The organism is Pseudomonas sp. BT-42-2, assembly GCF_025847435.2.
Taxonomy (GTDB): domain Bacteria; phylum Pseudomonadota; class Gammaproteobacteria; order Pseudomonadales; family Pseudomonadaceae; genus Aquipseudomonas; species Aquipseudomonas urmiensis.
This window is the reverse complement of sequence record NZ_JAOYTM010000014.1, coordinates 56930-236603: the sequence shown is the minus strand read 5'-3', so window position 1 is coordinate 236603 and position 179674 is coordinate 56930. Positions and strand designations below refer to the sequence as shown.

178 protein-coding genes, 5 tRNA genes and 2 pseudogenes (1 of these 185 only partly in view) are annotated in these 179674 nt (G+C 62.1%); 69 read left to right on the top strand and 116 right to left on the bottom strand.

Annotation, left to right across the window (positions count from 1 at the left end):
- Nucleotides 1-149 precede the first annotated feature (149 nt).
- Nucleotides 150-530, top strand: a complete 381-nt coding sequence (locus tag OIU19_RS18505) for a hypothetical protein (protein ID WP_186557442.1) — start codon at nt 150-152, stop codon at nt 528-530.
- On the opposite strand, the gene OIU19_RS18500 is transcribed toward OIU19_RS18505, so the two are convergent.
- The 3 genes from OIU19_RS18500 to OIU19_RS18490 all read right to left on the bottom strand — a co-directional run bounded on the left by OIU19_RS18500 (nt 531) and on the right by OIU19_RS18490 (nt 2785).
- The gene (locus tag OIU19_RS18500) at nt 531-1367 is read right to left on the bottom strand and encodes a S1 RNA-binding domain-containing protein (protein ID WP_264236228.1); all 837 of its coding nucleotides are present in this window, start codon (nt 1365-1367) and stop codon (nt 531-533) included.
- Nucleotides 1368-1493: 126 nt separating this feature from the next.
- Entirely contained in the window at nt 1494-2528 is a 1035-nt protein-coding gene (locus tag OIU19_RS18495) for a hypothetical protein (protein ID WP_264236227.1), read from the bottom strand.
- A 107-nt stretch (nt 2529-2635) separates the two neighbouring features.
- Nucleotides 2636-2785: a hypothetical protein gene (locus OIU19_RS18490; protein ID WP_264236226.1), complete on the bottom strand. Its 150-nt coding sequence runs from the start codon at nt 2783-2785 to the stop codon at nt 2636-2638.
- Between OIU19_RS18490 and OIU19_RS18485 the strand changes: the two genes are divergently transcribed.
- A complete protein-coding gene (locus tag OIU19_RS18485) occupies nt 2784-3653 on the top strand; it encodes a DUF6279 family lipoprotein (RefSeq protein WP_264236225.1) in 870 nt (289 codons plus the stop codon). The genes OIU19_RS18490 and OIU19_RS18485 overlap by 2 nt on opposite strands.
- A 15-nt stretch (nt 3654-3668) precedes the next feature.
- Here the strand turns inward: OIU19_RS18485 and aceK are convergent, their stop codons facing one another.
- A complete protein-coding gene (gene aceK / locus OIU19_RS18480; protein ID WP_264236224.1) occupies nt 3669-5387 on the bottom strand; it encodes a bifunctional isocitrate dehydrogenase kinase/phosphatase in 1719 nt (572 codons plus the stop codon).
- A 382-nt stretch (nt 5388-5769) separates the two neighbouring features.
- Here aceK and OIU19_RS18475 point away from each other — a divergent pair, with 382 nt between their 5' ends.
- The 18 genes from OIU19_RS18475 (at nt 5770) to OIU19_RS18390 (ending at nt 23186) form a co-directional block, all read left to right on the top strand.
- Nucleotides 5770-6654: a DMT family transporter gene (locus tag OIU19_RS18475; RefSeq protein ID WP_264236223.1), complete on the top strand. Its 885-nt coding sequence runs from the start codon at nt 5770-5772 to the stop codon at nt 6652-6654.
- Nucleotides 6655-7049: 395 nt separating this feature from the next.
- Complete coding sequence (locus OIU19_RS18470; protein WP_264236233.1) at nt 7050-7886, top strand: ABC transporter ATP-binding protein; 837 nt, start codon at nt 7050-7052, stop codon at nt 7884-7886.
- Nucleotides 7887-7917: 31 nt separating this feature from the next.
- Nucleotides 7918-8919, top strand: coding sequence for an ABC transporter substrate-binding protein (locus OIU19_RS18465; protein WP_264236222.1), 1002 nt, complete (start codon nt 7918-7920; stop codon nt 8917-8919).
- A gap of 30 nt (nt 8920-8949) precedes the next feature.
- On the top strand, nt 8950-9726 hold the full coding sequence (locus tag OIU19_RS18460) for an ABC transporter permease (RefSeq protein ID WP_264236221.1): 777 nt from the start codon (nt 8950-8952) through the stop codon (nt 9724-9726).
- Nucleotides 9723-10490, top strand: a complete 768-nt coding sequence (locus tag OIU19_RS18455) for an SDR family oxidoreductase (protein ID WP_264236220.1) — start codon at nt 9723-9725, stop codon at nt 10488-10490. Before OIU19_RS18460 ends, OIU19_RS18455 begins: the two co-directional genes overlap by 4 nt.
- A gap of 15 nt (nt 10491-10505) precedes the next feature.
- On the top strand, nt 10506-11045 hold the full coding sequence (locus tag OIU19_RS18450; RefSeq protein WP_264236219.1) for a cupin domain-containing protein: 540 nt from the start codon (nt 10506-10508) through the stop codon (nt 11043-11045).
- Between the two features lie 4 nt (nt 11046-11049).
- Complete coding sequence (locus tag OIU19_RS18445; protein ID WP_264236218.1) at nt 11050-12021, top strand: alpha/beta fold hydrolase; 972 nt, start codon at nt 11050-11052, stop codon at nt 12019-12021.
- A complete protein-coding gene (locus tag OIU19_RS18440) occupies nt 12018-12845 on the top strand; it encodes an IclR family transcriptional regulator (RefSeq protein WP_264236217.1) in 828 nt (275 codons plus the stop codon). The genes OIU19_RS18445 and OIU19_RS18440 overlap by 4 nt, the downstream gene beginning before the upstream one ends.
- A gap of 1 nt (nt 12846) precedes the next feature.
- Nucleotides 12847-13644: an SDR family oxidoreductase gene (locus tag OIU19_RS18435; protein WP_264236216.1), complete on the top strand. Its 798-nt coding sequence runs from the start codon at nt 12847-12849 to the stop codon at nt 13642-13644.
- Entirely contained in the window at nt 13637-15319 is a 1683-nt protein-coding gene (locus OIU19_RS18430) for a thiamine pyrophosphate-binding protein (protein ID WP_264236215.1), read from the top strand. Before OIU19_RS18435 ends, OIU19_RS18430 begins: the two co-directional genes overlap by 8 nt.
- A 10-nt stretch (nt 15320-15329) precedes the next feature.
- Nucleotides 15330-16133, top strand: coding sequence for an aspartate dehydrogenase (locus tag OIU19_RS18425; RefSeq protein WP_264236214.1), 804 nt, complete (start codon nt 15330-15332; stop codon nt 16131-16133).
- A gap of 10 nt (nt 16134-16143) precedes the next feature.
- Entirely contained in the window at nt 16144-17634 is a 1491-nt protein-coding gene (locus tag OIU19_RS18420; protein WP_264236213.1) for an aldehyde dehydrogenase, read from the top strand.
- The gene (locus tag OIU19_RS18415) at nt 17631-18599 is read left to right on the top strand and encodes a VOC family protein (RefSeq protein ID WP_186557460.1); all 969 of its coding nucleotides are present in this window, start codon (nt 17631-17633) and stop codon (nt 18597-18599) included. Before OIU19_RS18420 ends, OIU19_RS18415 begins: the two co-directional genes overlap by 4 nt.
- Before the next feature lie 10 nt (nt 18600-18609).
- Nucleotides 18610-18837 (top strand): recombinase-like helix-turn-helix domain-containing protein, encoded by a 228-nt coding sequence (locus tag OIU19_RS18410; protein WP_186557461.1) that lies wholly within the window; start codon nt 18610-18612, stop codon nt 18835-18837.
- A gap of 20 nt (nt 18838-18857) precedes the next feature.
- Complete coding sequence (locus OIU19_RS18405) at nt 18858-19892, top strand: aromatic ring-hydroxylating dioxygenase subunit alpha (protein ID WP_264236212.1); 1035 nt, start codon at nt 18858-18860, stop codon at nt 19890-19892.
- A 22-nt stretch (nt 19893-19914) separates the two neighbouring features.
- Nucleotides 19915-20874 (top strand): PDR/VanB family oxidoreductase, encoded by a 960-nt coding sequence (locus tag OIU19_RS18400; RefSeq protein ID WP_264236211.1) that lies wholly within the window; start codon nt 19915-19917, stop codon nt 20872-20874.
- 467 nt (nt 20875-21341) lie between these two features.
- Entirely contained in the window at nt 21342-22571 is a 1230-nt protein-coding gene (locus OIU19_RS18395; protein WP_264236210.1) for a hypothetical protein, read from the top strand.
- Between the two features lie 144 nt (nt 22572-22715).
- Nucleotides 22716-23186: a DUF4265 domain-containing protein gene (locus tag OIU19_RS18390; protein WP_264236209.1), complete on the top strand. Its 471-nt coding sequence runs from the start codon at nt 22716-22718 to the stop codon at nt 23184-23186.
- Nucleotides 23187-23222: 36 nt separating this feature from the next.
- Here OIU19_RS18390 and OIU19_RS18385 read toward each other — a convergent pair whose 3' ends face one another.
- The 4 genes from OIU19_RS18385 to cysK form a co-directional block, all read right to left on the bottom strand.
- Nucleotides 23223-24116 (bottom strand): DMT family transporter, encoded by an 894-nt coding sequence (locus tag OIU19_RS18385; RefSeq protein ID WP_264236208.1) that lies wholly within the window; start codon nt 24114-24116, stop codon nt 23223-23225.
- Nucleotides 24117-24232: 116 nt separating this feature from the next.
- The gene (locus tag OIU19_RS18380) at nt 24233-24397 is read right to left on the bottom strand and encodes a hypothetical protein (protein ID WP_264236207.1); all 165 of its coding nucleotides are present in this window, start codon (nt 24395-24397) and stop codon (nt 24233-24235) included.
- 98 nt (nt 24398-24495) lie between these two features.
- The gene (locus OIU19_RS18375; RefSeq protein WP_264236206.1) at nt 24496-25431 is read right to left on the bottom strand and encodes an aspartyl/asparaginyl beta-hydroxylase domain-containing protein; all 936 of its coding nucleotides are present in this window, start codon (nt 25429-25431) and stop codon (nt 24496-24498) included.
- A 267-nt stretch (nt 25432-25698) separates the two neighbouring features.
- Complete coding sequence (cysK, locus tag OIU19_RS18370) at nt 25699-26673, bottom strand: cysteine synthase A (RefSeq protein ID WP_264236205.1); 975 nt, start codon at nt 26671-26673, stop codon at nt 25699-25701.
- Nucleotides 26674-26798: 125 nt separating this feature from the next.
- Between cysK and OIU19_RS18365 the strand changes: the two genes are divergently transcribed.
- The 3 genes from OIU19_RS18365 (at nt 26799) to OIU19_RS18355 (ending at nt 30125) form a co-directional block, all read left to right on the top strand.
- Nucleotides 26799-27872: a DUF748 domain-containing protein gene (locus OIU19_RS18365; RefSeq protein WP_264236204.1), complete on the top strand. Its 1074-nt coding sequence runs from the start codon at nt 26799-26801 to the stop codon at nt 27870-27872.
- A 216-nt stretch (nt 27873-28088) separates the two neighbouring features.
- Nucleotides 28089-28934, top strand: coding sequence for a MoxR family ATPase (locus tag OIU19_RS18360; RefSeq protein WP_186557470.1), 846 nt, complete (start codon nt 28089-28091; stop codon nt 28932-28934).
- 12 nt (nt 28935-28946) lie between these two features.
- Nucleotides 28947-30125, top strand: coding sequence for a VWA domain-containing protein (locus OIU19_RS18355; RefSeq protein ID WP_264236203.1), 1179 nt, complete (start codon nt 28947-28949; stop codon nt 30123-30125).
- A 77-nt stretch (nt 30126-30202) separates the two neighbouring features.
- Here the strand turns inward: OIU19_RS18355 and OIU19_RS18350 are convergent, their stop codons facing one another.
- From OIU19_RS18350 to OIU19_RS18340, 3 genes are read right to left on the bottom strand one after another with little or no spacing between them, the layout of a single operon-like run.
- Entirely contained in the window at nt 30203-30724 is a 522-nt protein-coding gene (locus tag OIU19_RS18350) for a DUF2937 family protein (protein ID WP_264236202.1), read from the bottom strand.
- Between the two features lie 9 nt (nt 30725-30733).
- Nucleotides 30734-31507 carry a class II glutamine amidotransferase gene (locus OIU19_RS18345; protein WP_264236201.1) on the bottom strand — a complete coding sequence of 258 codons (774 nt, stop codon included), beginning with the start codon at nt 31505-31507 and terminating at the stop codon, nt 30734-30736.
- Between the two features lie 14 nt (nt 31508-31521).
- Nucleotides 31522-32016: an MFS transporter gene (locus tag OIU19_RS18340; protein WP_264236200.1), complete on the bottom strand. Its 495-nt coding sequence runs from the start codon at nt 32014-32016 to the stop codon at nt 31522-31524.
- 178 nt (nt 32017-32194) lie between these two features.
- Between OIU19_RS18340 and OIU19_RS18335 the strand changes: the two genes are divergently transcribed.
- Both OIU19_RS18335 and OIU19_RS18330 read left to right on the top strand, forming a co-directional pair.
- Nucleotides 32195-34237: a S9 family peptidase gene (locus OIU19_RS18335; RefSeq protein WP_264236199.1), complete on the top strand. Its 2043-nt coding sequence runs from the start codon at nt 32195-32197 to the stop codon at nt 34235-34237.
- A 235-nt stretch (nt 34238-34472) separates the two neighbouring features.
- Complete coding sequence (locus OIU19_RS18330) at nt 34473-34940, top strand: cyclic nucleotide-binding domain-containing protein (RefSeq protein WP_264236198.1); 468 nt, start codon at nt 34473-34475, stop codon at nt 34938-34940.
- Here the strand turns inward: OIU19_RS18330 and OIU19_RS18325 are convergent.
- The gene (locus OIU19_RS18325) at nt 34937-35215 is read right to left on the bottom strand and encodes a hypothetical protein (protein WP_264236197.1); all 279 of its coding nucleotides are present in this window, start codon (nt 35213-35215) and stop codon (nt 34937-34939) included. The genes OIU19_RS18330 and OIU19_RS18325 overlap by 4 nt on opposite strands.
- A 132-nt stretch (nt 35216-35347) precedes the next feature.
- Here OIU19_RS18325 and OIU19_RS18320 point away from each other — a divergent pair, with 132 nt between their 5' ends.
- From OIU19_RS18320 to OIU19_RS18310, 3 genes are all read left to right on the top strand, one after another.
- A complete protein-coding gene (locus tag OIU19_RS18320; protein WP_186555289.1) occupies nt 35348-35713 on the top strand; it encodes a YajD family HNH nuclease in 366 nt (121 codons plus the stop codon).
- A 59-nt stretch (nt 35714-35772) separates the two neighbouring features.
- The gene (locus tag OIU19_RS18315) at nt 35773-36243 is read left to right on the top strand and encodes an RNA methyltransferase (protein WP_186555290.1); all 471 of its coding nucleotides are present in this window, start codon (nt 35773-35775) and stop codon (nt 36241-36243) included.
- A 202-nt stretch (nt 36244-36445) separates the two neighbouring features.
- The gene (locus OIU19_RS18310; RefSeq protein WP_264236196.1) at nt 36446-36787 is read left to right on the top strand and encodes a DUF2892 domain-containing protein; all 342 of its coding nucleotides are present in this window, start codon (nt 36446-36448) and stop codon (nt 36785-36787) included.
- A 79-nt stretch (nt 36788-36866) separates the two neighbouring features.
- Here the strand turns inward: OIU19_RS18310 and OIU19_RS18305 are convergent, their stop codons facing one another.
- Both OIU19_RS18305 and OIU19_RS18300 read right to left on the bottom strand, forming a co-directional pair.
- On the bottom strand, nt 36867-38075 hold the full coding sequence (locus tag OIU19_RS18305; RefSeq protein ID WP_264236195.1) for a hypothetical protein: 1209 nt from the start codon (nt 38073-38075) through the stop codon (nt 36867-36869).
- 39 nt (nt 38076-38114) lie between these two features.
- Nucleotides 38115-38564, bottom strand: coding sequence for a YcgN family cysteine cluster protein (locus tag OIU19_RS18300; protein WP_264236194.1), 450 nt, complete (start codon nt 38562-38564; stop codon nt 38115-38117).
- 148 nt (nt 38565-38712) lie between these two features.
- Here OIU19_RS18300 and OIU19_RS18295 point away from each other — a divergent pair, with 148 nt between their 5' ends.
- A complete protein-coding gene (locus OIU19_RS18295) occupies nt 38713-39288 on the top strand; it encodes a nitroreductase family protein (RefSeq protein WP_264236193.1) in 576 nt (191 codons plus the stop codon).
- A gap of 154 nt (nt 39289-39442) precedes the next feature.
- Here OIU19_RS18295 and OIU19_RS18290 read toward each other — a convergent pair whose 3' ends face one another.
- The 5 genes from OIU19_RS18290 to OIU19_RS18270 form a co-directional block, all read right to left on the bottom strand.
- On the bottom strand, nt 39443-40375 hold the full coding sequence (locus OIU19_RS18290) for a D-2-hydroxyacid dehydrogenase (RefSeq protein WP_264236192.1): 933 nt from the start codon (nt 40373-40375) through the stop codon (nt 39443-39445).
- Nucleotides 40376-40455: 80 nt separating this feature from the next.
- The gene (locus OIU19_RS18285) at nt 40456-40749 is read right to left on the bottom strand and encodes a YcgL domain-containing protein (RefSeq protein ID WP_264236191.1); all 294 of its coding nucleotides are present in this window, start codon (nt 40747-40749) and stop codon (nt 40456-40458) included.
- A complete protein-coding gene (gene rnd, locus OIU19_RS18280) occupies nt 40749-41879 on the bottom strand; it encodes a ribonuclease D (protein WP_264236190.1) in 1131 nt (376 codons plus the stop codon). Before rnd ends, OIU19_RS18285 begins: the two co-directional genes overlap by 1 nt.
- Before the next feature lie 90 nt (nt 41880-41969).
- Complete coding sequence (locus tag OIU19_RS18275; RefSeq protein WP_264236189.1) at nt 41970-43607, bottom strand: phosphoethanolamine transferase; 1638 nt, start codon at nt 43605-43607, stop codon at nt 41970-41972.
- 162 nt (nt 43608-43769) lie between these two features.
- A complete protein-coding gene (locus OIU19_RS18270; RefSeq protein WP_264236188.1) occupies nt 43770-44135 on the bottom strand; it encodes a 5-carboxymethyl-2-hydroxymuconate Delta-isomerase in 366 nt (121 codons plus the stop codon).
- Between the two features lie 117 nt (nt 44136-44252).
- On the opposite strand from OIU19_RS18270, the gene OIU19_RS18265 reads away from it, so the two are divergent.
- Nucleotides 44253-44489: a YdcH family protein gene (locus OIU19_RS18265; RefSeq protein ID WP_186555305.1), complete on the top strand. Its 237-nt coding sequence runs from the start codon at nt 44253-44255 to the stop codon at nt 44487-44489.
- A gap of 103 nt (nt 44490-44592) precedes the next feature.
- Here OIU19_RS18265 and OIU19_RS18260 read toward each other — a convergent pair whose 3' ends face one another.
- A complete protein-coding gene (locus OIU19_RS18260; RefSeq protein WP_264236187.1) occupies nt 44593-45768 on the bottom strand; it encodes a PLP-dependent aspartate aminotransferase family protein in 1176 nt (391 codons plus the stop codon).
- A gap of 156 nt (nt 45769-45924) precedes the next feature.
- On the opposite strand from OIU19_RS18260, the gene OIU19_RS18255 reads away from it, so the two are divergent.
- Nucleotides 45925-46383 (top strand): Lrp/AsnC family transcriptional regulator, encoded by a 459-nt coding sequence (locus tag OIU19_RS18255; RefSeq protein ID WP_186555307.1) that lies wholly within the window; start codon nt 45925-45927, stop codon nt 46381-46383.
- Nucleotides 46384-46451: 68 nt separating this feature from the next.
- Here the strand turns inward: OIU19_RS18255 and OIU19_RS18250 are convergent, their stop codons facing one another.
- Nucleotides 46452-48779: an FdhF/YdeP family oxidoreductase gene (locus tag OIU19_RS18250; RefSeq protein ID WP_264236186.1), complete on the bottom strand. Its 2328-nt coding sequence runs from the start codon at nt 48777-48779 to the stop codon at nt 46452-46454.
- A 266-nt stretch (nt 48780-49045) separates the two neighbouring features.
- Here OIU19_RS18250 and moaA point away from each other — a divergent pair, with 266 nt between their 5' ends.
- Nucleotides 49046-50050 (top strand): GTP 3',8-cyclase MoaA, encoded by a 1005-nt coding sequence (gene moaA, locus OIU19_RS18245; RefSeq protein WP_264236185.1) that lies wholly within the window; start codon nt 49046-49048, stop codon nt 50048-50050.
- A gap of 20 nt (nt 50051-50070) precedes the next feature.
- Nucleotides 50071-50970 carry a bestrophin family protein gene (locus tag OIU19_RS18240; protein WP_264236184.1) on the top strand — a complete coding sequence of 300 codons (900 nt, stop codon included), beginning with the start codon at nt 50071-50073 and terminating at the stop codon, nt 50968-50970.
- 127 nt (nt 50971-51097) lie between these two features.
- Here the strand turns inward: OIU19_RS18240 and moaB are convergent, their stop codons facing one another.
- Nucleotides 51098-51637 carry a molybdenum cofactor biosynthesis protein B gene (moaB, locus tag OIU19_RS18235; RefSeq protein ID WP_186555311.1) on the bottom strand — a complete coding sequence of 180 codons (540 nt, stop codon included), beginning with the start codon at nt 51635-51637 and terminating at the stop codon, nt 51098-51100.
- Nucleotides 51638-51819: 182 nt separating this feature from the next.
- Between moaB and OIU19_RS18230 the strand changes: the two genes are divergently transcribed.
- The gene (locus tag OIU19_RS18230) at nt 51820-52713 is read left to right on the top strand and encodes a LysR family transcriptional regulator (RefSeq protein WP_264236183.1); all 894 of its coding nucleotides are present in this window, start codon (nt 51820-51822) and stop codon (nt 52711-52713) included.
- Between the two features lie 104 nt (nt 52714-52817).
- Here the strand turns inward: OIU19_RS18230 and xenA are convergent, their stop codons facing one another.
- On the bottom strand, nt 52818-53909 hold the full coding sequence (xenA, locus tag OIU19_RS18225) for a xenobiotic reductase XenA (RefSeq protein ID WP_264236182.1): 1092 nt from the start codon (nt 53907-53909) through the stop codon (nt 52818-52820).
- A 53-nt stretch (nt 53910-53962) separates the two neighbouring features.
- Between xenA and OIU19_RS18220 the strand changes: the two genes are divergently transcribed.
- Nucleotides 53963-54298 carry a helix-turn-helix transcriptional regulator gene (locus tag OIU19_RS18220; protein WP_186555479.1) on the top strand — a complete coding sequence of 112 codons (336 nt, stop codon included), beginning with the start codon at nt 53963-53965 and terminating at the stop codon, nt 54296-54298.
- A gap of 41 nt (nt 54299-54339) precedes the next feature.
- Here the strand turns inward: OIU19_RS18220 and OIU19_RS18215 are convergent, their stop codons facing one another.
- The 6 genes from OIU19_RS18215 to OIU19_RS18190 all read right to left on the bottom strand — a co-directional run bounded on the left by OIU19_RS18215 (nt 54340) and on the right by OIU19_RS18190 (nt 60957).
- The gene (locus OIU19_RS18215) at nt 54340-55251 is read right to left on the bottom strand and encodes a 2-hydroxyacid dehydrogenase (protein WP_264236181.1); all 912 of its coding nucleotides are present in this window, start codon (nt 55249-55251) and stop codon (nt 54340-54342) included.
- 10 nt (nt 55252-55261) lie between these two features.
- Nucleotides 55262-56110 (bottom strand): ureidoglycolate lyase, encoded by an 849-nt coding sequence (locus OIU19_RS18210; protein WP_264236180.1) that lies wholly within the window; start codon nt 56108-56110, stop codon nt 55262-55264.
- Between the two features lie 28 nt (nt 56111-56138).
- Nucleotides 56139-56879 carry an SDR family oxidoreductase gene (locus OIU19_RS18205; RefSeq protein WP_264236179.1) on the bottom strand — a complete coding sequence of 247 codons (741 nt, stop codon included), beginning with the start codon at nt 56877-56879 and terminating at the stop codon, nt 56139-56141.
- Nucleotides 56876-58243 (bottom strand): MFS transporter, encoded by a 1368-nt coding sequence (locus OIU19_RS18200; protein WP_368973090.1) that lies wholly within the window; start codon nt 58241-58243, stop codon nt 56876-56878. Before OIU19_RS18200 ends, OIU19_RS18205 begins: the two co-directional genes overlap by 4 nt.
- A gap of 85 nt (nt 58244-58328) precedes the next feature.
- The gene (locus OIU19_RS18195) at nt 58329-59912 is read right to left on the bottom strand and encodes an aldehyde dehydrogenase (NADP(+)) (RefSeq protein ID WP_264236177.1); all 1584 of its coding nucleotides are present in this window, start codon (nt 59910-59912) and stop codon (nt 58329-58331) included.
- A gap of 97 nt (nt 59913-60009) precedes the next feature.
- Complete coding sequence (locus OIU19_RS18190) at nt 60010-60957, bottom strand: LysR family transcriptional regulator (protein ID WP_264236176.1); 948 nt, start codon at nt 60955-60957, stop codon at nt 60010-60012.
- Between the two features lie 115 nt (nt 60958-61072).
- Here OIU19_RS18190 and OIU19_RS18185 point away from each other — a divergent pair, with 115 nt between their 5' ends.
- From OIU19_RS18185 to OIU19_RS18175, 3 genes are read left to right on the top strand one after another with little or no spacing between them, the layout of a single operon-like run.
- Entirely contained in the window at nt 61073-62254 is a 1182-nt protein-coding gene (locus OIU19_RS18185; RefSeq protein WP_264236175.1) for a fumarylacetoacetate hydrolase family protein, read from the top strand.
- 46 nt (nt 62255-62300) lie between these two features.
- Complete coding sequence (locus OIU19_RS18180) at nt 62301-63692, top strand: MFS transporter (RefSeq protein ID WP_186555320.1); 1392 nt, start codon at nt 62301-62303, stop codon at nt 63690-63692.
- A 33-nt stretch (nt 63693-63725) separates the two neighbouring features.
- Nucleotides 63726-65513: an IlvD/Edd family dehydratase gene (locus OIU19_RS18175; RefSeq protein WP_264236174.1), complete on the top strand. Its 1788-nt coding sequence runs from the start codon at nt 63726-63728 to the stop codon at nt 65511-65513.
- Between the two features lie 117 nt (nt 65514-65630).
- On the opposite strand, the gene mqo is transcribed toward OIU19_RS18175, so the two are convergent.
- Both mqo and OIU19_RS18165 read right to left on the bottom strand, forming a co-directional pair.
- The gene (mqo, locus tag OIU19_RS18170; protein ID WP_264236172.1) at nt 65631-67268 is read right to left on the bottom strand and encodes a malate dehydrogenase (quinone); all 1638 of its coding nucleotides are present in this window, start codon (nt 67266-67268) and stop codon (nt 65631-65633) included.
- Nucleotides 67269-67597: 329 nt separating this feature from the next.
- On the bottom strand, nt 67598-67789 hold the full coding sequence (locus tag OIU19_RS18165) for a DUF4223 family protein (RefSeq protein WP_186555326.1): 192 nt from the start codon (nt 67787-67789) through the stop codon (nt 67598-67600).
- Between the two features lie 477 nt (nt 67790-68266).
- Between OIU19_RS18165 and OIU19_RS18160 the strand changes: the two genes are divergently transcribed.
- Both OIU19_RS18160 and OIU19_RS18155 read left to right on the top strand, forming a co-directional pair.
- Nucleotides 68267-68497 (top strand): hypothetical protein, encoded by a 231-nt coding sequence (locus OIU19_RS18160; protein ID WP_264236171.1) that lies wholly within the window; start codon nt 68267-68269, stop codon nt 68495-68497.
- Nucleotides 68498-68526: 29 nt separating this feature from the next.
- Nucleotides 68527-68832 carry a DUF3077 domain-containing protein gene (locus OIU19_RS18155; protein ID WP_264236170.1) on the top strand — a complete coding sequence of 102 codons (306 nt, stop codon included), beginning with the start codon at nt 68527-68529 and terminating at the stop codon, nt 68830-68832.
- Nucleotides 68833-68889: 57 nt separating this feature from the next.
- Here the strand turns inward: OIU19_RS18155 and OIU19_RS18150 are convergent, their stop codons facing one another.
- The 6 genes from OIU19_RS18150 to dapA form a co-directional block, all read right to left on the bottom strand.
- Nucleotides 68890-69132, bottom strand: coding sequence for a hypothetical protein (locus OIU19_RS18150; RefSeq protein ID WP_264236169.1), 243 nt, complete (start codon nt 69130-69132; stop codon nt 68890-68892).
- Between the two features lie 151 nt (nt 69133-69283).
- A tRNA-Ser gene (locus OIU19_RS18145) sits at nt 69284-69373 on the bottom strand.
- A gap of 92 nt (nt 69374-69465) precedes the next feature.
- Nucleotides 69466-70176, bottom strand: a complete 711-nt coding sequence (gene purC / locus OIU19_RS18140) for a phosphoribosylaminoimidazolesuccinocarboxamide synthase (RefSeq protein WP_008097517.1) — start codon at nt 70174-70176, stop codon at nt 69466-69468.
- A gap of 30 nt (nt 70177-70206) precedes the next feature.
- Nucleotides 70207-70965 (bottom strand): MBL fold metallo-hydrolase, encoded by a 759-nt coding sequence (locus OIU19_RS18135; protein WP_264236168.1) that lies wholly within the window; start codon nt 70963-70965, stop codon nt 70207-70209.
- Nucleotides 70966-72081 carry an outer membrane protein assembly factor BamC gene (gene bamC / locus OIU19_RS18130; protein ID WP_264236167.1) on the bottom strand — a complete coding sequence of 372 codons (1116 nt, stop codon included), beginning with the start codon at nt 72079-72081 and terminating at the stop codon, nt 70966-70968.
- A gap of 17 nt (nt 72082-72098) precedes the next feature.
- Nucleotides 72099-72977 (bottom strand): 4-hydroxy-tetrahydrodipicolinate synthase, encoded by an 879-nt coding sequence (gene dapA / locus OIU19_RS18125; protein WP_264236166.1) that lies wholly within the window; start codon nt 72975-72977, stop codon nt 72099-72101.
- A gap of 260 nt (nt 72978-73237) precedes the next feature.
- On the opposite strand from dapA, the gene OIU19_RS18120 reads away from it, so the two are divergent.
- Together OIU19_RS18120 and OIU19_RS18115 are read left to right on the top strand one after the other, a co-directional pair.
- On the top strand, nt 73238-73798 hold the full coding sequence (locus tag OIU19_RS18120; protein ID WP_186555335.1) for a glycine cleavage system protein R: 561 nt from the start codon (nt 73238-73240) through the stop codon (nt 73796-73798).
- Nucleotides 73799-73808: 10 nt separating this feature from the next.
- Nucleotides 73809-74282 (top strand): peroxiredoxin, encoded by a 474-nt coding sequence (locus OIU19_RS18115; RefSeq protein ID WP_186555336.1) that lies wholly within the window; start codon nt 73809-73811, stop codon nt 74280-74282.
- 33 nt (nt 74283-74315) lie between these two features.
- Here the strand turns inward: OIU19_RS18115 and OIU19_RS18110 are convergent, their stop codons facing one another.
- Together OIU19_RS18110 and OIU19_RS18105 are read right to left on the bottom strand one after the other, a co-directional pair.
- Nucleotides 74316-75386 (bottom strand): AI-2E family transporter, encoded by a 1071-nt coding sequence (locus OIU19_RS18110; RefSeq protein ID WP_264236165.1) that lies wholly within the window; start codon nt 75384-75386, stop codon nt 74316-74318.
- A gap of 22 nt (nt 75387-75408) precedes the next feature.
- Entirely contained in the window at nt 75409-75648 is a 240-nt protein-coding gene (locus tag OIU19_RS18105; protein ID WP_186555338.1) for a sulfurtransferase TusA family protein, read from the bottom strand.
- A 120-nt stretch (nt 75649-75768) separates the two neighbouring features.
- Between OIU19_RS18105 and OIU19_RS18100 the strand changes: the two genes are divergently transcribed.
- Complete coding sequence (locus OIU19_RS18100) at nt 75769-77202, top strand: M48 family metalloprotease (RefSeq protein ID WP_264236164.1); 1434 nt, start codon at nt 75769-75771, stop codon at nt 77200-77202.
- Nucleotides 77203-77303: 101 nt separating this feature from the next.
- On the opposite strand, the gene nadA is transcribed toward OIU19_RS18100, so the two are convergent.
- Both nadA and OIU19_RS18090 read right to left on the bottom strand, forming a co-directional pair.
- The gene (gene nadA / locus OIU19_RS18095) at nt 77304-78362 is read right to left on the bottom strand and encodes a quinolinate synthase NadA (RefSeq protein WP_186555340.1); all 1059 of its coding nucleotides are present in this window, start codon (nt 78360-78362) and stop codon (nt 77304-77306) included.
- A 306-nt stretch (nt 78363-78668) separates the two neighbouring features.
- Complete coding sequence (locus OIU19_RS18090; RefSeq protein ID WP_264236163.1) at nt 78669-80186, bottom strand: YdgA family protein; 1518 nt, start codon at nt 80184-80186, stop codon at nt 78669-78671.
- Nucleotides 80187-80425: 239 nt separating this feature from the next.
- Here OIU19_RS18090 and OIU19_RS18085 point away from each other — a divergent pair, with 239 nt between their 5' ends.
- From OIU19_RS18085 to OIU19_RS18065, 5 genes and pseudogenes are all read left to right on the top strand, one after another.
- A complete protein-coding gene (locus OIU19_RS18085) occupies nt 80426-83587 on the top strand; it encodes a glycosyltransferase family 32 protein (protein ID WP_264236162.1) in 3162 nt (1053 codons plus the stop codon).
- Between the two features lie 343 nt (nt 83588-83930).
- Entirely contained in the window at nt 83931-85283 is a 1353-nt protein-coding gene (locus OIU19_RS18080; protein WP_264236161.1) for an APC family permease, read from the top strand.
- A gap of 61 nt (nt 85284-85344) precedes the next feature.
- Nucleotides 85345-86613 (top strand): annotated as a pseudogene (locus OIU19_RS18075) (HAMP domain-containing protein); the annotation flags it as partial.
- Between the two features lie 102 nt (nt 86614-86715).
- Complete coding sequence (locus OIU19_RS18070; protein WP_372353331.1) at nt 86716-87471, top strand: methyl-accepting chemotaxis protein; 756 nt, start codon at nt 86716-86718, stop codon at nt 87469-87471.
- 99 nt (nt 87472-87570) lie between these two features.
- On the top strand, nt 87571-88530 hold the full coding sequence (locus OIU19_RS18065; RefSeq protein ID WP_264236159.1) for a cation diffusion facilitator family transporter: 960 nt from the start codon (nt 87571-87573) through the stop codon (nt 88528-88530).
- A 6-nt stretch (nt 88531-88536) separates the two neighbouring features.
- Here OIU19_RS18065 and OIU19_RS18060 read toward each other — a convergent pair whose 3' ends face one another.
- The 3 genes from OIU19_RS18060 to OIU19_RS18050 are packed head-to-tail and all read right to left on the bottom strand — an operon-like array spanning nt 88537 to nt 93268.
- On the bottom strand, nt 88537-89886 hold the full coding sequence (locus tag OIU19_RS18060) for a TolC family protein (RefSeq protein ID WP_264236158.1): 1350 nt from the start codon (nt 89884-89886) through the stop codon (nt 88537-88539).
- Entirely contained in the window at nt 89883-92054 is a 2172-nt protein-coding gene (locus OIU19_RS18055) for a peptidase domain-containing ABC transporter (protein ID WP_372353330.1), read from the bottom strand. The genes OIU19_RS18060 and OIU19_RS18055 overlap by 4 nt, the downstream gene beginning before the upstream one ends.
- Nucleotides 92012-93268 (bottom strand): HlyD family secretion protein, encoded by a 1257-nt coding sequence (locus OIU19_RS18050; protein ID WP_186555348.1) that lies wholly within the window; start codon nt 93266-93268, stop codon nt 92012-92014. The genes OIU19_RS18055 and OIU19_RS18050 overlap by 43 nt, the downstream gene beginning before the upstream one ends.
- Nucleotides 93269-93558: 290 nt before the next feature.
- Between OIU19_RS18050 and OIU19_RS18045 the strand changes: the two genes are divergently transcribed.
- Nucleotides 93559-93753 (top strand): hypothetical protein, encoded by a 195-nt coding sequence (locus tag OIU19_RS18045; protein ID WP_264236156.1) that lies wholly within the window; start codon nt 93559-93561, stop codon nt 93751-93753.
- 59 nt (nt 93754-93812) lie between these two features.
- Here OIU19_RS18045 and OIU19_RS18040 read toward each other — a convergent pair.
- The 18 genes from OIU19_RS18040 to OIU19_RS17955 all read right to left on the bottom strand — a co-directional run bounded on the left by OIU19_RS18040 (nt 93813) and on the right by OIU19_RS17955 (nt 107486).
- Nucleotides 93813-93888 (bottom strand) — tRNA-Lys (locus OIU19_RS18040).
- 61 nt (nt 93889-93949) lie between these two features.
- The gene (gene queC / locus OIU19_RS18035; protein ID WP_264236155.1) at nt 93950-94624 is read right to left on the bottom strand and encodes a 7-cyano-7-deazaguanine synthase QueC; all 675 of its coding nucleotides are present in this window, start codon (nt 94622-94624) and stop codon (nt 93950-93952) included.
- An 11-nt stretch (nt 94625-94635) separates the two neighbouring features.
- On the bottom strand, nt 94636-95283 hold the full coding sequence (gene queE, locus OIU19_RS18030; protein WP_186555351.1) for a 7-carboxy-7-deazaguanine synthase QueE: 648 nt from the start codon (nt 95281-95283) through the stop codon (nt 94636-94638).
- Between the two features lie 159 nt (nt 95284-95442).
- The gene (gene ybgF / locus OIU19_RS18025) at nt 95443-96252 is read right to left on the bottom strand and encodes a tol-pal system protein YbgF (RefSeq protein WP_186555352.1); all 810 of its coding nucleotides are present in this window, start codon (nt 96250-96252) and stop codon (nt 95443-95445) included.
- Between the two features lie 5 nt (nt 96253-96257).
- On the bottom strand, nt 96258-96755 hold the full coding sequence (gene pal / locus OIU19_RS18020; protein ID WP_008090230.1) for a peptidoglycan-associated lipoprotein Pal: 498 nt from the start codon (nt 96753-96755) through the stop codon (nt 96258-96260).
- A 54-nt stretch (nt 96756-96809) separates the two neighbouring features.
- On the bottom strand, nt 96810-98081 hold the full coding sequence (gene tolB / locus OIU19_RS18015; RefSeq protein ID WP_189661848.1) for a Tol-Pal system beta propeller repeat protein TolB: 1272 nt from the start codon (nt 98079-98081) through the stop codon (nt 96810-96812).
- A 26-nt stretch (nt 98082-98107) separates the two neighbouring features.
- The gene (tolA, locus tag OIU19_RS18010; RefSeq protein WP_264236154.1) at nt 98108-99184 is read right to left on the bottom strand and encodes a cell envelope integrity protein TolA; all 1077 of its coding nucleotides are present in this window, start codon (nt 99182-99184) and stop codon (nt 98108-98110) included.
- Nucleotides 99184-99636, bottom strand: a complete 453-nt coding sequence (gene tolR / locus OIU19_RS18005; RefSeq protein ID WP_008090221.1) for a protein TolR — start codon at nt 99634-99636, stop codon at nt 99184-99186. Before tolR ends, tolA begins: the two co-directional genes overlap by 1 nt.
- 14 nt (nt 99637-99650) lie before the next feature.
- Entirely contained in the window at nt 99651-100346 is a 696-nt protein-coding gene (gene tolQ / locus OIU19_RS18000) for a protein TolQ (protein WP_010952367.1), read from the bottom strand.
- A 2-nt stretch (nt 100347-100348) separates the two neighbouring features.
- Entirely contained in the window at nt 100349-100801 is a 453-nt protein-coding gene (ybgC, locus tag OIU19_RS17995) for a tol-pal system-associated acyl-CoA thioesterase (RefSeq protein WP_186555355.1), read from the bottom strand.
- Between the two features lie 125 nt (nt 100802-100926).
- Nucleotides 100927-101973, bottom strand: a complete 1047-nt coding sequence (gene ruvB, locus OIU19_RS17990) for a Holliday junction branch migration DNA helicase RuvB (protein ID WP_186555356.1) — start codon at nt 101971-101973, stop codon at nt 100927-100929.
- The gene (gene ruvA, locus OIU19_RS17985; RefSeq protein ID WP_186555357.1) at nt 101970-102587 is read right to left on the bottom strand and encodes a Holliday junction branch migration protein RuvA; all 618 of its coding nucleotides are present in this window, start codon (nt 102585-102587) and stop codon (nt 101970-101972) included. Before ruvA ends, ruvB begins: the two co-directional genes overlap by 4 nt.
- Nucleotides 102588-102695: 108 nt before the next feature.
- The gene (gene ruvC / locus OIU19_RS17980) at nt 102696-103220 is read right to left on the bottom strand and encodes a crossover junction endodeoxyribonuclease RuvC (RefSeq protein ID WP_186555358.1); all 525 of its coding nucleotides are present in this window, start codon (nt 103218-103220) and stop codon (nt 102696-102698) included.
- 190 nt (nt 103221-103410) lie between these two features.
- On the bottom strand, nt 103411-104157 hold the full coding sequence (locus tag OIU19_RS17975; protein WP_186555359.1) for a YebC/PmpR family DNA-binding transcriptional regulator: 747 nt from the start codon (nt 104155-104157) through the stop codon (nt 103411-103413).
- 111 nt (nt 104158-104268) lie between these two features.
- Nucleotides 104269-106044 carry an aspartate--tRNA ligase gene (gene aspS / locus OIU19_RS17970; protein WP_264236153.1) on the bottom strand — a complete coding sequence of 592 codons (1776 nt, stop codon included), beginning with the start codon at nt 106042-106044 and terminating at the stop codon, nt 104269-104271.
- Between the two features lie 141 nt (nt 106045-106185).
- Nucleotides 106186-106407 (bottom strand): FmdB family zinc ribbon protein, encoded by a 222-nt coding sequence (locus OIU19_RS17965; protein ID WP_186555361.1) that lies wholly within the window; start codon nt 106405-106407, stop codon nt 106186-106188.
- 92 nt (nt 106408-106499) lie between these two features.
- A complete protein-coding gene (locus tag OIU19_RS17960) occupies nt 106500-106838 on the bottom strand; it encodes a ribbon-helix-helix domain-containing protein (RefSeq protein WP_264236232.1) in 339 nt (112 codons plus the stop codon).
- Nucleotides 106839-107012: 174 nt separating this feature from the next.
- A complete protein-coding gene (locus OIU19_RS17955) occupies nt 107013-107486 on the bottom strand; it encodes a Dps family protein (protein ID WP_186555362.1) in 474 nt (157 codons plus the stop codon).
- 280 nt (nt 107487-107766) lie between these two features.
- On the opposite strand from OIU19_RS17955, the gene OIU19_RS17950 reads away from it, so the two are divergent.
- Nucleotides 107767-108360, top strand: a complete 594-nt coding sequence (locus tag OIU19_RS17950; protein ID WP_319004534.1) for a cold shock domain-containing protein — start codon at nt 107767-107769, stop codon at nt 108358-108360.
- Nucleotides 108361-108405: 45 nt separating this feature from the next.
- Here the strand turns inward: OIU19_RS17950 and OIU19_RS17945 are convergent, their stop codons facing one another.
- Together OIU19_RS17945 and OIU19_RS17940 are read right to left on the bottom strand one after the other, a co-directional pair.
- Entirely contained in the window at nt 108406-108612 is a 207-nt protein-coding gene (locus OIU19_RS17945) for a SlyX family protein (RefSeq protein ID WP_264236152.1), read from the bottom strand.
- A gap of 4 nt (nt 108613-108616) precedes the next feature.
- Nucleotides 108617-109036 carry an HIT domain-containing protein gene (locus OIU19_RS17940; RefSeq protein ID WP_264236151.1) on the bottom strand — a complete coding sequence of 140 codons (420 nt, stop codon included), beginning with the start codon at nt 109034-109036 and terminating at the stop codon, nt 108617-108619.
- 767 nt (nt 109037-109803) lie between these two features.
- Here OIU19_RS17940 and OIU19_RS17935 point away from each other — a divergent pair.
- The 3 genes from OIU19_RS17935 to OIU19_RS17925 all read left to right on the top strand — a co-directional run bounded on the left by OIU19_RS17935 (nt 109804) and on the right by OIU19_RS17925 (nt 113971).
- The gene (locus tag OIU19_RS17935; RefSeq protein ID WP_264236150.1) at nt 109804-111120 is read left to right on the top strand and encodes an OprD family porin; all 1317 of its coding nucleotides are present in this window, start codon (nt 109804-109806) and stop codon (nt 111118-111120) included.
- Nucleotides 111121-111280: 160 nt separating this feature from the next.
- The gene (locus OIU19_RS17930; protein ID WP_264236149.1) at nt 111281-112996 is read left to right on the top strand and encodes a proline--tRNA ligase; all 1716 of its coding nucleotides are present in this window, start codon (nt 111281-111283) and stop codon (nt 112994-112996) included.
- 21 nt (nt 112997-113017) lie between these two features.
- Complete coding sequence (locus tag OIU19_RS17925) at nt 113018-113971, top strand: hypothetical protein (protein WP_264236148.1); 954 nt, start codon at nt 113018-113020, stop codon at nt 113969-113971.
- 98 nt (nt 113972-114069) lie between these two features.
- Here OIU19_RS17925 and dinB read toward each other — a convergent pair whose 3' ends face one another.
- A complete protein-coding gene (gene dinB, locus OIU19_RS17920; RefSeq protein ID WP_264236231.1) occupies nt 114070-115128 on the bottom strand; it encodes a DNA polymerase IV in 1059 nt (352 codons plus the stop codon).
- Nucleotides 115129-115348: 220 nt separating this feature from the next.
- Here dinB and OIU19_RS17915 point away from each other — a divergent pair.
- From OIU19_RS17915 to OIU19_RS17895, 5 genes are all read left to right on the top strand, one after another.
- Nucleotides 115349-115425: transfer RNA gene (locus tag OIU19_RS17915), tRNA-Met, on the top strand.
- A gap of 136 nt (nt 115426-115561) precedes the next feature.
- Nucleotides 115562-115638, top strand: a tRNA-Met gene (locus OIU19_RS17910).
- Between the two features lie 131 nt (nt 115639-115769).
- Nucleotides 115770-115846, top strand: a tRNA-Met gene (locus OIU19_RS17905).
- Nucleotides 115847-116097: 251 nt separating this feature from the next.
- On the top strand, nt 116098-118740 hold the full coding sequence (gene mprF / locus OIU19_RS17900) for a bifunctional lysylphosphatidylglycerol flippase/synthetase MprF (RefSeq protein WP_264236147.1): 2643 nt from the start codon (nt 116098-116100) through the stop codon (nt 118738-118740).
- Nucleotides 118740-120032 carry a virulence factor family protein gene (locus tag OIU19_RS17895; RefSeq protein ID WP_264236146.1) on the top strand — a complete coding sequence of 431 codons (1293 nt, stop codon included), beginning with the start codon at nt 118740-118742 and terminating at the stop codon, nt 120030-120032. The genes mprF and OIU19_RS17895 overlap by 1 nt, the downstream gene beginning before the upstream one ends.
- A gap of 131 nt (nt 120033-120163) precedes the next feature.
- Here OIU19_RS17895 and OIU19_RS17890 read toward each other — a convergent pair whose 3' ends face one another.
- Entirely contained in the window at nt 120164-122062 is a 1899-nt protein-coding gene (locus tag OIU19_RS17890; RefSeq protein ID WP_264236144.1) for a potassium transporter Kup, read from the bottom strand.
- 246 nt (nt 122063-122308) lie between these two features.
- Between OIU19_RS17890 and rimO the strand changes: the two genes are divergently transcribed.
- The 5 genes from rimO (at nt 122309) to tsaA (ending at nt 126451) form a co-directional block, all read left to right on the top strand.
- Nucleotides 122309-123646 (top strand): 30S ribosomal protein S12 methylthiotransferase RimO, encoded by a 1338-nt coding sequence (gene rimO, locus OIU19_RS17885; protein WP_264236143.1) that lies wholly within the window; start codon nt 122309-122311, stop codon nt 123644-123646.
- 319 nt (nt 123647-123965) lie between these two features.
- Nucleotides 123966-124436, top strand: a complete 471-nt coding sequence (locus OIU19_RS17880) for a GNAT family N-acetyltransferase (RefSeq protein ID WP_264236142.1) — start codon at nt 123966-123968, stop codon at nt 124434-124436.
- Between the two features lie 91 nt (nt 124437-124527).
- Nucleotides 124528-125238 carry an rRNA pseudouridine synthase gene (locus tag OIU19_RS17875; RefSeq protein WP_264236141.1) on the top strand — a complete coding sequence of 237 codons (711 nt, stop codon included), beginning with the start codon at nt 124528-124530 and terminating at the stop codon, nt 125236-125238.
- A 49-nt stretch (nt 125239-125287) separates the two neighbouring features.
- Nucleotides 125288-125749: a DUF1456 family protein gene (locus OIU19_RS17870; RefSeq protein WP_264236140.1), complete on the top strand. Its 462-nt coding sequence runs from the start codon at nt 125288-125290 to the stop codon at nt 125747-125749.
- A 6-nt stretch (nt 125750-125755) separates the two neighbouring features.
- On the top strand, nt 125756-126451 hold the full coding sequence (gene tsaA / locus OIU19_RS17865) for a tRNA (N6-threonylcarbamoyladenosine(37)-N6)-methyltransferase TrmO (protein ID WP_264236138.1): 696 nt from the start codon (nt 125756-125758) through the stop codon (nt 126449-126451).
- Between the two features lie 162 nt (nt 126452-126613).
- Here tsaA and fpr read toward each other — a convergent pair whose 3' ends face one another.
- A complete protein-coding gene (gene fpr, locus OIU19_RS17860; RefSeq protein ID WP_186555377.1) occupies nt 126614-127393 on the bottom strand; it encodes a ferredoxin-NADP reductase in 780 nt (259 codons plus the stop codon).
- A 121-nt stretch (nt 127394-127514) separates the two neighbouring features.
- Here fpr and finR point away from each other — a divergent pair, with 121 nt between their 5' ends.
- The gene (gene finR / locus OIU19_RS17855) at nt 127515-128441 is read left to right on the top strand and encodes a LysR family transcriptional regulator FinR (protein WP_186555378.1); all 927 of its coding nucleotides are present in this window, start codon (nt 127515-127517) and stop codon (nt 128439-128441) included.
- On the opposite strand, the gene OIU19_RS17850 is transcribed toward finR, so the two are convergent.
- The 3 genes from OIU19_RS17850 to OIU19_RS17840 all read right to left on the bottom strand — a co-directional run bounded on the left by OIU19_RS17850 (nt 128438) and on the right by OIU19_RS17840 (nt 130486).
- On the bottom strand, nt 128438-128800 hold the full coding sequence (locus OIU19_RS17850; RefSeq protein ID WP_186555379.1) for a diacylglycerol kinase: 363 nt from the start codon (nt 128798-128800) through the stop codon (nt 128438-128440). The genes finR and OIU19_RS17850 overlap by 4 nt on opposite strands.
- A gap of 73 nt (nt 128801-128873) precedes the next feature.
- Nucleotides 128874-129524, bottom strand: a complete 651-nt coding sequence (gene erdR, locus OIU19_RS17845) for a response regulator transcription factor ErdR (protein ID WP_264236136.1) — start codon at nt 129522-129524, stop codon at nt 128874-128876.
- A gap of 251 nt (nt 129525-129775) precedes the next feature.
- Nucleotides 129776-130486, bottom strand: a complete 711-nt coding sequence (locus OIU19_RS17840) for a tRNA-uridine aminocarboxypropyltransferase (protein ID WP_186555381.1) — start codon at nt 130484-130486, stop codon at nt 129776-129778.
- Between the two features lie 222 nt (nt 130487-130708).
- Here OIU19_RS17840 and OIU19_RS17835 point away from each other — a divergent pair, with 222 nt between their 5' ends.
- Nucleotides 130709-131128 (top strand): quorum-sensing-regulated virulence factor family protein, encoded by a 420-nt coding sequence (locus tag OIU19_RS17835; RefSeq protein ID WP_264236135.1) that lies wholly within the window; start codon nt 130709-130711, stop codon nt 131126-131128.
- Between the two features lie 19 nt (nt 131129-131147).
- Here OIU19_RS17835 and OIU19_RS17830 read toward each other — a convergent pair whose 3' ends face one another.
- Complete coding sequence (locus tag OIU19_RS17830) at nt 131148-131336, bottom strand: hypothetical protein (RefSeq protein WP_186555383.1); 189 nt, start codon at nt 131334-131336, stop codon at nt 131148-131150.
- Between the two features lie 352 nt (nt 131337-131688).
- Between OIU19_RS17830 and OIU19_RS17825 the strand changes: the two genes are divergently transcribed.
- Entirely contained in the window at nt 131689-132819 is a 1131-nt protein-coding gene (locus OIU19_RS17825; RefSeq protein WP_186555384.1) for an LOG family protein, read from the top strand.
- On the opposite strand, the gene recX is transcribed toward OIU19_RS17825, so the two are convergent.
- The 25 genes and pseudogenes from recX to OIU19_RS17700 all read right to left on the bottom strand — a co-directional run bounded on the left by recX (nt 132816) and on the right by OIU19_RS17700 (nt 152592).
- The gene (gene recX / locus OIU19_RS17820; RefSeq protein ID WP_186555385.1) at nt 132816-133286 is read right to left on the bottom strand and encodes a recombination regulator RecX; all 471 of its coding nucleotides are present in this window, start codon (nt 133284-133286) and stop codon (nt 132816-132818) included. The two genes, OIU19_RS17825 and recX, sit on opposite strands and share 4 nt — an antisense overlap.
- Before the next feature lie 9 nt (nt 133287-133295).
- Nucleotides 133296-134363: a recombinase RecA gene (recA, locus tag OIU19_RS17815; protein ID WP_186555386.1), complete on the bottom strand. Its 1068-nt coding sequence runs from the start codon at nt 134361-134363 to the stop codon at nt 133296-133298.
- Nucleotides 134364-134466: 103 nt separating this feature from the next.
- Entirely contained in the window at nt 134467-134949 is a 483-nt protein-coding gene (locus tag OIU19_RS17810; RefSeq protein WP_264236133.1) for a CinA family protein, read from the bottom strand.
- Between the two features lie 251 nt (nt 134950-135200).
- Nucleotides 135201-135725: a lysis protein gene (locus OIU19_RS17805; protein WP_372353329.1), complete on the bottom strand. Its 525-nt coding sequence runs from the start codon at nt 135723-135725 to the stop codon at nt 135201-135203.
- Nucleotides 135695-136243 carry a glycoside hydrolase family 19 protein gene (locus tag OIU19_RS17800; protein ID WP_264236131.1) on the bottom strand — a complete coding sequence of 183 codons (549 nt, stop codon included), beginning with the start codon at nt 136241-136243 and terminating at the stop codon, nt 135695-135697. The genes OIU19_RS17805 and OIU19_RS17800 overlap by 31 nt, the downstream gene beginning before the upstream one ends.
- A gap of 320 nt (nt 136244-136563) precedes the next feature.
- The gene (locus tag OIU19_RS17795; protein WP_264236130.1) at nt 136564-137046 is read right to left on the bottom strand and encodes a hypothetical protein; all 483 of its coding nucleotides are present in this window, start codon (nt 137044-137046) and stop codon (nt 136564-136566) included.
- A 92-nt stretch (nt 137047-137138) separates the two neighbouring features.
- Complete coding sequence (locus OIU19_RS17790) at nt 137139-137939, bottom strand: hypothetical protein (protein WP_264236129.1); 801 nt, start codon at nt 137937-137939, stop codon at nt 137139-137141.
- Between the two features lie 3 nt (nt 137940-137942).
- Entirely contained in the window at nt 137943-138530 is a 588-nt protein-coding gene (locus OIU19_RS17785) for a 2OG-Fe(II) oxygenase (RefSeq protein WP_264236128.1), read from the bottom strand.
- Nucleotides 138531-138637: 107 nt separating this feature from the next.
- Entirely contained in the window at nt 138638-139672 is a 1035-nt protein-coding gene (locus tag OIU19_RS17780; RefSeq protein WP_264236127.1) for a phage late control D family protein, read from the bottom strand.
- Nucleotides 139673-139687: 15 nt separating this feature from the next.
- Nucleotides 139688-139894 carry a tail protein X gene (locus OIU19_RS17775; protein WP_264236126.1) on the bottom strand — a complete coding sequence of 69 codons (207 nt, stop codon included), beginning with the start codon at nt 139892-139894 and terminating at the stop codon, nt 139688-139690.
- Entirely contained in the window at nt 139869-140714 is an 846-nt protein-coding gene (locus OIU19_RS17770) for a phage tail protein (protein WP_264236125.1), read from the bottom strand. Before OIU19_RS17770 ends, OIU19_RS17775 begins: the two co-directional genes overlap by 26 nt.
- A gap of 9 nt (nt 140715-140723) precedes the next feature.
- Nucleotides 140724-142625 carry a hypothetical protein gene (locus OIU19_RS17765; protein ID WP_264236124.1) on the bottom strand — a complete coding sequence of 634 codons (1902 nt, stop codon included), beginning with the start codon at nt 142623-142625 and terminating at the stop codon, nt 140724-140726.
- 124 nt (nt 142626-142749) lie between these two features.
- Nucleotides 142750-143052 (bottom strand): phage tail assembly protein, encoded by a 303-nt coding sequence (locus OIU19_RS17760; RefSeq protein WP_186555395.1) that lies wholly within the window; start codon nt 143050-143052, stop codon nt 142750-142752.
- An 11-nt stretch (nt 143053-143063) separates the two neighbouring features.
- Nucleotides 143064-143573: a phage major tail tube protein gene (locus OIU19_RS17755; RefSeq protein ID WP_264236123.1), complete on the bottom strand. Its 510-nt coding sequence runs from the start codon at nt 143571-143573 to the stop codon at nt 143064-143066.
- Nucleotides 143574-143586: 13 nt separating this feature from the next.
- Nucleotides 143587-144753 carry a phage tail sheath family protein gene (locus tag OIU19_RS17750; RefSeq protein ID WP_264236122.1) on the bottom strand — a complete coding sequence of 389 codons (1167 nt, stop codon included), beginning with the start codon at nt 144751-144753 and terminating at the stop codon, nt 143587-143589.
- Nucleotides 144754-144839: 86 nt separating this feature from the next.
- The gene (locus OIU19_RS17745) at nt 144840-145442 is read right to left on the bottom strand and encodes a tail fiber assembly protein (RefSeq protein ID WP_264236121.1); all 603 of its coding nucleotides are present in this window, start codon (nt 145440-145442) and stop codon (nt 144840-144842) included.
- 10 nt (nt 145443-145452) lie between these two features.
- On the bottom strand, nt 145453-146421 hold the full coding sequence (locus OIU19_RS17740) for a phage tail protein (RefSeq protein WP_264236230.1): 969 nt from the start codon (nt 146419-146421) through the stop codon (nt 145453-145455).
- Nucleotides 146422-146958: 537 nt separating this feature from the next.
- Nucleotides 146959-148068 (bottom strand): annotated as a pseudogene (locus OIU19_RS17735) (phage tail protein); the annotation flags it as partial.
- On the bottom strand, nt 148061-148669 hold the full coding sequence (locus OIU19_RS17730) for a phage tail protein I (protein WP_264236120.1): 609 nt from the start codon (nt 148667-148669) through the stop codon (nt 148061-148063). The pseudogene OIU19_RS17735 and the gene OIU19_RS17730, both read right to left, overlap by 8 nt.
- 1 nt (nt 148670) lies before the next feature.
- The gene (locus OIU19_RS17725) at nt 148671-149552 is read right to left on the bottom strand and encodes a baseplate J/gp47 family protein (protein ID WP_264236119.1); all 882 of its coding nucleotides are present in this window, start codon (nt 149550-149552) and stop codon (nt 148671-148673) included.
- A complete protein-coding gene (locus OIU19_RS17720; protein ID WP_186555401.1) occupies nt 149549-149875 on the bottom strand; it encodes a GPW/gp25 family protein in 327 nt (108 codons plus the stop codon). Before OIU19_RS17720 ends, OIU19_RS17725 begins: the two co-directional genes overlap by 4 nt.
- A 102-nt stretch (nt 149876-149977) precedes the next feature.
- Nucleotides 149978-150538 (bottom strand): phage baseplate assembly protein V, encoded by a 561-nt coding sequence (locus tag OIU19_RS17715; protein WP_264236118.1) that lies wholly within the window; start codon nt 150536-150538, stop codon nt 149978-149980.
- Nucleotides 150535-151032, bottom strand: a complete 498-nt coding sequence (locus OIU19_RS17710; RefSeq protein WP_264236117.1) for a hypothetical protein — start codon at nt 151030-151032, stop codon at nt 150535-150537. The genes OIU19_RS17715 and OIU19_RS17710 overlap by 4 nt, the downstream gene beginning before the upstream one ends.
- Nucleotides 151033-151043: 11 nt before the next feature.
- Nucleotides 151044-151382: a phage holin family protein gene (locus tag OIU19_RS17705; RefSeq protein WP_264236116.1), complete on the bottom strand. Its 339-nt coding sequence runs from the start codon at nt 151380-151382 to the stop codon at nt 151044-151046.
- Between the two features lie 463 nt (nt 151383-151845).
- Nucleotides 151846-152592 (bottom strand): XRE family transcriptional regulator, encoded by a 747-nt coding sequence (locus tag OIU19_RS17700; protein ID WP_264236115.1) that lies wholly within the window; start codon nt 152590-152592, stop codon nt 151846-151848.
- 160 nt (nt 152593-152752) lie between these two features.
- Here OIU19_RS17700 and mutS point away from each other — a divergent pair, with 160 nt between their 5' ends.
- The gene (gene mutS, locus OIU19_RS17695) at nt 152753-155326 is read left to right on the top strand and encodes a DNA mismatch repair protein MutS (RefSeq protein ID WP_264236114.1); all 2574 of its coding nucleotides are present in this window, start codon (nt 152753-152755) and stop codon (nt 155324-155326) included.
- A gap of 141 nt (nt 155327-155467) precedes the next feature.
- Nucleotides 155468-155791 (top strand): ferredoxin FdxA, encoded by a 324-nt coding sequence (fdxA, locus tag OIU19_RS17690; RefSeq protein ID WP_186555408.1) that lies wholly within the window; start codon nt 155468-155470, stop codon nt 155789-155791.
- A gap of 1435 nt (nt 155792-157226) precedes the next feature.
- On the opposite strand, the gene rpoS is transcribed toward fdxA, so the two are convergent.
- The 8 genes from rpoS to OIU19_RS17650 all read right to left on the bottom strand — a co-directional run bounded on the left by rpoS (nt 157227) and on the right by OIU19_RS17650 (nt 164468).
- Nucleotides 157227-158234 (bottom strand): RNA polymerase sigma factor RpoS, encoded by a 1008-nt coding sequence (gene rpoS, locus OIU19_RS17685; protein ID WP_186555409.1) that lies wholly within the window; start codon nt 158232-158234, stop codon nt 157227-157229.
- A gap of 108 nt (nt 158235-158342) precedes the next feature.
- On the bottom strand, nt 158343-159200 hold the full coding sequence (locus tag OIU19_RS17680; protein ID WP_186555410.1) for a peptidoglycan DD-metalloendopeptidase family protein: 858 nt from the start codon (nt 159198-159200) through the stop codon (nt 158343-158345).
- A gap of 193 nt (nt 159201-159393) precedes the next feature.
- Entirely contained in the window at nt 159394-160032 is a 639-nt protein-coding gene (locus OIU19_RS17675; RefSeq protein WP_264236229.1) for a protein-L-isoaspartate(D-aspartate) O-methyltransferase, read from the bottom strand.
- A gap of 38 nt (nt 160033-160070) precedes the next feature.
- Nucleotides 160071-160820: a 5'/3'-nucleotidase SurE gene (gene surE / locus OIU19_RS17670; RefSeq protein ID WP_264236113.1), complete on the bottom strand. Its 750-nt coding sequence runs from the start codon at nt 160818-160820 to the stop codon at nt 160071-160073.
- Entirely contained in the window at nt 160808-161866 is a 1059-nt protein-coding gene (gene truD, locus OIU19_RS17665; RefSeq protein WP_264236112.1) for a tRNA pseudouridine(13) synthase TruD, read from the bottom strand. Before truD ends, surE begins: the two co-directional genes overlap by 13 nt.
- Nucleotides 161863-162336, bottom strand: a complete 474-nt coding sequence (gene ispF, locus OIU19_RS17660) for a 2-C-methyl-D-erythritol 2,4-cyclodiphosphate synthase (RefSeq protein ID WP_264236111.1) — start codon at nt 162334-162336, stop codon at nt 161863-161865. Before ispF ends, truD begins: the two co-directional genes overlap by 4 nt.
- A 156-nt stretch (nt 162337-162492) precedes the next feature.
- A complete protein-coding gene (fghA, locus tag OIU19_RS17655) occupies nt 162493-163347 on the bottom strand; it encodes an S-formylglutathione hydrolase (RefSeq protein ID WP_264236110.1) in 855 nt (284 codons plus the stop codon).
- A gap of 8 nt (nt 163348-163355) precedes the next feature.
- Nucleotides 163356-164468 (bottom strand): S-(hydroxymethyl)glutathione dehydrogenase/class III alcohol dehydrogenase, encoded by a 1113-nt coding sequence (locus tag OIU19_RS17650; RefSeq protein ID WP_186555415.1) that lies wholly within the window; start codon nt 164466-164468, stop codon nt 163356-163358.
- Between the two features lie 107 nt (nt 164469-164575).
- On the opposite strand from OIU19_RS17650, the gene OIU19_RS17645 reads away from it, so the two are divergent.
- Nucleotides 164576-165484, top strand: coding sequence for a LysR substrate-binding domain-containing protein (locus tag OIU19_RS17645; protein WP_264236109.1), 909 nt, complete (start codon nt 164576-164578; stop codon nt 165482-165484).
- Nucleotides 165485-165525: 41 nt separating this feature from the next.
- On the opposite strand, the gene ispD is transcribed toward OIU19_RS17645, so the two are convergent.
- The 12 genes from ispD to fabZ form a co-directional block, all read right to left on the bottom strand.
- The gene (gene ispD, locus OIU19_RS17640) at nt 165526-166233 is read right to left on the bottom strand and encodes a 2-C-methyl-D-erythritol 4-phosphate cytidylyltransferase (RefSeq protein ID WP_264236108.1); all 708 of its coding nucleotides are present in this window, start codon (nt 166231-166233) and stop codon (nt 165526-165528) included.
- Nucleotides 166230-166511 (bottom strand): cell division protein FtsB, encoded by a 282-nt coding sequence (gene ftsB / locus OIU19_RS17635; RefSeq protein WP_186555418.1) that lies wholly within the window; start codon nt 166509-166511, stop codon nt 166230-166232. The genes ispD and ftsB overlap by 4 nt, the downstream gene beginning before the upstream one ends.
- A 159-nt stretch (nt 166512-166670) precedes the next feature.
- Nucleotides 166671-167960, bottom strand: a complete 1290-nt coding sequence (gene eno / locus OIU19_RS17630; RefSeq protein WP_186555419.1) for a phosphopyruvate hydratase — start codon at nt 167958-167960, stop codon at nt 166671-166673.
- A gap of 155 nt (nt 167961-168115) precedes the next feature.
- Nucleotides 168116-168961, bottom strand: a complete 846-nt coding sequence (gene kdsA, locus OIU19_RS17625; RefSeq protein WP_186555420.1) for a 3-deoxy-8-phosphooctulonate synthase — start codon at nt 168959-168961, stop codon at nt 168116-168118.
- 3 nt (nt 168962-168964) lie between these two features.
- Nucleotides 168965-170593: a CTP synthase gene (locus tag OIU19_RS17620; RefSeq protein WP_186555421.1), complete on the bottom strand. Its 1629-nt coding sequence runs from the start codon at nt 170591-170593 to the stop codon at nt 168965-168967.
- Between the two features lie 270 nt (nt 170594-170863).
- The gene (tilS, locus tag OIU19_RS17615; RefSeq protein WP_264236107.1) at nt 170864-172153 is read right to left on the bottom strand and encodes a tRNA lysidine(34) synthetase TilS; all 1290 of its coding nucleotides are present in this window, start codon (nt 172151-172153) and stop codon (nt 170864-170866) included.
- A 194-nt stretch (nt 172154-172347) separates the two neighbouring features.
- Entirely contained in the window at nt 172348-173295 is a 948-nt protein-coding gene (locus tag OIU19_RS17610; RefSeq protein ID WP_186555423.1) for an acetyl-CoA carboxylase carboxyl transferase subunit alpha, read from the bottom strand.
- A 105-nt stretch (nt 173296-173400) separates the two neighbouring features.
- On the bottom strand, nt 173401-176925 hold the full coding sequence (gene dnaE, locus OIU19_RS17605) for a DNA polymerase III subunit alpha (RefSeq protein WP_264236106.1): 3525 nt from the start codon (nt 176923-176925) through the stop codon (nt 173401-173403).
- 111 nt (nt 176926-177036) lie between these two features.
- A complete protein-coding gene (gene rnhB / locus OIU19_RS17600; RefSeq protein WP_264236105.1) occupies nt 177037-177660 on the bottom strand; it encodes a ribonuclease HII in 624 nt (207 codons plus the stop codon).
- The gene (lpxB, locus tag OIU19_RS17595) at nt 177661-178788 is read right to left on the bottom strand and encodes a lipid-A-disaccharide synthase (protein WP_264236104.1); all 1128 of its coding nucleotides are present in this window, start codon (nt 178786-178788) and stop codon (nt 177661-177663) included.
- A gap of 1 nt (nt 178789) precedes the next feature.
- Nucleotides 178790-179566, bottom strand: coding sequence for an acyl-ACP--UDP-N-acetylglucosamine O-acyltransferase (gene lpxA, locus OIU19_RS17590; RefSeq protein WP_264236103.1), 777 nt, complete (start codon nt 179564-179566; stop codon nt 178790-178792).
- Nucleotides 179563-179674: the final stretch of a 3-hydroxyacyl-ACP dehydratase FabZ gene (gene fabZ / locus OIU19_RS17585; RefSeq protein WP_264236102.1), read on the bottom strand. Its footprint extends 329 nt past the window's final position; only the last 112 of its 441 coding nucleotides appear in the window; its start codon lies beyond the right edge, outside the window — the gene reads right to left on this strand; the stop codon is at nt 179563-179565. The genes lpxA and fabZ overlap by 4 nt, the downstream gene beginning before the upstream one ends.

Sequence of the window (179674 nt, the reverse complement as noted above, 5' to 3'; positions counted from 1 at the left end):
CCCGTTCCCACAGGTGCCCCGCTGACTCTGGATTCAGCGGGGTACCTGTGGGAACGGGCTTGCCCGCGAAGAGGCCGGTATGCCTTGCTCGGTTTCCTGCCACCCCGCACAATGTCAGGTCACCCAAGCGTCAACCCGCAGGAACCTGCATGAAACTCGACAAACCCACCGCCATCGCCCGGCGCAACCAAGCGTTGGCCCGGCCGGTGCTCAACAGCGACAACTCCCTGTTCGCCATTCTCGACACCAAGCGCAACCTGTGGTGGTTCGAAGTGCCGATGGCGCTGCTGCGCAAAGGCCAGCCCGACTGGGTCAACCTGCTGCTGCACACCCCCGAATCCGATGAGTTGCAGCACCTGAAGGTGCCGATCAACTTCTTGCGCGCCCATCAAGAACAGATGGAAGTGCGCAAGCCCGGCAAGCGTCGCTCGACCATCAGCCTGGCGCTGAGCGCCGACCGCGACTCACTGCTGCGCGACACCCGCCCGGGCGGCGAGCAACTGGACTTCCGCCCGTTCGTGCAGGTCTGATCAGACCCGCTCGATGCGATCGTCATGGATGACGATCCGGCCCGCCTTGAACAACGCGCCAATAGCCTTCTTGAAGTTGCCCTTGCTGACGTTGAACAGCTTGCTGATCAGCTGCGGATCGCTCTTGTCACACACCGCCAGGGTGCCGCCTTCTGCTTCCAGGCGCGCCATGATCTGCTCTTGCAGGGTATCGGCCAGGGCTTGGCCGACCGGCTGCAGGCTCAGGGCGATCTTGCCGTCGTGACGCACTTCCTTGATGAAGCCCTTCTCGTGCATGCCCGAGCGCAGGAACTTGAACACCTCGTTCTTGTGGATCAGGCCCCAATGGCGGTTGTTGATGATCGCCTTGAAGCCCATCGGCGTCTCGCCTGCTACCAGCAGCTCGACCGGCTGGCCCACCGCATACTCGGCCGGGGTGCGGTCCAGGTAACGGTCCAGCCGCGCCGTGGCGGTGATGCGCCGGGTGCGTTTGTCCAGGTAAGCGTGGATCACGCAGTAATCGCCAACCTTCAGCGGCTGCTGCTCTTCGGAATAAGGCATCAGCAGGTCTTTGCTCAGCCCCCAATCGAGGAAGATACCGGCGCCGTTGATGTCCTTGACCTTGAGGCTGGCGAATTCGCCAACCTGCACCTTGGGTTTCTCGGTGGTGGCGATCAGTTGGTCTTCGCTGTCCAGGTAGATGAACACGTTGAGCCAGTCGTCGAGCTCGGTCGGCGTATCCTTGGGGATGTAGCGCCGCGGCAGGAGGATCTCGCCATCCGCGCCGCCATCCAGGTAAAGGCCGAATTCGACATGTTTGACGATTTGCAGACTGTTGTAGCGCCCAAGTAGAGCCATGTGTGAAAAACCCTCATCACAAGGCACCCAGTCAGTGGACGCCTTGTCGATTGATGCCCGGGCCACGAGGCCAGGGCTGATATGCGTGGTGAAAGGTACAGGCTGAGCGCGTGTTCGCCAGTGCAATCAGCCAGCCAGTGTGGCCCGACGCTCGGCAAATGCACGAAAATCCCGGTCATGCCCCCATAGTTTGTCCAACTGAGCCCGCTTCCTTTGACTCGGCTGCTGCTTGTCGAGTGCAGCCAGGGCCTTGCCCCACCACACTTCACGACAAGCGTCCAAATAAGCGCCAGGGCGAGGTGTGCGGCCCAGCAGGTAATACCTGCCGATCCTGCGCAGGTCTGGGTGCAACCGCCAAAGCTTGCACTTGTTGGTTACCCTGTCGACCAGGCTCAGGGGCGGTATATGGCTTGGCACCTCGCCTGACGCCTCGACCAGAGCCTGACTGAAGTGCTCCCCATGCGTCTGGAAAAACAGCTTCAGCATCGCGTGGTGGTAGTCCTTCTGCGAATAGTAGTGGTGCACACAGTCGCGTGCCTCAGCCACCTGCTTGTCCGCCAGCACGAATGAAACGGCAATCTGTTCCAACGTATGCAACTGAGTGTGCAGGTGCGCCCACTGGTCGATCAGGCCTATGGCTTGATCCATTTGTGCCACACCCTGCGCGGTCATCCCGCAGATGCCACTGTTATACAACCGCAGGCTGGCGGGCGGAGTACCACCGCTGGCCGCTAGTTGGCTGACCAGCCCAGTGTAATCCTTGCGCTTGGATGCTTCGCGCCAGTGGAACTCAAACTGATCCATCACACACTGATCATCGCTCACACGCTCGAACAGCGCGGCCGGATCGCTGAGGAAGATGGTGTCGGTATCAACGAAAATAGTCTTGCGCGCAAGCTCCAGACCCAGGCGAATGGCACAGGCCTTGCGTCGATGAACATAGCCTGCAGTGCCCATCCAGTCGGCGAGCGTCGCCTCATCCAATGCCACGACGCGAACCGGCCAGCCAGCCAATGCCTGTGGCTGATCAGTAAGCACGGTAATGCTGAAGCTCTCGCGATTGGCCTGATGACGCAGGGCGGACAGGATGCTGAACTGCGCTTCACGCCGGTAAATACTTTTTTTACCGTACAAGAAGTACAACAAGTGATTCGGTTGCATAAAACCTAGGTACCAGTGCTTTGCGTTGGCTACACGCCAAACCTCGGCATGATGCCATATCCGGCCCAGAGCCTCCAGACGAGCGCTTGGATAGGGGCCTACGCCGGTCAGAAATCCCTGCACTGATCAATCACTGCGCCAATCACGGTGGCCGGATCTATAGTGACAGCAACGACCACCGGGGATTGATCCAGCGGAACCGCCACGAGCACCGGCGCGTCTACACCCTGGCCAGTCTTCAGCAAGGATTCGCTCATGCTCAAGCGCCTGACCAAAGCCCTGCGCCCTATCTTGATCGGCCTCGGTGTTGTCGTGGCCGTCGTCGCCTGCAGCCGCATCGACCTGGCCTATCGCAACCTCGACACCTTGGTGCCGTGGTCGCTGGGCGACTATCTGGACATGAACCGCGAGCAAAAAGCCTGGCTCGACCAGCGCTTGCAGCAGCACCTGGCCTGGCACTGCAAGACCCAATTACCAGGCTATCTGGACTGGTTGGACAAGATGCGCGAGATGGTCGCCCGTGACCAAGTCACCGATCAAGCCCTGCAGCAGCGCACTGCCGAGGCGCGCCAGGCGATTGCTCGGGTCACCGAGGCGATCACCCCATCGGCCACCGAGCTGCTGCGCGGCATGAACGATGCGCAAGTCGAAGAGATGCGTCAGGCGTTCAGGGAGGATATCCGCGAACGTCAACGCAAATACGTCGAAACGCCACTACCGAAGCAGATCCAGAACCGCGCAACCCGCATGGAAAAACGCCTGACCCCCTGGTTAGGAGAGCTCAACGCGGCCCAACGCCAGCGCGTCATGAGTTGGGCGCAAGCCCTGGGCGACCAGAACCGCCAGTGGATCGCCAACCGCGCCCACTGGCAGCAGCAGTTGGTGCTCGCCATGGATCAGCGTGCCACGCCCAACTTCGAGCCGCGCCTGGCGCAGTTGCTGCAACGTAAGGAAAGTCTGTGGACGCCGGAGTATCGCGCCGCTTTTCAAAACTCCGAATTGCAAGCGCGTAGCTTGTTGGTCGACTTGATGCGCGAAAGCAGCCCTGCCCAGCGCCAGTACTTGCAGGAGCGGTTGGTCAAGGTGCGCACCAGCTTCAGTGAACTCAAGTGCCTGAAAGGTTAATGGCGTGTCAGCTAATTACCTTTGTTTACGCCGATACGGAAACACATCGATCACCTTGCCGCCCTCGATCGCCGCTTGCAGCCCTTTCCAGTAATCGGCGTCATACAACTCGCCATGCAAACGGCTGAACAACCTGCGCTGGCCGATATCGGCAAACAGAAACGGCGGAAACTCTTCAGGGAAAACATCGTGCGGACCAATCGAATACCACGGCTCTCCTGACATCTCATCTTCCGGGTAGCGCGGCGGCGGGATATGGCGAAAATTCACTTCGCTCAGATAGCAGATCTCGTCGTAGTCATAGAACACCACACGGCCATGGCGGGTAACGCCAAAGTTCTTCAGCAGCATGTCACCGGGAAAGATATTGGCCGCAGCCAGCTGCTTGATCGCCAACCCATAATCTTCCAGCGCCTCCAGCACCTGGGCTTCGCTGGCCTGCTCCAGATACAGGTTGAGCGGGGTCATGCGCCGTTCGGTCCAGCAGTGGCGGATCAGTACCGTATCGCCTTCCAACACCACGGTGGAGGGCGCCACCTCGAGCAACTCCGCCAGGCACTCAGGCTCGAACTTGCCCCGCGGAAATCGAAAATCCGCGAACTCCTGGGTATCGGCCATGCGTCCGACCCGGTCGACGCTCTTCACCAGGCGATACTTGTCGATCACTGTGGCGCGGTCGACCGTTTTCGATGGCGAGAAGCGGTCCTTGATCAGCTTGAATACCGTATTGAAGCCCGGCAGGGTAAACACCGTCATCACCATGCCCCGCACCCCTGGCGCCATGATGAAGCGGTCGTCGGTACTGGCCAGGTGGTTGATCAATGCCCGGTAGAATTCCGACTTGCCATGCTTGTAGAACCCGATCGAGGTGTACAGCTCGGCAATGTGCTTACCGGGCAAGATGCGCTTCAAGAAGTTGACGAACTCCGCTGGTACCGGCACATCGACCATGAAGTACGAGCGGGTGAACGAGAAGATGATCGACACCTCGGCTTCATCAGTGATCAAGCCATCGGCCTCGATGCCATGCTCCTCGCGGTGCAGCAGCGGGATGACCAGTGGCCACTGCTCATCCTGGGTATACAGGCGCCCGACCAGATAGGCACCTTTGTTGCGATAGAGCACCGGTGAAAACAGCTCGATGGCCAGCGCGGGATCTTTGCACACCCAATCCGGCAGGCAATCGCGCAACTGCTCCTCCAGCCGTACCAAATCACCTTCCAGATCGCCATAGCCGACGCTGAACGGGTAATCCGTGAACAGCGCCCGCAGCAGCCCCTTGAGGCCGCCGTCGCCGAGTCGATAGGTACGGGTTTGCGCCGCACGCTCGTGGCTGCGCATCGCCGGCCGGGTGGTGTGGATGAACATACAGCCATCGCTGATCTGGTCGTGACTGAACAGGCTGCAGAACAGCGAGTTGTACCAGGTTTCGGACAGCTCATCGTCCAAACGCGGATCGATCAGGCGGATGTAGGCGCTCTTGACCAACGGCCACTGCTCGACGTCTAGCAACACGTCTTCATCGAAGGCATCGCGCAACCAGCCATTGACCTCGCCCACCTTCGACTCATACAGATTGATACGCGCAGCGGCAGCGCGCTGGATCTGCTGCCACTGCGCCTGCTCGAAGCGCTCGCGGGCCCCCAGGGTGATGCGGCGAAAGTGCTCGCGGTAGTTGTCGAAGCCATCGAGGATCATCCGGGCGATCTCGCTGGCCGGCCAGTGCTGGGTCATACAAGAGCCTCCGCGCGGGGTTCAGCGCTGAGCTTAGCCACTGTGCGCCTGTTTGGTGAACTCCAGGCCACTATCGCGGGGCAAGCCCGCTCCCACGCCACATCCCTTTCTCCCCAGCGCAAGGGGTGCTGCCAGTTTCCATGCCACATTTTTTTCTCCCCAGCGCAAGGGTGCTGCCAGTTTCCATGCCACATTTTTTTCTCCCCAGCGCAAGGGTGCTGCCAGTGTCCACGCCACATTTCGCCCTGCCCAACGCATACGTGGGAGCGGGCTTGCCCCGCGATAGCGCCCTCAAAATCACAGATATACATAGCAAGAAAGCACAAGAACCGCTCAGCCCCGTGCCGTACACTGCCGCCCTGCCCTGTTGCCGGAGACCGTTGTGAGCCCCATCGCCCTTGCCCGCCTGTTGACCCTTGCCGCCGTCTGGGGCGCGAGCTTTCTATTCATGCGCATCATCGCCCCCGAACTTGGTACCGTGCCGACCGCGTTCTTTCGGGTGTCGATCGCCTGCCTGGGGCTGATCGCGATCCTCGCCGTGGCGCGGCTGCGCTGGGACTTCAATGGCAAACTCGGCGCCTGTCTGGTGCTGGGGATGATCAACTCAGGGATCCCAGCCACTTTTTATTCAGTAGCAGCACAAGTGCTACCGGCGGGCTACTCGGCAATCTTCAACGCCACCACGCCGCTGATGGGCGTGCTGATTGGCGCCTTGTTCTTCCGCGAGCCGATGACCGTGATCAAGCTGTGCGGGATCTTCCTCGGCCTGTTCGGCGTCGGCATTCTCAGTGGTGCCGGCCCAGTGGCGTTGGATCTGGCCCTGCTGCAAGGGGCATTGGCCTGCTTGGCGGCGACCACCTGCTACGGCTTCGCCGGGTTCCTCGCCCGCCGCTGGATCAGTGGGCTGGACAGCCGCCTGTCGGCGCTGGGCAGCATGCTCGGCGCCACCTTGATGATGACCCCACTGTTCGCCTGGAGCGCCCTGAGCCAACCGCCGGCCAGCTGGGGTGGCTGGCAGGTGTGGCTGTCGCTGCTGGGGCTGGGCCTGGTGTGCACGGCGTTTGCCTACATCCTGTACTTCCGCTTGCTGGCCGAGATTGGGCCGGTCAAGGCCAGTACCGTGACCTTCCTGATCCCAGTGTTTGGCGTGCTGTGGGGGGCGTGGCTGTTGGACGAATCGCTGTCCATGGGCCACCTGTATGGTGGGGTGCTGATTGGCTTGGCGTTGTGGTTGGTGCTCAAGCCGGCGCGAAAGACGCTCCAGTGATCATGCCTGGGGCTGCTTCGCAGCCCTGCGCCGGCAAGCCCGCTCAAACAGGGCTAGCGCCGCTGTCAAAGTTGGCGCAATAGAGCGGGCTCTGCCCGCGCCATCTCATCCTGTGTTTCATCCATGAAACCAGCCTTTTCCCTCTCGTTACCGCAAATGCCCAATAGCCTCGCATTGATCCATTCGGATGCGCAGTTGCTGTGCATATTTGTGCCACATAAAAAACCATGTTTCATATATAAAACAATACTAAACGTGTTAAATATTCCTAACTTATTAATAAATATAAACTTTTAATAAACATCAGTTTTTTCCTACAACTGGCATTGTTCATGCACTAAACCGCGTATCACCTATAAAACAGACCAGAGAACTCTCCCATGGCTGTGAAAGAGATGTACGCAATCGCCCCGCAGTGGAATACCCCGCGTTCCAAGGAGGATCAAGCGCCGGCGGAAATCGAATTCCGCAACGTTGGCAAAGCCTTCAAGGCCAAGGGCCAGGCCGAGGCGCCGTTTGCCATCCGTGACGTCAACTTCAAGATCCGCCGTGGTGAAGTGGTGTCGATCATCGGCCCATCCGGTTGTGGCAAGAGCACCATTCTCAACATGGGCTCTGGCCTGTACCGCCCCACCGAAGGCGAAGTTCTGGTCAGCGGTGAAGCGGTCAACGGTCCGGTGCCGAAAGTCGCCTTCATGCTGCAAAAAGACCTGCTCATGCCCTGGCGCAGCATTCGTCGCAACGTCGAGCTGGGCCTGGAGATCCAGGGCATGGCCGCTGCCCAACGCAAGTCGATTGCCGAAGATCTGCTCGATCGCTGCCACCTGCAAGGCTTTGCCGACCACTACCCGTTCCAGCTGTCTGGTGGCATGCGCCAGCGCGCAGCCCTGGCGCGCACCCTGGCCATCGACCCACAGGTGTTGTTTCTCGATGAGCCGTTCTCGGCGCTCGACGCGCAGACCAAGATGATCCTCCAGCAGGACCTGGCGCGGATGCTCTTCGAGGAGAAAAAGACCGCGCTGTTCATCACCCACGACCTGGTCGAGGCCATCGCCCTGTCCGACCGCCTGCTGGTGATGAGCGCCCGCCCCGGCACCATCATCGAAGAAATCGAGATCGACCTGCCGTTTCGCGACAACCCGCTCGAGCGCCGCAAGCTGCCGGAAATCGGCCCGCTGGCTGGCCGCCTGATGGATCTGCTGAAGGTCGGCGAAGACCTCGACCTGCACTGATCGACGCCCCACTCATCACTTGGGAGTTAGCATGTTCACCACCTCTATCAAGCGCGTGGCTCACACCGCCCTGGCCGCCCTCGCCCTGAGCCTGGCCGTCCAGGCCCAGGCCGCACCGACCAAGGTCACCTATCTGCTACCCGCGCCGCCGAGCCTGCCGGCCTTCGCCCCGTGGATCATCGCCAAGGAAAAGGGCTACTACCAGGCGCAGGATCTGGACCTGACCTTCATCGCCGCCAAGGGCGGTGTCGATGTCGCCAAGCAGATCGGTGCTGGTAATGCGTTGGTCGGCGGCGCCATCGGTGACACGCCGATCATCGTGCGCCCCAATGGCATCCCGGTGCGCGCCGTGGCTGTGCTCGGCGGCGGCGGGGTGACCATGATCGCCACCAACGCCGACGAGAAGATCCGCTCGATCAGCCAGCTCAAGGGCAAGACCCTGACCGTGATGTCGTACTCCGACACCACCTACTACGCCCTGCTCGCCTCGCTGCGCAAGGCTGGGCTGAACAAGGACGATGTCGATATCCAGGCCGCTGGCCCCTCGGGCGTGTGGCAGCTGTTCTCGGCCAACAAGGCCCAGGCCATGGCCGGCGTGCCGGACTGGGTGATCAACGCCGAGGACGCCGGCCTGAAGTATGAGTTGATCCCGCGCGAACAAGTGTTCGAGAGCATGGCCCAAGCGATCCTGGCGTCCGACGACGCCATCGAAAACCACCCGCAGATCGTCCGCGGCGTGGTCCAGGCCACCCTGCGCGGCCTGCAGGACATCATCGACGACCCCAAGGCCGCCGCCGCCAGCTTCGCCCGCGCGGTGCCTGCCTACGCCGGCAAAGAAGCCTCGCTGGAGAAAACCCTGCGCCTGTACGTCGAGTACGTCTATGCCGGTCAGCCGGTGCTGGGCCGCATCGACCCGGCGCGGCTGGATGCAGTGCGCAAGTTCTATGTCAGCGAAGCCATCGTGCCGCGCGAGCCCAAGCTCGACGAGCTGTACAGCAACCAGTTCATCGAAACCAGCACTGCGGCCAAGTGACCGCGTGGATAACGACAAGGTAATCGCCCGATGAGAAACCTCAATCCGTCCGTCGCCGGCAGCGTGGCCCTGCTGGCGCTGTTCCTGGTGCTCTGGCAATGGGGCCCGGGGCTGCTCGGCATGCCGGAGTTCGTCATGCCGCAACTAAGCCGCGTGGCCCAGGAAAGCCTGCTGATGTGGCAGTCCGGCAACCTGCTCGAACACACCCTGATCACCGCCTTCGAGATCATCGTCGGCTTCGCCCTGGGCGCCCTGCTGGGGGTGGCCATCGGCGTCTCGCTGGGCCTGTCGCCGTCGGCAGAAGCGATGCTCTCGCCATACATCCTGGCGCTGCAGATCGCGCCCAAGGTGGCCTTCGCCCCGCTGTTCGTGATGTGGCTGGGCTACACCATCTACCCGAAGATCCTCATCGCCATCCTGATCGTGTTCTTCCCGGTGATGATCAACGTGCTCTCGGCGATTCGCACAGTCGACCCGGACATGATCAACCTGGTACGCACCATGAACGCCAGCCGCTGGCAGGTCTTCCGCCTGGTCGAGTTCCCTTCGGCGATGGCCGCGCTGTTCTCCGGCTTGCGCATCGCCTCGACCCTGGCGGTGATCGGCGTCACCGTCGGCGAGCTGGTCGGCGGCAACCAAGGCCTGGGCTTCTTGCTGGTCGATGCCGAAGGCCAGGGCAACACCGCTGGGGTGTTCGTCGCCATCGTCATGCTCACCCTGATCGGCGTGCTGGCCTACGGCGCGGTGGTCTGGGCCGAGAAACGCGTTCTGCACTACCTCCCCAAAGCCATGTTGAGTACCCAATGATGAGCTCCTTCAACAACTTGCTCGAAGGCCGCCGCGTATTGGTCACCGGTGGCGCCCGTGGCCTGGGCTATGCCTTCGCCCAAGCGATCGCCCAGGCCGGCGCCCGGGTGGTGATCGCCGACGTGCTCGCCGGTCGTGTGCAACAAGCGGCCTGCGAACTGAACGAACGGGGCCTGGATGTCAGCGGGGTCACCCTGGACCTGGCCAACCCAGACTCCATCGACGCCTGCATGGAACGCACCGTCAAGCGCCTGGGCGGCCTCGATGGCCTGGTCAACAACGCCTCGATCACCAACTCCGGCGGCAAGAGCTGTGAACAGCTGGACATCGAAACCTGGGACCAGGTCATGCAGGTCAATGTGCGTGGCACCTGGCTGATGACCCGCGCGGCCCTGCCGGCACTGCGCGAAAGTGGCCGGGGCGCGGTGATCAACCTGGCCTCCGACACGCCGTTGTGGGGCGCGCCGAACCTGCTCGCCTATGTCGCCAGCAAGGGCGCGGTGATCGCCATGACCCGCAGCCTGGCCCGCGAGCTGGGCAACGCCAACATCACCGTCAACGCCATCGCCCCCGGCCTGGTGCTGGTCGAGGCCACCGCCTACGTGCCCGAGGCCCGTCACCGCCTGTACACCGAACAACGCGCGATCCAGCGCCCGCAACTGCCCGATGACGTCAGTGGCGCGGTGCTGTTCGCCCTGTCCGACCTGTCGCGTTTCATCACTGGACAAACCCTGCCGGTCAACGGCGGGTTCGTCATGCCCTGAGCAAGGAGACTGTTCATGACCGACCTTAATCTGCAACACGCCACCCCGAAAACCTGGGAGCGCCCCGCCGGCGCCGACCTGGCCAGCTGGATGCAGACCCGCATCGCCCGCTACCAGACCCGCCGCTACGACTGGGACGCGCTGAAGTTCCAAGCCGACTACGACCCCAAGTTCCGCCGCGCACAGATGCGCTACGTGGGCACCGGCGGCACCGGTGTGAACAGCGATATGAACACCATCCCGTCCGAGCACTTCACCTTCTCCACCATGGTCATCCCGGCGGGCCATGAAGGCCCACCGCACCTGCACACCGACGTGGAAGAGGTGTTCTTCGTGCTGCGCGGCAAGCTCAAGGTGGTCATCGAGAAAGACGGCGAGCGCTTCGAGACCATCCTCACCGACCGCGACCTGATCTCGGTACCGCCAGGGGTATACCGCGAAGAGATCAACATCGGTGACGAAGACGCGCTGATGTGCGTGATGCTCGGCGCCAAGAAGCCGGTCACCCCCACCTACCCGCCAGCCCACCCGCTGGCCTCGATCAAGCGCGGGTAAGCCGATGACAACGGTCACCGACAACCTCCTGGCGCCGCTGCTCGGCCAACTTGAGCAGCATTTCGGCGAACGCCTGCTGCGTCTGCACGACGGTCAGCAAGCGCTGCGCGAAGCCGGCAGCGGCGAGGCCGTGGTGCTGCTGCATGGTATCGGCTCGGGCGCCGCCAGTTGGCTGCAGGTGGCCTTGGGCTTGAGCGAGCGGGCGCGAGTGATTGCCTGGGAGGCCCCCGGCTACGGCCAGTCGGCGCCGTTGCCGACGGCCAAGCCCAATGCTAAGGACTACGCCGGGCGGCTGTTGCAGACGCTGGATGCGCTGGGTATCGAGCGCTGCGTGCTGGTCGGCCACTCGCTCGGCGCACTGACCGCCGCTGCATTTGCCCAGGCTCATCCGCAACGGGTCAGCCGCCTGGTATTGCTCAGCCCCGCACGCGGTTACGGCGCGGCGGAACTGGCCGAGCAGGGCCGAGTGGTGCGCGACAAGCGCTTGCATAGCCTGGAGCTGCTGGGCATCGCGCAGCTGGCCCGCGAACGCAGCGCACACTTGCTCTCGCCCAGCGCCAGCGCAATGGCCTTGGCTTGGGTGCAGTGGAACATGGCGCGGCTGTTGCCCCACGGCTACCGCCAGGCCATCGAGCTGCTGTGTGGCGACCACCTGCTGCGCTATGCGCCTGGCAGTGCTGACGCTATCGCGGGGCAAGCTCGCTCCCACGCAGCCCGCCGTAGCGTTTCGTGGGAACAGGCTTGCCCCGCGATAGCGCTGGAACGGCCAGCAGATACCCCACCCTGCGAAGTGCACTGCGGCAGCGCCGACGGCATCACCCGCCCCGACGACTGCAAGGCCCTGGCGCGAAGCCTGGGCGCCCCTTTCAGCCTCATTGTCGGTGCCGGCCATGCCTGCGCCATCGAACAACCACACACCGTGATCGGGCTACTGGCCCGGGCACTGGACGCCTCTCTCACAGGTAGCGTGCTATGAACGATACGGATTCGTTAAAGGAAAACCAGGACAAGTACATCGTCCCTGGCCTGGAACGCGGCCTGCTCCTGCTGTGCGAATTCAGCCGGCAGAACCGCACCCTGACCGCCCCCGAACTGGCCCGGCGGCTGTCGCTGCCGCGCTCGACCATCTTCCGTCTGCTGACCACCCTGGAAACCATGGGCTTCGTCACCCGCAGCGGCAACGAGTACCGCCTGGGCATGTCGGTGCTGCGCCTGGGCTTCGAATACCTGGCCTCGCTGGAGCTGACCGAATTGGGCCAGCCGCTGCTGGCGCGACTGTGCGATCACCTGAACTACCCAAGCAACCTGGTGGTGCGCGATGGCCGCTCGATCGTCTACGTGGCCAAGGTCTCGCCGCCGTCGGTGTTCTCCAGCGCGGTCACCGTCGGCACTCGCCTGCCGGCCCATGCCACGGTACTGGGGCGTATCCTGCTGGCCGACCTGAGCCTGAACGAGCTGCGCGAGCTGTACCCGGAAGAACATCTGGAACAGTTCTCGCCGTGCACGCCAAAGACCGTGCTGGAGCTGTTCGACCTGGTTCAGGCCGACCGTATGCGCGGTTATGTCAGCGGCGAAGGTTTCTTCGAGTCGACCATCTCCACGGTCGCCGCGCCCGTGCGCGACGCCAGCGGCCAGGTGGTCGCCGCGCTCGGCCTGACCATCCCCACCGTGCAGATCGGTCACGTCAATTTCGCCAACCTGCTCGGCCAGGTACGCGGCAGCGCCGATGAGCTGTCGCGGCTGCTCAACTACACCCCCAACGCAGGCCACGGCCGCGTCACCGCGCTGATGAGGGACTGAGATGAATCCCTACCAACTTCATGAGCGCACGGCGATCGTCACCGGCGGCTCCTCTGGCATCGGCTACGCCTGCGTCGAACTGCTGCTCGAAGCCGGCGCGCGGGTGGCCTTCTGCGGCCGCAATCAAGACCGCCTGGACAGTGCCGAAGCGCGCCTGCGCCAGCGCTTCCCCCAGGCGCAACTGCTGGCCCAGGTGTGCGACGTACTCGACGCCCAATCCGTACGGGCTTTCGCCGCCGCCAGCCTGGCTACCCTTGGCCCGGCCCAGGTGCTGGTCAACAACGCCGGGCAAGGCCGCGTGTCGACCTTTGCCGACACCAGTGACGAGGCCTGGAACGAGGAACTGCAGCTTAAATTCTTCTCGGTGATCAACCCCGTACGCTCATTCATGGCTCAGCTGCAGGGCCAGCCGAACGCCTCGATCGTCTGCGTCAACTCGCTGCTGGCCAGCCAGCCCGAGCCGCACATGGTCGCCACTTCCGCGGCGCGTGCCGGGCTGAAGAACCTGGTGCGCTCGATGGCGTACGAGTTCGCCGAACACGACATCCGGGTCAACGGCATTCTCATCGGCCTGGTCGAATCCGGCCAATGGCGCCGCCGCTTCGAAGCCCGCGAAGAGCGCGAACTGGACTGGTCGCAATGGACCCAGCAGCTCGCCCAACGCAAACACATTCCCCTGGGCCGCCTGGGCCTGCCGAAAGAAGCGGCGCAGGCGATCCTGTTCCTCGCCTCACCGCTGTCGGCCTACACCACTGGCAGTCATATCGATGTATCCGGAGGCCTGTCCCGCCATGCGTAACGAAAACACTGTCACCGTCGGTGCCGTCATCACGGCGTTCCTTGAGCAATGCGAGGTCAAGGCGGCCTTCGGCGTGATCTCGATCCACAACATGCCGATCCTCGATGCCTTCGCCGTACGCGGCAACATCCGCTTCGTCATGGCCCGCGGCGAAGCCGGCGCGACCAACATGGCCGACGCCTACGCCCGCAGCAGCGGCGGCCTAGGCGTGTGCCTGACCTCCACCGGCACCGCCGCCGGCAACGCCGCTGGGGCGATGGTCGAAGCGCTGACCGCCGGCACCCCGCTGCTGCACATCACCGGGCAGATCGAAACGCCGTACCTGGACCAGGAGCTGGCCTACATCCACGAAGCGCGTGATCAACTGACCATGCTCAAGGCGGTGTCCAAGGCGGCATTTCGCGTGCGCAGCGTCGAGACCGCACTGAGTACCCTGAAGCTGGCCGTGCAGACTGCCCTGACCGCGCCGACCGGGCCGGTCAGCGTGGAGATCCCGATCGACATCCAGTCGACCTACATCCCCATGCCCAGCGACCTCTCGCCGCTGCCGATCCCGGTCGCCGCACCTGCCGCAGAAGCGCTCGACCTGGTCGCCGAACGCCTGGCCAGCGCCACCCGCCCGTTGCTCTGGCTGGGCGGCGGCGCGCGCCATGCCGGCGCGCAGGTCAAGCGCCTGCTGGACATGGGCGTCGGCGTGATCACCTCGACTCAAGGCCGTGGCGTGGTCAACGAAGACGATGAACGCTGCCTGGGCGCGTTCTCCCAGAACAAGCTGGTCGAAGGCTTCCTGCAGACCTGCGATGCGCTGGTGGTGGCCGGCTCACGCCTGCGCAGCAACGAAACCTTCAAGTACGCCCTGAAGCTGCCGCGCACCACTCTGCGTATCGACGTCAACCCGGCCATCGAAGGCCGCAGCTACCCCAGCGACCTGTTCATCTGCGGTGATGCGGCACTGGCCCTGGATGGCCTGGCCGACCGCTTGCAAGGGCGACTGAACATCGACCCCAACTTCCTCGCTGAACTCAAGGCAGTGCGCGAGCAAGCGCGCAAGCAACTGGTCGCCGACCTTGGCCCGTACTCGGCGATGGTCGAGCAGTTGCAGGCGCAGACCGGGCGCAACTTCACCTGGGTGCGCGATGTGACCCTGTCCAACAGCATCTGGGGCAACCGCCTGCTCAACCTGTATCACCCGCTGTCTGGCGTACACGCCCTGGGCGGCGGTATCGGCCAAGGCCTGGCGATGGGCATTGGTGCGGCAGTAGCGGCAGCAGAAACCGCGCCGGGACGCAAGGTGTTCGCCCTGGCTGGCGATGGCGGCTTCATCCTCAACCTCGGCGAGCTGGCGACCCTGGTCCAGGAAAAGGCCAACGTGGTGATCCTGCTGATGAACGACCAGCGCTACGGCGTCATCCGCAACATCCAGGACGCCATCTATGGCGCCCGCCACGCCTACGTCGAACTGCACACCCCCGACTACAGCAAGTTGGCCGAATCGCTCGGCCTGCGCCATGGCCTGGTCAGCGACCTGAAGGATTTCGGCAGCGTGCTCGATGGCGCCCTCGGCGAACAAGGCCCGTTCCTGCTGGAAGTCGACATGCTCAGCGTCGGCGGCTTCGCCACCCAGTTCGCAGGCCCGCCCAACAGCGAAACCAAGGCGCAGAAGGCCACCGCCTGAGGAGTCTGTCATGTTGCATATCACCATGATCGGCTGTGGCGCGATTGGCGTCGGCGTACTCGAACTGCTGGAGCAAGACCCGCAGCTGTGCGTCGACGCGGTGATCGCCTCGGCAGGTTCGGCAGAGCTGGTGCGCCAGCGCCTGGCCAGTTTCCGCCAGCCGCCCCAGGTGCTCACCGCGCTGCCGGCCGATGCACGCCCCGACCTGCTGGTCGAGTGCGCCGGCCACAAGGCCATCGAAGAACACGTGCTGCCGGCCCTGGAGCGCGGCATCGCCTGCCTGATCGTCTCGGTCGGTGCGCTGTCCGAGGTCGGCCTGGTCGAACGCCTGGAAGCGGCAGCGGCGCGCGGCAACACCCGCATCGAGCTGCTACCGGGGGCAATCGGCGGCATCGATGCGCTGTCGGCCGCCAAGGTCGGTGGCCTGGACTCGGTCGACTACGTAGGGCGCAAGCCTGCGCGGGCCTGGAAGAACACTCCGGCCGAGCAGCTGTGCGAGCTGGACAGCCTTAGCGAGCCGACCGTGATCTTCGAAGGCAGCGCCCGTGAAGCGGCGCGGCTGTACCCGAAGAACGCCAACGTCGCCGCCACCCTGTCGCTGGCCGGCCTGGGCCTGGACCGCACCCGGGTGACGCTGATCGCCGACCCGCTGAGCGAGGACAACGTCCATCAGTTTCAAGCCCGTGGCGCCTTCGGCCGCTTCGAGATGAGCCTGCGCGGCAAGCCGCTGCCGGCCAATCCGAAGACTTCGGCGCTGACCGTCTACAGCGTGGTTCGCGCCCTTGGCAACCACGCCCATGCCATTTCCATCTAGGGGACTGTCAATGACACTGGAACAGACCTTACCCATCTGCATCGCCGGCACCTGGCGCCTGGGCGCTGGTGAGCGCTACGCCAGCTGCTATCCGGCCACCGGCGAGCCGGTGGCCTGGCTCAATGCCGCCAGCCTGGACGATGTCGAGGCCGCTGTGCAGGGTGCGCACCACGCCTTCGTGCACAGCGGCTGGGCCCAGCGCAAACCGCACGAACGCGCCGCCGTGCTGTACCGCATCGCCGAGCTGATTCGCCAACGCGCCGAAGAACTGGCCCAGCTGCAGCGCCAGGACAACGGCAAGCCGATCAACGAAACCCGCGCCCTGGTCGCCAGTGCCGCCGGCACCTTCCAGTTCTTCGCCGCAGCGTGCGAAACCCTGGAAGAAACCATCACCCCCTCGCGCGGCGACTTCCTCAGCATGAGCGTCTACGAGCCGATGGGCGTGGTTGCGGCGATCACGCCGTGGAACTCGCCCATTGCCAGCGAAGCGCAGAAGGTCGCCCCGGCCCTGGCCGGCGGCAATGCGGTGGTGATCAAACCGGCGGAAATCACCCCGCTGCTGGCCCTGCAACTAGCCCAGATCTGCGAGGACGCCGGCCTGCCCAAGGGGCTGATCAGCGTGCTACCGGGCAAAGGTTCGCTGCTCGGCGATGCCCTCACCCGCCACCCGCTGGTCAAGCGTGTGTCGTTCACCGGCGGCACCCGCACCGGCAAGCACATCGCCCATATCGCCGCAGACAAAATGATGCCGGTGTCGCTGGAACTGGGCGGCAAGTCGCCGACCATCGTCCTTGACGACGCCGACCTCGACCACGCCGTGGCCGGGGTGCTGTATGGCATTTTCAGCTCCTCGGGCGAGGCGTGCATCGCCGGCTCCCGGCTGTTCGTCGCCCGCGCCCTGTACGAGCCTTTCATGACTCGCCTGAGCGCTGCCGCCGCGCAACTGCGCGTGGGTGATCCGGCCGACGAGCGCACGCAGATGGGCCCGCTGATCAGCGCCGCTCACCGCGAGTCGGTGGAGCGCTACGTGGCCCTGGGCCTGGCCGAGGGTGGCCACCTGCGCCTGGGGGGCGAGCGCCTCAGCGGCGGCATGTTCGACCAGGGCTACTTCTACCCGCCGACCATTCTCGAAGGCCTGGGCAATCACCAGCAGGTGTGCCAGGAAGAAATCTTCGGCCCGGTGCTGGTGGCCCTGCCCTTCGACAGCGAAGAGCAACTGATCGAGCAGGCCAACGACAGCCTGTATGCCCTCGCCGCTGGCATCTGGAGCCGCGACTACAAGCGCGCCTGGGCACTGGGGCGCAAGTTGCAGGCCGGCACGGTATGGATCAACACCTACAAGCAGTTCTCCATCTCGACCCCGTTCGGCGGCTGGCGCGACAGCGGCCTGGGCCGTGAGAAAGGCCGCCTGGGCATCCTGCAATACATGGAACAGAAAAGCCTCTACTGGGGCATGAACCAACAGCCGCTGGCCTGGGCCGGCGTGGAGGCAGGGCAATGAGCGTTCTGGGCATCGACGAAGTCACCTATGGCGTGGAAGACCTCGACAGCTGCGTGCGGTTCTTCGCCGACTGGGGCCTGAGCAAGGTCAGCGAACAACCCGACCAGGTGATCTTCGAAACCCTCAATGGCTGCCGGGTGGTGCTGGCGGCCATCGACAAACCCGGCCTGCCGCCGGCCATCGAGCCCGGTTCGACCGTGCGCGAAGTGGTCTGGGGCGTGGCCAGCCAGGCCGATCTGCAGCTGTACAGCCAGCGCATTGCCAACGACCCAGGCTTTGTCGAAGGTGACGGGCGCATTGGCTGCACCGACCCCAACGGCCTGGCGATCCGCCTGCAAGTCACCCGCAAGCGCGCGCTGGACATCGAATGCAGCGGCCACAACACCTGGCAGAGCAAAGGCCGGATCAACAAGCCGGCGCCGGTCTACGAGCGCGCCACCCCCATCGAAGTGGGCCACGTGGTGTTCTTCGTCAAGGATGTGAATGCCTGCGAGGCCTTCTACCACGAGCGCTTCGGCTTCCAGGCCTCGGACCGCTACCCCAACCGCGGCGCCTTCCTGCGCACCGCCGAGGAAGGCGGCCACCACGACCTGTTCATGCTGCAATTGCCAGCGCCCCGCGCCGGGCTCAATCACGTCGCCTTCACCGTGCGCGACCTGCATGAAGTGTTCGGCGGCGGCATGCACATCTCGCGCTGCGGCTGGGCCACTGAGATCGGCCCGGGCCGCCACCCGGTGTCGTCGGCGTTCTTCTGGTACTTCAAGAACCCGGCCGGCGCTCTGGTCGAGTACTACGCCGATGAAGACCAACTGACCGGCGAATGGCAACCACGCGAATTCGAACCCGGCCCGACCGTGTTCGCCGAGTGGGCGATTGCCGGCGGCATCGATGGCAACACCCGGCGCCAGCAACACGTCGAGGCGCCACAAGGCAAATTCCTCACCGACAAGCCCAAGAACAACTGAGGTCGATCCCATGAGCACACCCGAGGTTTACCTGCAACCGCACCAGGCGCGCAAACGCCCCAACACGCCGTTCGAAGACCTGCTCGGCGACTCCATCGAACGCGCCTTCGGCAATGGCGTGAGCGAGCTGGGCGACTTGCTTGCCCACCTCAACCTGGCCGGCCCGCCCTGCCCGCTGACCAGCGGCGAGTGGACTGCAGAGGCCTACCAAACCCTGATGGCGCGGCTGGGCGCATGACCCACCGGAGGTAAAACAAAATGAATATGCACGTAACCGTCGACCCTGTTGAACAACACCTGGCCAATGGCCTGAAAGACCTGTGGTTCCCGGTCCTGCCGTCGGATCTGCTGAGCGATAAACCGGTGTCGATTCGCCGCCTGGGCTACAAGATCGCCCTGTGGCGCGATAACGACGGCAGCGTCCATGCCCTGGAAGACCATTGCCCGCATCGCGGCGCGCCGCTGTCGCAAGGGCCGGTGCTGGGCGATCGCCTGCAGTGCCCGTACCACGGCGTCGAAGTGCGCTGCGACGGCACCGTGACCAAGGTGCCCGGCAGCCCTGGCTGCAAGCTCGAAGGCAGCCGACCGACGCGGATGTTCCATACCCGCGAAGCGGCAGGCGCGATCTTTTTGTTCAACGCCACCGACCCGCACCTGGAGAGGCCACCTGAGCTGGTGCTGCCCGAGCAGCTGACTTCACCCGAGTGGAGCAGCTTCCTCTGCTACACCGAGTGGAAAGGCGACTACCGCTACGTGCTCGACAACGTCATGGACCCGATGCACGGCACCTACCTGCACAAGATGTCGCACTCGATGAGCGAGGGCGAGGCCACCGCCAAGTTCGTCACCCGCGACACCGAGCAGGGTTTCTTCTTCGAAAAAGAAGGCCAGCGCGGCGTCAACTTCGACTGGACTGAGTTCCTCGACAACGGCTGCCATTGGCTGCGCCTGGAAATCCCCTACCCGAAGACCGGCGGCCCAGGCGGCAACTTCACCATCATCGGCAGTTACACCCCAAGCAGCCGCGCCCTGTCGGCGGTATTCCACTGGCGCGCGCGGCCGCTGAGCGGCTGGCAGCGCGACACCTGGCGCTTCCTCTACAAGAACCGCCTGGAAGCGCGCCACTGGGCGGTGCTGGAGCAGGACCGGGTGCTGCTGGAGTTCATGGAGTTCGACGCCAACCAGCGCGAGAACCTCTACCAGCATGACCTGGGCGTAGTGCGCCTGCGCCGCTACCTCAAAGGCAAGGCCAAAGAACAACTGGCCCTGATCGACGCAAAGCAACTGCCTTGAGCTATTGAACCTGAGGTGACCGATGTCCAACTCCTCCACCATCAGCGCGCTGGTGCACACCCTGCGCCATGAAGCCGAAGGGATCATCAGCGTCGAGCTGCGTCCCTGGGGCGATACCGTGTTCGCGCCGTTCGAGGCCGGCTCGCACATCGACCTGCATTTGCCCAACGGCTTGGTGCGCAGCTACTCGCTGCTCAACTCGCCGAGCGACCAAGGCCGTTATGTGGTCGGCATCCTGCGCGATCGCAACAGCCGCGGCGGCTCACGCTTTGTCCACGAGCAACTGCGCGTGGGCACGGAGCTGAAGATCTCCCAGCCGCGCAACAACTTCGCCCTCGACAGCCGCGCCAGCCACAGCGTGCTGGTGGCCGGCGGCATCGGCATCACGCCGATCTACTGCATGTTCCGCCAGTTGCTGGCGCTGGGGCGCTCGGCCGAGCTGATCTACTGCGCCCGCTCGCGTCGCGAGGCGGCGTTGCTGGAACAGATCGCCGGGCTCGGGGCCAAGGTGATCTATCACTTCAACGATGAAAAAGATGCCTTGCCGGATCTGCCCGGGTATCTGGCCGGGCGCCCGGCAGACACCCACTTCTATTGCTGCGGGCCGACGCCGATGCTCGATGCGTTCGAGAGCGCCTGTGAGAACTTGGGCTATGCGCATGCGCACATAGAGCGGTTCACTGCCGCCGAGTTACCGCCAGCGGAGGATGCCCAGGACAGCTACAGCGTCGAGCTGAGCAAGTCGGGCAAGACGCTGCATATCGAGCCAGGGTTGAACCTGCTCGATGTGTTGCTTGAGGCCGGTTGCGATATCGACTACAGCTGCCGTGAAGGGGTGTGCGGCTCTTGCGAGACACGCGTGCTGGAAGGTGATATCGACCATCGCGATGGCGTGCTGACCAAGGCCGAGCGAGCGGCCAATGGCTCGATGATGGTGTGTGTTTCCGGGTGCAAGAGTCGCCGCCTGGTGCTTGATCTGTGAACTGACCCCATTGCTTGCACGCGCAGTTGACCGGCCCTTGGTGGCCGGTTTTTTTTGGCCGGAAAACCGGCCCTCATCGCGGGGTAAGCCCGCTCCCACGTTAGCCAGTGCACACCGGGTTGCGTGGGAACGGGCTTGCCCCGCGATGAGGCCACGCATCGTGCACTTATGCGCAATCTCTGGGCATTTACGTAACTGCCTTCAGGTGCTGTTTCGAGGGCGATACAAATTGCCGCGTTTCAAATATAAATAATTGTTTTAATTGATAATTTAATTAATTAACAACACTGGCACAGAACCTGCTCTAGCCCTTAGGCATTCACACTTGAAACACCGTATCGCCCCTAAAACAATAAAACCAACTCCAGCCGTTATCCGCCGGTAAAACAGGTTGCCTCGCACACATCCCACTGTGGATGACGCCCCCGTTTTGCCCGCAGAAACGCCCCAACCTTGCAGGGCATGGTATGAACAGATATGTGATAAGCCTCGGTCTGATCGTCAGCAGTTGTGCCAGCTTCGCCTCCGAACCCGGCCCCGCCACCCCCGACCAACCGCCTGCGGTGAAAAAGCCGTTCCCGCACATCGCCTGGCGCAGCGATGACGGCCAAAGCAGCCTGGATATCGGCGGCGCCCTGCGTATCAACTACCGCGACGAGCACTGGGACACCACCGAGAACAACGGCCGGTTTCTGTTCGACACTTTTCGCCTGGATGTCCAGGCCAGTCACCGCCAGCTGTTCAGCGATGTCGGCTATTGGTTCCAGGACGACGGCAAGCGCTCCATCGACCGTGGCTACATTGGCTATCGCTTCACCCCCCAGTCCAACCTGCAACTGGGTGCACCGTTCAAGCCGTTCGGCCTTGAGCCTTACCCACAGTTTGGCTGGAGCTACCACATCCCGTTCTTCATGGGTTATGGGGTCAGCGCCGGTACGGGCCTGAAGTACAGCTACAAGGATCGGGACTGGGACCTGCAACTGGGCTATTTCCCCCGCATGCTGCCCTCCAGCCTGCGCTACTCGCCGGAGGTCGGCCGCTATGCCGACCTCAACGACAACGCCGTGCCCTTCACCCAATCGCGCCAGGACAACGAAAAGCGCAACCAGCTCAACGCCCGCGTTGCCCGAACCTTCACCGGCGAGGGCTGGAAGACCGAGATCGGCGCCTCGCTGGCCGCCGCCCAGCTGTACAACGCCACCACTGACGATGATGGCGACTATTGGGCAGGTGGTGTGCACGCCCTGTTCAACCATGGCCCCTGGACCGTGACCGGCCAGGCGATTCGCTATGAGTATGACCCGAGCAACCCCGCAGGGGTCAGCGACGATGCGGTGCTGATGGGCGGCAACGGCCTGACGCCGGCCTACCTGATCGCCTCGAAAGCGACCATTGCCGCGGTCAACCTGGGTTATGACGTGTACACACCCAGGCTTGGCCAGCTGAAGAAGATCAAGCTGTATACCGACTACAGTCGGATGATGAAAGACAAAAGCGGCTGGGATGATTCGCAGATGTTCACGGTCGGGGCGCAGTTCCTGGCGATGCCGATCATGGCCTGGATCGACCTGACCTGGGCGCGCAACGCCAATCCATTTGGCGGGGCGGAAAATGGCACCGGCTGGACCAGTACTAGTTCCGTCGGCAGCAATGACTGGTACTACCGGACCAACATCAACATCGGCTACTACTTCTAAGTCGCTATCGCGGGGCAAGCCCGCTCCCACGCAGCCCCCGTAGGCTCTGCGTGGGAGCGGGCTTGCCCCGCGATGACGTCGGTACAGACACCTGCGCCAATCCGCCGTACGATACCCAGCAGCCCACCCCCAGCAGCCACAACCATGACCGTCCAACCCCAGCCCCATTTCAAGAAAATCCTGTTCCGCCTGGAGCAGGACGCCCAAGGCTACCCACCCGCCTCGGTCGAAGGCCTGTGGGCCAAACAAGTAGACGCCGGCTACCTGATCGACAGCATCCCGTTTTATACCTATGGCATTGCCCCCGGCGACATCATCAGCGTCACCGACGAGGGTGAGCAAACCTGGTTTGCCGCCCTGCACGGCAATGGCGGTGCATCGGTCTTTCGGATAGTGGTCAAGGCGCCAGGCGCGTTTGAACAGGTCAGCGCGGCCTTGAGCGATTTCGGTTGCCCCTGCGAAGTCGAGCAAGCGGTAAAGATGCTCGCCGTGCACGTGCCGCCACGCCTATCGCTCGATACCCTGCTCTACTACCTGTTGACCCAGCGCGAAGCCGGCACCCTGGCGTTCGAGGAAGGCGTGTTGCGCCACGCCATCCCCGCAGAGTTTCTGTAATACCAGGCCATCGTCTGCCGATGGCCTGGCCAACCTTCACCCTTCTCGATGGGCCTGTGCCAAGCGCGCGGCCGGCGTCCTGAACACGAACAACAAGCCGATCACGATCAGCCCCATCCCCAGCAAGCTCAGCGGCGCCAGGCGGTTACCGAAGATCAGCAAGTCCATCACCGCAGTCACAGCCGGCACCAGGTAGAACAGGCTGGTGACATTGACCAGGTTGCCCCGGGCGATCAGCCGGTAGAGCAACAGCGTCGCCAGCAGCGAGACCACCAGGCTCATCCACAACAACGCACCGATGAAGCCGGTGGTGAAATCCACCTCCAGGTTCTGCAACGGCGCGAACAACGCGCACAAAACAAACCCGGCCAGGTACTGCAGCGGCAAGGTGCCCATGGGGTTGTCGGTGATGCGCTTTTGCAGGATCGAGCCAAAGGTCATGCTCGCCAGCGCCAGCAAGGCGAACAGCATCCCGACCAGGGACACCCCGCCCAGGTTGATGCCTTGGTAGACCACCATGACCAACCCGGCCAAGCCCAAGCCCAGGCCAAACAAGCGGCTCAAGGAGCGCTGGCGCTCCATCAGCACCACGGTGAGGATCGGTTGCACGCCCATCACCGTGGCCATCACCCCTGGGGTGACATGGGTGTTCAACGCCAGCAGGTAGAAGATCTGATAGGCGCCGAGCAACACACAACCGGTGACCAGGGCCTGCAGGATGGCCCGCGGTGAACGCGGCCAGCGCAGGCCCAGCAGCGGGCTGATCAGCAACAGCCCGCACAGCGCCAGAGCTGAGCGCAACAGTAGAAACGCGAACGGGCTGGCATGCGCCAGACCGAGTTTGGAGACGATGGCCCCGCTGCTCCACAGCAGGACGAACAGGCTGGTAGTGGCCGCCGAGGCCACGGATGCTTTATTGAAGACGAACATGTAGTGCCACCTGTATGCAGGCAAATAAGCCAAACGGCGGGCGTGTGCTTCAGCGAGCGAAGGTGCCGACCGTGTTCAGTAGCGTGCGGGTGCGGGAGGATTCGGCAAGACGCCGATCAGCCCAGCACGACCACGCAAGGAGGCGCGGTTACTACGCCCCCGACAACGCCACTGACAGGTGGTGGGTAGTGACTGAGCATGACCGGCTGCTGGCTACCACGCACGACCATGCCCGCGACAGGCGCGATGGCAAAGGCGTTGGTGGCAGGGATGGCGGACATGCGCAGGCTCTTGGGTGAGGTGAATGGGCTTGACTATAGCGTTGCGCTCATCGCGGGGCAAGCCCGCTCCCACAAGGCTTGGCCCGGCGATGCTGGGCTCAGAACAACCAGCGATACAGCAGGTAAGCGACAACCACTGCCAACACCGGCCGCAGTACTCGATAAGCCTTGGGATTGGCGCGTTTGAATTGCTTGACCCGGCTACTGATCTTGTTGCTGAAGCGCTTGCTCCAGGCGTACGCCTGGTTGATGCCGCCAACCCGCTCGTCGTCGGTGTTCTGCGGCGCGGTGGCGCGGCCGAGGAAGGCGCTGACCTTGCGGTTGATGCGGGTCATCAGCGGGCTATTGAGCGGGCGCTCGACGTCGCAGAACAGGATCACCCGAGTCACCTCGGTTTCGTTCTTCACCCAGTGCACGAAGGTCTCGTCGAACATGACGTCTTCACCGTCACGCCAGGCATACGGCTGGCCGTCGACGTAGATGCGGCAGTTGTCCGAGTTAGGCGTGGATAGGCCCAGGTGATAGCGCAGCGAGCCGGCGAACGGGTCGCGGTGCGGATTGAGGTGGCTGCCGCCGGGCAGCAGGGCGAACATCGCGCCCTTGACGTTGGGAATGCTGCTGACCAACTCGACGGTCTTGGGGCACAGGGCTTGCGCCGAAGGCAGCGGTTTGTCGTACCACTTCAGGTAAAACCGCTTCCAGCCCTTTTTGAAGAACGAGCCGAAGCCTGCGTCATTGTCTTTTTCGGCGGCGCGGATGTAACCCTCGTCGAACAGGCGCATGGCCTCTTCGCGAATCACTTGCCAGTTGTCCTTGAGCACATCGAGCTCAGGGAAGCGCTGACGGTCCAGATAGGGTTTGGACGGCACGCCGGAGAACAGGTACATCAGGCTGTTGTAGGGAGCGAACAACGCCGAATGGTTGACGAATTGGCGTAGCACCGGCAGCCGGGCCTTGCCGCGCAGGTGCACGAACAGCACGCTGCCGAAGAACACCAGCAGAACACCCGCCTTGGCGACAAAGGAAAAGGTCATGCAACACTCCTTGGAATAGGAAATCAGGCCATCGCTTCCAGATAGCCGGACATCATAAACCCATCCGACGCGGGTAAAAACAACTTGGGTCGGATAGCAATGTTGAAGATTTTGTAATAAAGGCCGTGGCTGGGTATTGCGCCGGGTCAGGCAATAGCTCATTTGCGACTGCTACGCAGACCATCACAGGCAAGCCAGCTCCTACAGAATTGCGCGGCATGTGTAGGAGCGGGCTTGCCTGCGAAGAGGCCGGCACTGACTGAATGCCTACTGCTGGTTTTCCTGTTCGGTGAACAGATCGGCGAAGAGCATGCTCGACAAGTAGCGCTCACCCGAATCAGGCAGGATCACCACGATGGTCTTGCCCTGCATCTCCGGCTTCTCAGCCAGGCGCACCGCCGCGGCCATTGCCGCGCCGCAGGAAATACCGCAGAGGATGCCCTCTTCCTGCATCAGGCGCAGGGCCATGGCCTTGGACTCTTCATCGCTGACCCTCTCGACCTGGTCGACCAGCGACAGGTCAAGGTTCTTCGGCACGAAGCCTGCGCCGATGCCCTGGATCTTGTGCGGGCTGGGCTTGAGCTCTTCGCCGGCCAGGGTCTGGCTGATCAGCGGCGAGGCGATAGGCTCGACGGCGACCGACAAGATCGGCTTGCCTTGGGTGTTCTTGATATAGCGCGACACGCCGGTGATGGTGCCGCCGGTGCCGACGCCTGCGATCAACACGTCGACCGCGCCATCGGTGTCGTTCCAGATCTCCGGGCCGGTGGTCTTTTCGTGGATCGCCGGGTTGGCCGGGTTGTCGAACTGGCCCGGCTGGTAGTACTTGGCAGGGTCGGAGGCGACGATTTCGTTGGCCTTCTCGATCGCGCCCTTCATGCCTTTGGCAGGCTCGGTCAGTACCAACTCGGCGCCCAGCGCCTTGAGCACCTTGCGCCGCTCCAGGCTCATCGAGGCGGGCATGGTCAGCAACAATTTGTAGCCGCGGGCGGCGGCGACGAAGGCCAGGCCGATACCGGTGTTACCCGAGGTCGGCTCGACGATGGTCATGCCCGGCTTGAGCTTGCCGCTGGCTTCGGCGTCCCAGACCATGTTGGCACCGATCCGGCACTTGACCGAGTAGCCAGGGTTGCGCCCTTCGATCTTGGCCAGGATGGTCACCCCGCGCGGGGCGATACGGTTGATCTGCACCAGCGGCGTGTTGCCGATGGAGTGCGCGTTGTCTGCGTAGATACGGCTCATGGCAGGGTCCTTAACCGAGCGGGGAAAGCTTCAAGGGTAAGCCTGCCCGAGAGGAGCGTAAAGCCCGTTCGAACTCCCGCGACGGGCCTGCGGTCAACCGGACATCCTCGATTGGAGAGCCTTCGATGAAAGCGCGTTATCGCTGGCCGCTGGTCGGCCTGGCCAGCCTGGCCGTGCTGCTGGTGGCGCTGCACCTGGCGCTGCCCTACCTGGTGCGCGACTACCTCAACGACAAGCTCGCCGACATGGGCGAGTACCGTGGCCAGATCACCGATGTCGACCTGGCCTGGTGGCGAGGGGCCTACCAGATCAACGGGTTGAAGATCGTCAAGACCACCGGCAAAGTGCCAGTGCCGTTTGTCGATGCGCCGTTGATCGACCTGTCGGTGAGCTGGCACGCGTTGTGGTACGACCGGGCCGTGGTGGCCGAAGTGGTGTTCGTCCGCCCAGAGCTGAACTTCGTCGACGGCGGCAACAAGCAGAATTCGCAGACCGGTCGTGGCACCGACTGGCGTCAGCAGCTGGAAAAGCTGCTGCCGATCACCCTCAATGAAGTGCGCATCGACAATGGCACGCTGACCTTTCGCAATTACAACTCCAAGCCGCCCGTCGAGCTCAAGGCCACTCGATTGCAAGCGAGTATCCGCAACCTGACCAATGTGCGCGACGACAAAGGCCGGCGTGATGCCAGCTTCGAAGGTTCTGCGCTATTGCTTGGTGACGCCAAGGTGGAAAGCCGGGCGACCTTCGATCCGTTCAGCGACTTCGACGACTTTGAGTTCCGCCTGCGTGCTACGGGCATCCAGCTGCGTCGACTCAACGATTTCGCCAGCGCCTACGGCAAGTTCGACTTCAACGCCGGCCACGGCGATGTGGTGATCGAGGCCCAGGCCGAGAAGGGTCGGCTCAATGGCTATATCAAGCCGCTGCTGCGCGATGTGGATGTGTTCAATTGGCAGCAGGATGTCGAGAACAAGGACAAGGGTTTCTTCCGTTCGATCTGGGAGGCGCTGGTCGGTGCCTCGGAAACCGTGCTGAAAAACCAGCCGAAAAACCAGTTCGCCACCCGCGTGGAACTCAGCGGCAGTGTCCATCAGCAGGACATCAGCGGGTTTGAGGCCTTTTTGCAGATTCTGCGTAACGGTTTCGTGCAGGCGTTCAATGCACGATATGAGCAACCTGCGCCTGATTCCGACTGAGCCTGCGTGACGGGCCATTCAGGGACTGAATACCCGGTCTGCGTTTGCACGTGCCTGGGGCCGGGGTATAGTCGCTGACACACATAGACAATGTTGTCTGGGCCGCCCCTATCGCGGGGTACGCACGCTCCCACGCCGCGCTACACACAGAATGCGTGGGAGCGGGCTTGCCCCGCGATGAGGCCGCCACTGACACCCCGCACAGAGGATAGGTTGATGAAGTTCGAAGGCACCCGCGACTACGTCGCCACAGACGACCTGAAACTGGCGGTCAACGCGGCGGTTACCCTGGAGCGCCCACTGCTGGTCAAAGGCGAGCCGGGCACCGGCAAGACCATGCTCGCCGAGCAACTGGCGGCTTCCTTCGGCGCCAAGCTGATCACCTGGCACATCAAGTCGACCACCAAGGCCCACCAGGGCCTCTACGAGTACGACGCAGTGAGCCGCCTGCGCGACTCGCAGCTGGGCGTGGACAAGGTCCACGATGTGCGCAACTACCTGAAGAAGGGCAAGCTGTGGGAGGCGTTCGAGTCTGAAGAGCGGGTGATCCTGCTGATCGACGAGATCGACAAGGCCGACATCGAGTTCCCCAACGACCTGCTGCAAGAGCTCGACAAGATGGAGTTCTACGTCTACGAAATCGACGAGACCATCAAAGCCAAGCAGCGGCCGATCATCATCATTACCTCGAACAACGAAAAGGAGCTGCCCGACGCCTTCCTGCGCCGCTGCTTCTTCCACTACATCGCCTTCCCCGACCGCGACACCCTGCAGAAGATCGTCGATGTGCACTACCCGAACATCAAGCAGTCGCTGGTCAGCGAGGCGCTGGATGTGTTCTTCGATGTGCGCAAGGTGCCGGGCCTGAAGAAGAAGCCCTCAACCTCCGAACTGGTCGACTGGCTCAAGCTGCTGATGGCCGACAATATCGGCGAAGCGGTGTTGCGCGAGCGCGATCCGACCAAGGCCATCCCGCCGCTGGCCGGCGCCCTGGTCAAGAACGAGCAGGACGTGCAATTGCTCGAGCGCCTGGCATTCATGAGCCGACGCGGCAATCGCTGACAGGAGCCGGTCATGCTGCTCAACCTGTTCAACGAAATGCGCGCGGCCAAGGTGCCGGTCTCGGTGCGCGAACTGCTCGACCTGCTGGCGGCCCTGCAGCAGCGGGTGGTGTTCGCCGACATGGACGAGTTCTACTACCTCGCCCGAGCGATTCTGGTCAAGGACGAGCGACACTTCGACAAATTCGACCGAGCCTTCGGCGCCTACTTCAAGGGCCTGGAGAGCCTCGACCGACACCTGGAGGCGCTGATCCCCGAAGAGTGGCTGCGCAAGGAGTTCGAGCGTTCGCTCAGCGATGAGGAGCGCGCGCAGATCCAATCGCTCGGTGGCCTGGACAAGCTGATCGAGGAGTTCAAGAAACGCCTCGAAGAGCAGAAAGAACGCCACGCCGGTGGCAACAAGTGGATCGGCACCGGCGGTACCAGCCCGTTTGGCTCAGGTGGCTTCAACCCTGAAGGCATCCGGGTCGGCGAGGCCGGCAAACGCCAGGGCAAGGCGGTCAAGGTCTGGGACCAGCGCGAGTACAAGAACCTCGACGATCAGGTCGAGCTGGGCACGCGCAACATCAAGCTGGCCTTGCGCCGGCTGCGCAAGTTCGCCCGCCAAGGTGCGGCTGAAGAGCTGGACATCGATGGCACCATCGACCACACCGCCCGCGACGCCGGGCTGCTGAACATCCAGATGCGCCCAGAGCGGCGCAACACGGTGAAGTTGCTGCTGCTGTTCGACATCGGCGGGTCGATGGACGCCCATGTGCGGGTATGCGAAGAGCTGTTCTCGGCCTGCAAGACCGAGTTCAAGCACCTGGAGTACTACTACTTCCACAACTGCGTGTACGAGTCGGTGTGGAAGAACAACCTGCGCCGCACGTCAGAGCGCTTTGCCACCTTCGACTTGCTGCACAAGTACGGCGATGACTACAAGGTGGTGTTCGTTGGCGATGCGGCCATGGCGCCTTACGAGATCACCCAGCCTGGCGGCAGTGTCGAGCACTGGAACGAGGAAGCCGGCTATGTGTGGATGCAGCGCTTCAAGGAGAAATTCAAGAAGATCGTCTGGATCAACCCGTATCCGAAGCAGACCTGGGACTACACCGCCTCCACCCACCTGATCCGCGAGCTGGTCGAAGACAAGATGTATCCGCTGACCTTGCAGGGGCTTGAGGATGCGATGAAGTATCTGTCCAAATAGACAAGTGCTGGATTCACCGGCCTCTTCGCGGGCAAGCCCGCGAAGAGGCCGTGACAGGCCAACACCAAGCCAGCAGCTCAGCGCCAGCTCTCCTTGACCGCCTTGCGCCGCCCGCCAAGAATCACCCAGCCGACCAGCAGCAACACACTCTCGACCACCAAGGCCAGCAAGAACCCCGCCCCCAGGCCCCAGCCAATCGCCTCTGGCACCAACAGAATCTGGTAGCTGTAGCCCTTGAGGGTTTCTTCGCGCAGCTGTGGATCGGCCTGCACCAACACATGCCAGCTGCGGCTCAACCACGATCCTTGCAACGCCTGCCACTCGCGCTCGAGCAACTGATTGCGGATCAGCAGGCTCTCGATGCTGTTGGCGTCGCTGAGAAACACCGGATCGTCACTGCTGCGATAGTGGCGCACCAGCGCCTGCAAATCGCCCTTGAAGAAGCGCTCGGCGGTCTCCTGGAAGCCCGACAGCGCCTCGCGCGACTCCAGTACATGCGCCTCGACTCGCTGGGTGTAGTCCTTGACCATGCCCGGGACCTGAATACCGGCCAGCAGGCCGAAGGTGAACAGCAGCAACCGCAGGTAACTTCTGAACATGCAGCGTCCTTAGCTTTGCCCGTGGGCGATGCACTCGCCATGGCGCCACAGCGCCCATTGGCCGGGCTCATAACGGTGCCAGGTTTCGTTTTCGGTCAGGGCCTCGGTGGTGATCACCGTGACCACGTCATTTGGAGTGGTTTCTGCCTGGAAGTCGACGATCATGTCGACATCCTTGAGCCTGGCCGGGCCAAACGGTGCGCGACGGGTAATGTGCGCCAGTTTGGTCGAACAGAAGCAGAACAGCCAGTCGCCGTTGCTCAGCAAACCATTGAACACGCCCTTGCCACGGTACTCGGCGCAGGCCTCGACCAACACGGGCAGCAGTTGCTCGACCTCGACCGGCTCCGGGAAGGCGCTACGCACGCGATTGAGCAGGTCGCAGAAGGCCGCTTCGCTGTCAGTGTCGCCAATGGGCCGGTAGAAGGTTTTCTGTCCGCTGAAATCAGCCAGTTGGCCATTGTGCGCGAAACACCAGTTATGCCCCCACAGTTCGCGCACGAACGGGTGAGTATTGGACAGGCAGACCTTGCCGACGTTGGCCTGGCGAATATGGCCGATGACCACCTCGCTCTTGATCGGATAGCGCTGCACCAGCTTGGCCACTTCCGATTCGCTGCTCGCTGCCGGGTCCTGGAACAGACGCAGGCCGCGCCCTTCATAGAAACCGATGCCCCAGCCATCGCGGTGCGGACCGGTACGGCCGCCGCGCTGCATCAGTCCGGAGAAGCTGAAGACAATGTCAGTAGGGACGTTGGCACTCATGCCCAGCAGTTCGCACATACGCGCGGCTTCCTTTACAGACGGGGCTCGACCCGGCCGCGGCCAGGGGCCGCTGGCGGCGGGTCGTTGCGATAACGGTCATTGTGATCGGCGGCAACCGATGCCTCGACCAGCACCTGGTCATCTTCGCTGACCTGGCGCTGGGCAGCGGCATCGGCCTGCTCGCGGCGCTCGCGGGCGCGTTTTTCCAGCGGCCAGCGGATCAGCACGAAGAGCAGATACAGGGCAAAGGCGATCATGCCGTACATGGCCAGGTCCGAGGCGGCGCGCCAGGCGTTGTTACCGACCTTGAAGGCGATATCCAAGGCACTGATGGCGATGGCCGGGGCGAAGCTTTCCTTGACCGGATCGACGATGGTTGGGGTCAGCAGCAGCACCGCGATGATCACCCGCAGCGGTTCGCGCAGCCAACGCCACATCCAGCCGGTGAGTTTGAAGCCCACCAGCAGGCAGCCCAGGGCGGCCACGGCATAGAGGCCCCAGGCGAGGGTATAGTCGTTCTCGGTCATGGTGTTCGTGCAAGCCAGGCAAAGAGACGCCTATGATAAACACATTTGGGCCTAGGCGCCCCTATCGCGGGGCAAGCCCGCTCCCAGGTGCTGTTTGATTGAACACTGCCAGCGTGGGAGCGGGCTTGCCCCGCGATAGGGCCGGCAAAGCCCGCAACAGCACACCAAGAGATCATTCATGCCAGCCACCGCTAAAGCTCCAATCGCCCATCAGGCCCCAGGCGCCGACCCCTACGCCTGGCTGCAAGAGCGCGACACCCCCGAGGTACTGGCCTACCTGCACGCCGAAAACGCCTACCAGGAGGCCTGCCTGGCCGACCAGGAGCCGCTGCGCGAGCAACTGTTCGAAGAGATCAAGGGCCGCATCAAGGAAACCGACCTGTCATTGCCCTCGCCCTGGGGCCCTTGGCTGTATTACACGCGCACCACCGCCGGCGACGAATACCCACGCCACTACCGCTGCCCGCGCCCGGCCGACGACTCCAACACGGTCGATGAAAGCCGCGAACAATTGCTGCTCGACCCCAACGCCCTGGCCGCTGGCGGCTTCCTGGCACTGGGCGCGTTCAATGTCAGCCCCGACCACCGCCTGCTGGCCTACAGCCTCGATACCAACGGCGAAGAAACCTACACGCTGTATGTCAAGGACCTGGCCAGCGGCAGCATCACCACCCTGCCCTTCGACGACTGCGACGGCAGCATGACCTGGGCCAACGATAGCCAGACGCTGTTCTTCGCTGAACTGGACGACACCCACCGCCCTTGGCGCCTGCGCCGCTTTACCTTGGGCGAGGCTGACGCGCAGACCGTGTTCGAGGAAGCCGATGGACGGTTCTTCCTGCACTGCTACCGCGCCAGCTCCGAGCGCCAGCTGATCCTGCTGCTCAACAGCAAGACCACCAGCGAGGCCTGGGTGCTCGACGCCAGCACCCCACAGGCCGACTTCACCTGCCTGGCGCCACGTGAGGAAAATCACGAGTACTACCCCGATCACGGCCAGCTCGATGGCCAGTGGCGCTGGTTCATTCGCAGCAACCAGGACGGGATCAACTTCGCCCTGTTCCACGCCCCTGCCGAGCAGGTGCCAAGCCGCGCGCAGTGGCAGGTGCTGGTGGCGCACCGTGAGACGATCATGCTCGAAGGCCTGAGCCTCAATGCCAGCGCGCTGGCGCTGAGCCTGCGCGAAGGTGGCCTGCCGATCATCGAAGTGCGCCCGCAAGGTTTGCCGACATACCGCGTGGAGCTGCCGGATGCGGCCTACAGCCTGTATGTGCAAGACAGCCTGGAGTTTTCCAGCAGCCGCATTCGCCTGCGGTACGAAGCGCTCAACCGCCCAGCCCAGATGCGCCAACTGGAGCTGGCCAGTGGTGCTCAGCAGGTGCTCAAAGAGACGCCAGTGCTTGGCGCGTTCGATGCCGACGCCTACGTCAGCCAGCGCTTGTGGGCGACCGCCAAGGATGGCACGCAGGTGCCGATCAGCCTGGTCCGCCGCCGCGAGGATCTGGACAAGACAGTGCCGCTCTATCTGTACGGCTATGGCGCCTATGGCGAAAGCCTCGACCCATGGTTCTCCCACGCCCGGCTGAGCTTGCTCGAACGCGGCGTGGCCTTTGCCATCGCCCATGTGCGTGGCGGCGGCGAGCTGGGCGAGGCCTGGTACCGGGCGGGCAAGCAGCAACACAAGCAGAACAGCTTCGATGACTTCATCGCCTGCGCCGAACACCTGATCGCCGAGGGCGTCACCGGCCGCGAACGCCTGGCGATCAGCGGCGGCAGCGCCGGCGGCCTGCTGATTGGCGCGGTACTCAACCAGCGTCCGGATCTCTTCCGTTGCGCGATTGCCGAAGTGCCGTTCGTCGACGTGCTCAACACCATGCTCGACCCTGAGTTGCCGCTGACCGTGACCGAGTACGACGAGTGGGGCAACCCCGAGGAGCCGCAGGTTTACGCACGGATCAGGGCTTATGCGCCCTACGAGAACGTCAAGGCCCAGGCCTATCCTGCCATGCTGGTGGTGGCCGGTTACAACGACAGCCGCGTGCAGTACTGGGAAGCAGCCAAGTGGGTCGCGCGCTTGCGTACGCGCAAGACCGACGACAACCTGCTGCTGCTCAAGACTGAGATGGGCGCGGGTCACGGCGGCATGAGCGGCCGGTACCAAGGGCTCAAGGACGTGGCGTTGGAGTATGCGTTCGTCTTCAATGAGCTGGGCGTGGTGTAAATCGGTTTTCTTGTTGTCTTAAGGTGGATTTGTCTTGCCGGTTTTGCGTCGCCAGTGCTGGCCTCTTCGCGGGCAAGCCCGCTCCCACATGGGCCGAGTCGATCACACAATTGATAGGGGTCTGCACGATTCCTGTGGGAGCGGGCTTGCCCGCGAAGAGGCCAGCACTGGCGACAAAAACTGCGCTTGAAAGACGCGAACCAACGATCCACCGTCCCAGACAGAAGAACAACACATGCCAGACGTCTCCCAGCTCAATGCCGAAATCCGCGACATGCTCATGGACTGCGGCCTGTTCGACGCCCTGCAACCAACCGACTTCCACACCGTGGCCGGCTACTTCAGCCTGACCCATATGAGTGCCGGCGAGACGATTTTCCAGGAAGGCGACGCCGGTACCTTCATGTGCATCCTGCACCGCGGCCAAGTCTCGGTGCGCAAGACCGATGGCAGCGGCCAGGCGGTGGAAATCGCCGTGCTGCGCCGCGGCGCGTTTGGCGAAATGGCCGTGCTCGACGGTGAGCGCCGCTCGGCCAGTTGCGTAGCGGCCAGCGAATGCCAACTGCTGACCCTGGGCAAGGACTCGTTGGAAAAGATGCTCAACGAAGCGCCACGCATCGCTGCGCGGATCATCCGCGCACTGGCTGTGGCGCTATCGAAGCGCTTGCGCATGCAAGACGGCCAGCGCCTGGCCCAGGTCTAATCGTCCTTGGCCGGTGGCCGCGGCGGCTCTTGCGAAAGGACCGGCAGCGGCTGATCGCGCGGTGGCCCGGGCACGGGTATCGGCGGCAGCAGCGGTGCACCGGGCTGGCGGTCGTAGGCTTTGGGCGGTGCGCTCGGGGTGATCTGTGGATAAGGCGTGGGCGTGGCGGTGCCCGGTGCGCCAGGCACCGGCGTGGTGATCCGGGGCTGCTGGCCAGCGGCGTGCGCCAAGGGCGCGGCAACCACGATCAATGCGGCGAGGATCGCATGCAACATCTGCAACCTCCTGTCGGGAATCTTTCTACAGGCTACGCCCATCTGCAGGTTTTTGCCTGTCCGCGTGGCCCGCAGGCGCGCTAGACTCAAGGATATAACCGTCATTCGCCTGAATACAATAAAGGTAACACCATGAGTTCCACCCTATCGGCTACCGCCCGCCTCGACCGCATCCTTGCCGACGCCAAGCGCGACAAGGAAATGGGCTACCGCGACAAGGCCCTGAAGATGTATCCCCATGTCTGCGGCCGCTGCGCCCGTGAGTTCTCCGGCAAACGCCTGTCGGAGCTGACCGTGCACCATCGTGACCATAACCACGACAACAACCCCCAAGATGGCTCGAACTGGGAACTGTTGTGCCTGTATTGCCACGACAACGAGCACTCGCGCTACACCGACCAACAGTACTTCAGCGAAGGCTCGACCAGCACGCCGAGCATCGCCAAGGCCACCCACAACCCGTTCGCCGGTTTGGCCGGCCTGCTGAAGAAAGACTGATCCCCATCACTGCCGGCAAGCCCGTATAATTGCGTCTTTTTTGCGAAGGGCCCCGGCACGTGGCAAACAAACGGTACAGCTGCATCGGCCTGTTCAATCCCAAGTCCCCGGAGAACGTCGGCTCGGTGATGCGCGCAGCGGGTTGCTACGGCGTCAACTCAGTGTTCTACACCGGCAAACGCTATGAGCGCGCGCGCGATTTCGTCACCGATACCAAGCGGGTGCACTACGACATTCCGCTGATCGGAATCGATGACCTGCAGCGCATCATTCCCCTGGGCTGCACGCCGGTGGCGGTGGAGCTGGTCGAGGGTGCCCGGCCGCTGCCTGAGTACACCCACCCGGATCGCGCCATCTACATCTTCGGGCCTGAAGACGGCACCCTCGATGAGAGCGTGCGGGCGTGGTGCGAAGAGACCATCTACATCCCCACCGAGGGCTGCATGAACTTGGCGGCGACGGTCAATGTGGTGCTGTATGACCGCTTGGCCAAGGGCCTCAATACGCGCTCCGGGCCCAAATTCAAGTAAGCAGGGCTGGCCTCATCGCGGGGCAAGCCTGCTCCTGCGCCAACCCTGCAATGGCCAATCGGGTTCGACCGGACCTGTAGGAGCGGCCTTGTCGCGCAATAAGCCCGGCGCGAACGCTGACTGACCTGCCGTCCAGCACACCAAATGAACGGCACTGCAAAGGGAAGGGTCAGCTGCTTACACTTCCCACGGAGAGTTAGTCATGCTCGACATCCATTCCCCTTCAGTAAGCAAAGATCACAACGTCCACGGCCTGGAACGCGCCAGTTCGCTGGCGGGTGGTGCATTGATGATCGGCAAAGGCCTGCGCCATGGTGGCCTGATCGGCCTGTTGCAGGTGGCGGTCGGAGGCTTGGCGCTGGCGCGCGGGATCAGCGGGCACTGCTCGACCAAGGCCTGGTGGTTGAGCCATCGCCAGGAGTATCAGCGCCTGCGTGGCGACATTCAGCGCAGCGCGGCAGAGCTTGAGGTGCTCAGGGCCAGTGCCGAAGCAGCGACGCGCGGGGTGACGGTGACTGGGACGGATCCTGCGGCGAAAATTTAACCGCAGCGGCGGACCGGTGGTTGCTATCGGGGGGCAAGCCCGCTCGCACAGGTTTAGCGCAGGTTTTCAGAGAAAGGCGTCAGCGCAGGAGCTTGCTTTGCAGCACTTCGGATTGGCGACCCAGCACGCTTTCGCTGAGCTGGATGAACTCTTCGGTGTTGACGCTGGGCACGCGCATCAGCGCCCGTGCGACATCATCCAGCGAGCGCTTGTTCTGGGTGTGCAGGCGGATCTCGCGGTCCAGCGCCTGCAACAGCTGCACGCCCCGCGCGACCTGACCAGGGTCGGCCTGGTCGCCGCGCAGGCGGGTGACTTTGCTGCCTAGCTTTTGCAGGCGCGCCTGCCAGGCCTGATAGCGGTCATCACTGACGCCTCCAGCGCGACGCAGCAATTCGTTGGCGTAGTAATCGGTCAGGCTCTCACCGATCCAGTCGCTGCCATCGCGGTCATTGATCTGCGCGAACAACTGCACCAGCTCACGCAGCAGCGGGCTATTGCCGCTGTCACCGATCAACGGCCGGTTACTGTGCAGGAACAGCGAATTGCGTCCGGTCAGTACGCCGCGCCACATCTCATCACGCGCGCCGACCAACAACAGCTTGGGCGGATTACGTGGGAATACCGCCTGCACCTGCGGCCAAACGAACGTCAGTAACGTCAGGGTATCCATGCGGCGCATGCCCTGCCCTTGCGGCGCCGCCACGGTCACGTCGGTTTCGCCCAGGCGCGCCCGCCGGCTGCCGAGGTTGCCAGCCAGCATCCAACCGGTGGGACGGTCAAACAGCCGCGAGACGTTATCGATACGGAATTTCTGCTTGCCGATGCGCGGCCAGGCAGTTTCTACACTCTTCCAGCCCGCCGGCAATTCAAAAGCCAGGCGTGCGACCAGTTCGGTGCCGTCCTGCTGGTCGAGGCGCGCCGGGGGCACCAGCTGATCGCCACGAAACACTGCCCAGTGCGGGGTGATGCGGCTTTCATAGGCGCCACCGTGGGGTTTCTGGTCGAGTTGCACGCGGTAGCTGAGGCTGGTCTTGCCGGGCGCCGGGCGCCATACCCCGCGCTCGCCCTGCTGCTGCCATTGGCCGTCGGCGTGAAACTCGCTGTAGGCGCCCGTCTTGCCCAGGTCGAAGTCCAGGCTGCGCACCGCACTGCCGTCAGCCAGGGTCAGGCGCACCTCGGCCTGGCTGGTCGATGGCAGCAATCGCACCTGGTAATCCAGATCGACCTTCTTGGCCCAGGCCGGCGTACAGGCTGCAAGACCCAGGACCAACAGCAGAGGGCGACGCATACAGAAACTCCTTGTTCAGCAGAGGCGAAAGACCGGGGCTCAGCCGGCGCGGAAAATCAGGTGGTCTTCCCAATCGTCTTCTTCCACATCGTTCTCACTGAGCATACGTCCAGACTGGGAGATACGCTGCTCATGCACCTGCTTGCGGTCACCGCAGACCAGGTGGTGCCAGGCGGGCAGGTCCTTGCCTTCACTGACCAGACGATAACCGCAGGTGGCCGGCAACCATTTGAACTGATCGGCCTTGCCGGGGGTGAGCTGGATGCAGTCAGGCACCTGGGCAAAGCGGTTGGGATAGTCGCTGCACTGGCAGCTGTCGAGATCGAGAAGCTTGCAGGCGATACGCGTGTAGTAGACGCTGTTGTCGTCCTCATCCTCGAGCTTTTGCAGGCAGCACATGCCGCAGCCGTCACAGAGCGATTCCCACTCCTGCGCATCGAGCTGTTCGAGGGTCTTGCGCCGCCAGAAGGGCGCGGTTTGCGGCATCATCACACGGTTTCCTGCATTGATTCTTCATTCACGGCGCGCGGCGGCGCCAGTCTAGAGCCTGGCCTTGGGCAAAGCCAGACCGCTTGTCAGTACCTGCTGGACGCAGTAGCGTGCGCTTCTGGTCTTTCCCTACCTTGCAGGAGCCACCATGAGCGCCAATCCCCGCATTGCCGATTACGCCATCAACGAGCAGTTCATCAACCGCTGGTCGCCGCGCGCGTTTACCGCCGAGCCGATCAGCGAAGACACTCTGCTGAGCTTCCTGGAAGCCGCGCGCTGGGCACCGTCGGCGTACAACTCACAGCCATGGCGCTTCCTTTATGCGCGGCGCGACACCCCCAGCTGGGAGCGCTACCTGGAACTGCTGGTGCCGTTCAACCGCAGCTGGGCGCAGCAGGCTTCGGCATTGGTGCTGATCATCTCCAAGACCAGCTTCGATGACAAACCGGCGCTGTGGCACACCTTCGACACCGGTTCCGCCTGGGGCCACTTGGCCCTGCAAGCGAGCATCAGTGGCTGGCACACCCACGGCATGGCCGGGTTCGACCAGGAGCTGGCGCGCAAGGAGCTGAAGATCCCCGAGGGCTATGACCTGCATGCCATGGTTGCGATCGGCAAGCTGGGCGACAAGGCCACCCTGGCCGAGGCGCTACAGGCGCGCGAAGTGCCGAGCCCGCGCCGGCCGTTGAGCGAGTTGGCGGCTGAGGGTGATTTCAGCTTGTAATAGGTTTATCGCCTGTGCCGGCCTCATCGCGGGGCAAGCCCGCTCCCACGAGATACTGAGCTACGCCCCAGATGATGGATGGGTGTCCAACATCTGGGGCGCAGCTCATACGAGCGTGGGAGCGGGCTTGCCCCGCGATGAGGAGCAATCAAGTTCAGTACCCGCGCAGAAAATCCACTTCCCCACGTAAGCCCTGCCCCGCCGCATACGCCCGTGCATTGTCGACGAACAAACGCACCATCGCCGCTGGCGAGGTGGGCGCCGAGCTGTGCCCGGTCAACAGCAAGCCCCAGGCGGTCCAGAACGGGTGGCGCTGGGGCAACGGCTCCTGACGGCAGACATCGATCACCGCGCCTGCCAGATGCCCTTCCTTGAGCGCCTCGACCAGGTCGCCATCGACCACCGCCACCCCGCGCCCGGCGTTGATGAACAGGGCGCTGGGCTTGAAGCGCTTGAACAGCGCAGCGTCGTACAGATCATGGGTCGCGGGTGTATCGGGCAGCAGGTTAAGCACATAGTCCGCTTGTTCGACCATGCGCGGTAACTGATCCAACCCCGCCACTTCAACGAACGGCGCCTGCTCCCGGGCACTGCTGGCAACGCCGCGCAAGACCACGCCAAATGGCAGCAGGAACTCGGCAACACGTTGACCGATATCACCGGTCCCGACGATCAGCACCTGACGCCCCTCCAAGGTGCGCCCTGGGCGGTCGTCCCAACGCCGCTCGACCTGGCTGACCAGCCGCGACAGCACATCGCGCTCATGGCCGAGCATGTAGGTCAGCATGTATTCGGCCATGACCTGGCCAAAAATCCCCACGGCGCGGGTCAGGCGGTAATCACGTGGCAGGCCGTCAGCCAACAACGGGGTGATACCGGCCCAGGTCGATTGCACCCATTGCGGCTTGTGGCCCTGGCGCAGCAGGCTGGCGAGCAGGTCAGGCTGCCCCAGCCACACTGGGCTGTCGGGCGCCAGGCGGGCCAGTTCGGCGGAGTCCCCGCTGGTCACCACCTGCAGGTCCGGGGCCGCTTCGGCCAACAGGCGAGCGTAGTTGGCATGATCCTGTTCAGCGATCAGAACGCGCATCTTGAAAAACAACCTTGGCAGACAACTAAATGCGGCCCGACTGGCGGGCCGCTTGGCAGAGGGTTAGCTGCGGGCCGCAATCAGACCGGGTCGTTGCGGCGCAGCAGCTCTTCGGGCAGGTGCTCGATGTACTCGTCTTCAGCGGGCGGCATCTGCAAGTGATAACCCTGACTCTCAAGGTTCTCGAGCACCTTGGCGATATCCTCGCGGGCCAGCTTGCGCTCTGGGCTGAGCACCAGGTCGAAGGCGTGGATCGGGGCGCCGAAAAACGGCAGCAGGCCGTCGGGAACACGCTCCAGGCCATCGGCCTTGAGCACGTAGAGGTACATTTCGTTCTTGCGCGGGCTTTTGTAGATCGAACAGATACGTTTCATCAGGCTTCTCCGGCACCTGCCAGATCATCCAGCAGGGCCTGGCCCATCCGCTCGCGACGCCAGCCGCGCAGCGAATCAGGCAATTGATAGGGACCCTTGGGGTAGCCGCTCTTGAGCAGGGCTTCGAGGGTCTTTTTGCGCAGCATCAGCTCGGGGGCGATGCCCAACCGCTCGCCTTCGGCCTGGCCAACCGCACGCAGGCGCTTGAGGATGCCAGAGGCTTCGATCGGCAGGGGTTCGGGCAAGGCTTGCGGGTACTGCTCGGCGGGCACGCTGCCGGCCTGCTTGATCAGCTTGAGCAGGAACTCGCCGTCCTGGCGGATGGTACGCGGGTGCATGTCATCGATCTTGGCCAACGCCGAGAGGTTGTCGGGCTGGGTCTTGGCCATCGGCCACAGCGAATGCTCACGCAGCACGCGGTTGCGCGGCAGGTCGCGGCTACGCGCCTCGCGCTCGCGCCAGGCGCACAGCTCACGCAGCACCGCCAGTTGCTGGCGCGACAGTTTCCAGGCCAGCTTGACGTCGCGGTAGAGGGTCTCGGGTTCAACCTCGCGGCGCATCTGCGCGACCAGCTCGGCGCCGTCTTCCAGCACCCAGGCGTATTTGTCGTCCGACAGTTTCGGGCGCAGTTTGCGGAACAACTCAGCCAGGTGCACGGCATCTTCGGCGGCGTAGCTGACCTGAGTTTCCGACAGTGGGCGCTGCAACCAGTCGGAGCGCGTCTCGCCCTTGGGCAGGTCGAGCCCGAGCACCTCCTGCACCAGGCGCGAATAGCCCATCGAGAAGCCAATGTTCAGATAGGCCGCGGCCAGTTGCGTGTCGAACAACGGTTGGGGCAGCTTGCCGGTCAGGCGCAGCAGCACTTCGAGGTCTTCGCTACAGGCGTGCACGACCTTGACCACAGCGCTGTCTTCGAGCAACTCGGCCAGCGGCTGCCAGTTGCCGATCAGCAACGGATCGATCAGAAAGGCCTTGTTGCCATCGCCGATCTGCAGCAGGCCGGCTTTCGGATAAAAGGTGTCGACCCGCATGAATTCGGTATCGAGCGCTACGAAGGGCAGTTCGCGCCAGGTCCGGCAGTGCTCGGCCAGGCTTTGGTCGTCACAGATCCAGTGTATTTCGATGGCCACGAGGCTCTCCCACAATCATTGGCGCGCAGTATATACGCCGTGGGCTCTGCACGCGAAACCTGGCGACCATCGCGCCCATCCTGGGCGTGCTCAGCGACCTGCCGCCAGCCAGGGCCGGCAGCCAGCGAACAGGTCCAGCGCCTGCTGGTAGACCTCGGTGTGCACCTGCAACAGGCCGAGCATCGAATGGAACAGGTTGTCCTGGCTCAACGGCGCGTCACGCAGGCGCGCCAGGCAATCGGTATCGAGGGCGAAATCCTCCCGGTAGCTGTCGGAGAACCACGCCAGCATCGGCACATGACGTTGTTGCTCTGGCGCCAGCATGTACGGCGTGCCATGCAGATAAAGGTTGTATTCGCCCAGCGACTCGCCGTGGTCGGAGAGATAGATCATAGCGGTGTCGACCTGGCCCTGGCGGCTGCGCAGGATATCGATCAGCGAAGCCAGGACCTGATCGGTATAGCCCAGGGTGTTGTCGTAGCTGTTGACGATGGCCTGTTGATCGCACTGGTTCAGGGCATTGCTCTGGCAGACCGGGGTGAAGCGCTGGAAAGCCTGTGGGTAGCGTTTGTAGTAGTCAGGGCCGTGGCTGCCCATCTGATGCAGGACCAGCACGGTGTCCTGATCAAGGTTGTCGAGCAGTTGCGTGAGACCCTGCAAGAGGATCTCGTCATGGCATTCGCCATTGGCGCACAGGGCCGGATCCTTGAGGTTGCTGACATCGACGAACTGCACCCGGTCACAGGTGCCCTTGCAGCCCGATTGGTTGTCTCGCCATTGCACGCTCAGGCCGGCACGCTGGAGGATATCCAGCAAGCCTTCGCGATTGCGGGCAACGCTGGCGTCGTAGTCCTTGCGCGGCATGCCGGAGAACATGCACGGCACCGAGACCGCGGTTTCGGTGCCGCACGAATGCACATCGGCGAATGCCAGCAAGCCTGGTTCCTTGCTCAGGCGCGGGGTGGTGTCGCGGGCGTAGCCCAATACCCCGAAGTTCTCCGCCCGCGCACTTTCGCCAACCACCAGCACTGTCAGCGACTTGCGTTGATGGCGTTGCCAGGCCGCATCGCGCCGGGCGTCTTGGCCATAGTGCGCAAAGGGCTGGGCAGCGCTGCCCAGGCGCTCGCTGGCATAACTGAACGAGGCCCCGACGATGTTGCTTGGGGTGAGCATCAGGCGGATTTCGTGGTGATTGCGAAACAGCGAGGCCAGGCCTTGATAATTGACCAGCGCCACCGAGCCCAAGGCCACCGCGCAGGCACCACTGACCAATAGCTTGCCAAACAACTCCCGGTGCCAGGGGCGGTAGGCAATCGGGGCCTTGTACACCAGCAAGGACGGCAATACGCCCAGCAGAAGAATAGACAAGGCAAACTTCAACGAGAGCAGATCGCGTACTTCAGTGATATTGGTTTCAGCGACATTGCGAAACATGCCTGCATCAATAAGCACGCCATATTGATTCATGAAGTAGGCCACTGCCGCGCCGCTGATAAACAACAGCATCAACACCGGTTTCAATACATATCGAAAGGCAACCAGTGTCAGCACCAGATTGAACGCAAAGAACATCAGTACGGCAAACGCCAGGAGCAGCCAAAGCCCCACCACACCGGGCGGCACTACCGATTGTAAATGCCCCCAGAGCAGGCCGTTGAAGCCGATCAACAGGTAAAGGCTGGCCAGCAGCGTGACCCATTCGGTCCGCAGGTTCTTGAGCTTGAGCATGATGTCCGCAATCGAGATGGATTATCGGCCAGTGCGCCGAGCGGGCGCCTGGGAAGTGGCCGAATTGTGGAAAGCGTGCCATCAATTTTTTGTGAAAAAGACGCCAACAAACAATCGCCAGGCGCCTTTTAATCGATTAAATCAAGTTCATTCAGCGGGCATTCAGCCGGGCAGACGAAGTTTGGCATACGGCTCACGCTCGATATCCAGCACTTCTACGCACAACTGGATATCCAGGCCGGGCTGCGCCGGGATGGTCTCGCGCAGCACCTCCAGCAGATGCGCGCTCAGTTGTTTCTTGACCGCTTCGGTGCGCCCGCTGAGGATCGCCAGGCGCACATGGGCAAACGCTCGCGCGGCCAGCGCGGTGCCTACCTGGTAGTTGGCGAAGGCCTGGGCACGACTCTTGATATCCAGCTCATCGGCAAATTGGCCGCTGGCCAACAACGCATTGTTAAGGCGCAACAGCAGTACATCGACCTTCAGTTCAGGCAGGTTATCGCTGTATTCCAGGTTCAAGTGCGGCATGGCAGGGGTTTCCGGTTCGCGGGCAGAAGCGACAGCCTACCCCACTCCCCCCGCGCGGCAAAGGCGACTATCCTCAGGGTTCAACACCTTTCGCTAACCCTGAACAGAGGTGAAGAAATGCCCGTACCGCATGATCTGCTCGCTGACTTGCACATTACTGCTGATGCCTTCCAGGCCCTGATCGACAAGGACCCGGCACTGCACAAGCTGCACAAGGAATACAACGGCAAGGACAAAGAGGTGGTGGCCGCCGAGGGCAACGGCACCGCAGACGAGGCCGTCAACCGGCTACGCAAGGAAAGGTTGCTGATCAAGGACAAGATCGAACGAATTATCCATCCGCCCAAATCCTGACCCGGGCACAACCAAACATCGCCGGGCACTCCTGCTGCCACCTACTACTCGCGACGAGTTCGACGTGGCAGCGGGCTTGCCCGGCGATGGCTCTGTCAGGCGCTTACGCAGACGCCTTCAGAGCCACATCCAGATCCTCGATCAGATCCCGGTAATCCTCGATCCCCACCGACAGCCGCAGCAGGTTTTCGCCGATCCCCATCAGCCCTTTCTGCTCAGGGCTCAGGGAGTTGTGCGACATGCTCCAGGAGTGGTTGATCATGCTTTCCACCCCACCCAGGGAGTCGGCCAGGACAAAGATCGACAGCGCTTCGACCAGGCGATTGACCGCCGCCCGATCACCCTTGATGCGCATGGCCACCACCGCACCACCGGTGCGCATCTGGCGCTTGCTCAACGCGTGTTGCGGATGGCTCTCAAGGCCTGGGTAATACACCTGTTCGACCTGCGGATGCGCCTCGAGGAACTGCGCTACACGCAGGGCGTTGGCGCTCTGGCGCTCCATACGTACATCGAGGGTCTTCAGCCCGCGCAGGGCCAGGTAGCAATCGAACGGCCCCTGGATTGCGCCCACCGCCATGCTGATCTTGCGCAGGCGCCCGAGCAGCTCCTGGTTGGCGGCAACCACCACGCCACCGGTCAGGTCGGAGTGGCCGCCAATGTACTTGCTCGCCGAATGCATGACCAAGTCCACGCCCAAGGTGATTGGCTGCTGGTTCCAGGGCGAGCAGAAGGTGTTGTCGATGCAGGTCAGAATGCCGCGCTCGCGGGCCAGCGTGCACACCGCCTGGATATCGACCAGGTGCAGCAGCGGGTTGGTGGGCGACTCGATCCAGATCAGCTGGGTTTCTGGGAGGATTGCGGCGGCGACGGCCTCCAGGTCATTGAGGTCGACATAGCTGGTGGTCAGCCCCGAGGTGCGCCCACGGTAGTCTTCAAGCAGGCGGAAGGTGCCGCCGTAGACGCCGTTCATCACCACCACGTGAGCGTCCTTGGAGAGCAGCTCCAGCACTGTGGCGGTGGCGCTCACACCCGAGGCGCACGCCACCGCGCCAACCCCTTCTTCCAGAGCGGCGACGCAGGTTTCATAGGCATGCCGGGTCGGGTTGGCGACGCGGCTGTAGGCGTACTCGGGGTTATCGTCCAGGCCGCGCTTGATGTACGAGCTGGCGGTGTAGATCGGCGGGAAGATGGCGTTGTCGGCAACGCTGGATTGCTCGCCAGCATGAATGGTGCGAGTGGCGAAATTACGCGGCTTGTCGGACATGGTCGGGTCCATTGACTGGGAAAGAAGTGAAGTGCGCCACTATCGCATATCCAACGCGTCATGGCCGAGCGGGGAATTTCCTTTGCGCGGATAAGCCGATGGTGTTTTCTGCATGCTCTGGCTGAGCTAATGTGGAGGATATTTTTCTGCTGATAGCCGCCCGCCGATATGGACAGTTTCGACCAGCACATCCTCACCCTGCTCCAGCGCGACGCATCGATTTCCCTCAAGGACTTGGCCGAAGCGGTCAACCTCACCACCACCCCATGCTGGAAGCGGGTCAAGCGCCTGGAAGACGAAGGCTACATCCGTGGCCGCGTCGCCCTGCTTGACCCTGAGCGCCTGGGGCTGGGCCTGACCGTGTTCGTCCAGCTCAAGACCCAACGCCATGACAGCGCCTGGCTCGAGCAGTTTGCCGCGACGGTGAGCAGCTTCGAGGAGGTGATGGAGTTTTATCGCATGTCGGGGGATTGGGACTACATGCTACGTGTGGTGGTCGGCGATATCGCAGCCTATGACCGCTTCTACAAGAAGCTGATTACCAGCACCGATGGGTTGTCCAACATCACCTCGAGTTTTGCCATGGAGCAGATGAAGTACACCACGGCTTATCCGGTCCATCGCTGAAATCTGGGCACGTCGCAGCGGCGCACCGCCGCTGCGACATGCCCGCGAAGAGGCCGGTATTGGCACCATCAATCAGCAGCAACCAGGCCGATCCGATTGCCCTGCCTGGCTTTCTCCAAACGAATCGCCACGAACTTGGAGGTCGGCGTGTACGTCCCTTCGCCATAGCTCTCCAACGGCACTAGCGGATTGGTCTCCGGGTAATACGCCGCCGCCTGCCCCTCGGGCACATCGAACGCCACCAGGCGAAAGCCGCTAACCCGTCGCTCAAGGCCGTCTTCCCACAGCGAAACCATGTCCACCTGCTCGCCAGGCTCGAAGCCCAGGCGGCGGATGTCGGCTTCGTTGACGAACACCACTTCGCGCAGGCCAAACACCCCGCGATAGCGATCATCCAGGCCATACAGCGTGGTGTTGTACTGATCGTGCGAGCGCAGGGTCTGCAAGATCAGATCGGGTTTATCCCCGCGCGCCAGCACCTGGGCGTTGACCAGGTGCTCAGGCAGGGCGCTGGCGGTAAAGCGCGCGGTGCCCGTAGAGGTGCGCCAGTTGCGCTCGGCCGCACTGTTGCCCAGGTGGAAGCCGCCGGGTTGCTCGAGGCGCTGATTGAAGTGGGCAAAGCCCGGGATCACATCAGCGATCATGCTGCGGATCCGGCTGTAGTCGGCGATGGCGTACTCCCAGTCGATCGGGTGCTTGCCCAAGGTCGCCTGGGCCATCCCGGCAATGATCGCCGGCTCCGAGCGCATGTGCGGCGAGCGCGCTTTGAGCTGGCCGTGGGAGATGTGCACCATGCTGAAGGTGTCTTCCACCGTCACCCCTTGCGGGCCGTTGGCTTGCAGGTCGATCTCGGTCCGGCCCAGGCACGGCAGGATCAGCGCGTCCCGCCCGGTCACCAGGTGCGAGCGGTTGAGCTTGGTGGATATCTGCACGGTCAGCGCACACTTGCGCAGCGCCTCGTGAGTGCGTGGGGTATCCGGCGTGGCTTGGGCGAAATTGCCACCCAGGCCGATGAACACCTTGGCCCGGCCCTGCTCCATCGCCTGGATCGCCAGCACGGCGTTATGCCCATGCTCACGCGGCACCTTGAACTGGAAGCGTTTTTCCAGGGCGTCGAGCAACGCTGCCTTGGGCTTCTCGTCGATGCCCATGGTGCGGTCGCCCTGCACGTTGCTGTGGCCGCGCACTGGCGACAGGCCGGCCCCCGGCTTGCCGACGTTGCCGCGCAGCAGTTGCAGGTTGACCAGCTCCTGCACGGTCGGCACCGAGTGGCGATGCTGGGTAACGCCCATGGCCCAGCACATGATCACCCGCTCAGCCTTGCGGTACATGCGTGCAGCCAGCTCGATCTCGGCCAGGGTCAGGCCAGACTGCTCGACGATATGCTCCCAGGAAGTAGCATCGACCGCCGCCAGGTAGTCGTCGATACCATCGGTGTGCTCGGCGATGAAGGCATGGTCGAACACCGCCGGCTGGCCATTGGCCTGAGCCTCGCGCTCCCACTGCAAAAGGAACTTGGCGATGCCGCGCATGGCCGCCATGTCACCGCCCAGCGCTGGGCGGAAGTAGGCGGTATTGGTTGGTTCAGAGCCATTGCTGAGCATCTCGAACGGGTGCTGCGGGTGCTGGAAGCGCTCCAGGCCGCGCTCCTTGAGCGGGTTGAAACACACCACCTGCGCGCCCCGGCGGACCGCCTCACGCAGCGGTTCGAGCATGCGCGGGTGATTGGTGCCAGGGTTCTGGCCAATCACGAAGATCGCATCGGCCAGTTCCAGGTCATGGAACACCACCGTGCCCTTGCCCACCCCGAGTGTGCTGCCCATGCCCACGCCACTGGCTTCATGGCACATGTTCGAGCAGTCGGGGAAGTTGTTGGTGCCATAGGCGCGGACGAACAGCTGATAGAGAAACGCCGCTTCGTTGCTGGCCCGACCTGAGGTGTAGAACTCGGCTTCATCGGGCGAAGCGAGCGCTTTAAGGTGCTTGGCGATCAGGGCGAAGGCCTCGTCCCAGCTGGTCTCTACGTAATGATCGGTGGCGGCGTCGTAGCGCATCGGGTGGGTCAGGCGGCCTTGGTATTCGAGCCAATAGTCGCTCTGCTCGGCCAGGGCGCTGACGCTGTACTTGGCGAAGAACGCCGGGTCCACCGAGCGGCCGGTGGCCTCCCAGTTAACCGCCTTGGCGCCGTTTTCGCAGAACTTGACCATGTCGCTTTCCGGCGACTCGCCCCAGGCGCAGCCGGGGCAGTCGAAGCCCCCATTCTGGTTGGTCTTGAGCATGGCCCGCAGGTTCTTGAAGGCGTTTTCACTGCCCAGCCAGCTCTTGGTCACGCTCTTGAGCGCGCCCCAGCCGGCGGCCGGGCCCTTGTAGTCCCTGATGTGTTGGTCTTGGCTCATGCGGTAGATCCTCACGCGGGGCATCGAATGGTTCACCGGATCGAGTCGCCCGATGTTTTTTCCAGCCTAAGAAGGCCGCCCCTGGTGCGTCCAATCGAAATGTCTTACAGCACGATAAGCCCTGTCGATCATGGCCTACAGCCCTTGCCAATCGAGGCCTGCGGCAGTGATAGAGGAGATTGATCATGTGAGAGGGCAAAGCAATTTGACGCAGCCCGGCGCAGGTTATAGCTTGGACCTAACCCCCTCTTACTCAGAGCGCGAATGTGGAACCCAACGGCCAGGCCCTGATCGACGGCTTCAACCGAAGAATCGACTACCTGCGGATGTCGGTCACCGACCGTTGCGACTTCCGTTGCGTGTACTGCATGGCCGAAGACATGCAGTTCTTGCCGCGCCAGCAGATCCTCAGCCTCGAAGAGCTGTACCAAGTGGCCGAGCGTTTCGTCGCCCTCGGTACCCGCAAGATCCGCCTGACCGGTGGCGAGCCACTGGTGCGCCAGGGCATCGTCGAACTGTGCGCGCGTATTGCTGCCCTGCCCGGCCTGCGTGAGCTGTGCCTGACCAGCAACGGCTCGCAACTGGGCCGACTCGCGCAGCCTTTGTTCGACGCCGGCGTCAGCCGCCTGAACATCAGCCTCGACAGCCTCGACAGCGCGCGTTTCCGCCAACTCACCCGCACCGGCGACCTGGCCCAGGTGATCGCCGGCATCGACGCTGCACGCCAGGCAGGCTTTCGCCGCACCAAGCTCAACTGCGTGGTGCTCAAGGGCCGCAATGACGATGAAATCGTCGACCTGGTGCGCTTTGCCATCGACCGCGAGCTGGATATCTCCTTTATCGAAGAAATGCCGCTCGGGGTGATCAGCGAGCATCAACGCGGCGAATCCTACTGTTCCAGCGACGAAGTGCGCGAGCTTTTGGCCGAACACTTCACCCTGATCGAATCGGCCGAGTCCTCCCAAGGGCCGGCCCGTTACTGGCGCCTGGCCGAGGCGCCGCAAACCCGGGTCGGTTTCATCTCGCCGCACAGCCACAACTTCTGCGCCACCTGCAATCGGGTGCGCCTGACCGTCGAAGGGCGCTTGCTGCTGTGCCTGGGCAACGAGCATTCGATGGACCTCAAGCAGATCCTGCGCGCCCACCCGGGTGATAGCCATCGACTGGAGAACGCCATCCGTGAGGCCGTGCACCTCAAGCCTTACCGTCACCACTTCGAGGTCGGCGGCGAGGTACAGATCCTGCGCTTCATGAACATGACCGGCGGCTGATCGGCCGCCTCTGGATTGCCATGATCGTCCACTCCCGCCCTGATGTGCTGCGTGTGCTGTTCACCCTCAAGGGCTCGATCGTCAAACGCATCGCCTTGCGCTGCCTGCTGGTGACCTTGCTGGCTGCACTGATCGTGCTGGTCGAGCGGCATTATCCGGAACGCTTCTCGCCGGTCAGCGCCACGCCGTTCACCTTGCTTGGCCTGTCGCTGTCGATCTTCATGAGCTTTCGCAACAACGCCTGCTATGACCGCTGGTGGGAGGGGCGCAAGGCCTGGGGCAGGATGATCATCGAGATGCGCTCGTTCGTGCGCGAAAGCACGGCAATTGCCGATCAGCGACTGCGTGCAGAGCTGCTGCGCAGCTTGTGTGGCTTTGCCCATGCACTCAATGCCGGGCTGCGCAGTGAAGATCCGCTCAGTGCTGCGCGGCCATGGCTGGCCGAGTCGAGTGCGATCAGTTCGCACAATGTCTGTGATGGGATCCTGCGCGAGCTGGGCCAGCACTGTTCGGACTTGGCGCAGCGCCAGCAGATCAGTGAGTGGCGCTACACCCTGCTTGAGCAGCGGCTGGTCGGGTTGTCGGAGGTCCAGGCGACCTGCGAGCGGATCAAAGGTACGCCGCTGCCCTTCCCCTACACCTTGCTGCTGCACCGAACCATCTACATCTTCTGTTTGTTGCTGCCGTTTGCCCTGGCCGAACCGCTGGGCTGGCTGGCGCCGCTGTTCACCACCATCGTCAGCTACACCTTCTTTGGCCTGGATGCGATTGGCAACGAGCTGGAAGATCCGTTTGGCCGCGATGAGAACGACCTGCCGACCGATGCCCTGGTGCGCACGATCGAGCGCGATGTGCTGTCGGCGCTGGGGCATGAGCCGCTGCCACCGGCGATGGTGCCGGTGGATCATGTGCTGAGCTGAGCAGCAGGAGCGCCCCTATCGCGGGGCAAGCCCGCTCCCACGAGATGTCCAAGATAAATGTCGACTGCGTGGGAGCGGGCTTGCCCCGCGATAGGGCCGGCACGGGCGACACCCTATTCCCATTCACTCATCCACGCGTTTCACACAACCCCACGGCCTTCAAATGCGGCACAAAGTTGCACGGCCGATGGCGCGCATCCAACTGCTCGGCCAAGATCCCCTCCCATGCGGTACGGCACGCCCCCGTCGACCCCGGCAGGCAGCACACCAGGGTGCCATTGCTCAACCCGGCCAGCGCCCGGCTTTGCACGGTCGAGGTGCCGATATCGAGGATCGACAACGCCCGGAACAGCTCACCGAAACCATCGATACGCTTGTCCAGCAAACATTCCACCGCCTCCGGCGTACTGTCGCGCCCGGTAAATCCAGTGCCGCCGGTGATCAACACCACCTGCACCTGATCGTCGGCGATCCAGGTCGCGACCTGGGCGCGGATCTTGTACAGGTCGTCCTTGAGCAACACCCGCTCGACCAGACGATGGCCAATCTGCACCGAGCGGGTGGCCAACAGCTCGCCCGAGGTGTCGTTGGCAAAGCTGCGGGTATCGCTGACGGTCAGCACGGCGATATTCAGCGGCACGAACTGCGCATCGGGTTTTACACTCACCTGGGCATCCTCTGGAAATTGGCAGTGCCGTCACGCTAGTGGCAAGCCTTGGCAGCGTCCAATCGATATGGCGAACCAGCCGATCAACCGCCTCTATCATTCGGTCACCATTAAAGATTGGCCAGCCTCGGCAGACTTGGTTAAGGTCAAACAACTCCGTTTCCCGCCCGCCAGGCCGCCCCATGGATATCAAGCAGCTCAAGTTTCTCCTCGCCCTCGACCAGACCCGCCACTTCGGCCAGGCCGCGGCGCTGTGCCACATCACCCAGCCGACCCTGTCCATGCGCCTGCGCAACCTGGAAGACGAACTGGACCTGGTGCTGGTCAAGCGTGGCCAGCGCTTCGAAGGTTTCACCGAGGCCGGCGAGCGCATCCTGGCCTGGGCCCGCACCCTGCTGGCGGCGCATGACGGCCTGCAAGCCGAAGCGGCCAGCTGTCGCGGCCAAGTGGTCGGCAGCCTGCGCCTGGGCAGCGTGCCGCTGGCCAGCTTCAACCCCATGCACCTGCTGCTGCCGCTGCGCGAAAAATACCCCGAACTGCACTTTCAGCTCAGCTCGCACACCTCCGAGCAGATCGTCGACGGCCTGAGCCGCAACCAGCTGGACCTGGGCATCTGCTATCTGGACCAGGTCAACGCGAGCTTCTTCGACGTGATCGAACTGGGCACTACCACCATGGGCCTGTTGCACGACACCCGGCATTTCCAGCTCGAGCACAGTGCTTTGCGATGGGAGGAGCTCGGCGATATCCCGTTGGGCCTGTTGAGCAAGGGCATGCATTACCGCCAATCGCTCGACTTGAGCTTTCGCAGCCGCGGCCTGGAACCGATGGCCGTGCTGGAAAGCGACTCCACCTTCCAGCTGATCCAGGCCATCACCAGCGGCGTGTGCTGTGCGGTGATGCCGCTCGATTGCGGCCTGGAAGACTTGAGCGAACACATGCGCATCATCCCCATCACCGACGCCAGTGTGCTCAGCCCGGTTGGCCTGCTATTGCGCCGCAGCGAGCCTCGGTCGGCAATTGCCGAGCAATGCTTCGACGAGGCGCGAGCGTTGTTTGCGTCGACGCCCCGTTGAAAGCATCGCGGGACCCGCCCGCTCCCACGAGGTGTTCGAATACATCCCGTGGGAGCGGGCTTGCCCGGCGTTAGCGCCGTAACTGACTACAAATCAGCTAGGGCTCAACGATAGCGCTCAAGCCAATGCGCATAGGGTGCTGGCAAGGTCCACGAGGCCTTGTCGACCCCCAGTTCCTTGGCCGCAAAGTATGCCCAGTGCGGATCTGCCAGGTGCGCCCGGCCTACCGATACCAGGTCCAATTGACCGGCCTGCAACGCCCCCTCAGCCAGCTGCGGCGTACCAAAGCCCCAGGCTGAAGTCACCGGCAAATCTGCCTCACGACGCACGCGCTCGGCAATCGGCCCCATGAACGCCGGGCCCCACGGGATGTTGGTCTCGGCAATGGTGAAGCCGACGCTGACGCTGAGCAGATCCAGGCCACCGGCCTTGAAGCGGCGGGCCAGCTCGATCGATTCCTCAAGGGTCTGCTCGTCGCGACCGTCATATTCCAGCACACCGAAACGCGCCGTCAGTGGCAGGTTCTCCGGCCACACTTCGCGCACCGCAGCCAGGGTTTCCAGAAGGAAGCGGCTGCGGTTGTCGAAGCTGCCGCCATAGGCGTCGGTGCGTTGGTTGGAATGCTCGGAGAAGAAGCTTTGGCCCAGGTAACCGTGGGCAAAATGCAGCTCGATCCACTCGAAGCCTGCGTCTCGCGCGCGCCGGGCGGCATCGACGAAGTCTTGCTGGACACGGGCGATGTCAGCCAGGGTCATCTCACGCGGCACTTTCGGCAAGTGGCCACCGAAGGCGATGGCCGAGGGCGCGATGGTCTGCCAGCCGCGCGCATCGTCGGCAGCAATGTGGTCGTCCCCTTCCCAAGGCCGATTGGCGCTGGCCTTGCGCCCGGCGTGGGCGATCTGGATGCCTGGCACCGCACCTGCCGCCTTGATCGCCTTGACCACCGGCACGAAGGCTTGCGCATGGGCGTCGCTCCAGATACCGGCGCAGCCGGGGGTGATGCGCCCCTCCGGTGCGACTGCCGTGGCCTCGACCACCACCAGGCCTGCACCGCCACGGGCCAGGCTGGCCAGGTGGACGTGGTGCCAGTCATTGATCATGCCGTCCTCGGCGGTGTACTGGCACATCGGCGGAATGGCGATGCGATTGCGTAGGGTAACGTCCTTGAGGGTGTAGGGTTGGAACAGCGCGGTCATGAACAATCTCCAGAAGCTGAATTGGCATTCGATTGTTCGATCATATTCGAACTATGGCAATTTGTGAAACCCCCGTTATCATGTGTGCCATGCGAGCCTATAAACATCCCAACCCTGAAGACCTGATTCTGGAGCGCGTGCTCTACGCCTTGAGCGACCCTGTGCGCCTGGAAATCGTCCGCCATCTGGCGGCTGTGGCCGAGGCCAGCTGTGGCGAGTTGGACGGTGGGCGGCCCAAATCGAGCATGTCCCATCACTTTCGTGTGCTGCGCGATGCCGGGCTGGTGCATACGCGCAATGTCGGCACCACGCATATGAATTCGCTCAGAAGCGCTGAGCTCGATGGGCGTTTTCCGGGCTTGCTGGGATCGATTCTCCAGCAGCAGTAAGCGCGGCTGGCCCAACCCCTTTGCGGTGGTTGGGCGAGGCGTCAGTGTGCTGAGATCACCGCGCGCACCACGCAGTCGGCCATGGCCTGGCGGGCCTGCAAGGTGGCGCTGCCCAAATGCGGCTGGAGTACCACGTTGTCCATGCCCAGCAACGCCTCGGGCACTTGCGGCTCATCGGCAAACACATCCAGCGCAGCGCCGGCCAGACGGCCGTCGGCCAAGCGAGCGACCAGTTCAGCTTCATCGACCACGCTGCCCCTGGCCACGTTGACGATGACCCCGTTCGGCCCCAAGGCCTCCAACACCCGGGCATTGACCAGGTGACGCGAGCCGCTACCGCCAGCCGCAGCCACCACCAAGATATCGCAGGCCGCAGCCAGGCTCAGTGGATCGGCGTGATAGGCAAACGTACAAGCGGCTCGTGGCCGACGGTTGTGGTAGGCAAGCACGACGCCAAAGGGCTGCAGCCGTTCGGCGATGGCCATGCCGATCCGCCCCAGACCGATGATGCCAACTCGCTGCCCGCGCAGGCTGGTCCCCAGCAGCGGGAAACCACCCAAGGGCCACTGCCCCTGCCTGACGAAGCGATCGGCCAGGCACACCTGGCGCAGTTGAGCCAGCAGCAGGGCCACGGCCTGGTCGGCCACGGCATCGGTGAGAAGATCGTCGGTGGTGACGATCGCGATGCCCCGCGCGTGCGCCTGCTCAAGGTCGATGCGGTCCACCCCCACCCCATTGACCGCAATCAGCCGCAGGTTGACCAGCGCCTGCATGAGCCAGGGCGGGACGCCCTCGCCGCCATTGGTCACCAGCGTGGTGAAGCGCTCCGGGCGCTCGCTCAGCAATGCCCGCCGGCTGGCTTCATCAAAGGCGCAGACCCGCTGGAAACGCTCATCCAGGCGCGCCTGGTAATCGGCCAGCAATGGCGCCAGCATCAACAGTTCAGCTTTCATCGGCTCACTCTCAATCTGCCTGTACGGTGAGCTGGCGTTGTTCGCCAAGGCCTTCAATGCCCAAGTGCATGACCTGCCCGGGACGCAGGAACACCGGCGTTGGCTTGATCCCCATGCCGACTCCGGGCGGGGTGCCAGTGGAGATCACATCACCCGGTTGCAGGCTCATGCAGCGGCTCAGGTAGGCGATCAACTGGGCAATACCGAAGATCAAGGTACGGGTGTTGCCGCGCTGATAACGCTTGCCGTCGACCTCCAGCCAGAGATCCAGCGCATGCGGATCGGGCACCTCGTCACGGGTCACCAGCCACGGTCCAATCGGTCCGAACGTGTCGAAGCCTTTGCCCTTGTCCCAGGTACCGCCGCGCTCAAGCTGCCATTCGCGCTCCGATACGTCGTTGATCACGCAGTAACCGGCGACGTGCTCCAGGGCATTGGCTTGGTCGATATAGCGCCCGCCCTTGCCGATCACTACCCCCAGCTCCACTTCCCAGTCAGTCTTGGTCGAGCCTCGTGGGATCTGCACATCGTCGTTGGGGCCACAGATCGCGCTGGTCCACTTGTTGAAAATGATCGGCTCGCTGGGCACGGCCATGCCGGCTTCAGCGGCATGGTCGGCGTAATTGAGGCCGATGCAGATGAACTTGCCAATCTGCCCGACGCAGGGGCCGATACGCGGCGTGCCAGGGACCAACGGCAGGCTGGCAGGATCCAGGCTGGCCAGGCGCGCCAGGCTGTCGCTGGACAGTGCTGCACCGGCGATATCCGCCACATGCAGGCTGAGGTCGCGAATCTGCCCTGCGCTGTCCAGCAGGCCCGGACGCTCGGCCCCTTTGTCGCCATAACGCAACAACTTCATGGGTATCTCCTGTCTCGATACAAAGGATTCACAAGCTCATGCCACCGTCGATCAGGTGCACACCGCCGGTGGTGTAGGCCGCCGCGTCGCTGGCCAGGTACACGGCCAATTGCGCGATCTCCTCGGCGCTGCCCAGCCGGCCCATGGGCTGGCGGTTGACGAATTGCCGGTAGACCTCCTGCGCATCGCGGCCTTGGGCCAGGGCCTGGGCCGCGATGCGCTGGTGCAACGACGGTGAGTCGACGGTACCCGGGCAGATCGCGTTGCAGCGGATGCCCTCGGCGACATGGTCGGCGGCGACGGCTTTGGTCAGGCCGATCACGGCCGCCTTGCTCGCGCCATAGGCGACGCGATTGGGCACCGCCTTGACGCTGGAAACCACCGACGCCATGTTGATGATCGAACCGCCACCGCGGCGCTGCATACCTGGCAGGAACACACGGATCATCCGGTACATGGCGGTGACGTTGAGCGCCAGCGAACGCTCCCAGGCCGCTTCGTCGCAGTCCAGAATGCCACCGCTGTGCACGAAACCTGCGCAGTTGAACAGCACGTCGATATCGCCCAGTTCGGCGCGCAGCGCCTCGATCGCCGAGGCCGAGGTCACATCCAGAACCCGCGCCTGGATACCTGGCTCATCGAGCAGGCTGTCGATGCGAATATCGCTGCCGAACACCTCTGCCCCGGCGGCCGCGAACGCCTGCGCGCTGGCCAGGCCAATGCCTTGGCCAGCGGCAGTGATCAGCACCCGTTTGCCCTGAAGGTTCATGCCGCCTCCAGTTTCAGCGATGCATTGCTCGGGGCTTCACGCCGCCCCAGCATGCTTGCCGGGATGGCCAGGATCAGCACGGCACTGACGAACAGGCACAAGCCCAACACATAGGTGCCGTTGTTGATGTTGCCGGTCAGGTTCTCGGCCACGGCCGTGATCATCGAACCGGTGAAACCGGACAGGTTGCCGATGGCGTTGATCATGCCAATCCCCGCCGCAGCGGCAACCCCCGACAACAGGGTGCCCGGCAGGGTCCAGAAGATCGGCATCAGGCTGAGCACACCGGAGGCCGCGACAGTGAGGAACACCACCGAGAGCACCAGGTTATCGGAGAAAAACGCGCTGAGGATCAAGCCGCAGCCGCCGATCAACGCAGGTATCGCCGCGTGCAGGCGGCGCTCGCCGGTGCGGTTGGAGTGGCGCGCATTGAGCAGCATGGCGATCACCGCAACGCCATAGGGAATGGCCGTCAACAAGCCGATATCGAAGCTGCTGGTGATGCCGGCGCTCTTGATGATCGACGGCATCCAGAAGGCCAGGCCATAGAAACCGGTGTTGAAGGTCAGCAGGATGAACACCAGCAGCCACACCCGCGGATTGAAGAACACCTCGCTCAGGCGTGAGACCTTGCCCTGGTTGTCTTGCTGCAGATTGGCCTTGAGCAACTGCTTCTCGTCAGCCGACAGCCAATGGGCCTTGTCGATGTTGTCACACAGGCAGGTGAACACCACCACCGCCATGATCACCGAAGGCAGGCCTTCGATCAGCAGCATCCACTGCCAGCCGGCCATGCCGTGCCAGCCATCGAGGCTGGTCATCAACCACCCTGAGAGCACCCCGCCCAAGGTCAGGCTGACCGGCATGGCCATCAGGAAACCGGACATCACCCGGCTCTGGCGCTGGGTCGGGAACCAGTAGTTGAGGTAGAGGATCACGCCGGGGAAGAACCCCGCCTCGCAGATACCCAGCAAGAAGCGCAGCACGTAGAACATGGTGCTGGCCTCGACGTGGAACAGTTTCGCCAGCGGCACGGTGAAGGCCACGGCCATGGAAATGATCGCCCAGCTCGCCATGATCCGGGCGATCCAGAAGCGCGCGCCGTAGCGGTGCAGCAACAGGTTGCTGGGCACCTCGAACAGGAAGTAGCCCCAGAAGAACACGCTGGCGCCCAGGGCATACACGGTGTTGCTGAATTGCAGGTCGTTGAGCATGTCCAGCTTGGCAAAACCGATGTTGACCCGGTCCAGGTAGGCGGCCATGTAGCACAACAGCAGAATTGGCAGGATACGCAGGATCACCTTGCGATAGGTACGGTCTTCGAAGCCCGGATCGCGGGCCGGTGCGGCGGGTTGGCTGTGCATCGTTGAAGCCCCTCGGCATGTCGGGCATGCCTGATTGTTGTTATCGACAGGGCACCGGGCGCAGTACGCCCGGTGGTGCAGCGGGTCAGGACAAAGGGTCGCGGCTGGGCTGGCCATCGACCAGGCGCAGCAGCGCGAGTGGGTTGCTGTCGCGTAGCGCCTCGGGCAACAGTGCCTGGGGGAAGTTCTGGTAGCACACCGGGCGCAGGAAGCGATCGATCGCCAGGGTGCCGACCGAGGTGCCGCGGCTGTCGGAAGTGGCTGGATACGGCCCGCCGTGGACCATCGCCTCGCAGACCTCGACGCCGGTCGGGTAGCCGTTGATCAGCAGGCGCCCGGCCTTGTGTTCGAGCAGCGCCACCAGGTCGCAGGCCTCGGCCAACTCAGCCGGCTCGCCAATCAGGGTGGCCGTCAGTTGCCCGCCGAGCGCCGCCAGCGCCGCCAGCAACTCGCTGCGATCGGCGACCTCGACCAATACCGTGGCAGGACCGAACACTTCTTCCTGAAGCAACGGTTCACCGCTCAACAGCAACTCGGCATCGGCCTGGAACAGCTGCGCGCAGGCCCGCCCTGCTGGCTGCTCGGCGCCGGCCAGGTGGCGGATGCCCGGGTGCGCCTTGAGCTGAGCCACACCCTGGGCATAGCTGCGCAGGGTGCCAGCGTTGAGCATGGTCTGCGGCGGCTGGTCGGCGATACGCGCCTGCAATTGCTCGACGAAAGCGCTGAACGGCGCAGAACGCACGCCCAACACCAGCCCTGGGTTGGTACAGAACTGTCCGCAGCCCAGCACCACCGAGGCGGCCAGCTCGCCAGCAATGGCCTCACCTCGGCTCGCCAGCGCCTCTGGCAAGACGATCACCGGGTTGATGCTGCTCATCTCGGCAAACACCGGGATCGGTTGCGCACGTGCCGCCGCCATGTCGCACAGCGCTCGCCCGCCCTTGAGCGAACCGGTAAAGCCCACTGCCTGGATCGCCGGATGCTTGACCAGCGCTTCACCGACCCCGGCACCGAAGATCATGTTGAACACGCCAGCCGGCATGGCGCAGCGCTCGGCCGCACGAATGATGGCCTGGGCGACCGCCTCGGCAGTGGCCATATGCCCGCTGTGGGCCTTGAACACCACCGGGCAGCCGGCCGCCAGCGCCGCAGCGGTGTCGCCACCGGCAGTGGAAAAGGCCAAGGGGAAGTTGCTGGCACCAAACACCGCTACCGGGCCAAGGCCCATGCGGCACTGGCGGATATCGCTACGCGGCAGCGGCGTGCGCTGCGGTTGAGCGCGATCGATGCGGGCTGCGAGGAAATCACCGCGACGCAGTAGCTGGGCAAACAAGCGCAACTGACCGCTGGTGCGAGCGCGCTCACCCTGGATACGCGCCGCCGGCAACGCCGTCTCGCGGCTGACCAGGGCGATGAAGTCTTCTCCCAGGGCATCGAGCTGTTCGGCGATGCTGTCGAGAAACTGCGCCCGACGCTGCGGCGCCAGTGCCCGATAGACGGGATAGGCCTGGGCGGCGGCACGTGCGGCAGCGTCGACCTCGACGTCGCTGGCCTGGTAAAAGGCCCCCGGCAAGGCCTGGCCGGTGTGGGCGTCGATGCTGTGCAACAGCGGTTGGCCTGCGCCGCTACGGGCGCCGCCGATAAATTGCTGACCTGCGTTCGGAGTCATGGATGTTCCTTGGCATGCTGGAAAACACTGGTCGCTAATCTAGGCGGGCCTGCGATTCTTTCCCAATGGCATTTGTGGATCATCCGATAACAGATCGTTATCGGATTTCTCGTGCTTTCTGCGCATCGGCCAACAGGATCTGGGCAAACTCCAGCGCCGCGCCACTGAGCACTTCACCTTTGCGGGTGAGAATGCCGTAGTCCTGCGGCGCCAGATGCAAGGGCGTATCGAGGATGCGCAGCACGCCGCTGGCCAGGTGCGGCTCGACCATGGCCTGGGGCAACATGCCGATCATCGGTCCGCCCTGCAGCACCTTAAGAAAGGTCTGCATGGAAATGGTATCGATGGTGTTGCGTGGCACCCCGACTCCCGCCTCGGCGAAGGCGCGTTCCATGCGGCCCCTGATCGGCGTGCCCTTGGGGTAGAGAATCCATGGCCATTCGAGCAACTGCTGCAGGGTTACCGGGCCGTGGTCGCACAGCGGGTGCTGCTGATTGACCACGAAACAGAACGGCTCCGGCGCCAGTGCCTGGAAGTCGAAACGCTGGCGCTGGGCCTCGTCAGTGAAGCGCGCTACCGCCAGGTGCAGGATCTTGTCATCGAGCATCTCCATCAAATGGTCGCTGGTCTGCTCGACCACTTCTATCGACAGCAACGGCCAGCGTTGCTTGATCTGCACGATGGCATCCGGCAGGGCGACGGCGGTGGCGGCGAAGATCCCACCCACTTTGAGATGGCCATGCCCGCCCTGGCGCAGGCTGCCGATCTGGTCGACGAAATTGCGCGCATCGTTGAGGGCGACCTGGGCATAACGCAGCACCTGCTCGCCCAGGGCCGTGGGCGGCATGCTGCGCGGTTGACGTTCGAACAAGGCAAAGCCCAGCAGGCTTTCGATCTCTTTGAGCATCTTGCTGATCGCCGGCTGGCTGAGGTTCATCTGCTGGGCAGCCAGGTGCATGTTGCGGGTGCGGCCAAGGGTGTCGATGAGCAGTAGATGGCGGAACTTGAGCCAGTTGCAAACGTGGGAGAACGACAGGTCCGACATGGTATCCACCTTTGGTGCAATAACCTGATGTTATCGATTAGTGAAAAGATGCCATTGGAGTTTATCGCGTCGCTTACCTAGCGTGCAGCTTTCAGGACTCAAGAGACCTTCTGCCATGCCGCTGACCCTTACTCCCGCCAACACCCTGCCCCACGACGGCCTCACCGGCACCCTGGTCGGTCGGGCCTGGATCCCTGGCCAGATCGCCGGCCCCTCGCCGATCGTGCTGCGCGCCGATGGCGTGTTCGACCTGTCCGAGCGCTTCGCCACCTTGAGCGAACTGCTTGAAAGCGAATCCCCCCTGCACGCCTTGCGCGCGACGGCCGGGCGCTTCATCGGCAGCGTGCAAGAGCTGCTGGCCAACAGCGCCAGCCAACCTGACAGCAGCCGTCCCTACCTGCTGCCGCCGCTGGACCTGCAAGTGATCAAGGCCGCCGGAGTGACCTTCGCCGCGAGCATGATCGAACGGGTCATCGAGGAGCAGGCGGGCGGCGACGCAGCCCGCGCCGAGGCAGTGCGAGCGACGGTGAGTGCGGTGATCGGCGACAACCTGCGTGCGGTCAAGCCTGGCTCGGAACAGGCCATGGCCCTCAAGGCCCTGTTGATCGAGCAAGGCATGTGGTCGCAGTACCTGGAAGTGGGCATCGGCCCGGACGCCGAAGTGTTCACCAAGGCCCCGGTGCTGGCGGCGGTGGGCAGCGGCAGCGTGATCGGCGTGCACCCAGGCTCGCAATGGAACAACCCCGAGCCGGAAGTGGTGCTGGCTGTCGACAGCCGTGGGCGCATCCACGGCGCGACCCTGGGCAACGACGTCAACCTGCGTGATTTCGAAGGGCGCAGCGCATTGCTGCTGAGCAAGGCCAAGGACAACAATGCCTCCTGCGCGATTGGCCCGTTCATTCGACTGTTCGACGAAACCTTCGACCTCGATGCGGTGCGCAACTGCGTGGTCGACCTTGAGGTGCGCGGCAGCGATGGCTTCGTGCTCGCCGGAAGCAGCTCGATGGACCAGATCAGCCGCGACCCCGAGGACCTGGTGCGCCAGACCCTCAACCGCAACCACCAATACCCCGATGGTTTCTTGCTGTTCCTCGGCACCCTGTTCGCGCCGACCGAAGACCGCGATCACCCAGGCGCGGGGTTCACCCACAAGGCCGGTGACCTGGTGACCATCTCAAGCCCGTTGCTCGGTGCCCTGCACAACCAAGTCAGCCGCAGTGACCAGGCTGCGCCCTGGACCTTCGGCCTGGCTGCACTGATGCGCAACCTGGCGCAACGAGGGTTGCTGCAACGCTAAGCCCACTTACCCGCTGCGCCCATAACAACAACAAGCGAGGCAGAACATGCAAACCGAGAGCAACGTCCCCCCCACGCCCGATCCCCGCCAACTGCGCCGAGCGATTTATACCGGCGCCGTCGGCAGTGCCCTGGAGTACTACGATTTCGCCCTCTACGGGCTGGCTTCGGCGCTGGTCTTCGGGCATATCTTCTTCCCCTCGCTGGGCACCACCGGCGCCTTGCTGGCCAGTTTCGCCACCTACGGCGCGGGGTTTCTGGCGCGGCCGTTCGGGGGGCTGTTCTTCGGCTCGCTGGGTGATCGCAAAGGGCGCAAGCTGGTGTTGCTGCTGACCATCGCGCTGATGGGCGCGGCGACTACCCTGATCGGCCTGCTGCCCACCGGGCCCACCGGGGCCGTGCTGCTGGTGCTGCTGCGCCTGCTGCAAGGCTTTGGCGCCGGTGCCGAGCAGACCGGCGCGGCCACCCTGATGGCCGAGCTGGCGCCGCGCGAGCGTCGCGGCTTCTACGCGGCCCTGCCGTTCATTGGGGTGTTCAGCGGGCTGGCCCTGGCGACCATCACCTTTCGCGTGCTACAGGCCACGTTAACCCAAGAGCAACTGCTCGACTGGGGCTGGCGCTTGCCGTTCCTGGCCAGCGTGGTACTGATCTTCATGGCGGTGTGGATTCGCCTGAAGCTCAAGGAAAGCCCGGTCTTCCAGCAGCTCAGCCAGAACCAACAGGTGATCGAGTCGCCGATGCGTGCAGTGCTGCGCAACGCCCGCCGGCCACTGGCCGCCACCACCTTGATGCGCATGGCCGAAACCGGCTGCTCGACCCTGTACGCCACGGTCTCGATTGCCTTTCTCACGGGTTTTGCCAGCCGTCACCTGGGCGAGAGCGGCGCCAACCTGGCGGGCATCGGCACCAATGCGGTGCTGGCGGCGAGTATCCTCAGCATTTTCACCACGCCGCTATTCGGCGCGCTATCGGACCGTTATGGGCGCCTGGCGGTATACCGCGGCGGCGCTCTGTTCGGCGCGTTGTGGGCCTTCCCGTCGTGGTGGATGATCGACAGCGGCGACCCGACCCTGGTGTGCATCGCCGTGGTCGGTGGCTTCGCCCTGGCCGCCAACAGCATGCTCGGTGCCCAATGCGCGCATTTCACCGAGTTGTTCGGCAACCGCTATCGCTATAGCGGGGTGGCGCTGTCGCGAGAGATCGGCGCGATGCTCTCCGGCGGCCTGGCGCCGATCCTCGGTATCTTCCTGGTCGGCCTTGCCGGTGGCGGCTATTGGGTGCTGGCCCTGTATACCTTGGCGCTCACCGGCCTTACCCTGCTCGGCACCCTGCTGTCGACCGAAACCCGTGGCCGTGACCTGACCGCGCTGGATGACGCCGTCGGCCGCGGTGCGGCTGCCCCTATCGCACCTGTTCACGCCAGCGTCTTGCAACGCTGACCTGCGCCCCATAAAGACAAGAGAGACCCTGACATGAGCCAGACCCCGAAACGCCCCCTGCGCAGCCAGCAATGGTTCGACGACCCAAGCCACGCCGACATGACGGCGCTGTATGTCGAGCGCTACATGAACTACGGCCTGACCCGCGACGAACTGCAATCGGGGCGGCCCATCATCGGCATCGCCCAGACCGGCAGCGACCTTACCCCGTGCAATCGTCACCACATCGAACTGGCGCAACGGGTCAAGGCCGGTATCCGCGATGCCGGTGGCATCCCGATGGAGTTCCCGGTGCATCCGATCGCCGAGCAAAGCCGCCGCCCCACGGCCGCGCTGGATCGCAACCTGGCCTACCTGGGCCTGGTGGAGATCCTGCATGGCTACCCGCTGGACGGCGTGGTATTGACCACTGGCTGCGACAAGACCACCCCGGCCTGCCTGATGGCCGCAGCCACCACCGACCTGCCGGCAATCGTGCTGTCGGGCGGGCCGATGCTCGATGGTCACCACAAAGGGCAGTTGATCGGCTCCGGCACGGTGCTCTGGCATGCGCGCAACTTGATGGCCGCTGGGGAGATCGACTACGAAGGCTTCATGGAAATGACCACCGCCGCCTCGCCGTCGGTGGGCCACTGCAACACCATGGGCACGGCGCTGTCGATGAACGCACTGGCCGAAGCCCTGGGCATGTCCCTGCCAGGTTGCGCCAGCATCCCGGCGCCCTACCGCGAGCGTGGGCAGATGGCCTACGCCACCGGTAAGCGCATCTGCGAGTTGGTCATGGAGGATGTACGCCCTTCCGCGATCATGACCCACCAGGCATTCGAAAACGCCATCGCCGTCGCTTCGGCCTTGGGCGCCTCGAGCAACTGTCCGCCGCACCTGATCGCCATCGCCCGGCACATGGGCATCGAGTTGTCGCTGGACGACTGGCAGCGGGTCGGCGAAAGCGTGCCGCTGCTGGTCAACTGCATGCCGGCAGGCAAGTACCTGGGCGAAGGTTTCCACCGTGCAGGTGGCGTACCGGCCGTGATGCACGAGCTGCACAAGGCCGGCCGCCTGCATCGAGACTGCGCCACGGTCAGCGGCAAGAGCATCGGCCAGATCGTCAGCGACAGCGTCACCAGCAACACCGACGTGATCCTGCCCTACGACGCGCCACTCAAGCATGGCGCCGGCTTCATCGTGCTCAGCGGCAACTTCTTCGACAGCGCGATCATGAAGATGTCGGTGGTCGGCGAAGCCTTCCGCCAGACCTACCTGTCGGAACCAGGCAAGGAAAACAGCTTCGAGGCCCGGGCGATCGTCTTCGAGGGCCCCGAGGACTATCACGCGCGGATCGATGACCCGGCGCTGGACATCGACGAGCGCTGCATCCTGGTCATTCGCGGTGCCGGAACCGTTGGCTACCCGGGCAGTGCCGAAGTGGTCAACATGGCTCCGCCTGCAGCGCTGATCAAGCGCGGCGTCGATTCGCTGCCATGCCTGGGCGACGGTCGCCAGAGCGGCACCTCGGCCAGCCCGTCGATCCTCAACATGTCGCCGGAAGCGGCGGTGGGTGGCGGCCTGGCACTGCTGCAAACCAACGACCGGTTGCGCGTCGACCTCAACCAACGACGGGTCGACCTGCTGGTGGACGAAGACGAGATGGCCCGCCGTCGCGCCGCCTGGACGCCGAACGTCCTGGCCTCGCAAACCCCTTGGCAAGAGCTGTATCGCCAATTGGTCGGGCAGCTGTCCACCGGCGGCTGCCTGGAGCCGGCCACCCTGCACATGAAGGTGATCGCCCGCGAAGGCGGCATGCCACGCCACTCTCACTAGGTGGATGGGCATAAAAAAACCACGAGGGGTTAACCTCGTGGTTCTTGGGTGAAACTACTGGCCCCGCGATGGGGCCGGCACAGGCAACACCTTCATGCCGCCAGGCCCAACGCGGTCTTACAACGCCATGTCGCTCGCAGGATTGGCTTCAACCGGCTTGCTCGGGGTAGTGTCGGTGCCCACGGTCTGATCGATGACCGGTGGCTTCTCCAGCTGCAGCACTTCAGAGGTGTAGTTCCACTCTTTCTGCACCGCGGCTGGCGAGTCGTTCAGCTTGGTGCCGTAGCTCGGCACGATCTGGTGCAGCTTGGCTTGCCACTCAGGCGTGGCGACTTTCTCTTTGAACACGGTTTCGAGCACGGTCAGCATGATCGGCGCGGCGGTCGAGGCACCTGGCGATGCACCCAGCAGGCCTGCGATCGAGCGGTCCTGGGAGGTGACCACTTCGGTGCCCAGCTTCAGCACGCCCCCCTTGTCTTCGTCACGCTTGATGATCTGCACGCGCTGACCGGCCTGCCACAGACGCCAGTCTTCTTTCTTGGCGTGCGGGAAGTAGGTCTGCAGGGCCGCGAAGCGATCGTCGTCAGACAGCATCAGCTGGCCTGCGAGGTACTCGACCAGCGGGTACTGATCGACACCGACCTTGGTCATCGGCCAGACGTTGTGCAGCGTGGTGCTGCTCAGCAGGTCCAGGTACGAGCCGTTCTTGAGGAACTTGGTCGAGAAGGTCGCGAATGGGCCAAACAGGATCACGCGCTTGCCATCGAGCACGCGGGTATCGAGGTGCGGCACCGACATGGGTGGCGCGCCGGTCGAGGCGATGCCGTAGGCCTTGGCCATGTGCTGCATGGCAATGGTCGGGTTCTCGGTCACCAGGAACGAGCCACCCACCGGGAAGCCTGCGTATTCCTTGGCTTCCGGGATGCCGGATTTTTGCAGCAGCTTCAGCGCGCCGCCGCCAGCACCGATGAACAGGAACTTGGCGTCGGTGGCGGTGGTGGTGCCGTCCTTGAGGTTCTTGTACTCGACGTGCCAGGAGCCGTCTTCGTTGCGGGTGATGTCCTGCACTTCGCTGGACAGCTTGAGGTCGAAGTTCTCGCGGGTTTGCAGGTGCTTGACGAACTGGCGGGTGATCTCGCCGAAGTTGACGTCGGTGCCGATCGGCGTCCAGGTCACGGCCAGCTTCTGGTTCGGGTCACGCCCTTCCATCATCAGCGGAACCCACTTGGCGATTTGCGCGTGGTCTTCGGAGTACTGCATCGGGCGGAACAGCGGGCTGGTTTGCAGCGCGTCGTAACGCTTCTTGAGGAACTTGATGTTGTCATCACCCCAGACGAAGCTCATGTGCGGGGTGGTGTTGATGAACGAGCGCGGGTTGTTCAGCACACCCTGACGGACCTGCCACGACCAGAACTGGCGGGAGATCTGGAACGACTCGTTGATCTCGATGGCCTTGGAGATATTGACGTTGCCGTCTTTGTCTTCCGGGGTGTAGTTCAGCTCGGCCAGGGCGGAGTGGCCGGTACCGGCGTTGTTCCAGCCGTTGGAGCTTTCTTCAGCCACGCCATCCAGGCGCTCGACCATCTCCATCGACCAGCTAGGCTCCAGCTCGTTGAGCCAGACCGCCAGGGTCGAACTCATGATGCCGCCGCCAACCAGCAGCACGTCGACTTTCTTGGCTTCGTCAGCGTGCGCCTGCATCAGGCTTGCCGCTACAGCCAGACCCAGCAGGGTCTTGCCAGCTTTCTTGAACATTGATCAATTCCAATCGTTAGCACGTAAGGAAGGCCTAGGCCGGGCCTCGTTTATCCATGTCCTTCAGCGCACGCTTGTTATTGATCATTGGAGTCAGCAGCTTAGAAACAGGGACGCCAGCCGATGGTCGAATTGACCGGCCAGGGCTGAAACGTTTCGCCGATTGTAACCCAAATGCCAGCACAAACAAATTGCGCAGGCCGGCGCAAGGTGGCGGGATGCCTCAGTGACCAAACGCCGCGCCCAGGGCCATAAACAAAAACCCCCTGGCACTTTCATGCCAGGGGGTTTTGGACTGAATCCAGAAGGGTTCAGTCGGGCATCTAAAATTACTGCGGGCGTGGCAGCTTGTCGATTGGACCGCAGCCGCCGATAACTTTAGAGATAGAAACCGAAGGGTGGAACAGGTAGTCGTAGGAGCAATTCTTTTGCTGGTTGTAGACCTGACCGGTGCAGCCCGACAGCAGTGCAACACCCGAAACGACTGCTACTGCAACGGTAGCTTTGAACAGCTTTTTCATACAAAGTCCTTTAAATAATGATGCGCCAGCATACTGATGGCGCGCGGATCCTAACCCATTTCCATATACCGTTCAAACTATTGGATCCGATCCGCCATTATAAAAACACCCCGCCACCTGTAGCAGCGGGCTTGCCCGCGATGAGGCCATCCCGGCGAAAACAACACCATTCCTACACCGCTTAATCAGAATTTCCCGATAGCCTGTAGTCCATTTCCCAAACAGACTGCGCGCGCCCTCAAGCCGTTGCCACTGCCGCGAACTGTCCCTAGTCTCAGCCGGTCGCTGCCAAATCAGCGACCGGCTTTGACAGGCCTAACAGATCTCGGAACACGTGCACCGTTTATGGCGGCTGTACGCGGGGCACCTTGTGTGCGCCGGGTTCTCTGGGATCCTCGGTCTGTCAACCCGTGTACAGCTGCCACCCTCTTGTTTGACAGCAGGTCTGTAGCAGCCCCACTGATCCCAGAGGTGCATATGCTAAAGATTGTCCCTGACCCACCGCTCTACTCAAGCGACTCCTCCCTCGAAGACATCCTTATTCAAACCTCCGAATACCTGGTCTGCGCACTTACCGTCGCTCAACAAACAATGCTGCTGCACACCCTGCCCCCTGGCCAATTCATGACCCTTGCGGCGATACATGAAATCGAAAATGCCCGCAGCCTGGTGGAAGTTGCGTTGAGCCGCGTCAACTTACGGCACTGACAGGATTATTCAAATCAAGGAGAGAGAGAATGACCAAGGATAAAGAAGCCCTTGCAACCACGCATGGCATAGCGGGTTTCGGTGATAGCGGCGACATCAATAATCCAGAACCACTGTTTCGAGTGGTCGCCGGCCATGCCGTGAACTATGCGCTGGAACAATCAACAACGCTGATAAGTTGCGCGCACATGCTCAGCGATCTCGCTATCAATCAGGATCTGAAAAACGCGCCGACTTTGATGACAGCAGTGCATTATCTTTCGGGTATGGCCAAAGCCTTGTCGCAGGAAGTCTCGCTTGCGACAGAACAACCGCTCGGCGATGCAGCTCGCTGAATGGACAAAAAGCCCCTGACTTCATCGCTGAAAACAGGGGCTTTACAGGATTCTAATTCAGCCAACTTCCACGAATCGCCGCCGCTTGAGGAACAAGCCCACCCCGAGCGCCAAGGCAAACACTGACAGCAATCCCAGATCAGCGCCCATCACGAACACCTGACCTGCGCTAACGCAGCCAATGGCACCCGCTACCAGTAACGCCACCCCTAGCCACTTGCGCAGCGGGTAAGGCTTCAGGAACTGATCGAGCAAGAAGAACAGCACCAGGGCGATGACCAACTGAGTAATTTCGAACATGCTCCCATCGCTCTTCATTTGCACGCATCCCTTCGAGGCAAAGGAGGCGATTCTCTACAAGGCGCGGACGGGGTGCAATGCTTGCAGGCATTTTCCAACAGCGGAAAACGAAAAACCCCTGAAGCCAAGGACTTCAGGGGTTTCGTATATATGGCGGAGAGATAGGGATTTGAACCCTAGGTACTGTTGCCAGTACAACGGATTTCGAATCCGTCCCGTTCGACCACTCCGGCATCTCTCCAGTGGCGCGCATGATACCAGCGATTTCGCGAAAGGCAAACCTTTATTTGAAAAAAATTCGCGTGGTATCAAACGCTTGCGTCAATGCGGGCCTTACAGCGGCACGCCCAGGCGCTTGGCAACTTCTTCGTAGGCTTCGATCACGTCGCCCAGACCCTGGCGGAAGCGGTCCTTGTCCATCTTCTTGCGGGTTTCTTTGTCCCACAGGCGGCAGCCGTCTGGGCTGAACTCGTCGCCCAGGACGATCTGGCCGTGGAATACGCCGAACTCCAGCTTGAAGTCGACCAGCAGCAGGCCGGCGTCATCGAACAGCTTGTTCAGCACTTCGTTGACCTTCAGCGACAGCTTCTTCATCTCCACCAGTTGCTCGGCGGTGCCCCAGCCGAACGCAACCACGTGGGATTCGTTGATGAACGGGTCGCCCTTCTCGTCGTTCTTGAGGAACAGTTCGAAGGTCGAGGGCTCGAGCTTGATGCCTTCCTCGACGCCCAGGCGCTTGACCAGGCTGCCGGCGGCGTAGTTACGCACGACGCATTCGACCGGGATCATGTCGAGCTTCTTCACCAGGCACTCGTTGTCGCCCAGCAGTTTGTCGAACTGGGTTGGCACGCCGGCTTCTTCAAGCTTTTGCATGATGAAGGCGTTGAACTTATTGTTCACCATGCCTTTGCGATCGAGCTGTTCGATGCGCTTGCCGTCGAACGCCGAGGTGTCGTTACGGAACAGCAGGATCAAGCGGTCGGCGTCGTCGGTCTTGTAAACCGATTTGGCCTTGCCGCGGTAGAGTTCTTCGCGTTTTTCCATGATTGGGCTCCGCTTGCTTGAGTAGTTGGGCTAGGCGATTTCGCGCCAGTCGAGCCCGTGTTCCTGATTCGCCACCTGGAGCCAGTCCGGGTCGCACCCCAAGGTGTCGACGAAGCACTGACGGGCCAGTTGTGGCAGGTTGTTCTTGCTGCTCAGATGCGCCAGCACCAGGTGCTGCAGGTGCTGCCATCCCAGCTCGGCCACCAGGTTGGCGGCCTGGTGGTTGTTCAAATGTCCTTGGTTGCCACCGACCCGCAATTTCAAGAAATGCGGGTAATGGCCGCGGGCAAGCAGGTCGCGGCAGTGGTTGGCCTCGATCAACAGTGCATCCAGGCCCTGGTAGCGCTCCAGCAGGCGTGCATCGTAGCAGCCCAGGTCAGTCAGCATGCCGAAGCGCCGACGACCGTCGCTGATCACGTACTGCAACGGCTCGTAGGCATCATGCTCGACCCGCGCCGCGCTGACCTGCAAGGTGCCAATGCCGAGGGTGTCGCCACAACCGAGAAAACCGGCCACCTCCACCGGCTTGCGCAAACCGCGCAAGGTGCCCTGGCTGAGGTAGACCGGTACATTATAGCGCCGTGACAGCAAGCCTACGCCATGCACATGATCGGCATGCTCGTGGGTGACCAATACCGCGCTCAGTTGCGCTGCCTTGACCCCGAGCAGCGCCAGGCGCCGCTCGGTTTCGCGCAGGGAGAACCCGCAATCGACCAGGATGAACGTGTCACCACTGGCGATCAGCGTGCCGTTTCCCTGGCTGCCGCTTCCCAGTACCGCGAAGCGCACTTAACCCAGGTGATCCTGAATGGCGCTCAGCACGCGGCGGGCAACATCGGCCGGGGCCACGGTGTTGATGTTCTTCTCGACGGTAACCTGCACGCTCTCGCCGACCTTGCTCAGGCGCACCTGATAACGCTCGGCGCGTTCTTCACGCTCTTCCTTGGTCGGCTCGCTGCCGAACAGGCGGCTGAAGAAGCCTGGCTGGTTCTGCTTGTCGTCAGGTTTTTCGGACAAGTTGATGTAGTACAGGCCCAGGCTGCGGTTGATGTCTTCGACGCGCCACTCACCCTGCTCCAGGGCGCGACCTACGCCAGACCAGGCGCGGTCGAGGTCAGAACCCAGGTACAGCACCGGGTTGCCGCTGCCGTCTTCGCTCAGGCTGACGCGGCTTGGTGCGTCGAAATCACGTGCGGCCAACAGCGAGACCGAACCACCCTTCTCGGCGCTGCGGTTCATGCTGGCGAGCATTTCGTCGACCAGCAGGGCATCGACAGCGGTGTTGGTGGAGCTGGACGGGAACTCGGTCTCGGCAGTGCTGCCAGCCGGGCGCTCGGCGCTGACCACATACACCTCGGAGGTGTTGCGCTGCACACCAGGCTCCATGCGTACCCGTACCCGTACTTCGCTGTCGCTGCTGCTGGCGGAGCTGGCCAGGCGCTGGCCGAGCGATGCCGAGAGCTCATCGAAACGCTGCCAGGTGGTGGTGAATTCGCCGGTCTGCGGGCGCTCTTCGGCGATACGGAAACCGTTGTCCTCGAAGAACTGGTGAGTCACCGGCCAGACTTCGGCTGGCGAGCGCTGGGCCAGTACCCAACGGCTGCTGCCGCTGCGCTGCAGGCTGAAGTCGCTGATATCGGCACCGGACGTCAGCGGTTGCGGACGCGGTACTTCGTACTCGCCGGTGGCGGTGTCGTCAGCCACGTTACGCGGGATCGGCAACAGCGGATCGAGGCGCTTGACGTTGGCAGCGTCCGGCGGCAGCTGCATTGGCGCGGTCGGTTGCGCCTGCAGGTAATCGCTGCCGCGGTCGCGGAAATAACCCTCGTCGCCCCACAGCCACCCGCAACCGCTGGTGCTGGAAATGATCAGGGCAAGGGCGGAAAGACCAGCCAGTCGCTTCATGCGGTGTACTTCCTCGATTAAACCAGTACGCCGGACTGGCGCAAGGCAGTACGGACTTTTTCGTGACAACCTTCGCTCAGCCAGGTCAGCGGCAGGCGAATACCTTGTTGCATCAGGCCCATTTCCACGAGCGCGTACTTCACCGGAATCGGGTTGGCTTCGCAGAACAGGTCTTTGTGCAGCGGCATGAGTTTTTCGTTGATCGCGCGGGCCTTCTCGGCATTGCCCTCAAGGGCGGCCTCGCACAGATCGGCCATTTCGCGCGGGGCGACGTTGGCGGTAACGGAGATGTTGCCTTTGCCACCCAACAAGATCAGCTCGACCGCAGTCGGATCATCGCCGGACAGGACGATGAAGTCTTTGCTGACGCCATCGATGATGGCCTTGGCGCGGTCCAGGTCGCCAGTGGCTTCCTTGATACCGATGATGTTGGGCACGGTCGACAGGCGGATCACCGTCTCGGCCTGCATGTCGCAGGAGGTGCGGCCGGGTACGTTATAGAGGATCTGCGGAATGTCGACGGCTTCGGCGATGTGCTTGAAGTGCTGGTACAAGCCTTCCTGGGTCGGCTTGTTGTAGTACGGTACCACCAGCAGGCAGGCGTCGGCGCCAGCGTTCTTGGCGTTCTGGGTCAGGTGCACGGCTTCGGAGGTGGAGTTGGCCCCGGTACCGGCGATGACCGGGATGCGCTTAGCGACCCGCTTGACCACGAACTCGATGACCTGAATGTGCTCTTCGACACTCAGGGTCGCCGACTCACCGGTGGTGCCGACAGCGACGATTGCATGCGTGCCTTTTTCCAGGTGGAAGTCTACAAGTTTGCCGAGGCTGTCCCAATCAAGACGCCCTTGTGCATCCATGGGTGTGACCAATGCCACCATACTGCCCGCAATCATGTAACTGCTCCTGCCGGAAAAAGAGAGCGGTAATGGTACTGGCGCCATCGGCCTTGCACAAGCGAAGCTGGCGGGCGGAGCATTCCCCTCGGCGCTGCTTTTCGCTACCCTTGATCCTTTGATCGGTGCAGCGCGGCCCGTCGGGCCGTCGACAGTGCTCCCCACGTGCGTCCATGACCGCCTTCACCGGCCTGGGACCCTGCGCAAAAGGAAGCTAGCCCCCGTCCTGCCCCGACCGCTCATCGCTTTAGGAATGCTGCATGTCCACCCCCACAGTCCGCGAACAATTCCTTGTCATCAGTGCCTTGGGCCCCAACCCGATGGAGCTGGCCAACGTCCTTAGCCGCGCCGCGTTCGACAATCGTTGCGCGGTGGTCACCTCGCGTCTGTCCCGTCATGGCGAGACCAGCGCGCTGGTGCTGCAGGTCGGCGGTAGCTGGGACGCCCTGGCGCGCCTTGAAGCCATTTTGCCGGGCCTGGGCAAGAAGCACGGCCTGACCCTGGATGTGGTGCGCAGCGCCGACCAGGAAGTGCGCCCGCAGGCCCTGCCTTATGTGGCCTATGTCAGCGCCGCCTATCGCCCGGACATCATCAATGAGCTGTGCCAGTTCTTCCTCGACCACCGCGTCGAGCTCGAAGCGATGACCTGCGACACCTACCTGGCGCCGCAGACTGGCAGCAGTATGCTCAACGCCCAGTTCACCGTGATCCTGCCGGCCGGCACCCAGATCAGCTGGCTGCGCGATCAGTTCCTGGACTTTGCCGACGCCCTGAACCTGGATGCGCTTATCGAACCGTGGCGCCCACAGAACCCGATGTAAGGAAACTCCCATGGCCGTAGCACTCGACCAACCCGTTGCCGACTTCCAGGCCCAGGCCACCAGTGGCCAGACCGTCAGTCTTGCTGAGCTGAAAGGCAAGCAGGTGGTGTTGTACTTCTATCCCAAGGACAGCACCCCAGGCTGCACCACCGAGGGCCAGGGCTTTCGCGACCAGCACGCGGCGTTCCAGGCTGCCAACACGGTGGTGTTTGGCGTGTCGCGTGATGGCATCAAGTCGCACGAGAACTTCAAGGCCAAGCAGGGCTTCACCTTTGAACTGATCAGCGACAAGGACGAGGCGCTGTGCCAGCTGTTCGATGTGATCAAGCTGAAGAAGCTGTACGGCAAGGAATACCTGGGCGTGGATCGCAGCACCTTCCTGATCGACAAGGATGGCGTGTTGCGTCAGGAGTGGCGTGGAGTGAAGGTGCCGGGGCATGTAGATGCCGTGCTGGCCGCGGCTCAGGACCTGAACAAGGCTTGAGATCGACTGGGGCCGCAAAGCGGCCCCAATTCTTTACAGCAACGGCGCCACCGCTGGCTCCTGCCTGGGCCAGGCATCCAGCACCGCCTTGAACAAGGTCGCCAGCGGGATGGCAAAGAAGATCCCCCAGAACCCCCAAAGCCCGCCAAACAGCAACACCGCACAGATGATCGCCACCGGGTGCAAGCTCACCGCCTCGGAGAACAGCAGCGGCACCAGCACGTTGCCATCCAGCGCCTGGATAATTGCGTACACCGCCATCAGGTAGATGAACTGGTCGCCCCAGCCCCACTGGAACAGCGCGATCAAGGTCACCGGCACGGTCACCACCACCGCCCCTACGTACGGCACCACCACCGACAGCCCCACCAATAACGCCAGCAGCGCCGCATAGTTGAGCCCAAGGCTGATGAAGGCGATGTAGGTGGCAATCCCGCAGATCAGGATTTCGATGCCCTTGCCGCGAATATAGTTGGCGATCTGCCGGTTCATCTCATCGCCCACCCGGGTCAGCAGGGTGCGCTCACGCGGCAGATAGCCGCTGACCCAGCGCGCGATCAACTCGCGGTCCTTGAGGAAGAAGAACACCAGGATCGGCACCAGCACCAGGTAGATCATCGCGTTGACCAGCAGCGGCAGGCTCGACAGCGAGAAGGTCAGCGCCCATTGGCCGAACTTGCCGATCTCGTCCCGCACCGACTCGATGGCGCGCAGCACTTGCTCATCAGATACCAGGTGCGGATAGCGCTCCGGCAGCAGCAACAGCAACGACTGCCACTTGCCGAGCATGCCCGGCAACTCGTTGAACAGGGTGATCAACTGGTGCCAGAGCAGCGGCACCAGCACCAGCAGGAACACCCCAAGGGCACCCATGAACAAGGCGAAGACCAGCCCCACGGCATACCGACTAGGGACTTTCAGCCGCTCCAGGGCATTGACCAGCCCCTGCATCAGAAACGCCAGGACCAAACCCGCCAGCACCGGGGCGAGCATGCCGCCGAGGGTCAATACCGCCGTGAAGGCCAGGACCAGCAGGACCGCCAGCACCACCGCTTCTTCGTCGGAGAAGTAGCGCTGCATCCAGTCGCGAAGCACTTTGAACATTGACGATCCTTGGGAGAAAAACTCAGGCCTTGCGCAGCCAGTAGGTATAGATGCCGGACTCGGCTGTTTCATGCAGCAGGGTATGACCGGACAAGCGGGCAAAAGTGCTGAAGTCGCGCTGCGAACCGGCATCGGTGGCGATCACCTTGAGCACCGCGCCACTGGCCAGGCGATTGAGTTCCATCTTGGCCTTGAGCAGCGGCAATGGGCAGTTCAGACCACTGGCGTCGAGTTCGGCGTCGCAGGTCAGGCTATCGATCATTCGCGGGGCTCCTGGCGAAGGCAACAGTGCATGGCAGACAAGACTCGTAGGATACCGCCACTGGTCGCCAAGGTGTGAGCCAGCTACAGTACGGACTTTGATCCGACGCGAGCTTCGTGCATGAATCTACTGCGCCCCACCCTGCTGACGCTGGCCTGCCTGCTGGCCCTGCCCGGCCATGCTGACGACCTGCCGTCACTGGGCGATGCCAGTTCCGCGATCGTTTCCCCACAGCAGGAGCATGAGCTGGGCCGCGCCTGGCTGAGCTTGCTGCGCGGCAACGTCAGGCATCTGAACGACCCGCAGCTCAAGGACTACGTCGAAACCAGCGTGTACAAGCTGGCCGAAACCAGCCAGCTGCAAGACCGGCGCCTGGAATTCATCCTGATCGACAGCCGAGAGCTCAACGCGTTTGCCGCCCCCGGCGGGATCGTCGGGGTCAACGGCGGGCTGTTCCTCAATGCCCAGAGCGAAGGTGAATACGCCTCGGTACTGGCGCACGAACTGGCGCACTTGTCGCAACGCCACTTTGCCCGTGGAGTCGAGGCGCAACAGCGCATGCAACTGCCGATGATGGCCGCGCTGCTGGCCGGTATCGTCCTGGCTGCGGGCGGTGGTGGTGACGCCGGCATTGGCTTGATCGCCGGCACCCAGGCGGCGGCAATCCAGGAGCAACGGCGCTTCTCCCGGCAGAACGAGCAGGAAGCCGACCGCATCGGCATCCAGAACCTGGAAAAAGCCGGCTATGACCCGCGCACCATGCCGAGCATGTTCGAGCGCCTGGCCCGTCAGTATCGCTACGGTGCCAAGCCGCCGGAGTTCCTGCTGACTCACCCGGTGACCGAGTCGCGTATCGCCGACACCCGCAACCGTGCCGAGCAGATGCCCAAAGGCGGCGTTGAAGACAGCCTGCGCTACCAGTTGATCCGCGCCCGCGTCGCCTTGACCTATGAGGAAACACCGGGGCTGGCAGCCAAGCGCTTCCGTGACCAGCTCGACCAGAACCCTAACCTGGATGCTGCACGCTATGGCCTGGCCCTGGCGCAGATCAAGGGTGGGCGGCTCAACGAAGCGCGCGAGAACCTCAAGCCGTTGCTGGCAAAGGCGCCCAACGACATCACCTACAACCTGGCCCAGGTTGACCTGGACATCACCAACAATCGCCTGGCCGATGCGCAGCAGCGCATTGAAAAGTTGCGCGGGCTGTATCCGAACAACTATCCCCTGCAGCAGGCGCGGGCTGATTTGCTGATCAAGCAGAGCAAGCCGGCTGAAGCGGAGAAAGTGCTGGATGATCTGGTCAAGAAGCGTCCTGATGACCCGGATGTTTGGTACGAGGTGGCTGAGGTGCGTGGGCTGTCGGGCAATACCATTGGCTTGCATCGGGCACGCGCCGAGTACTTCACCTTGGTGGGCGACTTTGATCAGGCGGTGCAGCAGCTTGATTTCGCCAAGCGCCGGGCGGGGAGCAACTTCCCGCTGGCGTCACAGATCGATGCCCGGCAGCGGCAGATCCTGGAGCAGCAGCGGATGGTCAAGGACATGATGCGCTAAGGCTCTACACCCCATCGCGGGGCAAGCCCGCTCCCACGCCAACCCAGTATCGTAGAGTGAGCGTGGGAGCGGGCTTGCCCCGCGATTGCTTACTGAAGACCTCAGGCGTTACCCGATAGCTTCAACCGCGCTGCCTGGGTGAAATCGAGCATCCGGTTGAGCGGCTTGATCGCTCGCGGAATCAACGCCGGATCAACGAAGATCTCGTTAGTGCCCTTCTGCAGGCAATCAAGCGTACGCTCCAGCGTGTTCATCGCCATCCACGGACAATGTGCACAGCTACGGCACGCGGCACCATTGCCCGCCGTCGGCGCGGCAACGAACTCCTTGTCCGGGCACAGCTGCTGCATCTTGTAGAAGATGCCGCTGTCGGTCGCGACGATGAAGGTCTTGTTCGGCAAGGTCTGCGCGGCCTTGATCAGCTGGCTGGTGGAGCCTACCGCATCGGCCAGATCGATCACCGACTCCGGCGACTCCGGGTGCACCAGGATCGCCGCATCGGGATACAGCGCCTTCATGTCGGCCAGCTGGCGCGACTTGAATTCTTCGTGAACGATGCACGCGCCATCCCACAGCAGCATGTCGGCGCCGGTTTTTTTCTGGATGTAGCGGCCCAGGTGCTGGTCCGGGCCCCAGATGATGGTTTCGCCGTTGTCCATCAAGGTCTCGACGATTTCCAGCGCGCAGCTGGAAGTCACGACCCAGTCGGCCCGCGCTTTGACCGCTGCCGAGGTGTTGGCATAGACCACCACGGTACGCTCGGGGTGCTTGTCGCAGAACGCCGAGAACTCCTCCACCGGGCAGCCCAGGTCGAGCGAGCAGGTCGCTTCGAGGGTTGGCATCAGGATGCGTTTTTCCGGGGTGAGGATCTTGGCGGTCTCGCCCATGAAGCGCACGCCGGCGACGATCACCGTGTCGGCGGGGTGATTCTTGCCGAAACGGGCCATTTCCAGGGAGTCGGACACACAGCCGCCGGTCTCTTCGGCCAGCGCCTGGATCACCGGATCACAGTAGAAATGGGCGACCAGGACGGCGTTCTGGGCCTTGAGTTCGGCGGCGATGGCCGCACGGTACTCGGCCTCCTGCGCGGGGGTCAGGGGGTTGGGCTGCTTGGCATCAAGGTGGGCTTGAACCAACAGGCGTTCGGAAATCTGGGTCATGATCGCTGGACCTGCGGGCGCGCGTGCGCGTCAGTCGAGTGTATCACCCGGCCCTGGCAGATCGGCTAGTGGTGCCGGACGGCAGGCATGCCGTCGCGGCCCTCTGCGGGCGCGGATTATTATCGCGCCGAAGGCTACAGACAATCAGGTCAATGCAAAAGCGATTTTTGTGACAGTCAATCAGGCGTCCACTGGCAACGCGCTCTGCCAGCTGCTCTGGCCTCTTCGCGGGCAAGCCCGCTCCCACAGGGGCCGCGTCGACCGATCGGTCAACGCTATTGCTGTGGGAACAGGTTTACTCAGGCTTCAGCCTTGCGGCGTCAGCGCGGCCAGATGCGCACCGAGGATCATCGCGAACTCCTCGACCGTCATCTTCTTACCGTTGAAGTCGACCATGCCATCGGCATAGTGCAGGCTGGACACCACATCATTGCCCTGCACAGTGGCCATGCCGCTTTGCAGCGCCATCATGCCGACCATCTCGCCTGCCTGGCTCGATTGCTGGGCAATCGCTTGGGCGTCGGTCTGCCCTTCGAGCAGCGCCTGCAGCGTTGCCAGGTCGCCGATCATCGGCTTGGACAACGACAGCTGACTCTTCAACTGGCTGACCAGCTGCTTGCCTAGTTGATCAGGCGGCAAATCGAACGAGCTTGGGTTGGAGAAGTCCAGCGCCAGGCTGAAACGGCTCTCGCCATTGGCCGTCTTGAACGACAGTTGTTCCAGCGCCAGCTTCGGCTTGGCGGCGAGGATCTTTTGCAAGTCGGCCTGCACCTTGACCTTCTCTTCTTCGGTCATGTCGAAGGTCGGGAATGGCTGGCCGGCCGCCTGGGCTTGCTGCATTTCTTGCACTTCAGGCAGCTTGGTCTGGTACCACTCGGCCAACGACTGGAATGCCGGAATGTCGAGCGACTTGACCGTCACCACCATCTGCCCACTGCCAACCGCACGGCCGGCATAGCTGATGTCGTTGACCTTGTACTCGATACGGCCACCCATGGTGTCCGGGCCTTCGGCGCTGTACAGGTTGTTTTGCTCCAGCCCCTTGAGCAGCAGCACGTCTTGCTTAGGCCCCAGGGTCGCCTGGGCTTGTGCCAGGGCCAGGTCAAGGTTACCGACATACACCAGGTCATGGCCGGTGCTGGCCAGGTCGCCAGCGATCTTCAGGCCTTCGAACTTGAAGGTAGCGGGCGGATGATCATCACCGACCAGTTTCATTTCCAGGCGCTCGGCAGTGCCGTGGATCTTCACCGCCTTGCCTTGCTCATCGCCGCTGAGCTGCAACTGCATACCGGAGAAGTCCAGGGTGTTGCCGTTGTCTTCGTTGAGCTTGAGCGGCGCCAGGTGGATATCGCTGTCGATAGTACCGGTGTAGCCGAGGCTGACCTGGCCGGTCACTGGCGACTGGTCGCCGGCGGCGGCAAACCAGGCGGCGGTAAAATCGTCTTTTTCCAGGGTGCTGTTGCTGGTGGCCAGGACCGGCATCAACTTGAATGCCTTGACCCGCGACCAGGGAAACGGGCCGTGCTCGATCTGGTCGACGATACCCACGTCAAAACTCAGTGGCGCGCCCTCGCCCAGCCACACATCCTTGGCCTTGAGCCGGTAATGCGCAGTGCTGGTAAAGAAGTGCTGCTCCAACGAGGCCAGCTCAAGGGTCATGCTACCGCCTGTGCCGGCCACGGCCTTCTTCAGTTCTTGGTTAGCACGGCTGACGGAACTGTCCAACTGGGCAGGCAGTTGCTTGCCGGTGTACCAGGCGCCAGCGGTGACTGCGACGGCGATGGCGACCGCCAGGCCGGAAAGGATGCCTACTGATTTCTTCATGAATTGAACCGATTGCTGTCCATAGGGGGTAGTGAGCGACTCGCTTGACGAAAATCGCGAGCGCTAAGATTACACTGTAAGGCCGCGTCTGGCCGGACAATTTGGCCATGCAAATGGCGTCTGGACATGACAGCATTCGCCCGCCATCACCGGGCAAAGGTGCGGTAACTATCTACCGCGTCCGGCTTGCCCACCCAGCACACGCTCAACGTCCCTAGTCGTTATTCAGGAAGACCGACGTGAGCTACCAGCCGACTTTTCCAGAGTACCCTGCACTGGGTGAGCCCTTCTCGCCCGAACCTGCTACCCAGCCCGACACCTCGTTCAGCCGCGGCCAACACGCTTTGCTATCGATTATTCCTGCCACGCCCGAACAGGATGAAGATGTGCTGCTGTCGATCAAGCAAGTATTCGACCGGGAACAGGTGAGTCTAGAGACACCCCAGGACTACGCCGACCAGCAGATTCGCAAATACCTTGAGCAGCACGGCATAGACGATGATCCAGAAGATTTGATCCTGGCCACGCTTTACCTGCACCTGGTTAACATCACCCCAGGCCCATGGCAGGCACAGGTGGCCCATGCCATGACCCTGCCGCAAGCATTGATCGGCAACTGGCAGCAACGGGGTAGTGGCTCATGGTCAGATCACCTCGGCTACCCCATGACCTGGAGCAAGAACGGCTATGCGGTTAGCACACTGGTAAACCTCAGCGACGGCCAATTGGCCGATTCGCGCTCATACGATGCCGTGTACCGGCGTATCTCGCCGCAGGTTTACGACGCCTCGAACCAGGTAGACCTGGACCCAAGAGCGTTTCTCGAATTCGTTTGGAATGCACAGCTGCAAGCGCATTTTCTGACCCACCTCAACCGTTTTTGGACTGAGCACGAAAGCGACTATCACCTGATGCTCAAGGGCAATTTGGTCCACGCTGCGCTGCTGCAGCGTGACGAGGGCTCGCTGAGCGCCGAGCATTCGGCACTGGTGCTCAAGAGCATGATGCTTCACCCCGATACCAGCTGGGAAAACACCTCCTATCGCTATTTTGCCGAAAATCCGATTTCAATTAATCATACGATCGCTGAACTACGCATCTATGGCTATGCCGCGTCAGACATCATGGTATTCGGTGACAAGCGCAAAGCCGATGTGGTGCTGTACATCCCCGGTAATTCCTCGCCCCTGCATGGTTTCACCAATACCCATGAGCTGCGCATATGGCTGCAGCAGCTATGCCGTGCCCCCCACAAGCGCGCTTCGCTGGCCAGCCACTTCAGCGCTGCGGATAGGCTCGATGGCGCGTTTCTCAGCGGTGTGGATACTGCTCTTCGAGGCGTGGCTGCCTATCCGCGCATACTCGACCAGGCCACTGGGCTGTGGGTGCCGGACAAAATCATCAGCTTTGGCCCAGCCCTGTATCCGTATCCCTTCACCTCTATGCGCAGGCAGATCAAGCAACGGTTCTACGCCGATGCCAGACACGACATCGCCACTCAAAGCGAGTACTACCGCAAGCAGCTGGCGCAAGGCCTGGAGGTGACAGTCAATGTCATCGGCGCAGTTGCCCTGGCGCTGCCGGAGCTGGCACCGCTAGTCGCGGTACTCGGCACTGGCCTGCTGGCGGTGGGCGTGGGTGAGATCAGCGCAGCCAAGAATGAGCAGGAAACGGTCGAAGGCATCGGTCGAGTGACATTCGGACTGCTCAATGCGCTGCCGCTGATCGGTGAAGCGTCACAGCTTGCCAGGTCCAAAGTACTGCTCAGCGAAGAACAGCTGGCTGCGACAGAGGCCGTAGAGCGTGCCCAGCAGCGTCAGGCCGAAAGCGCACAGCAGGTAGCCCCTGAAGCTGCACCGCACGCTAATTGGCCTTTGATCGACGAGTTAAAAGTGCCGCGCCCCCAACTCGACAGCCTGCAACCGGGACTGCGCAACCGACTCACCCAGCTCAAAGCATCCTCCACCATACGCGTCACAGGCGGCGGCAAAGGCACCTTCCTGGAAAACGGCAAACTGTATGTCAACATCCGCCATGATGTGTATCGGGTCGAGTGGCTGGAGCACGAGCAGCAACTGCGGATTCGCTCGGCAGACGATCCACGCGAGTGGGGGCCGTTCCTGAAGGCGACCGAAGACGGTTACTGGGACATCGAGCTGCGCTTCGGGCTGCGCGGCGGCAACACCTCTTTCACCACGATCAGCAGCCCGCCCCTGCCTACGCGCGTCGTTGAGGGCATACAACGTCAGCCTCTGATACCGAGAGTGGAGGTCACGGTGCCGTTGGATGACATCATCGAGGAGCACACTCGTTTTTACGTGCGCATGAAAATCCAGACACCCGGCGAGGCGGACCTCATCGAGGATGAGATCCCAGTCTTCTACGACGCCGATGCTGCTGCCTGGCGCACCTTTAACGGTAATTACGCATGGCGTGAAGAGCCGTTGTTGCACACCAAGGTTCGCTGGAAAACGGGAACGGCTAGAGACTTCGAACGCGTGCGCCACCGGCTCCAGGCAGAAAACCACTTCATCGAGTACAGATTCCCTGACCTGCCTCAGATACCGCAGCAAACCACGCCGGTCAAGAACGAGATACACATGATCTGGGTCGGTGAAAACAAGCTTCCCGACAAATTGAGCTGGAACATCAAGGAGAACGCCGATAACGCAAACTATCGTTTCATTCTCCATGTAGACGGCGGCGCACCTACGCTTGCCGCTATACGCCAGTCCCTCGAAGCAACCAGCGTTGAAGTCCGCAGCCTGCACGATCAAGCGTTCTTCACGCAGTTCATCAACAGCTCCGAAGGCGACGGTTTCAACTACTTCCGCAGTCCTGACAGCCCGGCAGGTAACCTGGCGGCGGCAGCGGATTTCCTGCGCTACAGGCTGATCTATGAATATGGCGGGATCTATATGGATGTCGATGACAGCCTCGTCTCTGTCATTGCTAAAGAGCTGCCGGCGGCGCCGCACGATGTACTGCTGGGTAATCGTTTTCGAATGCCATGGAACGGGAATAAGCTGATTGGCAACGCCCATTTCGCCAGCCACGCAAACAACCCGGTACTGAAAAAAATCCTGGAGACTGCGAATCAACGGTTCCGTCTATTATCCGAGGCATTCAAGACAACCCCCCGCATCAAGACAGCTGAAGCGCTCCTCCAGTCTATGAGCACGATTTCTGAAGTGTGTGGCCCAAGAGTGCTGAATGACGTGCTACTTGCACACCGGCCTGACTATGCGAGGCTGATGGAGTACATCAAGGCCGATGCCCGGATAATCTCCAGAGAATATGAACGCTGGTATGACGCCGCCTTGGACCACTACTTCCCCTTCAGGCTTGACGGCCCTGTGCCGATTAAGGCCGGCAGCGCACACACCTGGGAAAACAGTTGACACCTAGAGCGTATGTGAGTCGCCTGGCTGCACAGATGCTAGGCGACCCGCGTGAACGTTTTTCTTTACACGAAATACCAGCTCACCCCAAAAATTTCGTTAAAAATGGTCAAAAAGACCCTTTTAAATCGATATCAATCAGCTTCAGAAGTCGGTCGTCATGTTTAACTTGACACCTCCTGCCCCCCCGTTGATTATTTTTACCGCCTCGCAATACCCGCCTCCCATCACAGGAGGCGTCACGCCGCTCCAACATAAAAGGTGAACAATATGGAGCTCATCCGCTTGACCTTGCCGTGCCCGCACGCCGCGTCCGCTGTCCATGCCCAGGAGCCCCGCCAGCATGCAGCATGACCAGAGCGCCTCGGCAAACAGCCAGTTTCGCAAGTCCCTGCGCCTTTGGCAGGTCGTGATCATTGGCCTGGCGTACCTCACGCCAATGACCGTATTCGACACCTTCGGCATCGTCTCCGGCATCACCGCCGGGCACGTGCCCAGCGCCTATATCCTGGCGCTGCTCGGCGTGCTGTTCACCGCCGTGAGTTACGGCACCCTGGTGCGGCGCTTCCCACAGTCTGGTTCGGCTTACACCTACACCCAGCGGGCGATCAATCCGCACGTGGGTTTTCTGGTGGGTTGGTCGTCTTTGCTCGACTACCTGCTGCTGCCGATGGTCAATGCGCTGCTGGCCAAGCTCTACCTCTCGGCGATGTTCCCCGAAGTCCCGCAATGGATCTGGGTGGCCGGCTTCGTCACCCTGATCAGCCTGATCAATATGCGCAGCATCAACCTGGTGGCGCACTTCAACGCCCTGTTCGTGGCGGTGCAAGTGGTGATCATCGCGGTGTTCATCTACCTCTGCGTGCGCGGCCTGGACCACGGTGAGGGCATGGGCACCGCCTGGAGCCTGGCGCCGTTCGCGGATGCGCAGACCCAGTTCAGCGCACTGGCTGCCGGGGCGACGATCTTGTGCTTCTCGTTCCTGGGCTTCGATGCGGTGACCTGCCTGTCTGAAGAAACCCGCGACCCGGGCAAGACCATCCCCCGGGCGATCTTCCTCACCGCGCTGATTGGCGGTGCGGTGTTTATCCTGGTGTCGTACTTCATCCAGGCGTACTTCCCGACCATGCAGCGCTTCCACGACCAGCAAGCGGCCCTGCCGGAGATCGCCCTGTACGTGGGCGGCAAGCTGTTCCAGTCGGTGTTCATCGCCTGCACGGTAATCAATACCATCGCCTCGGGGCTGGCCTCGCAGACCAGCGTGTCGCGCCTGCTGTATGTGATGGGTCGCGACAAAGTGATCCCCAGCGGGGTGTTCGCCCGCCTGCATTCGCGCTACCAGACCCCGGTACTGAACATTGCGGTGGTCGGCTTGATCGCGCTGTCGGCGATCTTCTTCGACCTGGTGACCGCCACCTCGGTGATCAACTTTGGCGCGTTGGTGGCCTTCAGCTTCGTCAACCTGTCGGTGATCAACCATTGTTACCTGCGCGAGAAGCGCAACAAGGGCCTGGCCAACCACCTCAAATACCTGGTCCTGCCGACCATAGGTTTTTGCATCATCGTCTCGCTGTGGCTGGACCTCAACGAACACTCGTTACTGTTCGGTGGCGCCTGGGCGCTGGCCGGGTTGATCTACCTCGGCTGGCTGACCAAAGCCTTCCGGGTAGCACCGCCAAACTGCATTGCCGAATGACCACCCTGCCGACGCCCGCCTGATCGCGGGCGTTGCCCTTTTCTCGACAAGGAATGCTGCCATGCTGCTGCGCCGCCTCTCCATCCAGTGGAAGATCACCCTGCTCGCCGGCCTGTGCCTGCTGGTGATCGTCGCCCTGCTGGTGGCCACTTCGCTGACCCAGGCCCGACGCAGCGCGGCGCAGGTCTTCACGGCCAACACCGAATTGCTCGATCACAGCGCGCGCCTGCGCCTGCAAGCCCACGCTGAAACCCAAGCGCTGCGCATCCAGCGCTACTTCATGGATGCTTATCAATACGGCAATGGCTTTGCCCGCCTGGTGCAGGTGCTCAAGCAGCGTGGCGACGCCGATCTGCGCGCCGAGCTGACCACTCAGGCCCGCGCCGCCTTGGCCGGCAACCCAGACCTGATCGGTCTGTACCTGGTGTTCGCGCCCAATGCGCTCGACCAGCGCGATGCCAGCTTCGTCAATCACGATGCCCAGGGCAGCAACGACAGCGGCCGCTTCTCGCTGTACTGGTCGCAGCCACGCCCCGGCACCCTGGAGTCAGAGGCCATGCCCGAATCGATGCTGGCCGACACCAGCGTCGGCGCCAATGGCTCGCCCTACAACCGCTGGCTGACCTGCCCGCAGGAAACCGCCAAGGCCTGCGTGCTCGATCCGTATTTCGATGAGGTCAATGGCCGCCAGGTACTGATGACCAGCATTGCCCTGCCCTTGCTGGAAAACGGCAAGGTGGTCGGCGTGGTTGGCCTGGATATCGGCTTGGACAACTTGCAGCAACTGAGCCTGGCGGGACGTCAGGAATTGTTCGACGGCCAGGGCCAGGTCAGCATCGTCAGCCCGGTCGGGTTGCTCGCCGGACACAGCCGCGACAGTGCCCAGCTGAGCAAGACCCTGGAACAGACCTTTGGCCCGCAGGCGCACGCATTGCTCGCCAGCATGCGTGCAGGCCAACCGGTACAGCGCCTGGATGAGGGCCAGATGCGCATCTCCCACCCGTTCGCTCCGATCCCCGGCGCTGCGCCCTGGCAGGTGCTGCTGGAGCTGCCCGAAGCGGTATTGCAAGCCCCGGCGATTGCCCTCAACCAACGCCTGGACGCACGCAACCAAGCCGCCAATGTCACCAGCCTGGTGATAGGTCTGGTGGCTGCGGTGCTAGGCCTGCTGCTGGTCTGGCTGACCGCCCGCGGCGTGACCCGGCCGATTCTCGCCGTGGCCGAGCGCCTGCGCGACATCGCCAGTGGCGAAGGCGACCTGACCCGCCGCCTGGACTATGCCCGCCAGGACGAGCTGGGCCAATTGACCGGTTGGTTCAACCGCTTCCTGGACAAGCTGCAACCGGTGATTGCCCAGGTCAAAGGCTCGCTGCACGAAGCACGCGATACTGCCGATCAGTCCGCAGCCATCGCCAGTCAGACCAGCAACGGCATGCAGCAACAGCAACGCGAGATCGAACAGGTGGCCACCGCCGCCAACGAGATGAGCGCCACCGCCCAGGACGTCGCCCACAACGCAGCGCAGGCCGCGCAAGCGGCGCGCGGCGCTGATCAGGCCAGCCGTGAAGGCTTGCAGCGGATCTCCGGCACCCGCCAAACCATCGTCCGTCTGGCCAGCGATATGGACGCCGCCATGGACGAGGCGCGCGCACTGGAGAGCCGCAGCGAGCAGATCGGCTCAGTGCTTGAGGTGATTCGCGCGATAGCCGAACAGACCAACCTGTTGGCCCTGAACGCCGCCATCGAAGCCGCCCGCGCCGGCGAAGCTGGACGCGGCTTTGCCGTGGTGGCCGATGAAGTACGCAACCTGGCCCAGCGCACCCAAGTGTCGGTGGAAGAGATTCGCCAGGTGATCGAAGGCCTGCAACAGGGTACTCGCGATGTGGTCGGGGCCATGCACGAGGGCCAGCGCCAGGCTCAGGACAGTGCCAGCCAGATGGAACAGGCCTTGCCTGCACTGCAGCGAATCGGTGAGGCTGTGGCGGTGATCACCGACATGAACCTGCAGATTGCCTCGGCTGCCGAGGAGCAGAGCGCAGTGGCGGAAGAGGTCAACCGCAACGTGGCGGGGATTCGTGATGTCACCGAGTCGCTGTCGGGCCAAGCCGATGAGTCGGCGCGGATCAGCCAGGCGTTGAACCGGCTGGCCAATCAGCAGCAAGCATTGATGGAACAGTTCCGCGTCTAGTCAGTGGCGGCCCTGCCTTGGCATCGTGGGAGCGGGCTTGCCCCGCGATCGGGCTGCCACTGACACCCACAGCATTAGCGCCTTAAAAGAGTTTTAGTTATGGAAACACCAAGCAAACCGGCATTCCTCGACATCACCAGCGAGCAAGGCCTACTGCGCACCTCGATTGCCGTCACCCTGTTCATCGCCACCATCGGCATCGCCTTCGGCCTGGCCTCGGGCTCATTCTCGATCGTCTTCGATGGCGTCTACTCGCTGGTCGACGCCAGCATGAGCGGCTTGTCGCTGGTGGTGGTCAAGCTGATCACCGCCCACGTCACCAGCAAACAAATGTCGCGCAAGCTGCGCGAGCGCTTCACCATGGGCTTCTGGCACCTGGAACCGATGGTACTGGCGCTCAATGGCATCCTGCTCAGTGGCGTTGCGGTCTATGCACTGATCAACGCCGTGAGCAGCCTGCTCGAAGGCGGGCGCCATCTGGAGTTCGGTATTGCCTTGATCTACGCAGTGCTGACGGTGATCGCCTGTCTCACCATCGCCGTGGTCGAAGCGCGGGCCAACCGCACACTCAACTCAGACTTCGTGCGCATGGACGTCAAGGGCTGGGTGATGTCGGCCAGCATCACTGCCGCGCTGTTGATCGCCTTCTGCGTCGGTTTCGCCATCCAGGGCACTGAGTGGCAATGGATTTCGCCCTACATCGACCCGGCCGTGCTGGCCCTGGTGTGCCTGGTGATCATCCCGTTGCCGCTATCGGTGGTGCGCCAGGCCATGGCCGAGATCTTCCTGGTGACGCCAAGCGATCTGAAGCAACACGTCGACAACGTGGCCCAGGCGTTCGTCGCCAAGCACGGCTTGCAGTCGTACCGCGCCTATGTGGCCAAGGTCGGACGCTCGCGGGAGATCGAGCTGTACTTCATCGTGCCCACGACAATGGCCGCCAGAACCATCAGCGAGTGGGATGCCCTGCGCAACGAGATCGGCGATGCGGTCGGCGGCGAAGGGCCGGATCGCTGGATCACGGTCGTGTTCACTGGCGATCCGGAATGGGCCGAATAGCTGTATTCATTGCTGGCCCAGTTGACCAAGGTCGGCCGCCAGTTGCAGCCGGGCGGTGTACCAGTCGACCACCGCGGCAACCCGCCGCTGCTGCGCCGAGGCCAGATCGTTCTGGGCGTTGAGTAGCTCGATGATACTGCCGACCCCGGCCTTGTAGCGCCCCAGCGCAACCTGATGCGACTGGCTGGCGCTGCCGACCAGGCGGCGACTGATGGCCAGCGCGCGGGTTCGTGCATCGAGGGTCTGCCGGCTTCTCCATACACTTAAGGCAATCGCGCGCTCAGCCTGCTGCAAGTCCTGCTCGCGAGCGCCTGCTTCGTACTCGGCGGCGCGCGCCCGGCGCCGGGCGAGAAAGCCATCGAAGATCGGCACCGTTACTTGCAAGCCGACACTCCAGGTCTCGATCTGCTGGCGCGAGGCCACCTGCTCGACGGGCGTGTCGTCATGTCGGTAGCTGCTGTACAGGGCGATCCGCGGGCGGCCCTCGGCCCTTTCCGCTTCTGCCCTGGCCAAGGTTGAAGACCATTCGGCGCGCGCCCTTTCAACCGACGGGTGAGTCAGGCGGGCCTGCTCCATCAAGGCATCGACACTGAGCATGAACGCCTCCTCCTGCCCTTCAGGATCGTTGAGCACCTCCAGCCGCAGCGGCGCTGAGGGCGACAGGTTCAGGGCACTGGCCAGCGCGCCCTGGGCGGCCGCCAGATCACCCTCGGCCAATACCCGCTCCAGCTGCGCCTGCTCGAAGGTGGTCTGCGCCTGCAAGCGGTCGGCCTGCTCGCCTGCGCCGGCCTGGTGCTTGGCAGTGGTGACCTTGAGGCTATCGGCAGCCAGCGATTCGATGCTGCGACGTGCCTCCAGCAGCGCGCCAGTGGCCTGCACTTGATAGAACGCCTTGCTGGTGTTGAGCACCACCTCCTGGATTTTCTCTACGCGGCTGCTGCTGGCGGCGTTGAGCAACTGGCGGGCGCTTTCGACCTTGGCCTTGCGCAGGCCAAAGTCATACAGCACCCAGCTCAGGTCCAGGCCATAGCTGCTGGTGCGCGCATCGAGGGTCGAATTGGCCTCGGAAAAGCCGTCGTAGCGGGTCTTGCGGTTGGCCCGGCCGCTACGGGCTACACCTTGTACCGTCGGCCAGTACGCCGAACGCTCGGCATCCATGCTGGCCTGGCTGCTCAGCTGCGTGCGCCAGGCCGCCTCCACCTCGGGGTCGGCGCACAAGGCCATGGCCACTGCCTGCGACAGCGCCAGCGCCTGCCCAGCGCGCAGCGGCTCGGGGCAGGCCTGCACCGCCGCCGCTGCCGCTCCCGGCACACTCAGCAAGGCCAGTACGCCCAGTAGCGCCCAGCGCCGATTCATGGGCTGCTGTCGGGCATCGGCCCGACGTGAGCAATGCGCCCGTTGTGCAACGCCAGCACCCGTTGCGCCGAGCGAATGGTCTCGGGCCGGTGGGCGACGATCACCCGGGTGATGTTCAGCGACTGCAAAGCCTGGTTGACTGCCGCCTCGCGGTGAATATCGAGGTGGCTGGTGGCCTCGTCGAGAAACAGCAGCTTCGGCCGCCGATACAGTGCGCGAGCCAGCAGGATGCGCTGCTTCTGCCCGCCAGAAAGCACCGTGCCCATATCACCGACCAGGGTGTTGTAGGCCATTGGCATGCGGGCGATGTCATCGTGTACTGCCGCCAGGCGTGCGCACTGCTCGACCCAGGCCTGGTCAGTATCGCTGGCGAAGAAACTGATGTTGTCGCCAATGGAGCCGGCAAACAGCACGTCGTCCTGCAGCACCGTGCTGCTGATCTGGCGCAGGCGCTCGAGGTTGTTCGCGTCGATCGGCTCGTCGTCGAGCAACACCTGGCCTTCGACCGGTGGCAGGATGCCAAGCATGACGTTGAGCAAGGTGGTCTTGCCGCATCCCGACGGGCCGACAATGGCCACTGACTCACCAGGTTCGATCGTCAGCGAGACGTCGTCGAGCACCCAGGGTTCATAGTCGGAGTAGCGAAACCTGAGCTTGCGCACTTGCAGGCGCGGCACGCGCGCGCAGGCCGCGCTATCGGCGGGCAGCGGCGTTGGCCTGCGCTCGGCGCTATGCAATACGATATCGGCCAGCCGCTCGCCATGCAGACGCAGCATCAGCACATCGACCAGCTTGTCGATCAGGCCCGCCACGCGGCCATTGAACTGGTCCTTGTAAGCGTTGAAGGCGATCAGCATACCGGCGCTGAATGCGCCGTCGATCACCTGCTTGGCGCCCAGCCAGATCACCAGCAGGGTCACACTGCCGAACAGCAAACCGTTGAACGCGCGGTACAACAGCTGGAGTTTCTGCGGGCGCAATCCGGCGTTGATCTCGTCGACCAGCAAGCCGCCCCAGACCGTGGCACGCTGCTCTTGATGGGCGAACAGCTTGATCGTGCGCACCCCGCGCAAGGTCTCGAGAAAGTAGCTCTGCTGCTTGGCAGCGCGCACCAGCTCATCTTCACTGGCGCGGCGCAGCGGGCCGAACCAGGCCCAGCGCGCCAGTGCGTAGAGCAGCATGGCGGTGACGGCGATCAGCGCCAATGGCGGGCTGTAGAGAAACATCAGCACCAGCGTGACCACGGTCATCACGCCGTCGAGCAGCGCCTCGATGAACGAGGTGGTGAGGGTGCGCTGGATGGCCTTGAGCGAGCCGAAGCGGGAGATGATATCGCCCAGGTGACGGCGCTCGAAGAACGCCACCGGCAAGCGCACCAGGTGGCTGAACACATTGATCTGCCATTGCGCGCCGAGCAAGGTGCCCAGGTACATCAGTGCCCAGGAGCGGGCTAGCGACAGCGCCTGCTGGGCCACCAGCAACAGGCCAAAGCCGATGGCCAGTACCGCCAGCAGGTCCAGGTCGGCACTGACCAGCACCTTGTCGATCACCGTCTGCAAGAAAAACGGCGCGAGGATCATGCACAGCTCCAGCGCCGCCCCAAGCAGCAGGATGTGCCCGAGCACGCCACCAAAACCTTGCACCCGCCCAAGCAGACGGCGCAGTGGCAGCGGGGTTTTCGCCTGGCCTGGCTGGAAATCGGTTTCCGGCCATAGTTCCAAGGCGATACCCGTGAACGCCTCGGACACTTCCTGGCGGGTCAATCGACACAGGCCGCGGGCCGGATCGTGAAGGGTCACTCCACGCGGGCCGACCTCCTTGAGCACCACGAAGTGATTGAAGTTCCAGTGCAGGATGCAGGGCAGCTTGAGTTGATCGAGCGCATCGAGTTCCAGGCGTAGCGGCCGAGTGGCCATCCCCAGCTGGCCGGCCATGGCCATCAACTGCTTGAGGGTGGCGCCCTTCATCGAGGGCGAGAGCTTTTGCCGCAGGGAATACAGGTCGTGGACCTGGCCATGGTAGGCGGCGATCATCGCCAGGCAGGCCTGGCCGCATTCCGCCGCCTCGACCTGCAAAATCACCGGCAGCTTGCGACCTACGCCGAAGGTCAGGGATTGGGCAATGCTCACAGTCGTTTTCCTATGCCGCGCAGCGGTTCGAGCAGCCATTCATAGAGCGGCAGGTTTTCCAGCATGATGTCTGCGTCCAGCTGCATCCCTGAGCGCAGGCGCTCTTCCCGCCCGCGAGCAAACAGGCTTTGTCGCTCCAAGGTGACCCTGACCCGATACAGCGGCCCCTGCTCGCGCAGCTCGTCGGACACGGCGCCGACGGTCATGATCTCCTCGGCTGGCAGTGCGCTGCGCGACACCGAGGCGACCGTGCCGCGGGCCAGGCCGAAATGCTGATAGGGGTAGGCCTGGTAACGTAGCATCACCGAATGACCTGGCCGCACGAACCCCGCCGAGCGGCTTGGCACATAGAGTTCGGCATACAGTTGGCTGTGCTGTGGCACCAGGCTGAACAATGGCCGACTGACATCGGCGCGGGCGCCATTGACCACGCCGATGGCGGTAACCTCGCCGGCGGCCGGTGCGGTAATGACGATCTGCCGCTTGACCTCACTCTCCAACAGGCTGCTTTCGCTTTCCAGCAGACGCCGCTCGAGGTCGGCCAATTGCTTGGTCTGGTTGAACGGCAGCTCGGCCAGTTCAGCGCGCAAGGCGGCACTGTCGTTGCGCAAGGCCAGCAAGGAACGGTTGAGCTCTTCTGCGCGCAGGCGTACTTCCAATACCGCGTCCTGCTTGGCCTGGAGCAAGTCACGGGACACGAAGTCCTGGCGTTGCAGCTCGGCATAGCGCTCGGCGATGCCTTGCGCCAGGGTCAGGCGCTGGCCGGTCAGGGCGATTTGTGCGCTGACCTTGTCCTGCTCGCTCTGCAGCATCGCCAGACGTCGCTGCTTGCCCTCGCGCTCCTGCTGATGGAGCACACGGGTCTCGGCGATTTCATCGGTCAGGCTGCGGGTGCGCCGCTGGATCAGCCGACTGATGGCGACCTGATTGGCCCCGGCCTCGCCGTTGTGGGTGTCACTGATCAGCGCCAGCAACGCGGCGCCCGCTTCCACCTGCTGGCCCTCGACCACCGCCAGGTCCTGGACCACGCCAACCTGCGGCGCGAACACCTTGATCAGCCCGGCCTCCGGCACCAACACCCCAGTAACCGCTTCGCGCCGGGTGTAGCTGGCAAAGCTGATGAACAAGGCCAAGACGATGCAGAACAGCAGCGCACACACCCCTGCCATGCGCAAGGAGGGCGGCGAGACCAGCATGACGCTGCCCAGATCCTTATCCCTGCCTGCTTGCAGAGCTTCCTTTCGAAATAGCATTCCCTGACCACGATCCTGGCGAACCCAAAAGTCGACCTCGCGACAAGACGCAACTACGAGGCCCTGCCAGCCTAAACAAGGCGGCGCCAGTCGACACTAGTACAGGTGGGCTATTGCCGGGGGCTCAAAGCAGGTGCAGGCCATCGCAGAACACGGTGTGGCGCTATGACATTAGGTCACCCGGGCTATTGCTGCACAGGCACTCGCCAGACACATTATTTCAGCAAGTCCTGGTGCAACAGGACTTCCATCAGACGGAACAACATGATCGAGAACGAGGAAGCTCTCAGATGAATACTGCACAGACTGAAATGCGTACGTTGGATGTCGAGGAACTGGATCAGGTCAGCGGGGGCCTGTCGGCCTTCGGTTACTACGTCAATGCCGACGTGGTGAACTACGGTGATGGCGACAAGTTGCACGTGAGTTGGGGCAAGGAGGGCGGCAGTTACAACTTCAAAGAATTCGATCTGAACTGCCAGTAAGGCGCGACAACGAAAAAGCCCGCTTCCGTAACCGGAAGCGGGCTCTTTCTTACTGCATATGGTGGGTCGTGTAGGATTCGAACCTACGACCAATTGGTTAAAAGCCAACTGCTCTACCAACTGAGCTAACGACCCGTTGGATGGCGCGTATAATACTGATTTCTAACGAGAAATCAACACCCCATCACATGTTTTTTTAAAAATACGGGGTTGGATCCTCGACACCAGCAGCCTTGAAGCCATCAGCCCGCAGGCGGCAGCTGTCGCACTTGCGGCACGCGCGGCCCTGGTCATCAGCCTGGTAGCAAGAAACCGTCAGGCTGTAGTCGACACCACGCGCGACGCCAGCCTGGATGATCTGCGCCTTGCTCATGTTCTGCAGCGGCGCCTGGATGCGGAAGCCCTGCCCTTCTACCCCGGCCTTGGTCGCCAGGTTAGCCATGCGCTCGAACGCTTCGACGAACTCAGGACGGCAATCGGGATAACCGGAATAGTCCACCGCATTGACGCCGATGAAGATGTCGCGCGCCTCGAGCACTTCCGCCCAGCCCAGCGCCAGGGACAGGAACACGGTGTTACGCGCTGGCACGTAGGTCACCGGGATGCCCTCACCTGGCGTCTCAGGCACATCGATGCTGCTGTCGGTCAGGGCCGAACCACCAATACCGTTGAGGTTCAGGCCGATCACCTTGTGCTCGACCACTCCCAGGTCACGGGCGACACGCGCCGCTGCATCGAGCTCGGCGCGGTGACGTTGGCCATAGTCAAAGCTCATGGTGTAGCAGCTGTAGCCCTCGGCCTTGGCCATGGCCACTACCGTGGCCGAGTCCAGGCCACCGGACAGCAGGATTACCGCGCGTTTGTCAGTCATGTATTTTCCTCTCAGCGTCCGGGCTCGTCGTTCCACAGCAACTTGTGCAGTTGCAACTGGAAACGTACGGGCAGGTTATCGGCAACGATCCAGTCGGCCAGGTCGCTGGCGTTGACCTGGTGGTGGCTAGGCGAGAACAACACCTCGCCGGCACGTTCTGCCAAGTTGTACTGAATCAACTTGGACACTGCCCAGTCGTAGTCCTCACGCGAACAGATGACGAACTTGACCTGATCGTTGTTGGTCAGCAGTTCCATGTTCTGGTAAAGGTTGCGATGCGACTCTTCCGAGCCTGGAGTCTTGAGGTCGACCACCCGGCTGACTCGCGGATCGACCCGGGAGATGTCCAGGGCACCGCTGGTTTCCAGCGAAACCTCGTAGCCGGCGTCGCACAAGCGTTCTAGCAGGGGCAGTGCGTTAGGTTGGGCCAGCGGCTCGCCACCGGTGACGCAGATATAGCGGGGACGAAAGCCGGCCACCTGCTCGAGGATCGAATCGAGGCTGCGGATAGTGCCGCCGGTGAAAGCATAGGCGCTGTCGCAGTACTGGCAGCGCAGGGGACAACCGGTCAGGCGCACGAAAACCGTGGGCAGCCCAGCAGTTCGCGTTTCACCCTGCAACGAGTAAAAGACTTCGGTGATGCGTAATGTATCTTGCATGATCGCCACGGGCGTGACAGCTAAACAGGCTGTCCGCCTCCGTCAGGCACTGTCGCGGACTCGACAAAGCGTTATCCGCGGCAGCGTATTTTGATAAAAGGGCCAAGATTCTAACGAAAAAACCCGCGACAAGCGCGGGTTTCTTTCAAGCGGTATAACTCAGAGCTTTTGCAGGTCGCGTTGCGCCAGTTGCGCGGCAGAAGTGCCGGGGTACTGGGTGACTACCTGCTGCAGGATGCCCTTGACCTTGTCGGTGTGGCCCAGACGACGTTCGACGTCGGCCAGCTTGTACAACGAGTCAGGCACCTTGCTGTGCTTGGGGTAAGACTGGCTGACCTTGGCGAAGGCTTGGCCGGCACCTTGCAGGTCGCCTTTGGCCAGGTTCACTTCACCCAACCAGTACTGCGCGTTGCCGGCGTACTGGCTGTTGGGGTACTTGCGCAGGAAGGCGTTGAACGCCTGGCTGGCCTTGTCGAAGTCTTTCTGTTTGATCAGGTCGAAAGCGGCATCGTAATAGAGCTTCTCTTTCGCCGGATCACCCGGCTCGCTGCTCGTGGCAGGCGGCTGGGCAGCAGCGCCGCCATCGGTGGCAGGCGCACCAGTAGCGGGAGCGCTACCAGCGGGGGAATTCTCGGGGGTCGCGGCAGGCGCGGCACCACTGTTGATGCGACGGTCCAGATCCTGATAACGCTCCAGGTTTTCCTGCTTCATGCGCGACACATCGTTTTGCAGCTCTTCGATGATGCCTTGCTGGCGGGAAATCTGATCCTGCATCTGTTGCAGCTGCATGAACAGCTGGCCCTGTGCAGAAGCAGGGGTTGAAGCCCCTGCTCCGGCATAGGCGCCGCTCGTGCCATAACCCGCGGGCGGATAACTGCTCGCGTTGTCATCTACTACAGGAACCGCAGCCCACGCCGTGAGGGGCAGGCTGAGTACGAGGACGGTCAAAGCACGGCGGCACGTACGCATAGGACTTACTTACGCAGTTCTACGCGACGGTTTTGAGCCCAGGATTGCTCGTCGTTGCCGGTAGCAACTGGACGCTCTTCACCGTAGGAAACCAGCTCCAGCTGAGCAGGGGAAACGCCCTGCAGAACCAGGTAACGCTGGACGGCCTTGGCGCGACGCTCACCCAGAGCCATGTTGTACTCGCGGGTACCGCGCTCGTCGGTGTTGCCTTCCAGAACAACGCGGTTGCCGTTGGACTTCAGGTCCTTGGCGTGAACGTCCAGAGCGCGCATGGCTTCTGGCTTCAGGTCCGAGCTGTCGTATTCGAAGTAGAAGGTGGTGATTGCGCGCAGGGCGGCTTCTTCGCTCAGGCTGCCATCAACAGCGCCAGTGTTGGCACCGTAACCAGCGTTAGGATCTACAGCGCCTTCACCGGCGTTGTCGCCACCTTTCGAAGAGCAACCTACAGCTACAGCCATGGCCAGAGCCAGCGCAGCGAATTTACCAAACTTCAGCATTTCCATCGTGAAACTCCTAATGAAACCCCAGTGTGTTAAGCAAAACGTATTACGCCGCAATCAGTTCAGGTAAGGGGACCAGGACGGTTCTCTGACTTCGCCTTGCGCGGTAGGAAGCGGGAGCCTCACGCGTCCGTTGAGAGAGACGAGCATCAAGACTCCCCGGCCCTGCTGGCGGGTGGCGTAGATTAGCATGGTGCCGTTTGGCGCAACAGTGGGAGACTCATCAAGACTTGTATCAGAGAGAATCTTTACACTTCCACGTTGCAGGTCCTGGGCCGCCACTTTGAAGTTGGTGAAACCTTGTTGGCGATGGATCATCACCAGGGTCTTTTCATCCGCCGACAGTTTCGGGTTGGCGTTGTAGTTACCCACGAAAGTTACACGCTCGGCGCCACCACCACTGACCGAGGTCTTGTAGATCTGCGGCTTGCCGCCACGGTCGGAGGTGAAGTACAGGGTATTACCGTCTTTACCCCAGAACGGCTCGGTGTTGATGCCGGGGCCTGCGGTCACGCGGCTGATCTGACGCGAACCCATGTTCATCACGTAGATGTCCGGGTTGCCGTCCTTGGACAGCACGAAGGCCAGGCGCGAACCATCCGGCGACCAGGCCGGAGCACCGTTGAGGCCTTCGAAGTTGGTCACCTGCTCGCGGCGGCCGGTATCGATGTGCTGGACGAAGATGCGCGGACGGCGCTGTTCGAACGATACATAGGCGATACGCTTGCCATCCGGTGCAAAGCGCGGCGACAGGATCGGCTCACGCGATTGCAGCAGGGTCACCGCACGCGCGCCATCGTAGTCCGAGCGCTGCAGGGTGTAGCGGGTGTTGTTGGTCGAGAAGCGCTCGGCAGTCACGTACAGCATGCGGGTGGAAAACGCACCCTTGATGCCAGTGAGCTTTTCGAACGACTGGTCGGCGATGTAGTGCGACATGTCACGCAGCTGGTCGACAGTACCCGCGACGCTGCCGGTCAGCACTTGCTGCTCGGTGGCGACGTTGAACAGGGCGTACTGCACCTGCAGGCGACCACCGGATGGCACGATGCTGCCGACCATCACGTATTGCGCGCCCAGGGCCTTCCAGTCACGGAAGATGACTTCGCTGGCCTGGGTCGGCTGGCTGATCATGTTCTGGCGTGGAATGGGCGAGTAGTAGCCAGAGTTGCGCAGGTCATTGCCGATGATATCGGCCATGTCTTCTGGCAACACGCTGCCACCCTGCAGACCGAACGGCACTACCGCGATGGGCGTGGCCCGGTCGCTACCGCTGGTGACCAGGATGTTCTTTTCCTCTGCTACGGCCATACCTGCCACGCAGCAGAGCATGACCAGCAGTCCTCGAAGGAGTTTAATCACAACGCTAGATCCTCAGGTGTAAATGTCATCTTGAATGAACGATACGGATTGAACTCGTTCGGCTTCAAGCCCTGCATTTCGGTCAAACGACCAATGTTCTTCACTGCTGCCACCGCCGAGCTGTCGAACGGACCGTCTCCACTGGAGCGGGATACGCCGACGCTGGTGATGGTACCGTCCGGCAGCATGTTGATCTGCAGAACTACCGTCATGCCCTTGCGTGCGGAAGGCGGACGCGCCCAACCTTCGGCTGCGCGCATGCGGATCAGGTCGTCGAAGTCGCCGGCCACCTGGTCACCCTGCTCGTCAGCCAGCGCCTGCTGCCGCTCGGTGGTGTCAGACAACAGCTCGGCCAGGGCCTGGGCTTTCTTGTCTTCTGCCGCCTTGCGGGCCGCTTCCTGTGCTTTCTTCTTCTGGGCGTCTGCCGCGGCCTTTTTCTTGGCCTCTTCAGCTGCCTTCTTCTTCGCGTCCTCGGCCGCCGCTTTCTTCTTGGCGTCCTCGGCTGCTTTTTTCTTGGCGTCTTCGGCGGCTTTTTTCTTCGCCTCCTCAGCTGCCGCTTTCTTGGCTTCTTCCTCGGCCTTTTTCTTGGCTTCGTCTTCGGCTTTTTTCTTGGCGATGTCGGCCTGCTGCTTTTCAGCGGCCTTCTTGGCTTCTTCGGCTTTCTTGGCCTCGGCGGCCTTCTTGGCTTCGGCGGTCTTGGCCGCTTCCTCGGCTTTCTTCGCTTCGGCGGCTTCGCGAGCCTCCTCGGCCTTTTGAGCCGCATCGGCTTTCTTTTGTTCCGCGGCCTTCACGGCCTCCTGCTCGACCTTCTTCTGCTCAAGCTGCTCGACTTCGGTCTGGCGCGAGGCGGTTTTCTTCGCCTCCCCGGCAATCTTCTGATTGGTCTGGGTGGTCGCCTGGCTCTTGGACTTGAGCTGATACAGGGTAGCCTGGACGATCGGCTTGGACGGTGGCAGCTCCGGAGTCATGGCGAAGCTGACGAACAGCAGCGCGAACACCAGCACGTGCAGGCCGATGGCCCAGACGCTGGGCCAGAAGTAGCTTTCCGAGGCGGATGGCTCTCGCTGCTGCATCAGGGCGCCTCGGTAATCAGGCCAACGTTACCGACACCGGCCTTCTGCAACCCGCCCATGGCACCCATGACCGCGCCGTAGTCGACAGCCTTGTCGCCACGAATGAAGACCTGGGTCTGCTTGCCCTGGTCACGACCGGCGGCGATGATCTTGGTCACGGCGCTGGTCATGTCCGGCAGGGTCATGGCCTTGTCCATCTGCTTGTCGGTGTCGACCTCGCTGCCAAGGTTCCAGTAGTAGGTCTTGTCGGCTTTGATCGAGATAGTGAGGATCTGGACGTTGTTGTCCTGCGGCAGGGCTTCGCTGGAAACCTTGGGCAGGTCGACCTTCACCCCCTGGTTGAGCATGGGAGCCGTCACCATGAAGATGACCAGCAGCACCAGCATCACGTCGATGTAAGGCACCACGTTCATCTCGGCGACCGGCTTGCGTTTGTGGCGAACTCGGGCCATGGGTTTCTACCTGATTACTCTTCGCTGGTGTGCACTTTGCGGTGCAGGATCGCCTGGAACTCGTCGGCGAAGGTGTAGTAACGACCGATCAGCACTTCGCTGCGCGCGGCGAAACGGTTGTAGGCGATGACCGCCGGGATCGCGGCGAACAGGCCGATCGCGGTGGCGATCAGGGCCTCGGCGATACCTGGCGCTACGGTGGCCAGGGTTGCCTGTTGCGCCGAAGCCAGGCCGCGGAAGGAGTTCATGATGCCCCAGACGGTACCGAACAGGCCGATGTACGGGCTGGTCGAACCGACGGTGGCGAGGAACGGCAGGCTTTGCTCAAGCTTCTCTTCCTCACGCGAGATCGCCACGCGCATGGCCCGGCCAACGCCTTCCATGACTGCATCCGGATCGACACCCGGCTGCTGGCGCAGGCGCGAGAACTCTTTGAAACCGGCCCGGAAGACCTGCTCGACACCCGAATCCGGGTCTGGGTTGCTGCCCGCCTGGCGGTACAGCTTGGACAGATCGATGCCCGACCAGAAACGCTCCTCGAAGGCATCCAGCGCACGACGACCGGCGCGCAGCATGGTGCTGCGCTGGAAGATCATGATCCATGAGGTGACCGAGGCGGCCACCAGGGTCAGCATTACCAGCTGTACTACCACGCTGGCATTGCTGACCAGACTCCACATGGAGGTATGGTCGACGACGTTAGCTTCCACGCTTATTCTCCTGCAATCGATTGAGTACCCGTACCGTCCGCCAGGAAAGCGTCGCGCAGCTCTGGGGGGATGGCCCGGGGTTTGAAAGTGTCGGCGCGCACGGCGGCCACCAGGAACTGCCCCTCACAGAGCAGCGTTGCATCTTTTTCTCGCCAGACCTGCTGCACGAAACGCAGGCTGGCGCGATTCAATTCAGTTACTTGCGCGGTGACTCGCAGTTCATCGTCCAGACGTGCCGGCGCGTGATAGCGCGCCTCGCTGGAATGCACCACGAACAACAGGTTCTGCCCGGCCAGTTGATGCTGGGAAAAGCCCAGGTGTCGCAGCCGCTCGGTGCGCGCACGCTCCATGAATTTCAGGTAGTTGACGTAATACACCACGCCACCTGCGTCGGTATCTTCGTAATAGACGCGACAGCGGTGTGCGAACGATTCCAGCTGATTTTGCGCGCGCATACTCTAGTGCTTACTCCTCAGCTTGCCAATCCGCCCCGGCAACTGTTTTTTCATCGATAATGTCGTATTGCCAGCGCGCCATCGGCATGCCAGCGATGAGACCACAAAAAGCCCGGTTCGATCTGTCATTCATCGGCAGAATCAGAAAAGTCAGCACCCTCACCCAAACGCCCGGGAATGTTCAGGCCAAAGTGCAGGTAGGCATGCCGGGTGACCACCCGCCCACGCGGAGTGCGCATGATGTAGCCCTGCTGGATCAGGTAGGGTTCGAGCACGTCTTCGATGGTGTGCCGCTCTTCGCTGATCGCTGCTGCCAGGTTGTCGACCCCTACCGGACCGCCGTCGAACTTCTCGATCATGGTCAGCAGCAGGCGCCGGTCGGAATGATCGAAGCCGCGCTCGTCGACATCGAGAAGATTCAACGCCAGATCCGCCACGGCCTTGGTAATCTCGCCCTTGCCACGCACTTCGGCGTAGTCGCGCACGCGGCGCAGCAGGCGGTTGGCGATCCGTGGCGTGCCACGGGCACGGCGGGCGATTTCAAAGGCGCCCTGGGCATCGATCACCAGGCCCAGGATGCCCGCCGAGCGGCTGACAATGGTGGCCAGGTCTTTGTCGCTGTAGAACTCCAGGCGCTGAACGATGCCGAAGCGGTCGCGCAAGGGGTTGGTGAGCATGCCGGCACGGGTGGTCGCGCCAACCAGGGTGAATGGCGGCAAGTCGAGCTTGATCGAGCGCGCCGCCGGACCTTCGCCGATCATGATGTCGAGCTGGAAGTCTTCCATGGCCGGGTACAGCACTTCCTCGACGATCGGCGACAGCCGGTGGATCTCGTCGATGAACAGCACATCATGCGGCTCAAGATTGGTCAGCATCGCTGCCAAGTCGCCCGGACGCTCAAGAATCGGCCCAGAGGTGCTTTTCACCGATACGCCCATTTCCTGGGCGATGATGTTGGCCAGGGTGGTCTTGCCCAGGCCCGGCGGGCCGAAGATCAAGGTATGGTCCAGCGACTCGCTACGCCCGCGCGCGGCCTGGATGAACAGTGCCATCTGCTCGCGCACCACCGGCTGGCCGATGTACTCATCCAGGCTCAGCGGGCGAATCGCGCGGTCCTGGACTTCTTCGCGGTCGCGTCCGGAGGCGGCGATCAGGCGGTCGGTTTCGATCACTTGCTAATCATCCCTTTAAGGCTGCTGCGGATCAGGTCTTCGCTGCTCATGCCGGCCTTGTCCTTGATTGCCGACACTGCCTTGCTCGCTTCCTGAGGCTTGTAACCCAGCGAAACCAGGGCGCTGACCGCATCGGCCTCGGCAGTGGAAGCGCTGCCGACCGGAGCTGGGCCATCGGACACCAGGGTAAACATGGCGGGGGAGGTTTCCCAGGCCTTGAACCGGTCCTTGAGCTCGACCAGCAGACGCTCGGCGGTCTTCTTGCCGACCCCCGGCACACGCACCAACGCCGAAGCGTCCTGGGCCTGTACGCAGCGGATCAGATCGTTTACTTCAAGACCGGACATCAGCGCCAGCGCAAGCTTGGGGCCGACGCCGTTAAGGCGGATCAACTCACGAAACAGCTCGCGCTCACGGCGTTCGGCGAAGCCATAGAGCAGGTGCGCGTCCTCACGCACCACCAGATGGGTGTGCAAGGTCACCGGCTCGCCGACCTTGGGCAAGCGGTACAAGGTGGTCATTGGCACTTCAAGCTCATAGCCCAGGCCATTGACGTCGATAATCAGGTGCGGCGGTTGTTTTTCCGCCAGGGTGCCACGCAAACGTCCAATCACGTTCCGATCCTTCCTCTGGGGTGCCGGTCAGCGACCGGTCAACCCTATCAGCAAATGCGCCGGGTGAACGTCTCACCCGGACAAAATGTGTATCAGCGCATGAAGCGGCTACAGACGCAAGCGCCCGCCGCGTCGCCGCGCAGTCGTCAAGCCGTGGGGGATCAGGCTGGAGCGGGTGTGGGCATGGCACAAGGCGATGGCCAGGGCGTCGGAGGCGTCGATCTGCGGTTTCTGCGTCAGTTTGAGCAGGTGCATGACCATCAGCATGACCTGCTCTTTATTCGCCCCGCCGGTCCCGGCCACTGCCTGCTTGACCTGGGTCGCACTGTATTCGGCGATCTCCAGGCCCGCCTCGACCGCCGCGACGATTGCCGCGCCCCGGGCCTGGCCAAGCTTGAGCGCCGAGTCGGGGTTGCGCGCCATGAACACCCGTTCGATGCCCATTGTTACCGGGCCATGCTGCTGGATGATCTCGCTGACACCGCGAAATACGATCTGCAGACGCTCAGGCAACTCGCCAGCACCGGTACGGATACAGCCCGATGCCACGTACTCGCAACCACGCGCGGTCTGGCGTACCACGCCGAAACCGGTGATGCGCGAGCCGGGGTCGATACCTAAAATCAGAGTCATAACGCCTGCAATTTAAAAGTGGTAGGCCACATCGTTCAGTGAGGGCGCTGCTGCCTTCCCTGGCCTATTCGCGGGCAAGCCCGCTCCCACAGGGCTAGCGTTGAACCCTGTGGGAGCGGGCTTGCCCGCGAATAGGCCAGGGAAGGCGACACAAAGCCAACTGACTGGCGGTAAGACCCTGAAGTCTAACTCAGCCCAACTGCTCCATGATCTCGTCAGAGATCTGCGCATTGGAGTAGACGTTCTGCACGTCATCCAGGTCTTCAAGCATGTCGATCAGCTTGAGTACCTTCTGTGCGCCATCCAGGTCCAACTCGGCACTGGTGGTCGGCTGCATGACGATCTCGGCGTCGGCGGCCTTGAAGCCGGCTTCTTCCAGGGCATTACGCACCGCATAGAAGCTGTTGAAGGAGGTAAACACGTCGAACGAACCATCGTCGTTGCTGACTACGTCATCGGCATCGGCTTCCATGGCCGCTTCCATCAACGCATCCTCATCCACGCTGGCGTCGAAGCTGATCTGCCCCTTGCGCTCGAACAGATAGGCGACCGAGCCGTCAGTGCCGAGGTTGCCGCCGCACTTGGTGAAGGCATGGCGCACGGCTGCGGCGGTGCGGTTGCGGTTGTCGGTCATGGCTTCGACCATGATTGCCACGCCACCCGGGCCGTAACCTTCGTAGCTGAGCTCTTCGACGTTATCGCTTTCGTTGGTGCCCGCCCCGCGCGCAACCGCCCGATCGATGATGTCGCGACTCATGTTGGCGCCAAGCGCCTTGTCCAGGGCCAGGCGCAGACGTGGGTTGGACGCAGGATCTGGACCGCCCTGCTTGGCGGCGACGGTCAGCTCGCGGATCCACTTGGTGAAAACCTTGCCTCTCTTGGCATCCTGGCGCTCTTTGCGGTGCTTGATGTTCGCCCACTTGGAATGACCAGCCATAACGACTCCAAATCCTTGAAACAGAAACAGGTTCCGCCCCGAAGGGCGGAACGCGAAGAAATCTGCGCCGTAGCGCGGGGATGCACCCTTGCAGATGCACCCCGGTCGCGCTTACTCGACCTTGGTCTGCTCGCGCAGACGGATGTGCAGCTCGCGCAGGGCCTTGGCATCGACCATGCCTGGGGCCTGGGTCATGACGCACGCGGCGCTCTGGGTTTTCGGGAACGCGATCACTTCACGGATCGACTGGGCGCCAGTCATCAGCATGACCAAGCGGTCCAGACCGAAGGCCAGGCCGCCGTGTGGCGGTGCGCCGAACTTCAGGGCGTCGAGCAGGAAGCCGAACTTCTCTTCCTGCTCCGCCGCTTCGATACCCAGCAGACGGAATACTGCCTGCTGCATCTCTTTGCGGTGGATACGGATCGAACCGCCGCCCAGCTCAGTGCCGTTGAGCACCATGTCGTAGGCACGCGACAGCGCGGTGGCCGGGTTGGCCTCCAGCTCTTGCGGCGAGCACTTCGGCGCGGTGAACGGATGGTGCAGAGCGGTGAAGCTGCCGTCTTCGTTCTCTTCGAACATCGGGAAGTCGACTACCCACATCGGCGCCCACTCGCAGGTGTGCAGGTTGAAGTCGTTGCCGACCTTGATGCGCAGGGCGCCCAGGGCCTCGCTGACGATCTTGAACTTGTCGGCACCGAAGAACACGATGTCGCCGTCGACCGCGCCAACGCGATCGAGGATCACGTTGAGGTTGGCCTCAGGGATGTTCTTGACGATCGGCGACTGCAGGCCTTCAACGCCTTTGGCGCGCTCGTTGACCTTGATGTACGCCAGGCCCTTGGCACCGTAGATGCCGACGAACTTGGTGTATTCGTCGATCTTGCTGCGCGGCATGCTGGCGCCGCCTGGCAGGCGCAGGGCGGTAACCCGGCACTTGGGGTCGTTGGCAGGACCGGCGAAGACCTTGAAGTCGACATCCTTGAGCTGGTCGGCAACGTCAACCAGTTCCAGCGGGTTACGCAGGTCCGGCTTGTCGGAACCATAACGACGCATGGCCTCTTCGAAGGTCATGTGCGGGAACTCACCGAATTCCAGGTCCAGCACTTCCTTGAACAGCTTGCGGATCATGCTCTCGGTCAGGCCCATGATCTCGGACTCGTCGAGGAAGCTGGTCTCGATGTCGATCTGGGTGAATTCCGGCTGGCGGTCTGCACGCAGGTCTTCGTCGCGGAAGCACTTGGCGATCTGGTAGTAGCGATCGAAGCCGGCAACCATCAGCAGCTGCTTGAACAGCTGTGGCGATTGCGGCAGGGCGAAGAAACTACCGGCGTGGGTACGGCTAGGCACCAGATAGTCGCGCGCGCCTTCTGGGGTGGCACGGGTCAGGATCGGCGTCTCGACGTCGAGGAAGCCGTTCTCGTCGAGGAAGCGACGGATGCTGCTGGTGATACGCGAACGCAGACGCAGCTTGTCGGCCATTTCTGGGCGACGCAGGTCGATGAAGCGATAGCGCAGGCGGGTTTCTTCGCCCACGTCGGAGTATTCGTTCAGCGGGAATGGCGGAGTCTCGGCTTCGTTGAGCACGGTCAGCTCATAGCCCAGCACTTCGATACCGCCGGACGCCATGTTGGCGTTGACCGCACCTTCAGGACGCTTGCGCACCTTGCCGGTGATCTGCACCACGTACTCGCTGCGCACGCGGTCAGCGGCGGCGAAGGTCTCGGCGCGATCCGGATCGAACACGACCTGGGCCATGCCTTCGCGATCACGGATGTCGAGGAAGATCACCCCGCCGTGGTCGCGGCGACGATGGACCCAGCCGCAAAGGGTGACTTCCTGGCCGTCCAGGCTCTCGTTCAGTTGGCCGCAATAATGGCTGCGCATCATGATGGTGGTTCGCTTCTCGTGATTCGTGTATTCAAGGAGGCCTTGGCCGCCCAAAGGGCTTAGGGCTTGTACGAAAAAAACCAGATCGGTGATTTTTCGTGCAAACCCTTATAGTGCAAGACCCGGACGTTGCAATTCAACTCAGTCGGCCTTGTCGCCGCCGGCCAGATTCTTTTTCGCCCCGGTCTTGAAGTCGGTTTCATACCAACCCGTGCCGCTCAGGCGAAAGCCGGGTACCGACAGCAGCTTTTTCAATGCCGGCGCCTGACAGGCCGGGCAATCGGTCAGCGGCGCGGCGCTGATCTTCTGCAGCGCTTCGAACTGGTGTTCACAGGCTGCACATTGATAGTCATAAAGGGGCATGGGTGTCTCTCGTCAACCACAACGCTGGCTGCCAGGGCAGCAAAAACCGCGATTATATATGGTTAGAGAGTGCTGTGCAGCCCGCCCGGCGATCAATGCGTGGTTGGTGGATCAAGCAGCCAGGCTACACAAATCACCCGGATCAGACCACTGAAGTTCCTCACCCCACCCTGGCGCAAGTGCACCTCGCGGTCCACGTAGGACAATATCGCACTGACCGAGCAACCATTGGCTTCGGCGATTCGTTGAAGAATTCGCCAGTAGACCTGCTCCAGGCGCAAGCAGGTAGCAAAACCGTTGAGCCGCACCGAGCGCGATACCGGCCGCACCTGGGCCATGTCGAAGTCTGCGCCAAAAGGGTCTATGCACTGCTTGCCCAGACACCCACCCTGGCTAGCATTGCGCTTGCCACGCTGCCCACTGATTTCCATTTCCATTGTTTCCACTCCATCGCCAAAAGAACTGCCCATGCACCAGAGCACGTGGGCATGGCGTCCAATGAAGCGCTGCAACGGAGTTGAAAAGCAGCGGCAAAGCTTTCCTTAAGGAAACAAAAAGCCCGGCAACACGAAGCGCAGCCGGGCCTGGTTCAGCGGATCAGATTGTCATTTACCCTCGAGCAGCACTCGCAGCATCCAAGCGGTTTTTTCATGCACCTGCATGCGCTGGGTTAGAAGGTCTGCGGTCGGCTCGTCACTGACCTTGTCAACGACCGGGAAAATACTGCGCGCGGTACGCGTGACCGCCTCTTGCCCTTCGACCAGCTGGCGGATCATTTCATCGGCAGGGGGTACGCCTTCCTCCTCCTTGATCGAGGAGTGACGTGCGTAGAATGCGTAGGAGCCAGGCGCTGGGAAGCCCAGTGCACGAATTCGCTCGGCGATTGAGTCCACAGCCAGGGCCAGTTCGTTGTACTGCTCTTCGAACATCAGGTGCAGGGTACGAAACGATGGGCCGGTCACGTTCCAATGAAAGTTATGGGTTTTCAGATACAGCACATAGGTATCCGACAACAGGCGGGATAGCCCATCTACGATGGACTTGCGATCTTCTTCACTGATACCGATATCGATTGCCATGAAGTTCCCCTTTCCATAAGGCTTGATGAGTCAAGCGGGCGATCCACACTGTAACAAGACTTGCCCCAGCGTGCATGTGACCTACGGCAACTCATCAGCTCGCCTACCCCTCGGTTTGAGAAGCCTGCGCCTTTGCTGTTAAATAGGCAGCGTGCCACCCGTGCGGACTGTAAATGCCGGGTGCATAGGCTGGCCAGCCGCGTGACCGCGCTTTCTATCTCCTGCGCACCGCGCTGACAGCTCTTCCTGTGATCGGCCTTATCAATGTGAGCCTAACCAAATGTTCAAGATCGTCCATCTGGTGACGGGCGTTGCAGCTTTGCTGCTGTCGCTCATACCCAGCCTGAAAACCGAAGCTATACCTTTCCTGCAGCAACCGCAGGCCATCTACCTGGCCTTGCTCGGCCTGCTTAACCTGCTTCTGGCACCGGTGGTGCCGTTGTACTGCAGAGGCGCGCGCCAGCAGCTGCAACACCTGGCCAGCGCCCTGCTGGTGGTCGCGGTGATCCTGCAGACCGTAACCCTGCTGGCACGCCCGGAACTGGGCGATCTACCCGCCCTGCTCTGCGCCGCCCTGGCCATCGCCCTGCACCTGGGCGTAGGCTTTGCCCACAGCCCCAAGAAAGCTCGCGCCAGCGCCAGCAGCACGCAAGATGCAGGCAAGCGCGATACCGGCACCGTCAAGTGGTTCAACACGTCCAAGGGGTTTGGTTTTATTTCCCGCGACTCCGGTGACGATATCTTCGTGCACTTTCGCGCCATTCGTGGCGAGGGCCACCGGGTCCTGGTCGAAGGCCAGCGCGTGGAGTTCTCGGTCATGCACCGCGACAAAGGCCTGCAGGCCGAAGATGTGATCGCGGTTTCTCGCCGCTGATTGGGTCTACCTTGCGGGAGCCTCGCTCCCGCAAGTACCGCAGTCTCAATAATGAGGCGGCGGCGCTTCCTCTCCCTCGCTGCCGTACTGCCCCACCATTTCCTCGTAGCGCTTGATCAGCTCGGCGATCTGCAACTGCAGGCGATCGATCACCCGCCCCTGCTCGACCACCACGTCATTGAGCGCCTGAATGGTGTCGTCCTGAAACGCCATGCGGGTTTCCAGGTCGATGATTTGCGATTCCAGCGACATACCTTCAAGCCTCCTTGTAGCTGGCATTCAACACCGAACGCAGGCGCTGACGGATGTCATCCAACTGCTCCTGACGGTATTCGAGCGCAGCCACCTTGCCCCACACCGGCGCCGGCCATGCCGCATCGTCGTGGCGGCGCACGATCACATGCATGTGCAGTTGGCTGACCACATTACCCAGGGTGGCAACGTTCATCTTGTCAGCCTTGAACGCCGCCTTGAGCGCACCGGCCAGGTAGTTGGTTTCCTGCCAGAGCAACTGCTGGTCGGCTTCACTCAGGTCGAACAGCTCGCTGATCCCGGCTTGGCGTGGGACCAGAATGAACCATGGGTAGTTGGCATCCTTGCTGAGCAACAGCTGACACAGCGGAAAATTTCCCAGGACCAGGGAATCCTGCTGCAGACGCGAATCCAGGACGAACACGGCAACGCTCCTTCTTTAATAACGCAGCCCGTAGATCACGGGCATTGATGGGCGAAGGATACCCTGCTTCGCGTGCGCCAGCATGAAATGCCGCCCACAGGGGCGCTGGAGCACAGTTTTGGTTCACGCCACACGATTGCGAGCCCCAAGCCGGTAACACAGCGCTACTTTTCGCACCAAAATGAAACAAAAAAATCCAGTAAACAGGACTCATTCACACTAAAACTACTCAGCGTGAGCAGTTAGCGGTAACACATTGAGTTAGTTAGCAACCTTACAGTTTCACTTCGCCAGTATTACTGGCACACCATCAGACAGCCACGCCCCCGTGTTTCCGGCAGTTCTCTCCTGCCACCACGGGCGAATGTGAAAATTTCATCAAGGCTGTGTGAAATTGTGCACGCTTGTTGCATTCCCTTTCGGCCATGTCGGCACGACACCTGCATTGGGCGGGTGGACGCGACAAATAACAACAGCGGCATTGGAAAACCAGGGAGTTTCACAGCTTGATTGTGTTCTTTACACATTCGTGACGGCGATTGAAGCAGCGCTGGGGTGGACGTCCCTGATTCGGGACGTGATTTGCGACAAGGAATTAACCAAAAGCGACAAGTTATAAAGTTTCTGAAAAGTTGCTTTTTACATATCGCCAAGATCAGTCAGCGTGATATACATTTTCGCCGACATAACAAGAAAGAGCTGCCCCATATAACTAAAACTCTTGGGCGCAGCGGTACTCTTCCTAAAAACCAAAGGAGCAAATCACGATGCGCGTGATGAAGTGGAGCATGATCGCCCTGGCCGTTGCGGCAGGGACCTCGCAGATGGCCATCGCCTCTTCGCAAGATGAATCCAAAGGCTTTGTCGAAGACAGCCAACTGGGTGTAAAACTGCGTAACCTGTACTTCAGCCGTGACTTCCGTAACAACGACGACGACAAGAGCCGTAGCGCCGAATGGGGCCAAGGCTTCATCGGTACGTTCGAGTCCGGCTTCACCCAAGGCACTGTCGGCGTAGGCTTTGATGCTATCGGCCTGCTGGGCCTGAAATTGGATGGCGGCAAGGGCACCTCGGGCACCGGCCTGTTCCCGACTGGCTCCGACGGTCGTTCGCAAGATGACTACTCCGAAGCGCACGGTGCAGTAAAACTGCGTATTTCCGACACCACTCTTAAGTACGGTGGCCAGTTCACCGCACTGCCAGTCTTCGCTACCGACGATAGCCGCTTGCTGCCAGAAGTTGCCGAAGGCTTCTTGCTGACCAGCAAGGAAATCAAAGGCCTTGAGCTGAACGCGGGTCACTTCACTCGCCTGAACGCCCAAGCCCAATCCTATAAGGACAGCATCGGCGGCAAGAACCGCACTACTGGCATCAAGAACCCAGGCCTGACCGAAGCCAACGTCTTCGGTGGCACCTATGCCGTGACTGACGGCCTGAGCACCAGCCTTTACTACTCGCGCGTGGAAGATCACTTCCGCAAGTGGTACGGCAACATCAACTGGGCGCTGCCAATCAGCGACAATCAGGGCCTGGTGTTCGACTTCAACATCTATGACACCAAATCGATCGGCGACAACCGTACCGGCGCCGCAGTCGCCAAGTCCGATGGCAGCCGTGATCTGGACAACATCGCAGCAAGCTTGTCCGCTGCCTACAACATCGGCGCCCACACCTTCACCCTGGCCTACCAGAAAGTCAGCGGCGATGGTGACTACGCCTACGGCATCGACGGCGGCGGCACCGTGTTCCTGGCCAACTCCATCGCCCGTTCCGACTTCAACGCCGAAGACGAGAAATCCTGGCAGGCTCGCTACGACCTGAACTTCGCCGAGTTCGGCATCCCTGGCCTGACCTTCATGACCCGCTACGCCCGTGGTACCGGTGCAACCACCGAGACCACCAACAACGGCAAGGAATGGGAACGCGACATCGACGTGAAATATGTCCTGCAGGAAGGCCCTGCCAAGGACCTGAGCTTCCGCGTCCGTCAAGCCACCTACCGCTCCAGCGATGGCGTCTACTACGGTTCGAGCTCGATCGACGAACTGCGTCTGATCGTCGAGTACCCGCTGAGCATCCTGTAAGCCTGGCTTGCAGTGCCCAGCACTTGAAAAAGCCCGGCGATCACGCCGGGCTTTTTCTTGGCTGACAAGCGCCCCGCTCTGGGGCATCCTGTACGCTTTCGTTTCGCCCCCGTAGAATGCGGGGTCATTTCAACGTCTTAGGCAATCGACACGGCTCCCCATGCGCACCAGTCAATATTTGCTCGCCACCCAGAAAGAAACCCCTGCAGATGCAGTGGTCATCAGCCACCAGCTCATGCTGCGTGCCGGCATGATCCGCAAGCTGGCCTCCGGCCTGTACACCTGGCTGCCGATGGGCCTGCGGGTAATGCGCAAGGTCGAAGCCGTGGTGCGCGAAGAAATGAACGCTGCTGGCGCCCTGGAAGTGCTGATGCCGAGCATCCAGCCTGCCGAACTGTGGCAGGAATCCGGCCGCTGGGAGCAATACGGCCCTGAGCTGCTGCGCCTCAAGGACCGTCACGGCCGTGAGTTCTGCGTCGGCCCGACCCACGAAGAGGTCATCACTGACCTGGCCCGCAACGAGCTGTCCAGCTATAAACAGCTGCCGCTGAACATGTACCAGATCCAGACCAAGTTCCGTGACGAAATCCGTCCACGCTTTGGCCTGATGCGCGGCCGCGAATTCATCATGAAGGACGCCTACTCCTTCCATGCCGACCAGGCTTCCCTGCAGGAAACCTACGACCGCATGCACCAGGCGTACTGCAACATCTTCACCCGCCTGGGCCTGGATTTCCGTCCGGTGCAGGCCGACACCGGCTCCATCGGTGGCAGCTACTCGCACGAATTCCACGTGCTGGCCTCCTCCGGCGAAGACGACGTGATCTTCAGCGACACCTCCGACTACGCCGCCAACATCGAGAAGGCCGAGGCCATCCCGCGTGAAACCGTGCGTCTAGCCCCTACCGAGGAGCTGCGCCTGGTCGACACCCCGGACGCCAAGACCATCGCCCAGCTGGTCGAGAACTACAACCTGCCGATCGAGAAGACCGTCAAGACCCTGATCGTGCGCGGCGCCGAAGAAGGCAAGCTGATCGCCCTGGTGGTACGTGGCGACCACGAGCTCAACGAAATCAAGGCCGCCAAGCTTGAGCAGGTCGCAGATCCACTGGTCATGGCTACCGACGCCGAACTGCGTGACGCCATTGGCGCCGGCGCAGGCTCGCTGGGCCCGCTGAACCTGCCGCTGGAATGCATCATCGACCGTTCGGTCGCCCTGATGAGCGACTTTGGCATCGGCGCCAACATCGACGACAAGCACTACTTCGGCGTCAACTGGGAGCGTGACCTGCCCGTTCCACAAGTGGCCGACCTGCGCAACGTGGTTGCCGGCGACCCAAGCCCAGATGGCCAGGGCACCCTGGTAATCAAGCGCGGCATCGAAGTGGGCCACATCTTCCAGCTTGGCACCAAGTACAGCGAGGCGCTCAAGTGCCAGGTATTGGGTGAAAACGGCAAGCCAGTCGTGCTCTCGATGGGCTGCTATGGCATTGGCGTGTCGCGCGTGGTCGCCGCTGCCATCGAGCAGAACTTCGATGATAAAGGCATCATCTGGAGCGACACCTTGGCGCCCTTCCAGATTGCCCTGGTACCGCTGCGCTACGAGACCGAGCAGGTTCGCGAGGCGACCGACAAGCTGTACGCCGAACTGACCGCTGCAGGTTTCGAAGTACTGCTCGACGACCGTGACAAGAAGACCAGCCCGGGCATCAAGTTCGCCGACATGGAATTGATCGGCATTCCACACCGGATCGTGGTCAGCGACCGCGGCCTGGCCGAGGGCAACCTGGAGTACAAGCACCGCACTGAGCAAGAAGCCCAGCCTCTGCCGCTCAATGACGTGCTGACCTTCCTGCAAGCCCGCATCCGTCGCTGATAGCCCAATGCGCGAGTGATCATGTACAAGCGAAGTACCATTACCCTGGGGGGCGCCGCACTGTGCGGCGCCCTGTTCGTCAGCGGCTGCGCCAACCAGATGTCCCAGCGCAGCGAGCATGAGGAACGCGTCGAGCGCAAGCTGCTCGAACACAGTCTGCAGATCGACGTCGGCGAGCCCAAGGTGATGGAGCTGCCCCAGCGACGAGTGCGCGTCCACGAGCAGCAGCGCTTCGAAGTCACCGAGTTCGAAGTGACCCGCCGTTACGACCGCTATACCCCCTACCAGCCTTGGCGGGAGATCTACGAGATCCCGCTGGGTGCGGTGGCGGTAGTTGCAGGTGTAGGCGCCAACGTGGTCAATGTGTTTGCCCTGGGCAACCTGCCGAACAGCGTCACCCATGACTGGCTGAGCTACGGCGTGGCCGGGCTCAACCCGTTCATGAACGTGCAGTCCAATGGCCGTGCGCAGCAGAACCTGGCGGGTATCAGCGAGGTGGAGAAAGCCAAGCGCGAAGAGTCCACCAGCCTGCCCTGGAGCGAACGCCTGGTCGAGGTCAAGGCTGGCAAAGCCAGCCATGAGCTGACGACCGACCGCAACGGCGTACTGCGCCTGAACCTGTTGGATTCGCCATTCTCCGAGCAGAATCTCAGCCGCGTTGGCACCTTGCACTTGCAAGTGGTCGATGAGGACAACGGGATTCGCGGCGACGCCAGCCTGCTGGTCAGCGGCAATCTGCGCAGCAAGCTGCTGGAGGCCCACCACCTGATCTTCGATGACCTTGAGGACGATGAAGTCGGCCAATGGGTGCACCGGGTCAAGCGTCTGTCTGAGCTGGGCCTGGAAGAGGAAGCCAGTGAACTGGAGCAGAGCCTGATCGAGCTGACGCGCAACGATCCGGAGCTGCAGCAGGAGTTTTTACAGGCGTTGACCAAGCAGACCGGGCGGCTTGTGGCGGACCCTGGGGTCCAGTAAAGATCCAAGATCCTGGGGCCGCTTTGCGCCCCTTCGCGGCGGTTCGGCGTCCCGGCAAGCCCGCGAAGGGGCGCAAAGCGGCCCCGGTGCTGCGGACTTCAACAGCCAGGGAAGAGCTCCAACTGCTCATGCGCCCCACGCAAATCTCTTAACCGCACCCCCACCCCCAGCAACCTCACCGGCTTGCCGCCACGAGCGAATGCCTGGCTGAGCAACTGCCGATAACTGTCCAGATCGCGCCCAGCCCCGGCCTGCTCCAGGGTCGTCTGGCTGAAATCGTGAAACTTGACCTTCACGAAGGGTTTGTCCGCCTTGTAGCTACTGTCCATGCGCGCCACCCGCTCATTGAGACTCTCCAGCAGCGCCGGCAGCTTCTCCAGGCAAGTGTTCAAGTCCGGAAGGTCGGTATCGTAGGTGTTCTCGACGCTGACCGACTGCCGGCGGCTGTCGTTGTGCACCACGCGCTCATCTATACCCCGCGCCAGCCCCCACAACCGCTCGCCAAAACTGCCGAACTCGCGCACCAGGGCCAGCTTTGACCAGTCGCGCATGTCCATGCAGGTATCGATGCCCAAGCGCGTCAGCTTATCGGCAGTGACCTTGCCCACCCCATGCAACCGTGCAACCGGCAAGGCCGCCACAAAAGCCTCTACTTCACCCGGGGTGATGACAAACAGGCCATTGGGTTTGCGCCAGTCACTGGCAATCTTGGCCAGAAACTTGTTCGGCGCAACGCCCGCCGAGACGGTGATGTGCAGGGTCTTGGCCACCCGTCGACGAATATCTTCGGCGATCCGCGTGGCACTGCCGGCAAACCATTGGCTATCACTGACATCCAGATAGGCCTCATCCAGCGACAGCGGTTCGATCAGCTCAGTGTAATCGCGGAAAATCGCATGAATTTCGCGTGAGGCCTCGCGGTAGGCCTCAAAGCGCGGCTTGACGATCAGCAGATCCGGGCACAGCTTGAGCGCATGACGCGACGACATGGCAGAGCGCACGCCATAGGCCCGCGCCTCGTAGTTGCAAGTGGCGATCACCCCGCGACGATCTGCCGAGCCACCCACCGCCATTGGCCGACCGGCCAGAGTGGGGTCGTCACGCATCTCGATGGCTGCGTAAAAGCAGTCGCAGTCGATGTGGATGATCTTGCGCAGGGACATGGATGACCGTTAGCACTGTAAATTCATACAGATATTACCGTAAGCGCCCCTCAGTGAAATAGTCACGCCGTGACACTCTCGACAATCGGCCTGCAAGCCCCGCCGTTACTGCCCCGCAGGGCCAATCGAGGCGCTAACAGATTGAACGGAAAAGAAATTTCCCCAGAAATAGCTTGACTCTGCGGCGCAAAACCGTAGAATTCATCTCAACAGGCGCGGGATGGAGCAGCCTGGTAGCTCGTCGGGCTCATAACCCGAAGGTCGTCGGTTCAAATCCGGCTCCCGCAACCAGATTCAGAAAAAGGCCACTGTCTAGACAGTGGCCTTTTTCATTGTCCGTAAAAAAACTTAACCTGAAATAAATCTAGAGAAATCAAAGGTTAACGTTTGACTCTGCGGCAGATGTCCGTATAGTGCACCCCACTGACGCGGGATGGAGCAGCTTGGTAGCTCGTCGGGCTCATAACCCGAAGGTCGTTGGTTCAAATCCAGCTCCCGCAACCAGATTCAAGAAAAGGCCACTGTTGATACAGTGGCCTTTTTTATTGACTACGAAATGGCCTGACAGAAATTTACCGCAAATCAAAGATTAACCTTGACGCCGCGGTGAATATCCGTAGAATGCGCCCCACTGACGCGGGATGGAGCAGCCTGGTAGCTCGTCGGGCTCATAACCCGAAGGTCGTCGGTTCAAATCCGGCTCCCGCAACCATATTCGTCAGAACAAACCCCGCCTGCTTTCAGCAGTGCGGGGTTTGTTGTTTTCAGGGTTTGTATCCCGCCGGTCAAGCCCCACCTGCGCCCCTCCCCTCTGGCAGGCACCCCGCCTGGATGAACTATCTTTAACCGTGCCAAACGGCTGAAAGCGACTCCGTCAGGAGTAACATCTGGATACGTTTTCCAAAGGGACTTCCACTTGGCCGCACCTTCCCCCTACCTCGCGCTGTCCGCCCGAGGTACAGCATGACCGCCCACAACTGCGAACCTCAAACGCCTCTGGCTGCGGCACTGCCGATTGCTGCCCAGCGCCTGCCCTGGGTGGAACGGCTGAGCCGCTACCGTCAGCCGATTGGCCTGGCATTGACCCTGCTGTTGTTCGGCATGGCCTTGGTTGCTTGTCGCCATCTGCTCAGCGAGCTGGACATCTACGCGCTGCATGACGCCATGCTCAGCGTGCCTAGCCAATCGCTGTTCGGCGCCCTGCTGGCGACCGTGCTGGGCTTCGTCATTCTGCTCGGCTACGAATGGTCGGCCAGCCGCTATGCCGGCGTGCAGTTGCCTGCCCGCACCCTGGTGCTGGGTGGCTTCAGCGCTTTCGCCATCGGCAATGCGATTGGTCTGTCGATGCTTTCCGGGGGGTCGGTGCGCTATCGTCTGTATGCCCGCCAAGGCCTGGGGGCTGCTGAGGTTGCGCGGATGACGGTTTTCGCCAGCCTTTCGCTGGGCTGTGCACTGCCACCGCTGGCCGCATTGGCGACTTTGAGTAATCTACCCGCAGCCTCCACTGCCCTGCGCATGCCGGCAGGTTGGCTGGCCGGCATTGCAATTGCGGTGCTGACCCTGACGGCCTTGCTGGTGGTTGGCCTGTATCGCCGCCGCCTGGCCGAGCAACCCTTGCGCGACAGCCTGCTGGTACAGCTCGGCCGACGCACCTTGCGCCTGCCTAGTGGTCGCCTTGCGGCACTGCAATTGTTGATCACCGCGCTAGATGTCGCCGCCGCGGCCACGGTGTTGTACCTGCTGTTGCCCGAGGCACCGCCCTTCGCCGCTTTTGTGCTGGTCTACCTGCTGGCCTTGGCCGCTGGGGTACTCAGCCATGTGCCGGGGGGTGTCGGTGTGTTCGAGGCCATCCTGCTGGCGGCCTTCGCCGATCAACTGGGAGCTGCGCCACTGGCTGCTGCCCTGCTGCTGTATCGCTTGATCTATGTAGTGCTACCGCTGCTGCTGGCCTGCGTGCTGCTGCTGGCCAACGAGGCGCGACGCTTGCTGCTGGCCCAGCAGGCGATCAAGGCTGCCTCTGGGCTAGCCGCGCCGGTATTGGCCATCCTGGTGTTCCTGTCTGGCGTGGTGCTGCTGTTCTCTGGTGCCACTCCAGAGATCGACACACGCCTGGAGCACATGGGGTTCCTGGTGCCGCACCGGCTGATCGATGCCTCGCACTTTGGCGCCAGCCTGATTGGCGTACTGTGCCTGCTGCTGGCACAAGGACTACGCCGGCGCCTGTCCGCTGCCTGGCTGCTGACTACGATTCTGCTGCTGGTCGGCGCGCTGCTGTCGCTGCTCAAGGGCTTTGACTGGGAAGAAGCCTGCGTGCTGACCTTTACCGCAGCGCTGCTGGCGTTGTTCCGGCGCTCGTTCTATCGACCCAGCCGCTTGCTGGAGCTGCCTTTCTCGCCGGTCTACCTGGCTGCCAGCGCCTGCGTCGTGGGCGCTTCGGTATGGCTGCTGCTGTTTGCCTATCAAGATGTTCCCTACAGCCATCAGTTATGGTGGCAATTCACCCTGGATGCCGACGCCCCACGCGGCCTGCGCGCAGCCATGGGCAGCGCGGTGCTGCTGGTGTTCGTGGTCCTGACCTGGCTGCTGCGCACTGCCAGGCCGGTGATCCACCTACCCAATGAACTCGAGCTACAGCGCGCCAAGCAGATCCTGCTGAGCTCCGATCAGCCCGACGGTGGCCTGGCCCTGACCGGCGACAAGGCGCTGTTGTTCCACCCCAACGACAACGCTTTCATCATGTATGCCCGTCGTGGGCGCAGCTTGGTGGCTCTGTACGACCCCATCGGCCCGGCCCAGGAGCGTGCCGAGATGATCTGGCAGTTCCGCGACCTGTGCGACCTGCACCACGCCCGCCCGGTGTTCTACCAGGTGCGCGCAGAGAACCTGCCGTTCTACATGGACATCGGCCTGACCGCGCTCAAGCTCGGCGAAGAAGCGCGGGTCGACCTGCGCCGCTTCGACCTGGAGGCCAAGGGCAAGGAGATGAAAGACCTGCGCTACACCTGGAACCGCGGCGGCCGTGATGGCTTGAGCCTTGAGCTACACGAACCCGGCCAAGCGCCACTTGAAGCACTCAAGCAGATCTCCGACGCCTGGCTGCAAGGCAAGAACGTACGCGAGAAAGGCTTCTCGCTCGGGCGCTTCAGCCCCGACTATCTGCAGCACTTTCGGATCGCCCTGGTTCGCTTCCAAGGCCGCCCGGTAGCGTTTGCCAACCTGCTGGAAACGCACAGCAACGAGCTGGCCAGCCTCGATCTGATGCGGGCGCACCCGGAGGCGCCGAAGCTGACCATGGAATTCATGATGATCGGCCTGATCCTGCATTACAAAAGCCATGATTACGGGCGCTTCAGCCTCGGCATGGTGCCGCTTTCCGGTCTGCAGCCACGGCGTGGCGCCCCCTTGACCCAACGCCTGGGTTCGATGGTGTTCCAGCGCGGCGAGCAGCTTTACAACTTCCAGGGCCTGCGGCGCTTCAAGGACAAGTTCCAGCCGGACTGGGAACCTCGTTACATGGCTGTGCCAGCCGGGCTCGACCCGCTGGTGGCGCTGGCCGACACTGCCGCCCTGATCGCGGGCGGCCTGACTGGATTGGTGAAACGTTGATGATCCGACGCTATTGGCAGTACGTATTGATTGCCTTGCTGGTGGCCCTGGCGGCTGCGGCAGTAGGGTTCTGGCTGTGGACCCGCCCAGCGCCGGAGGCGCACATTGAGCACCTGGCGCTGAGCGATGGCAGCAGCCTGGTTCGTGCCACCCCCGGTGTGCACGCCAAAGCCCGCGTGGCCATCGGCGTACCTGAAGATCAAGCACTGAGCGATAAGCAGTTGCTCGACCTGAGCCAGGCCGGTGAGGCGCAACTGGTGCAAGTGATCCTGCCAGCCAATGACTGCGCCAAGCAGCAACAGGCCCTGGACCAGGCCATCAGCCATTTGTCCGCTGCGCCCACCTTGGTGGCAGGTATCGGCCCTGGCGGTGCCCAGGCCTGGCGTTGGCTGGCCAGCCAACGCGACGACAAGGCGCGCGCCATCTCGGTTGACTTCAACCTCGAACAACCCGGCTGCCCGGCACTGCCCAAGGCTGCTGCCCACGGCCGTTGGAACGTGGCCTGGAACGACAACCCGGACGACGCCAGCGCTGCCTTCGTGCGTGACCAGGCCAACGCCGAGACCAGCATCAGTGACTACGACATCCACCTGCCACAAGTGCTCAAGAGCCAGCTGACCCAAGCCCTGGTCGGCCATGACGGCAATGCCTTGAGTATCCCAGTGGTAGAAGTGCCGGCGGGCCAAACCACCGATACCGTGACCCTGTTCCTCTCCGGTGACGGCGGCTGGCGTGACCTCGATCGCGATGTCGCCGGCGAGATGGCCAAGCTCGGCTACCCCGTGGTGGGTATCGATACCCTGCGCTACTACTGGCAGCACAAGACGCCCGAGCAAAGCGCTGCCGATCTGTCCGAGTTGATGCAGCACTATCGGCAGAAATGGGGTACCAAGCGCTTCGTGCTCACCGGCTACTCGTTCGGCGCCGATGTGTTGCCAGCGATCTACAACCGCTTGCCAGCCGAAGACCAGCAACGGATCGACGCGGTGATCCTGCTGGCCTTCGCCCGCAGTGGCAGTTTTGAGATCGAAGTCGAGGGCTGGTTGGGCAAGGAAGGCCAGGAAGCGCCGACCGGGCCGGAAATGGCCCGCATGCCGGCGGCCAAGGTGGTGTGCATCTATGGTGTGGAAGAAAGCGACGAGAGTGGCTGTACCGATCGCACCGCCGTCGGCGAGCGCCTGAAGCTACCGGGCGGGCATCATTTCGATGAGAACTACCCGGCGCTGGCCAAACGCTTGATCGGCGAGATCGAGACACGTCAGGGCAAGTCGAGCGTCGCTGAGCAGAACTGATCGAAAGCAGAAAAAAACAGTGCTGCCGTGTCAGTTCAGGCCTCTTCGCGGGCAAGCCGGCCCATACAGGGAATCTTGTGGGAGCTGGCTTGCCCGCGAACAGGCCTGAACTGACACAACCCACGCAGCGTTCAAATCTCGACCTGGGTCCCCAGCTCGATCACCCGGTTCAACGGCAAATTGAAGAAGCGCAGATTACCGTTGGCATTCTTCAACAAGAAGGCGAACAACGTGCCGCGCCAGCGCGCCATCCCCTCCAACCGCGAGGCGATCACTGTCTCCCGACTGAGGAAGTAGGTCGTGCGCATGGGGCTGAAGTCCAGCTCCTCCAGATGGCACAGCTTAAGTGCCTGGGGCACATCCGGCTCATCCATGAAACCGAAGTGCAACAGCACTCGGAAGAAGCCGTCGCCGTAGGCCTCTACGTCGAAACGCTCCTGTTCCGGCACCCGCGGGCGGTCCTCACTGATCACCGTCAGCAGCACCACCTGGCTATGCAGTACCTGGTTGTGCAGCATGTTGTGCAACAGCGCGTGGGGCACTGCATCCGGCCGCGCGGTCAGAAACACCGCAGTGCCTTCGACCCGATGCGGCGGCTGCACACGAATGCTGCTGATAAATACCGGCAACGGCAGCGCCGCTTCATCGATGCGCTCCATCAAAATTTGCTTGCCGCGCTTCCAAGTGGTCATCAGCAAGAACAGCACGCTGCCGGCGAGCACCGGGAAAGCGCCACCCTGCACGACCTTGGGCAGGTTGGCGGTGAAAAACAGCGCGTCGACAAACAAGAACCCTAACAGGATCGGCACCGCCAGCAGCGGTGGCCACTTCCACAACAGCAGCATCACCGTCGAGACCAATAGCGTGGTCATCAGCATGGTGCCGGTGACTGCCACACCATAGGCTGCCGCCAGCGCGCCGGACGACTCGAAGCCGATCACCAGCAGGACGACCGCCACCATCAGTGCCCAGTTGACTGCGCCGATATAGATCTGCCCCTGCTCATCGCTGGAGGTGTGCTGGATCTGCATCCGCGGGATGTAGCCCAGCTGAATCGCCTGGCGGGTGAGCGAGAAGGCCCCGGAAATGACCGCTTGAGAAGCGATTACCGTGGACAGGGTGGCCAGCCCGATCAAAGGCAGCAGCGCCCAGGACGGCGCCAATAGGTAGAACGGGTTACGTGCTGCCTCAGGATCGTGCAGCAACAGCGCGCCCTGACCGAAGTAGTTCAGCACCAGTGCCGGCAGCACCAGGATGAACCAAGCCCGAGCAATCGGCTTGCGGCCAAAATGGCCCATATCGGCATACAGCGCCTCGGCACCGGTCAGCGCCAGCACCACCGCGCCAAGGATCGCCACGCCCATGCCCGGATGAACGATAAAGAAGCGCACCGCCCAGGCCGGATTGAAGGCTCTGAGCACTTCCGGGCTATGGGAAATCCCATGCAGGCCCAACGCCGCCAGGACCAGGAACCAGGTCACCATCACCGGGCCGAACAGAATGCCGATCTTCGCCGTCCCGTGCTTTTGCACCAGAAACAGCGCCACCAGCACCACCACGGCAATCGGCACCACCCAATGGTCGATGCCATCGAAGGCCAGCCCCATCCCCTCTACCGCCGACAACACCGACACCGCCGGGGTGATCATGCTGTCGCCATAGAACAATGAGGCGCCGATAAGGCCGCAGCCGACCATCAGCATGCGCAACTTCGGAAACGGCGCCGAAGCCCGCCGGGCCAAGGCGGTCAGGGCCATGATGCCACCTTCGCCCTGGTTATCGGCACGTAGGATGAAGGTCACGTACTTGACCGACACCACCCAGATCAGCGACCAGAGGATCAGCGACAGGATGCCTAGCACCCCATCATGGTTGACCGGCACCCCGTAACCGCCGGAGAAGACTTCCTTGAGGGTGTACAGCGGGCTGGTGCCGATATCGCCATAGACCACCCCAACAGCTGCCACCAGCAGGCTCAGCGGCCGTGCCGCGCCCTGCCCGCCTTCGGCGTGACTGCTTGCCTGAACCATCGACAACTCCCGCAGACGGCCTCGTCGGACCGATAGAATTGGCACGCCTGCCAAGGCATCGCAGATACGTCGCAGATACCGGCAGGCAATGGCGCCAAGCTTAGCGCAGCGTTCGTCGCTTTTCTGCTGGTCAAGCGACCTTGCGCTCGCTAAAATTGCGCACTTTTTGATCAGAGGCGCCGAAAGCGCCCGTCGGGATTGCCCTCGCCACCGCCAGGGCAACCGCTTTCAATGCCGAGGTTAGCTATGTCCACCACCCCCGCTCCTACCACGCCGAAGGTAGGGTTTGTCTCTCTCGGATGCCCGAAGGCATTGGTCGATTCCGAGCGCATCCTGACCCAGCTGCGCATGGAAGGCTATGAAGTCGTGCCAACCTACGAGGACGCCGACGTAGTGGTGGTCAACACCTGCGGCTTCATCGACAGCGCCAAGGCCGAGTCGCTGGAAGTGATCGGCGAAGCGATCAAGGAAAACGGCAAGGTCATCGTCACCGGCTGCATGGGTGTCGAGGAAGGCAGTATCCGTGACGTGCACCCAAGCGTGCTGTCGGTGACCGGCCCGCAGCAGTACGAGCAGGTAGTCAACGCCGTGCACGAAGTGGTGCCGCCGCGCCAGGACCATAACCCGCTGATCGACCTGGTGCCACCTCAAGGCGTCAAGCTGACCCCACGTCACTACGCCTACCTGAAGATTTCCGAAGGCTGCAATCACAGCTGCAGCTTCTGCATCATTCCATCGATGCGCGGCAAACTGGTCAGCCGTCCGGTAGGTGAAGTGCTGAGCGAGGCCGAGCGCCTGGTCAAGGCCGGCGTCAAGGAGATCCTGGTGATCTCCCAGGACACCAGCGCCTATGGCGTCGACGTCAAGTACAAGACCGACTTCTGGAACGGCCGCCCGGTCAAGACGCGCATGCTCGAGCTGTGCGAGGCCCTGAGCAGCCTGGGTGCCTGGGTGCGCCTGCACTACGTCTACCCCTACCCCAACGTCGACGACGTGATCCCGCTGATGGCGGCCGGCAAGATCCTGCCGTACCTGGACATCCCGTTCCAGCACGCCAGCCCGAAAGTGCTTAAGTCGATGAAGCGCCCAGCGTTCGAAGACCGCACCCTGGCGCGAATCAAGAACTGGCGCGAGCAGTGCCCTGAGCTGGTGATCCGTTCGACCTTCATCGTCGGCTTCCCAGGCGAAACCGAAGAAGACTTCCAATACCTGCTCGACTGGCTGACCGAAGCCCAGCTCGACCGCGTTGGTTGCTTCCAGTACTCCCCAGTCGAGGGCGCCCCGGCCAACGACCTGGGCCTGGACGAAGTGCCGGACGACATCAAGCAAGACCGCTGGGACCGTTTCATGGCCCATCAACAGGCGATCAGCGCCGCGCGCTTGCAGCTGCGCATCGGCAAAGAGATCGAAGTGCTGATCGATGAGGTCGAGGAACAAGGCTCGGTTGGCCGCAGCTTCTTCGATGCGCCCGAGATCGACGGCAGCGTGTTCATCGATGGCGACCATGGCTTCAAGCCCGGCGACAAGGTCCGTTGCCGCGTAGTCGATGCCGACGAATACGATATGTGGGCTGAGCCTGTCTGAGGCTTTTCCCCACCGCGAGCCCCGCCAACTGGCGAAATGCTGTTCACTTAAGGTTTTGGGACTGCTTTGCAGCCCTTCGCGGGCAAGCCCGTTCCCACAGGTAGAGCGCTTGATCAGAAGCAGCGCAATCACTGTAGGAGCGGGCTTGCCCGCGAAGGGCTGCGAAGCGGCCCCAAAGCAGACGACACATGTCTTGAGTGAGCAGCGTACGCCAACTGGCGGGGCTTTTTTTTGCATCTATGGTTCATGAGAGGGCCGCCAGGCTTGCCGCCTCCCGCAGAGGCGGCGATCGAGACAACGCACTCGGAGGATCACAGGGATGCGCTCGGCATTGACGCTGCAAACCCCGCATGTAAGCGACTACCCCGAGCTGGTTCGAGTCTGGGAAGCCTCGGTTCGCGCCACCCATGACTTCCTGCCCGATGCCTACATCCTGCTGCTGCGTGATCATGTCCTGCGTCAGTACCTGGATGCAGTAATGCTGATCTGCTGCAAGGACAACGCCCGGCGCATCCTTGGTTTTGCCGGGGTGGCCAACGGCCGCGTCGATATGCTCTTCGTCGCCCCCGAGCAGCGTGGCAAAGGGGTCGGCAAGCGTCTGCTGCACTACGCCATCGATGAGCTGAACGCCGAACGGCTGGACGTCAATGAGCAGAACCCGCAAGCGCTGGGCTTCTACCTGCATGAAGGCTTCGAAATTGTCGGACGCTCGGCTACCGATGGTCTTGGCCAGCCCTACCCTCTGCTGCATCTGCAATTACAGCCGCGCAAACGCGACCAACCCCGCTAGGAAACAGGGCAAATGGCACAGATTCCCAGCCCCAAGCACGTCTTGGCAGGTACAATGGCCGGTCTTTCCCTGCCTTTAGCGAATCGTCTCCATGTCTGAACCCGTGCGCCTGTCCAAACGCCTCATCGAGCAACTCGGCTGCTCCCGCCGCGAGGCCGAGCAGTACATCGAGGGCGGCTGGGTGACAGTCGATGGCGTGGTGGTCGAACAGCCCCAGTTCAAGATTGACGGCCAGCAGGTCGCCCTGCTCCCTGGCGCCCGCGCCGAGGCGCTGGAGCCGGTCACCCTGCTGATCAACCAGCCTGCCGGTATGGACGCTGAAAGCGCCCGCGCCAGCATTGGCATGGACAACCTCAGCCAAGCCCACAGCCAGGACGTGCGGCCGCTGCACGGCCACTTTGCCCGGCTGGCCTGTGTCGCGCCGCTGGAGCGCGGGGCGACTGGCCTGCAGCTGTTCACCCAGGACTGGCGGGTAACCGGCAAGATCGAACGAGACCTGCGCAAGCTGGAGCAGGAATACATCATCGAGGTACGTGGCCAGGCCACCCCGCAAGCGCTAGAGCGCCTGGCCCGGGGCATCACCCGCAATGACCGCGAACTGCCCAAGGCCAAGGCCAGTTGGCAGAACGAGACCCACCTGCGACTGGCCTTGAAGAACCCCCAGCCCGGCCAGATCAGCGAACTGTGTGCCAGCCTGCGGCTGGAGATCGTCAGCATGCGTCGGATCCGCCTGGGCGGTGTGTCGATGGGCAAGTTGCCCCTGGGCCAATGGCGCTACGTCGCCGTTACCGAACGTTTCTAAGCGATACCGCCGCGCAGCCTGTGCGTGGCATTGAACAGGATTTGCCGCAATGAACCACAACGACGTCCTGCGCAGCGTGCGCTACATGCTCAAGCTCAATGACCCGAAGATCGCCAAGATCATCGAGTTGTCTGGCTTGGCAGTGTCCACCGAAGCAGTCGCCAGCTACATGAAGAAGGAAGAAGAACCCGGCTTCGTGCGCTGCCCAGATGAGGTCATGGCGCACTTTCTCGATGGCCTGGTGATTCATCGCCGTGGCCGCGATGACAGCCGCGCGCCGCAGCCACTGGAGCTGCCGGTGACCAACAACACCATCCTCAAGAAGCTGCGGGTGGCGTTCGAGCTCAAGGAAGAAGACCTGCACGCCATTCTCAAGTCGGTCAATTTCCCGGTGACCAAGCCTGAGCTCAGCGCACTGTTTCGCAAGGTCGGCCATGAGAACTATCGCCCCTGCGGCGATCAGTTGCTGCGCAACTTCCTCAAGGGCCTGACCTTGCGCGTGCGCGGCTGAGTGGTCATGCAGCATACGGTCTCGCCCGTCGGCATCGTGCGCTCCTGCTTCAAAGAGAAGTTCGCCATCCCGCGCCAGCCACAGCTGGCCCCGGCTGCGCGTGGCGTGCTCGAGCTGTTGCCGCCGTTCGACCAGGGCGATGCCGTGGCGGGCCTGGAACAGGTCAGCCACGTCTGGCTGTTGTTCCTGTTCCATCAGGCCCTGGAAGACAAACCGCGGTTGAAGGTGCGTCCGCCGCGCCTGGGCGGCAACAAGAGCATGGGTGTGTTCGCCACTCGCGCCACCCATCGCCCCAATGGCATCGGTCAGTCGGTGGTCCGCCTTGAGGGTGTTGAGCCGGGGCGTTTGCTGCTGTCGGGGATCGATCTACTTGACGGCACCCCGGTACTGGATATCAAGCCGTACGTTCCCTACGCCGACAGCGTCAGCGGCGCCAGCAACCTGATGGCCGACGGCGCCCCTGTGGCGATTGCCGTGGACTGGACCGACAGCGCCCTGCTTCAGGCAGGCGAGCACGCCCAGCGCCTCGGCGAGCCGCTGGTGGAGCTGATCGAGCAGTGCCTGGCGCAGGATCCGCGTCCGGCCTATCAAGTGCCGCCGGTTGAGCGGGTGTATGGGGTCAAGTTCTGGGATGTGCAGGTGCGCTGGCATTATCCGCAGACCGATCGGATTCGGGTGCTGGAAGTAGCGCTCGACTGCTGATCCGCTGCCTGTACTGGCCTCATCGCGGGGCAAGCCCGCTCCCACGAGCGCTGCGACCAACGTGGGAGCGGGCTTGTCCCGCGATGAGGCCAGTACAGGCAGCACAATTAAGGCATAAAAAAACGCGAGCCAAGGCTCGCGTTTTCTTTTGCTGCTTTCGCCTTACTTCTCGACGAAAGCACGCTCGATCAGGTAGTCACCCGGCTCACGCATACGCGCCGAAATCTTCAGGCCGAAACTGTCGAGCACTTCGCTGGTTTCGTCGAGCATGCTCGGGCTGCCGCAGATCATGGCGCGGTCGTCTTGCGGGTTGATCGGTGGCAGGCCGATGTCGCTGAACAGCTTGCCGCTGCGCATCAGGTCGGTCAGACGGCCTTGGTTCTCGAACGGCTCACGGGTTACGGTCGGGTAGTAGATCAGCTTGTCACGCACCGCCTCACCGAAGAACTCGTTTTGCGGCAGGTGCTCGGTGATGAACTCGCGGTACGCCACTTCGTTGACGTAGCGTACGCCGTGAACCAGGATCACCTTTTCGAAACGCTCGTAGGTTTCTGGGTCCTGGATGACGCTCATGAACGGCGCCAGGCCAGTGCCGGTGCTCAGCAGGTACAGGTGCTTGCCCGGGTTCAGGTCATCGAGAACCAGGGTGCCGGTTGGCTTCTTGCTGATGATGATCTCGTCGCCTTCCTTCAGGTGCTGCAGCTGGGAGGTCAGCGGACCGTCTGGCACCTTGATGCTGAAGAATTCCAGATGCTCTTCCCAGTTCGGCGAAGCGATGGAGTAGGCGCGCATGAGCGGACGACCGGTCTCCTGCTGCAGGCCGATCATCACGAACTGACCGTTCTCGAAGCGCAGGCCCGGATCACGGGTGCACTTGAAGCTGAACAGGGTGTCGTTCCAGTGGTGAACACTGAGGACACGTTCGTGGTTCATGTTGCTCATCTAAGGTGACTCCTGAAGAAATACGCAGCGCGGACCAAGCGCACAGTTGCGCGATAGTTTAGGGGCAGCGACAATATCTGTTAAATGGATTATCAAGATATGTCTTATCGGTTATATAGATATGCGATTCACCTTACGCCAGCTTCAAGTGTTCGTCGCCGTGGCTCAGCACCAAAGCGTGTCCAAAGCCGCCGGGGTGCTGGCGTTGTCGCAATCGGCCGCTAGTACCTCGATTACTGAACTGGAGCGCCAGTCCAGCTGCCAGCTGTTCGACCGCGCCGGTAAACGCCTGAGCCTCAACGCCCTGGGCCATCAGTTGCTGCCCCAGGCCGTTGCCTTGCTCGACCAGGCCAAGGAGATCGAAGACCTGCTCAATGGCAAGTCCGGCTTCGGCTCACTCTCGGTCGGCGCCACCCTGACCATCGGCAACTACCTCGCTACCCTGCTGATCGGCAGCTTCATGCAGGTGCACCCAGAAAGCCAGGTCAAGCTGCATGTGCAGAACACTGCGCACATTGTGCAACAGGTAGCCCACTACGAAATTGATTTGGGTCTGATCGAAGGCGATTGCAACCATCCCGATCTTGAAGTGCAACCCTGGGTCGAGGACGAGCTGGTGGTGTTCTGTGCGCCGCAGCATCCCTTGGCCAAGCTCGGCCGGGCGGACATCGAAACGCTGTCCCAGGAAGCGTGGATCCTGCGCGAGCAGGGCTCCGGCACTCGCCTGACCTTCGACCAGGAAATGCGCCACCAGCGCGCCAACCTCAACATTCGCCTGGAGCTGGAGCACACCGAGGCGATCAAGCGCGCCGTTGAGTCGGGCCTGGGTATCGGTTGCATCTCGCGCCTGGCCCTACGCGATGCGTTTCGCCGCGGCAGCCTGGTGCCGGTGGAAACGCCCGAGTTAGACCTGTCGCGCCAGTTCTACTTCATCTGGCACAAGCAGAAGTACCAGACTTCCGCCATGCGCGAGTTCCTGGAACTGTGCCGCAGCTTCACCGCCGGGGTAAGGCGCAGTGACGAGATCGTATTGCCACCAATCGCCTAGAGCAGGATCACACCCCAGACCAGCGCCACCATGACCAGTGACACCAGCTGCGCAGCGCTACCCATGTCTTTGGCGTTCTTCGACAGTGGGTGGCGCTCCAGCGAGATGCGGTCGATAGCAGCCTCAACCGCCGAGTTGAACAACTCGACGACCAAGCCGAGCATGCACACGGCGATCATGATGGCTCGCTCGGCGCGGCTGACCGGCAGCCAGAACGCGGTCGGAATCAGCAGCACATTGAGCAGGACCAACTGGCGGAAAGCGGCTTCGCCCTTGAAGGCAGCGCGCAGGCCGTCCAGCGAGTAGCCGGCGGCGTTGAAGATACGTTTGAGGCCGGTCTGGCCCTTGAATGGCGACATGTGCGTCACTTCACCGATGAAAGGCCAGCAGGCTATAGGAATACGGGTCAAAAAAGCGTGAAGTTCACGCGCTTTAGCTGCTGGCAACTGATTCAAGCTGTTGCAAGAGCAGCGCGGCCTGGGTTCGGGTACGTACGCCGAGTTTGCGGAAGATCGCCGTCACGTGGGCCTTGATGGTCGCCTCCGAGACGCTCAGCTCATAGGCGATCTGCTTGTTCAGCAAACCTTCGCAGACCATGGTCAGCACGCGAAACTGCTGCGGAGTCAGGCTGGCCAGGCCCTCGCTGGCGGCCTTGGCTTCAGGCGAGACATCGACCTTGTCAAAGGCCTGCGGCGGCCACCACACCTCGCCGTCGAGTACCTTCTGCACGGCGTCCTGGATCACCTCCAGCGGGCTCGACTTGGGAATGAAGCCGCTGGCGCCGAACTCGCGCGACTTGACCACCACCGCGGCCTCTTCCTGGGCCGACACCATCACCACCGGAATCTGCGGGTACTGCCCGCGCAGCAGGACCAGCCCGGAGAATCCATAAGCCCCCGGCATGTTCAGGTCGAGCAGGACCAGGTCCCAGTCGGACTTTTCGGTCAGGCGGGTTTCCAGCTCGGCGATGCTCGCCACTTCTACCAGGCGTACATCCGGGCCAAGGCCGAGGGTAACGGCTTGGCGCAGGGCGCTGCGAAACAGCGGGTGGTCATCGGCAATCAGGATTTCGTAAGTGGCCATCGATCTGTTGATCCTGTTCTGTGCCAGGCGCGTGAGGGATAGGTGCGCCGCCTGACAGGCAACTCAAGGCGCGAACGGCAGGGCCGCCGGCCGGTAAGGCACGGCGAAGTCCGGGGTAACAGCAGCTTCGTCGTGCCCGAAACGGCGCCAAGAATGCCGAGCACGGTCCGGGTGGTCAAGCCCGCCGTACCCGCCCACCCTGGCTGCCAGCGTGGTCATTATGAACCAATATGCCATCCCTGCCCCTTGGACTATAGGAAGGTATGCAAACGTTGATGAGGGTCATCCTGCATGTCCAGCGGCAAATGGCGCTTGGCACTCAAGTAATGCAGGCTGAACACATCCAGGTAAGCATCCAGGGCTTGCGAGGCCTGACCATCACCTGCCAGATCCAGGCACATCGCCGCTACCTCCGCGGTGCAGAAGTGATCATCGCGCTTGGAGCGGCGCAGGCGGTAGCGCGACATCTGCTCGGCCTCAAGGCTGAGGACGGGGAAGCGATCCAGGTAGGGGCTTTTGCGAAACATCTTGCGCGCCTCGGTCCAGGTCGCGTCGAGCAAGATGAACAGCGGCCGCTTGCCCGGCGCCAGGCTGACTTCACTGACCACGCGCTCCTGGGCGACGAACTCGCCAGGGAAGACGATATAGGGCTGCCATTGCGGCTGATCGAGCAGCGCCAGCAAGCCTGGGTCGACCGCCGTGCGCTGCCAGCCGAACGCCGAGGTGTCTTCGACCAGATCGGCAATCAGCCAACCGGTGTTGGTCGGTTTCAGTGGCTCGGTGTCATGCATCAGCAGGCATACGCCAGCATTGGCATTGACCTTGGGCTTCAAGGCGCACAGGCAATGGCTGGCGATCACTCGGCAATCGTTGCAGCGTACCGCTCGCGAACCACGCGCAACGAAGGGTTTGATGCTGCGCGCCAGACGCTCGGCGCGCAGGCGCGCGACCGCGTGACTCATGACGGCAAGCCTGGGGACAGGGAAGGAATGGGCACTTCGACAACTCGGGGCGAATAAAGCGACAGTCTACCAGAGCGCAGGTCATTTGCCGTGCAGGTGTGCCAGCGGCTCCCTTATAATTGACGCTTTGGCGGCCTGGATTAACCCCGCGCAGGCGAGGTTTGATGGAACGCCGCCCGCCGGCGCAGGTCAAAGCGCCAGTCATCGAACCAGGAGAGATTCATGCTGCGTCTTATCGTCCCGACCCTGAGCCTTCTGCTCACCCTGCCCCTGGCGGCCCAGGCGGCTTCCAAGCAGGACTACGAGCTGAACCAGTTGCTGCAGAAGGTCGCCAAGGAAAGCAGCGTTGGCACCCCGCGTGCGATCAACGAAGACATCCTCGATCAGGGCTACACCGTTGAAGGCAAGGCGCTGATCAATCACCTGAGCGTGCGTCAGGAACATGCCGAGCGTATGCAGTCCAACCCGCAACAGGTGCGCAGCCAGCTCGGCGACAGCGTGTGCAGGAACAACGGCTATCGCAACCTGCTGTCCAAAGGCGCGGTGCTGGTCTATCGCTTTACCGTGTACAAGAGCAATAGCCCGGTCATGGATCAAGCGTTCGATGCCGCCAGTTGCGCGGCTGGCAGCAAAAAGAAGTGATCCAGGCCATCTGATCGCTTCACTTGGCGCGCCGCTGCTCTTCCTCGGCGCGCAACTCAGCCAACAATGCCTGCAGGTAGCGCGAATGTACTTCGCCGCTACCCAACCTGCGCCGGCATTCTGCTTCAAGGCTCAGGTGATGAGCCCGGGCCGCGTTCTCCAGCAGCTTGTACAACTGCTGATCCACTTCGATGACCAAACGATGCATGTGGCCACCTCCCGCATCGAGCCCTCTGCCCCCAGTTAACCAAAGCCGCACAGCGGTTGGAGGCCATCCGACCAGCGGCGATCAGCCAACCATTGCGGCACGATCATGCGCCAGCGTCTAGATTGATAACCAACACCTGCGAATTTCCGGCGAGCATGGCCGGGCACGCGGCGTTGCGTTACTTGCAGTACAACAACGAGATGGACTTACCACCACTGCATCATGGCCTTGAAGGCCTACTGCAACGCTCGGGGGGCACACTCGAGCCACAGCAGCCAGCGACACACGCAGTGTCGCGGCCGGGCATCACCATCGGCCCGGTCAGAGGTTTTGCTGCAGAAGGAGACGTTGAATGCCTTACCAACCCAATGAGCTTCTGTTCAAACACTTCAGGGACAACGGGATCGACCTGAGCAAGATCGACGAGCAACTGCAACTGGTTGCACCTACCAGCGCCAACCTGCCGCTGTACCGCGACATGATGCTGACCATCCTGCGCATGGCCCATGACGACAGCAATCGCTGGAACGCCAAGATCACCCTGCAGGCCCTGCGCGAGCTGGATCATTCTTTCCGCATCCTCGAACGCTACCGCGGGCGGCGCAAAGTCACAGTGTTCGGCTCTGCCCGTACCCCTATTGAACATCCGATGTACGCCTTGGCACGCGAGCTGGGGGCAACCTTGGCCCGTTCGGATTTGATGGTGATTACCGGTGCCGGCGGCGGCATCATGGCCGCCGCCCACGAGGGGGCTGGCAGCGAGCACAGTCTGGGGTTCAACATCACCCTGCCCTTCGAGCAACACGCCAACCCGACGGTGGATGGCACCGACAAGCTGCTGCCGTTCCACTTCTTCTTTATCCGCAAGTTGTTCTTCGTCAAAGAGGCCGATGGCTTGGTACTGTGTCCGGGCGGCTTCGGTACGCTCGATGAGGCGCTGGAAGTGCTGACCCTGATTCAGACCGGCAAGAGCCCGCTGGTGCCAGTGGTATTGCTCGATTCCCCTGGTGGCAGCTTCTGGCAAGACTGTCTGAACTTCATCAGCCGACAACTGGAGGAGAACCGCTACATCCTTCCCACCGACCTCAAGCTGGTGCGCCTGGTGCACAGTGCCGATGAGGCAGTGGAAGAGATCAACCAGTTCTACAGCAACTATCACTCAAGCCGCTGGCTGAAAAATCAGTTCGTGGTCCGCATGCACCATCCGCTCAGCGAAGCGGCGCTGTACGACATTCAGGAGGGATTCGCTGACCTGCGCCTGAGTGGCAAATACCACCAACAGCCAGATACCAACGTGGAACATGAGGTGGGCAACTACAGCCATTTGACTCGGCTCACGTTCGCCTTCAACGGCCGTGATCAAGGTCGCCTACGGGAGCTGGTGGACTTCATCAACCTGCCAGAGAACTGGGCCAAACCGCAGCCGATGCATACCACCCAGAGGGCGCGGGAAGCGCTTAAAGTCAGCCAAGCAGCAAACTAGTAGTCATCCAAATCTCGGCCGCTCAACAGGCGGCCGATCATCTCCATGGAAAACCCACGGTAGGCGAGAAAGCGTGTCTGCTGGGCACGACTGCGCGGATCGACGGGACGCTGCCCGGCAAACTTGCGCTGCCAGACATCCTGCAAGCGGGCCGCCCAGTCCACTCCGCTTTCGCGCAGGGCCTGTTCAACATCGCCTCGATCCAGACCACGCTGGCCAAGCTCCTCACGAATACGTGCGGGGCCATAACCGGCGTTGGAGCGATAGGAAATGAAACTCTCGAGATAACGGGCTTCACTGAGCAGCCCTTCTTCGGCGAGCCGATCGAGCGCGGGCTCGATCAACTCATCCGAAGCGCCGCGCTGACGCAGTTTGCGCGTCAGTTCGACCCGACCATGCTCGCGACGTGCGAGCAGGTCCATGGCTGTCCGTCGGACGGCGACGGGGGTGTCGAGTACGACGGACATAGCGGTAGATCAATAACCCGCTTCGGCGTCAGCCAGGTCATCCGCACCGGCATCAGCGGCAGCAGCCTTGCCTGCAGCGGCAACGGCACCGACGTTGAGCAGCTTGTCGCGGATCTGCTTCTCGAGTTCGGCACCGATGGCCGGGTTCTCTTGCAGGTACTTGGCCGCGTTCGCCTTGCCTTGGCCAATCTTGTTGCCTTGGTAGCTGTACCAGGCGCCAGATTTCTCCACGAAGCCGTGAGCAACACCCAGGTCGATGATCTCGCCGTTGCGGTAGATGCCCTTGCCGTAGAGGATCTGGAATTCAGCTTGGCGGAATGGCGGCGAGACCTTGTTCTTGACGATCTTCACGCGGGTTTCGCTACCCACGACTTCATCGCCTTCCTTGACGGCGCCGGTACGACGGATGTCCAGGCGCACCGAGGCGTAGAACTTCAGGGCGTTACCACCGGTGGTGGTTTCCGGGCTGCCGAACATCACGCCGATCTTCATACGGATCTGGTTGATGAAGATGACCAAGCAGTTGGCGTTCTTGATGTTACCGGTGATTTTACGCAGCGCCTGGGACATCAGACGGGCCTGCAGGCCCACGTGCATGTCACCCATTTCGCCTTCGATCTCGGCCTTGGGTACCAGGGCTGCCACGGAGTCGACGATGATCACGTCAACCGCGTTGGAGCGCACCAGCATGTCGGTGATTTCCAGGGCTTGCTCGCCGGTGTCCGGCTGCGAGACCAGCAGGTCGTCGACATTGACGCCCAGCTTGCCGGCGTATTCAGGATCGAGGGCATGCTCGGCGTCGACGAAGGCACAAGTAGCGCCATTTTTCTGGGCTTCGGCGATCACCGACAAGGTCAGCGTGGTTTTACCCGAAGACTCCGGGCCGTAGATCTCGACGATACGGCCTTTTGGCAGACCACCAATGCCCAGAGCGATGTCCAGCCCCAGCGAGCCAGTGGAGATAGCCGGGATACCGGTACGCTCCTGATCGCCCATGCGCATGACTGCGCCTTTGCCGAATTGGCGTTCGATTTGACCCAGGGCCGCAGCCAAGGCGCGCTTCTTGTTGTCGTCCATTGAAATCCTCACGTGATCGACTGGCCCTGTATGGCCGGAATAACTGTATAAGTAGCCAGTATTATTCCACAGGGATGCATTTCCGCAAACCCCTGTTGTCGAATTACTCGGCACCAAGCTGTAACAAGCCGTCTAACGCGGCGATCACCGTTTGTCGGCGCACCGCTTCGCGGTCGCCGTCGAAGTGGCGGCGCTCGCTGCATACACGGCTGCCGTCGGCCCAGGCCAACCACACGGTGCCTACCGGTTTGGCCGGGGAGCCGCCGTCGGGCCCGGCCACACCGCTGACCGCCACGGCAAAGCGTGCCCCGCTGGCGGCCTGGGCGCCACGCACCATGGCCTCGACCACTTCCTGACTGACCGCCCCAACCTGGCCGAACAACGCCTCGGGCACGCCCAGCTGGCGGGTTTTCTGTCGATTGGAATAGGTCACATAACCTGCTTCGAACCAGGCCGAACTGCCGGAGACACGCGTGATGGCCTCGGCGATGCCACCGCCCGTGCACGACTCAGCCGTGCTCACCTGGGCATTGAAGCGGCGCATGTGCTCGCCAAGACGGGCGGAAAGAACAGTGATCGGGTCCATGACGAGCTCCTGGGAAGATTGGCCACTACCCTAGCAGAGAGTTTCCGGGCTGGTTACTGCCAGGTCTTGCCCACACGCTGCGCCAGCCAGCGGGGCCGGAAAATGAATGAAACGCAGGTAACTGATTAACCCCGCGCAGCCAGGCGAACAGTCACTAGGGCGCGCCATGGTATCGCCCGCCGAGGCCTTGTCAATTGACGCGCAAGGATCATGCCCCCAGGCGCGTAATAATGCTCGACGCGCAAGACTGATCAGTGCTGCAAGCCCCGAATGTAGTCCTGACAGGCGCGCAGGGCGATCAGTCCGCGATCGCCGTCGTCGCTGATGGCGATAATTCGTCGAGCATGCGCCGGGTCAAGTCGGGCGCGTACGGGGCCATGATCCATGCCGCCGGGGGCGGCGGTGGCAGGCACGCCGGCAGAGGCGGCGTCGCGCTCGACCAGGACCGACAAGCGCAGATCGGCAGTAGCAAGGCGATCACGCAGGCGTGCTTGAGTCTGTTGCACATCGGCAAGCTCCTGGAAATGTCTCGATTCATTGTCATGCAGGCGTTGTTCAAGCCCCAGGCGCTGGTCACGCTCGGCCAGTAACTGGCGATTGACCAGCAGCGCCTGCTCGCGCAGCTGCTGCTCATGCCGCTGGGCCTGCTGCGCCAGTTGCCCGCCATAACGCCAGGCCTGGACTTGCCAGGCCAGCGTCACACAGAACACAACCAGCAGCGCGTACAGCCCGAACTGCACACGGTTCAACACAGCACCTCGCGGGCACGCGCCCATAGCTTGAGGCGGTCATCCAGGCCATTGAGGCCGCCGTTGATGTGGCGGGTAATGCGGTTGAATTCACTTCGATCAGCCAGCGCATTGAGCCCGCGTGAATGCCAGAACCAGGCCGCCGACTCACAGGCCCAGCGTGGCTGCTCGAGCATCTGCGGTTGTGCCAGCAAGCGCTCGTCGCCGAACAGGGCTCGGCTGCAGGCTTGGTAATTGTTGCGCCCGGTGACCTGGATCAGGCCACGGCCGCAATACAGCTGGCCATCGCCATCGGCTTGGGGCGTATTGCCCAGGCGCAGGGCCAGGCTGCCGGTGTCATAGCGTGCCAGATAGCGATCGCTCCCCAGCTCTTTTACGTAACGCAGCTGGCCGGACTCATGGCCAACCTGGGCGAGAAACGCGGCAATTCGCTTGGGATGATTGATCTCCCAACGGGCCATGGCCTCGTTGAGTGGTGCGAGAAACGCGCCGGCTCGTTGGCCGGCGAGAGGATAAATCTGCTTGAGTTGGCTCTCCGTGAGCATGGGGTACCTCCTGGTTTAGTTCGAACTCCAGTTGAAGCCTAGAGCCTTCATGTGACCCTAAGTGCTCGACAATAGAGAGCAGTGGCTTCTTCGGGCACAGGGAAACCCGTACTGGGGATAAATGATGAGAACCACTTAACCTAAAACGAAAAAGCCCAGACGAGGCCTGGGCAAAAGTTGCGACTTTAACTTTCAGCCGCCTTAACTGCATTATCCGATGTAAGAACCTGAACTTAGCACGCATTATTCCTACATCACGCGCAGAAATCACCTACAAACAACAACTCAACACCAAAAATATGCAAGCCGCAACTCATTAACTATCGGCCTCTAGAGCGCCATGCGACCAGGGCAGCAAAAACAAAGCAGGGTATTGCCACGACAATACAGAAAATCGCTAATCGTGTAGACTGCTCATTGTACAAGGTAACGATTTGACGATTCATTCGATCATCGAACAAGATTCGCCCTTGCTGGGTAGCCATTTGGCGAATTGTAACACCCTGCTCTGTGTCTTCTACGGTCAGCCTTACTTTGTAACCTATTCGCAGCCCCAATTGATCGAAGGCGTCTTTGTACGCAAACATGGCCTTACCGTACAGCACACCTTGTAGCCTGTAGGACACGCCAAACTGCAACAGCGACTTATCAACTCTCCATTCATCAGCGTATCCACTAACCCATCCATCCAAAGTAATCTGACTAAGGGGATCTGGCGCTATGTAAGTTTTTTTGTCGTAGCAATAAAATGTAGCAAAGACCATCATCGTCACACCTACACATAGCAGGTAGACTATCTGCATTCGTGTCGTCTTCGGCGGGGGATTTTCGCAGGAATACTCCATTGGCTTACTTTAAGCTTCCGTAAAATTAATGTGTCCTTAGCATGAAGAAATCAGTGATAGCGATCAATACCCCCAAAGCTCCATTGCAAGCCAGGATGTTCGAAGGGTCCGATATCTATGTTCCAGCCACGAGAAATGGGGAGAGGAAAAATCATCGGAAGCGAATCAACCTCGACATAACCTGCGCCGCCACTACTAGCACGCGTGTCTACGTAGTGAACAACCTCATCGCTGGCAAGCACTACAGCCTTGCTAACAGGGTTCCAACGAGTGACTGCGATACGGCTCTTGTATTTGGCTTTAATCTGCGCCAACGAGACGAGCTTCAGGTCAGGCGCGATCCAATACTGCGGGTAGACCGCATTTGAATTGGCCCTCAGGTGCTTCTCCCAAACCGGCTTCACCAAGGACTGATACACATTACGTGCAACGTCAGATGTAATAATTCCCGCAACCCCAGCGCCTACACCTATAGCGGTTAAGGGCACAGACAAGCTCGAAGCTCCGGCGAGAATGGTTACACTGCCCAACACCCCAGCTACATTTCCTACCAAGCTGATAACATCCCCCACTTGGAAAGTGCCATGATTACGGTACTCTGCGGTAATTTTCAGAAAGACCGTAGTGCCCGCCAGCAGATTGGTTTTAATGTTGAGAAAGGGCGTGAATCCTGCGGTCAATTTGACGATCGAAGTCACTCCCGCCACTGCGGCGCCAGCCTGTGCAGCCTGATTGACCAAAGCAAAGCCACGTTTATCACTATTGTACTGGTCAACCAGCGACGTCCCCGCGACGCCAACACCAATGGGTTTATCGACATACCCAAGGATGATTTCCACTTTCTTTCCCATGCCCTATCGCTCCTTGATAATGGTCTTGAACGCCACACTCATGCGCAGCCGGTTACAGCTTGCCGCTGGCGCCCTAGCAGCGTGCGGTACTTCACCATTCATGACGACAACGCGCCTTGGCTTGGGCTGAACCGTCATGACGATGCTGTCCTTGTCATCGTCGTAGAACACTAGCTCGCCACCCCAGCAGCTTGCCCAGTGGTCATTACAAAATACGATGACGCTTTGTCCCGGCTCCTCGGGAGTGTTGTCCCGGTGAATTGGTCCGTCCTGCGCACTGGTCTGACCATTGGCATAGACACCTAAAAGAGTAGCGTTGGGCATATGCGCCGCTTTGATACGCGCCCAGAAGTCGGCAAGAAAACCCCAGCCGGGCCGCTCGCGTAACTCCTGCTCACAATCCTCCAGTTCGTTTCGCCGTGAGCCTGCAATGAAACTGTGCCAGGAGGGCCGCTCAAGTGGTCCATACGGATAGGGCCAGCCATAGCGCCAGATAGACTCACTCAGTTTTTGATGGAGCTGGGCGTGATCTTCTGCACTAATACCTTCATCGATCACGCAGATATCCCTATAAGCAATTACACCACTCATTCTTCGACTCTCCTTTGTCGTCAGATTCCTGGTACGGGATCTGACAATAGAGAGCATTGCTTTCAAGGGGCATAGGGAAACCTCACCAGAAGTTGGGTGTTCCTTCCCTATGCCTGGATAAAATCAGCATGCTCAGGTGCCCTACCCTTGGCCTGCGCCTTGCCCGCCTTGCCACCATTGCACTGCACCGTGGTGCGCCAGCCGGAGCTGGTGAACACCTGCTCCACCGACTCGATCAGGTACAGGCCATCTAGCCCGGCGATAAAGCCCGTGGCCTCGATACTGCGCTCGGCAAACAAGTCGGTGCGCCCGGGCATGTCCAGACGCACGCTGGCAGTGGCGCGATTGAAGCTGGCCAGGCGTGCCTTGGCGGCCTGCTCGGCAGCGTTGCGGTTGGGGTAGACATGGCGATCGGTGTGCACCGGCTGATCACCCGGCGGCACCTCGCTGTTGTTCAGCTCGACCACTTGCAGGGCGCCGCTGGCACTGTCCTGGTGACGCGTACGCACCGCTTTGTGGGCGTGTTTGTTATCCAGCCTGAACTGCCACTGGCTGACCGCGCTGCGTTCAAGGGTAACCACCCCCAGTGGCTTGCCACTGGCGCTCTGCCCGGCTTGGCGGGGAAGCACCAGCAGTTGGCCGTTGGCAAGCTTGGCGGTGCAGTCGTACAGCCGTGCCAGGCGGGTGATGAAATTGAGATCCGACTCACTGTATTGATCGACCCGGTCGACGTGGCTGAGCACCGGGCACACGGCCTGCCAGCCGTTGCGCGCGGCGATCTGGGCGACGATCTGTTGCACTGAGACGAACTCCCAGCTGCCGCTGCGAATGGTCTTGCCGCTGCCGCACAGGTCACTGGCCTTGCCACGGATCACCAGGCTGTCGGGCGGGCCGGACAGCTCTACCTCGTCGACCGTATAGCGGCCCAGGCGAGTCAGTGGCTGTCCGGCGTACCCCAACTGCACCTCGATCGAGGCCCCCCGCGCAGGCAGGGCCACGGCGCCATCACGGGCATCGATGCGCAACTCGAAATCATCCGACTCCATGCCCGGTTTATCCGTGGTGCGCAGCAGGAGCAGGCGATCGTTGATCAGTGCGGTGATGTCGTGACCGTCGGCGACGATGCGAAAGATCGGTTGCATGGCAAGACTCCTCTATCAGTCCCACAGCAGCAGCGTGCCGCTGGTTTGCGCCGCCAGGGCTGGCAGCCGGATGAGCACACCGGCGCGAAACGGTTGGGCCTCGTCTGCCAGGCCTTGATTGGCGGCCAGCACGGCCTCCAGCGTGCCATTGAGATGGCCGTAGTAGTGGTGGCAGAGGCTATCGAGCAGATCGCCCTCAGACGTCATGCAGGTCTTGGCCATAGCTGACGAACTCCAGTGAGAATCCTTGTTTGCGTGGAATACCGCCGGCCAGCAAGCTGGCCTGGTCTTCCTCGATACTGGTCAAGCACCAGGTGCCAAGCACCTCGCCGTAGCCGGTGATCAACGACAGCGGCAGCAACTGGCGGCCAATACCGCGCAAGGTCTGCAGCTGGCCCAGGCCACCTTTGAAACCAGGGAAGATCGCACCACGAATGCTGATGGTCTCCTCGCCGCGGCTGACCGCCTGCTGCGCGTTGTCGCGGCTCAGGCGCTCCTGGCCGGCCCAGCGAAAACGCGTCTGCCGGCGTAGTTGATCGAACGCGGCGGTATCGAGGTTGAAGTAGTACGGTGCAGCGCCAGGCTTGAGTGGTTGCAGCACCAGCAGGTGGGGAAACGGTTTGATCGCCTGCGCCGCGGGTGTGGTGTCAGGCGCAAAGCCCAAGGTCGACAGCGCGTCACTGACCGTCCTACGCACCTCGCCCACCACCCGACGAATCGCCGCTCCCGCCTTGCCCGCATGTTCGGCAAAGCTATCGATGCGCTCGCGCACTTGGCGTACCACGGCGAGCGTCTGGTCATATTTGCCAATCGCCTTGTCGACCCTGGCCTGGGCTGCGGAGATCGCACGCAGGGTGCGCTGCAGCCGCAGTCCAATCGCCGGCCCGACCACCGGCAGGCCTTCAAGATCGGAGGCCGCACTCTGCACGTGATCGATTGCCTGGTTGAGCGGGTCAAGCATGGCATCGGCACGCTGGCGCCCGGCCTCCCCGGCCTTGACCAAGGCATGCAGCCCGGCTTGTAGCTGTTGCAGGTAAGTCATGAAGCGTCCTCAGGCAACGTGGGGGGTGTCGGCCAACTGCACTGACTGCGCCCGGTCCATCAACTCGCTCAGGGTGCGCCGGGCAATTGCCTCCATTTGCTGCAGCACCGAGGGGTCATCGAGGGTGGTGTTCAACGTCAGGGGCATGTTGGCAGTGAAGGTGAACTGCTGATTGATCGGCGGGCGGGGGCTGGTTGCTGGAGTCGGCACTGTCGTAGCGGGTATCGATGGCTGCTCAATGGCGGTATCCAGCCTGCGCGCCGCCTCACCCACGGAGGTAGGTGCCTTGCGCTGCTCGCTGACAGGGGCTGGTGGATTTTGGCTGGAACCCATGGACAGGGTTCTGGCCAGCCAGCCGCCGACGCTTTCTCCGCCCATGCTGCCCAGTGCCCCACCGATCAGGCCTCCGATCGCCGTACCAATGACGGGCACTACCGAGCCGATGGCAGCGCCGGCTGCGGCGCCGGCCAGGGTGCCGCCCAGCCCACCCACGGCAGTGCCGTAACCTTCGAGCTTTTCTTGCGAGCTGCCTTCACTGCTGAAGGTTTGGGCAATCTGCAGACCGGCATCCACCAGGGCGCCACCTGGGACACGCTTGAGCAATCCTTTTGCCAAGGGGCGCGCGCCACTGACCGCCTTGAACATCGATGGCTGGCCTGGCACAGGAGACTGGCTGCCTGCACCAGGGATTCTGGGCACATGGGTTTGTTGCATAGATTGCGCCGGGATGATGTCGCCAGCGGCAGTATCGCTGCCCATCTGCGCAAGCCGGTTTGGCGCAGCAGAGCCAAGCCGTGGGCTGCTTGAAGCGTTGTTTCGGTTAGCCTCACCGGTAGGGGTAGCATCTGCGAAGACGCTTACTGGCGGTTGCGCAAGCGCGTTGATCGAAGTGGAGTTCTGCGCCCGTTCCTGCTCTTGGCCGCCCTCCTGGTCTTCGATTTCTTCCTCCTCCTCCTCTTCTTCTATTGCCGGTCCGGGTGTGTCCGTTTGCTGTCCTTCAGCAACCCGGGAAAGTGATGTCGGCACTTTTCCTGGGCCTTGCGCTGGATCAGGCGAATCCTTGCCAGCAAAAAATTCGTAGAGACTCTCACCGGCCATGCCACCGAGCTTCTCCCCGACGTAGCCGCCGACCAACTCGCCGATGTCGTCAGCCTTTTTCTTGCCGATCACGCCACCCAGTGCGGCCCCTAGCAGGCTGCCGCCCAACTCACCCAGGGCGCCGCCAATCCCCTTGACAGTCTCTTTGCCGTTTTCAGCAGAGGCCAACGAGTCAACGACTTTCAAGCTTGCTGAAGCCGCAGCCATATTGCGCCTGCTTTTTACCGCTTCTGTCGCTCGCTGCTTTTGCTCAGGTGAAAGCTTCTGCTTCGCTTGGTACCCAGCCCAAGCGGTAGCAAACACAGCGCTCCTGACAGCGAACAATCTCGATTCGGCCTTAAAGGCCTCAAAACTCACTTCCACCTGGGGCAACTCCGAGCGCTTGGTAGGCTTCGCAGTGCCCTCGTTCGGTGCAGCGTCGGATACATCCGTTGCAGCATGTGCTGCCTTGGCCTGGGTCGCTACAGGTAGCGGCATGGGGATCTGCCACGGGCCAGGCGCAATCAGCGCCTGGCGTGCCAAGATCTGGTAGCGGCGCTGCAAGCGCTCGACGGCAGCGGCCTCACGCTCGAGCCTGTCGATCTGCGCCTCGTGCGTTTGTGCCTGGTCAATCGCCAGCGCACCCTCCACTTGACCGGTCTTGTCCAGTTCAAGCCCCAGGCGAAACACCTCTGAGCTGATTCGCCCTAGGCGGATGCTATCCGCTTGCTTGCGCAGCGGCGCCAGCCGTTGGCGCAGCAGGTCAAAGGTGATGCCCAACGTCTGAGCAAGCGTGACGGCGGTGCCGAGCGCGGATACTTGTGTATCGGCCATCCGTTCCTCCTTTTACTCCGAAAGCCACCAGACCATGTCGCTGTGCGACATGGTCATGATTTCGCTCGCGGAAAAGTTCAGCTCCTTGGCCAGCCGCTTGGCAGCGGCTTTCTGCCGGGCCGGGTCAAAGCTCGTCGTCCTGCACCAGGCGAAAGTAGCCGCTCTGCAAGCGGCTGTAGTCTTTCAGGGCCAGGCCTTCGAGGTCCTTGACGCCGACCTCGGCCAGCGAGGCGAACAGGTTCAGTTCACGCTGCTCGTCATCGCCCGCGCCACCCGCTTGGGCATTGCGGATGTCACGCACAGTCGGCGCACGCAGCGACAGGCTGTCGACCTGTACGCCGTTGGCTTCGCTGGCACGAGACAAGCGCACCGTCACCCGCTCAGCGTTCAGGGTCAGCCATTGCGGAAGCTTTTTCGCTTGAGCCATGTCGGTTCTCCTTACAGGCCAAGGGCTGCACGTTGCGCGGCCAGTTGGTCGACGCCGTCGATCACGCGCTTCATGCCCAGGGCATCGATCTCGTAGACCAGGCGGCCATCGACTTCGAGTTTGTAGTAGGTGACGGCGACGCTGTGCTTGATCTCGGCCTTGTCGCCAGATTTCCAGTCGCCCATGTCGACTTCCTTGAGCGCGCCACGCAGGGTGACCACCACTGGATTGATCTTGCCCTTGAGGCCCTTGAAGGCGCCGCGGAAGGTGCCGTTGAAGGCACTGGCATCCGCCAGGCCGAAGAACTTCAGGGCTTCACGGCGCACACCGGTCGTGGTGAACGCGGCTTCCTGTTTCTCCATGCCCTGGTCCATCTCGACCGGCATGTCCATGCCGCCGGGGCGATGCTCTTCCATCTTCAGGGTGAGTTTGGGCAGGGTCAGGCTGGGTACATCGCCCTGGAAGCTGACGCCGTCGACGAACAGGTTCAGGTTGGCCAGGGTTTCGGGAATCATTGCCATGTAGATGCGCTCCTTAAGCGGCGGAATCGAGGACTTCGGTCAGCCACTGGTTGGTGACTTCGACGCGGAAATTGGGGTTTTCGGCAGGCGGGACATCGGTGAAGCGGATGTTCCAGTACACCTTGCCCTGCTCCAGTTGGCTGGCGGTGTTCAGTTCAGGGTCGGCGTAGACCTCGAAATTGATGATCGCGCCCTGGTTCTTCAGGTCGCGCATGAAAGCCTGCAGGCCCTCGGTGACGTCCTTGACGTAGGTGGCGGTGATCGCCCGGTCGACTGCCCATTTGTGGCCGTAGAGAATCGCGTCCATGACGATGTCCATGGTCCGCACACGAGTGACGAAGGCCCATTTCGGGTCGCTGGACAGGGTGCGGTTACCCCACAGGCGGAAACCGTCGTCGCGAATGATGGTGGCGATGTTGGCGTTGTTCAGCAGGTTGGCGCGGCAGCTGTCGTCGCCATCGAGGAACTCCACCGGACGGCGGGTACCCGTGATACCGACGAACTCCTTGTTCGACGGCGAGGCCCAGAAGCCGTATTCGCTGTCAGTCCAGGCGAACAGGCCGGCGACCCAGGCCGAACCTGGTGCATCGACGGTGGCCTCGGCGTCGTTGTCCCAGTAACGCACGCCTGGGTCGACCAAAAAGGCTCGCTTGGCGCCAAAGTTGCCAGCGTAGGCGATGGCCGCCTCGTCGGTGGTGTTCGGCCCATCGATGATGGCGATGGCGCGCAGTTTGTCGGCCAGAGCGACCAGCGCGGTGCCAACGGCCTCGACGGCACTGTGCTGGGGCGCCACCAGCAGGCGTGGCTGGGCGTTGAAGCGGCTTTTGCCGTCGAGTAGCGCTTGCAGGCCGGTGCGTTTGCCGTCCGCTTGAACCGCGCCGATGATGGCTGCGGTCTGCTCGGCGGCGTCTTCGACCTTGGCTACGCCACAGGCGACGATGACGGCCTTGGCGCGGCTGTAGATTGCCTGGCAGGCCTTGGTGATCGCGGCGTCCTGGCCGAACGCCGCGACCGCTTCGCGTTCACTGGTGATCAGCACCAGCTCGTTGGCTTTGGCACTGATGCCAGCGCCTTCGCTGAAGGTGTCGACCAGGCCGATGATCGACGAAGAAGGCAGCGCAATGCTGCGCGCGCCGGTATCGACATTAGTAACGGTGACGCCGTGGAAGAATCCACTCATGTGTTAGTACTCCAGATATGAAAAGACCCCGCGATGCGGGGTCTGGATGGGGTGCAGAAAAACGAACCTTCTACTCAGGCAGGAGGTTATTGAGGTGGGTTGGTGGTGGAGGCAATCGCCTGGTCAGGACTGACCGGCCAGCGAATGGCCAAGGGGTAATCGGCTTGCTGGTTCACTCGGTTGAGCTCGATGCGATAGCGCTTCCAGGCAAGCAGTGCGGCAAGCTCCTGCTCACTCGCTTCGCCAACATCGGCGGCATCTTCCAGTGGCACGATACGGATCGCTGCCTCAGCCAGCTTGCTGTCGCGCAAAGCCAGCGCCAGGGCCACGGCCTTGTCACGCTGTGCATCGACATCGGCCATCCAGGCACTGCCATTCCAAGTGTGCAGCGGGCCTGGGAAGGGCTCGCGGGTCAGCGTGTCTGGCAGCGGTCCCAACAGCAGATTCTCCTGGGCATCGCCAGTTGCAGTGCTATAGACGGTGCCACGATTGTCTTGAACCAACTCCCAGGTGTCTGTTTGCCTGTTGCGCACTATCGCAAAGCCGGGGCTGGAGGCTGGCGGGGAGTCGGCGAAGGCGAGTGCGGGCACCAGCCAGTTGCCCTCCTCCAGCGGATCGGGATCAGCCAGGCCTTGGCCAATGTACTCCAGGGTTTCAGGATGAGCGTTATAGGTCGTAGGTGCGTCCATGTTTACCTCGTCAGTATTTGATGCATGCGAGCAGCGCGATGTTGCGCGGACGTGCTTCATTGCCACCGCTAGCACCGATCGTCACCACGTGGCTGTGGTCACCGGCGCTGGCAGCGGTGCCGGAAATAGTGTGGGTATGGGCACCGGCCGGGTTGGTGGCTGCAGTCGTGCCGTTCTGCAAGTTGGCGGTGGTGAAGTTGGGCGAGCCACCACCGACGTTGTTGTTCTGCGCACGAGGCGCGGTATGGCTATGCTCGCCGGCGGCCAGGGCGGTACCGCTGATGGCGTGGGTATGCGCACCTGCCGCCGCGGCAGAACCTGTGTGGGTATGGCTGAGGTTCTGCCCAGCCTGCACCGAACCCAGGACTCGACCGGCGTCCAGCCCGCGCCCGTCATCGACGCCTCGTATGAACTCGCCGCGCAAGTCCGGCAGGTTGAACGTGGTACTGCCATCACCTGCGCCGAACGTCGTACCGATTTGAGCGAACAACCCGGCATAGAGCACCCGACCCACCGCAGCACCATTGGCCTTGATGTAGCCAACCGGCGGCGTATTGCCTGCCACATGGATGATGCTGCCTGGGGGGACACCGTTGTCGAGCCTGGCCCAGGCAGTCCATTGGTTGTTGTATTGGCTACGGGCATACACTGCACTGCCACCGGAATACTGAATCGCCAGTTGGCTGCGGTTGGAAGTCGAAGCAATCGTCGAGTAGAAGGTTGTCGTTATGTGCCAATACCAGACTGGGTCCGGCGTATTGGCATGATTACTGAGAATGACCTGGTTGACCGCAAGATTAGGGTCCTGGTTTGTCGCTCCTTGGGCTAAACCGCTGGCGGCATTCACCGCAGCGGCCAAGCCGACCACTTCACTGATGGCATGTGTGTGTGTTGTTGGCGCTGCGCCCAAGGTAGTACGCGCCGCCTGCGCATTGGCGTCATCGAGCAAGGTGCGGCTGAACGCCGACAACGGCGCCATGGCGAACGTGTCGGCCGCCGTGCTGTAGATCAATTGGTCAGCGGCTGAGCTCAAGCCGGCAAGGGCGGTCAGCGTTGCATCCAAAGGCTGTTTGCCCGCAAGGGCATTGGTCATGGTGGTAGCAAAGTTCGGATCGTTGGCCAATGACGCAGCCAGCTCCTTGAGCGTGTCGAGGGTGCCCGGAGCCGAGTCGACCAGGCCCGCAATCGCTCCCTGGACGAAAGCGGTGGTTGCCAGCTGCTGGGTATTGGTGCCTTTCACCGCTGTCGGCGCCGTTGGCGCGCCGCGCAAGGCGGGCGAATCGGTGATGCTCAATTCCGCCCAGGCCGACCAGACATTGGAGTAGCACGAGCGGCTGTAGACCCGGCCGCTGTTGTAGGTGGTGTAGAGCTGACTGCAAATCGCCGGGCTGGCACATTGCACCAACAGGGTACCGGCGACTGCCTCGGGATAATTCAGGGCCAGGGTCGCGTTGGAATTGGCCGTCTGCCCGTAGGAACCTGGGGTAGTCACGCTGTTGAGATTGGACCCGGCAGGTAGATTGCTGCCGGATACTCCTACACTGCCCCAACCCAAAGAGCCCAGTAACTGTTGCGTGAACTGGGTAGTGGCAATACTCGTGTCGTTGCTAGCGATCGCCGCTGTCGGGGCTTTCGGTGCACCGCTCAAGATGGGAGAGGCAAGGTCGGCCTTGAGTGCCAAGGACGCGTCGACCTGCGCCTTGGTATAGACGTCTGTGAGCCCATAACCTGCGACCGTAGTCGGGTTGCTGGCCGCCACTACGCGGCCATACTTGTCCACCGTGACGCTACGATAAGTACCTGCTGCGACGCCGCTCCGGCCATAGGCCATTTCGAACGCCAGCGCGGTTACGCCTACGGAAATAAGGCCGTCAGTTACCAGTTGCCAAGCGCTATCGCCATTGACGCTGCCTTGTTCGACATGCACCAGTAGCCCCGGAGTGACCTTGGTGGAGCTGTCAGCATCGCTGCAGCGTGTCCAGGCGCCGCTAGCGGCGAGGTACAGGCCATTGTCCTTCGCGGCAGCCTGGTTTTTCACCAGAACCCGCGCGCCAGCTGGCAGCGCAACCCCGTCGATACCCTGCAATCCGCTTAAGGTAATAGCCGCAGTGGTCGCAGCCAGCACCGAATGCTTGAAGTCCTGCCTGGCCAACTCTTCTGTCACCCATTCACGGGTGGCCAGCACCACGCTGGGATCAATTTTCAGTTGCACATTGCTGGCACTGCTGACGACCAAGTTCATCCGCACGATCTGGGTACGACCCGATCCCTGGCTCAACAGTGGCTTGAAAGTCGGTGCGCAATTGGCCACGGCGATCATGTCACCATCGGCGTCATACAGCGCGATCTCGCGGATCCAGCGGCCACCGACATCGGCAGGAATAACCTGCTCGGCGATGATGATGGCGCTGTTCTTGTCGTCGACCTTGAGCTGGTTCAGCGGCGCCCGGCGCCATTCGTTGAGCAGCTTGGTCTGGTTGGCACTTGGCGTCGGATCGGTGCCGTTGGCGTCGCCGACGCCCATCTGGGTGATTTTCCACGCGATGCCCAAGGCATCCGCGTTGGCCTGCTTCGCCGCCCCCACGTTGGTGAGAATGGCGTAGAACTGTGAATTCTGGTCAACCATGTGCAATGTCCAAGGTATCGATTGAATGTTCGCGGCCACCGCGACCGATGACGCCGATAACGTCTATGTCACGTGCCGCCAAGGGGTAGATGTCCAGCTCGTCGCCTTCTTGGCATGCGCAGCCGACATGAAAAGCGCCGCGGCTTTCGAGGCTGATGACCAGGCCGGTCAAGTGTCGACTGACGGGCCTGGCGTCATCGATCAGCGATGACAGCTGCTGATAGGTTTGTTCGTTGATGCCTGCGTCGGACACGCCGATCTTCAAGGCGAAGGTTCCGGGCACTGCTGCGGGTTCGGCCTGCCACCACTCCTCTACCTCGATCAGATAGCCGAATGGCTCGACCACCCGCCTGAGTGCACCGAGGGTGCCTTTGTGGGCGTGGACGAAGAACGCCGAGCGGATCACCGAACGCTTGATGCTGTCGCTCCAGCTATCGTCCCAGCGGTCGACCGACCACGCCCAGGCCAGCTGATAGAGCAGGTGTGATGGGCAGTTGTCGGGGTTGTAGAGCAAACGCAGGTCGACCTTGAGGTCTTCATCCCCGGCCACCTCGATGGCCCGCTCCAGGGGCGTACGATTGAGCGGTAGAAGGCTATGCATGTCAGCCTCCGCGCTTGAGTGAAAAACCCGTGCACCAGGCGGCCTGGGCCTTGCTCGGACGGATGTCGGTCCAGTTGCCCAGTTCGACCCGGCTGACACCGCCGATATGCAACTGGGCATCGATACCGGAGCGGGCAACTTCCAAGCCCAGGCGTCGTCGTGGGTTGATCCAGGCCTGCAAGCGGCGCTGGCATTCGGCAAGGATCGCCTCTGACTCCGGGCCGTTGTCAGCCATGTACAGCAATGCATCGATGCGATACGCCAGCACCTCGGCGCTGCGCACATTGACCCGGTCAGCCACGGGACGAATGTCCTCGTCGTTCAAGTAGGCCGCAACATCTGCCAGCAATTCAGGGCTGGCGACACCGTTGCCATCCAGGCTCAGCACCGTCACATCGACGACTGCCGGCGACGGGCTCTCGGCGGTCGCGTCAGCGACCAGCCCCGAAGCGTTGCGGGCATGCAGGATGTAGCTGTTGCGCGGCCCTGCCGTGGTCAGCCCTTCGTAGACCAGTTGCACCCGCTCGCGCAGGGCATCGTCGGACTCAAGCTGCGCCTCTACAGGTGGCACACGGGTCGGGTCTGCCGCCTGGATCACCAGGCGCTGCAAACTGACATTAGCGGCCAGCTGGTCCAGATCACTACCCTGCGCATAGGCCAGCAACAACGCCTTGGCCGCATCGTTGATACGCGCCCGATTGAGCAGCTTGCGATAAGCCCCGACCTCCAGCAGCTTGCTGACCGGATCGCTTTCGAGCTGTGCCGTCCAGTCATCCCCCAGGTGGGCGCGGAAGGTCTCTAGGTCGGCTTGGTAAAGGTCTTCGTAGTTGAGGTCTTCGAGTAGCTGCGGCGCGGGCAAGCGGGAGAGGTCTACCTGGCTCATACGCTCACCTCCAGCAGGGCTTCGTCGCCCAGGTAGCGGCCACTCAGGAGCAGGCTGACCTGGCCATCGAGTACCGCTACCACCTTGACCCGCTCAAGCTTCAGGCGCGGTTCCCAGCGGCCCAGGGCACGAGCGACCTCGGCTTGCACGGCACTCTTCCAGCCTTCGTTGACCGGCATGTCGACATAGCGACGCAGCTGGCTGCCGTATTCGGGGCGCATGCGGCGGCTGCCAAGCGGGGTGGTGAGAATGTCGTCGATCGATTGGCGAAGGTGAGCGATGCCGGCCAAGGGCTGGCCGCTGCGGCGGTCCATGCCGATCATGGGGCACCTCCTGCGGCGGACCAGCCTGCACGGGCAGGCGCATGCTGATGGCGTTTCATTGTTGCCTCCTGATATGAAAAAGCCCGCGGCAGCGGGCTTTGTTCAATGTTTGTGATTGGCCGTATTCCCGGCCGTATCGATGATCCGGCCGCCGCCGTGGATATCGCCGCTAACCTGCAGCGTGCCGTTGATCGCGACGCTGCCGGTGAGGGTGATGGCTGCACCATTGAGCGTGATGGCGCCATCGCTGACCTGTACGGTGCTGGCGCCGACTGTGACCGTGGCGTTACCGCTGGGCAGGTGGATGTCGTAGCGACGCGCTTGCCAGTCATAGGCCAGCGAGCCGCCATCGTCGAAATACCACGCCGCCACGTGATCGCGGTTATCCGGCGGGCTGCCCGCATTGCCATACAGGCCTGGCACGAAGGTACCCTGGGCCGGCTCCCCGCTGGGGCTGACCAGTACGCCCTGCTCGCCCAGGCTCGGCGCCCGCCAATGCCGAGCCTTGCCGGCAGCGAGGGAATGCCAGCGCAGCCAAGCACTGGTCCAACCACTGCCGTCGGCAACCCGCACTCGCGCGGCCGCAAGGTCAACCGCTACCACCCGGCATGGGATCAGCAAGCTGGCAAGCATGCGATCGTGCATGGCACTTGCGTAACTCATGCCAGGTCCTCCGGGGCGAAATAGCGGCTCTGATTACCAGGCCCGGTATCTGGATCGATGCCCAGCAGCAAGCTACCTGCGGGCTGATCCGGCCAGGGCCATTGGGGCTCGCCGAGCAGCACCCGCTGATCCCAGCGCACTTTCCAATCGCCCGCTTCGAACTGCGCCTGCACATTGCGGCTGGCTTCGACGAAATCCAGCCCCCAGAACTGTTGGCGCAACAGGTCCATCAATTGCGCCGCCAGCAGGCTGCCTTGCAGGCGAGCCTCAGGGTTGAGGGCATCGGCGGTAATATCAGCCTCGAAACTGGCGATCAGCACCGAGCGTCCATCGCGCGGCGCAGCGTCAGCTGTCATGCGCACGATGCCATGGCGCAGCGCCGGCAATGCGGGGGGATTTCCTAGGGTGGAATGTGCATCGACTGACGCCAGCTCGGGCATCGCCTCACGGATCGTCGCGGTCAACGCCGCATATAACGTGGTCAATTCGCTCATGCCATGCGCTCCTACCGCTCATCCGTGGAGGATGCGTCGCGCAGCCCAAGTCGCTTGGCTGCCCAGCGCTCGTAAAGGCCGATGGCGACATCGGCGCCGGCCATGGCGGTCAAGCAGCCAAAGGCGCTAGCCGTCCAGATCGACATACCAGTGGCATACAGCAGCATCACGGTGGATACCCCACATACCATGCATGCCCCAGACCGCAGCGCCAGCCGCCGCACCAGCGACCAGCCGCGGGCGCCAGCTTTGTCGGCGCGCCACATTTCGCCAGAAATACCCCCCAGCAATGCCAGGACGATTACCAGCCAGAGCGGCATCTCCAGCAACGCTTGTTGCTCGTTCGTCACTGTCCTGTCTCCTGTGTGATGCCCGCCGGCAACTGCCGGCGGATCGATTACCGTTGATCGCGGCATTCCAAAAAGCCCGGCCCGCCAGGCTTTTCAGTAATGCGTTGGCAAACCGCCGGCCACGACTGGTGACGCCGCACGGTTACGCTTCAAATTGGTGACTCCGACCGCGGCCGCCTGCCCGCCGGATAACTGTTCGTGGTGCTTTACGCTGCACACCCGGGCCAGTTGCCAACCCTCTGAACAGTTGAGGCCTGTTCATCGCTGCCTGTGTAACAACCGGTTGCTGACCGGCTTGAGACACAGATTATGCATTGATGCATATGCAGTCAATGCATTTCTTCAAATTTCTATGCGTAGGAATTTGCAGATATGCATCCAAGCTATGCGCCATGTAGGCTGTAGGAGTTTTCACAAGGCGAAAAAAAACCCGCCGAGGCGGGTTTTCTGTCGAGCAGGTTATTTAGCGGGCGTACATGCCCCACCAGAACACATGGCCGAGCAGGCTGATCTGCTCCTCCTGCATTTGCTGGAAGCTGTAGTCTTCGTCGGGATGCTCATCGCGGTTGAAGCTGCGCAGCCGAATCCCGGTGGGCAGGCGGTAGACCTGCTTTACCCGCAATTGGCCGTTATGGTTGATGGCATAAAGGTCGCCGTCGACGATGTCACCGATCGAGCACTTGCCAGTATTGACCCCCACTGTGGCGCCATCGCGAAGCACTGGCAGCATGCTGTTGCCGCGCACTGTCACGCACTTGGCATTATCGAACTGCACACCGTTGTGGCGTAGGCTGCGCTTGCCGAAACGCAGGCGCGCGCGCTCGCTTTCCTCGATGACGAATCTTCCTGATCCTGCTGCCAATTCGACCTCACGAAGAAAAGGTACCGACACCTCGTCATCCTCGACGGGGGTTTCATCGTCCCACAGGCTGATGTCACTGAGCTCGGCGTGCCCATGGGCCGGTTGCGCCGCTTCACGCGACTCGCCCAGCTCGACACGGCCACGCAACTGATCGGTGCTCACGCCAAAATACTCGGCGATCCTCGACACGTGCTTGTCCGAAGGATCGACGATCTTCTCGCTGAGGATCCGCGACAGGGTGGATTGGGGAACGCCCGTGCGCCGGTACAGCTCCGTCGGGGACAGGCCGTGGCGGTCGAGCAAGGTTCTGAGTACGGAGGCTACGTTGCGTTTTTGCATAAGATGCATAATGCAGGCAGAGCAATGGAAATGCAATCGATGCATTAACGCGAGAATACCGGGGCTGCGCAGATTTGCCCCACCCTCCCGCACCTGCAACACCCACAAAAAGCCTGTACCATTGCCGGTTTGAAAATCGCCAACCGAATCACCCGCTGTAAGGCCCCGAATGTCTGATCTCTCCGCACACACACCGATGATGCAGCAGTACTGGAAGCTGAAGAATCAGCATCCGGACCAGCTGATGTTCTACCGCATGGGCGATTTCTACGAGATCTTCTACGAAGACGCGAAGAAAGCCGCCAAACTGCTGGACATCACCCTGACCGCACGCGGTCAGTCGGCCGGCCAGTCGATCCCGATGTGCGGGATTCCATTCCATTCGGCGGAAGGTTACCTGGCCAAACTGGTCAAGCTCGGCGAGTCGGTGGTGATCTGCGAGCAGATCGGCGATCCGGCTACCAGCAAAGGCCCAGTCGAGCGTCAGGTAGTGCGCATCATCACCCCGGGTACGGTGAGTGACGAAGCACTGCTCGACGAGCGCCGCGACAACCTGATCGCTGCCTTGCTCGGTGACGAGCGGCTGTTCGGCCTGGCGGTGCTGGACATCACCAGCGGCAACTTCACTGTGCAGGAGATCAAAGGCTGGGAAAACCTGCTGGCCGAACTTGAGCGGATCAACCCGGTCGAGCTGCTGATTCCTGACGATTGGCCACGTGATCTGCCGGCCGAGAAGCGCCCAGGCTGCCGCCGTCGTGCACCGTGGGACTTCGACCGTGATTCGGCACGTAAAAGCCTCTGCCAGCAGTTCGCGACCAAGGACCTCAAAGGCTTTGGCTGCGACAAGCTGACCCTGGCCATTGGCGCGGCTGGCTGCCTGCTGAGCTACGCCAAGGAAACCCAGCGCACCACCCTGCCCCATCTGCGCAGCCTGCGCCACGAGCGCATGGACGACACGGTCGTGCTCGACGGTGCCAGCCGGCGCAACCTGGAACTGGACATCAACCTGGCCGGTGGTCGCGACAACACCCTGCAGTCGGTCATCGACCGCTGCCAGACCGCCATGGCCAGCCGTTTGCTGAGCCGCTGGCTGAACCGCCCGCTACGCGACCTGAAAGTACTGCAAGCGCGTCAGGATTCGATCCGTTGCCTGCTCGATGGCTACCGCTACGAGAAACTGCAGCCGCAGCTCAAGGAAATCGGTGACCTGGAACGGATCCTCGCCCGGATTGGCCTGCGCAACGCCCGTCCTCGTGACCTTGCCCGCCTGCGCGATGCCCTTGGTGCCCTGCCCGAGCTGCAAAACGCCATGGCAGAGTTGGAGGCGCCGCACCTGGCGCGTCTGGCCGCGATCACTGGCACCTACCCGGAACTGGCCAGCCTGCTGGAGCGGGCGATCGTCGATAACCCACCCGCGGTGATCCGTGACGGTGGCGTGCTCAAGACCGGCTACGACAGCGAGCTTGATGAGCTGTTGGCCATGAGCGAGAACGCCGGCCAGTTCCTGATCGACCTGGAAGCACGCGAGAAAGCACGCACTGGCCTGGCCAACCTCAAGGTCGGCTACAACCGCGTGCACGGCTACTTCATCGAACTGCCGACCAAGCAGGCCGAGCAAGCCCCCGGGGACTACATTCGCCGCCAGACCCTCAAGGGCGCCGAGCGCTTCATCACCCCAGAGCTCAAAGCCTTTGAAGACAAGGCACTGTCGGCCAAGAGCCGTGCCCTGGCGCGCGAGAAGATGCTCTACGACGCGCTGATGGAAACCCTGATCGGCCACCTGGCGCCGTTGCAGGACAGCGCCGCGGCACTGGCCGAGCTGGACGTCTTGAGCAACCTGGCCGAGCGCGCCCTGACGCTGGACCTGAACTGCCCAAGCTTCGTCGACGAGCCATGCCTGCGCATCGAGCAAGGCCGCCACCCGGTGGTCGAGCAAGTCTTGACCACCCCGTTCGTGGCCAACGACCTGGGCCTGGACAACGGCACGCGGATGCTGATCATCACCGGCCCGAACATGGGCGGTAAATCGACCTACATGCGTCAGACCGCGCTGATCGTGCTGATGGCGCACATCGGTAGCTTCGTCCCGGCGGCGCACTGCGAGCTGTCGCTGGTCGATCGCATCTTCACCCGTATTGGCTCCAGCGACGACCTGGCCGGCGGGCGCTCGACGTTCATGGTCGAAATGAGCGAAACCGCCAACATTCTGCATAACGCCACCGACCGCAGCCTGGTGCTGATGGATGAAGTCGGTCGCGGCACCAGTACCTTCGATGGCCTGTCGCTGGCCTGGGCCGCTGCCGAGCGCCTGGCGCAGCTGCGTGCCTATACGCTGTTCGCCACGCACTACTTCGAGCTGACCGTACTGCCGGAGAATGAGCCGCTGGTGGCCAACGTGCACCTGAACGCCACTGAGCACAATGAGCGCATCGTGTTCCTGCACCATGTGCTGCCTGGCCCTGCCAGCCAGAGCTACGGCCTGGCCGTGGCGCAGCTGGCCGGTGTACCGGCGCCAGTGATCCAGCGTGCCCGCGAGCACCTGGGCCGCCTGGAAACGACCAGCCTGCCGCATGAGGCGCCGGTGACCAAGGCTGCCAAGGGCGAACCGCAAGCGCCGCACCAGAGCGATCTGTTCGCCAGCCTACCTCACCCAGCCATCGAGAAGCTGGGCAAGCTAGACCTGGACGACATGACGCCGCGCCAAGCTATCGAAATGCTATATCAACTGAAGAACCTGTTATAACGGCCGCCTGCGCAAGCTGGTAGAATCCCGCGCGGTTTGCTGGTGCTGCAGGTTATTAGCCTGGCCTGCAGCCACATACCTGTGAACCGCGCTGCCCTGCAAGGAAGGGCACGCTGCCGTTGCCTGAGGAGAAAATTAGAAATGACCTTCGTCGTCACCGACAACTGCATCAAGTGCAAGTACACCGACTGTGTTGAAGTCTGTCCGGTGGACTGCTTCTATGAAGGCCCGAACTTCCTGGTCATCCACCCGGACGAGTGCATCGACTGTGCACTGTGCGAGCCAGAGTGCCCGGCTCAAGCCATTTTTTCGGAAGACGAAGTGCCTGCGGGCATGGAGAACTTCATCGAGATCAACGCCGAGCTGGCGGAGATCTGGCCAAACATCACCGAGAAGAAAGACGCGCTGCCGGATGCTGAAGAGTGGGATGGCAAGACCGGTAAGATTGCTGATCTGGAACGCTGATACGCTTGGCGTTTCGGTTCAAGGAAGGTGGCCTTAGGGCCGCCTTTTTTATTGCCTGGGATTTGATCAGCAACGAAAACGCCCAAGGCTGAGCTTGGGCGTTTTCTGGAAGCTGGGTGAGGATTGCTCTGGCACTGAACGGCAGGCAAAAAAAAGGGGCGGTTTGACCCGCCCACATTTTTTCCGTAGTCCCTGTTTGTCCCAAACATCGTCCTGATGAATCGCTCCTGCGATGTCCTTGGCCTTCTTCCTGAGGGCCTGTGCCTGTCCGTCGGCACAGTTCGAATACTAGCGATTTCATTTTGCGAGACAAGCGCTGCGGCTTTCAAAACATTACTACGGAAACACTTCTTCATATTTAATAAATCGTTAATTTTCAATTGGTTAGGAAACGGATAGGTTTGAAAACGACAATGATTTACTAATCTGTAGGTCGATGACTTACAGCATGTGTGAGCAATTTCTTACACGGGATGCAACTGGGGTAGCAGTCGACACATTCCTTCACTTGCAAAATGGGGATGCTTTGGGGGCTTTGGGCTCTGGTATTGCAGGCTTATCCATTCTTTGTGGCGACGCCACTGGCCCCTTCCGCCTTTACGGCGGCTTACTTTTCTCTTGGGAAAAGTAAGCAAAACCGCTCGCTCCTGCATACGGCCCTACGCTGCGCTTCGGGTTCCCTCGCTGCGGGCTTGCTCCCGTGAGGACCGCGCTGTACGGCCCCTCCTGGGCCGCAGCGCTTGACGGCCATCCATGGCCGTCACCTCACTCCGCAAGCCCTCCGCTCGGCCTCCTGACGTCGCGAATCTGTAGCGTCTGTACCTGCGCGCACTAAGATCAAAAGCAGGCGAATCGCTACGCTCTCGCAGAAACCAAAGCCAAAGCCGAAGCCAAGTATCGAATTTTTATTTTGTGTTGTTTGTTCAGGCCTCTTCGCGGGCAAGCCCGCTCCTACAGGTACCGCACTGTTCTCCCGGCTGGCGGTGAGCCTGTGGAAGCGGGCTTGCCCGCGAAGAGGCCGGAGTATCCAGCGCAGATGCCACTATCGCCAGATAACGCCAGCCCAGGCGCCGCCACTAACTTCGCGACGTCAGGAGGCCGAGCGGAGGGCTTGCGAAGGGAGGTGACGGCCATGGATGGCCGTCAAGCGCTGCGGCCCAGGAGGGGCCGTACAGCGCGGTCCTCCCGGGAGCAAGCCCGCAGCGAGGGAACCCGAAGCGCAGCGTAGGGCCGGATGCAGGAGCGGGCGGTTTTGCTTACTTTTCCCAAGAGAAAAGTAAGCCGCCGTAAAGGCGGAAGGGGCCAGTGGCATCGCCACAAACAATGGATAAGCTCCCGATTCAAGAACTCAAGAAACTCAAACTCCCCGCAAAACAAAACGCCCCGAGATTATCGGGGCGCTTAGCGAACAAACCGTAAAACCAAAAAACACTACTTACTGAAACAACGACTCACTAGACAGCCCATTCTTCTCAAGAATCTCCCGCAGCCGCTTCAGGCCTTCAACCTGAATCTGCCGCACTCGCTCCCGAGTCAGGCCAATCTCCAACCCCACATCCTCCAGCGTACTGCTCTCATGCCCCCGCAACCCAAACCGACGTACCACAACCTCACGCTGCTTGTCGGTCAACTCTCCCAGCCACTGGTCAATGCTCTGCGACAGGTCATCATCCTGCAGCAACTCACACGGGTCGGTAGGTCGATCATCCGTCAGGGTATCGAGCAGCGTCTTATCCGAATCCGGCCCCAGTGAAACGTCTACCGACGACACCCGCTCGTTAAGCCCAAGCATACGCTTGACCTCAGCGACCGGCTTCTCCAGCAGGGTGGCGATTTCTTCCGGGGACGGCTCGTGATCGAGCTTTTGCGTCAGCTCCCGCGCAGCACGCAGGTAAACGTTGAGCTCCTTGACCACGTGGATCGGCAGGCGAATGGTGCGGGTCTGGTTCATGATCGCCCGTTCGATGGTCTGGCGGATCCACCAGGTCGCGTAGGTGGAGAAACGGAAACCACGTTCCGGATCGAATTTCTCCACGGCGCGAATCAAGCCCAGGTTGCCTTCCTCGATCAGGTCGAGCAACGACAAGCCACGATTCACATAACGGCGGGCGATTTTCACGACCAAGCGCAGGTTGCTCTCGATCATGCGTTTGCGACCGGCAGGGTCGCCTTTTTGCGAGAGGCGTGCGAAGTGCACTTCCTCTTCGGGGGAGAGCAGCGGCGAGAAGCCGATCTCGTTCAGGTACAGCTGGGTAGCATCAAGCGCCCGGCTGTAATCGATGTACTTGTGTTGCTTGAGCGACGAGGCCTGTTTGGCCTTGGTCCGAACCGAAGGTACAGCAGGTTCGTCTGACACCACATCCGTTTCCAAAACGATGCCCGTCTCCATCAAGAGGAGGTCATCGTCGATGTCAAACTCCGGCACTTCTTTACTGAGAGCCATTGTTATAGTCCTTTGCTGAGTTCGAACTCAGACTCTAGCGACACCTGATTCCCTGGCAGCGCTGGAGCCTGTCCCCTCTACATCCAAGGAACAGGCCGGGTACAACGATCAACGACGTGGCAAGAACTGGAGCGGATCGACGGGTTTGCCCTGGCGGCGAATTTCAAAATGCAGCTTAACCCGATCAGTGCCCGTAGACCCCATTTCAGCGATAGCCTGCCCTGCCTTGACCTGCTGCCCCTCCCGAACCAAAAGCCTGCGGTTATGACCGTAGGCACTGACGTAGGTATCGCTGTGCTTGATGATGATCAGTTCGCCGTAGCCCCTCAAGCCACTCCCGGCGTAGACCACTGCACCACCAGACGCAGCAAAAACAGGCTGTCCCAAATCACCGGCGATATCAATGCCTTTATTCAAACTACCGTTTGAAGCGAATTTTCCAATCAGCACGCCGTTGGCCGGCCAGGTCCAACCACCGGCTGTACGCTCTGCGGCAGGCACTGTGGTGACCACTGGTGTGGTGGTTGCCGGGGTTGTTACAACGGGTTTACCACTGCTCGCGGGTGGCGTCGTGGTGGTCCCAACCGGGCGCCGGATGACCGTGGTCTTGCTCGACGAAGAAGGGCTGGAGACCACTGTGGTACTACCGGTCGAACCACTGCTGAAACGAATCGGTTGCCCCGGGCGGATGGTATACGGCGCACTGATATTGTTGCGTGCGGCCAGCTCCTTGTAGTCCCAACCGTAGCGGAAGGCGATCGAGAACAGCGTGTCGCCCGGCTTGACGATGTACTGCCCCGACGTAACGGTCGGGCGCTTGGGCGCCGCGTTGTTGCGGTCGACCACCCGCGCGCCGCTCGAGCCGGTGCTGGAACAGCCCGCCAGCAGGGTGCCCATGGCCAGTGCAACCAGCAGGAGCTTGAAACCCGACCGATCCTTGCGCTGCAGACTGATTGTGTGACCCACCCGCGCTCCCCTCATGGTGCCGAAAACCGATATGACGAAACGAAATGCAATATTGTTGCAATTATAACCGAGCCCACGGCCATTGGGTGGGCTGGAGAAAGATCCGACGCCGCTTCAGGACTTACGGACACCCCGCCAGATAGACACAGCCACGCGGCAAGAATTCGTCAGCGCGGTAAATATTCCGTGTCGCTCAAGCCAGCGGGCCATTGAGCAGGGGCACGAAGCGCACCGCGCCGAGCACCCGCCGGGAGAAGCCATGCTCCTCGCGCACGATTAGCATCAGTTGCTGGGGCTCCCCTGCCGGCCCTACCGGGATCACCAGGCGTCCACCGGGCGCCAACTGATCGAGCAACGCCTGGGGTACCTCAGGTGCAACCGCGGTGACGATGATGCCGTTATACGGCGCCAGCGCCTGCCAGCCGTCGCAACCGTCGCCCCAGCGGAACACCACGTTGCGCAGGTTGAGCTCGAGCAGGCGCTCCTTGGCCCGGTCTTGCAGAACCTTGATCCGCTCCACCGAGAACACGCGCTCCACCAGTTGCGCCAGGATCGCGGTCTGGTAGCCCGAGCCAGTTCCAATCTCCAGCACCTTGTCCAGTGGCCCCGCCTCCAGCAGCAGCTCACTCATGTGCGCAACCATGAAGGGTTGGGAGATGGTCTGGTTATGCCCGATCGGCAGCGCGGTGTCCTCGTAGGCCCGATGGGCGAGCGCTTCATCGACGAACAAGTGACGCGGCGTACGGCGAATGGCCTCGAGCACATTAGGGTTCGAGACGCCCTCCTCGCACAAGCGCTGGATCAACCGCTCCCGGGTACGCTGGGAGGTCATGCCGATACCGCGGCGCAGCAGATCGTCTTGTTCGCGCATCAGAGCACGCCCTCCAGCCAGCCATCGAGCTGCTCGAAGGCATCGTTGAAGGTGCGGTCGAGCTGCAATGGGGTGATCGACACGTAGCCTTGCATCACCGCATGGAAGTCTGTCCCCGGCCCGCCGTCTTCGGCGTCACCGGCCACGGCTATCCAGTAGCCTTCCTTGCCGCGCGGATTGACCACCTTGGTCGGTGCCGCCGCCCGCGCTCGATGCCCGAGGCGGGTGAGCTGGATGCCACGGATGTGCTCCAGCGGCAAATTCGGGATATTGATATTGAGAACAGTGCGCGCTGGCAGTTGCAGACGCGCCTGCGCCTCGACCAGGCGCCGGGCGATGTAGGCCGCAGTCGGCAGGTTGTCTGGCGCGCGCGACAGCAGCGAGAACGCCAGCGAGGTGCCCCCCAGGAAGCGCCCCTCAAGGGCCGCAGCGACTGTACCGGAGTACAACACGTCATCGCCCAGGTTCGCCCCCAGGTTGATACCCGAGACGACCATGTCAGGCGTCTGCGGCAACAGGCCGTTGAGCCCCAGGTGCACACAATCGGTCGGCGTGCCATTGAGGCTGATAAAACCATTGGCCAGCACCTGCGGGTGCAGCGGGCGGTCCAGCGTCAGCGAACTGCTGGCGCCGCTTTTGTCTTGATCCGGGGCGATCACCACGCACTCGGCATAATCGGCCAGCGCAGCATGCAGCGCGGCAAGGCCGGGTGCGTTAACACCATCATCATTGGAAATCAGAATACGCATGGGCTGTCCGTCTGCCCTACCGGCACCAGATCGACAAGCTCGCGCACCACCACGGTGGCGAAGCATCCGGCCGGCAGGACGAATTCCAGTTGCAGGATATCAGGCTCGGGATAATGCCACGTCAGGCCGCCAATAGGGAGCCGCAGGATGCGTCGTTCGTGACTCATGCCCGCTCGTGCCAGCCAATTGCACAGATCGGCATGCCGTTCAGCGATGCTCGACTCCAGCTCGGCGGTCGCGCCGCCGGCGGGCGAGGCCCCTTCGCCCCACATCGGGCCGGTCGGATGCAGGTCGAGAATGGCCAAGCGCGGATCGGAACATTCAGCCTCACCCGCAGGAAAGAAGCTACGACTGTCGGTGAAGGCCAGCAGATCGCCAACCTGTGCCCGCTGCCAACTGCCATCGGCGACCCGCGCTGCCAGCACTTGGTTGAACAGGTAGCTACGCCCAGCCGAAAGCAGACGTGAGCGGACATTGCGCTGTTCCGGCAGGGCAGCACGCGCAGCCCACTGCTGCGCATCATGCACGTTGCCGCCCGCATGGCCGAAGCGTTGGCTGCCGAAGTAGTTGGGCACGCCTTGAGCCTTGAGCTGCTGCAAACGCACATCCAGCGCCGCGTGATCAGCTGCCAGGGCAGTCAGGCGCAGGGTAAAACCGTTGGCCGAGTGGGCGCCGCGTTGCAGTTTGCGCTGGTGGCGCACCTGTTTGAGGATACGCAGGGTGTCGTCTTCGGCGCGCGCCAGGTCGGGGTCGGCCTTGCCCGGCAGATGCAGGCTGAACCACTGGCGGGTCAGGGCCTGGCGATCCTTGAGACCGGCATAACTGATCGAACGAACTGGCACACCAGCCGCGCGCGCCAGACGGCGAGCGGCTTCCTCGGTGTTCAGGTCGCGCTTCTCGACCCACAGCCACAGGTGCTCACCCTGGCCAGACAACGGAATGTCGAGCACTTCGTCGACCTGGAAGTCTTCGGCCACAGCCTTGAGCACTGCGCTACCCAGCGCCGCACCCGAGGCCCGTGGGCCGAGCAGTTCGAGTTCGGTCATGCTGGCAGCAACAGGGCGACCGCGTGCACGGCGATACCCTCCTCGCGGCCGGTGAATCCGAGCTTCTCGGTGGTCGTGGCCTTGACGTTGACCTGGTCGAGTTCAACCTGCAGGTCTTGGGCAATGAGTTGGCGCATGGTCTCGATATGCGGGGCCATCTTCGGCGCCTGGGCGACGATGGTGGCATCGATGTTGCCGACCTTCCAACCCTTGGCCTGGACGATGCCAACGACATGGCGCAGCAGCACCCGGCTGTCGGCGCCCTTGAACTGCGGATCGGTATCGGGGAAGTGCTTGCCGATATCGCCCAACGCGGCTGCACCGAGCAGTGCATCGCTCAAGGCGTGCAACACCACGTCGCCGTCGGAATGGGCCAGCAGGCCGTATTTGTGAGGGATACGCACCCCACCCAAGGTAATGAAATCACCGTCGGTGAAACGGTGCACATCGTAGCCATGGCCAATACGCATAGAAAAACGCCCTGATTAAGTCAGGGCGGGATTCTACCTGCTTTGGCCGGCATTGGGCGCATGGTTTTGGGCCCGCAACGCCCCGTCACAAGCTCCGCGTACTCCCTGTAGGAGCTGGCTTGCCTGCGATGGGCTGCGCAGCTGCCCCAACAACGCCTACAGCCGCCCCAACGCTACCGCATGATGGCGCAGATGCTCATCGATGAAGCTGGCGATGAAGTAGTAGCTATGGTCATACCCCGGCTGCAAGCGCAACACCAGCTCATGACCAGCCTTGCGCGCCGCCTGCTCCAACGCCTCAGGCTTGAGCTGCTTCTCAAGAAAATCGTCGCGATCGCCTTGGTCCACCAACAGTGGCGGACACTGTCCGGCCGGCGTTTCGGCCAGCAGCACACTGGCATCCCATTCACGCCAGCGCGCACGGTCTTCACCCAGATAACGCGAGAACGCCTTCTCGCCCCACGGGCAATCCATCGGATTGCTGATCGGCGAAAACGCCGATACCGAACGGTACCGCCCAGGGTTACGCAAGGCGCACACCAATGCACCATGACCGCCCATCGAGTGACCACTGATACTGCGCTGATCGGACGCCGGGAAATGCGCCTCGACCAGGGCCGGCAGTTCCTCTACCACGTAGTCATGCATGCGGTAGTGCTGGGCCCAGGGCTGCTGGGTAGCATTGAGGTAGAAACCTGCCCCCAGACCGAAGTCCCAGGCGCCGTCCGGGTCGCCCGGCACCTGATCGCCACGCGGGCTGGTATCGGGTGCGACGATGATCAAGCCCAGCTCAGCGGCCAGGCGCTGGGCGCCGGCCTTTTGCATGAAGTTCTCATCGGTGCAGGTCAAGCCGCTGAGCCAGTACAGCACCGGCAGCTTGGCACCCTGCTCTGCCTGCGGCGGCAGGTAGACGGCGAACACCATGTCGCAACCGAGGACCTTGGAGTGATGCCGGTAACGCTTGTGCCAGCCGCCGAAGCTCTTCTGGCAAGAGATGTTTTCCAGGCTCATGGCTGACCTCAGAAGTGGATCACGCTACGGATGCTCTTACCTTCATGCATCAGGTCGAAGGCTTTGTTGATGTCCTCCAGGCCCATGGTGTGGGTGATGAAAGTATCCAGCGGGATCTCGCCCTTCTCGGACATTTCCACGTAGCTGGGCAGCTCGCTGCGTCCGCGCACGCCGCCGAACGCCGAACCACGCCAGACGCGACCAGTCACCAACTGGAACGGACGGGTAGCGATTTCCTGGCCGGCACCGGCGACACCAATGATCACCGACTCGCCCCAGCCCTTGTGGCAGCATTCAAGCGCTGCACGCATCAGTTGGACATTGCCCACGCATTCGAACGAGTAATCAACGCCACCGTCGGTGAGGTCGACGATGACTTCCTGGATGGGACGGTCGTAGTCCTTGGGGTTGACGCAGTCGGTAGCGCCGAGCTGACGGGCGATCTCGAACTTGCTGGGGTTGATGTCGACGGCAATGATCCGCGAGGCCTTGGCCTTTACGGCACCGATGATCGCCGACAGGCCGATACCGCCCAGGCCGAACACCGCCACCGTGTCACCTGGCTGGACTTTGGCGGTATTGAGCACGGCGCCAATGCCGGTGGTGACGCCACAGCCGAGCAGGCAGACCTTCTCCAGCGGTGCTTCTTTCTGGATCTTGGCCACGGAAATTTCCGGCAGCACGGTGTACTCGGAGAAGGTCGAGGTGCCCATGTAATGGAACAGCTGCTGGCCTTTGTAGGAGAAACGGGTAGTACCGTCCGGCATCAGGCCCTTGCCTTGGGTAGCGCGGATGGCCTGACACAGGTTGGTCTTGCCGGAAAGGCAGAATTTGCACTTGCCGCACTCGGGGGTGTACAGCGGGATGACATGATCGCCGACTGCCAGCGAGGTAACGCCCTCGCCCACTGCCTCGACGATTGCCCCGCCCTCGTGGCCGAGAATCGACGGGAAGATGCCTTCTGGGTCGGCGCCAGACAAGGTGTAGGCATCGGTATGGCAGACACCGCTGGCGACCACGCGCAGCAGCACTTCACCGGCCTTGGGCATGGCGACGTCGACTTCGACGATTTCCAGGGGTTTCTTGGCCTCGAAGGCTACGGCAGCACGGGACTTGATCATCAGGGTCTCCAGACAGTGGGTCGATTCGATCCATCCAGTGTAATTCACCGCTGTTTGATGAATAATCCTGGCAAAGACAAAACATTATTGCCATACAGGGATAATCGATGAGTAATCGCTGGGAAGGCATCGACGAATTCGTCGCGGTGGCCGAGTTGGGCCAGTTCACCGCAGCCGCCGAGCGCCTGGGGGTTTCCTCCTCTCATATCAGCCGGCAGATCGCCCGCCTGGAAGAACGCTTGCAGACCCGCCTGCTGTATCGCAGCACCCGCCGGGTCACCCTGAGCGAGGCGGGACAGACGTTCCTGCAACATTGCCAGCGCTTGCAAGATGGCCGCGAAGAAGCGCTGCGGGCGATGGGCGACCTGGCCAGCGAGCCCAAGGGCCTGCTACGCATGACCTGCGCGGTGGCCTATGGCGAACGCTTCATCGTGCCACTGGTGACGCGCTTCATGGCGCTGTATCCGCAGCTACGGGTGGAAGTGGAACTGAGCAATCGCACCTTGGACTTGCTGCATGAGGGCATGGACCTGGCGATCCGCCTGGGCCGCTTGCAGGACTCAAGGTTGGTCGCCACCCGCTTGGCGCCACGGCGGATGTTCCTGTGCGCCTCGCCGGCCTACCTGGAGCGGTATGGCCGCCCGCACAGTTTGTCTGAATTGGCGCGGCACAATTGCCTGATCGGCAGTTCGGATATCTGGGCGTTGAAGCAGGACGGGCGCGAATTCAGCCAGCGGGTGCAAGGCAACTGGCGTTGCAACAGCGGCCAGGCGGTGCTGGATGCGGCGCTGCAGGGGATGGGGCTGTGTCAGCTGCCCGATTACTACGTGCTCGAACACTTGAACAGTGGTGCGCTGGTGTCGTTGCTCGAGGCGCATCAGCCGCCCAACACGGCAGTGTGGGCGCTGTATCCGCAGCAGCGGCATCTGTCGCCGAAAGTGCGGCGGTTGGTGGATTATCTGAAGCAAGGGTTGGGGCAGTTGCCGGAGTACGCCAGCCATCAAGCAAGCAGATGAAGCTCCCACGCTGCCAGGCTGATGCCTCGCTCTGGGTGCAATCAGCGGCGAGCAGCCCAACGCTGGCGCAACCACTCCAGATCTTCCGGGCGGGTAACCTTGATGTTGTCACTGCGCCCCTCGATCAGGCGCGGTGCCAGCCCCGCCCATTCCATGGCCGAGGCCTCGTCAGTCACCGCCACATCAGACACCAGGCACTCGGCCAATGCCCGATGCAACGCGCCGAGCCGAAACATCTGCGGGGTAAATGCCTGCCAGATGGTGCTGCGATCAACCGTAGCGCTGACCCGACCATTGCCATCGGCTCGCTTGAGCGTGTCACGCGCCGGCACTGCCAGCAAGCCACCCACCGGATCATCCGCCAGCTCCGCCAGCAGCCGGTCCAGATCGCTACGGGCCAGGTTCGGCCGCGCAGCATCATGCACCAACACCCAGTCACCGTCCGCCGCCCCTTGGGCATGCAACAGCAACAAGGCATTGAGCACCGAGTCAGCCCTTTCGCGTCCGCCGGCAGCGCGCTGGATACGCGCATCGCTGGCGCAAGGCAGGCCGGGCCAGTAAGGATCATCGTCAGCAATACTGACCACCATGCCCTTGAGCGCAGGATGGCCGAGGAAACAGTCGAGACTATGCTCGAGAATAGTCTGCCCACCCAATTGCAGATACTGCTTGGGCCGATCGGCAGCCATGCGGGCACCGACGCCCGCCGCGGGAATCACGGCCCAGAAAGCCGGTAGTAGTGGGGTCATTTTTGCGGCAGCTGGTAGAGGGTTTCGCCCTCCTTGACCATCCCCAATTCATGACGAGCCCGTTCCTCCACGGTCTCCATACCTTTCTTCAACTCCAGGACCTCTGCATCGAGCACGCGATTACGCTCCAGCAGCCGCTCGTTCTCGGCATGCTGTTCGTCAATCTGCTGCTTGAGCTCGGTCACTTGCGCAAGGCTGCCGCTGCCGACCCAAAGGCGGTACTGCAGGCCACCGAGCAACAGGAGCAAGATGAGAAACAACCAATAAGGACTGCGCATCAAAGTATCCAGGGTTAAAAGGCCGCAGCCACGAGGCTCCCGATAGCACGAAGCCTGGCCAAGGCCAGGCTTCGTCGACAGAAACCCCGTAGGAGGTGTCTGAGGGTTCAGTACGAACGTTCAGACATCCTCGGCTGCTGCCTTTTTACCATCTCTTGCTTAGCCGCGAAACTCGGCACGACCACGGTACACCGCCTTGGCGCCCAGTTGCTCTTCGATGCGCAGCAGCTGGTTGTACTTGGAGACGCGGTCGGAACGGCACAGCGAACCGGTCTTGATCTGGCCAGCAGCGGTACCCACGGCCAGGTCAGCGATGGTCGAATCTTCGGTTTCGCCCGAACGGTGCGAGATCACCGCGGTGTAGCCAGCGGCCTTGGCCATCTGGATAGCTTCCAGGGTCTCGGTCAGCGAGCCGATCTGGTTGAACTTGATCAGGATCGAGTTACCGATGCCCTTCTCGATACCTTCCTTGAGGATCTTGGTGTTGGTCACGAACAGATCGTCACCGACCAGCTGCACCTTCTCGCCGATCTTGTCGGTGAGGATCTTCCAGCCAGCCCAGTCGGACTCGTCCAGGCCATCTTCGATCGAGATGATCGGGAAACGCTCGGTCAGGCCTTTGAGGTAGTCAGCGAAACCTTCGGCATCGAACGACTTGCCTTCGCCGGACAGGTTGTACTTGCCGTCTTCATAGAACTCAGAAGCGGCGCAGTCCAGGGCCAGGGTCACGTCGGTACCCAGCTTGTAGCCAGCGTTGGCGACAGCTTCGGCGATAGCGGCCAGGGCATCTTCGTTGGAGGTCAGGTTCGGCGCGAAACCGCCTTCGTCACCGACGGCAGTATTCAGGCCACGGGCCTTGAGCACAGCTTTGAGGTGGTGGAAGATTTCGGTGCCCATGCGCAGGCCATCGGAGAAGGTCTTGGCGCCAACCGGCTGAACCATGAACTCCTGGATGTCGACGTTGTTATCGGCGTGCTCACCACCGTTGATGATGTTCATCATCGGAACAGGCATGGAGTACTGGCCAGGGGTGCCATTGAGGTTGGCAATGTGCGCGTACAGCGGCAGGTCCTGGTCCTGGGCGGCGGCTTTGGCGGCAGCCAGAGACACAGCCAGGATAGCGTTGGCGCCCAGCTTGGCCTTGTTCTCGGTACCGTCCAGCTCGATCATGGCGCGGTCGAGGGCTTTCTGGTCGAGTGGATCCTTGCCCAGCAGCAGGTCGCGGATCGGGCCGTTGATGTTGGCAACGGCTTTCAGCACGCCCTTGCCCATGTAACGGCTCTTGTCGCCATCACGCAGCTCCAGCGCTTCGCGCGAGCCGGTGGAAGCACCGGACGGCGCGCAAGCGCTGCCGATGATGCCGTTGTCGAGCAGTACATCGGCTTCCACGGTGGGGTTGCCACGCGAATCGAGAACTTCACGACCTTTGATGTCGACGATCTTTGCCATTGTTGTAAGCACTCCAGAATTGACGAAAACAACGCAGCTTAGGGAATTCGAGCCTTTCACCAGGCGAATATGCAGAGGGCTGGCCTGGCGAAGGGGGAGCCCCTGACCGGAAGGTCAGGGGTAGAACGGGCGGTACTTTACCCGAGAAATGAGCTTTACGCGGTTTCTACCGTCGGAAAACTTTTCACCAGGTCGTCCAGCTGCTTGAGCTGAGCCAGGAACGGCTCCAGCTTGTCCAGACGCAGGGCACACGGGCCATCGCACTTGGCGTTGTCCGGATCCGGATGGGCTTCCAGGAACAAGCCCGCCAGGCCTTGGCTCATACCCGCCTTGGCCAGGTCGGTAACCTGCGCACGGCGACCACCGGCGGAGTCGGCGCGACCACCCGGGGTTTGCAGGGCGTGGGTCACGTCGAAGAACACCGGGTACTCGAATTGCTTCATGATGCCGAAGCCGAGCATGTCGACCACCAGGTTGTTGTAGCCAAAGCTCGAACCACGCTCGCAGAGGATCAACTGGTCGTTACCCGCTTCGACGCACTTGTTGAGAATGTGCTTCATCTCTTGCGGTGCGAGGAACTGGGCCTTCTTGATGTTGATCACCGCGCCGGTCTTGGCCATGGCCACGACCAGATCGGTCTGCCGCGAGAGGAAGGCAGGCAGCTGGATGATGTCGCACACCTTGGCTACCGGCTCGCACTGGTAGGGTTCGTGGACATCGGTGATCACCGGCACATTGAAGGTCTGCTTGATCTCTTCGAAGATCTTCAGCCCTTCTTCCATGCCAGGACCACGGTACGAGGTGACCGAGGAACGGTTAGCCTTGTCGAAGCTCGCCTTGAACACGTAGGGGATACCGAGCTTCTCGGTAACCCGCACGTACTCTTCGCAGACCTTCATGGCCAGGTCACGCGATTCCAGCACGTTCATGCCGCCGAACAGGACGAACGGCTTGTCGTTGGCGATCTCGATGTTACCGACGCGAATGATCTTCTGGGTCATGGATCAGGCCTTGTTCTTCTGCGCCAGGGCCGCCTTGACGAAACCACTGAACAGCGGGTGGCCGTCACGCGGGGTCGAAGTGAACTCTGGGTGGAACTGGCAAGCGACGAACCATGGATGATCCTTGGACTCGACCACTTCGACCAGCGCGCCGTCGCCGGAACGACCGGAAATCACCAGGCCAGCATCGACCAGCTGTGGCAGCAGGTTGTTGTTGACTTCGTAGCGGTGGCGGTGACGCTCGACGATCACGTCCTTGCCGTAGCAGTCGTGGACTTTCGAGTTGCCGCTGAGCTGGCATTCCTGTGCACCCAGACGCATGGTGCCGCCCAGGTCGGAGGCCTCGGTACGGGTTTCGACGGTACCGGTGTTGTCGGCCCACTCGGTGATCAGGCCAACCACCGGATGACCGCTGTTGCGATCGAACTCGGTGGAGTTGGCGTCGGTCCAGCCCATGACGTTACGGGCGAACTCGATCACGGCGACCTGCATGCCCAGGCAGATGCCCAGGTATGGCACCTTGTTCTCACGGGCGAACTGCACCGCCTTGATCTTGCCTTCGACACCGCGCAGACCGAAACCACCCGGAACCAGGATGGCGTCAGCGCCTTCGAGCAGGCTGGTGCCTTGGTTCTCGATGTCTTCGGAGTCGATGTAGCGCAGGTTGACCTTGGTACGGTTCTGGATACCGGCGTGGCTCATCGCTTCGATCAGCGACTTGTAGGCATCGAGCAGTTCCATGTACTTGCCGACCATGGCGATGGTGACTTCCTGCTCTGGGTTGAGCTTGGCGTCTACCACCTTGTCCCACTCGGACAGGTCGGCACCGTTGCACTGCAGGCCAAAGCGCTCTACGACGAAGTCGTCCAGGCCCTGGGCATGCAGTACGCCTGGGATCTTGTAGATGGTGTCGACGTCTTCCAGGGAGATCACCGCGCGCTCTTCAACGTTGGTGAACAGCGCGATCTTGCGGCGCGAGGAAGCGTCGACCGGGTGGTCGGAGCGGCAGATCAGCACGTCAGGCTGCAGGCCGATGGAGCGCAGCTCCTTGACCGAGTGCTGGGTCGGCTTGGTCTTGGTTTCGCCTGCGGTGGCGATGTACGGGACCAGCGTCAGGTGCATCAGCATGGCGCGCTTGGAGCCCACTTCGACGCGCAGCTGGCGGATGGCCTCGAGGAACGGCTGCGACTCGATGTCACCCACGGTACCGCCGATTTCCACCAGGGCCACGTCGGCATCGCCGGCGCCCTTGATGATGCGACGCTTGATCTCGTCGGTGATGTGCGGGATGACCTGGATGGTTGCGCCCAGGTAATCACCACGGCGCTCTTTGCGCAGCACGTGCTCGTAGATACGGCCGGTGGTGAAGTTGTTGTTCTGGGTCATCGTGGTGCGGATGAACCGCTCGTAGTGGCCCAGGTCAAGGTCGGTCTCGGCGCCGTCGTGGGTGACGAACACCTCACCGTGCTGGAACGGGCTCATGGTGCCCGGATCGACGTTGATGTACGGATCCAGCTTGAGCATGGTGACCTTCAGGCCCCGCGCTTCCAGGATGGCCGCCAGGGAAGCCGAGGCAATGCCTTTCCCCAATGAAGAAACAACACCGCCCGTGACGAATATGTAGCGCGTCATGAAAAACCCTAGAAGTCTGCGTTAAAGCGGCCAGCGCCGCCGAAGAAAGCGAAGGAAGGCCGAAGCCCCCGATCACCTGCGTCAATCACAGTGCATCTCGAAAAACTGCCGCGTCTGTACAGACCAGGGGTTTCCCCGGCATGGAGCTCGCTCGTCATTTTAAGAAATCAGCCCAGCAAAAAACTGCTTGGTAATCGGCAACTGCTGTGTTTTCGATGAACCCACAGAAGTTGTATCAAGAAGGGAGGGTAGTCTACCGGAATGTACCCTTCAGCTCAAACCTTGCGCGTTCGTCGGCATCTGCCATTGCAACTGGCAGTCGCCCTGCCCCAGTGCGGGCAAATTGGCCACTGCCAGCAAACGCTCGCCCTGGTACAGCAAAGGCAAGCGCGAACGCAGGAAATGCGGGACCTGCTGCTCGTTGAGCAGGCGCTTGAGATCGCGCCGGCCTCGCCCGGCCAGTTCCAGCACTTCACCGCCCTGGCGATAGGCTATGTGCAGGTTTTGCCGGAACGACGGGCCGCTAAGATGCACGCTGCCATTGCCTGGAAGGTGCAGCGGCTTGCTGGGATCAGCCCATGGCTGGGGACCCTCAGGGGTTTTGAGCCAGTCGCCGCTCAGCCACCAGATGCGGCCATGGCTGCGCTGCAGCACACCGTCGGTCAGACGCCACACCGGCTGGGCATCGACAGCGGCATCGCGCAGGGCCTCCCAGCCTACCCAGTGCCGTGCGTCAGGTAACCGCGTGCGCGTACTGAGCCAGTACTGCATAGCGTTGCGCTGACGAGTGGCTGACAACGCCTGCAAGGCATCCAGGGCCAGTGAATCCAAGCCCTGCCATGGCGCCGATGCACTTTGCCCTGCGCCGGCAAGGTCATCTCGAGCGAGCTCGTCGAGCAAGCCTAACGCTTCGCTCAGGTGTTCGGCACTGCGCGCCAGGTTCTGCTCCGCCTGCGGCCAACGCTCACGTAGCAGTGGCAATACTTCCCTGCGCAGGTAGTTGCGCGCGAACGTGGTATCGCCATTACTGGGATCCTCGATCCAGGCCAGCCGGGCGTGTTCGGCATACGCTTGCAACTGCCTGCGCGGCAGGTTCAGCAGCGGCCTGACCAGCCGACCCTGCCCTACCGGCCGGGATGAGGGCATGCCGGCCAGACCGCGCAGCCCTGCCCCGCGCAACAAGCGAAACAGCAGGGTTTCAGCCTGGTCGTCGCGGTGCTGCCCGGTGAACAGCACATCGCCTGGGCCGAGGATATCGATAAAGGCCTTGTAGCGCGCATCACGGGCTGCCTGTTCAAGGCTGGCGCCGGGTGCGACCTGGACGTGGATAACCTGCAGCTCGATAGCCAGGCTGTCGCAGATGGATTGGCAATGGGCAGGCCAGCCGTCGGCAGCAGGCTGCAGGCCGTGGTGGACATGGAGGGCGCGCAAGGGCGGTGTAGCGTGGGTGCTGGCGTAGTCAGCCAGAACATGCAGGAGGACAGTGGAGTCCAGGCCGCCGGAGAAGGCGACGTACCAGTTTGCGCTGTTCAGCCATGGAGACAGAGCTAACTTGATCATCGGTTTCCCGCCTGGTAGCGCACTGGGGCCGCTTTGCGGCCCTTCGCGGGCAAGCCCGCTCCCACAGGGATAACGCCGAACTTGAGAGCGCGCTGTACCTGTAGGCCCACAGAATTAGCGCTTGCCTCGAGCACCTCGCTAACCTTGTGGGAGCGGGCTTGCCCGCGAAGGGCCGCAAAGCGGCCCCCAGCAGATCAGAGGCCGTAGCTCATCAGGCGATCATAACGGCGCTTGAGCAGGGCTTCGTTATCGAGCTTGCCGAGCATATCCAGCTGCTCGACCAGGTCGGCACGGATGCTTTCGGACATTTTCGCAGGGTCGCGGTGGGCGCCGCCCAGCGGCTCCTGGATAACCTTGTCGACGATGTTCAGGCTCTTCAAGCGCTCAGCCGTGATACCCATCGCTTCCGCGGCATCGGCAGCCTTGTCGGCGGTCTTCCACAGGATCGAAGCGCAACCTTCCGGCGAGATCACCGAGTAGGTGGAGTACTGCAGCATGTTCAGCTGGTCGCACACGCCAATGGCCAGTGCGCCGCCCGAACCACCTTCACCGATCACGGTAGCGATGATCGGGGTCTTCAGGCGGGCCATGACGCGCAGGTTCCAGGCAATCGCCTCGCTCTGGTTGCGCTCTTCGGCGTCGATACCTGGGTAGGCACCCGGAGTATCGATGAAGGTCAGGATCGGCATCTTGAAGCGTTCGGCCATTTCCATCAGGCGGCAGGCCTTGCGGTAGCCTTCCGGACGCGGCATGCCGAAGTTGCGGCGCACCTTCTCACGGACTTCACGGCCCTTCTGGTGACCGATGACCATCACCGGCTTGCCATCCAGACGCGCAGTACCACCTACGATGGCGGCGTCATCGGAGAAGTGCCGATCACCGTGTAGTTCTTCGAACTCGGTGAAGATGTGCTGCAGGTAGTCCAGGGTATAAGGACGACGCGGGTGACGTGCCAGGCGGGCGATCTGCCAGCTGGTCAGATTGCCGAAAATGCTTTCGGTGAGGGTGCTGCTCTTGTCTTGCAGACGGGCAATCTCATCGCTGATGTTCAGCGAGTTGTCGTTACCGACCAGGCGCAGCTCTTCGATCTTGGCTTGCAGGTCGGCAATCGGCTGTTCGAAATCGAGGAAATTCGGGTTCATAGGCATCCGTCTTGGGTCTACGGCCAGGCGGCCGGCCGGTTGATCCGTTTGGCGCCCTACCTTAAGGGATCAGGCGCGTTCAGGTCGAGATTAAAATTCGTCGCTTTAGCGGTATTGCAGGAAGACGTTCTCACGCCCGAACTGGTCACGCAGGGCCTGAATCAGGCCATCGGCGGGGTCAATTGACCATTCGTCGCCAAAGCGCAACATAGCTTTGGCATCACTGCCGGTGTATTCCAGGGTGATCGGGCACCCCCCGCGATGGCGGGTGATCAATTCGCCCAGCCAGCTCAGGCGATCGCCCTTGAGCGCGTCGTGCGCCACTTTAAGGCGCAGGCTTTCGGCCAGCCGCGTGCGCGCATCTTCCATGGTCATCACTTGCTTGACCCGCAGGCGCAGGCCGCCGGAGAAGTCGTCGTTACTGACCTCGCCCTCGATCACCACCATCGCATCGGTCTGCAACAGCGCTTGCGCGGCCATGAAGGCATCGGCGAACAGCGAGGCCTCGATCCGCCCTGAGCGGTCGTCGAGGGTAACGAAGCCCATCTTGTCGCCCTTCTTGTTCTTCATTACCCGCAGAGCAATGATCATGCCGGCCACCGTCTGTACTTCCCGAGACGGTTTGAGGTCGATGATGCGCTGGCGGGCGAAGCGGCGGATCTCGCTTTCGTATTCGTCGATCGGGTGACCGGTGAGGTACAGGCCGAGGGTGTCTTTCTCGCCCTTCAAGCGCTCCTTGAGGGTCAGCTCACGGACCTTGTGGTGGTTGGCGTAGACGTCGAGATCTTCTTCGACGAACAGCCCGCCAAACAGGTCGACGTGACCACTGTCGGCCGTACGCGCGGTCTGTTCGGCGGATTTCACCGCTTCTTCCAGTGCCGACAACAGCACGGCACGGTTGCGGTCGATGTTGGCCTGGTACGCCTTGATCTCGTCATGGAAGTGCGGGCCGAGACGGTCCAGCGCACCACTGCGGATCAACGCATCGAGGGTACGTTTGTTGACGCGCTTGAGGTCGATGCGCTCACAGAAATCGAACAAGTCCTTGAACGGGCCGCCCTTGGCCCGCGCCTCGACGATCGCTTCCACCGGCCCCTCACCGACGCCCTTGATCGCGCCCAGGCCATAGATGATGCGGCCATCGTCGTTGACCGTGAACTTGAACTCGGACATGTTCACATCCGGCGCATCGAGGCGCAGCTTCATGCTGCGCACTTCCTCGATCAGCACCACCACCTTGTCGGTGTTGTGCATATCCGCCGACAGCACCGCGGCCATGAACGGTGCCGGATGGTGGGTCTTGAGCCAGGCGGTTTGATAAGAAACCAGGCCATACGCTGCCGAGTGCGACTTGTTGAAGCCGTAGCCGGCGAATTTTTCTACCAGGTCGAAAATGTTGCCTGCCAGATCAGCATCGATGCCGTTGTTGGCACAACCTTCGATGAAGCCCCCGCGCTGCTTGGCCATCTCTTCGGGCTTTTTCTTACCCATCGCACGCCGCAGCATGTCGGCGCCACCGAGGGTATAGCCGGCCATGACCTGGGCGATCTGCATCACCTGTTCCTGATACAGGATGATGCCGTAGGTCGGTGCCAGCACCGGTTGCAGGCCTTCGTACTGGTAGTCCGGATGCGGATAGGCCAGCTCGGCGCGACCATGCTTACGGTTGATGAAGTCATCCACCATGCCCGACTGCAGCGGCCCTGGGCGGAACAGCGCCACCAGTGCGATGAGGTCTTCCAGGCAGTCGGGCTTGAGCTTTTTGATCAGCTCTTTCATGCCGCGCGACTCGAGCTGGAACACCGCCGTGGTTTCGGCCTTTTGCAGCAGCTCGTAGGTTTTCTTGTCGTCGAGTGGGATGAAGTCGATATTCAGGTCGGGCAGGCCGCTCTTGGCCTGCTCACGGTTGATCGTCTCCATCGCCCACTTGATGATGGTCAAGGTCCGCAGACCAAGGAAGTCGAACTTCACCAGGCCAGCCGCCTCGACGTCATCCTTGTCGAACTGGGTTACCAGGCCGCCGCCTTCCTCGTCACAGGCAATGGGCGAGAAGTCAGTGAGCTTGGTCGGTGCGATAACCACACCCCCGGCGTGCTTGCCGGTACCGCGGGTAACCCCCTCGAGCTTGAGGGCCATTTCCCAGATCTCGCGCGCATCCTCATCGCCCTTGAGGAAGTCACGCAGGATCTCTTCCTGCTCGTAGGCCTTCTCCAGGGTCATGCCGACTTCGAACGGAATCATCTTCGACAGACGGTCGGCCAGGCCATAGGACTTGCCCTGCACCCGCGCCACGTCGCGCACCACCGCCTTGGCCGCCATGGTGCCGAAGGTGATGATCTGGCTGACCGCGTTACGCCCGTAGGCATCGGCCACATACTCGATCACCCGGTCCCGACCGTCCATGCAGAAGTCAACGTCGAAGTCGGGCATCGATACCCGTTCCGGGTTGAGGAAACGCTCGAACAGCAGGTCGTAGGCCAGTGGGTCGAGGTCGGTGATCTTCAGTACATACGCAACCAGCGAGCCTGCACCCGACCCCCGGCCTGGGCCTACCGGCACGCCGTTGTTCTTGGCCCACTTGATGAAGTCCATAACGATCAGGAAGTAACCGGGGAAGCCCATCTGGATGATGATATCCAGCTCGAACTTCAAGCGGTCGAGGTAGACCTGGCGCTTGGCCTCATAATCTTCAGTGGTGTCCTTGGGCAGGATGACCGCCAGGCGTTCTTCCAGGCCTTCATGGGAAACATGGCGCAGATAATCATCAATGCCCATGCCGTTGGGCGTGGGGAAGTCAGGCAGGAAGTGCTTGCCCAGTTGTACCTGGATGTTGCAGCGCTTGGCGATTTCGACGGTGTTGGCGATGGCATCCGGCAGGTCGCTGAACAGCTCGGCCATTTCTTCCGGGCTTTTCAGGTACTGCTGGTCGCTGTACATGCGTGGACGACGTGGGTCGTCCAGGGTCCAGCCCTCGCCGATGCAGACGCGCGTCTCGTGGGCATCGAAGTCGGTTTGCTTGATGAAGCGCACGTCGTTGGTTGCCACCAGCGGCGCACCCAGCCGGTCGGCCAGGGCCACGGCAGCGTGCAGGTACTCTTCGTCGCCAGCGCGATTGGTGCGCTGTACCTCGACATAGAAGCGCTCAGGGAACAACGCCATCCAGTCGCGCAGCAACGCCTCGGCGTCATCGGTGCGACCGCCAAGCAAGGCCATGCCGATATCACCCTCGCGGGCCGCAGACAGGGCAATCAGCCCCTCGCTGGCCGGCGCGATCCAGTCACGCTGGATGACCACCAGGCCATTGCGCTGACCATCGACCCAACCGCGCGAGATCAGCTCGGTGAGATTGCGATAGCCCTTGGGGTTCATGGCCAAAAAGCAGATGCGCGACAGCGGTGCTTCCGGGTCTGCACCGGCCAGCCACAGGTCGGCGCCGCAGATCGGCTTGATCCCGGCGCCCATGGCGTTCTTGTAGAACTTCACCAGCGAGCACATGTTGCTCTGGTCGGTAATCGCCACCGCCGGCATGTTCATCCCGGCCAAGGCCTTGGCCAGCGGCTTGATCCGCACCAGGCCATCGACCAGGGAGAATTCGGAGTGCACGCGAAGGTGAACGAAGGAAACCGACATGGAGGGTCCTATAGCAGAGCAAGACAACAAGCGCGGGATTGTACCGCAACAGGCAAAGATTGAGTGGCGCGGTGAAACAATTGGGGCCCCGCAGCGGCCCCAATAAGCGGATCAGATCAGCGAGGTAGAGACGCCCTCACGCGCCTCCCAGGCCGCACGCACCGGCGCGAACGAGCGCCGGTGAATCGGCGTTGGCCCCAACCGTGCCAGTGCTTCCAGATGCACCGGAGTCGGATACCCCTTGTGCCCGCCCATCCCATAACCGGGATAGATCAGCTCGAACGCGCTCATCTCCCGATCACGGGTGACCTTGGCCAAAATCGATGCCGCAGCGATCGCCGGCACCTGGGCATCGCCCTGCACCACCGGCGCCGCTGGCACGGCCAGCTTGGGGCAACGATTGCCGTCGATCAGCGCCAGTTTCGGCGTGATGCTCAAGCCCTCGACCGCGCGCTGCATGGCCAGCATGGTCGCCTGGAGAATGTTCAGGCGGTCGATCTCTTCGACCTCGGCGCGAGCAATGCAAAAGGCCAGGGCCTTTTCACAGATTTCGTCGAACAGCGCCTCGCGCTTGGCCTCGGTGAGCTTCTTCGAGTCGTTCAGGCCCAGGATCGGCCGATTGGGGTCAAGAATCACCGCAGCGGTGACCACCGCGCCGCACAGCGGACCGCGACCGACTTCATCGACGCCGGCGACCAGCTCTTCGACCAGGTTGAAATCCAGCCCCATCTGCATCTAGCGCTGCTCCAGCAAGGCAAGCACCGCCTCTGCCGCCTGGTTCGAGGCGTCACGACGCAAGGTGCGGTGAATCTGATCAAAGCTTTCGGTTTGCTGGCTGCCATCGGCCACCAGTGGGGCCAGGGTCTGCGCCAGGGCCTCGCTGGTCGCAGCGTCCTGCAGCAGCTCGGGCACCAACAGACGCTGAGCCAGCAGGTTGGGCAGCGACACGTACGGGCTCTTCACCAGGCGCTTGAGGATCCAGTAGGTCAACGGTGCCAGGCGATAGGCGACGACCATCGGCCGTTTGTACAGCATCGCCTCCAGCGTCGCCGTGCCCGAAGCGATCAACACCGCGTCGCAGGCTGCCAGCGCTTGGTGCGACTGACCGTCAAGCAAGGTCAAGGGTAGGTCGCGGCCTTCGAGCATCTGTTCAACCTGGGCGCGACGCGCCTGATTGGCACATGGCAGCACGAAGCGCACCCCCGGCACCAACGCTCGCAGGCGCTCGGCGGCATCCATGAACAATGCGCCCAAACGGCCGACTTCACCGCCGCGGCTGCCCGGCATCAGCGCGACCAGAGGCCCCGCGCTCAAACCCAGTTCAGCGCGCGCGGCCTGTCGATCAGCGTCCAGCGGGATGGTATCGGCCAGCGGATGCCCGACAAAGCGCACCGGTACGCCCTGCTCTTCGTAGAACCGCGCCTCGAATGGCAGCAGCGTCAGCATCAGGTCGCAACCTTCACGGATCTTCAGCACCCGCTTCTGCCGCCACGCCCACACCGAAGGGCTAACGTAGTGCACGGTCTTGATCCCGGCCTGACGCAGCTTGAGTTCGATATTGAGGGTGAAATCCGGCGCATCGATGCCGATGAACACATCCGGCTTCTCGGCGATCAGGGTCTGGATCAAGGCCTTGCGGCGCTTGAGCAGCTCGCGCAGGCGCCCCAGCACTTCCACCAGGCCCATCACCGCCAGGCGCTCCATGGGAAAGTACGACTGCATGCCTTCGGCTTCCATCAACGGACCGCCGACACCGATGAACCGCACCTGGGGGTGACGCGCCTTGAGCGCACGCATCAAGCCCGAGCCAAGAATGTCGCCGCTGGCCTCGCCCGCGACCAACGCTACGCAGAGCTGGCCCATGTCAGCGAGTGATGCCGCGAGCGGAATTCACGATCGACTCACGGAACAGCGCAACCTCAGGGTGTTGGCTGGCGAGCTCTTCGAGCTCTTTGAGCGCGTCTTCAACCGTCAGGCCTTGGCGATAGACAGTCTTGTAGGCGCGTCGCAACGCATGGATCACTTCATCGCTGAAGCCACGACGGCGCATACCCTCGAAGTTCATGCTGCGCGCTTCGGCAGGGCTGCCGAACACGGTGACGAAGGCTGGTACGTCTTTGCCGATCGCGGTGCCCATGCCAGAAAACGCATGCGCGCCGATATGGCAGTACTGATGCACCAGGGTGTAACCGGACAGGATCGCCCAGTCGCCAACGTGCACATGGCCCGCCAGTGCAGTGTTATTGACCAGGATGCAATGATTGCCGATCACGCTGTCGTGGCCGATGTGGGCATAAGCCATGATCAGGTTGTGATCGCCCAGGGTGGTTTCCGCGCGGTCCTGGATGGTGCCACGGTGGATGGTCACGCCTTCGCGAATGACATTGTGGTCGCCAATCACCAGGCGCGTGGCCTCTCCCTTGTACTTGAGGTCAGGGGTGTCTTCACCAATCGAGGAAAACTGGTAGATGCGGTTGTGCTTGCCGATCCGGGTCGGCCCTTTGAGCACAACGTGCGGGCCGATGACGGTGCCCTCCCCGACTTCGACATCGGGCCCTACGATCGACCAAGGGCCCACCTCGACGCCTTCGGCCAGCTTGGCCGTAGGATCGATGATCGCCCGCGGATCAATCGAATTCATAGGGAACGTTCCGCGCAGGTAATTTCAGCCGAGCAGACTGGCTTGCCATCGACCAGGGCGCTGCACTCGAACTTCCAGATCTTGCTCTTGCGGCTGAGGAACTTGGCT

Coding starts and splice junctions, on each gene's coding strand:
- OIU19_RS18505 (WP_186557442.1), top strand. CDS start 150: ATGAAACTCGACAAACCCACCGCCATCGCCCGGCGCAACCAAGCGTTG.
- OIU19_RS18500 (WP_264236228.1), bottom strand. CDS start 1,367: ATGGCTCTACTTGGGCGCTACAACAGTCTGCAAATCGTCAAACATGTC.
- OIU19_RS18495 (WP_264236227.1), bottom strand. CDS start 2,528: ATGCAACCGAATCACTTGTTGTACTTCTTGTACGGTAAAAAAAGTATT.
- OIU19_RS18485 (WP_264236225.1), top strand. CDS start 2,784: ATGCTCAAGCGCCTGACCAAAGCCCTGCGCCCTATCTTGATCGGCCTC.
- OIU19_RS18490 (WP_264236226.1), bottom strand. CDS start 2,785: ATGAGCGAATCCTTGCTGAAGACTGGCCAGGGTGTAGACGCGCCGGTG.
- aceK (WP_264236224.1), bottom strand. CDS start 5,387: ATGACCCAGCACTGGCCGGCCAGCGAGATCGCCCGGATGATCCTCGAT.
- OIU19_RS18470 (WP_264236233.1), top strand. CDS start 7,050: ATGTACGCAATCGCCCCGCAGTGGAATACCCCGCGTTCCAAGGAGGAT.
- OIU19_RS18465 (WP_264236222.1), top strand. CDS start 7,918: ATGTTCACCACCTCTATCAAGCGCGTGGCTCACACCGCCCTGGCCGCC.
- OIU19_RS18460 (WP_264236221.1), top strand. CDS start 8,950: ATGAGAAACCTCAATCCGTCCGTCGCCGGCAGCGTGGCCCTGCTGGCG.
- OIU19_RS18455 (WP_264236220.1), top strand. CDS start 9,723: ATGATGAGCTCCTTCAACAACTTGCTCGAAGGCCGCCGCGTATTGGTC.
- OIU19_RS18450 (WP_264236219.1), top strand. CDS start 10,506: ATGACCGACCTTAATCTGCAACACGCCACCCCGAAAACCTGGGAGCGC.
- OIU19_RS18445 (WP_264236218.1), top strand. CDS start 11,050: ATGACAACGGTCACCGACAACCTCCTGGCGCCGCTGCTCGGCCAACTT.
- OIU19_RS18440 (WP_264236217.1), top strand. CDS start 12,018: ATGAACGATACGGATTCGTTAAAGGAAAACCAGGACAAGTACATCGTC.
- OIU19_RS18435 (WP_264236216.1), top strand. CDS start 12,847: ATGAATCCCTACCAACTTCATGAGCGCACGGCGATCGTCACCGGCGGC.
- OIU19_RS18430 (WP_264236215.1), top strand. CDS start 13,637: ATGCGTAACGAAAACACTGTCACCGTCGGTGCCGTCATCACGGCGTTC.
- OIU19_RS18425 (WP_264236214.1), top strand. CDS start 15,330: ATGTTGCATATCACCATGATCGGCTGTGGCGCGATTGGCGTCGGCGTA.
- OIU19_RS18420 (WP_264236213.1), top strand. CDS start 16,144: ATGACACTGGAACAGACCTTACCCATCTGCATCGCCGGCACCTGGCGC.
- OIU19_RS18415 (WP_186557460.1), top strand. CDS start 17,631: ATGAGCGTTCTGGGCATCGACGAAGTCACCTATGGCGTGGAAGACCTC.
- OIU19_RS18410 (WP_186557461.1), top strand. CDS start 18,610: ATGAGCACACCCGAGGTTTACCTGCAACCGCACCAGGCGCGCAAACGC.
- OIU19_RS18405 (WP_264236212.1), top strand. CDS start 18,858: ATGAATATGCACGTAACCGTCGACCCTGTTGAACAACACCTGGCCAAT.
- OIU19_RS18400 (WP_264236211.1), top strand. CDS start 19,915: ATGTCCAACTCCTCCACCATCAGCGCGCTGGTGCACACCCTGCGCCAT.
- OIU19_RS18395 (WP_264236210.1), top strand. CDS start 21,342: ATGAACAGATATGTGATAAGCCTCGGTCTGATCGTCAGCAGTTGTGCC.
- OIU19_RS18390 (WP_264236209.1), top strand. CDS start 22,716: ATGACCGTCCAACCCCAGCCCCATTTCAAGAAAATCCTGTTCCGCCTG.
- OIU19_RS18385 (WP_264236208.1), bottom strand. CDS start 24,116: ATGTTCGTCTTCAATAAAGCATCCGTGGCCTCGGCGGCCACTACCAGC.
- OIU19_RS18380 (WP_264236207.1), bottom strand. CDS start 24,397: ATGTCCGCCATCCCTGCCACCAACGCCTTTGCCATCGCGCCTGTCGCG.
- OIU19_RS18375 (WP_264236206.1), bottom strand. CDS start 25,431: ATGACCTTTTCCTTTGTCGCCAAGGCGGGTGTTCTGCTGGTGTTCTTC.
- cysK (WP_264236205.1), bottom strand. CDS start 26,673: ATGAGCCGTATCTACGCAGACAACGCGCACTCCATCGGCAACACGCCG.
- OIU19_RS18365 (WP_264236204.1), top strand. CDS start 26,799: ATGAAAGCGCGTTATCGCTGGCCGCTGGTCGGCCTGGCCAGCCTGGCC.
- OIU19_RS18360 (WP_186557470.1), top strand. CDS start 28,089: ATGAAGTTCGAAGGCACCCGCGACTACGTCGCCACAGACGACCTGAAA.
- OIU19_RS18355 (WP_264236203.1), top strand. CDS start 28,947: ATGCTGCTCAACCTGTTCAACGAAATGCGCGCGGCCAAGGTGCCGGTC.
- OIU19_RS18350 (WP_264236202.1), bottom strand. CDS start 30,724: ATGTTCAGAAGTTACCTGCGGTTGCTGCTGTTCACCTTCGGCCTGCTG.
- OIU19_RS18345 (WP_264236201.1), bottom strand. CDS start 31,507: ATGTGCGAACTGCTGGGCATGAGTGCCAACGTCCCTACTGACATTGTC.
- OIU19_RS18340 (WP_264236200.1), bottom strand. CDS start 32,016: ATGACCGAGAACGACTATACCCTCGCCTGGGGCCTCTATGCCGTGGCC.
- OIU19_RS18335 (WP_264236199.1), top strand. CDS start 32,195: ATGCCAGCCACCGCTAAAGCTCCAATCGCCCATCAGGCCCCAGGCGCC.
- OIU19_RS18330 (WP_264236198.1), top strand. CDS start 34,473: ATGCCAGACGTCTCCCAGCTCAATGCCGAAATCCGCGACATGCTCATG.
- OIU19_RS18325 (WP_264236197.1), bottom strand. CDS start 35,215: ATGTTGCATGCGATCCTCGCCGCATTGATCGTGGTTGCCGCGCCCTTG.
- OIU19_RS18320 (WP_186555289.1), top strand. CDS start 35,348: ATGAGTTCCACCCTATCGGCTACCGCCCGCCTCGACCGCATCCTTGCC.
- OIU19_RS18310 (WP_264236196.1), top strand. CDS start 36,446: ATGCTCGACATCCATTCCCCTTCAGTAAGCAAAGATCACAACGTCCAC.
- OIU19_RS18305 (WP_264236195.1), bottom strand. CDS start 38,075: ATGCGTCGCCCTCTGCTGTTGGTCCTGGGTCTTGCAGCCTGTACGCCG.
- OIU19_RS18300 (WP_264236194.1), bottom strand. CDS start 38,564: ATGATGCCGCAAACCGCGCCCTTCTGGCGGCGCAAGACCCTCGAACAG.
- OIU19_RS18295 (WP_264236193.1), top strand. CDS start 38,713: ATGAGCGCCAATCCCCGCATTGCCGATTACGCCATCAACGAGCAGTTC.
- OIU19_RS18290 (WP_264236192.1), bottom strand. CDS start 40,375: ATGCGCGTTCTGATCGCTGAACAGGATCATGCCAACTACGCTCGCCTG.
- OIU19_RS18285 (WP_264236191.1), bottom strand. CDS start 40,749: ATGAAACGTATCTGTTCGATCTACAAAAGCCCGCGCAAGAACGAAATG.
- OIU19_RS18275 (WP_264236189.1), bottom strand. CDS start 43,607: ATGCTCAAGCTCAAGAACCTGCGGACCGAATGGGTCACGCTGCTGGCC.
- OIU19_RS18270 (WP_264236188.1), bottom strand. CDS start 44,135: ATGCCGCACTTGAACCTGGAATACAGCGATAACCTGCCTGAACTGAAG.
- OIU19_RS18265 (WP_186555305.1), top strand. CDS start 44,253: ATGCCCGTACCGCATGATCTGCTCGCTGACTTGCACATTACTGCTGAT.
- OIU19_RS18260 (WP_264236187.1), bottom strand. CDS start 45,768: ATGGACCCGACCATGTCCGACAAGCCGCGTAATTTCGCCACTCGCACC.
- OIU19_RS18255 (WP_186555307.1), top strand. CDS start 45,925: ATGGACAGTTTCGACCAGCACATCCTCACCCTGCTCCAGCGCGACGCA.
- OIU19_RS18250 (WP_264236186.1), bottom strand. CDS start 48,779: ATGAGCCAAGACCAACACATCAGGGACTACAAGGGCCCGGCCGCCGGC.
- OIU19_RS18240 (WP_264236184.1), top strand. CDS start 50,071: ATGATCGTCCACTCCCGCCCTGATGTGCTGCGTGTGCTGTTCACCCTC.
- OIU19_RS18230 (WP_264236183.1), top strand. CDS start 51,820: ATGGATATCAAGCAGCTCAAGTTTCTCCTCGCCCTCGACCAGACCCGC.
- xenA (WP_264236182.1), bottom strand. CDS start 53,909: ATGACCGCGCTGTTCCAACCCTACACCCTCAAGGACGTTACCCTACGC.
- OIU19_RS18220 (WP_186555479.1), top strand. CDS start 53,963: ATGGCAATTTGTGAAACCCCCGTTATCATGTGTGCCATGCGAGCCTAT.
- OIU19_RS18215 (WP_264236181.1), bottom strand. CDS start 55,251: ATGAAAGCTGAACTGTTGATGCTGGCGCCATTGCTGGCCGATTACCAG.
- OIU19_RS18210 (WP_264236180.1), bottom strand. CDS start 56,110: ATGAAGTTGTTGCGTTATGGCGACAAAGGGGCCGAGCGTCCGGGCCTG.
- OIU19_RS18205 (WP_264236179.1), bottom strand. CDS start 56,879: ATGAACCTTCAGGGCAAACGGGTGCTGATCACTGCCGCTGGCCAAGGC.
- OIU19_RS18200 (WP_368973090.1), bottom strand. CDS start 58,243: ATGCACAGCCAACCCGCCGCACCGGCCCGCGATCCGGGCTTCGAAGAC.
- OIU19_RS18195 (WP_264236177.1), bottom strand. CDS start 59,912: ATGACTCCGAACGCAGGTCAGCAATTTATCGGCGGCGCCCGTAGCGGC.
- OIU19_RS18190 (WP_264236176.1), bottom strand. CDS start 60,957: ATGTCGGACCTGTCGTTCTCCCACGTTTGCAACTGGCTCAAGTTCCGC.
- OIU19_RS18185 (WP_264236175.1), top strand. CDS start 61,073: ATGCCGCTGACCCTTACTCCCGCCAACACCCTGCCCCACGACGGCCTC.
- OIU19_RS18180 (WP_186555320.1), top strand. CDS start 62,301: ATGCAAACCGAGAGCAACGTCCCCCCCACGCCCGATCCCCGCCAACTG.
- OIU19_RS18175 (WP_264236174.1), top strand. CDS start 63,726: ATGAGCCAGACCCCGAAACGCCCCCTGCGCAGCCAGCAATGGTTCGAC.
- mqo (WP_264236172.1), bottom strand. CDS start 67,268: ATGTTCAAGAAAGCTGGCAAGACCCTGCTGGGTCTGGCTGTAGCGGCA.
- OIU19_RS18165 (WP_186555326.1), bottom strand. CDS start 67,789: ATGAAAAAGCTGTTCAAAGCTACCGTTGCAGTAGCAGTCGTTTCGGGT.
- OIU19_RS18160 (WP_264236171.1), top strand. CDS start 68,267: ATGCTAAAGATTGTCCCTGACCCACCGCTCTACTCAAGCGACTCCTCC.
- OIU19_RS18155 (WP_264236170.1), top strand. CDS start 68,527: ATGACCAAGGATAAAGAAGCCCTTGCAACCACGCATGGCATAGCGGGT.
- OIU19_RS18150 (WP_264236169.1), bottom strand. CDS start 69,132: ATGTTCGAAATTACTCAGTTGGTCATCGCCCTGGTGCTGTTCTTCTTG.
- purC (WP_008097517.1), bottom strand. CDS start 70,176: ATGGAAAAACGCGAAGAACTCTACCGCGGCAAGGCCAAATCGGTTTAC.
- bamC (WP_264236167.1), bottom strand. CDS start 72,081: ATGAAGCGACTGGCTGGTCTTTCCGCCCTTGCCCTGATCATTTCCAGC.
- dapA (WP_264236166.1), bottom strand. CDS start 72,977: ATGATTGCGGGCAGTATGGTGGCATTGGTCACACCCATGGATGCACAA.
- OIU19_RS18120 (WP_186555335.1), top strand. CDS start 73,238: ATGTCCACCCCCACAGTCCGCGAACAATTCCTTGTCATCAGTGCCTTG.
- OIU19_RS18115 (WP_186555336.1), top strand. CDS start 73,809: ATGGCCGTAGCACTCGACCAACCCGTTGCCGACTTCCAGGCCCAGGCC.
- OIU19_RS18110 (WP_264236165.1), bottom strand. CDS start 75,386: ATGTTCAAAGTGCTTCGCGACTGGATGCAGCGCTACTTCTCCGACGAA.
- OIU19_RS18105 (WP_186555338.1), bottom strand. CDS start 75,648: ATGATCGATAGCCTGACCTGCGACGCCGAACTCGACGCCAGTGGTCTG.
- OIU19_RS18100 (WP_264236164.1), top strand. CDS start 75,769: ATGAATCTACTGCGCCCCACCCTGCTGACGCTGGCCTGCCTGCTGGCC.
- nadA (WP_186555340.1), bottom strand. CDS start 78,362: ATGACCCAGATTTCCGAACGCCTGTTGGTTCAAGCCCACCTTGATGCC.
- OIU19_RS18090 (WP_264236163.1), bottom strand. CDS start 80,186: ATGAAGAAATCAGTAGGCATCCTTTCCGGCCTGGCGGTCGCCATCGCC.
- OIU19_RS18080 (WP_264236161.1), top strand. CDS start 83,931: ATGCAGCATGACCAGAGCGCCTCGGCAAACAGCCAGTTTCGCAAGTCC.
- OIU19_RS18070 (WP_372353331.1), top strand. CDS start 86,716: ATGCAGCAACAGCAACGCGAGATCGAACAGGTGGCCACCGCCGCCAAC.
- OIU19_RS18065 (WP_264236159.1), top strand. CDS start 87,571: ATGGAAACACCAAGCAAACCGGCATTCCTCGACATCACCAGCGAGCAA.
- OIU19_RS18060 (WP_264236158.1), bottom strand. CDS start 89,886: ATGAATCGGCGCTGGGCGCTACTGGGCGTACTGGCCTTGCTGAGTGTG.
- OIU19_RS18055 (WP_372353330.1), bottom strand. CDS start 92,054: ATGGCTGCTCGAACCGCTGCGCGGCATAGGAAAACGACTGTGAGCATT.
- OIU19_RS18050 (WP_186555348.1), bottom strand. CDS start 93,268: ATGCTATTTCGAAAGGAAGCTCTGCAAGCAGGCAGGGATAAGGATCTG.
- OIU19_RS18045 (WP_264236156.1), top strand. CDS start 93,559: ATGAATACTGCACAGACTGAAATGCGTACGTTGGATGTCGAGGAACTG.
- queC (WP_264236155.1), bottom strand. CDS start 94,624: ATGACTGACAAACGCGCGGTAATCCTGCTGTCCGGTGGCCTGGACTCG.
- queE (WP_186555351.1), bottom strand. CDS start 95,283: ATGCAAGATACATTACGCATCACCGAAGTCTTTTACTCGTTGCAGGGT.
- ybgF (WP_186555352.1), bottom strand. CDS start 96,252: ATGCGTACGTGCCGCCGTGCTTTGACCGTCCTCGTACTCAGCCTGCCC.
- pal (WP_008090230.1), bottom strand. CDS start 96,755: ATGGAAATGCTGAAGTTTGGTAAATTCGCTGCGCTGGCTCTGGCCATG.
- tolB (WP_189661848.1), bottom strand. CDS start 98,081: ATGCTCTGCTGCGTGGCAGGTATGGCCGTAGCAGAGGAAAAGAACATC.
- tolA (WP_264236154.1), bottom strand. CDS start 99,184: ATGCAGCAGCGAGAGCCATCCGCCTCGGAAAGCTACTTCTGGCCCAGC.
- tolR (WP_008090221.1), bottom strand. CDS start 99,636: ATGGCCCGAGTTCGCCACAAACGCAAGCCGGTCGCCGAGATGAACGTG.
- ybgC (WP_186555355.1), bottom strand. CDS start 100,801: ATGCGCGCGCAAAATCAGCTGGAATCGTTCGCACACCGCTGTCGCGTC.
- ruvC (WP_186555358.1), bottom strand. CDS start 103,220: ATGACTCTGATTTTAGGTATCGACCCCGGCTCGCGCATCACCGGTTTC.
- OIU19_RS17975 (WP_186555359.1), bottom strand. CDS start 104,157: ATGGCTGGTCATTCCAAGTGGGCGAACATCAAGCACCGCAAAGAGCGC.
- aspS (WP_264236153.1), bottom strand. CDS start 106,044: ATGATGCGCAGCCATTATTGCGGCCAACTGAACGAGAGCCTGGACGGC.
- OIU19_RS17965 (WP_186555361.1), bottom strand. CDS start 106,407: ATGCCCCTTTATGACTATCAATGTGCAGCCTGTGAACACCAGTTCGAA.
- OIU19_RS17960 (WP_264236232.1), bottom strand. CDS start 106,838: ATGGAAATCAGTGGGCAGCGTGGCAAGCGCAATGCTAGCCAGGGTGGG.
- OIU19_RS17955 (WP_186555362.1), bottom strand. CDS start 107,486: ATGGCAATCGATATCGGTATCAGTGAAGAAGATCGCAAGTCCATCGTA.
- OIU19_RS17950 (WP_319004534.1), top strand. CDS start 107,767: ATGTTCAAGATCGTCCATCTGGTGACGGGCGTTGCAGCTTTGCTGCTG.
- OIU19_RS17945 (WP_264236152.1), bottom strand. CDS start 108,612: ATGTCGCTGGAATCGCAAATCATCGACCTGGAAACCCGCATGGCGTTT.
- OIU19_RS17935 (WP_264236150.1), top strand. CDS start 109,804: ATGCGCGTGATGAAGTGGAGCATGATCGCCCTGGCCGTTGCGGCAGGG.
- OIU19_RS17930 (WP_264236149.1), top strand. CDS start 111,281: ATGCGCACCAGTCAATATTTGCTCGCCACCCAGAAAGAAACCCCTGCA.
- OIU19_RS17925 (WP_264236148.1), top strand. CDS start 113,018: ATGTACAAGCGAAGTACCATTACCCTGGGGGGCGCCGCACTGTGCGGC.
- mprF (WP_264236147.1), top strand. CDS start 116,098: ATGACCGCCCACAACTGCGAACCTCAAACGCCTCTGGCTGCGGCACTG.
- OIU19_RS17895 (WP_264236146.1), top strand. CDS start 118,740: ATGATCCGACGCTATTGGCAGTACGTATTGATTGCCTTGCTGGTGGCC.
- OIU19_RS17890 (WP_264236144.1), bottom strand. CDS start 122,062: ATGGTTCAGGCAAGCAGTCACGCCGAAGGCGGGCAGGGCGCGGCACGG.
- rimO (WP_264236143.1), top strand. CDS start 122,309: ATGTCCACCACCCCCGCTCCTACCACGCCGAAGGTAGGGTTTGTCTCT.
- OIU19_RS17880 (WP_264236142.1), top strand. CDS start 123,966: ATGCGCTCGGCATTGACGCTGCAAACCCCGCATGTAAGCGACTACCCC.
- OIU19_RS17875 (WP_264236141.1), top strand. CDS start 124,528: ATGTCTGAACCCGTGCGCCTGTCCAAACGCCTCATCGAGCAACTCGGC.
- OIU19_RS17870 (WP_264236140.1), top strand. CDS start 125,288: ATGAACCACAACGACGTCCTGCGCAGCGTGCGCTACATGCTCAAGCTC.
- tsaA (WP_264236138.1), top strand. CDS start 125,756: ATGCAGCATACGGTCTCGCCCGTCGGCATCGTGCGCTCCTGCTTCAAA.
- fpr (WP_186555377.1), bottom strand. CDS start 127,393: ATGAGCAACATGAACCACGAACGTGTCCTCAGTGTTCACCACTGGAAC.
- finR (WP_186555378.1), top strand. CDS start 127,515: ATGCGATTCACCTTACGCCAGCTTCAAGTGTTCGTCGCCGTGGCTCAG.
- OIU19_RS17850 (WP_186555379.1), bottom strand. CDS start 128,800: ATGTCGCCATTCAAGGGCCAGACCGGCCTCAAACGTATCTTCAACGCC.
- erdR (WP_264236136.1), bottom strand. CDS start 129,524: ATGGCCACTTACGAAATCCTGATTGCCGATGACCACCCGCTGTTTCGC.
- OIU19_RS17840 (WP_186555381.1), bottom strand. CDS start 130,486: ATGAGTCACGCGGTCGCGCGCCTGCGCGCCGAGCGTCTGGCGCGCAGC.
- OIU19_RS17835 (WP_264236135.1), top strand. CDS start 130,709: ATGCTGCGTCTTATCGTCCCGACCCTGAGCCTTCTGCTCACCCTGCCC.
- OIU19_RS17830 (WP_186555383.1), bottom strand. CDS start 131,336: ATGCATCGTTTGGTCATCGAAGTGGATCAGCAGTTGTACAAGCTGCTG.
- OIU19_RS17825 (WP_186555384.1), top strand. CDS start 131,689: ATGCCTTACCAACCCAATGAGCTTCTGTTCAAACACTTCAGGGACAAC.
- recX (WP_186555385.1), bottom strand. CDS start 133,286: ATGTCCGTCGTACTCGACACCCCCGTCGCCGTCCGACGGACAGCCATG.
- recA (WP_186555386.1), bottom strand. CDS start 134,363: ATGGACGACAACAAGAAGCGCGCCTTGGCTGCGGCCCTGGGTCAAATC.
- OIU19_RS17810 (WP_264236133.1), bottom strand. CDS start 134,949: ATGGACCCGATCACTGTTCTTTCCGCCCGTCTTGGCGAGCACATGCGC.
- OIU19_RS17805 (WP_372353329.1), bottom strand. CDS start 135,725: ATGGGCGCGTGCCCGCGAGGTGCTGTGTTGAACCGTGTGCAGTTCGGG.
- OIU19_RS17800 (WP_264236131.1), bottom strand. CDS start 136,243: ATGCTCACGGAGAGCCAACTCAAGCAGATTTATCCTCTCGCCGGCCAA.
- OIU19_RS17795 (WP_264236130.1), bottom strand. CDS start 137,046: ATGCAGATAGTCTACCTGCTATGTGTAGGTGTGACGATGATGGTCTTT.
- OIU19_RS17790 (WP_264236129.1), bottom strand. CDS start 137,939: ATGGGAAAGAAAGTGGAAATCATCCTTGGGTATGTCGATAAACCCATT.
- OIU19_RS17785 (WP_264236128.1), bottom strand. CDS start 138,530: ATGAGTGGTGTAATTGCTTATAGGGATATCTGCGTGATCGATGAAGGT.
- OIU19_RS17780 (WP_264236127.1), bottom strand. CDS start 139,672: ATGCAACCGATCTTTCGCATCGTCGCCGACGGTCACGACATCACCGCA.
- OIU19_RS17775 (WP_264236126.1), bottom strand. CDS start 139,894: ATGGCCAAGACCTGCATGACGTCTGAGGGCGATCTGCTCGATAGCCTC.
- OIU19_RS17770 (WP_264236125.1), bottom strand. CDS start 140,714: ATGACTTACCTGCAACAGCTACAAGCCGGGCTGCATGCCTTGGTCAAG.
- OIU19_RS17765 (WP_264236124.1), bottom strand. CDS start 142,625: ATGGCCGATACACAAGTATCCGCGCTCGGCACCGCCGTCACGCTTGCT.
- OIU19_RS17760 (WP_186555395.1), bottom strand. CDS start 143,052: ATGGCTCAAGCGAAAAAGCTTCCGCAATGGCTGACCCTGAACGCTGAG.
- OIU19_RS17755 (WP_264236123.1), bottom strand. CDS start 143,573: ATGGCAATGATTCCCGAAACCCTGGCCAACCTGAACCTGTTCGTCGAC.
- OIU19_RS17750 (WP_264236122.1), bottom strand. CDS start 144,753: ATGAGTGGATTCTTCCACGGCGTCACCGTTACTAATGTCGATACCGGC.
- OIU19_RS17745 (WP_264236121.1), bottom strand. CDS start 145,442: ATGGACGCACCTACGACCTATAACGCTCATCCTGAAACCCTGGAGTAC.
- OIU19_RS17740 (WP_264236230.1), bottom strand. CDS start 146,421: ATGGCGCCGTTGTCGGCGTTCAGCCGCACCTTGCTCGATGACGCCAAT.
- OIU19_RS17730 (WP_264236120.1), bottom strand. CDS start 148,669: ATGCATAGCCTTCTACCGCTCAATCGTACGCCCCTGGAGCGGGCCATC.
- OIU19_RS17725 (WP_264236119.1), bottom strand. CDS start 149,552: ATGAGCCAGGTAGACCTCTCCCGCTTGCCCGCGCCGCAGCTACTCGAA.
- OIU19_RS17720 (WP_186555401.1), bottom strand. CDS start 149,875: ATGATCGGCATGGACCGCCGCAGCGGCCAGCCCTTGGCCGGCATCGCT.
- OIU19_RS17715 (WP_264236118.1), bottom strand. CDS start 150,538: ATGAGTTACGCAAGTGCCATGCACGATCGCATGCTTGCCAGCTTGCTG.
- OIU19_RS17710 (WP_264236117.1), bottom strand. CDS start 151,032: ATGAGCGAATTGACCACGTTATATGCGGCGTTGACCGCGACGATCCGT.
- OIU19_RS17700 (WP_264236115.1), bottom strand. CDS start 152,592: ATGCATCTTATGCAAAAACGCAACGTAGCCTCCGTACTCAGAACCTTG.
- mutS (WP_264236114.1), top strand. CDS start 152,753: ATGTCTGATCTCTCCGCACACACACCGATGATGCAGCAGTACTGGAAG.
- fdxA (WP_186555408.1), top strand. CDS start 155,468: ATGACCTTCGTCGTCACCGACAACTGCATCAAGTGCAAGTACACCGAC.
- rpoS (WP_186555409.1), bottom strand. CDS start 158,234: ATGGCTCTCAGTAAAGAAGTGCCGGAGTTTGACATCGACGATGACCTC.
- OIU19_RS17675 (WP_264236229.1), bottom strand. CDS start 160,032: ATGACCTCCCAGCGTACCCGGGAGCGGTTGATCCAGCGCTTGTGCGAG.
- surE (WP_264236113.1), bottom strand. CDS start 160,820: ATGCGTATTCTGATTTCCAATGATGATGGTGTTAACGCACCCGGCCTT.
- truD (WP_264236112.1), bottom strand. CDS start 161,866: ATGACCGAACTCGAACTGCTCGGCCCACGGGCCTCGGGTGCGGCGCTG.
- ispF (WP_264236111.1), bottom strand. CDS start 162,336: ATGCGTATTGGCCATGGCTACGATGTGCACCGTTTCACCGACGGTGAT.
- fghA (WP_264236110.1), bottom strand. CDS start 163,347: ATGAGCCTGGAAAACATCTCTTGCCAGAAGAGCTTCGGCGGCTGGCAC.
- OIU19_RS17650 (WP_186555415.1), bottom strand. CDS start 164,468: ATGATCAAGTCCCGTGCTGCCGTAGCCTTCGAGGCCAAGAAACCCCTG.
- OIU19_RS17645 (WP_264236109.1), top strand. CDS start 164,576: ATGAGTAATCGCTGGGAAGGCATCGACGAATTCGTCGCGGTGGCCGAG.
- ispD (WP_264236108.1), bottom strand. CDS start 166,233: ATGACCCCACTACTACCGGCTTTCTGGGCCGTGATTCCCGCGGCGGGC.
- ftsB (WP_186555418.1), bottom strand. CDS start 166,511: ATGCGCAGTCCTTATTGGTTGTTTCTCATCTTGCTCCTGTTGCTCGGT.
- eno (WP_186555419.1), bottom strand. CDS start 167,960: ATGGCAAAGATCGTCGACATCAAAGGTCGTGAAGTTCTCGATTCGCGT.
- kdsA (WP_186555420.1), bottom strand. CDS start 168,961: ATGACCCAGAAGATCATTCGCGTCGGTAACATCGAGATCGCCAACGAC.
- OIU19_RS17620 (WP_186555421.1), bottom strand. CDS start 170,593: ATGACGCGCTACATATTCGTCACGGGCGGTGTTGTTTCTTCATTGGGG.
- tilS (WP_264236107.1), bottom strand. CDS start 172,153: ATGATCAAGTTAGCTCTGTCTCCATGGCTGAACAGCGCAAACTGGTAC.
- OIU19_RS17610 (WP_186555423.1), bottom strand. CDS start 173,295: ATGAACCCGAATTTCCTCGATTTCGAACAGCCGATTGCCGACCTGCAA.
- dnaE (WP_264236106.1), bottom strand. CDS start 176,925: ATGTCGGTTTCCTTCGTTCACCTTCGCGTGCACTCCGAATTCTCCCTG.
- rnhB (WP_264236105.1), bottom strand. CDS start 177,660: ATGCAGATGGGGCTGGATTTCAACCTGGTCGAAGAGCTGGTCGCCGGC.
- lpxB (WP_264236104.1), bottom strand. CDS start 178,788: ATGGGCCAGCTCTGCGTAGCGTTGGTCGCGGGCGAGGCCAGCGGCGAC.
- lpxA (WP_264236103.1), bottom strand. CDS start 179,566: ATGAATTCGATTGATCCGCGGGCGATCATCGATCCTACGGCCAAGCTG.